This window comes from Plantibacter cousiniae (nom. nud.), assembly GCF_977070315.1.
In genome coordinates this window covers 57,672-283,845 of sequence record NZ_CDRVEU010000004.1, presented here as the reverse complement: position 1 = coordinate 283,845, position 226,174 = coordinate 57,672, and the positions used below count along the sequence as shown (strand labels likewise).

Annotated in this window: 211 protein-coding genes and 1 pseudogene (2 of these 212 only partly in view); 113 read left to right on the top strand and 99 right to left on the bottom strand. The window is 59.7% G+C overall.

From position 1 onward, the window contains the following. From ACW55A_RS11275 to ACW55A_RS11080, 40 genes are all read left to right on the top strand, one after another. On the top strand, positions 1-231 hold the end of the coding sequence (locus ACW55A_RS11275; RefSeq protein ID WP_044309033.1) for a flagellin domain-containing protein. Its footprint begins 618 nt before the window's first position; 231 of the gene's 849 nt are visible here — the last part of the coding sequence; the start codon falls outside the window, past its left edge; the stop codon is at positions 229-231. A 72-nt stretch (positions 232-303) separates the two neighbouring features. Then, positions 304-696, top strand: coding sequence for a flagellar protein FlaG (locus ACW55A_RS11270; protein ID WP_003370107.1), 393 nt, complete (start codon positions 304-306; stop codon positions 694-696). Positions 697-779: 83 nt separating this feature from the next. Next, the gene (gene fliD, locus ACW55A_RS11265; protein ID WP_100073003.1) at positions 780-2,231 is read left to right on the top strand and encodes a flagellar filament capping protein FliD; all 1,452 of its coding nucleotides are present in this window, start codon (positions 780-782) and stop codon (positions 2,229-2,231) included. Between the two features lie 124 nt (positions 2,232-2,355). Further along, the gene (gene fliS, locus ACW55A_RS11260) at positions 2,356-2,745 is read left to right on the top strand and encodes a flagellar export chaperone FliS (RefSeq protein WP_003370112.1); all 390 of its coding nucleotides are present in this window, start codon (positions 2,356-2,358) and stop codon (positions 2,743-2,745) included. A 24-nt stretch (positions 2,746-2,769) separates the two neighbouring features. Beyond that, the gene (gene fliT, locus ACW55A_RS11255) at positions 2,770-3,066 is read left to right on the top strand and encodes a flagellar protein FliT (protein WP_003370114.1); all 297 of its coding nucleotides are present in this window, start codon (positions 2,770-2,772) and stop codon (positions 3,064-3,066) included. A gap of 177 nt (positions 3,067-3,243) precedes the next feature. After that, positions 3,244-4,719, top strand: a complete 1,476-nt coding sequence (fleQ, locus tag ACW55A_RS11250) for a transcriptional regulator FleQ (RefSeq protein ID WP_003316803.1) — start codon at positions 3,244-3,246, stop codon at positions 4,717-4,719. A gap of 122 nt (positions 4,720-4,841) precedes the next feature. Next, the gene (locus tag ACW55A_RS11245; protein ID WP_003370117.1) at positions 4,842-6,056 is read left to right on the top strand and encodes a sensor histidine kinase; all 1,215 of its coding nucleotides are present in this window, start codon (positions 4,842-4,844) and stop codon (positions 6,054-6,056) included. Continuing rightward, on the top strand, positions 6,056-7,471 hold the full coding sequence (locus ACW55A_RS11240; protein WP_498811273.1) for a sigma-54-dependent transcriptional regulator: 1,416 nt from the start codon (positions 6,056-6,058) through the stop codon (positions 7,469-7,471). Before ACW55A_RS11245 ends, ACW55A_RS11240 begins: the two co-directional genes overlap by 1 nt. A 243-nt stretch (positions 7,472-7,714) precedes the next feature. Next, positions 7,715-8,044 carry a flagellar hook-basal body complex protein FliE gene (fliE, locus tag ACW55A_RS11235; protein WP_002554293.1) on the top strand — a complete coding sequence of 110 codons (330 nt, stop codon included), beginning with the start codon at positions 7,715-7,717 and terminating at the stop codon, positions 8,042-8,044. Positions 8,045-8,059: 15 nt separating this feature from the next. Then, positions 8,060-9,844: a flagellar basal-body MS-ring/collar protein FliF gene (gene fliF, locus ACW55A_RS11230; protein WP_003436100.1), complete on the top strand. Its 1,785-nt coding sequence runs from the start codon at positions 8,060-8,062 to the stop codon at positions 9,842-9,844. After that, a complete protein-coding gene (fliG, locus tag ACW55A_RS11225) occupies positions 9,837-10,853 on the top strand; it encodes a flagellar motor switch protein FliG (protein ID WP_003316807.1) in 1,017 nt (338 codons plus the stop codon). Before fliF ends, fliG begins: the two co-directional genes overlap by 8 nt. Positions 10,854-10,868: 15 nt before the next feature. Next, positions 10,869-11,687, top strand: a complete 819-nt coding sequence (gene fliH, locus ACW55A_RS11220) for a flagellar assembly protein FliH (RefSeq protein ID WP_044309029.1) — start codon at positions 10,869-10,871, stop codon at positions 11,685-11,687. After that, positions 11,677-13,035 (top strand): flagellar protein export ATPase FliI, encoded by a 1,359-nt coding sequence (gene fliI / locus ACW55A_RS11215; protein ID WP_003370128.1) that lies wholly within the window; start codon positions 11,677-11,679, stop codon positions 13,033-13,035. The genes fliH and fliI overlap by 11 nt, the downstream gene beginning before the upstream one ends. 6 nt (positions 13,036-13,041) lie before the next feature. Next, positions 13,042-13,491 carry a flagellar export protein FliJ gene (fliJ, locus tag ACW55A_RS11210; RefSeq protein WP_498811274.1) on the top strand — a complete coding sequence of 150 codons (450 nt, stop codon included), beginning with the start codon at positions 13,042-13,044 and terminating at the stop codon, positions 13,489-13,491. An 83-nt stretch (positions 13,492-13,574) separates the two neighbouring features. After that, complete coding sequence (locus ACW55A_RS11205) at positions 13,575-13,922, top strand: STAS domain-containing protein (RefSeq protein ID WP_003370131.1); 348 nt, start codon at positions 13,575-13,577, stop codon at positions 13,920-13,922. Continuing rightward, positions 13,882-15,588 (top strand): fused response regulator/phosphatase, encoded by a 1,707-nt coding sequence (locus ACW55A_RS11200; RefSeq protein ID WP_003370133.1) that lies wholly within the window; start codon positions 13,882-13,884, stop codon positions 15,586-15,588. The genes ACW55A_RS11205 and ACW55A_RS11200 overlap by 41 nt, the downstream gene beginning before the upstream one ends. Positions 15,589-15,622: 34 nt before the next feature. Next, positions 15,623-15,979, top strand: coding sequence for an Hpt domain-containing protein (locus ACW55A_RS11195; RefSeq protein ID WP_003370135.1), 357 nt, complete (start codon positions 15,623-15,625; stop codon positions 15,977-15,979). Between the two features lie 108 nt (positions 15,980-16,087). After that, positions 16,088-17,491, top strand: coding sequence for a flagellar hook-length control protein FliK (locus tag ACW55A_RS11190; RefSeq protein WP_498811275.1), 1,404 nt, complete (start codon positions 16,088-16,090; stop codon positions 17,489-17,491). 608 nt (positions 17,492-18,099) lie between these two features. Then, positions 18,100-18,612: a flagellar basal body-associated protein FliL gene (gene fliL / locus ACW55A_RS11185; protein ID WP_003370139.1), complete on the top strand. Its 513-nt coding sequence runs from the start codon at positions 18,100-18,102 to the stop codon at positions 18,610-18,612. 9 nt (positions 18,613-18,621) lie between these two features. Next, positions 18,622-19,590 carry a flagellar motor switch protein FliM gene (fliM, locus tag ACW55A_RS11180; RefSeq protein WP_003412410.1) on the top strand — a complete coding sequence of 323 codons (969 nt, stop codon included), beginning with the start codon at positions 18,622-18,624 and terminating at the stop codon, positions 19,588-19,590. Between the two features lie 61 nt (positions 19,591-19,651). Further along, positions 19,652-20,110, top strand: a complete 459-nt coding sequence (fliN, locus tag ACW55A_RS11175) for a flagellar motor switch protein FliN (RefSeq protein ID WP_003370145.1) — start codon at positions 19,652-19,654, stop codon at positions 20,108-20,110. Then, complete coding sequence (gene fliO, locus ACW55A_RS11170; protein ID WP_003436111.1) at positions 20,111-20,551, top strand: flagellar biosynthetic protein FliO; 441 nt, start codon at positions 20,111-20,113, stop codon at positions 20,549-20,551. Further along, complete coding sequence (gene fliP / locus ACW55A_RS11165; RefSeq protein WP_003370151.1) at positions 20,551-21,303, top strand: flagellar type III secretion system pore protein FliP; 753 nt, start codon at positions 20,551-20,553, stop codon at positions 21,301-21,303. The genes fliO and fliP overlap by 1 nt, the downstream gene beginning before the upstream one ends. Before the next feature lie 25 nt (positions 21,304-21,328). Beyond that, the gene (locus ACW55A_RS11160; RefSeq protein ID WP_002554277.1) at positions 21,329-21,598 is read left to right on the top strand and encodes a flagellar biosynthetic protein FliQ; all 270 of its coding nucleotides are present in this window, start codon (positions 21,329-21,331) and stop codon (positions 21,596-21,598) included. A gap of 6 nt (positions 21,599-21,604) precedes the next feature. Further along, positions 21,605-22,390, top strand: coding sequence for a flagellar biosynthetic protein FliR (gene fliR / locus ACW55A_RS11155; protein ID WP_032609911.1), 786 nt, complete (start codon positions 21,605-21,607; stop codon positions 22,388-22,390). Continuing rightward, positions 22,391-23,527: a flagellar biosynthesis protein FlhB gene (gene flhB / locus ACW55A_RS11150; RefSeq protein WP_003370155.1), complete on the top strand. Its 1,137-nt coding sequence runs from the start codon at positions 22,391-22,393 to the stop codon at positions 23,525-23,527. 249 nt (positions 23,528-23,776) lie between these two features. Continuing rightward, positions 23,777-25,906, top strand: coding sequence for a flagellar biosynthesis protein FlhA (gene flhA, locus ACW55A_RS11145; RefSeq protein ID WP_003436113.1), 2,130 nt, complete (start codon positions 23,777-23,779; stop codon positions 25,904-25,906). Positions 25,907-25,917: 11 nt separating this feature from the next. After that, complete coding sequence (flhF, locus tag ACW55A_RS11140) at positions 25,918-27,246, top strand: flagellar biosynthesis GTPase FlhF (protein ID WP_498811276.1); 1,329 nt, start codon at positions 25,918-25,920, stop codon at positions 27,244-27,246. Positions 27,247-27,361: 115 nt separating this feature from the next. Beyond that, the gene (gene fleN / locus ACW55A_RS11135; RefSeq protein ID WP_003412391.1) at positions 27,362-28,195 is read left to right on the top strand and encodes a flagellar synthesis regulator FleN; all 834 of its coding nucleotides are present in this window, start codon (positions 27,362-27,364) and stop codon (positions 28,193-28,195) included. Continuing rightward, positions 28,192-28,932 (top strand): RNA polymerase sigma factor FliA, encoded by a 741-nt coding sequence (gene fliA, locus ACW55A_RS11130; protein ID WP_002554271.1) that lies wholly within the window; start codon positions 28,192-28,194, stop codon positions 28,930-28,932. Before fleN ends, fliA begins: the two co-directional genes overlap by 4 nt. A gap of 256 nt (positions 28,933-29,188) precedes the next feature. Then, entirely contained in the window at positions 29,189-29,563 is a 375-nt protein-coding gene (locus tag ACW55A_RS11125; protein WP_161420660.1) for a chemotaxis response regulator CheY, read from the top strand. Positions 29,564-29,582: 19 nt separating this feature from the next. After that, on the top strand, positions 29,583-30,368 hold the full coding sequence (locus ACW55A_RS11120; RefSeq protein ID WP_003370183.1) for a protein phosphatase CheZ: 786 nt from the start codon (positions 29,583-29,585) through the stop codon (positions 30,366-30,368). Between the two features lie 33 nt (positions 30,369-30,401). Beyond that, entirely contained in the window at positions 30,402-32,684 is a 2,283-nt protein-coding gene (locus ACW55A_RS11115; RefSeq protein WP_498811277.1) for a chemotaxis protein CheA, read from the top strand. Between the two features lie 50 nt (positions 32,685-32,734). Continuing rightward, positions 32,735-33,895 carry a protein-glutamate methylesterase/protein-glutamine glutaminase gene (locus ACW55A_RS11110; RefSeq protein WP_003436116.1) on the top strand — a complete coding sequence of 387 codons (1,161 nt, stop codon included), beginning with the start codon at positions 32,735-32,737 and terminating at the stop codon, positions 33,893-33,895. Beyond that, on the top strand, positions 33,895-34,635 hold the full coding sequence (locus ACW55A_RS11105) for a flagellar motor protein (RefSeq protein WP_003436124.1): 741 nt from the start codon (positions 33,895-33,897) through the stop codon (positions 34,633-34,635). Before ACW55A_RS11110 ends, ACW55A_RS11105 begins: the two co-directional genes overlap by 1 nt. Positions 34,636-34,641: 6 nt before the next feature. After that, entirely contained in the window at positions 34,642-35,529 is an 888-nt protein-coding gene (gene motD, locus ACW55A_RS11100) for a flagellar motor protein MotD (RefSeq protein WP_003370193.1), read from the top strand. Positions 35,530-35,574: 45 nt separating this feature from the next. Continuing rightward, positions 35,575-36,363 carry a ParA family protein gene (locus tag ACW55A_RS11095; RefSeq protein WP_003370196.1) on the top strand — a complete coding sequence of 263 codons (789 nt, stop codon included), beginning with the start codon at positions 35,575-35,577 and terminating at the stop codon, positions 36,361-36,363. Positions 36,364-36,465: 102 nt separating this feature from the next. Further along, positions 36,466-37,341: a CheW domain-containing protein gene (locus tag ACW55A_RS11090; RefSeq protein ID WP_498811278.1), complete on the top strand. Its 876-nt coding sequence runs from the start codon at positions 36,466-36,468 to the stop codon at positions 37,339-37,341. A 57-nt stretch (positions 37,342-37,398) separates the two neighbouring features. Further along, positions 37,399-37,878 (top strand): chemotaxis protein CheW, encoded by a 480-nt coding sequence (locus ACW55A_RS11085; RefSeq protein WP_003370201.1) that lies wholly within the window; start codon positions 37,399-37,401, stop codon positions 37,876-37,878. Then, positions 37,879-38,280, top strand: a complete 402-nt coding sequence (locus ACW55A_RS11080) for a DUF2802 domain-containing protein (RefSeq protein ID WP_003370204.1) — start codon at positions 37,879-37,881, stop codon at positions 38,278-38,280. It begins immediately after the preceding gene. A gap of 318 nt (positions 38,281-38,598) precedes the next feature. Here the strand turns inward: ACW55A_RS11080 and ACW55A_RS11075 are convergent, their stop codons facing one another. Together ACW55A_RS11075 and fnr are read right to left on the bottom strand one after the other, a co-directional pair. Further along, positions 38,599-39,147, bottom strand: coding sequence for an adenine phosphoribosyltransferase (locus ACW55A_RS11075; protein WP_003370206.1), 549 nt, complete (start codon positions 39,145-39,147; stop codon positions 38,599-38,601). A 61-nt stretch (positions 39,148-39,208) separates the two neighbouring features. After that, entirely contained in the window at positions 39,209-39,943 is a 735-nt protein-coding gene (fnr, locus tag ACW55A_RS11070) for a fumarate/nitrate reduction transcriptional regulator Fnr (RefSeq protein WP_003370208.1), read from the bottom strand. A 152-nt stretch (positions 39,944-40,095) separates the two neighbouring features. Between fnr and ACW55A_RS11065 the strand changes: the two genes are divergently transcribed. After that, positions 40,096-40,563 (top strand): chemotaxis protein, encoded by a 468-nt coding sequence (locus ACW55A_RS11065; RefSeq protein WP_096137227.1) that lies wholly within the window; start codon positions 40,096-40,098, stop codon positions 40,561-40,563. A 14-nt stretch (positions 40,564-40,577) separates the two neighbouring features. Here ACW55A_RS11065 and hemN read toward each other — a convergent pair whose 3' ends face one another. The 12 genes from hemN to ccoN form a co-directional block, all read right to left on the bottom strand. Continuing rightward, positions 40,578-41,960: an oxygen-independent coproporphyrinogen III oxidase gene (gene hemN, locus ACW55A_RS11060; RefSeq protein ID WP_455808186.1), complete on the bottom strand. Its 1,383-nt coding sequence runs from the start codon at positions 41,958-41,960 to the stop codon at positions 40,578-40,580. A 95-nt stretch (positions 41,961-42,055) separates the two neighbouring features. After that, positions 42,056-42,739 carry a sulfite exporter TauE/SafE family protein gene (locus ACW55A_RS11055; RefSeq protein WP_003436137.1) on the bottom strand — a complete coding sequence of 228 codons (684 nt, stop codon included), beginning with the start codon at positions 42,737-42,739 and terminating at the stop codon, positions 42,056-42,058. Beyond that, complete coding sequence (gene ccoS / locus ACW55A_RS11050; protein ID WP_003370219.1) at positions 42,732-42,935, bottom strand: cbb3-type cytochrome oxidase assembly protein CcoS; 204 nt, start codon at positions 42,933-42,935, stop codon at positions 42,732-42,734. The genes ACW55A_RS11055 and ccoS overlap by 8 nt, the downstream gene beginning before the upstream one ends. After that, the gene (locus tag ACW55A_RS11045; RefSeq protein WP_455808185.1) at positions 42,914-45,388 is read right to left on the bottom strand and encodes a heavy metal translocating P-type ATPase; all 2,475 of its coding nucleotides are present in this window, start codon (positions 45,386-45,388) and stop codon (positions 42,914-42,916) included. Before ACW55A_RS11045 ends, ccoS begins: the two co-directional genes overlap by 22 nt. Before the next feature lie 2 nt (positions 45,389-45,390). Continuing rightward, positions 45,391-45,927, bottom strand: a complete 537-nt coding sequence (locus ACW55A_RS11040; protein WP_455808184.1) for a FixH family protein — start codon at positions 45,925-45,927, stop codon at positions 45,391-45,393. A gap of 10 nt (positions 45,928-45,937) precedes the next feature. After that, on the bottom strand, positions 45,938-47,350 hold the full coding sequence (gene ccoG / locus ACW55A_RS11035; RefSeq protein WP_065349462.1) for a cytochrome c oxidase accessory protein CcoG: 1,413 nt from the start codon (positions 47,348-47,350) through the stop codon (positions 45,938-45,940). A gap of 64 nt (positions 47,351-47,414) precedes the next feature. Next, positions 47,415-47,867: a type II toxin-antitoxin system VapC family toxin gene (locus tag ACW55A_RS11030; RefSeq protein WP_498811279.1), complete on the bottom strand. Its 453-nt coding sequence runs from the start codon at positions 47,865-47,867 to the stop codon at positions 47,415-47,417. Then, on the bottom strand, positions 47,867-48,118 hold the full coding sequence (locus ACW55A_RS11025) for a type II toxin-antitoxin system prevent-host-death family antitoxin (RefSeq protein ID WP_003370228.1): 252 nt from the start codon (positions 48,116-48,118) through the stop codon (positions 47,867-47,869). Before ACW55A_RS11025 ends, ACW55A_RS11030 begins: the two co-directional genes overlap by 1 nt. A gap of 125 nt (positions 48,119-48,243) precedes the next feature. Continuing rightward, positions 48,244-49,221 carry a cytochrome-c oxidase, cbb3-type subunit III gene (gene ccoP, locus ACW55A_RS11020; RefSeq protein WP_455808183.1) on the bottom strand — a complete coding sequence of 326 codons (978 nt, stop codon included), beginning with the start codon at positions 49,219-49,221 and terminating at the stop codon, positions 48,244-48,246. Further along, a complete protein-coding gene (locus ACW55A_RS11015) occupies positions 49,218-49,418 on the bottom strand; it encodes a cbb3-type cytochrome oxidase subunit 3 (RefSeq protein WP_499140272.1) in 201 nt (66 codons plus the stop codon). The genes ccoP and ACW55A_RS11015 overlap by 4 nt, the downstream gene beginning before the upstream one ends. Further along, a complete protein-coding gene (gene ccoO / locus ACW55A_RS11010; RefSeq protein ID WP_003370233.1) occupies positions 49,415-50,023 on the bottom strand; it encodes a cytochrome-c oxidase, cbb3-type subunit II in 609 nt (202 codons plus the stop codon). Before ccoO ends, ACW55A_RS11015 begins: the two co-directional genes overlap by 4 nt. Next, positions 50,023-51,465 (bottom strand): cytochrome-c oxidase, cbb3-type subunit I, encoded by a 1,443-nt coding sequence (ccoN, locus tag ACW55A_RS11005; protein WP_003370235.1) that lies wholly within the window; start codon positions 51,463-51,465, stop codon positions 50,023-50,025. The genes ccoO and ccoN overlap by 1 nt, the downstream gene beginning before the upstream one ends. 674 nt (positions 51,466-52,139) lie before the next feature. Between ccoN and ACW55A_RS11000 the strand changes: the two genes are divergently transcribed. Beyond that, on the top strand, positions 52,140-52,829 hold the full coding sequence (locus ACW55A_RS11000; protein ID WP_003436159.1) for an alpha/beta family hydrolase: 690 nt from the start codon (positions 52,140-52,142) through the stop codon (positions 52,827-52,829). Between the two features lie 318 nt (positions 52,830-53,147). On the opposite strand, the gene ACW55A_RS10995 is transcribed toward ACW55A_RS11000, so the two are convergent. Genes ACW55A_RS10995 through ACW55A_RS10985 form a run of 3 tightly spaced genes read right to left on the bottom strand, consistent with a single transcriptional unit; the run spans position 53,148 to position 56,606 of the window. Further along, a complete protein-coding gene (locus tag ACW55A_RS10995) occupies positions 53,148-54,740 on the bottom strand; it encodes an immunoglobulin-like domain-containing protein (protein WP_060708025.1) in 1,593 nt (530 codons plus the stop codon). A 51-nt stretch (positions 54,741-54,791) separates the two neighbouring features. Next, positions 54,792-55,145 carry a hypothetical protein gene (locus tag ACW55A_RS10990; protein WP_498811281.1) on the bottom strand — a complete coding sequence of 118 codons (354 nt, stop codon included), beginning with the start codon at positions 55,143-55,145 and terminating at the stop codon, positions 54,792-54,794. A 60-nt stretch (positions 55,146-55,205) separates the two neighbouring features. Beyond that, positions 55,206-56,606 (bottom strand): hypothetical protein, encoded by a 1,401-nt coding sequence (locus tag ACW55A_RS10985; protein ID WP_498811282.1) that lies wholly within the window; start codon positions 56,604-56,606, stop codon positions 55,206-55,208. 701 nt (positions 56,607-57,307) lie between these two features. Between ACW55A_RS10985 and ACW55A_RS10980 the strand changes: the two genes are divergently transcribed. Continuing rightward, the gene (locus tag ACW55A_RS10980; RefSeq protein ID WP_498811283.1) at positions 57,308-59,305 is read left to right on the top strand and encodes an autotransporter outer membrane beta-barrel domain-containing protein; all 1,998 of its coding nucleotides are present in this window, start codon (positions 57,308-57,310) and stop codon (positions 59,303-59,305) included. Positions 59,306-59,369: 64 nt separating this feature from the next. Here the strand turns inward: ACW55A_RS10980 and ACW55A_RS10975 are convergent, their stop codons facing one another. From ACW55A_RS10975 to acnA, 4 genes are all read right to left on the bottom strand, one after another. Beyond that, positions 59,370-59,894, bottom strand: coding sequence for a hypothetical protein (locus tag ACW55A_RS10975; RefSeq protein ID WP_498811284.1), 525 nt, complete (start codon positions 59,892-59,894; stop codon positions 59,370-59,372). 748 nt (positions 59,895-60,642) lie between these two features. Beyond that, positions 60,643-62,208, bottom strand: a complete 1,566-nt coding sequence (locus ACW55A_RS10970; protein WP_455808179.1) for a methyl-accepting chemotaxis protein — start codon at positions 62,206-62,208, stop codon at positions 60,643-60,645. Between the two features lie 91 nt (positions 62,209-62,299). Further along, positions 62,300-63,097 (bottom strand): CPBP family glutamic-type intramembrane protease, encoded by a 798-nt coding sequence (locus tag ACW55A_RS10965; RefSeq protein WP_455808178.1) that lies wholly within the window; start codon positions 63,095-63,097, stop codon positions 62,300-62,302. Between the two features lie 124 nt (positions 63,098-63,221). After that, positions 63,222-65,966 (bottom strand): aconitate hydratase AcnA, encoded by a 2,745-nt coding sequence (gene acnA, locus ACW55A_RS10960; protein WP_455808177.1) that lies wholly within the window; start codon positions 65,964-65,966, stop codon positions 63,222-63,224. A gap of 192 nt (positions 65,967-66,158) precedes the next feature. Here acnA and rlmM point away from each other — a divergent pair, with 192 nt between their 5' ends. Then, positions 66,159-67,232 carry a 23S rRNA (cytidine(2498)-2'-O)-methyltransferase RlmM gene (rlmM, locus tag ACW55A_RS10955; protein WP_003436186.1) on the top strand — a complete coding sequence of 358 codons (1,074 nt, stop codon included), beginning with the start codon at positions 66,159-66,161 and terminating at the stop codon, positions 67,230-67,232. A gap of 740 nt (positions 67,233-67,972) precedes the next feature. Here the strand turns inward: rlmM and ACW55A_RS10950 are convergent. The 5 genes from ACW55A_RS10950 to ACW55A_RS10930 all read right to left on the bottom strand — a co-directional run bounded on the left by ACW55A_RS10950 (position 67,973) and on the right by ACW55A_RS10930 (position 73,239). Then, on the bottom strand, positions 67,973-69,433 hold the full coding sequence (locus ACW55A_RS10950) for an aldehyde dehydrogenase family protein (protein ID WP_455808176.1): 1,461 nt from the start codon (positions 69,431-69,433) through the stop codon (positions 67,973-67,975). A 184-nt stretch (positions 69,434-69,617) separates the two neighbouring features. Then, on the bottom strand, positions 69,618-70,478 hold the full coding sequence (locus ACW55A_RS10945) for a GNAT family N-acetyltransferase (protein WP_455808175.1): 861 nt from the start codon (positions 70,476-70,478) through the stop codon (positions 69,618-69,620). A 38-nt stretch (positions 70,479-70,516) separates the two neighbouring features. Beyond that, positions 70,517-71,701: an NAD(P)/FAD-dependent oxidoreductase gene (locus ACW55A_RS10940; protein ID WP_455808174.1), complete on the bottom strand. Its 1,185-nt coding sequence runs from the start codon at positions 71,699-71,701 to the stop codon at positions 70,517-70,519. Between the two features lie 19 nt (positions 71,702-71,720). Continuing rightward, complete coding sequence (locus ACW55A_RS10935) at positions 71,721-72,113, bottom strand: RidA family protein (RefSeq protein ID WP_003370265.1); 393 nt, start codon at positions 72,111-72,113, stop codon at positions 71,721-71,723. Then, a complete protein-coding gene (locus tag ACW55A_RS10930) occupies positions 72,103-73,239 on the bottom strand; it encodes a DSD1 family PLP-dependent enzyme (protein ID WP_498811285.1) in 1,137 nt (378 codons plus the stop codon). Before ACW55A_RS10930 ends, ACW55A_RS10935 begins: the two co-directional genes overlap by 11 nt. Before the next feature lie 96 nt (positions 73,240-73,335). On the opposite strand from ACW55A_RS10930, the gene ACW55A_RS10925 reads away from it, so the two are divergent. After that, on the top strand, positions 73,336-74,220 hold the full coding sequence (locus ACW55A_RS10925) for a LysR family transcriptional regulator (RefSeq protein ID WP_003370269.1): 885 nt from the start codon (positions 73,336-73,338) through the stop codon (positions 74,218-74,220). Between the two features lie 110 nt (positions 74,221-74,330). Continuing rightward, positions 74,331-74,933, top strand: coding sequence for a recombination mediator RecR (recR, locus tag ACW55A_RS10920; protein ID WP_003370271.1), 603 nt, complete (start codon positions 74,331-74,333; stop codon positions 74,931-74,933). Positions 74,934-74,954: 21 nt separating this feature from the next. On the opposite strand, the gene ACW55A_RS10915 is transcribed toward recR, so the two are convergent. Together ACW55A_RS10915 and fliK are read right to left on the bottom strand one after the other, a co-directional pair. Continuing rightward, a complete protein-coding gene (locus tag ACW55A_RS10915) occupies positions 74,955-75,278 on the bottom strand; it encodes an EscU/YscU/HrcU family type III secretion system export apparatus switch protein (RefSeq protein ID WP_003370273.1) in 324 nt (107 codons plus the stop codon). Further along, on the bottom strand, positions 75,278-76,903 hold the full coding sequence (gene fliK, locus ACW55A_RS10910; protein WP_455808172.1) for a flagellar hook-length control protein FliK: 1,626 nt from the start codon (positions 76,901-76,903) through the stop codon (positions 75,278-75,280). Before fliK ends, ACW55A_RS10915 begins: the two co-directional genes overlap by 1 nt. A 189-nt stretch (positions 76,904-77,092) precedes the next feature. Here fliK and ccmA point away from each other — a divergent pair, with 189 nt between their 5' ends. From ccmA to ACW55A_RS10860, 10 genes are read left to right on the top strand one after another with little or no spacing between them, the layout of a single operon-like run. Beyond that, on the top strand, positions 77,093-77,734 hold the full coding sequence (gene ccmA / locus ACW55A_RS10905; RefSeq protein WP_032609920.1) for a cytochrome c biogenesis heme-transporting ATPase CcmA: 642 nt from the start codon (positions 77,093-77,095) through the stop codon (positions 77,732-77,734). Continuing rightward, a complete protein-coding gene (ccmB, locus tag ACW55A_RS10900; protein WP_065349480.1) occupies positions 77,731-78,402 on the top strand; it encodes a heme exporter protein CcmB in 672 nt (223 codons plus the stop codon). Before ccmA ends, ccmB begins: the two co-directional genes overlap by 4 nt. A gap of 54 nt (positions 78,403-78,456) precedes the next feature. Then, a complete protein-coding gene (locus tag ACW55A_RS10895) occupies positions 78,457-79,260 on the top strand; it encodes a heme ABC transporter permease (protein WP_122241020.1) in 804 nt (267 codons plus the stop codon). After that, positions 79,257-79,433 (top strand): heme exporter protein CcmD, encoded by a 177-nt coding sequence (gene ccmD, locus ACW55A_RS10890; protein WP_003370283.1) that lies wholly within the window; start codon positions 79,257-79,259, stop codon positions 79,431-79,433. The genes ACW55A_RS10895 and ccmD overlap by 4 nt, the downstream gene beginning before the upstream one ends. Then, positions 79,430-79,897: a cytochrome c maturation protein CcmE gene (gene ccmE, locus ACW55A_RS10885; protein WP_455808171.1), complete on the top strand. Its 468-nt coding sequence runs from the start codon at positions 79,430-79,432 to the stop codon at positions 79,895-79,897. Before ccmD ends, ccmE begins: the two co-directional genes overlap by 4 nt. A gap of 3 nt (positions 79,898-79,900) precedes the next feature. Next, the gene (locus ACW55A_RS10880; RefSeq protein WP_455808170.1) at positions 79,901-81,874 is read left to right on the top strand and encodes a heme lyase CcmF/NrfE family subunit; all 1,974 of its coding nucleotides are present in this window, start codon (positions 79,901-79,903) and stop codon (positions 81,872-81,874) included. Next, positions 81,871-82,407 carry a DsbE family thiol:disulfide interchange protein gene (locus ACW55A_RS10875; protein ID WP_187810170.1) on the top strand — a complete coding sequence of 179 codons (537 nt, stop codon included), beginning with the start codon at positions 81,871-81,873 and terminating at the stop codon, positions 82,405-82,407. The genes ACW55A_RS10880 and ACW55A_RS10875 overlap by 4 nt, the downstream gene beginning before the upstream one ends. Beyond that, on the top strand, positions 82,404-82,874 hold the full coding sequence (locus tag ACW55A_RS10870; RefSeq protein WP_074808734.1) for a cytochrome c-type biogenesis protein: 471 nt from the start codon (positions 82,404-82,406) through the stop codon (positions 82,872-82,874). Before ACW55A_RS10875 ends, ACW55A_RS10870 begins: the two co-directional genes overlap by 4 nt. After that, a complete protein-coding gene (ccmI, locus tag ACW55A_RS10865; RefSeq protein WP_455808169.1) occupies positions 82,871-84,064 on the top strand; it encodes a c-type cytochrome biogenesis protein CcmI in 1,194 nt (397 codons plus the stop codon). Before ACW55A_RS10870 ends, ccmI begins: the two co-directional genes overlap by 4 nt. A gap of 11 nt (positions 84,065-84,075) precedes the next feature. Further along, a complete protein-coding gene (locus tag ACW55A_RS10860; protein WP_003370296.1) occupies positions 84,076-84,483 on the top strand; it encodes a hypothetical protein in 408 nt (135 codons plus the stop codon). 59 nt (positions 84,484-84,542) lie between these two features. On the opposite strand, the gene ACW55A_RS10855 is transcribed toward ACW55A_RS10860, so the two are convergent. After that, positions 84,543-85,541, bottom strand: a complete 999-nt coding sequence (locus ACW55A_RS10855; RefSeq protein ID WP_455808168.1) for a sulfate ABC transporter substrate-binding protein — start codon at positions 85,539-85,541, stop codon at positions 84,543-84,545. A gap of 103 nt (positions 85,542-85,644) precedes the next feature. Continuing rightward, positions 85,645-86,478, bottom strand: coding sequence for an ion transporter (locus ACW55A_RS10850; RefSeq protein WP_003370300.1), 834 nt, complete (start codon positions 86,476-86,478; stop codon positions 85,645-85,647). A gap of 234 nt (positions 86,479-86,712) precedes the next feature. Here ACW55A_RS10850 and ACW55A_RS10845 point away from each other — a divergent pair, with 234 nt between their 5' ends. Next, on the top strand, positions 86,713-87,255 hold the full coding sequence (locus ACW55A_RS10845; RefSeq protein WP_455808167.1) for a GNAT family N-acetyltransferase: 543 nt from the start codon (positions 86,713-86,715) through the stop codon (positions 87,253-87,255). 20 nt (positions 87,256-87,275) lie between these two features. Here the strand turns inward: ACW55A_RS10845 and ACW55A_RS10840 are convergent, their stop codons facing one another. Genes ACW55A_RS10840 through ACW55A_RS10820 form a run of 5 tightly spaced genes read right to left on the bottom strand, consistent with a single transcriptional unit; the run spans position 87,276 to position 92,329 of the window. Beyond that, entirely contained in the window at positions 87,276-88,709 is a 1,434-nt protein-coding gene (locus ACW55A_RS10840; RefSeq protein WP_455808166.1) for an efflux transporter outer membrane subunit, read from the bottom strand. Then, the gene (locus ACW55A_RS10835; RefSeq protein ID WP_003344172.1) at positions 88,706-89,590 is read right to left on the bottom strand and encodes an efflux RND transporter periplasmic adaptor subunit; all 885 of its coding nucleotides are present in this window, start codon (positions 89,588-89,590) and stop codon (positions 88,706-88,708) included. Before ACW55A_RS10835 ends, ACW55A_RS10840 begins: the two co-directional genes overlap by 4 nt. Beyond that, a complete protein-coding gene (locus ACW55A_RS10830; protein WP_003315925.1) occupies positions 89,587-89,796 on the bottom strand; it encodes a DUF1656 domain-containing protein in 210 nt (69 codons plus the stop codon). Before ACW55A_RS10830 ends, ACW55A_RS10835 begins: the two co-directional genes overlap by 4 nt. Continuing rightward, positions 89,793-91,880 (bottom strand): FUSC family protein, encoded by a 2,088-nt coding sequence (locus tag ACW55A_RS10825; RefSeq protein ID WP_044308509.1) that lies wholly within the window; start codon positions 91,878-91,880, stop codon positions 89,793-89,795. Before ACW55A_RS10825 ends, ACW55A_RS10830 begins: the two co-directional genes overlap by 4 nt. Then, the gene (locus tag ACW55A_RS10820; protein ID WP_003305524.1) at positions 91,877-92,329 is read right to left on the bottom strand and encodes a MarR family winged helix-turn-helix transcriptional regulator; all 453 of its coding nucleotides are present in this window, start codon (positions 92,327-92,329) and stop codon (positions 91,877-91,879) included. Before ACW55A_RS10820 ends, ACW55A_RS10825 begins: the two co-directional genes overlap by 4 nt. Before the next feature lie 535 nt (positions 92,330-92,864). On the opposite strand from ACW55A_RS10820, the gene ACW55A_RS10815 reads away from it, so the two are divergent. Next, complete coding sequence (locus tag ACW55A_RS10815) at positions 92,865-93,533, top strand: polysaccharide lyase family 7 protein (RefSeq protein WP_011268396.1); 669 nt, start codon at positions 92,865-92,867, stop codon at positions 93,531-93,533. A gap of 19 nt (positions 93,534-93,552) precedes the next feature. On the opposite strand, the gene ACW55A_RS10810 is transcribed toward ACW55A_RS10815, so the two are convergent. Beyond that, positions 93,553-94,941 carry a heavy metal sensor histidine kinase gene (locus tag ACW55A_RS10810; RefSeq protein WP_003370316.1) on the bottom strand — a complete coding sequence of 463 codons (1,389 nt, stop codon included), beginning with the start codon at positions 94,939-94,941 and terminating at the stop codon, positions 93,553-93,555. Beyond that, the gene (locus ACW55A_RS10805) at positions 94,920-95,609 is read right to left on the bottom strand and encodes a heavy metal response regulator transcription factor (RefSeq protein WP_002554192.1); all 690 of its coding nucleotides are present in this window, start codon (positions 95,607-95,609) and stop codon (positions 94,920-94,922) included. The genes ACW55A_RS10810 and ACW55A_RS10805 overlap by 22 nt, the downstream gene beginning before the upstream one ends. Before the next feature lie 170 nt (positions 95,610-95,779). On the opposite strand from ACW55A_RS10805, the gene ACW55A_RS10800 reads away from it, so the two are divergent. The 3 genes from ACW55A_RS10800 (at position 95,780) to ACW55A_RS10790 (ending at position 97,856) form a co-directional block, all read left to right on the top strand. Continuing rightward, positions 95,780-96,385, top strand: a complete 606-nt coding sequence (locus tag ACW55A_RS10800; RefSeq protein WP_002554191.1) for a hypothetical protein — start codon at positions 95,780-95,782, stop codon at positions 96,383-96,385. Between the two features lie 83 nt (positions 96,386-96,468). Beyond that, positions 96,469-97,089 (top strand): cytochrome b/b6 domain-containing protein, encoded by a 621-nt coding sequence (locus tag ACW55A_RS10795; protein WP_003370324.1) that lies wholly within the window; start codon positions 96,469-96,471, stop codon positions 97,087-97,089. Next, a complete protein-coding gene (locus ACW55A_RS10790) occupies positions 97,086-97,856 on the top strand; it encodes a molybdopterin-dependent oxidoreductase (RefSeq protein ID WP_003370326.1) in 771 nt (256 codons plus the stop codon). The genes ACW55A_RS10795 and ACW55A_RS10790 overlap by 4 nt, the downstream gene beginning before the upstream one ends. Positions 97,857-98,182: 326 nt before the next feature. Here the strand turns inward: ACW55A_RS10790 and efeO (ACW55A_RS10785) are convergent, their stop codons facing one another. From efeO (ACW55A_RS10785) to efeU, 4 genes are read right to left on the bottom strand one after another with little or no spacing between them, the layout of a single operon-like run. Next, positions 98,183-99,007 (bottom strand): iron uptake system protein EfeO, encoded by an 825-nt coding sequence (efeO, locus tag ACW55A_RS10785; RefSeq protein ID WP_003403826.1) that lies wholly within the window; start codon positions 99,005-99,007, stop codon positions 98,183-98,185. 29 nt (positions 99,008-99,036) lie between these two features. Continuing rightward, positions 99,037-100,359: an iron uptake transporter deferrochelatase/peroxidase subunit gene (gene efeB / locus ACW55A_RS10780; RefSeq protein ID WP_455808165.1), complete on the bottom strand. Its 1,323-nt coding sequence runs from the start codon at positions 100,357-100,359 to the stop codon at positions 99,037-99,039. Between the two features lie 24 nt (positions 100,360-100,383). Further along, the gene (gene efeO / locus ACW55A_RS10775) at positions 100,384-101,595 is read right to left on the bottom strand and encodes an iron uptake system protein EfeO (RefSeq protein WP_226439235.1); all 1,212 of its coding nucleotides are present in this window, start codon (positions 101,593-101,595) and stop codon (positions 100,384-100,386) included. An 8-nt stretch (positions 101,596-101,603) separates the two neighbouring features. Further along, positions 101,604-102,458: an iron uptake transporter permease EfeU gene (gene efeU, locus ACW55A_RS10770; RefSeq protein ID WP_003370335.1), complete on the bottom strand. Its 855-nt coding sequence runs from the start codon at positions 102,456-102,458 to the stop codon at positions 101,604-101,606. A 261-nt stretch (positions 102,459-102,719) separates the two neighbouring features. On the opposite strand from efeU, the gene ACW55A_RS10765 reads away from it, so the two are divergent. Both ACW55A_RS10765 and ada read left to right on the top strand, forming a co-directional pair. Continuing rightward, a complete protein-coding gene (locus ACW55A_RS10765) occupies positions 102,720-103,385 on the top strand; it encodes a DNA-3-methyladenine glycosylase family protein (RefSeq protein ID WP_003436229.1) in 666 nt (221 codons plus the stop codon). 21 nt (positions 103,386-103,406) lie between these two features. Continuing rightward, positions 103,407-104,561 carry a bifunctional DNA-binding transcriptional regulator/O6-methylguanine-DNA methyltransferase Ada gene (gene ada / locus ACW55A_RS10760; RefSeq protein WP_499140271.1) on the top strand — a complete coding sequence of 385 codons (1,155 nt, stop codon included), beginning with the start codon at positions 103,407-103,409 and terminating at the stop codon, positions 104,559-104,561. On the opposite strand, the gene ampC is transcribed toward ada, so the two are convergent. Further along, positions 104,550-105,707, bottom strand: a complete 1,158-nt coding sequence (gene ampC / locus ACW55A_RS10755) for a class C beta-lactamase (RefSeq protein ID WP_003370341.1) — start codon at positions 105,705-105,707, stop codon at positions 104,550-104,552. The genes ada and ampC overlap by 12 nt on opposite strands. A 144-nt stretch (positions 105,708-105,851) precedes the next feature. On the opposite strand from ampC, the gene ACW55A_RS10750 reads away from it, so the two are divergent. Beyond that, positions 105,852-107,297 (top strand): SulP family inorganic anion transporter, encoded by a 1,446-nt coding sequence (locus tag ACW55A_RS10750; protein WP_003370343.1) that lies wholly within the window; start codon positions 105,852-105,854, stop codon positions 107,295-107,297. A gap of 87 nt (positions 107,298-107,384) precedes the next feature. Further along, positions 107,385-108,500: a cell division protein ZapE gene (gene zapE / locus ACW55A_RS10745; protein ID WP_498811286.1), complete on the top strand. Its 1,116-nt coding sequence runs from the start codon at positions 107,385-107,387 to the stop codon at positions 108,498-108,500. A 3-nt stretch (positions 108,501-108,503) separates the two neighbouring features. Here the strand turns inward: zapE and rarD are convergent, their stop codons facing one another. From rarD to ACW55A_RS10680, 13 genes are all read right to left on the bottom strand, one after another. Then, on the bottom strand, positions 108,504-109,388 hold the full coding sequence (rarD, locus tag ACW55A_RS10740; RefSeq protein WP_498811287.1) for an EamA family transporter RarD: 885 nt from the start codon (positions 109,386-109,388) through the stop codon (positions 108,504-108,506). A 163-nt stretch (positions 109,389-109,551) separates the two neighbouring features. After that, positions 109,552-110,208: an HAD family hydrolase gene (locus ACW55A_RS10735; RefSeq protein ID WP_498811288.1), complete on the bottom strand. Its 657-nt coding sequence runs from the start codon at positions 110,206-110,208 to the stop codon at positions 109,552-109,554. 6 nt (positions 110,209-110,214) lie between these two features. Next, the gene (locus ACW55A_RS10730) at positions 110,215-111,435 is read right to left on the bottom strand and encodes an MFS transporter (protein ID WP_455808161.1); all 1,221 of its coding nucleotides are present in this window, start codon (positions 111,433-111,435) and stop codon (positions 110,215-110,217) included. Further along, entirely contained in the window at positions 111,432-112,346 is a 915-nt protein-coding gene (locus ACW55A_RS10725) for an ABC transporter substrate-binding protein (RefSeq protein ID WP_455808160.1), read from the bottom strand. The genes ACW55A_RS10730 and ACW55A_RS10725 overlap by 4 nt, the downstream gene beginning before the upstream one ends. An 8-nt stretch (positions 112,347-112,354) precedes the next feature. After that, entirely contained in the window at positions 112,355-112,951 is a 597-nt protein-coding gene (nudK, locus tag ACW55A_RS10720) for a GDP-mannose pyrophosphatase NudK (RefSeq protein ID WP_004410962.1), read from the bottom strand. Beyond that, the gene (gene mtnP, locus ACW55A_RS10715) at positions 112,948-113,853 is read right to left on the bottom strand and encodes an S-methyl-5'-thioadenosine phosphorylase (protein ID WP_455808159.1); all 906 of its coding nucleotides are present in this window, start codon (positions 113,851-113,853) and stop codon (positions 112,948-112,950) included. The genes nudK and mtnP overlap by 4 nt, the downstream gene beginning before the upstream one ends. After that, the gene (locus ACW55A_RS10710) at positions 113,850-114,962 is read right to left on the bottom strand and encodes a fatty acid desaturase family protein (protein WP_455808158.1); all 1,113 of its coding nucleotides are present in this window, start codon (positions 114,960-114,962) and stop codon (positions 113,850-113,852) included. The genes mtnP and ACW55A_RS10710 overlap by 4 nt, the downstream gene beginning before the upstream one ends. Positions 114,963-114,964: 2 nt before the next feature. Further along, on the bottom strand, positions 114,965-115,663 hold the full coding sequence (locus ACW55A_RS10705; protein WP_455808157.1) for an HAD family hydrolase: 699 nt from the start codon (positions 115,661-115,663) through the stop codon (positions 114,965-114,967). Next, on the bottom strand, positions 115,660-117,030 hold the full coding sequence (locus tag ACW55A_RS10700; RefSeq protein WP_455808156.1) for an FAD-dependent oxidoreductase: 1,371 nt from the start codon (positions 117,028-117,030) through the stop codon (positions 115,660-115,662). Before ACW55A_RS10700 ends, ACW55A_RS10705 begins: the two co-directional genes overlap by 4 nt. Then, positions 117,011-118,117: a DegT/DnrJ/EryC1/StrS family aminotransferase gene (locus ACW55A_RS10695; protein WP_455808155.1), complete on the bottom strand. Its 1,107-nt coding sequence runs from the start codon at positions 118,115-118,117 to the stop codon at positions 117,011-117,013. The genes ACW55A_RS10700 and ACW55A_RS10695 overlap by 20 nt, the downstream gene beginning before the upstream one ends. Beyond that, on the bottom strand, positions 118,114-118,626 hold the full coding sequence (locus ACW55A_RS10690; protein WP_455808154.1) for an NUDIX hydrolase: 513 nt from the start codon (positions 118,624-118,626) through the stop codon (positions 118,114-118,116). Before ACW55A_RS10690 ends, ACW55A_RS10695 begins: the two co-directional genes overlap by 4 nt. After that, on the bottom strand, positions 118,627-119,739 hold the full coding sequence (locus ACW55A_RS10685) for a DegT/DnrJ/EryC1/StrS family aminotransferase (RefSeq protein ID WP_498811289.1): 1,113 nt from the start codon (positions 119,737-119,739) through the stop codon (positions 118,627-118,629). A gap of 40 nt (positions 119,740-119,779) precedes the next feature. After that, a complete protein-coding gene (locus ACW55A_RS10680; RefSeq protein WP_004410946.1) occupies positions 119,780-120,799 on the bottom strand; it encodes a Gfo/Idh/MocA family protein in 1,020 nt (339 codons plus the stop codon). A gap of 835 nt (positions 120,800-121,634) precedes the next feature. Here ACW55A_RS10680 and ACW55A_RS10675 point away from each other — a divergent pair. Next, positions 121,635-122,786 (top strand): MFS transporter, encoded by a 1,152-nt coding sequence (locus tag ACW55A_RS10675; RefSeq protein ID WP_003370349.1) that lies wholly within the window; start codon positions 121,635-121,637, stop codon positions 122,784-122,786. 6 nt (positions 122,787-122,792) lie between these two features. On the opposite strand, the gene ACW55A_RS10670 is transcribed toward ACW55A_RS10675, so the two are convergent. Together ACW55A_RS10670 and ACW55A_RS10665 are read right to left on the bottom strand one after the other, a co-directional pair. Next, complete coding sequence (locus ACW55A_RS10670) at positions 122,793-123,626, bottom strand: PhzF family phenazine biosynthesis protein (protein ID WP_455808151.1); 834 nt, start codon at positions 123,624-123,626, stop codon at positions 122,793-122,795. Between the two features lie 103 nt (positions 123,627-123,729). Beyond that, positions 123,730-124,209 (bottom strand): multidrug/biocide efflux PACE transporter, encoded by a 480-nt coding sequence (locus ACW55A_RS10665; RefSeq protein WP_455808150.1) that lies wholly within the window; start codon positions 124,207-124,209, stop codon positions 123,730-123,732. A gap of 99 nt (positions 124,210-124,308) precedes the next feature. Between ACW55A_RS10665 and ACW55A_RS10660 the strand changes: the two genes are divergently transcribed. The 3 genes from ACW55A_RS10660 to ACW55A_RS10650 all read left to right on the top strand — a co-directional run bounded on the left by ACW55A_RS10660 (position 124,309) and on the right by ACW55A_RS10650 (position 127,833). Further along, positions 124,309-125,193 (top strand): LysR family transcriptional regulator, encoded by an 885-nt coding sequence (locus ACW55A_RS10660; RefSeq protein ID WP_003436246.1) that lies wholly within the window; start codon positions 124,309-124,311, stop codon positions 125,191-125,193. A gap of 108 nt (positions 125,194-125,301) precedes the next feature. Continuing rightward, complete coding sequence (locus ACW55A_RS10655; protein ID WP_003370358.1) at positions 125,302-125,526, top strand: DUF6434 domain-containing protein; 225 nt, start codon at positions 125,302-125,304, stop codon at positions 125,524-125,526. Between the two features lie 213 nt (positions 125,527-125,739). Beyond that, positions 125,740-127,833 carry a hybrid sensor histidine kinase/response regulator gene (locus ACW55A_RS10650; protein ID WP_455808149.1) on the top strand — a complete coding sequence of 698 codons (2,094 nt, stop codon included), beginning with the start codon at positions 125,740-125,742 and terminating at the stop codon, positions 127,831-127,833. Positions 127,834-127,845: 12 nt separating this feature from the next. On the opposite strand, the gene ACW55A_RS10645 is transcribed toward ACW55A_RS10650, so the two are convergent. Then, entirely contained in the window at positions 127,846-128,421 is a 576-nt protein-coding gene (locus ACW55A_RS10645; RefSeq protein WP_455808148.1) for an ankyrin repeat domain-containing protein, read from the bottom strand. Between the two features lie 60 nt (positions 128,422-128,481). After that, positions 128,482-129,987, bottom strand: a complete 1,506-nt coding sequence (gene katB / locus ACW55A_RS10640) for a catalase KatB (RefSeq protein WP_498811319.1) — start codon at positions 129,985-129,987, stop codon at positions 128,482-128,484. Between the two features lie 573 nt (positions 129,988-130,560). Between katB and ACW55A_RS10635 the strand changes: the two genes are divergently transcribed. The 3 genes from ACW55A_RS10635 (at position 130,561) to ACW55A_RS10625 (ending at position 134,145) form a co-directional block, all read left to right on the top strand. After that, the gene (locus tag ACW55A_RS10635) at positions 130,561-131,286 is read left to right on the top strand and encodes a GNAT family N-acetyltransferase (RefSeq protein ID WP_455808147.1); all 726 of its coding nucleotides are present in this window, start codon (positions 130,561-130,563) and stop codon (positions 131,284-131,286) included. Between the two features lie 198 nt (positions 131,287-131,484). Beyond that, complete coding sequence (locus tag ACW55A_RS10630; RefSeq protein WP_065351040.1) at positions 131,485-133,125, top strand: methyl-accepting chemotaxis protein; 1,641 nt, start codon at positions 131,485-131,487, stop codon at positions 133,123-133,125. A gap of 138 nt (positions 133,126-133,263) precedes the next feature. Next, positions 133,264-134,145, top strand: coding sequence for a CAP domain-containing protein (locus tag ACW55A_RS10625; protein ID WP_003370372.1), 882 nt, complete (start codon positions 133,264-133,266; stop codon positions 134,143-134,145). A gap of 3 nt (positions 134,146-134,148) precedes the next feature. On the opposite strand, the gene ACW55A_RS10620 is transcribed toward ACW55A_RS10625, so the two are convergent. Both ACW55A_RS10620 and ACW55A_RS10615 read right to left on the bottom strand, forming a co-directional pair. Further along, on the bottom strand, positions 134,149-135,861 hold the full coding sequence (locus ACW55A_RS10620; protein ID WP_498811290.1) for a methyl-accepting chemotaxis protein: 1,713 nt from the start codon (positions 135,859-135,861) through the stop codon (positions 134,149-134,151). A gap of 132 nt (positions 135,862-135,993) precedes the next feature. Further along, on the bottom strand, positions 135,994-136,611 hold the full coding sequence (locus ACW55A_RS10615; RefSeq protein ID WP_003370390.1) for a TetR/AcrR family transcriptional regulator: 618 nt from the start codon (positions 136,609-136,611) through the stop codon (positions 135,994-135,996). A 28-nt stretch (positions 136,612-136,639) separates the two neighbouring features. On the opposite strand from ACW55A_RS10615, the gene ACW55A_RS10610 reads away from it, so the two are divergent. Next, positions 136,640-137,317, top strand: coding sequence for a DUF3237 domain-containing protein (locus tag ACW55A_RS10610; RefSeq protein WP_498811291.1), 678 nt, complete (start codon positions 136,640-136,642; stop codon positions 137,315-137,317). 58 nt (positions 137,318-137,375) lie between these two features. Here the strand turns inward: ACW55A_RS10610 and ACW55A_RS10605 are convergent, their stop codons facing one another. The 3 genes from ACW55A_RS10605 to ACW55A_RS10595 all read right to left on the bottom strand — a co-directional run bounded on the left by ACW55A_RS10605 (position 137,376) and on the right by ACW55A_RS10595 (position 141,001). Beyond that, on the bottom strand, positions 137,376-139,496 hold the full coding sequence (locus ACW55A_RS10605) for a TonB-dependent siderophore receptor (protein ID WP_080336513.1): 2,121 nt from the start codon (positions 139,494-139,496) through the stop codon (positions 137,376-137,378). Positions 139,497-139,615: 119 nt separating this feature from the next. Next, positions 139,616-140,056, bottom strand: coding sequence for a GNAT family acetyltransferase (locus tag ACW55A_RS10600; RefSeq protein WP_122266302.1), 441 nt, complete (start codon positions 140,054-140,056; stop codon positions 139,616-139,618). A gap of 54 nt (positions 140,057-140,110) precedes the next feature. Then, positions 140,111-141,001, bottom strand: coding sequence for an alpha/beta hydrolase (locus tag ACW55A_RS10595; protein ID WP_498811292.1), 891 nt, complete (start codon positions 140,999-141,001; stop codon positions 140,111-140,113). A 405-nt stretch (positions 141,002-141,406) separates the two neighbouring features. Here ACW55A_RS10595 and ACW55A_RS10590 point away from each other — a divergent pair, with 405 nt between their 5' ends. The 3 genes from ACW55A_RS10590 (at position 141,407) to ACW55A_RS10580 (ending at position 144,701) form a co-directional block, all read left to right on the top strand. After that, on the top strand, positions 141,407-141,916 hold the full coding sequence (locus ACW55A_RS10590) for a GNAT family N-acetyltransferase (protein ID WP_003370401.1): 510 nt from the start codon (positions 141,407-141,409) through the stop codon (positions 141,914-141,916). Between the two features lie 404 nt (positions 141,917-142,320). Beyond that, on the top strand, positions 142,321-142,581 hold the full coding sequence (locus tag ACW55A_RS10585) for a DUF1652 domain-containing protein (RefSeq protein WP_003370403.1): 261 nt from the start codon (positions 142,321-142,323) through the stop codon (positions 142,579-142,581). Positions 142,582-143,300: 719 nt separating this feature from the next. Next, positions 143,301-144,701, top strand: a complete 1,401-nt coding sequence (locus ACW55A_RS10580) for a pyridine nucleotide-disulfide oxidoreductase (RefSeq protein WP_455808144.1) — start codon at positions 143,301-143,303, stop codon at positions 144,699-144,701. A gap of 118 nt (positions 144,702-144,819) precedes the next feature. Here ACW55A_RS10580 and csrA read toward each other — a convergent pair whose 3' ends face one another. The 3 genes from csrA to ACW55A_RS10565 form a co-directional block, all read right to left on the bottom strand. Continuing rightward, the gene (csrA, locus tag ACW55A_RS10575) at positions 144,820-145,008 is read right to left on the bottom strand and encodes a carbon storage regulator CsrA (protein WP_002554157.1); all 189 of its coding nucleotides are present in this window, start codon (positions 145,006-145,008) and stop codon (positions 144,820-144,822) included. A gap of 524 nt (positions 145,009-145,532) precedes the next feature. Beyond that, a complete protein-coding gene (locus ACW55A_RS10570) occupies positions 145,533-146,885 on the bottom strand; it encodes a GntP family permease (RefSeq protein WP_003436276.1) in 1,353 nt (450 codons plus the stop codon). A gap of 98 nt (positions 146,886-146,983) precedes the next feature. Further along, positions 146,984-147,511, bottom strand: coding sequence for a gluconokinase (locus ACW55A_RS10565; protein ID WP_498811293.1), 528 nt, complete (start codon positions 147,509-147,511; stop codon positions 146,984-146,986). A gap of 244 nt (positions 147,512-147,755) precedes the next feature. Between ACW55A_RS10565 and gntR the strand changes: the two genes are divergently transcribed. After that, entirely contained in the window at positions 147,756-148,772 is a 1,017-nt protein-coding gene (gene gntR, locus ACW55A_RS10560; protein ID WP_054081606.1) for an HTH-type transcriptional regulator GntR, read from the top strand. Positions 148,773-149,101: 329 nt separating this feature from the next. Beyond that, entirely contained in the window at positions 149,102-150,073 is a 972-nt protein-coding gene (locus ACW55A_RS10555; RefSeq protein WP_498811294.1) for a YncE family protein, read from the top strand. Between the two features lie 47 nt (positions 150,074-150,120). On the opposite strand, the gene ACW55A_RS10550 is transcribed toward ACW55A_RS10555, so the two are convergent. Genes ACW55A_RS10550 through glcD form a run of 4 tightly spaced genes read right to left on the bottom strand, consistent with a single transcriptional unit; the run spans position 150,121 to position 154,356 of the window. Then, positions 150,121-150,528, bottom strand: coding sequence for a heme-binding protein (locus tag ACW55A_RS10550; RefSeq protein WP_003436282.1), 408 nt, complete (start codon positions 150,526-150,528; stop codon positions 150,121-150,123). A gap of 34 nt (positions 150,529-150,562) precedes the next feature. Further along, entirely contained in the window at positions 150,563-151,795 is a 1,233-nt protein-coding gene (gene glcF, locus ACW55A_RS10545) for a glycolate oxidase subunit GlcF (RefSeq protein WP_455808143.1), read from the bottom strand. Between the two features lie 3 nt (positions 151,796-151,798). Then, on the bottom strand, positions 151,799-152,857 hold the full coding sequence (gene glcE, locus ACW55A_RS10540) for a glycolate oxidase subunit GlcE (protein WP_455808142.1): 1,059 nt from the start codon (positions 152,855-152,857) through the stop codon (positions 151,799-151,801). Next, positions 152,857-154,356 carry a glycolate oxidase subunit GlcD gene (gene glcD / locus ACW55A_RS10535; RefSeq protein ID WP_058416935.1) on the bottom strand — a complete coding sequence of 500 codons (1,500 nt, stop codon included), beginning with the start codon at positions 154,354-154,356 and terminating at the stop codon, positions 152,857-152,859. The genes glcE and glcD overlap by 1 nt, the downstream gene beginning before the upstream one ends. A gap of 157 nt (positions 154,357-154,513) precedes the next feature. Here glcD and maiA point away from each other — a divergent pair, with 157 nt between their 5' ends. Together maiA and hppD are read left to right on the top strand one after the other, a co-directional pair. Continuing rightward, complete coding sequence (gene maiA, locus ACW55A_RS10530; protein WP_003436293.1) at positions 154,514-155,149, top strand: maleylacetoacetate isomerase; 636 nt, start codon at positions 154,514-154,516, stop codon at positions 155,147-155,149. A gap of 142 nt (positions 155,150-155,291) precedes the next feature. Beyond that, positions 155,292-156,368 (top strand): 4-hydroxyphenylpyruvate dioxygenase, encoded by a 1,077-nt coding sequence (hppD, locus tag ACW55A_RS10525; protein WP_003370421.1) that lies wholly within the window; start codon positions 155,292-155,294, stop codon positions 156,366-156,368. Positions 156,369-156,428: 60 nt separating this feature from the next. Here hppD and ACW55A_RS10520 read toward each other — a convergent pair whose 3' ends face one another. Continuing rightward, entirely contained in the window at positions 156,429-158,627 is a 2,199-nt protein-coding gene (locus ACW55A_RS10520; RefSeq protein ID WP_498811295.1) for a putative bifunctional diguanylate cyclase/phosphodiesterase, read from the bottom strand. 356 nt (positions 158,628-158,983) lie between these two features. On the opposite strand from ACW55A_RS10520, the pseudogene ACW55A_RS10515 reads away from it, so the two are divergent. After that, a pseudogene (locus ACW55A_RS10515) lies at positions 158,984-160,554 on the top strand (sensor domain-containing diguanylate cyclase). A gap of 1 nt (position 160,555) precedes the next feature. Here the strand turns inward: ACW55A_RS10515 and ACW55A_RS10510 are convergent. Beyond that, positions 160,556-161,347 carry an IclR family transcriptional regulator gene (locus tag ACW55A_RS10510; RefSeq protein ID WP_455808141.1) on the bottom strand — a complete coding sequence of 264 codons (792 nt, stop codon included), beginning with the start codon at positions 161,345-161,347 and terminating at the stop codon, positions 160,556-160,558. Between the two features lie 140 nt (positions 161,348-161,487). On the opposite strand from ACW55A_RS10510, the gene hmgA reads away from it, so the two are divergent. After that, on the top strand, positions 161,488-162,792 hold the full coding sequence (hmgA, locus tag ACW55A_RS10505) for a homogentisate 1,2-dioxygenase (protein WP_058416937.1): 1,305 nt from the start codon (positions 161,488-161,490) through the stop codon (positions 162,790-162,792). Continuing rightward, the gene (gene fahA / locus ACW55A_RS10500) at positions 162,792-164,087 is read left to right on the top strand and encodes a fumarylacetoacetase (RefSeq protein WP_065349509.1); all 1,296 of its coding nucleotides are present in this window, start codon (positions 162,792-162,794) and stop codon (positions 164,085-164,087) included. The genes hmgA and fahA overlap by 1 nt, the downstream gene beginning before the upstream one ends. A gap of 26 nt (positions 164,088-164,113) precedes the next feature. On the opposite strand, the gene ACW55A_RS10495 is transcribed toward fahA, so the two are convergent. Then, entirely contained in the window at positions 164,114-164,728 is a 615-nt protein-coding gene (locus tag ACW55A_RS10495; RefSeq protein WP_065349510.1) for a TetR/AcrR family transcriptional regulator, read from the bottom strand. Between the two features lie 194 nt (positions 164,729-164,922). Here ACW55A_RS10495 and ACW55A_RS10490 point away from each other — a divergent pair, with 194 nt between their 5' ends. The 3 genes from ACW55A_RS10490 (at position 164,923) to ACW55A_RS10480 (ending at position 168,358) form a co-directional block, all read left to right on the top strand. Continuing rightward, positions 164,923-166,014, top strand: coding sequence for an MBL fold metallo-hydrolase (locus ACW55A_RS10490; RefSeq protein WP_498811296.1), 1,092 nt, complete (start codon positions 164,923-164,925; stop codon positions 166,012-166,014). 113 nt (positions 166,015-166,127) lie between these two features. After that, positions 166,128-167,294, top strand: coding sequence for a cyanate transporter (locus ACW55A_RS10485; RefSeq protein ID WP_498811297.1), 1,167 nt, complete (start codon positions 166,128-166,130; stop codon positions 167,292-167,294). A 128-nt stretch (positions 167,295-167,422) separates the two neighbouring features. Then, complete coding sequence (locus ACW55A_RS10480; RefSeq protein ID WP_054081646.1) at positions 167,423-168,358, top strand: LysR family transcriptional regulator; 936 nt, start codon at positions 167,423-167,425, stop codon at positions 168,356-168,358. A 7-nt stretch (positions 168,359-168,365) separates the two neighbouring features. Here ACW55A_RS10480 and ACW55A_RS10475 read toward each other — a convergent pair whose 3' ends face one another. The 6 genes from ACW55A_RS10475 to ACW55A_RS10450 all read right to left on the bottom strand — a co-directional run bounded on the left by ACW55A_RS10475 (position 168,366) and on the right by ACW55A_RS10450 (position 173,788). Continuing rightward, on the bottom strand, positions 168,366-168,515 hold the full coding sequence (locus ACW55A_RS10475; RefSeq protein WP_002554136.1) for a hypothetical protein: 150 nt from the start codon (positions 168,513-168,515) through the stop codon (positions 168,366-168,368). Between the two features lie 126 nt (positions 168,516-168,641). After that, positions 168,642-169,307: a type 1 glutamine amidotransferase domain-containing protein gene (locus ACW55A_RS10470; RefSeq protein ID WP_499140270.1), complete on the bottom strand. Its 666-nt coding sequence runs from the start codon at positions 169,305-169,307 to the stop codon at positions 168,642-168,644. A 177-nt stretch (positions 169,308-169,484) separates the two neighbouring features. Next, positions 169,485-170,648, bottom strand: coding sequence for an aldose 1-epimerase family protein (locus ACW55A_RS10465; RefSeq protein ID WP_498811298.1), 1,164 nt, complete (start codon positions 170,646-170,648; stop codon positions 169,485-169,487). A 568-nt stretch (positions 170,649-171,216) separates the two neighbouring features. Further along, a complete protein-coding gene (locus tag ACW55A_RS10460) occupies positions 171,217-171,561 on the bottom strand; it encodes a DUF7693 family protein (RefSeq protein ID WP_455808139.1) in 345 nt (114 codons plus the stop codon). A gap of 68 nt (positions 171,562-171,629) precedes the next feature. Continuing rightward, the gene (locus tag ACW55A_RS10455; RefSeq protein WP_044308543.1) at positions 171,630-172,562 is read right to left on the bottom strand and encodes a hypothetical protein; all 933 of its coding nucleotides are present in this window, start codon (positions 172,560-172,562) and stop codon (positions 171,630-171,632) included. A gap of 65 nt (positions 172,563-172,627) precedes the next feature. Next, positions 172,628-173,788 carry a TDT family transporter gene (locus ACW55A_RS10450; protein ID WP_368957258.1) on the bottom strand — a complete coding sequence of 387 codons (1,161 nt, stop codon included), beginning with the start codon at positions 173,786-173,788 and terminating at the stop codon, positions 172,628-172,630. 128 nt (positions 173,789-173,916) lie between these two features. Here ACW55A_RS10450 and ACW55A_RS10445 point away from each other — a divergent pair, with 128 nt between their 5' ends. After that, a complete protein-coding gene (locus tag ACW55A_RS10445) occupies positions 173,917-174,870 on the top strand; it encodes a LysR family transcriptional regulator (RefSeq protein WP_498811299.1) in 954 nt (317 codons plus the stop codon). On the opposite strand, the gene ACW55A_RS10440 is transcribed toward ACW55A_RS10445, so the two are convergent. The 11 genes from ACW55A_RS10440 to ACW55A_RS10390 form a co-directional block, all read right to left on the bottom strand. After that, a complete protein-coding gene (locus ACW55A_RS10440; protein ID WP_455808137.1) occupies positions 174,804-176,219 on the bottom strand; it encodes a lipid II flippase MurJ in 1,416 nt (471 codons plus the stop codon). The two genes, ACW55A_RS10445 and ACW55A_RS10440, sit on opposite strands and share 67 nt — an antisense overlap. A gap of 15 nt (positions 176,220-176,234) precedes the next feature. After that, positions 176,235-177,044, bottom strand: coding sequence for an acyltransferase (locus tag ACW55A_RS10435; RefSeq protein WP_498811300.1), 810 nt, complete (start codon positions 177,042-177,044; stop codon positions 176,235-176,237). An 8-nt stretch (positions 177,045-177,052) separates the two neighbouring features. Then, the gene (locus ACW55A_RS10430) at positions 177,053-178,468 is read right to left on the bottom strand and encodes an O-antigen ligase family protein (RefSeq protein ID WP_455808136.1); all 1,416 of its coding nucleotides are present in this window, start codon (positions 178,466-178,468) and stop codon (positions 177,053-177,055) included. Next, a complete protein-coding gene (locus ACW55A_RS10425; protein ID WP_003436327.1) occupies positions 178,468-179,568 on the bottom strand; it encodes a glycosyltransferase family 4 protein in 1,101 nt (366 codons plus the stop codon). Before ACW55A_RS10425 ends, ACW55A_RS10430 begins: the two co-directional genes overlap by 1 nt. Continuing rightward, positions 179,559-180,776, bottom strand: coding sequence for a glycosyltransferase family 4 protein (locus tag ACW55A_RS10420; protein WP_003436329.1), 1,218 nt, complete (start codon positions 180,774-180,776; stop codon positions 179,559-179,561). The genes ACW55A_RS10425 and ACW55A_RS10420 overlap by 10 nt, the downstream gene beginning before the upstream one ends. Before the next feature lie 3 nt (positions 180,777-180,779). Beyond that, positions 180,780-182,093, bottom strand: a complete 1,314-nt coding sequence (locus ACW55A_RS10415) for a cellulase family glycosylhydrolase (RefSeq protein WP_003370465.1) — start codon at positions 182,091-182,093, stop codon at positions 180,780-180,782. A gap of 1 nt (position 182,094) precedes the next feature. After that, positions 182,095-183,273 (bottom strand): glycosyltransferase, encoded by a 1,179-nt coding sequence (locus ACW55A_RS10410; protein WP_455808135.1) that lies wholly within the window; start codon positions 183,271-183,273, stop codon positions 182,095-182,097. Then, positions 183,273-185,264 (bottom strand): GumC family protein, encoded by a 1,992-nt coding sequence (locus ACW55A_RS10405; RefSeq protein ID WP_003436332.1) that lies wholly within the window; start codon positions 185,262-185,264, stop codon positions 183,273-183,275. Before ACW55A_RS10405 ends, ACW55A_RS10410 begins: the two co-directional genes overlap by 1 nt. Before the next feature lie 17 nt (positions 185,265-185,281). Continuing rightward, positions 185,282-186,061, bottom strand: coding sequence for a polysaccharide biosynthesis/export family protein (locus ACW55A_RS10400; protein ID WP_003370469.1), 780 nt, complete (start codon positions 186,059-186,061; stop codon positions 185,282-185,284). 132 nt (positions 186,062-186,193) lie between these two features. After that, the gene (locus tag ACW55A_RS10395) at positions 186,194-187,651 is read right to left on the bottom strand and encodes a mannose-1-phosphate guanylyltransferase/mannose-6-phosphate isomerase (protein WP_187599564.1); all 1,458 of its coding nucleotides are present in this window, start codon (positions 187,649-187,651) and stop codon (positions 186,194-186,196) included. After that, on the bottom strand, positions 187,651-189,087 hold the full coding sequence (locus tag ACW55A_RS10390) for an undecaprenyl-phosphate glucose phosphotransferase (RefSeq protein WP_003370475.1): 1,437 nt from the start codon (positions 189,085-189,087) through the stop codon (positions 187,651-187,653). Before ACW55A_RS10390 ends, ACW55A_RS10395 begins: the two co-directional genes overlap by 1 nt. A gap of 518 nt (positions 189,088-189,605) precedes the next feature. Between ACW55A_RS10390 and yegS the strand changes: the two genes are divergently transcribed. Next, a complete protein-coding gene (gene yegS, locus ACW55A_RS10385) occupies positions 189,606-190,523 on the top strand; it encodes a lipid kinase YegS (RefSeq protein WP_003436337.1) in 918 nt (305 codons plus the stop codon). Here yegS and ACW55A_RS10380 read toward each other — a convergent pair. Both ACW55A_RS10380 and ACW55A_RS10375 read right to left on the bottom strand, forming a co-directional pair. After that, entirely contained in the window at positions 190,507-191,169 is a 663-nt protein-coding gene (locus ACW55A_RS10380) for a response regulator (RefSeq protein WP_003370478.1), read from the bottom strand. The genes yegS and ACW55A_RS10380 overlap by 17 nt on opposite strands. A gap of 165 nt (positions 191,170-191,334) precedes the next feature. Then, positions 191,335-191,766: a hypothetical protein gene (locus tag ACW55A_RS10375; protein WP_003370480.1), complete on the bottom strand. Its 432-nt coding sequence runs from the start codon at positions 191,764-191,766 to the stop codon at positions 191,335-191,337. A 450-nt stretch (positions 191,767-192,216) separates the two neighbouring features. Between ACW55A_RS10375 and ACW55A_RS10370 the strand changes: the two genes are divergently transcribed. Beyond that, positions 192,217-193,143, top strand: a complete 927-nt coding sequence (locus ACW55A_RS10370; RefSeq protein ID WP_003315817.1) for a chemotaxis protein CheV — start codon at positions 192,217-192,219, stop codon at positions 193,141-193,143. 102 nt (positions 193,144-193,245) lie between these two features. After that, on the top strand, positions 193,246-194,055 hold the full coding sequence (locus ACW55A_RS10365) for an MOSC domain-containing protein (protein ID WP_003370484.1): 810 nt from the start codon (positions 193,246-193,248) through the stop codon (positions 194,053-194,055). A 59-nt stretch (positions 194,056-194,114) separates the two neighbouring features. On the opposite strand, the gene ACW55A_RS10360 is transcribed toward ACW55A_RS10365, so the two are convergent. Further along, on the bottom strand, positions 194,115-196,043 hold the full coding sequence (locus tag ACW55A_RS10360) for a transglycosylase SLT domain-containing protein (protein WP_003370486.1): 1,929 nt from the start codon (positions 196,041-196,043) through the stop codon (positions 194,115-194,117). A 204-nt stretch (positions 196,044-196,247) separates the two neighbouring features. Between ACW55A_RS10360 and ACW55A_RS10355 the strand changes: the two genes are divergently transcribed. Continuing rightward, positions 196,248-198,158: an ATP-binding cassette domain-containing protein gene (locus tag ACW55A_RS10355; protein ID WP_003436344.1), complete on the top strand. Its 1,911-nt coding sequence runs from the start codon at positions 196,248-196,250 to the stop codon at positions 198,156-198,158. 69 nt (positions 198,159-198,227) lie between these two features. Here the strand turns inward: ACW55A_RS10355 and ACW55A_RS10350 are convergent, their stop codons facing one another. Continuing rightward, the gene (locus ACW55A_RS10350) at positions 198,228-198,695 is read right to left on the bottom strand and encodes a universal stress protein (protein WP_003370492.1); all 468 of its coding nucleotides are present in this window, start codon (positions 198,693-198,695) and stop codon (positions 198,228-198,230) included. Between the two features lie 129 nt (positions 198,696-198,824). Here ACW55A_RS10350 and ACW55A_RS10345 point away from each other — a divergent pair, with 129 nt between their 5' ends. The 7 genes from ACW55A_RS10345 to ACW55A_RS10315 all read left to right on the top strand — a co-directional run bounded on the left by ACW55A_RS10345 (position 198,825) and on the right by ACW55A_RS10315 (position 207,308). Beyond that, entirely contained in the window at positions 198,825-199,262 is a 438-nt protein-coding gene (locus ACW55A_RS10345) for a hypothetical protein (protein WP_042930839.1), read from the top strand. Positions 199,263-199,954: 692 nt separating this feature from the next. Beyond that, on the top strand, positions 199,955-202,120 hold the full coding sequence (fadB, locus tag ACW55A_RS10340; RefSeq protein ID WP_455808133.1) for a fatty acid oxidation complex subunit alpha FadB: 2,166 nt from the start codon (positions 199,955-199,957) through the stop codon (positions 202,118-202,120). A 4-nt stretch (positions 202,121-202,124) separates the two neighbouring features. Next, positions 202,125-203,300: an acetyl-CoA C-acyltransferase FadA gene (gene fadA / locus ACW55A_RS10335; protein WP_003370497.1), complete on the top strand. Its 1,176-nt coding sequence runs from the start codon at positions 202,125-202,127 to the stop codon at positions 203,298-203,300. A gap of 102 nt (positions 203,301-203,402) precedes the next feature. Then, the gene (locus tag ACW55A_RS10330) at positions 203,403-203,639 is read left to right on the top strand and encodes a DUF1653 domain-containing protein (protein ID WP_003370499.1); all 237 of its coding nucleotides are present in this window, start codon (positions 203,403-203,405) and stop codon (positions 203,637-203,639) included. A gap of 113 nt (positions 203,640-203,752) precedes the next feature. Further along, complete coding sequence (topA, locus tag ACW55A_RS10325) at positions 203,753-206,365, top strand: type I DNA topoisomerase (RefSeq protein WP_498811301.1); 2,613 nt, start codon at positions 203,753-203,755, stop codon at positions 206,363-206,365. 123 nt (positions 206,366-206,488) lie between these two features. Continuing rightward, positions 206,489-207,010: a DUF6586 family protein gene (locus ACW55A_RS10320; protein ID WP_065349525.1), complete on the top strand. Its 522-nt coding sequence runs from the start codon at positions 206,489-206,491 to the stop codon at positions 207,008-207,010. A gap of 64 nt (positions 207,011-207,074) precedes the next feature. After that, positions 207,075-207,308 (top strand): hypothetical protein, encoded by a 234-nt coding sequence (locus ACW55A_RS10315; RefSeq protein WP_003315798.1) that lies wholly within the window; start codon positions 207,075-207,077, stop codon positions 207,306-207,308. 14 nt (positions 207,309-207,322) lie between these two features. Here the strand turns inward: ACW55A_RS10315 and sulA are convergent, their stop codons facing one another. Both sulA and lexA read right to left on the bottom strand, forming a co-directional pair. Further along, positions 207,323-207,793: an SOS-induced cell division inhibitor SulA gene (sulA, locus tag ACW55A_RS10310; RefSeq protein ID WP_003436357.1), complete on the bottom strand. Its 471-nt coding sequence runs from the start codon at positions 207,791-207,793 to the stop codon at positions 207,323-207,325. Between the two features lie 9 nt (positions 207,794-207,802). Continuing rightward, positions 207,803-208,411 (bottom strand): transcriptional repressor LexA, encoded by a 609-nt coding sequence (lexA, locus tag ACW55A_RS10305; RefSeq protein WP_003315796.1) that lies wholly within the window; start codon positions 208,409-208,411, stop codon positions 207,803-207,805. A gap of 256 nt (positions 208,412-208,667) precedes the next feature. Between lexA and psrA the strand changes: the two genes are divergently transcribed. The 3 genes from psrA (at position 208,668) to ACW55A_RS10290 (ending at position 211,253) form a co-directional block, all read left to right on the top strand. Beyond that, positions 208,668-209,384, top strand: a complete 717-nt coding sequence (gene psrA / locus ACW55A_RS10300; protein ID WP_003370508.1) for a transcriptional regulator PsrA — start codon at positions 208,668-208,670, stop codon at positions 209,382-209,384. A 108-nt stretch (positions 209,385-209,492) separates the two neighbouring features. After that, positions 209,493-210,503, top strand: a complete 1,011-nt coding sequence (nagZ, locus tag ACW55A_RS10295; protein WP_455808132.1) for a beta-N-acetylhexosaminidase — start codon at positions 209,493-209,495, stop codon at positions 210,501-210,503. Between the two features lie 9 nt (positions 210,504-210,512). Then, the gene (locus ACW55A_RS10290) at positions 210,513-211,253 is read left to right on the top strand and encodes an S-methyl-5'-thioinosine phosphorylase (protein ID WP_498811302.1); all 741 of its coding nucleotides are present in this window, start codon (positions 210,513-210,515) and stop codon (positions 211,251-211,253) included. A 1-nt stretch (position 211,254) separates the two neighbouring features. On the opposite strand, the gene ACW55A_RS10285 is transcribed toward ACW55A_RS10290, so the two are convergent. Further along, complete coding sequence (locus tag ACW55A_RS10285) at positions 211,255-211,794, bottom strand: cytochrome b (protein ID WP_455808130.1); 540 nt, start codon at positions 211,792-211,794, stop codon at positions 211,255-211,257. Positions 211,795-211,999: 205 nt separating this feature from the next. Between ACW55A_RS10285 and ACW55A_RS10280 the strand changes: the two genes are divergently transcribed. Genes ACW55A_RS10280 through ACW55A_RS10270 form a run of 3 tightly spaced genes read left to right on the top strand, consistent with a single transcriptional unit; the run spans position 212,000 to position 215,027 of the window. After that, a complete protein-coding gene (locus ACW55A_RS10280; protein ID WP_003370515.1) occupies positions 212,000-212,785 on the top strand; it encodes an endonuclease/exonuclease/phosphatase family protein in 786 nt (261 codons plus the stop codon). After that, positions 212,782-214,032 (top strand): cardiolipin synthase ClsB, encoded by a 1,251-nt coding sequence (gene clsB, locus ACW55A_RS10275; RefSeq protein WP_455808129.1) that lies wholly within the window; start codon positions 212,782-212,784, stop codon positions 214,030-214,032. Before ACW55A_RS10280 ends, clsB begins: the two co-directional genes overlap by 4 nt. After that, complete coding sequence (locus ACW55A_RS10270) at positions 214,029-215,027, top strand: lysylphosphatidylglycerol synthase domain-containing protein (RefSeq protein WP_054081622.1); 999 nt, start codon at positions 214,029-214,031, stop codon at positions 215,025-215,027. Before clsB ends, ACW55A_RS10270 begins: the two co-directional genes overlap by 4 nt. An 11-nt stretch (positions 215,028-215,038) precedes the next feature. Here the strand turns inward: ACW55A_RS10270 and ACW55A_RS10265 are convergent, their stop codons facing one another. Next, entirely contained in the window at positions 215,039-215,947 is a 909-nt protein-coding gene (locus ACW55A_RS10265; protein ID WP_455808128.1) for a MurR/RpiR family transcriptional regulator, read from the bottom strand. A 283-nt stretch (positions 215,948-216,230) separates the two neighbouring features. On the opposite strand from ACW55A_RS10265, the gene ACW55A_RS10260 reads away from it, so the two are divergent. The 9 genes from ACW55A_RS10260 to ACW55A_RS10220 all read left to right on the top strand — a co-directional run. Next, positions 216,231-218,168 carry a bifunctional 5-dehydro-2-deoxygluconokinase/5-dehydro-2-deoxyphosphogluconate aldolase gene (locus ACW55A_RS10260; protein WP_455808127.1) on the top strand — a complete coding sequence of 646 codons (1,938 nt, stop codon included), beginning with the start codon at positions 216,231-216,233 and terminating at the stop codon, positions 218,166-218,168. 58 nt (positions 218,169-218,226) lie between these two features. Continuing rightward, positions 218,227-219,132, top strand: coding sequence for a myo-inosose-2 dehydratase (gene iolE / locus ACW55A_RS10255; RefSeq protein WP_498811303.1), 906 nt, complete (start codon positions 218,227-218,229; stop codon positions 219,130-219,132). 13 nt (positions 219,133-219,145) lie between these two features. Continuing rightward, positions 219,146-219,955, top strand: coding sequence for a 5-deoxy-glucuronate isomerase (gene iolB, locus ACW55A_RS10250; RefSeq protein WP_455808125.1), 810 nt, complete (start codon positions 219,146-219,148; stop codon positions 219,953-219,955). A 28-nt stretch (positions 219,956-219,983) separates the two neighbouring features. Further along, complete coding sequence (locus ACW55A_RS10245; RefSeq protein WP_455808124.1) at positions 219,984-221,486, top strand: CoA-acylating methylmalonate-semialdehyde dehydrogenase; 1,503 nt, start codon at positions 219,984-219,986, stop codon at positions 221,484-221,486. Positions 221,487-221,540: 54 nt separating this feature from the next. Then, entirely contained in the window at positions 221,541-223,478 is a 1,938-nt protein-coding gene (gene iolD / locus ACW55A_RS10240; protein ID WP_455808123.1) for a 3D-(3,5/4)-trihydroxycyclohexane-1,2-dione acylhydrolase (decyclizing), read from the top strand. A gap of 66 nt (positions 223,479-223,544) precedes the next feature. After that, a complete protein-coding gene (iolG, locus tag ACW55A_RS10235) occupies positions 223,545-224,555 on the top strand; it encodes a bifunctional inositol 2-dehydrogenase/D-chiro-inositol 1-dehydrogenase (RefSeq protein WP_003370531.1) in 1,011 nt (336 codons plus the stop codon). Between the two features lie 25 nt (positions 224,556-224,580). Beyond that, positions 224,581-225,600: a Gfo/Idh/MocA family protein gene (locus ACW55A_RS10230; RefSeq protein ID WP_003370532.1), complete on the top strand. Its 1,020-nt coding sequence runs from the start codon at positions 224,581-224,583 to the stop codon at positions 225,598-225,600. Between the two features lie 252 nt (positions 225,601-225,852). Continuing rightward, positions 225,853-226,023, top strand: a complete 171-nt coding sequence (locus ACW55A_RS10225; RefSeq protein WP_003370533.1) for a hypothetical protein — start codon at positions 225,853-225,855, stop codon at positions 226,021-226,023. 44 nt (positions 226,024-226,067) lie between these two features. After that, positions 226,068-226,174, top strand: the beginning of a protein-coding gene (locus ACW55A_RS10220) for a sugar ABC transporter substrate-binding protein (protein ID WP_003370534.1). The gene runs 829 nt beyond the window's last position; 107 of the gene's 936 nt are visible here — the first part of the coding sequence; its start codon is at positions 226,068-226,070; the stop codon falls past the right edge of the window.

The window sequence follows — 226,174 nt, the reverse complement described above, 5'->3', positions numbered from 1 at the left end:
AACAACACGCGTTCTGATCTCGGTGCTGCACAAAACCGTCTGACCAGCACCATCTCCAACCTGCAGAACATCAACGAAAACGCCAGTGCTGCACTGGGTCGTATCCAGGATACCGACTTCGCTGCTGAAACTGCACAGCTGACCAAGCAACAGACTCTGCAACAGGCTTCCACCTCTGTTCTGGCTCAGGCTAACCAGCTGCCATCCGCTGTACTGAAACTGCTTCAGTAATATCAGCGTGAGTTTTAGCGGGGGAGTACTTAACGGTGCTCTCTCGCTTTTTTACTTTCTGAGGTGATGGTCATGGATATGAGTGTGAAGTTGAACGTGACTTATCCGGCCGTTCAACCGACGAGTCAGGCCCCTGTGCCAGACGCGTCCGTTGACAAGCCTGCCGATAAGGCACCCGTCGAGCGTGTTGCCGCCACGGCTGAAAGTAAAGGCTCCGGTCTGCACAAGGATGATTCCAAGGACGATGCCAAAGTCAAGGCAGCCGCCGAGGACATCCAGAAGTTCTTTCACGAGGTCAAGCGCAATCTCGAGTTTTCGATCGACGAAGATTCTGGCAAAGTCATTGTCAAAGTGATTGCAAGCGATTCCGGTGAAGTAGTACGACAGATTCCCAATGCAGAAATCCTGAAGCTGGCCGATAGCCTGAGTGATGCGAACAGTTTGTTGTTCCGCGCCAAGGCCTGATCGCCGGTACGGTATGTGTTGCCGGGTCATTCGCCTTTTGAAAGGGCGGCGAGCCCCGCGGCATTCTTGAAGGGAGAAGCACCATGGCAAGTCCGATTACCTCTACAACAGGCCTGGGTTCGGGGCTGGCAATTTCCAGCATCGTCGAAGGTCTTGTCGGTGCTGAAAAAGCGCCCAAGCAAAACCAGATCGACAAGCAGAGCGCCTCCACGACTGCATCCCTGTCGGGTGTCAGTCAGTTGACGTCTGCACTGGCTGCGTTCCAGAAAACACTGGATACCCTGGCCAGCTCCACCACGCCTGCCTTCCAGGGCTTTGCTGCCACGTCTGCCAATGAGTCGGTGGTCAAGGCCACAGCGGGCAACACGGCAGTCAACGGCTCCTACGCGATTAACATAAGCCAGCTGGCAACACCTTCGAAGGTGGCTACCGCCGCGCTGGACTCGACGCAGTCGAGTGCTATTCCGAGTGGTACGCTGAAAATCACTCAAAATGGCACTGATTACAACGTGGCGATCGACAAGACCTCGACGCTGCAGGAAGTGCGCGACAAGATCAACTCGACTCTGCAGGGTAAAGGCATCACCGCCAACATCATCAACGACAGCAACGGTTCCAGGCTGGTGTTCAGTTCGACGACCACCGGCAAGGGCAGTGACATTTCGGTGACGGGTGCTTCCGGCCAGGAAGCACTTAACATCGATGGCACCAAGTTGATGAGTGAATCCAGTACCGGCGCTGGTGCGATTACCGCTGTCGCCAAGGACGCCGCATTCACGGTCGATGGCCTGAGTCTGACCAGCAAGACCAATACCGTGAGCACGGCGATTTCCGGTCTGACATTCGAATTGGTCGCGCCCAGCGCGTCTTCTGATCCTTCGGCATCGACCACAGTCACGGTCGCCACCAACACCGATGGTCTGAAAACCTCATTGCAGTCGTTTGTCGACTCTTACAACACGCTGGTTTCACTGGTGTCCTCGTTGACCAAGGGCACTGTCGACAGTGATGGTAAATACACTGCCGCTGCATTGACTGGCGACTCCACCCCGCGTGCGCTGTTGGCAACGATACGCGACCAGATTTCCACTGCCACGTCGAATGCCGGTTTGAGTTCCCTGGCGCAATTGGGGATCAAGACTCAGCAGGCTGACGGCAAGTTGTCGTTGAACACCACCGAATTGACTACAGCGTTGAGCGACAAGAAGCTGGGCAGCCAGATTCAGGCGATGTTCACCGGTGTGACCAGCGCTGACGGCACGACTTCGGGTGGCTTGATCGCACGCCTGAACACTGCGCTTGAACCTTACACGAAAGCCGACGGCGTTCTGGCTGGCAAGACCTCCAGCCTCAATAAAGTGCAGACGCGACTGGCCAGTGATCAAGAGGCGCTCAACCGTCGTATTACCACGTTGACGGAAACCCTCACCAAGAAATACAACGCGATGGACCTGGTCGTCGGGCAGTTAAAGGCGACAGCTTCAAGCATTACTTCGATTTTTGAAGCGATGAACGCCCAGAAAAACGCCTCGTAAAAAAACGAGTGTGGAAGTATCAGCAACCCGACTCTGTGTCGGGTTTCTGCTTTTGGGCTAAAGTTTCTGCGCACTGCGTCGATAGCTTGAGTATCAGTATTCTGGATTTGTTACGAGGCCCCTTATGAATCCGATGTTAGCGTTGCGGCAGTATCAGAAGATCGGCTCCCAGGCCCAGACCTCAGAGGCCAGCCCTCATCGTCTGGTGCAAATGTTGATGGAAGGTGGCCTCGACCGCATCGCTCAGGCCAAGGGCGCCATGGCGCGCAGGGACGTCGCCAACAAGGGCGTACTCATCAGCAAGGCCATCGACATTGTGGGCGGTCTGCGTGAGGGGCTGGATCTGGAAAATTCACCCAGTGACACGCTGCTCAGGCAGGACAGCCTGTATCACTACATGATGACGCGCCTGGCGGAAGCCAACGCTCGCAATGATCAGAAGATACTCGATGAAGTCGCTGGCCTGTTGATCACCGTCAAGGAAGGCTGGGATGCAATCGGTACCATGCAATAACCCGCTGTTCCGAGGAGAATAAAAATGAGTGCTGCGCTCAAGCGTATCGAAGAAACCCGGGAAGCCTTGGTAGGGGCACTGGCCGAGCGTGACTGGGAGGCTATCGTCAAGCTTGATCTGGCGTGTCGCGAGTGTGTCGACGCGGTGGTGAGCGAAGCGCCCGATGACGAACCTGCTCTGCGCAGCAACCTTGAGGAGTTATTGGGGGTCTATCGGCAATTGATTGATGTTGCCACTGGCGAGCGTCAAGCGGTTGTCGAAGAAATGACTCAAATCCAGAATGCGAAGAGTGCTACGAAGGTATACCATCTGTTCGGTTAATGTTTAATTGTCATTTTTATTGTTCGACAAGAATTTCGCCATAAATTTGACTGTGTTCGTTTTTTTGACTTAACTAGTGATGTTTACTATTTTCTGGCGTCTCAAGGTTTATACATCTGAGAAGCCAAGCTGCCCCCCAATCATGGGCATTGAGTTGACTAGGGAAGTTGCTATTGCATGTGGCGTGAAATCAAGATTCTGCTAATCGATGACGATAGCCAGCGCCGCCGGGATCTGGCGGTGATCCTGAATTTTCTTGGCGAAGAAAATCTCTCCTGTTCCAGTCAGGACTGGCAGCAGGTGGTCGGCTCTCTGGCGTCTCCACGAGAAGTACTGTGCGTACTGGTCGGCAGCGTAAACGCGCCGGGCAGCCTGCAAGGGCTCCTTAAGACCATCGCGGCATGGGATGAGTTCCTTCCTGTGCTGCTGATGAGTGAAAATTCCTCTGTCGAATTGCCCGAGGATTTGCGCAGGCGAGTGCTCTCCGCACTCGAAATGCCACCCAGCTACAGCAAACTGCTCGATTCGCTGCACCGTGCCCAGGTCTACCGCGAGATGTACGACCAGGCTCGCGAGCGCGGCCGTCATCGTGAACCGAACCTGTTCCGCAGTCTGGTAGGTACCAGTCGCGCGATTCAGCACGTGCGGCAGATGATGCAGCAGGTCGCTGACACCGACGCCAGCGTACTGATCCTTGGTGAGTCGGGGACGGGCAAGGAAGTGGTTGCGCGTAACCTGCACTACCACTCCAAGCGCCGAGATGCGCCGTTCGTGCCGGTCAACTGCGGTGCCATTCCGGCCGAACTGCTCGAAAGCGAGCTGTTCGGACACGAGAAGGGCGCGTTTACCGGCGCGATCACCAGCCGTGCCGGCCGCTTCGAGCTGGCCAACGGCGGCACCTTGTTCCTTGACGAAATCGGCGACATGCCGCTGCCGATGCAGGTCAAGCTGCTGCGCGTCTTGCAGGAGCGCACGTTCGAGCGTGTGGGCAGCAACAAGACGCAGAGCATCGATGTGCGCATCATCGCCGCAACGCACAAGAATCTCGAGACCATGATCGAGCTGGGCAGCTTCCGCGAAGATCTTTACTACCGTCTCAACGTGTTCCCGATCGAGATGGCGCCGTTGCGTGAGCGTGTCGAAGACATCCCGCTGCTTATGAACGAATTGATTTCGCGTATGGAGCACGAGAAGCGCGGTTCGATTCGCTTCAACTCCGCAGCCATCATGTCGCTGTGTCGCCATGCCTGGCCGGGCAACGTCCGTGAGCTGGCCAACCTGGTCGAGCGCATGGCGATCATGCATCCGTATGGTGTGATTGGTGTAGCCGAGCTGCCAAAGAAGTTTCGCTACGTCGACGACGAAGACGAGCAGATGGTCGACAGCATGCGCAGCGAGATCGAAGAGCGTGTGGCGATCAACAGCAATACGCCGAACTTCGCTTCCGGCGCGATGCTGCCGCCTGAAGGGCTCGATCTGAAAGACTACCTCGGTGGTCTGGAGCAGGGCCTTATTCAGCAGGCGCTGGACGATGCCAACGGTATCGTTGCTCGCGCTGCTGAGCGCCTGCGCATTCGTCGGACCACGCTGGTCGAGAAGATGCGCAAGTACGGTATGAGTCGTCGTGAGGGCGATGAACAGGCAGATGATTGACGCCGGTTTTTTGTGCCAAAAACCAAGCCCCTGATTTTTCAGGGGTTTTTTTTAGGCACGGGGATTGCTAAGTCTCTCTTAACACACCGTTTACTGACGGTTCGCCACGAGAGAGATGAATCATGTCCCAGGCCGCCCAACTGACTTCCGCCCTATCTGTTCAGGCTCAGTACTCCCCGGAACTGGAAAGTCGTCAGGGGCTTGAGCAGGCATTCTCGCTGTTCAATCAAATGTCGGCGCAACTGACCGACTCCTACGGCTTGCTTGAAGCGCGCGTCACCGAGCTCAAGGGCGAACTGGCTCATGCCGGTGCCCAGCGCCTTCAGGAACTGGCGGAAAAAGAACGCCTGGCCAACCGACTGCAGAATCTGCTCGATCTGCTGCCCGGTGGGGTGATCGTCATTGATGGCATGGGCGTCGTGCGCGAAGCCAATCCGGCGGCCATCGATCTGCTTGGGCAGCCGCTGTTGGGCATGCTCTGGCGTCATGTGATCAGCCGCTGTTTTGCACCCCGTGAAGATGATGGCCACGAAGTCTCGCTCAAGGATGGCCGCAGGCTTTCCATTGCCACGCGTTCGCTGGATGCCGAGCCAGGGCAGCTGGTGCTGCTCAATGACCTGACCGAAACCCGTCATCTTCAGGAACAGCTGGCTCGTCACGAGCGCCTGTCGTCACTGGGCCGTATGGTCGCTTCTCTGGCGCATCAGATTCGTACACCGTTATCCGCTGCCATGATCTACGCCAGCCATTTGACCGAGCAGGAACTTCCGGTGGAAACCCAGCAGCGTTTCGCCGCGCGGCTCAAGGATCGTTTGCATGAGCTGGAGCATCAGGTTCGCGACATGCTGGTGTTCGCCCGGGGCGAGCTGCCGTTGACGGATCGTCTGGCGCCTGGTGCTCTGTTTCAGGCGCTGCAAAATGCTGCTGCGACGCATGTTCAGGGCGTTTCGGTACGCTGGCAGTGCGACAGCATCGATGGCGAGCTGCTGTGCAATCGCGACACATTGGTCGGCGCACTGCTCAATCTGATTGAAAACGCTGTCCAGGCCAGCGCTGGCCGGACACTGCTGAAGATTCACGCCTACAGTCGCGGCAATGTGCTGCGGATCTGCTTCAGCGATAACGGCAGCGGCATTGACAAGGCCGGTCTGGCTCGCATCGGTGAGCCGTTCTTTACCACCAAGACCACCGGCACAGGGCTTGGTCTGGCCGTGGTAACTGCGGTGTCGCGTGCGCATCAGGGGCGCGTGCATTATTTGTCGCGGGTTGGCCGTGGTACCTGCGCCATTATCAGTCTGCCATTGATCCCGGCTTCCAGTTCGACAGGTAATAACTGATGCCGATCAATGTGCTGCTGGTCGAGGATGACCGTTCGCTCCGCGAAGCGCTTGGGGAAACCCTCGAGCTGGCCGGTTATGGCTATCAGGCCGTCGGTTCCGCCGAAGAGGCGCTGGTGGCCGCCGAGGCGCGGCCCTTCAGTCTGGTGATCAGTGACGTCAACATGCCGGGCATGGACGGTCACCAGTTGCTGAGTCTGTTGCGCAGCCGGCATCCGCAATTGCCGGTGCTGCTGATGACTGCGCATGGCGCAGTCGAGCGCGCGGTCGAGGCCATGCGCCAGGGGGCTGCGGATTACCTGGTCAAGCCCTTCGAGCCCAAGGCGCTGATCGCGCTGGTTGGGCGGCACGCACTGGGTCGTCTGGAGCCTGCCGAGCGCGATGGGCCGATTGCTGTCGAGCCCGCCAGTATCCAGTTGCTGAACCTGGCCAGCCGCGTGGCGAAAAGCGATTCCACCGTGCTGATCTCCGGCGAGTCCGGGACCGGTAAAGAGGTTTTGGCGCGTTTCATTCATCAAAACTCGCCCCGTGCCGATAAACCTTTTATTGCGATCAACTGTGCAGCGATTCCGGACAATATGCTGGAAGCCACGTTATTCGGCCATGAAAAGGGTTCGTTTACCGGCGCCATTGCGGCGCAGGCTGGCAAGTTCGAGCAGGCGGACGGCGGGACAATCCTGCTGGACGAGATTTCCGAAATGCCTCTGGGGCTGCAAGCCAAATTGCTGCGTGTGTTGCAGGAACGCGAAGTCGAGCGCGTCGGTGCGCGCAAACCGATCCTTCTGGACATTCGCGTCGTGGCGACCACCAACCGCGATCTGGCGGGTGAGGTGGCGGCGGGGCGTTTTCGTGAAGATCTGTTTTATCGCCTGTCGGTATTTCCACTGGCATGGCAGGCGTTGCGTCAAAGGACTGCCGATATTCTGCCATTGGCCGATCGGCTTCTGGCCAAGCACGTCAATAAAATGAAGCATGCGCCGGTGCGTCTTTCCGCCGAAGCGCAACAGTGTCTGGTGAGCTATCCATGGCCCGGAAATGTCCGGGAGCTGGATAACGCCGTGCAGCGGGCCTTGATTCTGCAGCAGGGCGGGGTGATTCAGGCGCAGGATTTCTGTCTGTCCGGGCCGGTCACCAGCCTGCCTGTTGCTGCGCCTGTCGAGGCGGCAGCGGCTGTGACTGGCACTGTCGTGGCGGATAATGTAGGTGCCGGCGTCAGTCCGGAATCGGTCGGCGCGCTGGGCGATGACCTCAGGCGTCACGAGTTTCAAATGATCATCGACACCCTGCGTTCTGAGCGGGGACGTCGCAAGGAGGCTGCGGAACGCCTGGGTATCAGCCCGCGTACATTGCGTTACAAGCTGGCGCAGATGCGTGACGCCGGAATGGATGTGGAGGCCTATCTGTTTGCCACATGAGCAACGCACAGTGATTGCCGTTCCCGATCGGCGGTCCCTGAATATTTTTGCTGTGATGCAAGCCTGAAATTAAACCCGGCGCCCCGTGAATACGGGCGGTCCGGCGCGACCTCGTGTCAAGCGACATGATGCACTCATCTGGTGTGGCAAATAGCCGCCATCTAGCTGGCATCGTTGTTGCTATACCTTCTGTACCCGCTGAATCAGTGTCAAAAATTTGCGGGCCTTACGAGAGATATGTCCATGAGCCAAGGTGTTGAATTTAATCGCTTGATGTTGGATATGCGGGCCATGCAGATGGACGCGATGTCTGCGCCCAAGCCCGTGTCCGGTGCGCAGGAAGCCGGTGCCAGCAGCTTCGCTGACATGCTTGGTCAGGCCGTCAACAAGGTCGCGCAGACCCAGCAGGCTTCCAGCCAGTTGGCCAATGCATTCGAAATCGGCAAGAGCGGCGTGGATCTGACCGACGTCATGATTTCGTCGCAGAAAGCCAGCGTGTCTTTTCAGGCGTTGACCCAGGTACGTAACAAGCTGGTTCAAGCTTACCAAGACATCATGCAGATGCCGGTTTAAGGGACGTACTGAGTCATGGCTGAAGCAGCTGCCGATACCGTTCCTGCAAGAGCGGGCGCTTCCGAAAGAAAACCGTTGTTCGGTATGTCTTTTCTGGAAAATCTTTCCGAAATGACCATGCTGCGTCAGATCGGCCTCATGGTCGGTCTTGCCGCGAGCGTGGCCATCGGCTTCGCCGTGGTGCTCTGGTCCCAGCAGCCTGACTATCGTCCGCTTTATGGCAGTCTGGCGGGCATGGACAGCAAGCAGATCATGGACACCCTGACTGCAGCGAACATCAACTACACCGTCGAGCCGAACTCCGGTGCGCTGTTGGTGAAGTCCGATGATGTGCAGCGTGCGCGCATTCAACTGGCTCAGGCGGGTGTGGTACAGAACGACGCCAACATCGGTTTCGAAATCCTCGACAAGGATCAGGGGCTGGGCACCAGTCAGTTCATGGAAGCCACGCGTTATCGTCGTGGCCTGGAAGGCGAGCTGGCGCGTACCATTTCTGCGTTGAACAACGTCAAGGGTGCCCGCGTGCACCTGGCGATTCCGAAAAGCTCGGTATTCGTCCGTGATGACCGCAAGCCAAGCGCTTCGGTACTGGTCGAGCTGTACGCCGGTCGTTCGCTGGAGCCGAGTCAGGTCATGGCCATCATCAATCTGGTGGCCACCAGTGTTCCCGAGCTGAGCAAGTCGCAGATTACCGTCGTTGACCAGAAGGGGGCTCTGCTTTCCGATCAGGCGGAAAACTCCGAGCTGACCATGGCCGGCAAGCAATTCGACTACAGCCGTCGCATGGAAAGCATGCTCACCCAGCGCGTGCAGAACATTCTGCAGCCGATTCTGGGCAATGACCGCTATAAGGCCGAGGTCTCGGCAGTGGTTGATTTCAGCGCTGTCGAATCGACCGCCGAAAGCTTCAACCCTGATCAACCTGCCTTGCGCAGCGAGCAGTCGGTCAATGAACAACGTTCCAGCAGCTCAAGCTCGGGCGGCGTTCCGGGGGCGCTGAGCAATCAGCCGCCCGGCCCGGCGACGGCTCCGCAGACTGCAGGCGGTGGCGCAGCCGGTGCAGCCGGCCCTATCGCTCCAGGCCAACCCCTGCTGGATGCCAATGGTCAGCAGATCATGGACCCGGCAACCGGTCAGCCCGCGTTGGCACCATACCCGGCCGACAAGCGCGTGCAGTCGACCAAGAACTTCGAGCTTGACCGTTCCATCAGTCACACCAAGCAGCAGCAGGGCCGTCTGACCCGCCTTTCGGTTGCGGTAGTGGTCGATGACATGGTCAAGACCAACGCGGCCAATGGCGAAGTCACCCGTGCTCCATGGAGCGCGGCGGATCTCGCTCGCTTCACACGGCTGGTACAGGATGCCGTCGGTTTCGACGCCAGCCGCGGCGACAGCGTCAGCGTGATCAACGTGCCGTTCTCCAGCGAACGCGCTGAAGTGCTGCCTGAAGCGTCGTTCTATTCGCAACCCTGGTTCTGGGACATCGTCAAGCAGGCTGTTGGCGTGATCTTCATCCTGATCCTGGTGTTCGGTGTACTGCGCCCGGTGTTGAACAACATCACCAATGGCAAGCGCAAGGAACTGGCAGGTTTCGGCGGCGACGCCGAACTGGGTGGCATGGGCGGTCTGGACGGCGAATTGTCCAACGATCGCGTAAGTCTGGGTGGCCCGCAGAGCATTCTGCTGCCAAGCCCGACCGAAGGCTATGACGCACAGCTGAATGCAATCAAGAGTTTGGTGGCTGAGGATCCTGGCCGTGTGGCTCAGGTTGTGAAAGAGTGGATCAACACTGATGAATGAACGAGCCATGGTAGCCAAACTCTCCAAAGTTGAAAAAGCGGCTGTACTGTTGCTCTCGCTGGGCGAAACCGATGCGGCTCAGGTGCTCCGGCACATGGGCCCCAAGGAAGTCCAGAAAGTGGGTGTGGCGATGGCGCAGATGCGCAACGTGCATCGCGAGCAGGTCGAAGAGGTCATGAGCGAATTCGTCGACATCGTCGGCGATCAGACCAGCCTTGGCGTCGGTTCCGACGGCTATATCCGCAAGATGCTGACCCAGGCACTGGGCGAGGACAAGGCCAACGGCCTGATCGACCGGATTCTGCTGGGTGGCAATACCAGCGGCCTGGACAGCCTCAAGTGGATGGAGCCGCGTGCGGTCGCCGACGTGATCCGTTTCGAGCACCCGCAGATTCAGGCCATCGTGGTCGCCTATCTTGATGCCGACCAGGCGGGCGAGGTGCTTGGGCATTTCGATCACAAGGTGCGCCTCGATATCATCCTGCGCGTGTCTTCGCTCAACACCGTACAGCCAGCGGCTCTCAAGGAATTGAACCAGATTCTCGAGAAGCAGTTCTCCGGTAACGCCAACACGTCGCGTACCACACTGGGCGGTATCAAGCGTGCGGCCGATATCATGAACTTTCTCGACAGCTCGATCGAAGGTTCGCTCATGGACTCGATCCGCGAGGTCGACGAAGACCTGTCGGTGCAGATCGAAGACCTCATGTTCGTCTTCAACAATCTTTCCGACGTGGACGATCGCGGTATCCAGGCGCTGCTGCGCGAAGTATCCTCGGACGTGCTGGTACTGGCGCTCAAGGGCTCCGACGAAGCAATCAAGGAAAAAATCTTCAAGAACATGTCCAAGCGTGCCTCCGAGCTGCTCCGCGACGACCTGGAAGCAAAAGGTCCGGTGCGTGTCAGCGATGTGGAAACCGCCCAGAAAGAAATCCTCACCATTGCGCGTCGTATGGCCGAGGCCGGCGAGATCGTACTCGGTGGCAAGGGTGGCGAGGAAATGATCTAAGGATTCAGCCGACTCATGTCCAGTTCCAATAAAGAATCGGCCAGCGACCTCATTCGCGCCAAGGACGCCGGGTTACTCGACATCTGGGCGCTGCCCAGCTTCGATCCGCACGTGGAGCCAGAACCAGAACCGGAGCCCGAGCTGGTTGACGAACCGGCCGAGATGGAAGAAGTACCGCTGGAGGAAGTCCAGCCACTGACCCTGGAAGAGCTGGAAAGTATTCGCCAGGAGGCCTGGAACGAAGGCTTCGCCACCGGTGAAAAGGAAGGTTTTCACAGTACTCAGCTAAAAGTGCGTCAGGAAGCGGAGGTCGTTCTTGCGGCAAAAGTCGCCAGCCTGGAACAGCTGATGGGTAACCTGCTGACACCCATCGCCGAGCAGGACACTCAGATCGAAAAGGCCGTCATTCTCCTGGTCGAGCACATCGCGCGTCAGGTTATCCAGCGTGAACTGGTCACAGATTCTGCGCAGATTGCCAGCGTCCTGCGCGATGCCCTCAAGCTATTACCGATGGGCGCGCAGAATGTGCGAATTTTCATAAACCCTCAGGACTTTCTGCTGGTCAAGGCCATGCGCGAACGTCATGAGGAGTCGTGGAAGATCGTCGAAGACGAAGACTTGCTGCCGGGCGGTTGCCGTATCGAAACCGAGCATAGCCGCATCGATGCCAGCGTCGAAACACGCATCGCCCTGGCAATTTCCAAGATGCACGACCAGTTGCATGAACAGGTAACCCATCCTGCGGCAGCCGATCTGAGCGTCGATCTGGATGCCTCGCCAGGCAATGCAGCCAATGTTGACGAATCCGACGCGGATACCCTCGATGCGCCTTGAACGCACCAGTTTCGCCAAGCGCCTCGGTTCCTATGCCGAGTCGATCAGTTTGCCTGCCCAACCCGTAGTGGAAGGCCGCCTGCTGCGCATGGTAGGCCTGACGCTTGAGGCTGAGGGGCTGCGTGCGGCAATGGGTAGCCGCTGTGTGGTCATCAATGACGACAGCCATCATCCGGTTGAAGTCGAAGCCGAAGTGATGGGTTTTTCCGGTAGCAAGGTGTTTCTGATGCCGGTCGGCAGCGTGGCGGGCATCGCGCCTGGCGCGCGGGTCGTGCCGCTGGCCGACACCGGTCGCCTGCCGATGGGCATGAGCATGCTGGGCCGGGTGCTTGATGGTGCCGGTCGCCCGCTGGATGGTCGCTCGCCGATCAAGGCCGAAGACTGGGTGCCGATGGATGGCCCGACCATCAACCCGCTCAAGCGCGACCCCATCAGCCAGCCACTGGATGTCGGCATTCGCTGCATCAACGGTTTATTGACGGTTGGCCGCGGTCAGCGTCTCGGGCTGTTTGCCGGTACGGGCGTGGGCAAGAGTGTGCTGCTCGGCATGATGACGCGCTTCACCGAGGCGGACATCATCGTCGTCGGCCTGATCGGTGAGCGGGGCCGTGAGGTCAAGGAGTTCATCGAGCACATTCTCGGCGAAGAGGGCCTGAAACGTTCGGTGGTGGTCGCCTCGCCAGCCGATGACGCGCCTCTGATGCGCTTGCGGGCAGCGATGTATTGCACGCGAATCGCCGAATACTTTCGTGACAAGGGCAAGAATGTCCTGTTGCTGATGGACTCCCTGACCCGTTTTGCTCAGGCTCAGCGGGAAATCGCACTGGCCATTGGCGAGCCGCCGGCCACCAAGGGCTATCCGCCTTCGGTGTTCGCCCGCTTGCCCAAACTGGTAGAACGCGCCGGCAATGCCGAGGCGGGTGGTGGTTCGATCACCGCGTTTTACACGGTGCTGTCGGAGGGTGATGACCAGCAGGACCCGATTGCCGACTCGGCGCGTGGCGTACTCGACGGTCACATCGTGTTGTCCCGGCGCCTGGCCGAAGAGGGGCATTACCCGGCCATCGACATCGAAGCGTCCATCAGCCGGGTCATGCCCGCCGTGGTCAGCCCCGAGCACATGGCGCGTGCGCAGCATTTCAAACAGTTGTGGTCACGCTATCAGCAGACTCGCGACCTCATCAGCGTGGGGGCCTATGTAGCAGGCGGCGATCGCGAAACGGACATGGCCATTGCGCTGCATCCGGTACTGGTGCGCTACCAGCGTCAGGGTCTGCGTGACAACGAAAGCATACAAGGCAGCAGCGAGGCGCTGGCGTCGATCTTCGCACCAGCGCCTGGCGGCTGATAATCCATGGCCCAGTGTCGAGCGGCGCGTCTGGCGCCAGTGGTCGAGATGGCAGAAGCTGCCGAGCGAACCGCCGCCCAGCGCCTTGGGCACTTCCAGGGGCAGGTCAACCTTGCCAACAACAAGCTGCAGGAGCTTGACCAGTTTCGCCAGGATTATCAGCAGCAATGGTTGCAGCGCGGCAGTGCCGGGGTTTCCGGGCAATGGCTGCTGGGTTATCAGCGCTTTCTCAGTCAGCTCGATGTCGCCGTTGCCCAGCAATACAAAAGTCTCGAATGGCACAAAGCCAATCTGGATCGGGCGCGCAGCGCCTGGCAGGATTGCTACGCGCGGGTAGAGGGCTTGCGCAAGCTGGTGCAGCGCTACATGGACGAGGCGCGCAGGCTGGAGGACAAGCGCGAGCAGAAACTGCTCGACGAGTTATCGCAGCGCCTGCCGCGCCATGAACAATTCTGACGTTTGACTCAATCAGACCGCAGTGATCTCTCTGGCTGGTCTACGCTATCAATGTCTCGGTGATGAAACACCTCGAGGTTCCCATGACTGTCACTTCCGAACGTTCTGCCGATGGCCAGACGCTGACCCTTTTTATCGAAGGACGCTTCGATTTCAATTCCCATCAGGCGTTTCGCGCTGCCTATGAGGACTATCCGCAGTCGCTGAATTACGTGGTCGACCTGCGCGGTACTCATTACCTGGACAGCTCTGCGCTGGGGATGCTGTTACTGCTGCGCGATCACGCCGGGGGTGACAAGGCATTGGTGCGCCTGGTCAACTGCACGCCCGATGTGCTGAAGATTCTGGCCATTTCCAATTTCTCGAAGCTGTTCGAATTGAGCATACCCAGTGCAACCAGCCCTGAAAAAACTGTGCATTCTGATCGCTGACGACAGCGCCAGTGACCGGCTTCTGCTTTCAACTATCGTAGCGCGGCAGGGGCACCGGGTTCTTAGCGCTGCCAACGGTGTCGAAGCGGTCGCCATCTTCAAGGCTGAAAGCCCGCAGTTGATTCTGATGGACGCCATGATGCCGGTCATGGATGGCTTCGAAGCGGCGCGAAGGATCAAGGCATTGACCGGCGAATCGCTGGTGCCGATCATCTTCCTGACCTCGCTCACCGAAGGCGAAGCGCTTGCACGTTGCCTGGACGCCGGTGGCGACGATTTCATGTCCAAGCCTTACAACCCGCTGGTACTGGCCGCCAAGCTCAACGCCATGAACCGTCTGCGGGTATTGCACGAAACTGTCCGCCAGCAACGTGACCAGATCGCCAGGCACCATGAGTATCTGCTCAATGAGCAGCGTGTCGCCAAGGCGGTGTTCGATCAGATCGCCCACGCCGGTTGCCTGGGGGCGAGCAATATCCGCTACCTGCAGTCCCCCTACGCACTGTTCAACGGCGACCTGATGCTGGCCGCCTACACACCTGCCGGGCACATGCAGGTGCTGCTCGGGGATTTCACCGGACATGGCTTGCCGGCTGCGGTGGGTGCGATGCCACTTGCAGAAGTGTTCTACGGCATGACGGCCAAGGGCTATGGCCTGGTTGAAATCCTCCGTGAAATGAACGCCAAGCTCAAACGCATCCTCCCGGTCGATATGTTTTGTTGTGCGACGCTGCTGTGTATCAATCTGCCGCAGCGGCAGGTCGAGGTCTGGAGCGGTGGCCTGCCCGACGGCTACCTGTTGCGCGGCGCGCAGGGCGAGCATGTGCCGCTGGCCTCGAATCATCTGCCATTGGGCGTATTGAGCGTCGATGCCTTCGACGCGCGCACCGATGTGTATCCGTTGGCGCCGGGTGACCGCATATTTCTGCTGTCCGACGGCGTGCTTGATACCAGTAACAGTCAGGAAGAGCTGTTCGGCGCGCAACGTCTGCGACAGGTTCTGTCTGCCAATCGCGAGCCGCACTTGCTGATCGAGGAGATCCTCGTGGCGCTCAACGAGTTTGGCGGCAAGGCGCGTGACGATGTCAGCCTGCTGGAGGTCAGCGCTGTCGAGGCGCCGCTGGAAAATTTGCCTGTCATGATGTATTCGGACAGCGGCGCCTCCAGCCCGCTGGACTGGTCGGCCAGTTTCGAGTTTCGTGCCTCGACGCTCAAGCGTTTCAACCCTCTGCCTTATGTCCTGCAATTGCTGCTGGAGGTACATGGCCTGCGTGATCAGGGTGCCGCACTGCACATGGTGCTCGGCGAGCTGTACAGCAATGCGCTGGAGCACGGTGTGCTAGGGTTGGATTCGGCGCTCAAGCACGATGCAACGGGGTTCGCGCTCTATTATCAGCAGCGGGCAGAGCGTCTCGACAGGCTGCAGTCAGGCTTCATCCGGGTGAGCCTGCAGGTCGAAGCGGTCGAGCAGGGCGGTCGGCTGACCCTCAGTGTCGAGGATAGCGGCCAGGGTTTCGATGTGGAAAAGACCCGGACGCTGACGCCTGCCAGCAATGAACTATATGGTCGCGGGCTGCATCTGGTCTGTGAATTGAGTCGCGAGGCCAGGTGGTCCAGGGATGGCAGGACCGCCTGCGTGGAATTTTGCTGGGAGGGAGTGGCATAATCCCCGCCTGGAGTCTTGATCAAGGAGTGAACAAGTGTCGATTCATCTGGATTACAGCGTTTTGACTGCCTTGCAGGAGGTCATGGAGGACGAATATCCAACCTTGCTGGATGTTTTTCTCAAGGATTCCGAGCAGCGTATCGCGCAGTTGCGTCTGGCTGTCGGGTCGCGCAATCCTGATTTCCAGGAACTGAGCCTTAACGCTCACAGTTTCAAGGGCAGCAGCAGCAACATGGGCGCCTTGCAGCTTTCCGAGCTATGTCGCCAGCTCGAGGAGCAAGCCCGCCAGCAGCAGTTCGCAGGTCTGGCAGAATTGATTGGCACGATCGACAGTGAATACATGACGATTCGCGGGTTGTTCAATTCCGAGCGGCAGCTGTTCGTCAGCTGAGCCCTGAAGTCTCCCTCGATTCCCGTTATGGAGATCATTTAAAAATTGGCCCGCATATTGCTAGCTACTCTGGTAAGGCGATAACCAGCAGCTGATGCGGAGACCGAAATGCCCCTTGCTACCAATGCGCTTCTTCAGGCCACAACCTCTGTGACCGCCAGGTCCGGTGTGGCCAACAATGCGGTCAAGTCTGCTGACAGCAGCAAGGACGGGGCCTCCAGCTTTTCCAATGTCTATGCAAAGCAGGCGAAAGACACCGTCCCTGCGCGTGACGATGCGCCCGTAAAACCAGCTCGCGACAAGACCGCGCCTGACAAGGACAAGGTTGCCGCTGGCAAGGACAAGCCTGCAAGCGATCAGACGAATGCCGCCGACAAGTCGAGCGTTGCCGATAGCGGCAATGATTTGCCAGCCAAGTCGGCAAGTGCGGATGATGACGCGGCGCATTCCGACTCGAAGCAGGACGATGTGCAGGCCTCTGCCGATCCGGCGCTGACTGAGGGCCAGGCGGTCGTCGATCCGGCCCTTGACCCGGCATTGCAGGCAATGGCCGCACAGGCTCCCGCGGCGCCTGTAGGCAAGGCACCACCAAGTGTGGAAGTTGTCACCGCACCAGTGGTCTCGGCGCTCACCACCACTCAGGCGGCACCGCCAGTCGTAGCCGAAGACGCCTTCAATCCCGACGCCGATCCGCTGGACGGTCTGGATGCCGTGCAGTTGGCGCTGGAAAACGCCACTGCCAAGACTCAACTGGCTGCGCAGAACGCCCAGGCTGCCAACAAGGCGACGCCGAGCAACGCTGAAGCTGACCCCAATCAGAATATCGTCAATAACCTGTCGGTCCTGAGCGAGCAACTTCCCTCCGAAGGCAGCAGCACTGAAAGCAGTGACAAGTCGTTCAGCGGTTTGATCGGTGAGGGTCTGAAGGATGTCAAAGGCGCCGTCGGCGACACGCGCGTCGACAACTTTGCCGATCGCCTCGCTGCGCTCAGTCAGGCCGCGCAACCCGCACGCGCGGCGGCAGCACCTGCCGCGCCCTTGATGAACCAGCCATTGGCTATGCATCAAAGCGGCTGGACCGAAGGCATCGTCGACCGCGTCATGTACCTGTCGAGCCAGAATCTCAAGACCGCCGATATCAAGCTGGAACCTGCTGAACTCGGTCGTCTCGATATTCGTATCAACATGGCGCCTGAGCAGCAGACCCAGGTGACCTTCATGAGCGCCCATATGGGTGTACGTGATGCACTGGAAAGCCAGATGTCGAAGTTGCGTGAGTCGTTCGTGCAGCAGGGGCTTGGCAACGTCGACGTCAATGTTTCCGACCAGTCGCAACAGCAGGCCCAGCAACAGGCTCAGGAGCAGGCCAGCCGTGCCCAGCGCAGCGGTCGTGGCGGTGGCATGAGTTCCAGCGATACCTCCGATGAAATCGCAGGCATCGATGCAGCCATACCGGTCAGCCAGCCAGCGGCACGTGTGATCGGCACCAGCGAGATCGATTATTACGCGTGAGGCTCTTGAGTTGCATGGCAGCCGCGACGCGATGTCATGCATTGCATGAACTTGATGGCGCAGAAATGCTTTTTAACGCGATGGCACAGACGACCCAAATTGCGACGTAAGTGACAGGGCGAAGTCGGGCCGGAAACGGAGTTGCGGGTTTTGCCTACTTTGGCCCCATCAAAGCAGGTCGCCGAGGGGCGAAAAGGTGATTTGAGTCGAACCTCAATCCACCTGAGAACGAAAAACCATTGTGTGACGCGGAGCGTCACGAACTGCATTCCCACGCGGAGCGTGGGGACGATAGTCGTGGCAGCCGCGATACGACGTCATGAACTGCATTCCCACGCGGAGCGTGGGGACGATAGTCGTGGCAGTCGCGACACGACGTCATGAACTGCATTTCCACGCGGAGCGTGGGGAACGATAGTCATTAGCTCCCGAACTGTGCCTTTAGCCAAACTGCCCTGAAGTGCTTTCACAAGAATCACGATCCCTCCGCGCCCAGGCGCGTAACCGTTTGTGTCCAATACATCTCCGCCTCGTACAACTCTGGCATAACACTTGCTCTGCCTCTGTCACGTATTGAAGAACCTCTTGAATAGTGACGGATTATTGGCATGGCGCAGAGCGAAGAAGTTAAAGACCCCGCGACCACAGGCAAAGGTAAAGGCAAACTCAAGCTCATTATCATCGCCGTCGTGGCGCTGCTGCTGGCCGTAGGCTTGTCGGTGGGCGCGACCTGGTTCCTCATGCACAAGAGCGAAAGCAAGGAAGATCCAGCGGCGGCCGCAGCGGCAGCCAACGTCAAGCCAGTGGCGGTGTTCGAACCGATGACCCCGGCCTTTGTGGTCAACTTCAACGCCAATGGCCGCCAACGCTACATGCAGGTGAGCATCACCATGCTGGGCCGTAACGCAGCCGACATGGAAGCGCTGAAGGTCCACATGCCATTGATCCGCAACAATCTGGTCATGCTGTTTGCAGCCATCCCCTTCGAATCGCTGGCTTCGCCGATCGGCCAGGAAATGCTGCGTCAGAAAGCGACCGCCAGCATTCAGGAAGTCGCGCAGAAAGAACTCGGCAAGACTGTGATCGAACAGCTGCTCTTCACTAACTTCGTATTGCAGTAGGACTCTCACATGGCCGTGCAAGACCTGCTCTCCCAGGACGAGATCGATGCGCTGCTGCATGGCGTCGACGATGGGATGGTCCAGACTGACAACAACAGCGAACCTGGCAGTGTCAAAAGTTACGACCTGACCAGCCAGGACCGGATCGTCCGCGGACGCATGCCGACGCTGGAAATGATCAACGAGCGCTTCGCCCGCTACACACGTATCAGCATGTTCAACCTGCTGCGCCGCTCGGCGGACGTGGCGGTGGGCGGTGTTCAGGTCATGAAGTTCGGTGAGTACGTGCATTCCCTGTACGTGCCGACCAGCCTCAATCTGGCCAAGATCAAGCCGCTGCGTGGCACCGCGCTGTTCATTCTCGACGCCAAGCTGGTGTTCAAGTTGGTGGATAACTTTTTCGGCGGTGACGGTCGTCACGCCAAGATCGAAGGCCGAGAGTTCACGCCAACAGAACTGCGTGTCGTGCGCATGGTGCTGGATCAGGCGTTTGTCGACCTCAAGGAGGCCTGGCAGGCGATCATGGAAGTCAATTTCGAGTACATCAACTCGGAAGTGAACCCGGCCATGGCCAACATCGTCGGGCCGAGCGAGGCTGTAGTGATCTCCACCTTCCACATCGAACTCGATGGTGGCGGCGGCGATCTGCACGTGACCATGCCGTACTCGATGATCGAGCCGATCCGCGAAATGCTCGATGCCGGTTTCCAGTCCGATCTGGACGACCAGGACGAGCGCTGGGTCAACGCGCTCAAGGAAGACGTGCTGGACGTCAACGTTCCGCTCACCACGACCATCGCCCAGCGCCAGTTGCCATTGCGGGACATCCTGCACATGCGCCCTGGTGATGTGATCCCTGTGGAACTGGGCGATTCGCTGGTCTTGCGTGCCAATGGCGTACCTTCGTTCAAGGTCAAGCTTGGCTCGCACAAGGGCAAGATGGCCCTGCAAGTAATCGAACCCATAGCGCGACGCTGACCAGTCTGGTCAACGTCGGAAATTGTTGCGTAACTGAAATACTGCGTGCAGAGGACAACCGATGGCTGATGAAAACGATACGATGTCTGCTGAAGATCAGGCATTGGCGGATGAGTGGGCTGCTGCATTGGGCGAAGCTGGCGACAGCCAGGCTGATATCGATGCGCTGCTGGCTGCGGATGCCGGAAATTCGGGTAGCCGTATGGCGATGGAAGAGTTTGGCAGCGTGCCGAAAAGCACCGGTCCGGTTTCTCTGGATGGTCCCAACCTGGATGTGATTCTCGACATTCCGGTGTCGATCTCCATGGAAGTGGGCAGTACCGACATCAACATCCGCAACCTGCTGCAGCTCAACCAGGGCTCGGTGATCGAACTGGATCGTCTGGCAGGCGAACCCCTTGATGTGCTGGTCAACGGCACACTGATCGCGCATGGCGAGGTGGTGGTGGTCAATGAAAAGTTCGGCATCCGTCTGACCGACGTGATCAGCCCGAGCGAACGCATCAAGAAGCTGCGCTAAGTGAGGCGCTGGCTGAGTGTTCTGCTGACCCTGCCATCGCTGGCCTGGGCCGCCGAACCCGCCGTTCAGGCGGCGCCTGCACAAGTGGCCAATACGGTCTCCGGCGGCATGGGCGGGCAGGTGGTGCAACTGCTGTTCGGTCTGATCCTGGTGATTGGCCTGATTTTCGTACTCGCGTGGCTGATGCGCCGGGTGCAGCGCGTCGGGCCGAACAGCAATCAGGTGATCGAGCTGGTGAGCTCGCGCGCGCTGGGGCCGCGTGATCGGCTGGTGCTGGTGCAGATCGGCAATGAACAAGTGCTGCTGGGCATTACGCCCGGGCGAATCACGCCTTTGCATGTGCTCAAGGAGCCCGTGCAGGTGCCGGTGCGCGAGCAGGCTACCCCTGAATTCGCTCAGCGCCTGATGGAGCTGATGGGCAAGGATAAGGACAAGAAGTAATGGGCGCCTTGCGTTTCCTGATACTGCTGTTGCTGGTAATGGTGACGCCCGCTGCGCTGGCGGCCGATCCGCTGTCGATCCAGGCGATCACGCTGTCCAATGGTGCCGATGGTCAGCAGGAGTATTCGGTCAGTCTGCAGATTCTGCTGATCATGACCGCGCTGAGCTTCATTCCGGCGTTCGTCATGTTGATGACCAGCTTCACGCGGATCATCATCGTCTTCTCGATTCTGCGTCAGGCCCTCGGCTTGCAGCAGACGCCGTCGAACCAGATCCTCACAGGCATGGCGTTGTTTCTGACCATGTTCATCATGGCGCCGGTATTCGACCGGGTGAATCAGGATGCCTTGCAGCCTTATCTGGCCGAGAAGCTTTCGGCGCAGGATGCGGTGGCCAAGGCGCAAGTGCCGATCAAGGACTTCATGCTGGCCCAGACGCGCACCAGCGACCTCGAGCTGTTCATGCGCCTGTCCAAGCGCACCGACATCCCGACCCCGGATGCCGCGCCGTTGACCATTCTGGTTCCGGCGTTCGTGATTTCGGAGCTCAAGACCGCGTTTCAGATCGGCTTCATGATCTTCATTCCGTTTCTGATCATCGATCTGGTGGTGGCCAGTGTGCTGATGGCGATGGGTATGATGATGCTGTCGCCGCTGATCATTTCTCTGCCGTTCAAGATCATGCTGTTTGTGCTGGTGGACGGCTGGGCGCTGATTGTCGGCACCCTGGCCGGCAGTTTTGGTGGCGTATGAGCCGTTTCACTGAGGAGTCTGCCCGATGACGCCGGAAGTAGCCGTCGATCTGTTCCGCGAGGCCCTGTGGCTGACCACTGTGCTGGTTGCGATTCTTGTTGTGCCAAGCCTGTTGTGCGGTCTGCTGGTGGCAATGTTTCAGGCGGCCACGCAGATCAACGAACAGACCCTGAGCTTCCTGCCGCGCCTGCTGGTGATGCTCGTCACCCTCATCGTCATCGGCCCGTGGCTGTTGAAAATATTCATGGAATATATGCTGTCGTTGTACACCAGTATTCCGACCCTGATCGGCTAGCATCGCATGCAGCCGATGCTCGCGCTGACCGATACCCAGATCAGTACCTGGGTAGCCAGCTTCATGTTGCCGCTGTTTCGCATCATCGCGTTGCTGATGACCATGCCGATCATCGGCACCACGCTGGTCCCGCGTCGGGTGCGCATGTACCTCGCCGTGGCGATCACCGTGGTGGTCGCGCCTGCGCTGCCAGCCATGCCGCCCGTGCAGGCGCTCGACCTGAGCGCGCTATTGCTGATCGGCGAACAGATCATCATCGGCGCCGGGATGGGACTGTCGCTGCAGTTGTTCTTCCATATCTTTGTGGTCGCCGGGCAGATCATCTCGACGCAGATGGGGATGGGCTTTGCCTCGATGGTCGACCCTACCAACGGTGTCTCCTCCGCCACCATTGGCCAGTTCTTCACGATGCTGGTCACCCTGTTGTTCCTGGCCATGAACGGTCATCTGGTGGTGCTGGAAATCCTCGTCGAGAGCTTTACCACGATGCCGGTCGGCAGTGGTTTGCTGGTCAATAACTTTTGGGAACTGGCCAACGGGTTGGGCTGGGTACTGGCTTCGGGTCTGCGGCTGGTGTTGCCTGCGATTACCGCGCTGCTGATCATCAACATCGCTTTTGGCGTCATGACCCGTGCCGCGCCGCAACTCAACATCTTTTCTATCGGTTTCCCGCTCACGCTGGTGTTGGGCATGGTCATTCTGTGGATGACCATGGGCGACATTCTCAATCAGTATCAACCGATCGCTACGCAGGCCTTGCAGGCGTTGCGCGACATGGTGAGGGCTCGTTGAATGGCAGAAAACGAGAATGGCCAGGACAAGACAGAAGACCCCACGGAAAAAAAGGTCAAGGACTCACGGGCTGACGGCCAGATCGCTCGCTCCAAGGAGCTGACCACGCTGGTGGTGATGCTGATGGGGGCGGGCGGGCTGTTGATGTTCGGCTCCGATATCGCCCTGATGATGTCCGAGCTGATGCGTGACAACTTCACGATATCCCGCGAAACCCTGATGGATCAGTCCTACATGGGCAAGGCGCTGCTCAGTTCCGGGATGCACGCGCTGATCGTGGTCCTGCCGTTTCTGATCGCCATGCTGGTTGCCGCACTGGTGGGGCCGATCATGCTCGGCGGCTGGCTGTTCGCCACCAAATCATTGATGCCCAAGTTCAGCCGCATGAATCCGGCAGCAGGGCTCAAACGCATGTTTTCGCCGCATGCGCTGGTCGAATTGCTCAAGTCTTTCGGCAAATTCCTGATCACTCTGGCGGTTGCGCTGGTGGTCCTGAACAATGAGCGCAAGGACCTGGTCGCGATTGCCCACGAGCCGCTTGAGCAGGCCATGATTCACAGCCTGATGGTGGTGGGCTGGAGCAGTTTCTGGATGGCGTGTGGCCTGATATTCATCGCGGCGGCGGACGTGCCGTTCGTGTTGTATGAGGCGCACAAGAAGCTGCTGATGACCAAGCAGGAGGTGCGCGACGAGCACAAGAACAGCGAGGGCAGCCCAGAGGTCAAGCAACGTATTCGCCAGTTGCAGCGTGAAATGTCCCAGCGACGCATGATGGCCTCCGTCCCTGAGGCTGACGTGATCATTACCAACCCGACACACTTCGCCGTCGCCCTCAAATACGATCCCGAGCAGGGCGGGGCACCGATGTTGCTGGCCAAGGGTACTGATCTGGTGGCGCTGAAAATTCGCGAAATCGGCGCGCATAACGAGATCCTGATTCTGGAATCTGCGGCACTGGCGCGTTCCATTTACTACAGCACCGAGCTCGATCAGGAAATTCCCGCCGGCCTGTATCTGGCCGTCGCCCAGGTGCTGGCCTACGTCTATCAGATCCGCCAGTTCCGCGCCGGCCAGGGCAAGCGCCCCGACCCTCTGGGCGACATCAAAATCCCTCCCGACCTGCAGCGCGACGCGTAGTCCGGTCCCCTCTCGCGACGTTCGGGCATCAATCTGAAAGGCCCTGGTTTCAGACGCTCCGCGTCCGCTCTTGCACAGGCAAGCGAGAAGATTTTTCTGACTGCGCTCAGCGCACTGGATTTACGTGATTTCTGTGTCTAAAGCCTTACCGCCACTGGCTTTGTAAAAGTTGGACAGCTTTTTGCAACAGGGTCGATACAGGGCGCCATCGGCGTCAATGTTTTGATCTAGTGCGCAGGTAACGAATCAGTGGATCGCTCTCAATTACTCAGTAGCGCACGCAGCAATATCACAGGCCTGGGCCGTGGTCAGTTGGGCGTTCCGTTGTTGTTGCTGGTCATGATGGCAATGATGATGTTGCCTATGCCGCCATTCCTGCTGGACGTGTTCTTCACGTTCAACATCGCACTGTCCATCGTCGTGCTGCTGGTGTGTGTGTACGCCCTGCGGCCGCTGGACTTCTCGGTATTTCCGACCATTCTGCTTGTCGCCACGTTGCTGCGTCTGGCGCTGAACGTCGCTTCCACTCGGGTGGTCATGCTTCACGGGCAGGACGGCCACGCCGCTGCGGGCAAGGTGATTCAGGCCTTCGGTGAAGTGGTGATCGGTGGTAACTATGTCGTTGGTATCGTGGTGTTCGCGATTCTGATGATCATTAACTTCGTGGTAATCACCAAGGGTGCCGGCCGTATTTCCGAGGTGAGCGCGCGCTTCACCCTCGACGCGATGCCCGGCAAACAGATGGCGATCGACGCCGACCTCAACGCCGGCCTCATCGATCAGCCGGAAGCCAAGCGCCGCCGTGCCGAAGTCGCCCAGGAAGCCGAGTTCTACGGTTCCATGGACGGTGCCAGTAAATTCGTGCGCGGCGATGCGATCGCCGGTCTGCTGATTCTGTTCATCAACCTGATTGGCGGCATGCTGGTCGGTATCCTGCAACACAACATGACCTTCGCCGACGCAGGCCGCGTTTACACCCTGCTGACCATCGGTGACGGTTTGGTGGCGCAATTGCCATCACTGCTGCTGTCCACCGCCGCCGCGATCATGGTGACCCGTGCTTCCGGTTCGGAAGAGATGGGCAAGCTCATCAATCGTCAGATGTTCGCTTCGCCCAAGGCGCTGGCGGTTTCCGCTGCGGTCATGATCGTGATGGGGCTGGTGCCGGGCATGCCGCACTTCTCCTTCATCAGCCTCGGCCTGGTGGCTGCAGGCGGCGCGTATCTGCTCTGGAAGAAAGAAAATCAGGTGAAAGTCGAGGCGCTGGCCGAAGTGCAGCGTCAACAGGACCTGCTGCCTTCGCCGACCCGCGTTCAGGACGCCAAGGAACTGGGTTGGGATGACGTGACGCCCATCGATATCATCGGCCTGGAAGTGGGCTACCGCCTGATTCCGCTGGTGGATCGCAACCAGGGCGGTCAGCTGCTGGCGCGTATCAAGGGCGTGCGCAAGAAGCTCTCGCAAGAGCTCGGCTTCCTGATGCCCACCGTGCACATTCGCGACAACCTCGATCTGGCGCCCAGTGCCTATCGTCTGACGCTGATGGGCGTGATTCTGGCCGAGGCCGAGATCTACCCGGATCGCGAACTGGCGATCAACCCCGGTCAAGTGTTCGGCACCCTGAACGGCATTACCGCCAGAGACCCGGCGTTTGGTCTGGAAGCCGTGTGGATCGAAATCAGCCAGCGCAGTCAGGCGCAGTCGCTGGGGTACACCGTCGTCGATGCCAGTACTGTAGTGGCAACCCACTTGAACCAGATTCTCTACAAGCATTCGCATGAGCTGATCGGCCACGAGGAAGTCCAGCAATTGATGCAGTTGCTGGCCAAAAGCTCGCCCAAGCTGGCTGAAGAGCTGGTGCCTGGCGTGCTGTCGCTGTCTTCGCTGCTCAATGTGCTGCAGGCGCTGCTGGCTGAACACGTACCTGTGCGGGACATTCGCAGCATTGCAGAGGCTATCGCCAACAACGCCGGGAAGAGTCAAGATACCGCCGCTTTGGTGGCCGCAGTGCGAGTGGGTCTGAGCCGCGCAATCGTCCAAAGCATTGTAGGCGTTGAGCCGGAGCTGCCTGTTATCACTCTGGAACCAAGGTTGGAACAGATATTGCTCAATAGTTTGCAGAAGGCTGGTCAGGGTCAGGAAGAAGGCGTTCTTCTTGAGCCAAGCATGGCTGAGAAGCTCCAGCGTTCGTTGATTGAGGCCGCCCAGCGTCAGGAGATGCAAGGGTTGCCGGTAATTCTTCTGGTAGCAGGGCCTGTCCGGGCGATGCTGTCACGATTTGGACGATTGGCTGTACCGAACATGCATGTTCTGGCGTATCAGGAAATTCCGGACAACAAGCAAGTAACCATCGTAGCGACTGTCGGGCCAAACGGCTGAGGTAGTGAGTCATGCAAGTTAAGCGATTTTTCGCCGCCGATATGCGTCAAGCCATGAAGCTGGTTCGCGATGAGCTGGGCGTTGAAGCGGCCATCATCGGTAACCGGCGCATTGCTGGTGGCGTAGAGCTGACTGCTGCTCTGGATTACAAGCTGTCCGCCCTGGCACCGCGTGTGCCGAACATGGAGCTGGAAGACGAGCTGCGCAAGACTCAGTCGCGCATCGTCTCCGCCCAGGCCGAATTGAACAACCGCAGCGACAGCGACGCATCGGTCAACCTGCAGCTGTTTTCCGGCAAGCCGGTCAACCCTGCCGATACGCACATCGAACCGACGCTCGAAGAGCCGCCGCGCCCATTCGCGTACGCACCGCCACAGGCCGCCGAGCCTGCCGTTGGCCAGCGCGCCTATGACTCGATGCGCTCCGAATTGAACGGCCTGCGCGAGCTGCTGGAAGTCCAGCTCGGCTCGCTGGCCTGGAACCAGTTGCAGGGCAGTCGTCCGCAGCAGGCCAATCTGTGGCGTCGCCTGCAACGTGTCGGCTTGTCCGGCCCGCTATCACGCGATCTGCTGTCGATGATCCCGGAGATCGACGAGCCTCGTCAGGCCTGGCGCATGCTGCTGGCTCATCTGGCACGCATGATCGCCGTGCCGGAAGTCGAGCCGCTCGAAGAGGGCGGCGTGATTGCAATGGTCGGTCCTGCCGGCATGGGCAAGACCACCACCCTGGCCAAACTGGCAGCACGTTATGTGTTGAAGTACGGCCCGCAGAATATCGCACTGGTCAGCATGGACAGTTTCCGTATCGGCGCGCAGGAGCAGCTCAAGACCCTTGGGCGCATCCTCAACGTGCCGGTCACCCATGTCGATCCTGGCCAGTCTCTGGTTCAGGCGCTGGAACCGCTGCTGCGCAAGCGCGTGGTGCTGATTGACACCGCCGGGCTGCAGGCCAGTGATCCTGCGCTGCGCATGCAGCTGGAAAGCCTCGCGGGTCGCGGCATCAAGTCGCGCAACTATCTGGTGCTGGCAACCACCAGCCAGAAGCAGGTGCTGACAGCCGCGTATCACAGTTACAAGCGTTGTGGCCTGGCCGGATGCATTCTGACCAAGCTTGATGAAACAGCCAGCCTCGGTGAAGTCCTGAGCCTGGCGATCAGTCACGAATTACCTGTGGCCTATCTCACGGACGGACCACGCATTCCTGATGACCTGCATATTCCGCGTCGTCATCAGCTGGTAAGCCGCGCGGTGAGTGTGCAGATGCAGGATGAGCCTAGCGAGGAAGCAATGGCTGATATGTTTGCTGACCTCTATCACACCCCTGGCAAGAGAGTGGGTTAAGTGATGGATATTATTGGAATGTCCCTGCGTCAACGGTCTGCCATGCAGTGTTCATACGCGAACGTGCAGCCCTCGATGTGGTTTCGGTCTACGCAAGACAAGGTAAAGAAATAACATGGGCAGCATGCATCCCGTACAGGTTATCGCGGTGACCGGTGGCAAAGGTGGCGTCGGTAAGACTAACGTGTCAGTGAACCTTTCACTGGCCCTTGCCGAGCTTGGCCGTCGCGTCATGCTGCTGGACGCCGATCTGGGTCTGGCCAATGTCGACGTGCTGCTCGGATTGACGCCCAAGCGCACGCTTGCCGATGTCATCGAGGGGCGTTGTGAGTTACGCGACGTGCTGTTGCAGGGGCCGGGCGGGGTTCGAATCGTACCCGCTGCTTCCGGCACCCAGAGCATGGTGCATCTGTCGCCCGCCCAGCATGCCGGCCTGATTCAGGCGTTCAGCGAGATTGGTGACAACCTCGATGTGCTGGTGATCGACACGGCTGCCGGTATCGGCGAGTCGGTGGTCAGCTTCGTGCGCGCCGCTCAGGAAGTGCTGCTGGTGGTGTGCGACGAGCCCACGTCGATCACCGATGCCTACGCCCTGATCAAACTGCTTAACCGCGATTACGGCATGAACCGCTTCCGGGTGCTGGCCAACATGGCACAGAGCCCGCAGGAAGGGCGCAACCTGTTCGCCAAGCTGACCAAAGTGACGGATCGTTTTCTCGATGTTGCGCTGCAGTATGTAGGTGCCGTGCCGTACGACGAGTGCGTACGCAAGGCGGTACAGAAACAGCGCGCCGTCTACGAAGCATTCCCGCGTTCCAAATGTGCACTGGCCTTCAAGGCCATTGCCCAGAAGGTTGATACCTGGCCGTTGCCAGCCAACCCGCGGGGTCATCTCGAGTTCTTCGTTGAGCGACTCGTTCACCAGACCAGTGCAGGGCCTGTGCAATGACTGCGAGCGGCTACCAGATGTACAGCAAGGCTTCCCGTAATTCACAATACGAGTTGATCGAGCGCTATGCGCCACTGGTCAAGCGTATCGCTTATCATCTGCTGGCGCGCTTGCCGGCCAGTGTGCAGGTCGAGGATCTGATCCAGGCCGGCATGATCGGCCTGCTTGAAGTCTCCACCAAGTATGATTCCACCAAGGGTGCGAGTTTCGAGACCTATGCCGGCATTCGCATCCGGGGTGCGATGCTCGATGAGGTGCGCAAGGGGGACTGGGCGCCACGCTCGGTACACCGTAATACGCGTATGGTCAGTGACGCAATTCGGGCAATTGAAGCTAAAACCGGCCGTGACGCTAAAGATCACGAGGTTGCGGCCGAACTCCAGTTGAGTCTCGATGATTACTACGGGATTTTGAATGACACCTTGGGCAGCCGCCTCTTCAGTTTCGACGACCTGCTGCAGGACGGCGATCATGAAGGGCTGCACGAGGATGGCGCAAGCGGATCGCTTGAGCCGTCGCGCGACCTGGAAGACGAGCGCTTCCAGGCTGCGTTGGCCGATGCAATTGCCAATCTGCCAGAGCGCGAGCGTCTGGTGTTGGCGCTGTACTACGACGAAGAGCTGAACCTCAAGGAAATCGGAGAGGTTCTCGGGGTCAGCGAATCGCGGGTCAGTCAGTTACACAGCCAGTGCGCAGCTCGTTTGCGAGGGCGTTTGGGGGAGTGGCGAGCGCGTTGACAGGCAATGTGCGGTCTATGGCCGCGCGTTGACTGCAAGCCGGCTGTGCAGAGCGTTACGTGGTAACGGGGTGGACCCGTCAGAAGCCTGTCAGGTATTGCCTCGATGGGCTTGTTTCTCAGGTCCTTGCCTGTTGTTTTGCCAAGCCCGTCGTCGTTTCGTACAGCCGGGGGTGTGCTGTGCCAGTATTGAGTGAACAGCGTGTTCAGGTGCTGAACGCGTTAAAGACTGCTTGGAGGTCGAATTGGACAAGAACATGAAAATCCTCATCGTTGATGACTTCTCAACGATGCGGCGGATCATCAAGAACCTTTTGCGTGATCTGGGGTTTACCAACACATCGGAAGCGGATGATGGTCTGACCGCATTGCCGATGCTGCAGAGCGGTGCCTTTGACTTTCTGGTGACGGACTGGAACATGCCTGGCATGTCCGGTATCGATCTGCTGCGCGAAGTCCGCAAGGACGAACGCCTCAAGAGCCTTCCCGTGCTGATGGTCACTGCCGAAGCCAAGCGTGAGCAGATCATTGAAGCTGCCCAGGCTGGGGTGAACGGTTATGTAGTCAAGCCATTCACTGCCCAAGCCCTGAAAGACAAGATCGACAAGATCTTTGAACGCGTCAATAGCTGATGCAAGCCGCGAGGGCGCTATGGATAACAATGATTCGATGGCCGACTTTGAGTCGACCTTAAAAAGACACGCGCAGGAACTTGTCACCAGCCTTGAAAAGGGTCGTTTCGGTGACGCTGTGCAACTGATCCACGAACTCAACCAGACACGCGACCGCGGCCTTTATCAGGAAGTGGGTAAGCTGACTCGTGAGCTGCACAGTGCAATCGTAAACTTTCACATCGATCCGCACATGCCTCAAGCCGAGGAAGTGTCGCAGATCACGGATGCTACCGAACGCCTGTCGTATGTGGTGAGGCTGACCGAGAATGCGGCCAACCGCACCATGGACCTGGTGGAAGAGAGTACGCCGGTCATGAACGGCCTGAGTTCCGACGCCAAGGCGTTGAGCGATGACTGGGGACGTTTCATGCGCCGCGAAATCGGTGCCGAAGAGTTCCGCGAGCTGGCCAAGCGGGTCGATGGTTTTCTGACGCGTACCGAGAAGGAAACCCATCAGGTTTCCGCGCATCTCAACGACATTCTGCTCGCCCAGGATTACCAGGACCTTACCGGTCAGGTCATCAAGCGTGTGACGCAACTGGTGACCGAAGTCGAGAGCAATCTGCTCAAACTGGTGCTCATGGCCAGTCATGTCGATCGCTTCGCAGGCATCGAACATGACGAACAATCCATCCTCGATGAAAAAGATCCTAAAAAACATCTCACTCAGGGTGAAGGTCCGCAGATTCATGCCGATAAACGTGAAGACGTCGTATCCGGACAGGATGATGTAGACGATCTGCTATCGAGCCTCGGCTTCTAAGATCTGTAGACGGTTAATTTTAGGGAGCACCCCATGAGCCTCGGCGCCGATGAAGAAATCCTTCAGGATTTTCTGGTAGAGGCCGGCGAAATTCTGGAGCAGTTGTCAGAGCAATTGGTCGAGCTGGAAAGCCGACCGGATGATGCTGATCTGCTCAATGCAATTTTTCGCGGTTTTCACACTGTAAAAGGGGGCGCCGGCTTCCTCCAGCTCCATGAGCTGGTGGAGTGCTGCCACATCGCCGAAAACGTGTTCGACATCCTGCGCAAGGGTGAGCGTCGCGTTGATTCCGAACTGATGGACGTGGTCCTGGAAGCACTGGACACCGTCAACAGCATGTTCGGTCAGGTACGTGAACGGACTGACGTAACTCCGGCGACGCCAGAACTGCTGGCCGCGCTGTCGCGTCTGGCCGAGCCACAATCCGCCGACGAGGCCGCGGCTCCCGAGCCAGAGCCGGAGCCCGAGCCGGTGGTTGAAGTCCAGGCTGCTGCGGTTGCAGAGCCAGCGGCTGGCGACGAGATTACCGATGATGAATTCGAGCAACTGCTCGATTCGCTGCACGGCTCCAGCCCGGTGTCTGCAGCGCCTGCACAGGCGCCAGCAGCAGCGGCTGCGCCGGCGGGTGACGAAATCACCGATCAGGAATTTGAATCCCTGCTTGATCAGTTGCATGGCAAGGGCAAGTTTGCGGCCGATGCTGCAACCGCTCCGGCCCCTGCACCTGTGGCGCAGGGCAGTGCAGCGCCTGCCGGTGACGAAATCACCGACGACGAATTTGAAGCGTTGCTCGATCAGTTGCACGGCAAAGGTTCGTTTGACGCCGCGGTAGCGACGCCAGCAGCTGCTGCACCCGTAGCCGCTGCTGACAAGGCGCCCGCTGCTGCGGCCGCGTCGGACGAAATCACCGATCACGAATTTGAAAACCTGCTCGACGAATTGCACGGTAAGGGCAAGTTCGAGCCTGAGGCGATTGTTGCCAAGGCATCTGCTCCGGCAGCCGCAGCGGCTGCTCCGCCACCGCCGCCACCTGCTGCCAAGCCTGCTCCGGCGCCTGCTGCGAAAGCAGAGCCGGCCAAACCTGCTTCGGCGCCAGCCCCTGCGCGCGCTCCTGCACCCAGCGGCGAAAAGCCGGTGGCGACAGAAGCCGAAACTACGGTTCGTGTCGATACCGCCCGACTGGACGAGATCATGAACATGGTCGGCGAGCTGGTGCTGGTGCGTAACCGCTTGGTACGCCTGGGTCTCAACAGCGGCGATGAAGCCATGTCCAAGGCGGTTTCCAACCTGGATGTGGTCACCGCCGATCTGCAGACTGCGGTGATGAAAACCCGCATGCAGCCGATCAAGAAAGTCTTCGGTCGCTTCCCGCGTCTGGTTCGCGACCTGGCTCGCCAGCTCAAGAAAGAGATCAACCTGGAGCTGGTCGGTGAAGAGACCGACCTCGACAAGAACCTCGTAGAGGCGCTCGCCGATCCGCTGGTCCACTTGGTGCGCAACGCTGTCGACCACGGTATCGAAACGCCGGAAGAGCGCGAAGCCACGGGCAAGTCCCGCGGCGGTCGTGTGATCCTTTCGGCGGAGCAGGAAGGCGACCATATCCTGCTGTCGATCTCCGATGACGGCAAGGGCATGGACCCTAACGTCCTGCGCTCCATTGCTGTGAAACGCGGCGTCATGGACAAGGATGCAGCTGATCGGTTGAGTGACACCGATTGCTACAACCTGATCTTCGCGCCGGGCTTCTCGACCAAGACCGAGATTTCCGATGTGTCGGGTCGCGGTGTGGGCATGGACGTGGTCAAGACCAAGATCTCCCAGCTCAATGGCTCGATTAATATCTATTCGACCAAGGGCCAGGGTTCGAAGATCGTCATCAAGGTGCCGTTGACCCTGGCGATCATGCCGACCCTGATGGTGATGCTGGGCAACCAGGCCTTCGCTTTCCCGCTGGTCAACGTCAACGAAATCTTCCACCTGAACCTGTCGACTACCAACGTGGTTGATGGCCAGGAAGTGGTGATCGTACGTGACAAGGCCTTGCCGCTGTTCTACCTCAAGCGCTGGCTGGTCAGTTCTGCGGCTCATGAGGAGCAGCACGAAGGGCACGTGGTGATCCTGACGGTCGGCACTCAGCGCATCGGTTTTGTCGTCGATCAGCTGGTCGGTCAGGAAGAAGTGGTCATCAAACCGCTGGGCAAGATGCTGCAAGGTACGCCGGGCATGTCGGGCGCCACCATCACCGGTGACGGTCGCATTGCCTTGATTCTCGATGTACCGAGCATGCTCAAGCGTTACGCCGCACGGCGTATCTGAACCCGGGGTTGCGGGCAGCCTGGCTGCCTGCGACACCTATTGGAGTGTTTATGGCAGTCAAGGTCCTGGTGGTGGATGATTCCGGTTTTTTCCGCCGCCGCGTTACGGAAATTCTTTCTTCGGACCCCAACATTGTAGTTGTCGGCACCGCCACCAACGGCAAGGAAGCGATTGAGCAGGCGCTGGCACTCAAGCCGGATGTCATCACCATGGACTACGAAATGCCGATGATGGATGGCATTACGGCAGTTCGCCACATCATGCAGCGTATCCCCACCCCGGTATTGATGTTCTCGTCGCTGACGCACGAAGGTGCGCGCGTGACGCTGGATGCTCTTGACGCCGGTGCGGTGGATTTCCTGCCCAAGAATTTCGAAGATATCTCGCGCAATCCGCAGAAGGTAAAGCAACTGCTGTGCGAGAAAATCAACAGCATTTCACGCAGCAACCGCCGTTCCAGCGGCTTCGGTTCAGCCAGTGCAGCTCCGGCCGCACCGGCTCCTTCGACGTTGTCCAGCCGCGCGTCTGCGCCAGCCCCTGCACCTGCCAGGACGGTGCCGTCACGCACGGCGACACCTGCTGCGGCTCCGGCTGCCCCGGCCACTCATGCGCCGGCGCACCCGACTACTTCAGGCACAGCCAAGCGTAAGGCCTACAAACTGGTGGCCATCGGCACCTCAACCGGCGGTCCGGTCGCGCTGCAACGGGTGCTGACTCAATTGCCAGCCAATTTTCCGGCACCACTGGTGCTGATTCAGCATATGCCTGCGGCGTTTACCAAGGCATTTGCCGAACGTCTCGACAAGCTCTGCAAGATCAGCGTCAAGGAAGCGGAAGACGGCGACGTGCTGCGTCCTGGCCTGGCGCTGCTGGCGCCGGGTGGCAAGCAGATGATGGTTGACGGGCGCGGTACGGTGAAGATTCTGCCGGGCGACGAACGCCTCAATTACAAGCCGTGCGTCGACATCACCTTTGGCTCGGCTGCCAAGTCCTACGGCGACAAGGTGCTCTCGGTGGTCCTGACTGGTATGGGTGCCGACGGCCGCGAGGGCGCGCGACTGCTCAAGCAGGCCGGCAGTACCGTGTGGGCGCAGGATGAAGCGAGCTGCGTGATTTATGGCATGCCGATGGCCATCGTCAAGGCCGAACTCGCGGATGCGATCTACAGCCTCGACGACATCGGTCGGCACCTGGTAGAGGCCTGTCTCTGATGGATGTACTGAGCCTTATCGGTCTGATTCTGGCGTTTGTCGCAATCATTGGTGGTAATTTTCTCGAAGGCGGGCACCTCGGTGCCTTGCTCAATGGCCCGGCAGCTCTGATCGTGCTGGGCGGTACGCTCGGTGCTTCGCTGTTGCAGTCGCCGATGAGTGCGTTCATGCGTGCCATGAAAATCATCCACTGGATCATTTTCCCGCCACGTATCGATCTGCCCGGTGGGGTTGACCGGGTCATCGGCTGGAGCATGACCGCCCGCAAAGAGGGCTTGCTGGGTCTTGAAACCGTAGCCGATTCCGAGCCCGACGGTTATGCCCGCAAAGGGTTGCAACTGTTGGTCGACGGTGCCGAGCCTGCAGCGATTCGCAGCATTCTTGAAGTGGATTTCATCACCCAGGAAACCCGCGATATCCAGGCTGCGAAAGTATTCGAAAGCATGGGCGGCTACGCGCCGACCGTAGGTATCATCGGCGCGGTCATGGGCCTGATTCATGTCATGGGCAACCTGGCTGACCCCAGTCAACTGGGCAGCGGTATCGCCGTCGCCTTCGTTGCCACGATCTATGGCGTGGCCATGGCCAACCTGATCCTCCTGCCAGTGGCGAACAAGCTCAAGGCCATCGCCCACCGTCAGGCGCGCTATCGCGAAATGTTGCTTGAAGGTCTGTTGTCCATCGCCGAGGGTGAGAACCCGCGCTCCATCGAACTCAAGCTGCAAGGCTTCATGGAGTAACAGCGCATGGCTCGCCGTCGTCAGGTCGAAGAACATGAAAATCACGAACGCTGGCTGGTGTCGTATGCCGACTTCATTACCTTGCTGTTCGCGTTTTTCGTGGTGATGTACTCGATTTCCTCGGTCAACGAAGGCAAGTACAAGATTCTGTCCCAGGCATTGGTCGGTGTGTTCAATGACACCGAACGCACCATGAAGCCGATCCCCATCGGTGAGCAGCGCCCGGTTTCAGTCAAGCCCGCCGAGCCGCTGGTCAAGGACAGCGAGCAGACTGACGCAGGCATAGGTCAGGCGTCCGATGACCCGTTGCAGACCATTGCCCAGGACGTGCGCGATGCGTTCGGTGACCTGATCAAGTCCGACCAGATGACTGTGCGCGGCAACGAACTGTGGATCGAGATCGAACTCAACTCCAGCATGCTTTTCGGCAGTGGCGATGCGATGCCCAGCGACAAGGCCTTCACCATCATCGAAAAGGTCGCCGGGATCGTCAAACGCTTCGACAACCCGATCCATGTCGAGGGCTTTACCGACGACCAGCCGATCAGCACTGCACAATTTCCGACCAACTGGGAGCTGTCTTCAGCACGTTCTGCCAGCATTGTGCGCATGCTCGCCATGGACGGTGTCAATCCGGCGCGTCTCGCTTCGGTGGGCTATGGTGAGTTTCAGCCGATCGCCCCCAACACCAGCACCGTCGGACGCGCCAAGAACCGCCGTGTAGTGCTGGTTATCTCGCGCAATCTGGATGTTCGCCGCAGCCTGACCAGCGCTGGATCGGCCAATGTGCAACCGGATGCCGCATTGAGGCGTGCTGGCACACAAACTGCACCGGTGCCAGCAAAGCCGCCGGTACGCGCGAACGCCGTCAATTCTCCGTCACCCGCCCCCTAAACATCGTATCGGTATGGTCGTCGCTGTACGGAAGGAAAAACATTAATGAGAGTCTGGGCAGTAGCCAACCAGAAAGGTGGAGTCGGAAAGACCACCACGACCATTGCCCTGGCCGGTTTGCTGGCCGATTCAGGCAAGCGCGTGGTCGTGGTCGATCTGGACCCTCACGGCTCCATGACCAGTTATTTCGGGCATAATCCGGACGAACTGGAACACAGTGCTTTCGATCTGTTTCTGCATAAAGGCGCGGTGCCGGAGGGTCTCCCCGGCCAGTTGCTGCTGCCTACCAGCGATAAACGTATCTCGCTGATACCCTCCAGCACCGCGCTCGCCACACTGGAGCGTCAATCACCGGGCCAGAGCGGCCTGGGCCTGGTTGTCGCAAAAAGCCTGGCTCAGTTGTGGCAGGATTTTGACTATGCGTTGATCGACAGTCCGCCGCTGCTGGGCGTTCTCATGGTCAATGCCCTGGCGGCCAGCCAGCAGTTGGCGATTCCGGTGCAGACCGAGTTTCTGGCCGTGAAAGGTCTGGAGCGCATGGTCAATACGCTGACCATGATCAACCGTTCGCGCAAGGTGCCGCTGCCTTATACCATCGTGCCGACATTGTTCGACCGTCGTACCCAGGCATCGCTGGGCACCTTGAAATTGCTGCGCGACAGCTTCCCCGAGCATGTCTGGCAAGCCTATGTGCCGGTCGATACACGATTGCGCGATGCCAGCCGACTGGGGCTTACGCCGTCGCAGAACGACAGCAAGAGTCGTGGTGTGATCGCTTACCGGGCATTGCTCAAGCATATGCTCGCCGAGCAGCTCAATGCGCAGGTGGCCTGACGTGAACGTCTACTCTTTCTACATTGTTTGCTCAAGTGATGCCTCAATGCGGCCGATAACTGTATCAGGCTGCACATGCTCCATTTTTTGTTGGGCCCCGGTATGAACCGCCCTGTAGAAGTTGCAACACGACCCAAACTGGCTTTGCAGTCCTACTTGGACGCATTGTTGTACGACGCGACTGAAGTGCTCGAAGAGCCCGTCAGCAGCATCGATGAATTTCAGGCGGCTGTGCTCGAAGAGCAGGCCTTTGATGCGCGGATGCAAGCGCAGGTCAAGCCGCTGGCCGTCGCGGTTGCCGCACCGGCTCCGGTGGCGGTAGCGGTCAAGGTTGAGGCGCCTGCGCCAGTGGTTGAAGTCGCTCCGGTGATCGTTGCCGAAGCGGTGCAGGTTGAAGTGGCTCAGGTTGAGGAGGCAGTGCCAACCGTTGCGCTGGTAGAACCGGTCGCCGAGTTGAGCACGCTGGCAGCCCAGCGTACGCCGACACCACCGCCGACCAGTGATGGTCGTCCGGCATGGGCTGCCGAGCCGTTCGAATGCCTGTTGTTCGATGTGGCCGGTCTGACACTGGCGGTGCCGTTGGTGTGCCTGGGGTCGATTTATCCGCTGGCGGGGCAGGAGCTGACGCCGCTGTTCGGTCAGCCGGACTGGTTTCTCGGGATCCTGCCTTGCCAGGCAGGCAACCTGAAAGTGTTGGATACGGCGCGCTGGATCATGCCTGATCGCTACCGCGACGATTTTCGCCAGGGATTGCAGTACGTGATTTCGGTGCAGGGATACGAGTGGGGGCTGGCGGTGCATCAGGTCAGTCGTTCGTTGCGTCTTGATCCGAACGAGATCAAATGGCGCGCGCAGCGAGGTCATCGTCCATGGCTGGCGGGCACGGTCATCGAGCACATGTGCGCGTTGCTGGATGTTGCAGAGTTGGCCGAGCTGATAGCCAGTGGCGCGGTCAAGCAGTTGAACAAGTCGAAATAATCATGGGTCGGTGCCAGTGGCGTCACCTGCAAAGAACACACGTGAGGGGTTGGGGTTATGAATAAGTCGTCTGCACAAGGTTCCGAAGATCCTATTCTGCAATGGGTTACGTTCCGCCTGGACAACGAGTCCTATGGCATCAACGTAATGCAGGTGCAGGAAGTGCTGCGCTACACTGAAATCGCCCCGGTGCCGGGTGCGCCAAGCTACGTACTGGGCATTATCAACCTGCGCGGTAACGTCGTGACCGTGATCGATACCCGTCAGCGTTTTGGTCTGGCCCCGGTTGAAGTCAGCGACAATACGCGTATCGTGATCATCGAAGCCGACAAGCAAGTGGTCGGTATCCTGGTCGACAGCGTGGCGGAAGTGGTTTACTTGCGTCAGTCAGAAGTTGAAACTGCGCCTAACGTCGGTAACGACGAATCGGCCAAGTTCATTCAGGGCGTTTGCAACAAGAACGGCGAACTGTTGATTCTGGTTGAACTGGACAAAATGATGTCCGAAGAAGAGTGGTCCGAGCTGGAGAACATCTGATTGATCTTTGAGGTAGCTGTCGTCTTCCTGGGCATTCTCTGGGTTGTCACCCTGTTTATGTTCCTGGCCCATACCAGGCGTCAGCGCAAGCTCGACGCCGGGCGTGACGAGGCGGCTGCCTTGCGGGATCAGCGGATCAAGGAGTTGGCCAGGCGTCTGGACAACTACCAGAACGGCACGGTGCGCATGGGCGAAGCGTTGCATGAGCTGCGTGCCGTCGTTGCGCCGTTGCCCGACAAGCTCACCGCCCTGGAGCAGCGCGATCCCTCCACGCTGTCCTTCGCCCAGGCCGCCCGTCTGGTCGGCATGGGTGCCAGCATCGACGAGCTGACCCAGTCCTGCGGCCTGACCCAGGCCGAAGCGCAATTGATGACCAAACTGCACGGTAATACAGCGAGCTAGTTTCTCGTTCGTATGGCTATCGCTCCCACGCTCCGCGTGGTAATGCAGTTCGTGACGCTCTGCGTCACACAGCGGTTCTGCGACTTCAGATGCATTGAGGTTCGACTCAGGTCACCTTTTCGCCCCTTGGCGAGTTACTTTGACGGGCCAAAGTAACCAAACCCCCTCGCTCCTGTTTCCGGCCCGACTTCGTCGGGTTCCTTCGTCCTGTCACTAACGTCGCACTCTGCGTCGTCAGTGCCATGGCGATAAAAAAGCGCATTTACGATAGCCGTGAGCGCTGGAGAGTTTGGAACCTGTAACTCAGTCCATGCGCCCTTACTGCTCGTCCAGCGCAAACTCGGTCAGACAGAACGTCGGGATCTTCAGGTCGTTAAGACGCTTGGAACCGCCCAGTTCCGGCAGGTCGATAATCGCAGCGGCCTCGTACACTTCGGCACCCATGCGGCGGATCAGGTTGGCGGCGGCGATCAGCGTGCCTCCGGTCGCGATCAGGTCATCGAACATGATGACCGAGTCACCTTCGCACAGGCTGTCGGCATGCACTTCCAGATACGCTTCGCCGTATTCGGTCTGATACGCCTCTGACAGTACATCGGCAGGCAGTTTGCCTTGTTTGCGGAACAGCACCAGTGGCTTGTTCAGCTGATAGGCGACCACCGAACCAATCAGAAAACCCCGCGCGTCCATGACGCCGATATGGCTGAACTCGGCATCGATGTAGCGCTGCACGAAGCTGTCAATCACCTGACGGGTGGCCTTGGGCGATTGGAACAGGGGCGTGATATCGCGGAAGACCACGCCCGGCTTTGGGAAGTCCACGACCGGGCGGATGAGGGATTTGAAGTTCGATTGATCGAAAGTCATCAGGGGGTTCCATGGCAGTTTTGGCCGACAGTTTAAGCCGACCCGCCAAAGATCGCACGTTTCAGCTTTGCATCGACCCGCCAGCCAGCGCACACAGCTCGATGGGGGCGAGGATGTGAATCTCTTTGCCCTCGGCAGAAATCAGCTGATTTTGCTGGAACCGGGTAAATACACGGGACACCGTCTCGACTGCCAGACCCAGGTGATTACCGATTTCATTGCGCGACATGCTCAGTCGGAACTGATTGGCCGAAAAGCCTCTGGCGCGGAAGCGTGCAGACAGATTGATCAGAAAGGTGGCGATACGCTCATCGGCGGTCTTTTTCGAGAGCAGCAGCATCATTTGCTGATCGTCGCGGATCTCACGGCTCATGACGCGCATCAACTGCCGACGCAGCTGCGGCAGTTTCACGGACAGTTCGTCCAGACGCTCGAAAGGGATCTCGCAGACCGATGTGGTTTCCAGTGCCTGCGCCGAGACCGGGTAAGCCTCGGCGTCCATGCCTGACATGCCCACCAGTTCGCTGGGCAGGTGAAAGCCGGTGAGCTGTTCTTCACCGCTGTCACTGATATTGAAGGTTTTCAGTGCCCCGGAACGCACCGCGTAGACCGACTCGAAGGTGTCCCCCTGACGAAACAGAAACTCGCCTTTTTTCAGGGGGCGGCCGCGTTTGACGATCTGGTCAAGGCAGTCCATGTCTTCGGTATTCAACGAAAGGGGCAGGCACAACGGCGCGAGACTGCAATCCTTGCAATGAGCCTGGGTTTGAGCGCGCGACTTGACTGGCTCGGACATCACTTAATTCCTTGTGGGAAATCACATATAAGCTGTAAGGGTAACTCACCCGTGCTTGTCGGGGCCAGCCTGCAAATCTTTCGCAGTCATCAAGGTCGCAGACTGTCTGCCGATAACCCTGTATTCCTTCAGCCACATCAGGATGCCTTGGCATGTCAACGACACTCCCGTTGATCAACAGCATTACGATACGGACTGCGACCTCGCAGACCACCTACAGTTATGCCGAGCAAAGCACTGCCGAGACATCTGCAAGCGAGACAAAGGGCGTACAGGTCAATTTGTCCGCAGAAGGCAAGGCGGCTGCTTCATCGTCCTCCAAAAACGCCGATATCGAGCAGAGCGGCCTGCCTGCTTCCGTGCAGAAGATCCTCAAGGCGATTCGCGAGCTTCAGCGCAGGATCGAGGAAACCATGGAGCAGATCCAGAAGGCCCTGAATGACCCCAGCCTGAGCCCCGAGGAGCGACGGACCAAGGCCGCGGCACTGCAGACCGTGCTCAGCACGTTGCAGGCGCAGGTGAGCAATTCCACGGCCGATATGTCGTCGCTCATGAACGGCCTGGGCTCCAGTGACGCCGACAAGACCAAGGCGGGGATGCTGGTTCTGACCAAAATGTAGAGCCTGGACGCGGGTCATATCACTCGGGAGAACTGCTGTCTGTTGTGCCGGGTCAGGTAAGCATCGAAGACCATGCACACTGCGCGTACCAGCAGTCGGCCTGCCGGTCTGACTTCAATGCCCGTCTCATTCAGCGTAATCAGCCCGTCGCTGGCCATGCCGAGCAGTTGCGGCCACGCTTCGCTGAAATAGTCCCTGAAATCGATGCAAAAGGTCTTCTCGATACTGCCGAAATCCAGGGTGAAGCCGCAGATCAATTGCTGAATGATGGCGCGCCTGATGCGGTCGTCATCCTGGCAGATCAGTCCACGTCGAGTTGCGGGCTGGTCGCTGTCCAGCAGCCTCAGATACTCGCTCAGGTCGCTGCTGTTCTGGCTGTACAGCTCACCGACCTGACTGATGGCCGAGACACCCAGGCCGATCAGGTCGCAGTGACCGTGCGTGGTATAGCCCTGAAAGTTGCGTTGCAGGGTCAGGTCTTCCTGAGCGATGGCCAGGTCGTCGTCGGGCAGGGCGAAATGGTCCATGCCGATGTAGCGATAACCGGCGTTGCCCAATTGCTCGACGGTGCGCTCCAGCATCAGCAGTTTGCTCGCTGCATCCGGCAGATCCGCAGCGTCGATGCGCCGCTGCGGCATGAAGCGCTCGGGCAGATGCGCATAGTTGAACACCGACAACCGATCGGGCTGCAGATCGATGACCTTGTCCACGGTGTGGCTGAAAGTCTGCGGGTTCTGTGCGGGCAGGCCGTAGATCAGATCAATATTCACCGAACGAAATTGCAGCGTGCGCGCCGCTTCGACTATCGCGCGGGTCTCTTCCAGGCTTTGCATGCGGTTGATCGCCCGCTGCACCGTCGGGTCAAGGTCCTGCACGCCCAGGCTGACCCGGTTGAAACCCAGCTCGCGCAGCATTCCCATCGTCGACCAGTCCGCTTCGCGAGGATCAATCTCGATGCCATAGTCGCCGGAATCGTCGTCCAGCAGGTTGAAGTGTGAGCGCAGTTGCGCCATCAAGCGGCGCAGTTCGTCGTGACTGAGAAAGGTCGGCGTACCACCGCCCAGGTGCAGTTGCTCTACCACCTGATCGTGCGCCAGGTGACAGGCGAGCATTCGCATCTCGTGTTCGAGCCGTTTCAGGTAGGCCTGAGCCCGTCCGCGGTCCTTGGTGATGACTTTGTTGCAGGCGCAGTAGTAGCAAATGTTCGCGCAGAAGGGCAGATGCACGTAAAGCGACAACGGACGTGATGCCTTGCGGCTTTCGCGCAGCGCATGCAGCAGGTCGAAGGCGCCCACTTGGGTATCGAACTGCGCTGCAGTCGGATAGGACGTATAGCGCGGCCCCGCCACATCGTAACGATGGATCAGGTCTGAATCCCAACGAATGGCGTCAAACATGCGCGCGTTTCCCGGTCTGGCTGGCGATGTCGCGAGCATACGCAGGAGGCCGGGGGGCGGCGTTGATGTGGATCAAGTGGCAAGAGTTGCCGGCGTCAGTGCCCCATCAGCCAGTGCTGGTGGGGGCCTGGCAAGGTCCAGATACCGAAGACCATCACCAGCAAACCTCCCGCCATGCGCACACCACGCTTGCGCAACAAGACCGTGGTGCGCTCGGCTGCCAGACCGGTGGCCAGCAGAACCGGCCAGGTGCCCAGCCCGAAGGCCAGCATCAGCAGCGCGCTGTCGAGAGGGTTGCCCTGACTGGCGGCCCACAGCAGGGCGCTGTAGACCAGCCCGCAAGGCAGCCAGCCCCACAGCGCACCGAGCACCACGGCGCGCGGCACACTGGACACCGGCAACAGGCGACTGGCCAAGGGTTGCAAATAGCGCCACAGGCCTCGGCCGAGACGCTCTATATAAGTGAGCCCGCTCCACCAGCCGGCCAGGTACAGCCCCATCATGATCAGCAATACGGCAGCGACGATGCGCAAGCCCGTCGCCAGCGGACTTTGTGCCACCGCCCAGCCGACCAGTCCGGAACACAGGCCAGCTGCGGCGTAACTGAGAATGCGCCCCAGGTTGTAGGCCAGCAGCAAACGAAACCGGCGACTGCGCTGTTCCTTGGGGATGGCCAGCGTCAGGGCGCCCATCAGGCCACCGCACATGCCCAGGCAGTGACCACCGCCCAGCAGCCCGAGAATGAACGCCGAGAACAGCATCGAGGCGAGTTCAAACATCGCGTTTCTCGTCCGGGCCCGACTGCGGAGACTCAGGCGGGACATGCTCCACAGGCGGCGTGTCATCGAACAAGATGCTGTGTGCCGGACCTTCCATGTCGTCGTACTGACCGCTGTCCACTGCCCAGAAGAACACGTAGATCGCCACGCCCACCAGCAGCAGAGCGGCAGGGATCATGATGTAAAGCGCGGGCATGAAACCTCCGGTGCAGATTGGGGGGCAGGGGCACGACGCGGCAGGCGGGTCAGGCGCAAGGCGTTGAGCACTACCGTCAGTGAACTGATCGACATGCCGATCGCCGCCCACACCGGAGTGATCCAGCCCAGGGCCGCGAAGGGCAGCATGAGGCCATTGTACAGACCGGCCCAGAGCAGGTTTTCGATAATGACGCTACGCGTGCGTCGGGCCAGATTCAGCGCGTCGATCAGCACCGGGAGGCGGTTGCACAGCAGCACCGCGTCAGCGCTGGTTTTGGCGAGGTCGGTGGCCGAGCCCATCGCCACACTGATGTCGGCTGCTGCCATGACCGGTACGTCGTTCACCCCGTCACCGATCATCAGCACCTTGCGCCCCTGAGCCTGAAGCCGGCGCAGCACCTCCAGCTTATCGTCCGGGCGCATACCGCCACGCGCCTCGTCGATGCCCAGCGCTTGCGCGACGCTGTCAACCATCGGTGAGCTGTCGCCTGACAACAGCAGCGTTTTCCAGCCTCGCGACCGGCATGCCTGTAACAGAATGTCGGCATCCTCGCGCAGTCGGTCGTCCAGCACCAGCCATGCGAGCGGGCCCTGCGCATCGCCCAGCAACAGCCATTGGCCGCAACGCCCGGTTGGCAAGGGTGTTTCAGCACCGCTCAGCGCGCAGACGAATGCCGCCTCGCCGATGCGCAGCAGATGCCCGTCAACACGACCTTCCAGCCCCAATCCCGGTGTGATGAGCACCTCTTCGGCAGCCTTTGGTGCTCGACCGAACGCGCGGGCGATGGGGTGCTCGGAGCGGTTTTCCAGGGCCGCCGCCAGTTCCAGGCAGCGATTGGCGTCCAGCTCGCGCAATGGGTGAATGCTGCGCAACGTCAGGCGTCCTTCGGTCAGAGTGCCGGTCTTGTCGAAGATGACCGTGTCGATCTGCTTGAGGCCTTCGAGCACATGACCCCGGGTCAGCAGCAGGCCGAGTGTGTGCAGCGTGCCGGTCGCCGCAGTCAAGGCGGTCGGTGTCGCCAACGAGAGTGCGCAGGGGCAGGTGGCGACGAGCATGGCCAGGACGATCCAGAATGCGCGCGATGCGTCCAGCTGCCACCAGATCACCCCGATCAGTGCGGCCGCGATCAGCGAAAACAGCAGAAAGGTCTGTGCCGCCCGGTCGGCAATCTGCGCGAGTCGGGGCTTTTCTGCCTGCGCGCGTTCGAGCAGCCGGACAATAGCCGAAAGACGGGTTTCGTGGCCCAGCGCCGTCACGGCAACGGTCAGCGGACTTTCGACATTCAGCGTTCCTGCGGTGACCGCATCGCCCACTCTGCGCATCTGTGGCAAGTATTCGCCGGTCAACAGCGATTCATCGATACTGGAGCGACCCTCGAGGATTTTGCCATCGGCCGGTATCACTGCACCGGGCTGTACCAGCACCCGATCGGCCAAGTGCAGTTCGCTGAGCATGATGCGCTGGCTCTGGCCCTCGTCGCTGAGGCGCAGGCATGAGGCGGGCAGCACGTTGACCAGTTGGGCCGTGGCCGCTGCCGTGCGCTCGCGGGCGCGGCGTTCCAGGTAACGTCCTGCCAGCAGGAACAGTGCAAACATGCCGACTGCATCGAAATACAGCTCGCCAGCGCCGGTGACGGCGGTCCAGATCCCCGCGGCGTAGGCCGCGCCTATTGCCAGCGACACCGAGACATCCATTGTCAGGTGGCGGCTGCGCAGGTCGCGCAAGGCACCGCGAAAGAATGGCGCGCAACTGTAGAAGACGATCGGCGTGGTCAGAAACAGCGCCACCCAGCGCAGAATGGTGTGCATCTGCGGGCTGAGGTCGATATTGAATTCCGGCCAGGTGGCCATGGTGGCCATCATGGCCTGAAACCACAGCAGGCCTGCTACGCCCAGTTGTCGCAACGCCAGACGATTGTCACGCGCCAGGCGTTCGGCTGCACGGTCGGCCTGCCATGGATGGGCGACATAGCCAATCGCGTGCAGCTCGCTCAGCAATTGGCTGAGCGCAAGCTGGTCGGGGTGCCAGCGCACCAGCAGGCGATGAGTGGACAGATTCAGGCGCGCTTCGGCCACTGCTGGCAGCCGCCCCAAGCGTTGCTCGATCAGCCAGCCGCAGGCCGCGCAACTGATGCCTTCGACAAGCAGGGTGGCTTCTGAAAGGTCGCCGTCGTGGCGCACGAAGGGCGCCTGTACGTCGGGGCGGTCGTAGAGCACCAGTTCCTCGAACAATTGGCTGGGCAGGCTTTCCGGGTTGGCCGAGGTTTCACTGCGGTGGCGGTAATAGTCGTCCAGACCGCTGGCGACGATGGCCTCGGTCACTGCCTGACAACCGGGGCAGCACAGTTGTCGGGTGGCACCGAGCACTACCGCGTTGAAATGGCTGCCCGCTGGAACCGGTAAGCCGCAGTGGTAGCAGTGCAGCGGAGCAGGAGAGGAGGGCTTGGCCACGCTCAGTCTTTCCGGCGTTGCGCGGCTTGCAGGGGCTCGTCACCCAGGGTCACGTCGTCAGTGCCGATCTGTTCCTCCTCGAAGAGGCGCCAGGTCTGCTCGCCTTCGACACCCAGCAGTTCCACAAAACGCCGACCATCGACCTTGTCCTGCAACTGACCGATGTAACGGCCCGGTTCCGACGGGCTGCGGGTCAGGAACACCCGGCGATCACTGGCAGGGCGCGTGGGCGAAATGAGGTTGAGTTCCAGACGCTCCGGGTTGCTGTTGCCGCTCAGGTGCAGCCCGACTTCTCCGGTCAGCTCATCCAGGTGCAGGCGCGCGTGCAGTTTGAGGGTCTGGGCGAGCACTTCGCGATTCAACGAGCGATTGATGCCTTTGCCGGCCTCGTAATAGTTATCGGTGACCAGCGGATCCAGGTGGGTCACGGCGATGAACACCATCGACAGGCTCAAGGTCACCGAACCGGTGAGGATGGCGATGATGATCCATGGCCAGAGGTGCCGGTACCAGGGGCTTGCAGCAGTCGCAGCGGGCATGACGGTGCTCTTAACGAATGGGTGGGCCGAGGAAGCGGCTTTGGGTCTCGACCTGAGTATCGCTGTCGATGTCCTTGAGGGTAAAGGTTACCTCGTTGCTGTGCGACGGCAGTTTTTCCGGCGCACTGGACAGCTCCACCGGCAGGCTGACGATTTCGCCTGCCGGGACACTGATTTCCCGACGGCCCTGCAGTCTCAGGTCGGGCAGGCCGCTGGCCTGCAGCACATAGGTGTGGTCCACCTGATCCTTGTTCATCACTTTCAGGCTGTAGACGTTTTCGATCCGGCCTTCGGCGTTTTCCCGGAACAGCATGCGGTCCTTGCTGACCTCCAGACCCACCAGCGTGCGCATGCAGAAAGCAGCCGTCAGCAGCGCAATCATCAGCAGCAGGACCAGCGCATAACCGACCAGACGTGGGCGCAGAGTGCGGGTGCGTTGCCCGGACAGATTGTGTTCGGTGGTGTAGCGAATCAGGCCGCGAGGGTAGTCCATCTTGTCCATGACCGTATCGCAGGCATCGACGCACGCCGCACAGCTGATGCACTCCACCTGCAGGCCGTCACGAATGTCGATGCCGGTCGGGCAGACCTGCACGCACATCGTGCAGTCGATGCAGTCACCCAGCCCCAGTGCCTGAGGATCAGCCTCCTTCTTGCGCGGGCCTCGGGCTTCGCCACGATTCTGGTCGTAGGAGATAATCAGCGTGTCCTTGTCGAACATCACGCTCTGGAATCGCGCATAGGGGCACATGTAAATGCATACCTGTTCGCGCAACCAGCCGGCATTCAGGTAAGTGGCCAGGGTAAAGAAACCGACCCAGAAATAGGCCCAGCCATCCGCCTGGCCCGTGAACAGATCCACGCACAGCGCGCGGATGGGTGAGAAATACCCGACGAAGGTCATGCCGGTGGCAAGCCCGATCAGCAGCCACAGGCTGTGCTTGGCGAACTTGCGCAGCAGTTTGCCGGCACTCACCGGGGCATGGTCGAGCCTGATGCGCTGGTTGCGGTCGCCTTCAGTGACTTTCTCGCACCACATGAAGATCCAGGTCCAGACACTCTGCGGGCAGGTATAGCCACACCAGACCCGGCCGGCATAAACGGTGATGAAGAACAGCCCGAACGCTGCAACGATCAGAATGCCGGACAAGAGGATGAAATCCTGTGGCCAGAACGTCGCGCCGAAGATGTAGAACTTGCGTTCCGGCAGGTTCCACCAGACCGCCTGATGCCCGCTTCGATTCAGCCAGACCGTGCCGAAGAAGATAAGCAGCAACAGGGCGCCGCCGAGCATCCGCACATTTCGAAACAGACCCTTGAACGCGCGGGTCTGGATTTTCTCGCGCGAAGCGTAGAGGTCGGTGAATTCGCCGTTTATTTCGGATGCCGGGGTGATGTCGTGTACTGGAATCTGCTTGGTCATCGATGAGTCCAGCGGCGGTGGCCTGGCCCCGGCCTATAAAGGTCTGGCAGGTTCACACCCGCGTTCAACGTGATGCACGTGAATAAACGGCCGCTTCTTCATTCAACTGGCTGACCCAGGGATTGAGCAGCGCGACCCCGCACGACTGAAAGTCCATTGTGTTGCGTGTGACCACGGTCATGCCATGCACCAGCGCAGTGGCGGCGATCAGCGCATCGCTTTCGCTGCGCGGGTCGGGAACGTGCAATTGCGCGCAGCGCCTTGCGACCTGAGTGTCGACTGTCAGGATACGTCCGGCGAACGCCTCCATTACATGCTGCTCAAGCCACATTCGCAATGCTGCGCCCTGTGCCGGGTCGCGGCGTTCGATACGCAGGATACCTGTTTCGAGCTCAAGAATCGTGATGGACGAGATGAACAGGCTGGAGGCCATCTGCGTTCGCGACCAGCGCAGCACATTAGCGTCTGCAGTACGCTTTCTGAGCTCTGAAACCACGTTGGTGTCGAGCAGGAACATCAGGACAGATCAACCTGTCGGGGCGTGATCACGGCGCGCTGAGGCTCGAACTCGATATCGATGTCAGTGGGCATTATCAGCATGTCGGCGATGCTTGCCGCACTGCCGGTCAGCTTCAGGTAATCCTCGATGCAAAGCAACACATGGGCCGGGCGGCCGCGGTCGGTAATGAACACCGGACCTTCGTTAGCCGCTTTCTTGGCCCCGCTGGTGTCCTGATTGAATTCACGGCTGGAGAGGGTAGTGGGCATGTGCGCGACTTCCAGAATGAGTAGACAGAGTGTCGTGGTCGTGAACGAGTCTAGTCATGTAGAGATGTAACTACAAAGAATTTGTTCTTTCGGAATGCTACGTTCACAGGCTGACCGGAGCTCTGTCATCTGGATTCAGGTGGCTGCTCCTGGCGGGACAGGCTGTAAACATAGGCAGCCAGAATGTGAACGCGGTCATTGCCTTGCAGTGCTTGCTGAGCAGGCATCTGGCCCTGGCGGCCATCACGAATGGTCTGCTGCAACTGAGCGAAGCTGGAACCGTAGATAAACGCACTGGGGTGGGTCAGGTCCGGCGCGCCGAGAATCGGCATTCCCTTGCCCTCTGACCCATGACAGGCAACGCACAGGCTGGCGAAGGTCTTTTGTCCGGCCACCGGGTCAGCTTTCGCATCCTCCGGTAGCGGGCGGGCGTCCAGCTGCGTCAGCACGTAGGCCGCCACATCGCGAACACCCTGTTCGCCGAGCGCGCTGCCCAGAGCCGGCATCACGCCCATACGCCCGGCGAGGATGGAGGTCTTGATCGCCTGGGCATCGCCGCCCCAACGCCAGTCGGCATCGGTCAGGTTGGGGAAGCCGTAGGCACCTTTCGCGTCGGAGCCGTGGCAGACCGAGCAGTTGGAGGCAAACAGGCGTGCACCGATTTTCAACGCCTGCGGATCTTTGGCCACTTTCTCGACGGGCATGGCGGCGTACTTGGCAAACAGCGGCCCGTAACGGGCTTCGGCGTTTGCCACTTCCCGCTCCCATTCGTGGACACTGGTCCAGCCTTGCTGGCCGTCGGCGAATTGCGTCTTGCTGTCTTGGTCCCGGTATTCATAACCCGGCAGCAAACCCTGCCAGTTGCCCAGTCCCGGGTACAGGAGCAGATAGCCCAGCGCAAAGACGATGGTCGCCAGAAACAGGTAGAACCACCATCTGGGCAATGGGTTGTCGTATTCCTCGATACCGTCGAACGTATGGCCGACGGTTTCATCTGTCGGTTCGTCGGGCTGACCTTTGCGCGTGGACAGCAGCAGCCAGAGCATGGCGATGATGGTGCCCAGGGTCAGGACCGCGACGTACAGGCTCCAGAACGTACTCATGGTTGGTCTTCCCGTTCAGCTCTGGCGCGCTCGACCTTGCCGATGGCCTCGGGATCATCCGCAAAAGGCAGCAGTGTCGCGTCGTCGAAGTCTGCCTTGCGGGCAGGGCTGAACACCCACAGCATCAGGCCGATGAACGCCACCATCACGACCAGTGTGCCAAGGCCTCGAATCATTCCGATGTCCATCATGTTCACCGTTTGCTCTTGATGAGCGTGCCGAGGCCTTGCAGATAGGCCACCAGCGCGTCCATTTCGGTCTTGCCCTGTACCGCAGCCGCCGCACCGGCGATATCCGTGTCGGTGTAAGGGGTGCCGAGGGTACGCAGCACCTGCAGCTTTTTCGCAGTCTGCGTGCTGTCGATGGTCTTCTCGGCCAGAAACGGATAAGCCGGCATGATCGAGGTCGGGACCAGGTCGCGCGGGTTGTTCAGGTGTACACGGTGCCACTCGTCCGAGTAACGACCGCCGATCCGTGCCAGGTCCGGCCCGGTGCGTTTGGAGCCCCACAGGAAAGGATGATCCCAGACGCTTTCGCCTGCCACCGAGTAATGCCCGTAGCGCTCGGTTTCGGCGCGCAGCGGTCGGATCATCTGCGAGTGGCAACCGACGCAGCCGTTGGCGATGAATACATCACGGCCTTCCACCTCAAGCGCGCTGCGTGGCTTCATGCCCTCGATAGGCTGGTTGGTCACGTCCTGAAAAAACAGCGGGACGATCTGCGTCAGTCCGCCGATGCTCACAGCAATCACCATGAAGAAGGCCAGCAGGCCGATGTTTTTTTCCAGCGCATCATGCTTCATCAATGCGCCCCCGCGACTGCGATGCGGGTGGCCGCTTCGGCCGCCTGCGGGTCCGAGGCACGTATCGTACGCACGACGTTGTAGGCCATCAGCAACATACCGCTGGTGAAAATCGCGCCGCCGATGGCCCGCACGATATAGCCCAGGTGGCTGGCCTGCATGGTTTCGATGAAGGAATAGGTCAACGTGCCATCGTCGTTCACCGCGCGCCACATCAGGCCCTGGGTGATGCCATTGACCCACATCGAGGTGATGTAAAGCACGGTGCCGACGGTCGCGAGCCAGAAGTGCGTGTTGATCAGGCTGACGCTGTACATATGCGGTCGGGCATAGAGTTTCGGAATCATGTGGTAGATCGACCCGATGGTAATCATCGCGACCCAGCCCAGCGCCCCGGCGTGGACATGGCCGATGGTCCAGTCCGTGTAGTGTGAAAGCGAGTTGACGGTCTTGATTGCCATCATCGGGCCTTCGAAGGTCGACATGCCATAGAACGCCAGCGAGACCACCAGAAAGCGCAGTATCGAATCGGTCCGCAACTTATGCCACGCGCCCGACAGCGTCATCATGCCGTTGATCATCCCGCCCCAGCTGGGCACCAGCAGAATGATCGACATGACCATGCCCAGCGACTGCGCCCAGTCCGGCAGCGCGGTGTAGTGCAGATGGTGCGGACCGGCCCAGATATACAGGGTGATCAATGCCCAGAAATGCACGATGGATAAACGATAGGAGTAGACCGGGCGCTCGGCCTGCTTGGGCACGAAGTAATACATCATGCCGAGAAAACCGGTGGTCAGGAAAAAACCGACGGCATTGTGTCCGTACCACCACTGGATCATGGCGTCGGTCGCGCCAGCGTAGGCCGAATAGGATTTGAACAGGCTGACCGGCAACGAGATATGGTTGACGATGTGCAGCATGCCGGTCACCACGATGAACGCGCCGTAGAACCAGTTGGCGACGTAGATATGCCGGGTGCGGCGTTTGACGATGGTGCCGAAAAACACTGCAGCGTAGGCGGCCCAGACGATGGCCAGCAGAATCGCCACCGGCCATTCGAGCTCGGCATATTCCTTGGTGGTGGTGTAGCCCATCGGCAGGGTCACGATGGCGCCGACGATCACGGCCTGCCAGCCCCAGAAGGTGAAGGCCGCCAGACCATCGGAAATCAGCCGCGTCTGGCAAGTGCGTTGCACCACGTAATAAGAGGTGGCGAACAGCGCGCAGCCGCCGAAGGCAAAGATCACCAGATTGGTGTGCAGCGGGCGCAGGCGTCCGAAGGTGGTCCATTCAAGTTCCAGGTTCAGCCCTGGCCAGACCAGTTGCGAAGCAATGAACACGCCCAGGCTCATGCCGACCACACCCCAGACCACAGCCATGATGGCAAACTGGCGCACCACGGTGTAGTTGTAGGTTGTAGGACTGATTGTTGTGCTCATTGCAGACTTCCACGATTCAGAGGGTTACCGCAGACGTAATCGGGCCAGGGCGATGCAGCGCTGGCAATCGCATCGAAGCACACCGAAGAGGCAGGGGCAGGAACAGACAGGCACATCAATGAGCGTCAAAGGGCTGCGGCAGACGCGTGTCACGAGTTTAGCGTTGAAACAGGGGGTGTGGGAAGTCGCAGGTTCTGTACGAAAAGATGCTGCGCAATGCGTCAGCGAGTATTCCGCACCCCGTTGCAGGGTGCGGAGTTCACGCATCGCCGCTGGACTGGAACACAGCGGTGGCGACCTTCGCGTACAGACGAGTTGATCAGGACCCGCGCAAAGACTGTCACGTATGTTCAGTCGGCAGTAACACCTGTCATTGCCCAGCAAATCGGCCTGAGCAGGCATATGACTCTGGTGACCGACTCAGCGGTGTTGTTGCAATGTGCGAGGCCAGTGCCGTCAATGAAACCGCCCGGCGGTGTCAGGTTTGGGGCGCTCATCGCCTGGGTACTTTACCTAGTGCACTTTGACAGAGTACCCGGGCAGACCTGAATGGCGGCTGTCCGACGGGGCGGGGCGTCTCGATGCGCCGTGCGCTCGCGATTCGTACGGTATTCGCGACCCGGTTCGCCGCTATAGTGATGGGCTACTTTGCGACCCACCTGAATGAGGCAAACATGAGCAACGGCTTTAAGCCCGGTATCGGTCAGGATCAATGGCTGCAGCTGGTCAGTGAAAGAGGCTGGCTGTGGACGCCCGCGCAACTTGCGGGTGCGCTGGACGCGCCGACCCTGTTGCTGGCGCATGGTGCAGGTGCACCGATGGACAGCGACTTCATGAACCGCATGGCGGCTGATCTGGCGGCGCAAGGTATCAGCGTCCTGCGCTTCGAGTTTCCTTATATGGCGCAGCGGCGTCGGGGCGGCAGCAAGCGTCCACCCAATCCACAGGCACAATTGCTGGAGTGCTGGAGAGAGGTGTTCGCCTGTGTGCGTGCTCACATCCGCGGGCGTCTGGCGGTCGGCGGCAAATCAATGGGCGGGCGGATGGCCAGCCTGATCGCCGATGAGCTTGAGGTCGATGCGCTGGTGTGTCTAGGGTATCCGTTCTACGCCGTGGGCAAGCCTGAAAAACCACGCGTGGCGCATCTGGCCGACCTTAAGACACCCACGCTGATCGTGCAGGGCGAACGCGACGCGCTAGGCAATCGCGAAGCCGTAGAAGGCTATGCATTGTCGAGTGCCATTCGGCTGCACTGGTTGCCGACTGCCAATCACGACCTCAAACCCCTGAAGGTCGCGGGTATCAGCCATGAGCACTGCCTGGCTGAGTCCGCGAGAGAGATTGCCGGGTTCCTGCGCGCCTGAGTCACCGGCAAGGCAGGCCGATGGCGGTTCGCATTTTACCCACCTTGCCGTCGGCGATGACCTGCCATATCCACTGAGCGGGGGCCTGTTCCAGCTCCGATCTCAGCGTCAGCCGACCTGTCAGTGAGGACGTCCTGAAAGGCTGTGAGTTGATGCTCGCGGCAAAGCGGCCTTCATGGGTTGCAGGTTAAACGCAGCGTTGGCGTGAGGGAGTCGGACGGTGCATGGGCTGGCCCTGGGAAACTCCTGAAAACGGTGACAGGGCGTTACGCCTTTAGCGCAACGCCCTGCCGGATGAACAATGGGTTCAGCAATCGGTCATCTGATGCCTACGCCGAGACTGGAATTGTGACTCTTCAGTTTGAAGTTGCCGCCAGTGACCATGTTTTTCACGTAATACCAGTTCCATCCGCCGATGCCGGCGCTTGAAACAGTCGACGACCAATAGTTGCCGTTGCCCATCGGCCAGCGATTGCCGTACAGGTTATAGATCTCCACCAGTTCGTGAATGGTCGGAATCCTCGCGCTGTTGTTGCCCGCGTTTTTGCTGATCTGAGAAAAGCTGCCGCTGCCCAGACCGATGCAATGGATGACGCCGGTGACGGTGATCAGGTAGCTTTTACTCGCGCCCGAAGCATCGGTCGCCGTAATGGTGGCTGTGCCGTTGCCTCGAACCGAGGTCAGGCCATTGCTGTCCACTTTCGCGACCAGCGGGTCGCTCGAAGCGTACTGATAGGGTGCCTGTCCGCCACTGGCCTGACGCAGAAGGGTGGTATCGGACGGGAAGTTCGGCAACAGGTCCGGCGAGCCCGGAAGCAGATACACCTTGCCGGCCAGCGTGACCGGCGAGGTGTCCAGCAGCAACTCGGGCTGCGCCGCCAGAATCTGCAAGGCCAGCGTGCCGGATACCTGCACCAGACCGTTGACGCGATTGACCACATAAGAAATCGCCACCGTCTGCCCGGCGTTTGCCGTTACCAGAGCAAACGCAAACAGCATCTCCAGCGTCTTGCCGGCTTCTGCGCTCGACAGGGTCTTTTCTTGGGTGTCACTGCCGTTTGGCCCTTGCCATTGCACGATCACCTGATCGCCGGCTTTCAGGTTGGCGGTGGCGTCGATCACCACGGTTGCACCGGATGAAGCGTTGGCCGGGTCGAGTATGGTGCCGATGGCTTCTTTTATGGTTGGGGTGGGCAGGGGCGTTGCTTGCGCGAGTTGCAGCTTCACGTCCACCGACTCCGAGGCCATGGACAGATTCCCTGCCAGATCTGTAATCGTGTAGTAGACCGGCGCCTCAATGTCACCGATCAACTCCAGAAATGGCCTGGCGAAGTCGACCATTGTTCGTTTAAGACCCACGTCATCACTGCTCACCACCGCCATCGGACCGGGCAGATCATTCCAGTAGGTGCGGACAACATCGCCCTCCTGCATGCCGTTGTAGCTGGCAATCGTCCCTGAAAGCACGTTACCGATGGTTTGCAGTTCTTCTGAGGTCAGACCGTTCTGTACCTGCGTGGGAAAAATGATGGGGGCCAGCAGCGGATCGCCAGGCGGGGTAAGGTCTACGATTACAACTGTCTCGGCAGAAAACTCGACGACCATATTGATCGGGTTTTCGACCGCGTAAGCCACCGAGTGACGACCTTCCGTCAACAGCTCGGATGGAATGTGCAGCATGAGGTCGTCACCTGGCATCTGCGAAAGCAGTATCTCTTTCTTGAGACCAATAAGCACTCCATCGAAGTACAGCTGATAGGTATAGCCGGGGCGCGCGCCTTGCCAGACGTTCAACAGCACTTCGAGGGGCATGTTCAAACTGTCGACGGGTAATAGTCCACCGTTCAAGGCGGCTGCGATGACTGGCGAAGTCAGCACGTTTTCTTTTTTTTCAGTCGCAAGGTTATACATGGGCGTTCCTTCTACGTGTAAAAGTTGCGGGCCTGGTGAGCCCGCAACGGTTTAGCGACTCAGACAGGTAAAGTCGGTAGGTTTAAGCATATGCACGATGACGCGAGTGACCGTGGAGTTTGCCGGACTTTGATTGCTGCCTTCGACAGGGTCGACGGTATAACTCGCCTCCGCAAACCCGGTGCAAATAAGCAGTGTGTTGATCTGAGGGACCTTGAATACATGCCCTTGCACAACATCCACTTCATCGAGCTTACGAGTCGTCACATAAGTAGCGGCTTCGATGGGATTATTGAAGTCGTCAAAACCCTTGAACGTGAAGGTGATCTTCTGGCCCTCGGCAATATTTACATAAGGTGAGACTTTTACATCGGCACCGTCTGGATTTTCATTGGGCCCCAGCACTCCATTGGACGTGAGATTGAACGTGGGCCCGGTCAATCCGTTTTCGCCACCGGGTTGCTCTTATCGAGACCGTACTGTTACAGGCTGAGTCGGACTCGTCATACTGTTTGGGTTTCCTGTACGCGTGACTGTGAAGTACACCGGAATGCCCTCGCCGGTGCCTTGCAACTTCATCAGCTCGTTATCAATCGGAATAATCAAGTCTCTTGCCGCTGCAACGTCGCTAGACCGTATTTGATACCACTGCGTTTTTACCTGATTGCCCCAGTACAGGTTCAGATCATCATTGATTTCGAACCCTGTATTCCACGCCACCACCCCTCTGCCGTTCAACTCGTAATCGTCTTCGTCGATGAAGTTGTCCTGGGTGTTCGGGTTTTGTACGCTCGTCCCTTGTATCGTCAAATTGTTCAAGGGGGTGGGGAAGGGAAGTGTTGTAAAAACGTCTATGTGGGTGTCCAGCGATGTGCCGGTCAGTTCGCCGTCGCGAAACACTTCATAATGAACCGCGGTGTCGCCTTGCGGACCTTGGGCAATGGCCTCGAATGGCAGTTTCAACGTGAGTATGACGGCTTCGTTTTCGTCGCCAGGTGCAACGAAGACAGGGGGCAAGGGATTATTGGTGCCCCAGAATAGCTGGATGCTATCAAGCGCCGCTGCGCCCGGATAATGGGGGATGTCGACCAATACTCCGGCCTGAGCTTCCAGATAATCAATCAGATCGCCTACCGCTTGATCAATGACAGGTGCCGGATAATCAGAAGGCAAATCTTTCAGCCTTAATTTCACCGCTACAGTGTTCGAGAGGATTGAAGGGTTGCCTGCACGGTCGATGACCTGGTAACACACCTGCTTTTCTTCCTCCCCCAACGTTTGCAGAAACGCTCGTGTAAAAGTGACCGAGACCTTGTCCAGACCCATGTCGGTTTCGTTGACGACGGCAGTGGGGCCTACGATATCTCCCCACCTGGTCAGAATGCGGTCATGCTTGGCCATACCGGTGTAGCCGGGAATCTGCACATCAAGTTGGCCACCCAGTTGATCGAGCTCGGCGGCAGTCAGACCGTTCTGGATCTCGGCTGGAAACTGTATGGCAGCAAGCTCCGGAGCGCCTGGCGCTGTCCGGTCGATCTGAATCCGGAAAATTTCCGATCTCTGTTCTACCTGATTGATCGGATTGACAACGACGTACGCGACATCGTGGAAACCTTCCAGCAACAGCTCGGCCGGGATCTCCAAGTGCAGGGGGTCTCCTGGTGCATGTGAGGGCAGAATCAGTTTTTGGGGGCCAGTCGCGATACTGTTGAACAGCAGTTGATATGTGTAACCAGGAAGTGCCGCTGGCCATACAACGAGATCGACCGTCAACGGTTGTGATGCCTCAGCGACCGGTATGAGCCCTGGCGTATCCTGATCATGAAATGCGACTGCAATATCGGGTGCAGCCAATACAAGATTCAAGTTTCTATGCCTGTTTCCGGAAATTGAAACAGGTGTTGGGAGATAGTTGTTTGAGCAATTTTTCATGTGTAGAGGCCTTATCATTAAAATTTTGTAGGGGATTTCCTACTTTTTTCGAACGTGTTTCTGAATGAGATTTTTTTGGTTGGTACTTGGCGAAAGAGTCAATGATGTTCTCAGTCAAAATTGGACGTAATAGGGTTTTGGTGGGCTGGTCAAGTGGTTGTGTGGAGATTATTTAATTAGTTTGAGAGTTTTTTGCTTGGCGCCCATTTGGATGCTCGCTGTAAGAAACTTCTTATATTATTTTGGGAAGGCTCCTACGTTTTGGGTATTGAGCAGGGCCAGGGTTTATGAATTAAGTAAGCTATCTTTCCACTCTCAAAAAAACGAGGAGATGGACGGTGTCTAGTAGAAAAAGTAACGTCGTTAAGTCGCGGGGTGGCGCGTTTCAACTTGCCGTGATTGCCTTTGGCGCTCTCGCTAATGTACAGGCGTCGGCAGCAGCATCGGGCGATAATAATGGTCTGCCTTTAGACACTGCAGCAGTCACCGGATTGTGGCCGGATGAAGAGTTGCCAGATGAAACCGTTAGACGGGCTGAAATCATTACCGTAGGTCCTGATACTCCTTTCGATTCTTATCACATTAGTTATCAAAGTGTTCTTAATATTGTCGGTGGGCGAGCAGACCAGGTGGTCGTGAGAGACGCTACGGTCAATATTCAGTCCGGCGTGGTTGAGAGCGGTATCAGCCTTTCCGATGCGCTGGGTAATCTCTCCAACGCTACCGTGAAAAACGCGACAGGTAGCGGCATCGTTCTTCATGGAGTGCTCGGCTCTATCAACCCTGGCTCCACGGTATCGGCTCATTCAAGCGATGTATCGGGATCGGGCGACGGTATTTCAGTCGGGTTGTGGGGGGCACTGAGTATTTTCAATACCGATGTGCGCGGGTTTGCGTCGCAAAGCAAAAGTGGCCAGGGAATTTCTGTTTCTGGCGCCAATGTGCTGATCGCCGATAACAGTCATGTGACAGGCGACATGAATGGAATCCATCTGGTAGATGGATCCCAAGCCGGAATACTGGTCGGAAACAAGTCCGTTGCTGTGATTGACCGATCGATAGTCCAGGGTTTGGCCGGCGCCGCCATCAAAGTAAACCAGCGCGTTGCGCTCGACATCGAGGCCGACATTGCTGTGCAAAACCATTCCGAGCTATGGGCCGGAAATGGCAACCTGCTGGAGGTGGAAGATCACAGCACTGTCAACTTCAACGTCGATAACAGCACCCTAAACGGCGACCTTGTCGCCGATGACACCAGCACCCTGAACATCACGCTGCAAAACGACGCACAATTGAACGGCAACATCGTCAATGGCAACCGTCTGGCGATTACCTCGGGCAGTCACTGGCAGATGCAGGGCGACAATGCCGTCAGGTCGCTTTCCCTGCATGGCGGCAGCGTGGCGTTTGCTGGCGAAGGCTTTCATACACTTTCGCTGAATGAGTTGTCAGGGGGCGGCACGTTTGGCTTGCGCGTGGATCTGGACAACGGTGTCGGAGATCTCATCGACGTCAACGGCCAGGCCAGTGGACAGTTCGGCTTGCAGGTGCGCAACACGGGGGTGGAGGTTGTGTCTGCTGACATGGCACCGCTCAAGGTGGTGCATACCGAAGGTGGCGACGCGCAATTCAGCCTGCTGGGCGGGCGTGTCGACCTCGGCGCCTATTCGTATCTGCTGGAGCAACAGGGCAATGACTGGTTCATCGTCGGTAAAGACAAGGTCATAAGCCCATCGACCCAGAGCGCGCTTGCCCTTTACAGCGCGGCACCTGCCATCTGGATGAGTGAGCTCTCTACCCTGCGTTCGCGCATGGGTGAGGTTCGTGCTAGCGGCAGGGCGGGCGGCTGGATGCGCGCCTATGGCAACAGGCTGAATGCCACGACCAGTGACGGTGTCGACTATCGGCAGAAGCAAAGTGGCCTGTCGCTGGGGGCCGATGCGCCCGTCGAGGTCAGCAACGGCCAACTGGTGGTCGGTGTGCTGGGAGGGTACAGCACGTCCGGTATCGATTTGAGCCGTGGTACTACGGGTAAAGTCGACAGCTACTATGCAGGCGCCTATGCCACCTGGCTGTCGGACGATGGCTACTACGTTGACGGCGTGCTCAAACTCAACCGCTTTCGCAACAAGGCAGATGTTGCCATGAGCGATGCAAGCAAGGCCAAGGGTGACTATACCAACAACGGGGTAGGGGGCTGGGTAGAGTTCGGCCGCCACATCAAACTGGCGGACGATTACTTTCTCGAACCGTTCGCTCAGTTGTCCAGTGTCGTCGTTCAGGGACAGGAACTGCGCCTGGACAACGGCATGAAAGCGAAGAACGATCAGACCCAATCGGTATTGGGCAAGGTGGGCACCTCGCTGGGCCGCAGTGTCGCGCTCAAGGATGGCGGGGTATTGCAGCCTTATGTGCGCGTCGCCGTTGCACAGGAGTTTTCGCGCCGCAACGAGGTGAAAGCCAACGATGTGAAATTCGATAACAGCCTGTTCGGTTCGCGCGGCGAACTGGGCGCCGGGGTATCGGTGTCGCTGTCCGAGCGTCTGAAACTGCACGCAGACTTCGATTACATGAAAGGTCGGCATATCGAGCAACCCTGGGGAGCGAATGTGGGGTTACGCCTGGCATTCTGATCCTTAAGGCCAGTGCCTGAGTAACACCAGAGCCCCCGGTGAATGATCACCGGGGGCTCTTCGGTTAATGATCGGTAAACCTGCGTTTGCGTTGTTTCTGTCGGGAGGTGACAGGCACCGCGTAGTTGACGTTCACCCGTAACACTGGCGATGTGCCGATCAGGCGATGATCACGATAAAGCTCGTAATACAGGTCAACCAGGCCGTACTGAACATAGGGCGTGAAGTTGTAGGAAATACACAGCACACGTACCACGCTGTTTTCGCCTACCCGATGGAAAAGCGTTGTCGATGACAGGTTTTTTCCCCAATAGAAATGGATTTCGTCACCCCAGCACATTTTGACTGACCCGGGGATATGAATGGTAATGCCCGCATGTGCCTGCTCGTGACTGATGGAATCAGGATCGATGTTAGGCAACACAGGTGCTTTCAGCGTACTGGAAATATCGGATGGAAGGTGGAGTGGGGTCGCCTGTCGGTAGAGACTCTCGTGAGGTTGGGCTTCTTGAACAGCACTCGCGCTTTTGGGGTTGTTTTTTTCTTTTTGGGTGCGCGCCGCTACATCCGTGGATTGTTCTTTATCCATCGTAAACTCTTTTATTGACATTGAGTTGAGTTGTTATGTGCGTGCCGGCAGTTGTCGGCAACAGAATTATTACAAGGCACATAAGTGTGCAGGTCAAGTGTCTGCCGATATCAAAGACACGCCAAGCTTGTGTGAGGTTATGCAGTTACATTTGGTATCATGTGCACAGTGAGTTATCGCTCGTTAGTGTTGGAGATGCTGTAAATAAAGGGTGTGGCTTGGTGTGGGTGTTCTTTCAGGGCTTTTTGTGTGTGAAATACCTGTAGGACATTAACTACAGATAAGTCTTACAGAAGGTAAAAAAGTAGGTTTTGGCTGAATTCCCACTCCTGCGTAGGAATATTCACTCAACTTTATCATTAGGGTCTCGCACGCGTTAGCGTGCGAGACCGTCAAGGTTGTGGGCGGAAATGTAGGCTGCTGTGTTTAAACTTGTATTGACGGTGCCGGGGTGTCCAGACCGAACAGCAATGCTTTGCTGAAAACGATCTGCATGTTGGCGTAAGGGGTAATAAATAACTACCGCATCAACTGAATTTCAATTAATCGGAGTATGCGTCCACTGTCAATAGGCAAAAGTACTGCATTGCTGTCATTGAAGATGTTAAAAAATATCCTGCACGTTCTTCAGATGGCTTCTCAAGCTCTGTCAGATTTGAAGAGAGGGCTAACAGTGCACACTATTGACGCTCATAAAAAAGCCCCGACCAACCGAAGTTTGTCGAGGCTTGGCATACAGTCTCAGGCCTTAGCGATTAAACCGCTCTACCAGTGAATACTGTGAGTTGGCCGTGTCGGTCAGTTCACCACTTAATACGGCAGAGCGACGCGCTTCGTCAGAGGTCTGGTCTGCCAGGCTGGCGATGGTGGCGATGTTGCGATTGATTTCCTCGGCCACGGCGCTTTGCTCTTCCGTGGCGGTGGCGATTTGCGTGGTCATGTCGGTGATATTGGCGACGGCCTCGCTGATGCCCACCAGCGCCTGATCTGCCTCCAGTACCCGGGCTACGCCTTCTTCGGCCTGACGGCGACCGGTGTCCATGGTGTGAACCGCGTCGGTTGCGGTCTGCTGCAGTTTGGCGATCAGGCCATGAATCTGTCCGGTGGACTCGGCGGTGCGTTGCGCGAGCTGACGCACTTCATCTGCCACAACCGCAAAGCCGCGACCCATCTCACCGGCGCGCGCCGCTTCGATCGCGGCGTTGAGCGCCAGCAGGTTGGTCTGGTCGGCAATGCCTTTGATCACATCGACCACGCCGCCGATTTCATCGCTGTCCTTGGCCAGGCGGGTCACGGTCAGGCCGGTTTCGCCCACCGAGGTGGACAGGCGCTGAATGGCTTCGCGGGTTTCACCGGCGATATCGCGACCGCGACGCGTCAGTTCGTTGGCCTGCTGGGTTGCATCAGCGGCACGGTTTACGTGATTGGCGACTTCCTGAGTGGTGGCGGCCATCTGGTTGATGGCGGCGGCAACCTGCTCGGTTTCCACACGCTGACGTTCCAGCCCGATCGAACTGGCATTGGCCAGCGAGTTGGACTGGCGGGCCTGACTGTTCAGGTGTTCGGCGGTGTCCTGCAAACGCGTCAGGCAGGTTTTCATGCGCGCTTCCTGGCTGAGGATCGACATTTCCAGACGCGCTTGCGGGCCACGGCTGTCAGTGTACATCTGCGCGATCAACGGGTCGGAAGTGGTCTGTTCGGCCAGGCGTAACAAGCGTTTGGTGCCACGCTGCTGCCAGGAAAGCCCCAGCAGGCCGAGCGGTACCGACAACGCCGCAGCCAATGCAAAACCCCAGTGTGAATTGAGCCACACGCCGATCAGGAAGCTCAGTTGGCTGACCAGAATGAACGGCAGCCAGTCCTGAAGTACCGGCAGCCACTTGTCGCGGTTTGGTACGGCGCTCTTGCCCTTGTTAAGGCGGGTGTAAAGCGCCTCGGCACGGCGGATCTGTTCGGCGGTCGGCTTGATACGTACCGACTCGAAACCCACCACCTGGCGGTTTTCCAGTACCGGCGTCACGTAGGCATTGACCCAATAATGATCGCCGTTCTTGCAGCGGTTCTTGACGATGCCCATCCACGGCTGCCCGGACTTGAGCGTGGTCCACATGTGCTCGAAGACTGCAGGCGGTACGTCCGGATGACGTACGGTGTTATGCGCAGCACCCAGCAATTCAGCCTCGCTGTAACCACTGATGTCGACAAAGGCATCGTTGCAGTAGGTGATGGTGCCTCGGGTGTCGGTGGTGGAAATCAGTCGTTGTTCGGCAGGGAATGTCCGCTCATGTTGAGTGATGGGCTGGTTGTTGCGCATGGGATTTCGATCCTTCGATCCGGAAGACTATGGCGTGGTTATCGGCGGGCACGTCGATAAATTGAGCGGCGTGCGACAAGTGACCGTAGAGTCAGCCCTGGCGGGCCAGCATGGGGTAGGTGAACAGCCCGAAATGCACGAGGTTCAGGCCCAGATGGCTGATGACGGCGGCCTGCAGCCCGCCGAAACGAAATGCGATGCCGTACCCCACTCCAGCCATGCCTGCCAATGCCACCCACTGCGGGCCGGCACCAGCGTGCGCAAGCCCGAACAGGCCGGCAGCGAGGGTGATCGATAATGCCGTCGCATACCTTGAGCTCTTGAACAGGCGCATCAGGCTGCCCTGCAGATAAGCGCGGAAAAACAGCTCTTCGGTCAGGGTCACCAGCAACAGGTTGTTGAGCAGCCATATCAGGCCCTGGGCAGGCCATTTCGGTGTCCAGCCGACGACGTTCAACATGACCGCAGCGGTCATGCAGAACGCCGACGTCACAATCAGCGCCAGAAGCCCGGTTTGCAGTGAATGGGCGACGTCAACCTTGGGCAGAATCCAGGGGCAGGCCAGTATCAGCCAGAAGCCGATCAGTGGCTTGTCCAGATTCAGGTCCATGGAGAACAGCGCGGCATCGGCACTGAATCGCGTTGCTTCGATGACGTTGGCGTTATTGAAGCCGGGCGCCAGGTGAAAGGCCAGCGCCAGACCGGTCACGATGAACAATCCGTGGCCACACAGGCGAATGGAGGAGTAAGAGGATCGCGCCACGCAGAACCAGGCAATGAACAATGCGCCAAAGCTCAGCGCTGCCGAAGGGTCAAGGTTGCCGTGGAACAACGCCAGCGCGTAGCCGCTGCTCAGGAGGCAGAAAGTCAGCCAGTGCCTTGTTTTCATGAGTAGGTCCTGCCTTGAGAGCGGGGAATTCTATCCGGCGTTCAGCAGGGCAGGAGCGAGTTTATAAAAATTTTCATGCTGGGGCCTGACCCTTAAGCAGGATGCAGGCCCCATTTATGAGATATCAGGAGGCGATCAGCTGGCGCAGCACGTAATGCAGAATGCCACCCGACTTGAAGTATTCCACTTCGTTAAGCGTATCGATGCGGCACAGCACGTCGACGGTTTCCTTGCTGCCGTCTTCGCGGTCGATATGCAGGGTCAGGCTCATGCCCGGCTGCACGTCTGCGTTGGTCAGTCCGGTGATCTTCAGCGTCTCCTTGCCGGTCAGGCCGAGGGTCTTGCGCGTCTGGCCGTTCTTGAACTGCAAAGGCAGCACGCCCATGCCCACCAGGTTCGAGCGGTGAATCCGTTCGAAGCTTTCGGCGATGACCGCCTTGACGCCCAGCAGGTTGGTACCTTTGGCTGCCCAGTCGCGGCTTGAGCCCGTGCCGTATTCCAGACCGGCAATGATTACCAGCGGCGTCCCTTCTTCTTGATAACGCATGGCCGCGTCGTAGATCGCCAGCTTCTCGCCGGAGGGCACATGCACCGTGTTGCCACCTTCCTCGCCGCCGAGCATTTCGTTGCGGATACGGATATTGGCAAAGGTCCCGCGCATCATCACTTCATGGTTTCCACGACGCGAGCCGTAAGAGTTGAAGTCCTGATACGTGACGCCTTTCTCCTGCAGGTAGCGCCCGGCAGGGCTGTCGGCCTTGATATTACCGGCAGGGGAGATATGGTCGGTGGTCACCGAGTCGCCCAGCAGGGCCAGGATGCGTGCGTTTTCCACGTCTTCGATAGCCGGCAGCGGACCGTCGATGCCGTCGAAGAACGGCGGGTGCTGAATATAGGTGGAATCGTCCTGCCAGACGTAGGTGGCAGCCTGCGGCACTTCGATGGCTTGCCATTGTTCGTCGCCGGCAAAGACTTCGGCGTATTCCTTATGGAACATGCCGGTGTTGACGCTGGCCACGGCGTCGGCGATTTCCTGCTGACTCGGCCAGATATCGCGCAGATAGACCGGTTTGCCGTCTGCGCCTTCGCCCAGGGGTTCGCTGCTGATATCGATGCGCACCGAGCCTGCCAGTGCATAGGCGACTACCAGGGGTGGCGATGCCAGCCAGTTGGTCTTGACCAGCGGATGGACGCGGCCCTCGAAGTTGCGGTTGCCCGAAAGCACCGACGCGACTGTCAGGTCGGACTGTTGAATGGCTTTCTCGATAGGCTCCAGCAGCGGTCCGGAGTTGCCGATGCAGGTGGTGCAGCCGTAACCGACCAGATCGAAGCCCAGGGCATCGAGGTATTGGGTCAGACCTGCTGCGTTGTAATAATCGGTCACCACTTTGGAGCCGGGTGCCAATGAGCTTTTCACCCACGGCTTGCGCTTCAGGCCTTTCTCGACGGCTTTCTTCGCGACCAGCCCGGCTGCCATCATGACGCTGGGGTTGGAGGTGTTGGTGCAGGACGTGATCGCCGCGATCACCACAGCGCCGTCTTTCAGATGATAGGTCTGGCCGTTGTATTCATATTGGGTTTCGCCGCTGACCTGGGCCTCGTTGCCAACCGCGACACCGCCACCGCCTTCGCTCTCCAGGCGACCTTCATCGACCTTGGCAGGCTTGACCTGCAGACCGAGGAAATCGCTGAAGGCCTTGGACACATTCGGCAGCGCTACACGATCCTGAGGGCGCTTGGGGCCAGCAAGGCTGGCTTCGACCGTGCTCATGTCCAGTTCCAGGCTGTCGGTGAACACCGGTTCCTGGCCTGCCAGACGCCATAGACCCTGAGCCTTGCAATACGCTTCGACCAGCTTGACGGTTTCGTCGGGACGACCCGACAGACGCAGGTAATCCAGCGTGACGTCATCGACCGGGAAGAAACCACAGGTTGCGCCGTACTCGGGCGCCATGTTGGCAATGGTCGCGCGGTCGGCCAGTGGCAGATCGGCCAGGCCGTCGCCGTAGAACTCGACAAACTTGCCGACCACACCTTTCTTGCGCAGCATCTGGGTGACGGTGAGCACCAGGTCGGTAGCGGTGATGCCTTCCTTCAGTTTGCCGGTCAGCCGGAAACCGATGACTTCCGGGATCAGCATCGACACCGGTTGGCCAAGCATCGCCGCTTCGGCTTCGATACCGCCCACGCCCCAGCCCAGTACGCCCAGGCCATTGATCATCGTGGTGTGCGAGTCGGTACCGACCAGCGTGTCGGGGAATGCGTAAATGCGGCCGTCCTCTTCCTTGGTCCATACCGTGCGGCCCAGGTATTCGAGGTTCACCTGATGGCAAATGCCGGTGCCGGGCGGCACCACGCTGAAATTATCGAAAGCGCTCTGGCCCCAGCGCAGGAACGCGTAGCGCTCACCGTTGCGCTGCATCTCGATGTCGACGTTCTCGCCGAACGCCTCGGCGTTGCCAAACTTGTCGACCATCACCGAGTGGTCGATCACCAGGTCCACCGGGGACAGCGGGTTGATGCGTTGCGGGTCACCACCAGCCTTGGCCACGGCAGCACGCATGGCGGCCAGATCGACCACTGCCGGCACACCGGTAAAGTCCTGCATCAGCACGCGGGCAGGGCGGTATTGAATTTCCCGGTCCGAACGGCGCTCGGTCAACCAGTCGGCAAGCGCCTTGAGGTCGTTGCCGGTTACTGTCTTGTTGTCTTCCCAGCGCAGCAGGTTTTCCAGCAGCACCTTGAGTGACATGGGCAGCTTGTCCAGATCGCCCAGTGAGCGGGCGGCTTCCGGCAGGCTGAAGTAGTGGTAGGTCTTGTTATCGATTTCGAGGGTTTTAAGGCTCTTCAGGCTATCGAGGGAGGGCATGAATGTCTCCTTTGAGGAATGTTCTCCGAACATCGGTTCACGGGCTCCATGTGCATCAGGTCGGGAGCGCCGCATCAGGCTTCAAGTTCTGTGGACTGTTCGGCCGCACCAGTGGTTCCTGGATTGGGCTATCATGCGCGGCTTTCAAGTCTGCGGGGTTACGCCCGAGTGCCCACTGCCCAGGAGTAACCCATGAATACACTGTTTATGCACTGCCGACCCGGTTTTGAGGGCGAAGTCTGCTCGGAAATAGCCGATCACGCCGCGCGCCTGGACGTGGCCGGGTATGCCAAGGCCCGTCCCGACACCGCCTGCGCCGAATTCATCTGCACCGAGGCGGATGGTGCCGAGCGGTTGATGAACGGTCAGCGCTTCGACAAGCTGATCTTTCCCCGGCAGTGGGCGCGGGGGCTGTTTCTCGAGTTGCCGGAAACCGATCGCATCAGCGTGATTCTGGCGCAGCTGGCGGCGTTCCCGATCTGCGGCAGTCTGTGGCTTGAGGTGGTGGATACCAACGACGGCAAGGAGCTGTCGAATTTCTGCAAGAAATTCGAAGCGCCGCTGCGCAAGGCCCTGACTCAGGCAGGCAAACTGGTGGATGACCCGCGCAAGCCGCGTCTGCTGCTGACCTTCAAGAGTGGTCGCGAGGTGTTTCTCGGTCTGGCCGATGCGGACAACTCCGCCATGTGGCCTATGGGCATCCCGCGCCTCAAGTTTCCCCGCGAGGCGCCAAGCCGTTCGACCTTGAAGCTAGAAGAGGCGTGGCACCACTTCATTCCCAGAGATCAGTGGGACGAGCGCCTTTCCGGCGACATGACCGGTGTGGACCTGGGTGCCGCGCCGGGCGGCTGGACGTATCAACTGGTGCGCCGCGGCATGCTGGTGACCGCCATCGATAACGGACCGATGGCGGAAAGCCTGATGGACACCGGGCTGGTTCAGCACTTGATGGCCGACGGCTTTACCTACAAGCCTCGACAGCCAGTCGACTGGATGGTCTGCGACATCGTCGAAAAGCCTGCGCGCAATGCGGCGCTGCTGGAGACCTGGCTGGGTGAAGGCCTGTGCCGCGAAGCGGTGGTCAACCTCAAGTTGCCGATGAAACAGCGCTACGCTGAAGTACGCCGACTGCTCGACCGCATCGAAGAGGGCTTTCAGGCGCGAGGGGTACGGGTGTCCATCGGCTGCAAACAGCTCTACCACGACCGCGAAGAAGTCACCTGCCACCTGCGCAGGCTGGACGTGGCCAAAGCGGCGAGAAAGTGATTTCTCACACTCGCGCCGCATGCTTCAGTGACTATAGGATTTCAGTGACTATCGGATTATCGTGCCAATGCTCCGCGTTGGTACGCAGTTCGTGACGCTCTGCGTCACAAATCATCGATACGAAACAATGTCATGCCTTACACGCAGTCGCTGCCAACTCAGTGCTTTTCAACCGCGATGGCACTGACGACGCAGAGTGCGACGTTAGTGACGGCTGAGTCCTGGCGCTGATCCGGGGGTAGCCTGGCAGGACGCCAGGCTAGCCGCACCGGGCCATGGATGGCCCGTTGCGGCGACCCCCGGATCAGTGTCAGGGCGAAGGAACCCGACGCAGTCGGGCCGGAAACAGGAGCGAGGGGGTTTGCCTACTTTGGCCCCATCAAAGTAGGTCGCCGAGGGGCGAAAAGGTGACTCAAGTCGAGCCTGAATCTCACTGAATCGCAGAACTGTGTGACGCAGAGCGTCACGAAAGGCATTACCACGCGGAGCGTGGGAACGAGAATCTGGGCAGAACGCCAATCCACCTGACGCCACAGAACCGCTGTGTGACGCAGAGCGTCACGAAAGGCATTACCACGCGGAGCGTGGGAACGAGAATCTGGGCCGAACGCCAATCCAGCTGACGCCACAGAATCGCTGTGTGACGCAGAGCGTCACGAACTGCATTCCCACGCGTAGCGTTGGAACGATCCTCATCGTAGTCTGAGCCCCATTTTCCGGACTTTCAGCACCAGCGCCACTCAACCAAACCCCACAATAGCCTTGGTCTCCAGATACTCTTCAAAGCCATGCACGCCATACTCGCGACCGTTGCCAGAGCGCTTGTAGCCGCCGAACGGGGCCATCGGGTTCCAGGCGGGGTAGTTCAGGTGCACTTGCCCGGCACGAATGCGCGAAGCGACCGAGCGCGCCAGGTCAAGGTCCTGCCCCTGTACATGCGCACCCAGGCCATAGACCGTATCGTTGGCAATTGCGATAGCCTCCTCAATCGTGTCGTAGGCCATCAGGCACAGCACCGGGCCGAAAATCTCTTCCCGGGCGATACGCATCGACGAATCCACCTCGGAAAACACCGTTGGCCGGGTATAGAAGCCTCGCTCATGGCCCAGCAACCGTCCCGGCCCGCCGCACACCAGCTTCGCGCCTTCGCTCAGCCCTGCATCGATCATCGCCTGGACACGGTGAAACTGCGCCTCGTTGGCGATAGGGCCCAATACCGTGTGCTCCGACTGCGGATCACCCACAACGATTGCCGCGGCCGTTTCGGCAGCCAGCGCTTCGACTTCCGCCAGTCGGTTCCTGGGCACGATCATTCGCGTTGGTGCGCTGCACGACTGACCCACATTGCGGAATGCGGCCATCACGCCGGGCGGCACCGCGTTGGCGAAGTCGGCGTCGGGCAGCAGGATATTCGGTGATTTGCCGCCCAGTTCCTGAGTCACTCGTTTAACCGTCGGTGCGGCGGCCTGCGCCACCAATGCGCCTGCCCGATTGGAACCAGTGATCGAGATCATGTCGATATCAGGGTGAGCCGCCATAGCGCCGCCGACTTCGGGGCCGCTCCCATTGACCAGATTGAACACCCCGGGCGGCAGACCGGCGTCATGCACCAGTTGCGCGAACAGCAGGGCGCTCAAAGGCGACAATTCGCTGGGCTTGAGCACCACCGTACAACCCGCCGCGATGGCCGGGGCGACTTTGGCGGTGATTTGATACAACGGCCAGTTCCACGGCGTGATCAGGCCACACACCCCGATGGGCTCGCGTTCGATTGCCGTGCCGCCTTCAACGGTCTGGAAGCGATAGGTCGCCAGCAGGTCACGTGCGACACGCACATGCTCGGCGGCCAGCGGCACCTGCATGGCCCGCGCCGAACTGATGGCTGCGCCCATCTCCAGCGAGATCGCCTGCGCCAGTTGTTCCTTGCGCTCTAGAATAAGCTCGTGGATCCGACCGATTATCTGTGCCCGGGCGTGTGGCGAGGTGCCGGACCAGCCGGTAAAGGCTGCCCGCGCTGCTGCAACCGCACGGTCGACATCGGCGGCCGAGCCACTGGCGACATGCGCCACCACCTCTTCGGTCGCAGGGTTGATCACCGCAATACTGACCGGGTCGAGCGGTGCGGACCACCCCCCATCGATATACAGTTTCAGCGCGGTGTCCGGATCAACGTGATGGCTGTTCAAGGACTGTGAGGTCATCCAGCGGGCTCCCTGGAGCAATAATGGTCAAGGCCAGGCACTTTGCTGTCAGGCCGTTCGATACCCATAAGCTAACAAAGCAGTCTGGATAAAAAGCGCCGATCTGCCGGGTTGCAAAGAATAATCTGCTGTATGCAACCCGCTAACATGGCGGACCTGTTTCGGCCGTTTATCCGCGCTGTTTTCAGCCGATCGCCTGAGTCACCAGCGCGAATTGCTGCACATCCGGGGCGGAGGCGGGCGGCGTCCCGAGCACCATGCGCGGTGCCCTGTCGACACAGGGCAGCCCCAGCCCTTCGAGCCACGCTGCCAGTCCGCAGTCAGCCAGAATGTCGAAGCGCACGAACATGTCGGGTATCTGTTGCAACAGGTGTTCAATCAATCGTTGTGCCTGATCGACATCACGGGCGACCACCGGACCGATGATATGACCGCGCCCGAAGCGGCGCAGCAGGGCGATGCCTTGCAACTGACCTGCGTATTCAATCCCGACCGCGCGTTCTGCATCGCGCGACAACAGGTCAGTCAACACGGCATTGCGATCCAGGCCGCTGCCCGCGTTGGCCAGTCGGATCAGTTCTGCGTGGTCGGTCGGACCCAGCGTACGAATCGGCAGGTCGTCTTTCGGTGCCAACAGACCTGACAGGTCAGCAATGCCCTGATGCTGCTGGATGCGGGCAAAATCCACGAAACCCAGACTCTGGTAAAGCGGCGCGCCCAGTTCCGTAGCGTTGAGGACTGGCGTGCGCGGTGCCGTCGCGTCGAGACACAGCTTCATCAAGCGGCGACCGATGCCTTTGCCCTGATGATCATCGCGGACGATCACCAGCCCGATCGAGGACCAGTCGCCCTGATGGCAGGTAAACGCTACGCCAACCAGCTGGCCATCATGCTCGGCGACAAAGCCCTCGGAAGTACGTTGCACCATTGCCCAGTCCTGTTCGCGATGTGGCCATTTGAGGCTCACTGAAAGGGCATGTGCTGCCGGGATATCCTCCGCAGTCACCGGGCGATACTGGTAGTGAGCGTCTGTGGTTGCAGGCATGGCGCCTCCGTTGCGATGGGGTGGGTGAGTGGTTGGGCTCATACCAGCTTTCCAGTGCTCATCAGGCTGGACATGAGCGGCATCTCGATGGCGGTCGGATCGGTGAAGCGGCGAATATCGAACGGGCTGATCAATGTGCGCGTGCTGCCGGTGCTGATCAGCTCGGCCATGACGTCACCGACGCCGGGGCCAAGCTGAAAACCATGGCCGCAGAAGCCAAACGCGTAGAACAGGCCGTCGACCTTGCCGCTGCGGCCCATGATCGGCAGCGAGTCCGGCGTGTAACTCTCGATGCCGCTCCAGACACGGATGATGTTCAGCTTCTCTGCACCCGGTAGCAGGCGTTTCATCTGTTTCATCTGGTTGATCAGGCTCTCCGGCTTGAAGTAGGCGCGGCGGTTGAGCATGTCCGGTTTATTGCGATTGCCGCCTCCGATGATGATGTTGCCGCGCGGGATCTGCCGGAAATAGATCACTTCTTCCTTGATCCTGGTGAACACCCCGATCACCGTCGGCAGCGCGTAAGGTATCGGTTCTGTCACCGACATCTGCGGTCCGTTCGGCTCAAGAGGCACTGACTCGCCGAATTGCTCGGCGAGCCTGGCGCCCCAGGCACCCGCAGTGATGAGCAACTGTTCGGCGACGAATAGCTGTCCATCGGCGGTGGTGACCTGAAACTCGCCGCCGACCTTCTGCACCTCGATCACTTCAGTGCGTTCTTCAATTCTTGCACCTGCGCGACTCGCCGCACGGGCGAATGCGGGTGCAGCCAACCGTGGGTTGGCGTGCCCGTCATGGGGCGCATAGGAACCGCCTTTGACTTGTGCACCAAGAAACGGAAAACGGTCATGCAGAGCCTTGCCGGAAAGGATCTGCAAATCCAGCTCGCGGGCTTCCGGGGCGGCGGCATAGGCTTCCAGTTCGGCAATTTCGTCTTCGCGATAGCAAACGCGCATATGCCCGCTGGGAATGAATTCCAGGTCTTCACCGATCAGCTCAGGCAGGCGCTTCCACAGTGCCCAAGAGCGATTGGACAGTTCCAGTTGGCCAAGAAATCGTCCCTGACGGCGCACGTTGCCGAAATTCACGCCGCTGGCATATTGGCCGATCTGGTCACGCTCCAGCAGGGTGACCGAACGGCCGTGCTGGCGCAGAAAAAACGCGGAGGAAGCGCCCATGAAGCCGCCGCCGATAATCAGGACATCGCTTTTTTGTGGGGTCATGAGGGGCTCCCGGTCATGTTCATTGATCACAGCGCGCCAGGGCTTCGATCTCGATCAGGTAGCCGTGGTGCAATTCCGGGACCGGCACTACGGCACGCGCAGGGCGATGCTCGCCCAGATAGCCCGCGTAGAGACGGTCGAAGGCAGGCCAGTGTTGGACGCCGGCAATATAAATGGTCACTTTCAGCAGGTCATTCGTGCTGCATCCCGCCGCGCCGAGGATGGCCAGCAGATTGTCCAGCGCGACCGCAGCCTGGACCTCGAACGGCTCCCCGACGCTGTGACTGCCATCGGCGCGCACCGGCAATTGTCCGGAAACATGCAGCGTGCCCTGATGCAGCATCGCCTGCGAATAATGCCCACCGGGTGCTGCGGCCAGGGACGTACTGATCGGTTTCATCTCACCAGCCATGCAGGCGACTCCAGGTATGGATTGCGCCTTCGCTGTCGCAGGCGTGGTAGTCCGGGAATTGCGCGCCGGGGGCACAGGCGTGATTGGGCAGAATGCGCAGTCGGCTGCCGATGGGAAAACGCTTGCTGATGTCGGTCTCGCTGCCCGTAGCAAGCGTGATGATGCCGTGCTCCTGATTGGCACCGGTGACCCGTGCACCGTCGATCCACTCGCCGCTTTCGCTGCACACCTGGCCGTAGCCGAAATCCTCGCGCTGGCGCTGAGTGCCACGGTCGCGGCTCATGGCCATCCAGCCCGCGTCAACGATGATCCAGCCCTTGTCGTGCTGGTGGCCGATGACCGTGGTCAACACGCTCAGGGCCAGCTCATCTGCCTGGCATACGCCAATGTTGTGCATCACCAGGTCGAAGAACACATACACGCCGGCGCGAACTTCGGTCACGCCGTGCAGGCTCTGCGCCGACAGGGCCGTCGGTGTCGAACCAATGCTGACGTCCGCACAGGGCAGTCCTGCCTGACGAATCCGCTCGGCGGCGCTGACGCAGAGCCTGCGCTCCTGTTCGGCGAGGGCTTGCAGGGCTGCGGGGGTGTCGAGGTCATAACTGGACCCGGCATGGGTCATTACCCCACGCAGTTGCATGCCACCGTCGACCAGCGTGCGCGCGACCTCGACGAGCGATGCATCGTCGACGGTCAGGCCGGAACGATGACCGTCGCAATCGATTTCAATCCAGACGTCGAAACGTTCGTCATGCGCCTGGCCGAAGACCACAATCGCCCGGGCAGCCGCCACGCTGTCGGTCAGGAGGCTCAGGCGGCAGCCCTTGCGCCGCAGTCTGAGTGCCTGCTCCAGCTTGCCGGGCGCAATGGCCACGGCATAGAACACATCGTCGATGCCCTCGGCAAAGCAGTGTTCGGCCTCCTTTAATGTCGATACCGTGACGCCGCTGGCGCCCGCTGCAATCTGCGCCTGAATGACCGGCAGGCATTTGCTGGTCTTGACGTGTGGGCGCAAGCGCACGCCCAGTTCATTCATGCGTTGTTGCATGCGCTGGATGTTGTGCTGCATGCGCGACACATCGAGCAGCGCGACAGGCGTATCGAGAGAGGACAGGGAGGCTGACATGGAAAGCGCTCATGTGGCTGGGTACGGCAGCCACTCTACGCAGCGATGATGAAGCTGTGGTTCAATGCGTGATCATCAATCATTAAGCTGAAGTGAATGATAGCCATCGAAGACCTGCGTTTGGCCGTGACCCTGTCGCGCTGCGAATCGCTCAGTGCTGCCGCCAGAATCCTCAACGTCTCGCCGCCGGCGTTGTCGATGCGCTTGCGCAAACTGGAGGCGCAACTGGGCATCACCCTGGCCAATCGCGACGCCAGACGCCTGAGTCTGACCGCTGATGGCGAGCGTTTCGCACGCGAAAGCGCACAGTTGCTGGAGCAATTGGAGGCGCTCCCGGAGTCCTTTAAGCAGCGTGACGAACGGCTGGTGGGTACGCTGCGCCTGGCAGCGCCATTCGGTTATGGGCGCCAGCGCATTGCGCCGCTGCTGGCGCGCTTCGCCAGGCTGCACCCGCAGTTGTGTCTGCAGTTGGACCTGCGCGAAACACCTTGGCCGGACCGTCATGACAGCGATGCGGTGATACACATCGGTAGCCTCAATGACAGCCAGTGGATCGCCAGGCCGCTGGCGCAGAACCATCGCTGGCTATGCGCCAGCCCGGCATATATCGAGCAACATGGTGTGCCCTCGACGCCCGAACAGCTGGCTGCCCATCGCTGCATCTGTATTCGCGAAAACGATGAAGACGTCACCCTCTGGCACCTGAGCAAGGGCCAGACCAAAAAGACCCTGCGCATCGAGCCCGCGCTGCTCAGCAACGACGGTTCGGTCGCCCGGCGCTGGGCCGAGCAGGGGCTGGGCATCGTGTTGCGCTCGCAGTGGGACGTCAGCGACGCCATTGCCAGCGGCAGGCTGGTAAGGGTGCTCGCCGATTGGCAACTGGCCAGTGCGCCGATCAACCTGCTGGTGCCTGTACGCAAGCATCGCAGCGCACGGGTGCAGGCGCTGACCGAGTTTCTCGAGACAGCTCTGAAAGCCTGATTCGGCAAAGCAACGGCACGCTGTTGGTCGCAGGGTTGAATACCTTAATTGACGCTCACGGCAACGCGCGGGTATAAACCGCGTCTTGTGTTTTTGTCGGATTTTTCTCCATGAGCTTCAGCCCCCTGATTCGCCAGTTGATCGATGCCTTCCGCGTGCTGCCGGGCGTCGGTCAGAAAACCGCTCAGCGCATGGCGTTGCAGTTGCTGGAGCGTGACCGCAGCGGCGGTTCGCGGCTGGCGCAGGCACTGGGGCAGGCGATGGACGGCGTGGGTCACTGCCGCTCGTGCCGCACGCTGACCGAAGAGGAACTCTGCCCGCAATGTGCAGATACGCGTCGTGATGACACGTTGTTGTGCGTGGTTGAAGGCCCGACGGATGTCTATGCGGTGGAGCAGACCGGCTACCGCGGTCGTTACTTCGTGCTCAAGGGCCATCTGTCGCCACTCGACGGCCTGGGGCCGGAGGCCATCGGCATTCCGCAGTTGATGGAACGCATCAGTCAGCAGGGCACCTTCACCGAAGTGATTCTCGCGACCAATCCGACCGTGGAAGGCGAAGCGACGGCGCATTACATCGCCCAGTTGCTCCATGACAAGGGCCTGGTGGCGTCGCGCATCGCCCACGGCGTTCCGCTGGGTGGCGAGCTGGACCTGGTCGACGGCGGTACCCTGGCGCACTCGTTTGCAGGGCGCAAGCCGATTTCGATGTGATACCGGCCAGCGCTTCTGCTGTCAGTAGCGCGGTGTAATATCGCGCTCGACAGGTGGCGCGTCCGGGTCCTGACCTGCCGGAAACTTGCCTTTCAGGTGCCAGGCGAACGCGATGATTTCGGCAATCGTGCGGTACAGCGGCTCGGGAATGCTGTCGCCCAGCTCCATGCGTGCCAGCAGCTTGACCAGTTCGGCATTCTCGTAGATGGGCACTTCGTATTCGCGAGCAATGGCCAGAATCGCCTCGGCCAACTGGTCGTCGCCCTTGGCGCTGAGCGTCGGAGCATGCTGGCCGTCATAGCTGAGGGCGATAGCCTGGCGCGGAGTGTGGTCGGGTAGGCTCATCAGGCGTTCTCGTCGATCCAGCGTTGTTCGAGCGCGGTACGCGGACCGCTTGGCGGTGTGCCGTGACTGCAGGCCAGTTCGCCTACTGCCAGGCCGCAGGCTATCAGCCGTTCGCGCAGATACCCCAGCTCATGTTCGATCAATGCCGCGCTGTCGGGGCGCTCGGCCCACAGCTGGCTGGACAGCGTGCCGCGCAGTAACTGTGCATGCACCTGCAAGGGGCCCAACGGCTCGAGGTTGAACGCCAGATCGACTTTCCAGAGCTTTTCCCGGGTGTCCTTGATCTCGCCATCATCACGGTCTTCGGCGGCCTCCTGATCCGGCGTGTCTTCGCGCTGCACCTTGACCTGCAAGGGCACGATGTCGTGGGCGTTGCGCATTGGCACTTCCAGTTGCCAGGTGGTCACCTGGGTGCCGTCGGCGTTGGTACGTGTCTGCTCCAGACCGCCCAGTTGATGGCTTTGCAGGCGTGATACGGCAGCCGCAGCGAGCTTGAGGAGGATTTCCAGATCGTCCTCCTTCTCGCCTCCGCTGACCGTGCGCGATGGCAGCGGAAAAATGCTTGGCTGTGTGCGTGCCGCGACCAGGCCCAGGGTGCCCAGCGCATTGCGGATTGCATTGGGCATTGTGCGCGCCAGGGTATTGGACGCCGCAGCTGCGCCATAGGACGTGTTATCCGGCAGGCCGGGAAGGATCTGGGCGATCAGGCGCATCAGATTGGCTTTCATGTCCGGCATGTGCGCCGGGTTCAATCCGGCCAGCAGCTTGGCTTCCAGAAATACACCGCTGGCGTTGAGCGCCTGTGCGACGCCTTTGGGCGTGGTCATCTGCTCAACGTCGGGCAGGTCGGCAAGTAACTGGTTGATACTGGCCTGCAGCGGCGCGCTGATGGCCGGGCTGGTACTGGTCGGGCTGCCGGACTGCAGGTTTTGCAGGGCGTTGATCAGAGTGTCCAGCGAGCCTTGGCGATTTTGCTGTGCGGACAGTTGCTGCGCCACGGCCAGTTGGTCGAAACGACCGGGCAGGGCAACGAAGTTGAGTGCCTGATTGCCTTGCACCTGAGCGCTCAAGAGGCTGCCCACCGTCAGCGGCTGCGGGCTCTCGATGGTCAGGCTGGAACCCGCCAGCGCTGTGTTGAGCAGCATCACGATGGACCGGTAGGTGGGCGTCGCAGCGGCCGGGTTCTGGCCGGCCAGTTGATTGACTCCCTGAGCGATCACCTGGCTGGTCATGACTTTGCCCTGCAGCAGCGTGCCGACCGGTAATTGTCGGGTATCGATGCTGGTCATCGAGTTTTTCAGCGCGCCGTTGAGCTGCTGCAGCGTCAAGGTCAGCTCGTTGGCCGACGCCTGCGCCACTTGCAGCAGGCTGCCGGGCGTGAACGGGACGCTGCTGGTGACCGGTAAATTGGTCAGGCTGCCGTTGGCGAGCACCAGTCGCAACAACAGCTGGAAGTTCTGGTTGACCTGCTTGAGGGTCAGCACTTCGGCGTTGACGGTCTCGCCTTCGGGGATCAGATTTTCCGCCGATTGCAGCATGGTCAGCACTTGCGCCGGGGAGATGCCGTTGCGCAGCAGTGTCATGGTGGCGTTTGTTGCCGGAACGCTGGTGATGTCGCCTGTCATTGAACTATCGACCCGAGGAAATTGCCCCTTTGATAACAGGACTCGCATGTATAATACCGGCCAAAACCGGACCAGCCGCCATTAACTTCTCTTCATGTAACGGCCGTATCAACCCCGACTTGAACCGCGTTTTACTCCGTATGTGTCTGTTCTGGCACATTTCGCGACGCAAAGCACTGGAAACGCTCGATGATCCCAGCCACCCCATTTTTGCAAGCGACGGCTCTGGCGTGTGAGCGGGACGGGCGGATGCTGTTCGAAAACCTCGATCTTCAGTTGCACACAGGCGACATGCTGCAGATCAGCGGTCCCAACGGCTGCGGCAAGACCAGCCTGCTGCGCCTGCTGTGCGGGTTGATGCAGCCAACGGTCGGGCAGGTAGTGCTCGACGCGCAGCCAGTGGGTCGTGAGCCCGCGGCACCGGGCAGCAAGCTGTTGTGGATCGGTCATGCGCCAGCGCTCAAGGATGTGCTGACGCCGCTGGAAAACCTGTCCTGGCTCAGTGCACTGCACCAGCCAGCCGATGCCGACGCCATAGCCACCGCCCTCGATGCGGTCGGTCTGGCAGGTTTCGAGGACGTGCCCTGCCACACCTTGTCGGCCGGGCAGCAGCGTCGCGTCGCGCTGGCACGTCTGTATCTGCCGGGTCCGCCACTCTGGCTGCTCGACGAGCCGTTTACCGCGCTCGACCGCCAAGGCATCGAGCAACTGGAAAACCACCTTGCCGGGCACTGTGAACAGGGCGGCATGATTGTCATGACCACCCACCACAGCCTGAGCCGGGTGCCTGCGGGCTATCGGGATCTCGACCTGGGGCAGTGGTCAGCATGAGCAATGTGTTTGTCCTGCTGATGCTCCGTGAGGTGCGGCTGCTGGCGAGGCGTCCCGCAGAGCTGGCTAACCCACTGGTGTTCTTCGCGATCGTGGTCGCCCTGTTTCCGCTGGCGCTGGGACCGCAGACGCAATTGTTGCAAACCTTGTCGCCGGGGCTGGTCTGGGTGGCGGCGCTGCTGGCCGTGCTGCTGTCGCTGGACGGGCTGTTGCGCAGTGATTTCGAGGACGGCTCGCTGGAGCAGTGGGTCCTTTCGCCGCACCCGCTGGCCCTTCTGGTGCTGATCAAAGTGCTGGCACACTGGGTTTTTTCCGGGCTGGCACTGGTACTGTTGTCACCCTTGCTGGCCTTGATGCTCGGCCTGCCGGTGCAGTGCCTGCCGGTGTTGATGGTTTCGCTGCTGCTGGGCACACCGGTGCTCAGCCTGCTGGGGGCATTGGGGACGGCATTGACCGTGGGGTTGAAGCGTGGCGGCCTGCTGCTGGCATTGTTGATACTGCCGCTGTATATCCCGGTGCTGATTCTGGGCAGCGGTGCGTTGCAGGCCGCGTTGCAGGGCATGCCGACGACCGGCTATCTGTTGTGGCTGGGCAGCCTGGCGGCGCTGGCGATCACCCTGACACCCTTTGCGATAGCCGCTGGCCTGAAGATCAGCATCGGCGAATAATTGTGGTTCCGGGATCGAGACTTCGATGCCGTTCAATACCCTGGATGTACCCTGATGAAAAGCAACGCCATGAAAAGCAGCATCGGTTGGGCCTGGCTGCACACGCTCGGCTCACCGAAAGGGTTTTATCGCGTCAGCGCACGCCTGCTGCCCTGGTTGAGTGTTGCCGCCGTGCTGTTGCTGGTCATCGGCATGGTCTGGGGCCTGGCGTTCGCGCCGCCGGATTACCAGCAGGGCAACAGCTTCCGGATCATTTATATCCACGTACCTGCCGCGATGCTCGCCCAGTCCTGTTACGTCATGCTGGCCGTGTGCGGGCTGGTCGGGCTGGTCTGGAGAATCAAGCTGGCCGATGTCGCACTGCACTGCGCTGCACCTGTTGGCGCGTGGATGACCGCGCTGGCGCTGGCGACCGGCGCGATCTGGGGCAAGCCCACCTGGGGAGCATGGTGGGTCTGGGACGCGCGACTGACCTCGATGCTGATTCTGCTGTTCCTGTATTTCGGCCTGATCGCGCTGGGCAATGCCATCAGTAACCGCGACAGCGCCGCCAAGGCCTGCGCGGTGCTGGCCATCGTCGGTGTGGTGAACATTCCGATCATCAAGTATTCGGTCGAGTGGTGGAACACCCTGCACCAGGGTTCGACGTTCAGCCTCACCGAGAAGCCCGCCATGCCGGCTGAAATGTGGCTACCGCTGCTGTTCACCACGCTGGGTTTCTACTGCTTGTTCGGCGTGCTGTTGATGATGCGCATGCGTCTTGAAGTATTGCGTCGCGAAGCGCGCACGCAATGGGTCAAGGCCGAGATACTGCGCAGCCTGGGTCACACAACCGCGCAGTCGGAGAACACGCTTTGAGTTTTGCATCGTTCAGCGACTTTCTTGCCATGGGCCGCCACGGCGTGTTTGTCTGGTCGGCCTATGGTCTGTGCCTTGTGGTACTGCTGGTCAACGTGGCGCTGCCGCTATGGGCACGGCAGCGGTTTATGAAACAGCAGGCGCGTCGCCTGAAGCGGGAGAATCGCCCGTGAACCCGTTGCGCAAAAAACGCTTGTTGATCATTGTCGCGCTGCTGGCCGGTGTCGGTCTGGCCGTGACCCTGGCCCTCAGCGCCTTGCAGGAAAACATCAACCTGTTCTACACCCCCAGCCAGATCGCCAATGGCGAGGCACCGCTGGATACGCGCATTAGGGCTGGCGGCATGGTCGAAAAGGGCTCATTGCAGCGCTCGGCCGATTCGCTGGACGTGCGTTTTGTGGTCACCGATTTCAACAAGTCGGTGACCATCACCTACCGAGGCATTCTTCCTGATCTGTTTCGTGAAGGGCAGGGCATCGTGGCGCTGGGCAAACTCAATGCACAGGGCGTAGTGCTGGCCGACGAAGTACTGGCCAAGCATGACGAGAAATACATGCCCCCCGAGGTCACCAAGGCGCTGCGTGACAGCGGTCAGGCGGCACCGGCTGCGTCTTCCACACCCGTCAAACAGGGTTGACCGATGATTCCCGAACTCGGCCAGCTGGCCATGATTCTGGCATTCTGCTTTGCGCTGGTGCAGGCCATCATTCCGCTGATCGGCGCATGGCGCGGTGATCGCTTGTGGATGAGCCTTGCCCGTCCGGCAGCCTGGGGCCAGTTCAGCTTTCTGATCTTCGCCTTCGGTTGTCTGACCTACGCGTTCATGGTCGACGACTTCTCAGTCGCCTACGTTGCACAGAACTCCAACACCGCGCTGCCCTGGTACTACAAATTCAGCGCCGTGTGGGGTGCGCATGAAGGTTCGCTGCTGCTCTGGGCGTTGATTCTTGGTGGCTGGACCTTCGCCGTGTCGGTGTTTTCCCGGCAACTGCCGCAGGTGATGCTGGCGCGGGTCCTCGCCGTGATGGGCATGATCAGCCTGGGTTTTCTGTCGTTTCTGATCCTCACCTCCAACCCGTTCGCGCGTCTGTTGCCGCAGATGCCTGCCAACGGACGTGATCTGAACCCGCTGTTGCAGGACATTGGCCTTATCGTGCATCCGCCGATGCTGTACATGGGCTATGTCGGCTTCTCCGTGGCCTTTGCATTCGCCATCGCTGCCTTGCTCGGCGGCCGACTCGACGCCGCCTGGGCGCGTTGGTCCAGGCCGTGGACGCTGGTGGCCTGGGCCTTTCTCGGCATCGGCATCAGCCTTGGCTCGTGGTGGGCGTATTACGAACTGGGCTGGGGCGGCTGGTGGTTCTGGGACCCTGTGGAAAACGCCTCGTTCATGCCCTGGCTGGTGGGCACTGCGCTGATTCACTCGCTGGCGGTCACGGAAAAACGTGGCGTGTTCAAGAGCTGGACGGTATTGCTGGCCATTGCTGCGTTTTCTCTGAGCCTGCTGGGCACTTTCCTGGTCCGTTCCGGAGTGCTGACCTCCGTTCACGCCTTTGCCTCGGACCCGGCGCGCGGCGTGTTCATCCTGATGTTTTTGCTGTTCGTGGTCGGCGGTTCGCTGACCCTGTTTGCGATTCGCGCACCGGTGGTCAAAAGCCACGTCGGGTTCGGTCTGTGGTCGCGGGAAACCCTGCTGCTGGGCAATAACCTGTTGCTGGTGGTTGCCGCGTCCATGATTCTGCTGGGCACCCTTTATCCGCTGGTGATCGATGCCATGAGCGGCGCCAAGATGTCGGTCGGCCCGCCTTACTTCAACACGCTGTTCGTGCCGTTGATGGGCCTGTTGCTGGCGGTCATGGCGGTCGGTGTACTGGTGCGATGGAAGGACACACCACTGAAATGGCTGCTCGGCATGCTGGCCCCGGTACTGCTCGGCAGCGTCGTTCTGGCAGTGCTGGCCGGTCTGCTGCTGGACGATTTCCAGTGGGCGGTGCTGGCCGCTCTGATGCTTGCCGCCTGGGTGCTGCTGGCCGGGGTTCGCGACCTGTTCGACAAGACCCGCTACAAGGGGCTGCTCAGTGGCGCACGCAGTCTGACCCGCAGCTACTGGGGCATGCAGCTGGCGCACCTTGGCATTGTCGTGTGCGCGCTGGGCGTGGTGCTGTCGAGCCAGAACAGCGCCGAGCGCGATTTGCGCATGGCCCCCGGCGAATCCACCGAACTGGGTGGGTATACCTTTGTCTTCGAGGGCGCCCGGCATTATGAAGGGCCGAACTTCACCTCGGATCGGGGCACCGTTCGCGTGTTACGCAACGGCGTTCAACTGACCGAACTGCACCCGGAGAAACGCCTCTACACCGTGCAGCAATCGATGATGACCGAGGCGGGCATTGATGCCGGTTTCAGTCGCGACCTGTATGTCGCCCTGGGTGAACCGCTGGGCGATGGTGCGTGGGCTGTTCGGGTTCATGTCAAACCGTTTGTGCGCTGGATCTGGCTTGGCGGCCTGCTGACCGGTCTGGGTGGGGTGCTGGCGGCGCTCGATCGGCGTTATCGCATCCGGGTCAAGAACAAGGTGCGCGAGGCGTTGGGTCTGTCGGGAGCTGCACAATGAAACGCTGGTTCATGGTACTGCCACTGGTGCTGTTTCTGGGCGTGGCGGCGTTGTTGTATCGCGGTTTGTATCTGGACCCCGCCGAGCTGCCCTCGGCACTGATCGGCAAGCCTTTTCCGGCATTCTCGCTGCCGGCGGTGCAGGGCGAGCGGATGTTGAGCCGTGCCGATCTGCTCGGCAAACCTGCGCTGGTCAACGTCTGGGGCACCTGGTGCGTGGCCTGCCGGGTGGAGCATCCTGTACTGACCCGGCTGGCGCAGCAGGGCGTGCTGATCTACGGCGTGAATTACAAGGACGTCAACGCGGACGCGCTGAAATGGCTCAAGGAATTCCATGATCCGTATCGGTTGAATATTCGTGACCAGGAGGGCTCTCTGGGGCTCGACCTGGGGGTGTACGGCGCGCCGGAAACCTTCCTGATCGATGCTCAAGGCGTCATCCGTTACAAACACGTCGGGGTCATCGACGATGCGGTGTGGCGCGAAAAGCTTGCCGCGCGTTATCAGCAACTGGTCGATGAGGCGCGGCCATGAAGCGCTGTCTGTTGATCGTCCTGCTCGGCATGCTGTGTTCCGGTATTGCTCACGCGGCCATCGACGCTTATGCCTTTCGCGACGACGCCGAGCGCGCGCGCTACAGCGAACTGACCAGAGAACTGCGCTGCCCGAAATGCCAGAACCAGGACATCGCCGACTCCAATGCGCCGATTGCCGCCGATTTGCGCAAGGAAATCTACCGCATGCTGGGCGAAGGGCAGAGCAATCAGCAGATCATCGATTTCATGGTCGATCGCTATGGCGATTTCGTTCGCTACAAACCGAGCCTGACTGCGCGTACCTGGCTGCTGTGGTTCGGGCCGGCCTGCCTGCTGGTCGGCGGGCTTGTGGTGATCGGGCTTATCGTTGGCCGCCGCCGCAAGGCACAATCCGCACAGGCCGACGGACTCTCCGAAGATGAGCGGCAGCGTCTTGCCACCTTGCTGGATGAGCACCGCCCATGATCGATTTCTGGATGGCAACCGGGCTGTTGCTGCTGGTCGCGCTGAGCTTTTTGCTGATTCCGCTGCTGCGCGGCCATCGCGCGCAACGGGAAGAAGACCGCACGGCTCTGAACGTGGCGTTGTATCAGGAGCGACTGAGCGAGTTACAGGTTCAGCACGAGCAGGGCGTGTTGTCGGCGACGCAATTGCAGGCTGCACGTGCCGAAGCAGCGCGCGAGCTGCTCGCCGACACCGAAGGCGCAGAGCCTGCCCGGACATCGCGTCTGGGCAAACCCTTGCTGGTGCTGGCTGCGGTGCTGGTCCCGGTGTTGGGACTGGCGGGCTATCTTCAACTGGGTGCCAGTGACCGGGTTGAATTGAGTCGCGAATTCGCTCGACCACCGACCTCGCTGGCAGACATGACCCAGCGCCTTGAGCGCAGCGTGCAGGCTCAGCCGGATTCCGCCGAAAACCTCTATTTTCTGGCGCGCAGCTATATGGCGCAGAACCGCCCCGGTGATGCCGCGCAGATGTTCGAGCGTTCGGTGGCGCTGGCCGGAAGGCAGCCCGAGTTGCTCGGGCAATGGGCTCAGGCGCTGTATTTCGACCGCGACAAGCACTTCACGCCACAGGTGCAGGCGCTGACCGACGAAGCGCTGCAGGCTGACCCCAGGGAAGTCACCAGCCTTGGCCTGCTCGGGATTGCCGCGTTCGAAACACAGCGCTATCAGGCGGCCGTGGATTATTGGACCCGGTTACTTGCCGCACTGCCCGCAGATGACGCATCGCGTTCGGCACTGGAAGGCGGCATTGCCCGCGCCAGAGATAACCTTGCCAAACGCGCTGCAGACGCGGCGCCGGCAGTGAAGGCGAAGTCGATAAAAATTCATGTCGAGCTGGCTCCCGGGCTTCAAGGCAAAGTAAGGCCGAGCGACAGCGTGTTTATCTTCGCCCGCGCCATCAATGGCCCGGCGGCACCTCTGGCGGTCAAACGCATTACCGTGGCGGACTTGCCTGCCGACGTGGAACTGAGCGATGCCGATGCGATGATGCCGCAACTGAACCTGTCGAACTTCGCGCAAGTCCAACTGGTTGCGCGAGTGTCTCGCGCGGGGCAGCCAACCACCGGTGAGTGGGTCGGCCGCAGTCAGCCTCTGGCCAGTGATACTGCGGCGCAGCAGGCATTGACCATCGACAGTCCGGATAACTAGAGAAATCGCTTATGTACCGTACCGCACGCATCACCTTGTTGGGTCTGGTCGTTGGCCTGAGTGCCTGTGCTGTCCAGCATCCGGCACCGCCTCACAGTCAGGATCCGATTCTTAACCTGCCGGGTGGCCAACAGCCCGGCGCGCCGCGTCCGAGTACCGCACCTTCGGAGCCTGCCAAGGCACCTGCCGCAGCGCCGAAGACCTCGGCCAGCTTCGCGCCGCCACCGGGTGGCGGCAGCCATTGGGACCCGCGCCTGGGCGTGTACGTGATGGACGATCAGCCCAACACTTTCTATCGCCAGCGCACCTATTACCAGTGGAATGACGGCTGGAGCTGGGCAACCAGCCCCAACGGTCCGTGGCAGGCGACCGATGTCAGTGGTGTACCGGCAGGGCTGGGCAAACAGTTCAGTAAATGATTCAGGCTTCAACAAAAACGGCGACCTCGAAGGTCGCCGTTTTGCATTGCCTGAGCGGCTTATTTACCCGGATAGATCTGGTCGAACACCCCACCATCGATGAAATGGGTCTTCTGCACCGTGCGCCAGTCACCGAAGGTTTTCTCCACCGAGAGGAAGTCCACTTTCGGGAAGCGATCGGTGTACTTGGCCAGCACCGCCGGATCACGTGGGCGCAGGTAGTTTTTGGCAGCGATTTCCTGGCCTTCCGGGGACCACAGGTAATTGAGGTATTCCTCAGCCAGGAGGCGGGAGCCTTTCTTGTCCACGACCTTGTCGACCACACTCACCGGTGGCTCGGCTTCTGCCGACACGGAGGGATAAACCACTTCGAACTGATCGCGACCGAATTCGCGGGCGATCATTTCTGCTTCATTCTCGAAGGTGACCAGCACGTCGCCGATCTGGTTGGTCATGAACGTCGTGGTCGCGCCACGGCCGCCTGTATCAAGCACCGGCACATGGCTGAACAGATCACCGACGAATTTCTTCGCCGCCGCTTCATCGCCACCTTTTTTCAGGGTGTAACCCCATGCCGAGAGGTAGGTGTAGCGGCCGTTGCCCGAGGTTTTCGGGTTGGGCACGATGACTTCCACGCCATCCTTGATCAGGTCCGGCCAGTCTTTGAGGGCCTTCGGATTGCCCTTGCGCACAATGAACACCGTGGCCGACGTGAAGGGCGCGCTGTGGTTCGGCAGGCGGCTGACCCAGTCTTTCGGCACCAGCTCGCCGTTGTCGGCCAAGGCGTTGATGTCGGTGGCCATGTTCATGGTGATCACGTCAGCCGGCAGCCCGTCGATGACCGAACGCGCCTGCTTGCTCGACCCGCCGAAGGACATCTGCACGGTCACATCTTCATTCTTCTCGGCTTTCCAGTGTTTCTGGAAGGCGCTGTTGTAGTCCTTGTAGAAATCACGCATCACGTCATAAGAGACGTTGAGCAGCGTTGGAGCTGCATGGGCAGCGCTGGCAAAAGCCAGGCTGGCGGCCAGTAGCGAGGCGGCGAAGAGTTTATTCACTGCAGGGTCCTTGAGATGAAGAGTGGTGTGACAAGCCTGATGGCGTAATGCCGCGACACTATCAGCATCGCGCCTGCGGTTTAAAGACCGAAAAGATCTTTGCTTATGCCTTGTGCTCGGTTTTTTTGAACAATTGATTGCCACATCTTGAGCAGAACGCCGCGCCATGCTCGTGAAGGTTTTTCGAGCACACCGGGCAGTCGTGTTTCAGTTGCTCGCCGCGCATGGCATTGGCCAGCTCGGCGGTGAATATCCCGGTAGGCACGGCGATGATTGAGTAGCCGGTAATCATCACCAGCGAAGAGAGCATCTGGCCGAGCGGGGTCTTGGGCACGATATCGCCAAAGCCCACCGTCGTCAGGGTCACGATAGCCCAGTAAATGCCCTTGGGAATACTGGTGAAGCCATGCTCTGGGCCTTCGATCACGTACATCAGCGTGCCGAACACCGTGACCAGTGTAGACACGGTGACCAGAAACACGATGATCTTCTGCTTGCTGCCACGCAGCGCCGCCAGCAAATAGTTGGCCTGGCGCAGGTAGGTGCCGAGCTTGAGCACCCTGAAGATCCGCAGCATACGGATGATCCGCACGATCAGCAGGTATTGCGCATCGCTGTAATAGATCGACAGCACGCCGGGCACGATGGCCAGCAGGTCCACCAGCCCGTAGAAACTGAATGCGTACTTCAGCGGCCGTGGCGAGCAATAGAGGCGCAGGATGTATTCGATGGCGAACATCAGCGTAAAGCCCCATTCGATCCATGCGAAAAGCATCGCGTAATCACGATGAATACTCTCGATGCTGTCGATGATAGTGACCAGCAGACTGAGCAGAATCGCGACCAGCACCGCCTTGTCAAACATCCGCCCGGCAGGCGTATTGGCCTCGAAAATAACAATATGCAACCGCTCGCGGCGGCTGAGAGAGCTGTCCATGGTGCTTCCCGAATCAAAGATCGGGTGAGCCTAGGAGCATGGATCGGCAAGTGCAAGCACACAAGCGAGCTTGCTCGCGAAGAGGTCGTTACAGCCGCGTAAAGGTGACCTGAGCCGACCCCCAATCCACCTGATATCGCAGAACCGCCGTGTGACGCAGTGCATCACGAACTACATTCCCACGCTGGAGCGTGTGAACGATAATCCGGGTAGTGACTGACACGGGGAGTAAATATGCAGTATGCAGGCGAAGGCTTTTCTCTCAGGATATTGGCATTTGATGATGCCGAGCTGATCAGCCGTTATGAAAACACCCATCGCCAGCATCTGCAGCCCTGGGAGCCGCTAAGGGACGATGACTATTTCATCCTCGAAAACACCCGATCAAGGGTCCAGCAGCAATGGGAAAGCATGCAGACCGGCAGCGCGGTCTTTTTCCTCATAACAGCTCCGGGCGGCGAATTGCTGGGACGCTGCAGCTACACCAACATCGTGAGAGGCGCTTTCCAGGCCTGCAACCTCGGCTTCTCACTGGCAGAAACCGCTCAGGGGCAGGGCTTGATGAAAAGATCGCTGGAAGTCACCAATCGCTACTGTTTCGAACAGATGGGGCTGCATCGAATTATGGCCAGCCACATGCCAGCCAATGTACGCAGCGAGCGACTTCTGCAATCACTCGGCTTCGAAAAGGAAGGGCGCGCGCGCGCCTACCTGAAAATTGCCGGTGTCTGGGAAGATCATGTCCTCAGAGCACTGATCAATCCGAACCACGCCTGATGGCGTGGCGAACGCGCATCCTACTGCTGCGCCACGTCATCCTTCTCCCAGCCGCCGCCGAGAGCCAGAAACAGATTGATCTGCCCCATCGCCACCTGCGTGTTGGCCTCTGCCATCTGCGCGCGTACGTCGGTGTAAGTGCGCGTGGCTTGCAGGTCAGCGAGGAACGAGGCGCGTCCGGCCTGATAGAAGCGGTGCGTCTGGTCAGCCGCTTCTTTGGCAGATTGCTCGGCTTCTCTGAGGGCGTCGCGGCGGTCGAGCAGGGCGGTGTATTGCGCCAGGCCGGTCTGGGTTTCACGGATGGCGTTGAGCACCACACCATCAAAGCGCGCGAGGGCCGCCTGCGCCGAGGCTTCGGCTTGATGGATGCGGGCGCGCGAGCCATTTGAAGGGATGGTCCAGTTCAGCAGCGGGCCGAAGCCCCAGCGATTGGCCGCCGGTTTGCCGAGGTTCTCGATCAGGCCGGTGGTGCCAATGCTCGCGCCGATGCTGATGTCCGGATACAACTCGCCGGTGGCAACGCCGATCTCGGCAGTCGACATCGCCAGATGGCGTTCAGCCTGACGCACATCCGGGCGGCGTTTGAGCAGTGCTGCGCCGTCGCCCACAGGAATGACCTGCGCAATCTGCGGCAACTGGTTGCAGGCACTTACCCCGGCGGGCAGTTGCTCGACAGGTTTGGCCAGCAACATCGACAGGCGAAACATCGCGGCCTGACGGCGCGCTTCGTAACGGGGCATTTCGGCGCGCAATGACTTGAACTGCGTCTGCGAACGAGTGACCTGGGTTTCATCGCCACGCCCGGCATCGCGCAGGCGCTGGTTGAGGGTCACGCTCTGTTGTTGCAGGTCCAGCGATTCGCGGGCGATATCGAGCTCTTCGTTGGCGGCACAAATCTGCGTGTAGGCGCGCACCACATCGGCGACCACTGTGATACGTGCCGTATCCACCGCCGCCTGATTGGCATCGACATTGGCCTGCGCCGCCTCGATGCCACGCTGCAAGGTGCCGAACAGATCGAACTGGTACGAAGTGGTCAGACCCACGTCGCCGACATTGGCCACCGGCACCTTGTCGGTCAGCAGAAACGCCTCGCCGGACTCCTGCACGCGCTGAGCGCCGATCTTCGCGCCGTTGGTAAAGCCGCCAGCCGCCTCGGCTTCCGAGGTCTGATAGCGAGCACGCTGCAGGTTGGCGGCGGCGATGCGCAGGTCGGTATTGGAAGCGATGGCCTGGCGCACCAGCTCATCCAGCCGCGCATCCTGATACAGACGCCACCAGTGCGCCGGCACCGGGGCGGAAACCGTGTTGACCGAGCGGCCCGCCAGTTCACCCTGCAGGTCCGGACGGCTGATCGCGCCCTCCTTGGGCAACCGGTAATCCGGGCCGACCATCTGGCAGGCCGACAGCACGGCGGTAAAGCCGAGCGCGGCCACGCGTAAAGCACGTTTCATCGGCTGCGCTCCTGCGTGTCGTCGATGATCGACACCGTCGCGGTACGTCCGGCAATCATGCGGAAGTCGGCGGGCACGTCATCGAAGGCGATCCGCACTGGAATCCGCTGCGCCAGACGCACCCAGCTGAAAGCCGGGTTGACGTTGGGCAGCAGGTTCGAGCCACTGCTGCGGTCGCGGTCTTCGATACCGGCAACGATGCTCACCACATGGCCGGTCAGCCGCGCGTTGTCGCCGATGACGCGGATGTCGACGCCCTGGCCGACATGGATGCCATCGAGCTTGGTTTCCTCGAAATAGCCGTCGATGTGGAACGACGTCGAATCAACCACCGAAAGCACTGGACGCCCGGCAGTGACGAACTCATGTTCGCGGGGCGCGCGGTCGTTGAGGTAGCCGTCCACCGGGCTGCGTATCACCGAGCGATCCAGGTTCAACTGCGCGGCGTCCACTGCAACCTTTGATTCGCCCAGTGCGGAAAGGGCTCGGGCTTCGCGTGACTGGCTTTCTTCCAATTGTTCGCGGGCGACCAGATTGCCCAGGCCACGGTTACGTTTGTTCTCACGGCGTGCCTGCTCCCAGGTTTCCTGACGTTCGGCGACCGTCGCCTGCGCCTGGCGCAGTGCCAGACGGAAGCGGTCCTGATCGATGGTGAACAGGACCTGGCCCTTGTGCACGGGCTGGTTGTCAGTGACTTCGACTTTCTGGATCAGCCCGGAGACGTCCGGTGCGATTTGCACGATGTCGGCGCGGATATGCCCGTCGCGCGTCCACGGTGCATACATGTAATACATCACCATGCGCCATACGACCACGGCGGCCAGGGTGACAACCAGCAGGGTCAGGACCACGCGGCCCAGTGTCAGTATCGGTTTTTTCATGTCATCAGGTATCGACTTAGAGTATCCACGGCGCCGAGCAACAAAGCGTATAGACCTACGTTGAACAAAGCCCGGTGCCAGACCAGACGGTAGAAGTGGGCACGCGACAGCACCGCATGCACGACAAGAAACAGCAGATAGGCGATGCCCATCATCGCCAGAAACGTGGGGATGAAGATCCCGCTGATATCCAGATCACCGATCACAGGGGCGCTCCATCGATGTTATGCGGCAGTTGCTCGGTCAGTTCCCCGCCCACGGTGACGATTTCGACCCCCGGCAGCAGCGCCAGGCGCAGGCCGCTGAGAGCATGCAGCAGGTGCAGTCGGGCCGGGTTGTCGCCCATCTCCTGATCGGTCAGTGAACGGCGTGCGCGGTCCATGGCCATCAGCAGGCCTCTGGGCGCGGGCAGTCGTTCACCGGCCTTGCGGCACTGTTTGAAATAGCCGCTGACTTCGTCGATCACCTGACGCAGCAATACCTGAGCCGCAGGCGTGGCGCGGCGGGTGTAGGCCAGCAGGTCGAGCATGTTCAGCGCGACGCGCAGCTCACGCAGGGCAATCCCGGTGTCCTGAGCGGTGAGCGTCAGGCGCGGCAATTGCTGCATCAGGCGGTCGAGCATTTGCACGCCCATGCGCCGGTGTTCGGCCAGAGAAGCGTTTTCACTGAGGCTGGCGATGTCACGCCAGCTGAAACGGGTCAGACGCTTGACGGCCAGTTCGACGCCGAACGGGCGGAACACCAGGGTCCAGATGAAGGCGAACAACAGCCCGGCAGGACCCGCCAAGTTGGAGTTGAGGAAGTTCATGAAGTCCGCGTCATAAGCGCTCTGGATGCTGATGAACGACGAGGTGTTGACGATGGTCAGCAGCGTGCCGAGAAAGAAGCGCGGTTGCACGGTCAGGGTACCGACGCAAATGAACGGCACGGAAAAGGCCAGCACCAGCATCGGGAAGTCATGCAGGTTGGGCAGCACCACGAACAGGTACAGGCTGGCGAACACTACCGAGAGCAGGGTCCAGAAGAAGAACCGGTAGATTTGCGGAGCAGGGTCGTCCATGGCAGCGAAGAAGCTGCACGACACCGCTGCCAGTGCCACGGCACTTGCGCCGTCTTTCCAGCCGAGCAGAATCCATAACACCGACGCGGCAATGATCGCCAGCACTGTCGAAGTCACCGAATAGAGCATCAGGCCGCGGTCGAGAAACGGGGTCAACCGACCCAGGCGCCAGTGGCGATAGACCGCGCGCCACTGTGACTGATCGTCGGTCTTGATCGCGTATTGCAGGGTTCGGCAATCCAGCCACAGGTCGATCCACTCACCCAGCCTGAACAGCGTATTGGATAGCAGCAGTTGATCGCGATCGTCCAGTTGCGCGGAATCCGGTTGCAGGCTCTGCAAGTCGCGGTGCAACTGTTGCCATCCTTCCAACTGCGGCGCGTCGGCAGTGCTTTCGAGCCAGTCACAAGCCTTTTGCAACAAGGGCTTGATGCTGGCCAGCAGCTCGGGCGTGCGCCGCTCCAGCGCCCACAGCGCGTCATCCAGCGCATCGATGACCGGCAAGAGGTGGATCATCCGGCCGCGCAGTTCATTGGCGTTGCGCACGGTTTGCTTACGGGCGCCTTCGTGGCTCAACTGGCCGATCATCATTTCCAGCGAGTTGAAGCTGCCGACCATCGAATTGCGCAGCGTGCCGATTTCTTCGGGCTGACAGGTACGGCTGATAAAGCGCTGACTGTAGGTCGCGGCATCACTGAACCATTTCTCCGTGGTGGCCTGAAACACAGGTGCCAGGCGCCTGGGCCAGAACATCGCACCTACGACGGCGGCGCAGATGATGCCGAGAAAAATCTCTTCGGTACGCGACACCGCGATGTCGAACACAGCCTGCGGGTTGTCGACCACCGGCAGCGAAATCAGCGGCATGGTGTAGCCGGCCAACATCAGGGCGTAGCTGTTGGCGGTGCGCAAGTGCAGGGACAGAAACAACAGGGTCCCGGTCCACAGCCCGACCACGATAGCCAGCAACAAGGGCGTTTGTACGAACATCGGCACCAGCAGCACCGACGCCGCTGCACCGGCCAACGTCCCGGCCGCTCTGTACAGCGCCTTGGAGCTGGTCGGGCCGACGAAGGGGCTGGAGACGATGTACACCGTGGCCATCGCCCAGTAGGGGCGGGGCATTTCCATCAACAATGCGATGTACAGCGCCAGCATCGACGCGCCGAAGGTGCGGACACCGTAGAACCAGTCACGTGCCGGCGGAACGCTGGAGAAAAATCCGTTCAAGCCTGGCCCCCGTGTTCGCGCTGCGCCGCATCAGCAAAGGCCTGTAACACACGCAAGGTGGCCTCCAGATCGGCAGGCTGCAGACCTTGCAGCACTTCGGCGCGCAAGCGGGTCAGCTCGGCTTCGATGGAGCAGGCCAGTGCGCGACCTTTGCGAGTCAGGCTCAAGGCCTTGGCGCGGCGGTCATTCGGATCTTCAGTGCGGCAAACGATATCGGCCTTGCACAACTGGTCGAGCAGACGCACCAGCGTCGGGCTCTCCATGCCAGCCGCCTGGGCGACTTTCACCTGATGTGCGCCATCGCCCAGACGCGCAATGGCCAGCAACGGACCTGCGCAGGCTTCGGAAATGCCATAGGTCACCAGCGTGTTCTGGCAGATGCGTCGCCATTGGCGAGACGCTGCCACCAGGCCACTGCTGATTGTCCGATGCAGGGATTCGACAGACATGGAAACACCAGGAATTTAGTTAGGAGAGATATTGTTAGCAGGGAGATAAATAGCTTGCTAACTAATATCCCGTAACAACTGCTTACAGTCAACCCGAAGCCGCCCGGCGGAGGCGCTTTTTTAACCCGGCGAAAGCGTATTTCGAGGCGGCGTAGCGTTGATGAAGGGGCGCCTTTGTCAGTTTCAAGTGCCATAAGTTCATTTTTCATGAATATAATTGCTACCGTCTGTCGGTAATTTGCGGCTTTTTGCGCTGTATCGGCCTCGATACATTCAAAAAAATGACGCGCTTCGCAAAACACTTCTTCACGTTAATCAACGCTCACAGCTTGGTGGTAGCACATAGCCTCATCGCAACAATTGATATCACAATGATGGCATCGGCTATATTTAGACGTTTTGTTGACGCCAAAGCATTGTCGATGCTGTTTAAAAAATAAACGATTCAGCCGATAGTCTGGATGACCAAACGGGCCAGCACACCCGTTCCAGAGCCATTCAGTTGGTGCGCGATGCGCACCTTGCGAGCTACGCCATGATCGACCTTGCTACCTGGAATCTCTCCGTCCCCGTCGGAAGCCCTGCGACCATCATCGAAACCCCCAAATTGGTAAAGGGCTATCGGGATGGCTATTTCCAGTCCGGGGATACGCTGTTCTTCTGGGCACCGGTGACGGGTTCAACCACCGAAAACGCCAAGTACCCGCGTTCCGAATTGCGCGAGACGACGTCGGACGGAAGAGTCTTCAACTGGGCCTACTCCAGTGCCGACAACTTTCTGCGCGCGACCCTGGAAGTCGATCAGGTGCCTTCCAGCGGCAAGATCGTGATCGGTCAGATTCACTGCTACCAGAGCACCGAACCGCTGCTGAAGGTGGAGTATCAGTACAAGGAGAAGCTGCAGACCGGCAATATCGTCGCCAAGTTTCGTCGTACGCCGGACTCGGAAATCGAGGTCATCAACATCGCCCAGGGTGTGCCGCTCAATAAGCAGTTCAACTACACCATCAACCTATCGCCGTCTGGCGATCTGACGGTGAATGCCTTCGATGCAGTCTGGTACGCCAAGCTGGATTCAGCCTGGGCCAGCAAACTGTTCTATTTCAAGGCAGGGGTCTACACCCAGGACAACACCGGCTACACCACGGAAGGCGGCTCGGCCACGTTCTACAAGCTGGCCATTGCCCACGAGAAAAAGAATTGATCCTTTCGCGCCGCAGGCTTCAGGCCGCCGGGAATATCAGACTGAAGCAGATTCTGCCGACGGCGGGTTGAGCGACTTCGACCCGACCGCCGTGCAGTTGCATGATTGCCGTGACGATCGCCAGCCCCAGGCCGTTGGAATCCGAACGCTCATGGCGTGAGGCATCACCGCGATAGAAACGATCGAACAAGCGTGCGAGGGTGGCTTCCGGCAGCACCGGTCCACGGTTCTCCACATCGATCTTCCAGTGCCCGTCCACAGCCGTCACCTGCATCAGAATCTCGCTGTCTTCATCGGCGTAGCGGATCGCATTGGCGACCAGATTGCTCAATGCACGCCGTAGCAAAATCGGATCGGCCTGCAACGTACCTTGTCCGTGGGGGCTCAGGGTCAGGTTGCGTTCTTCGGCCAGCCCTTCGAAATAGCCGGCAACCCGTTGCAGTTCATCATGCAGATCCAGCGACTGACGCTCCAGAGCGGCCTGGGCTTCGTCCGCCCGTGCCAGAAACAGGATGCTTTCCACCAGCCGCGAGATGCGCTCCAGCTCTTCCAGATTGGAGGCCAGCAGCGCCTGATATTCATCGGCGCTGCGGTTCTGGCGCAAGGCAACCTGACAATGGCCCATCAGCGAACCGACCGGTGTGCGGATTTCGTGGGCCAGATCGGCAGAGAACTGCATCAGGCGTCGGTAGCCATCGTCCAGACGGTCAAGCATGGCGTTGAAGGCGTCGCTCAATTGTTGCAGCTCGACGGGCGTATCACGGCTGTCGAGGCGTTTGTGCAGGCTGGCCGGGGTGATTGCGGCGGCATGGGCAGCCATTCTTCGCAGTGGACGCAAGCCGCGACGCAGCAGTACATAACCCAGGGCTGCGGTGATCAGAAACGCCAGGGCCACGGCTATATAGATGCGCTGACGGAAGCTGGCGAGCATGGCCATTTCCTTGACCATCAGGTGCGCTGCCTGCAAACGTACTTCGACACCGTTGGACATCACCTGTACGGCAGCAGCGCGCAACGGCACGCCTTGCAGGCTCATGCCGCTGCGCAGGTCATCGACACGCAGCGGTTGGTCCTGCGCCACGGTCGGCAGTTCCGGCAAGGGCGCGTGCTGCGGGTTGACGGAGATAACCGGTGACTTGCCCGGCTCGCCGATGATGAAGATGTCTTCTTCGCTGTCGAGCATGTTCTCGAACAGCTGCGGGCTGCCCTTGAGGTTGTCCATGGTCAGGTCATAGCGCAGCAGCTTGCGAAAGTGGTCCAGTCGCGCAAGCACGGCATGGTCACTGCGTTGCATCACTGTTGCTTCGATTGACTGATACAGATACAGGCCGGCACCGCTGACGGTGAGCATCGCCACCAAGGCAAATGCCAGGGTCGAGCGCAGGGTCAGGGAAGGCTGGCGTCGCATGGCCGTACCTCGCACACATAACCAATGCCGCGCACGGTGTGGATGAGCTTGACCGGGTAGGGCAGGTCGACCTTGCTGCGCAGACGCTTGATGGCGACGTCGACGACATTGGTGTCGCTGTCGAAATTCATGTCCCAGACTTCCGAGGCAATCTGTGCCCTGGACAGTACGTCGCCTTCGCGGCGCAATAACAGGTGCAGCAGGGCGAACTCCTTGTTGGTCAGCACGATAACCTGTTGCTGACGCGTCACCCGGCGGCGCAACAGGTCTAGTTCCAGATCGGCCAGATGAAAATGGTCCGCCTCGCGCACCACGCCCCGGCGCAGGATGGTGCGGATGCGCAGCAGCAGTTCAGTGAAGGAAAATGGCTTGACCAGATAATCGTCGGCGCCCAGTTCCAGGCCGCGAATCCGGTCCTGCAACTGGTCGCGCGCGGTGAGAAACAGCACCGGCACGTCCTGCCGGGCGCGCAGTACTTCGATGATTTGCCAGCCGTCGATGCCTGGCAGCATCACGTCCAGCACGATCAGGTCGTAGCGGTTTTCCAGCGCCAGGTGAAGGCCGTCGGCCCCGTGCTGGGTCCAGTCCACCTTGTAGCCGGACTCACCCAGACCCTTCTTCAGGTACTCGCCGGTTTTGGTGTCGTCTTCAATCAGCAGGATATGCATCGTTTTGTCCGCTACGCTTTTGCCTGCACCCATGGTGCGCCGATGCCGGAGTCTAACCAGTTGCCGACGAGGTGTCCGGCGAATGACAAAAATGTCATTGCCCGGTCATTCTGCGGTGCCGGTAACGGTGCAAGGATGGGTTTCAGATATCAACTGCCAAGGAAGTACCGATGAAGACTGCACTCTCTACTACGTTCGGCCTGCTGTTGCTCAGCGCTGCTGTCATGACTCAGGCTGCTGACATGAAGGTGGTTAAACCGATGCGCGGGACCGTCGACAGCGTCAGCGCCGACACCCTCGATTTCACCACCCGCTCGGGTCAGCACGAAAGTATCAAGCTGACTGACAAGACCGGTATTCGTCTTGTGTCCGAAGCTGACTTCAAGCAAATCAAAGGCGACAGTTTTGTCGGTTCGGCTGCCATCCCGCAGGCGGACGGCACACTGAAAGCGCTGGAGGTGACTGTTTTTGAAGCCAGCCTCAAAGGCAGCGGCGAAGGTCACTATGGCTGGGAAAACGCTGATGGCAGCACCGGCACCATGACCAATGGCACCGTTGGCACGTTGGCTGGCACCGATGGCCGCACGCTGACCGTCAAATACGAGGGTGGCGAGAAGAAGCTGGTGGTGCCGCAGGATGTGCCTATCGCCTACGTCGAGCCAGGCAAGGTTGATCAGTTGACCAAGGGCGCCAAGGTCGTGGTGTTCCCGGCTGACGACGGCAAGTCTGCTCGTGGTGTGGCAGTCGGCAAGGACGGGTTTACCCCGCCGATGTAATCACCGCCAGGGCTGTCAGGGCTGTCAGGGGCGCAAGGCTGCCCCTGACAGCCTTTTCCATGCCTGATCAGAGGGATCTCGACATGAAAACCCGCCCCATTCATCCGTGGCCGGTGCGCCTGACGCACTGGGTCAATGCCGTGGGCATGGTCTGTATGTTCATGAGCGGTTGGGCGATCTACAACGCATCGCCACTGATGCCGTTCACCTTTCCCAAATTCCTGACACTCGGCGGCTGGCTGGGCGGTTCCATTGCCTGGCACTTCGCGGTGATGTGGCTGTTGGTCATCAACGGTCTGATTTATGTGCTGTATGGCGTGTTCAGCCGCCATTTCAAACGCGACCTGCTGCCGGTTCGGCCGTCCGAAGTGACGCGTGACATGAGTGACGCGTTGCGTTTTCGACTGGTCCACGTCAAAGGCCGTTACAACGCGGTGCAACGGCTGATGTACTGGCTGGTGCTGGCCATGGGTGTGTTGGTGGTGCTGTCCGGCCTGGCCATCTGGAAACCGGTGCAGTTTCAGGGGCTGGTCAGTCTGCTGGGCGGATTCGATTTCGCCCGTTGGGTACATTTCGGGGCGATGACCGCCATCGGCGCATTTGTCATCGTCCATCTGCTGCTGGTCGTGCTGGTGCCCAGTACTTTGCTGCCGATGATTACCGGCGGCCGCCAGCCGAACGAAGACGGAACTGCGCAATCATGAACGAACCACGTAAACGCATCACTCAGCGTATCCGCCTGGAGCCCGCGCAGGAGCGTCAACTGATCGATATTCAGCGCCGCTCGTTCCTGCGCGCGGGGCTGACCGTGGGCGCGATGTCGATGCTCACGGGCTGCAACCTGCAGGATGGCGATCAGGTCGACAAGGTGCTGTGGGCCATGTCGCGCTGGAATGACCGGGTTCAGGCCTGGCTGTTCAATGGCCAGAAGCTGGCGCCGACCTACAGCAAGGCGCAGTTGACCAACCCGTTCCCGTTCAATGCCTTCTACCCTGAGTACAACGTGCCGGAGCTGGATCTTTCCGATTACCAGCTGGCGGTGTCGGGGCTGGTGCGGGACAAGCAGCCGTGGACGCTGGGGGCGCTGCGCAAACTGCCGCAACGCACGGACATCACGCGGTTGATCTGTATCGAGGGCTGGAGCGCGATAGGGCAGTGGGGCGGTGTGCCGTTGAAGACCTTCCTGGAGTACATCGGCGCTGATACGACGGCGCGCTTTGTCGGTTTCAAGTGCGCTGACCGCTATTACTCGAGCCTGGATATGCCCACTGCGCTGCATCCGCAGACGTTGCTGGCGCTGGACTTCGGTGAAGTGGCGCTGCCACCTGATTACGGTTACCCGTTGCGGGTGCGGGTGCCGACCAAGCTGGGTTTCAAGAATCCCAAGCACATCGTCGAGATTTTCGTCAGCAACGAGAATCCTGGGGGGTATTGGGAGGATCAGGGGTACAACTGGTTCAGCGGGATCTAGGAGCGGACGCAGAGCGTCCAGAAATGTGGAGCAGGGGCACGATAGGTGTTCTCACGAGCGCCTCTCGTTCCTCACGCTCCGCGTGGGAATGCCGTTCGTGACGCTCTGCGTCACATGGCGGTTTTTTCTTTGTCAGGTGGATTGAGGTTCGGCTCAGGTCACCTTTGCGCCCTTACGGCGCCTTACTTTGAGGGACCAAAGTAAGCAAAGTCCCAGCTCCGGTTTCCGGCCCGACTTCGTCGGTTCCTTCGCCCTGGCACTGACGTCGCACTCTGCGTCGTCAGTGCCATCGCGTTAAAAAGCACTTTCAGGCGCGGCGTTTCAGGTCAGTTCAGGCCAAGTTTGCCGCGCAGGGTCGAGAGGTCTTCTGCCAGGGTGTTGACCGGGCCGACCAGGGCTTTGCGGTCGTTCTCTTTGACTTTGTCGTAGGTTTCAAAGCCACCGTCCTTGGTCTTGTACTTGGCGAGGATTTTGTCCACGGTGGCGAAGTTCTTGTCGACTTTGCTGGAGAAGGCCTTGTCCTGTTGTTCGATCTGCGGGCGGAACAGGTCGACGATTTTTTTCGCGCCGTCGATGTTGCCCTGGAAGTCATACAGGTCGGTGTGGCTGTAACGGTCTTCTTCGCCGGAAATCTTGGTCGCTGCCACTTCTTCCAGCAGGGCTGCGGCGCCGCCGACGACTTTTTCCGGCGGGAAGGTCAGGTCGGCCACGCGCTTTTCCAGGTCCTTGACGTCGCTCAACAGCTTGTCGGCGATAGGGCCCTGATCTTTTGTGGTGTTCTGCGAGAACAGCGCATATTCCAGACGATGGAAGCCGGTGAAGTCTTCCGCCGCCACGCCTTGTTCATGGTCGTCGACGCGTGAGTCGATGGATGCGTCCAGGTCACTGAACAGTTCGGCAATCGGTTCTACCGACTCGTAGTACACGCGGGTCGGAGCGTAGAGCTTCTTGGCCGTTGCGATGTCGCCTTTCTTCACGGCATCGGTGAATTTCTGGGTGTGGCTGACCAGCTCTTCAATGTTCTCGGTCACGTAGATCTTGTAGTCCGACACCGGGCCTACCAGATCCAGCGGCGCGGTGGCGGCAAAGGCCGCCAGCGGGGTCTGGAGCAGGCCAAGGGTCAGGAGCAAAGCCAGGGGCGTCTTTTTCATGAGTGTCTTCCGGGTCGGGAGTGGATAGGTCATGCGTTTTTAGTGGGCGCTACGGCCGCCAGCAGCGAGCGACCGATGAAATCCTGGTCGCCGGTTACCCCCGGCAGGGTGAAGAAATAGCCGCCTCCGATTGGTTTGAGGTATTCCTCCAGCGGCTCGCCGTTAAGCCGGCTCTGTACCGTAATGAAGCCTTTTTCCAGATCGGCCTGGTAGCAGATGAACAGCAGGCCCATGTCCAACTGACCGTTCTTGTTCACCCCATTGGAGTAATTGAACGGGCGGCGCAGGATCAGGTTGCGCTGGCTTTCGGCAGTACGCGGGTTGGCCAGGCGGATGTGCGAATCCAGCCGGGTTTTCTTGCCTTCCGGGTCGGCCGCATAGTTGGGCACATCGCTCTCGACCTTGCCGTCCATGGGCGCGCCGGTGCTTTTGCTGCGGCCGAAAATCGATTCCTGCTCCTGCAGCGGCGTGCGGTCCCAGCGCTCGACGAAGTTGCGGATGATGCGCACCGCCTGATAGCTGCCATTGGCGGCCCAGGCCGGTTCATCGCTGCCCGGCTGCACCCAGACCAGCTCGTTCATGGTCTTCTGGTTGTTGGAATCCGGGTTCGCCGAACCGTCCCGGAAACCCAGGAAGTTGCGCGCGCTTTCCGGCGGCTGACCGGGTTTCTTCGGTGCCTGGGGCGGCACGGTGCCTTCCTGTTTCCAGCGCACCAGCAGCAGGTCGGGCAGGTTCTTGACGATGTCGCGCAGCGCATGGATGTTGCTGTCGGCAGTGTTGGCGCAGAACTGGATGCTCAGGTCGCCGTGGCAACTGGCCGGATCCAGCGCATCGTTGGGGAAACCGGTCATGCGGCTCAAGCGTTTCGGCTTGACCGGGGCCAGACCAAAACGCTCATCGAACAGCGATTCGCCCACCGACACGGTGATGGTCAGGTTGTCCGGGGTCACCACCGGACCGAGAATGCCCGAGTCCAGCGGTGGCAGTTTCGGATCGATCTCCGGCACCGGGCCACCGGTCATCAGGAACGCGATGCGCTCGTTCAGCGTGCGAAACAGGCGTTCCAGGTCCTCACGGTCGGCGGCCAGAACATCGAATGCCACAAGCATGCCCGCGGCCGGGCGCGGGTTGACGATGCCGCTCTGATGCTGGCCGTGAAACTCGTTGTGATCCTGCGTTTTTTCACTGTTCGGCGCTTCGGCGACTTGTGCAGGTGCTGCGGCAAGTACATTGCCACTCAGGCTGCTGCCAGCCAGCGCAGCCCCTGCAGCGCTGAGCCCCATCAGCACGCGGCGGCGTTGCAGGGAGGCCGGAGCGTTGGTTGTTTCTGGATTGCTGTCCGGATTTTTCATCGTGATGTGCTGTGCTCCAGTAAATCAGAGGCCAGAGAGGCCGAGTGCCGGGTCGATGCCATTGAGTGCGTCAGCCAGAGCGCCAGCCTTGGCGGCGATCTGCTTGCGCTGCGCCTCATCCACCTGGTCGTAGGGGCGCACACCACCATCAGCGCTGCTCAATGCATCGAGCGTGGTGTCCAGATCCGCCATGGCGGCGTCGATCTTCTGCAACAGATCGCCTGCACTGCGGCTCAGCAACGGACGCAGCAGGTCGACAATCTTGCGGGTGCCGTCCAGGTTGGCGGCAAAACCGTTCAGGTCGCTGTGGCTGTAACGTTCCTCTTCGCCGTTGCTGCGTACCTCAGCCAGGCTACGCAGTGTGCGAGTGGCAATGGCCGCCAGCTGTTCGGGCGCCAGCGATTGCGCCATCAACTGTTGCTTGAGCTGGGTGACATCGGTTTGCAGACGCTGCGCGATCGGCGCCAGGCCCTCGACGCTGTGTTGCTCGTACAGGCCGTATTCGATGCGGTGAAAACCGCCGAAGCCGGGGTCCTGTTCACGTTTCTCGTAATAGTCGGCGCGGGCGTTGATTGCGTTGTCCAGCTCGGCCAGGCGCTGCGCAGCCGGTGCAATGCGCTGGTAGGCGGCGCGGGCGGGCAGGTAGGCCGCCTGGGCAGCGCTCAGGTCGCCGGCATCGATGGCCTGTTGCAGGGCGTTGACTGCCTTGATCAGCGCCGAACTCTGCAGGCTCAGGTACACGCGGTATTCGGAGAGCGGCCCGATGAAGGCGGTCATGGACGGACGCGCCTTGGCCTTGGCGTCGGACTCTGCGGTCGGCGTGACATGCAAGGTGCCGCGCGGATTGCTCAGCAGACCGCAGGTAATCGCGTAATCGCCGGGTGCCAGGTTGGCATTGATCACCTGGCTTAGCCCAGGTGCGATGTTTTCCCGTTCTTCAATCACCAGCACGCCATCGAGGATTTCCCATTCGACGGCGCGCTCCGAGCGGTTGACGATGCGGAAGGCGTTCTTGCCCGCCGCGACCGTCAAGGCGTTCGGTTCGCAGTTGTGGGCGTGGATATTGACCACGGTTTCAGTACCGGCATTGGCCGCGCGCTTTTTGGCCGCGACCTGCGAGGCGTAGTAGAACAGCCCGCCAGCGGCGATCATCAGGATCACTGAGCCGGCGACTGCCAATCGCAGGACACGGGGCGACCGGGCTTTCCCGGAAGGCCCTGAGGGACGGTTAGACATGGAGGCCCTTATTCGTTCGTAACAGAAGATGTGTTTGGCTGCATGACCTTGCCAGTCGTCGGGGTGTGCGGCTTGAAGAACAGCAGCAGTGCCCCGATCAGGTAAATCAGGTAGGCACTCAGGGTGCTGACCGTCGGCGCGTCCTGATAACCGAACATGCCCGCCAGTACCGAACCGGCAGGGCCGTCCATCGGCAGCAGCGCACTGATGTCGAAGACCACCTCCTGCAGGTGATTCCAGACCCCGGCTTCATGCAGTGCCTGAACGGAGTTGGCGAGAATGCCCGCCGCTACCACCAGAATGAACAAACCGGTCCAGCGGAAAAACAGGCTCAGGTTCAGACGCATACTGCCGCTGTAGATGGCTACGCCGAAACCGACCGCCAGCAACAGGCCGAGCAGCGCACCCAATGGCGCGCCGGAGCCTTCGCTCTGCTGGAACACGGCGAGCAGAAAGAATACGGTTTCCAGCCCTTCGCGGGCCACGGCAAAAAACACCATGGCGATCAGCGCGTAGGTCTGGTTTTTCGAGCCGGTGAGGGCCGCGTCGAGTGATTCGTGCAGCGCATGCTTGATCGACCGCGCGACCTTGCGCATCCAGAACACCATGGAGCTGAGAATGCCGACCGCGATCAGGCCGACGATCCCTTCGAACAGCTCCTGCTGCTTTTGTGGGAACTCGGCGCTCATCAACTCAAGCCCGCCACCGACGAACAGCGAGAGCGCGGCGGCCAGAAATACGCCGATCCACACCGCAGGCATCCACTCGCCGCGGCCGGTCTGCTTCAGGTAACTGGCGATAATGCCAACGATAAGCGCGGCTTCGATGCCTTCGCGCAGCATGATCAAAAAGGGAACGAGCATATCTCACCGAGTCAAAGCTGTAGGGTGAAGGTGTTTCGGCATGTCGTAGGCCGGAAACACTGCGTAACATAATGATACTCATTCTTGAATGCGTGTAGTTGTTTTTTATCGGGATTGCGTTTTTGAAAAGTCGTTCAGGTCAGGTTCAGCTAATCGATCACGGTTTTCTGAACGTTCCGCGGTCTTCGGAAATCAGCGATCATTTTCAACACCCCTGTAAACCGTGGTTGCCCCTCTGACCGCTTTATTCCGGAAATCATCATGTCATCAGAATCAGACAGCGCTGACCGCAGGCATGCCGAGGCGGTCGCTGCGCTCAGGTCCATAGATCCGCAATGGCAGTCGCTGATTGACCAGGTCGGCCCCTGTCTGCACCCGGTCAGTGCGGCGCAGGACCCGTTTCAGGCGCTGGTCAAGGCCGTCGCCTACCAGCAATTGCATGCCAGGGCAGGCGATGCGATGGTCATGAGGTTGCGTGCGCTTTTTGTGGATGACAGCTTCCCGGGGGCGCAGGCACTGGTCGAGCTGGATGATCAGGCACTGCGCTCCTGTGGGTTCTCGGCGTCCAAATGCCGGGCGATCAAGGCGATTGCCGCTGCGCGAGTGGACGGTCTGGTGCCTGAGGTCAGTGCGGCGCTGGCCATGGGCAACGAAGCGCTGGTCGAACGCCTGATCCAACTGCCGGGCGTGGGGCGCTGGACCGTGGAGATGATGCTCATTTACGGGCTCGGTCAGCTGGATGTGATGCCCGCCAGCGACTTCGGCGTGTGCGAAGGCTACCGTCGACTGTATGCTCTGGAACTCAAACCGTCGCACCGGCAAATGGCCCGGCTTGCCGAGCGCTTCGCGCCTTACCGAACCATTGCTGCCTGGTATCTGTGGCGAGTGCCGGCCGATTTCAGCGAAAACGGCTCATCTCGAATTTAAAAGCAAGAGTCGGAGTGCCCGGTGGCCCTGACAGGTGCAGGCTTATCGAAACTCAAGGCAGGCTCGACCATGGACAGCACTGAACGCACCCAACCGGCACGCGCCCCGCGCACTGAAGACGACCCGCGCTGGGACATTCTGGTCAATCGGCGTTCACACGCTGGCGCTGACTTCGTTTATGGCGTGCTGACCACCGGCATCTATTGCAACCCTTGCAGCCCGACACGCCTTCCGCGTCCGGAGAACGTGGTGTTTTTTGACAGTGCGCGCGACGCCGAGGCTGCCGGGTTTCGCCCGTCCCTGCGCAATGCCGGCGACCCGAATGCGCTGCAACTCAGGCACGCAGAAGTCGTTGCCCAAGCCTGCAGACTGATCGATGCCGCCGAATCGATGCCCAATCTGACCGAGCTCGCCGAGCAGGTCGGGATGAGCGGTTTTCATTTCCACCGTATTTTCAAAAGGCTGACCGGGCTGACGCCCAGGGCCTACAGCGTCGCCTCGTTACGCTCGCGGGTGAAAACTCAGCTCTCAGAGGCGGTAAGCATTACCCGTGCGTTGTACGAGGCGGGCTACAACTCCAACAGTCGTTTCTATGAGGCTTCGCAGAACATGCTCGGCATGAAACCTTCTGAATACCGCGCGGGCGGCGCCAATGTCGATATCAGGTTCGCCCTGGGTGAAAGTTCGCTGGGTTCGATTCTGGTGGCCACCAGCAGCAAGGGCATCTGTGCGATTTCGCTCGGTGATGACCCGCATGCGCTGATCGAAGCTTTCCAGGACCAGTTTCCCAACGCCAACCTGATCGGTGCAGACGCAGCGTTCGAACAACTGGTTGCCGAGGTCGTGGGTTTTGTCGAATCACCCGCGACCGGCCTGGCGCTGCCACTGGATATCCGCGGCACGGTGTTTCAGGAGCGGGTCTGGCAGGCGCTCAGGGACATTCCCGCTGGATCGACGGCCACCTACACGCAGATCGCGGCGCAGATAGGACTGCCCAGTGCAGTCCGTGCGGTTGCCAACGCCTGCGGTGCGAACAAGCTTGCGGTGGCCATTCCCTGTCACCGGGTGGTGCGCAGCGATGGATCGTTGTCGGGCTATCGCTGGGGCGTCGAGCGCAAGCGCAAGCTGCTTGAACTCGAAGCGGCCGAGCAGGCAGGGCTGTTTTCAGGGAGTTGAGCAGCAGCCCATTTTCTGCAGAATCCGATAGGCCAGTTTCACCCGCTCCTCGTTCGGGTAGTTTTTGTTGGCGAGGATGGCAATCCCCAGCTGCTGCTCCGGAATGAACGCCACATAGCCACCGAAACCGTTGGTTGATCCGGTTTTGTTGACCCAGACCGAAGATTGCGCTGCCTGCGGCGGCTCGATCATTTCGGCTTTGACCGTGTTCAGCATGGCGCTGGCATTGCCCTCAAGCAGCGTCTCCAGACGCACCGGCAGCGGATACTGTTCCCAGATCAGGTCCTGAGTCATGCCGCCGACCTTGAAATAGCCGGTCCTTGTATCGCGCAGGGCTTTTTGCAGTGCGGCGTCGTTTTGACCGAGGCTGATGTTCGCTTCGATAAAACGGAGTACGTCCCGGGCACTCGATTTCACGCCATAGGCTTGCGCCGCCAGCGGACCTGGATTGACCCTGACCGGCTCGTCGAGCTTGTTGTAGCCCTGCGCATACAGCGCCTGTTTTTCATCGGGCACGTTGATATAGGTATTACTCAGACCCAGCGCCGGAAACAGCCGCTGCTGCAGGGCTGTTTCATACGGCAGCTTCATGCTGCGCGCCGCAACCATGCCGAGCAGGCCCACACTGGGGTTGGCGTAGGTGCGATGGGTGCCGGATAGATATTCGGGCTGCCACGCCTTGAAATATTCCATTAACTGACGGGTGTTGTGCACTTTATCCGGCACCTGAAGCGGGAAGCCGCCAGCCGTGTGAGTGCCCAGATGGAAAACCGGCACCTTGCCCAGTCGCGTAGCCTGCAACTGCGGAATATAGCTGTCGATGCTTTGCGTCAGCGACAGCTGCCCATTGGCCTGTGCCCAGGTAGCGAGGGTGGCGGTGAAGGTCTTGCTGATCGAGCCAAGTTCAAACAGCGTATCGCGGGTGACTGGCTGGCCAGTGGCTTTTGACGCGACGCCGTAGGCGTAGAACTGCTGTTTGCCCTGGTGAGTGACGGCGATCGACAGGCCCGCGATATGATTTTCCTGCATCACTTTGCTGGCTTCTGCCTGCACGAATGCGTCGACAGCCACGGTGTCGTCGTCTGCAACAGCCACCGCACTGGCCAGCAGAAGTCCTGTGCAGAGCAGCGTTCCATTCCATTGCATTGGGTTATTCCTTGTTGTTTTGGGGCATGGGCCGATCATCAGAGAGCCTTCCTGGGAGCCCCTCCGTGGTGGTCGGTCGTCAAAGGTTTGCGTAATATGCCCACTTTTTTGCGCTTCTTCCACGGAGCGCCGCTCAGGTAACCCATGAAAACGATCCGTATACGTGCCGAAGTCCTGGCAGGCCTCACCACATCTTTTGCATTGGTGCCCGAGTGCATCGCCTTTGCGCTGGTGGCTCATCTCAATCCGCTGATGGGGCTCTACGGTGCGTTCATCATCTGTACCCTGACTGCGCTGTTCGGCGGGCGTCCGGGCATGGTGTCCGGCGCGGCCGGTTCCATGGCGGTGGTGATCGTCGCGCTGGTGGTGCAGCAGGGTGTGCAGTATTTACTGGCGACCGTATTGCTGGGTGGCCTGATCATGATCCTGTTCGGCTTGCTGCGGCTCGGCAAACTGGTGCGACTGGTGCCGTATCCGGTGATGCTGGGCTTCGTCAACGGCCTGGCAATCGTCATCGCGATGGCGCAACTGGAGCACTTCAAGGTGGGTGAGTCATGGCTCAGCGGTACGCCGCTGTACGTGATGCTCGGGCTGGTGGCGCTGACCATGGCGATTGTCTATCTGTTGCCACGCCTGACCCGCATTGCGCCGCCAGCGCTGGTGGCGATCCTCAGCGTCGGGCTGGCGGTCTACCTGCTCGGCCTGCCGACCCGCACCCTGGGCGACATGGCGCACATTGCCGGTGGCTTGCCGGTATTCGCCATGCCGGACATCCCGTGGAATCTGGAGACGCTGCGCATCATTGCGCCTTACGCCATTCTGATGGCGCTGGTCGGTCTGCTGGAAACCCTGCTGACCCTGAACCTGACCGACGAGATCACCGAAACCCGTGGCTATCCGGATCGTGAGTGCGTAGCGCTGGGCGCTGCCAACGTGGTCTCCGGTGCCTTCGGCGGCATGGGCGGCTGCGCGATGATCGGCCAGACCGTCATCAACCTGAGTTCTGGCGGCCGTGGTCGTCTGTCGGGCGTGGTTGCAGGTTTGATGATCCTGATGTTCGTGCTGTTCCTCTCACCGTTGATCGAGCGCATTCCATTGGCGGCGTTGGTCGGGGTGATGTTCGTGGTCGCTCAACAGACTTTCGCCTGGGCCTCGCTGCGTGTGCTGCGCAAGGTGCCGGTCAACGATGTGCTGGCGATCATTGCCGTGACGGTGGTCACGGTGCTGACTGATCTGGCCACTGCAGTGCTGTTCGGGATCATTATCGCGGCGATCAACTTCGCCTGGCAGCAGGCTCGTGAGCTGTACGCCGACAGCCATGTCGAAGCCGACGGCAGCAAGGTCTACCACCTGCATGGCACGCTGTTCTTCGCCTCGACCACACCGTTTCTCGACCAGTTCAACCCGGCCGAAGACCCGGCGCAGGTGACACTGGATTGCCGCCACCTGAGCTTTGTCGATTACTCGGCCATCGCTGCGCTCAAAACCCTGCGCGAACGCTACGCCAAGGCGGGCAAGCATCTGCGTGTGGTCCACCTGTCCGAGCGCTGCAAGCGACTGCTCAAGCGTGCCGGCGTGCAGCATGCCTGAGTTGAGTTGAGCTGATGAGTTGCGTTGCGCGGCGCAGCCTCGTATAGGCTGGATGTCTTTTCTCCGATAGCGAAGGGTGTGTGCCTGATGGATGCTGTCTCTCCTCTGCAAGCCTACGAACGTGCCGTCCAGCGTGGTTTTCAACCCGATCAGGCGCAGTTGCAGGCCGCCCGGCAATTGCAGGTGTGTTACGAGGGGCTGGCCGACGCTCGAGGTCGGGCCCGGGGCGTTTATCTGTGGGGGCCGGTCGGGCGTGGCAAAACCTGGCTGATGGACCGCTTTTTCGAAAGCCTGAGCGTACCGGCCCGGCGTCAGCATTTTCATCACTTCATGCGTTGGGTGCATAAACGCATGTTCGAGTTGATGGGCACCTCCCAGCCGCTGACCGTGGTTGCCAGGGAGCTGGCGCGTGACGTGCGGGTGATGTGTTTCGATGAGCTGTTCGTCACCGATATTGGCGACGCAGTGATCCTGGGCGGGCTGCTGCAGGTCATGTTCGAGGAGGGCGTGGTGCTGGTCTGCACGTCCAACCAGCCACCGGAGCAGTTATACAGTCACGGCCATAATCGCGAGCGCTTCCTGCCAGCGGTTGCGGCCATTCTCAAGTACATGGATGTCGTGGCGGTCGACGGCGGCGAGGATCACCGACTGCACCCCGGGCAACTGCATCAGCGCTACTGGATTGCCGAAGCCGGTCGACCCAGCGCCCTGCAGGGCATCTTCGAAGCGTTGAGCGCGGATCAGCCGGTTCACGACTCGCAGGTCATGCTCGGTTATCGCAGCATCAACGTGGTTCAGCATTCCGACACCGCCGTGTGGTGCCGTTACCGCGACCTTTGCGAACAGCCGCTGGCGGCCATGGATTTCATCGCCCTGTGCGATCGCTTTTCGGTGATTCTGCTCAGCGAGGTGCCGCTGCTGGGGGCAGCACAGCGCGAAGCGAAAATCGCCCGCGGCACCGAGGATGGCGTCGAGCAGGTGAGCGCAGGCGATCGCGAGCTGCCGCAGTTGTCGCCCAACGATGATGGCGTGCGACGCTTCATCGCGCTGGTCGATGAGTGCTATGACCGGCGCATTTCGCTGTATGTCGAAGCGCCGGTGCCGATGGACGAGCTGTACACCGAGGGCTATCTGTCGTTTGCCTTCCGGCGCACCCTCAGTCGACTTCAGGAAATGCAGTTGGAGCGTTTCACCGAGTCTTGACGCTCAGCTCGCATCCCGGCGTCGCTGGGCCAGCATATGCTTGGCGCCTTCGATCATCAGTACCACGACGGCCATCCAGATCGGCAGGTAGGTCAGCCATTCCTCGCGACCGATGCTCTCGCCGAGCAGCAGGGCGACGCCGACCAGCAGCACCGGCTCGACATAACTGAGCAGCCCGAACAGGCTGAACGGCAGCAGGCGGCTGGAAAGGATGTAGCTGACCAGCGCCGAGGCACTGATCACCCCGAGCAGCGGAATCAGCAGGTACAACAGCGGTGCCTGTTGAATGGCCTGAGGATGGCCGTTGGCGATGAACCACAGTCCGATGGGCAGCATCAGCAGCATGTCGAACCAGAGCCCGCCGAGGTGATCGGTCCTGAGCTTGCGACGCAGCACGAAGTAAAGGGGATAGCCGCCCGCGACCAGCAGGGTTTCCCAAGAGAAACTGCCCAGCCTCCACAGCTCATGCGCCACGCCGATCATGGCAAACACCGCAGCGACTTTCTGCAGGTAGGAGAGGTGCTCGCCGTATACCACGCGGCCAGTGAGAATCATGCTCAGCGGCAGCAGAAAATAGCCCAGCGATACCTCCAGACTGCGCCCGTGCAACGGTGCCCACATGAAGATCAGCAACTGCGCACCGAGCAGCACCGAAGACAGCAGCAGCGCGAAGATCAGCAGCGGTTGCTGCCTGAGCCGGACAGCCACTTCGCGGACTCGCCGCCAGTCACCGCTGACCAGCATGAACAGCGTTGCGCATGGCACGGTGAGCAGCATGCGCCAGCCGAAGATCTCTTCACCGTCGAGCGGGGTCATCAGTGACGTATAAAAATACATAACCCCAAACAGCGTTGACGCCAGGACCGACAGCACCACACCTTTGTACACAACGGCCTCCGCGACAGCTGATTCGACAGATTGCGCACCTGTCTGGTGCGCGCGGAGGCTAGTTTAGTGTGCAAGGTCGCAAAAAGCTCGGATTTGCAGGCGCAACGTTCGTCAGGCGCAGGGCGCACGAATGGCACCCTGTACCTGACCGATAACGGGCGCGTCAGGAGGGCGATTCAAGGTGTCGCCAGAGCGCATCACCGTTGAAGTCGCGAATGATGTCCCGGGCGCCGGCCGCCCGAAGCTGAGCTTCATCCAGCCCCGACAGCATGCCGAAGGTATGGATCCCGGCGGCGCTCGCCGACTGTACGCCCGCCAGCGAGTCCTCGAAGGCAAGCGCCTGATCGGCCGTCACACCGAGCAGTTCCAGGGCCGTGAGATAAGGCATCGGATGCGGTTTGCCACGCGCCAGCTCACCGCCGATCACAATGGTTTCGAACCGGTCGACAATGCCCAGGCCGGTCAGCATGGCCATGGCGTTTTCGCGGGGCGCATTGGTCACCACGGCGGTGCGCAGGCCGGTTTCCCGTGCGTGATCCAGGATACGCAACACGCCCGCCACCGGGATCGTCTCACCCAGTTGAGCGCGAAACATGGCCTCTTTCTCCGCCGCCAGACTGGCGTATTGCACCGCCGGAATGTCGGGAAACAGGCCGCCAAAAATCATGTCATCCGGGAAGCCCATGACATGGGCCTTGTAATAACCGATGTCCATCGAACGGTCCCAGCGTGCGAGCAGCTGGTTATAGGCGTTCAAATGCAGTTCATCGGTGTCGATAAGCGTTCCGTCCAGATCGAACAACAGCGCGCGAAGGGCCATCGATTCCTACTCCTTTGAGGGGGCGGTAGCGTTGCCGGCAGACCAGGCACCACGCAGGGCGGGGACCAGCGGCAACATGAGAAGGGGATAGACGATCAGCAGGCTGAAGGCGGCCTCGACCCCGATTCGTTCGGACAGCAGCCCGAGCAGAAACGGCGCCAGCAGCAGCGCCACACCGACCGCCTGTGATGCCTGGGTACTGAGCGTCGAGCTGGCCTGTGGCGCAATACGCATGGCCGAGCCAAGAATCAGCGGAAAGAAATTGCCCAGGCATGCTCCGAGCACGAACGTAAGGATCGCTGTGCCGATGACGCCTTGTACGAACGACAGCACCAGCAGCGTGGCAATGGCGCTGAATATCACCAGGGTCAGCAATGTAAACGGTGAGACCCGGCGCAGCGCATAGCTGCTGACCAGTCGCCCGCAGACGGTGCCGGCAAAGTACAGGCTCATCAGCGTCGCTGCGACCGACGCGCTGGTCTGTACATGGGTCTTGATGTACTCCGCGCCCCAGAACCCCACGCCCCATTCCGCCGAGATCCCGAGTATCACCAGAGCCCACAGACTGAGCCGGGTCAGGCACTGCAAGCGCGGGGTATCGAGCCTTTGCGATGAGGCGTTGTGGCCGGCCCCGGACTTATGGATGGTCAGCGGCAGGCAGAACATGATCAGCGCCCAGCTACTGACCATCAGCGGAGCCATGCGCCACGACAGCCCGATGGCTGTCGCTGCGCCCACCAGCAGCGCGCCGCCCAGTACACAGAGGCCCGCTACGATGTGAGCTTCCACCAGTTTGGCGGCAGCCTGCCGACCATACAGTCTGCCGAGCATGGCCTGTCCGACAGCCATGACCAGACCTCCCGAGAAGCCCATCAGTACGCTGCCCGGCAGTGTCATGGTCAAACCTCCGGCGATCGAAAACAGTCCGCTGGCCAGCACGATAGAACCTATGGCGATACGACCGATGCCGATTGCCAGTGCCCGGCCCTCCAGCCAGCGATAGGGCACTCCGATCAGTACCAGCCCCGAAGCGTATGCGGCGAAGTGCAGGCCAGTCCAGCGCAGATCAAGATTGAACTCGGCACGCAGAAACGGCATCAGCGGTCCGAGCATGCCTTGCTGGGCCCCGAACAGGCCGAACATCAGGTAAATCCCCCACGGCCGTCGCTCCGTTCTTGCCGGGGCAGAGGGCGACTGCATCGATTGGTTGTGGGCCATTTCGGTCATAGGCCAGCCTTTGTGTCGAACAGTGAATGCCAGCGTGCGCAACGGGCGGCCTTGGTGTGGCTGGCCTTGATGGCATCCAGCGTCTTGAGGTCGGCCGCTGCCAATGTATCGCTCGACACGCCACCGATCACGACCTTGCCATAGCGTCGGCTGATGGCAGCAGCGCCCGGCGAAAGCATCCAGCCAAGTGCCTGCAGCGCCTGTGTCGCACGCGGCGAACCGGCGCGACAGCCGAACACTTCGAGCTCGTAGCGACGTGCATCATCGGGCACGCACCAGTGCAGGGAACCGCGCTGCGCCGCTGCGCGAGTGGCAGCAGTGGACACCGTCACGCCGACCAGCGCATTTCCCTCGATCACCGCCTCTATCGGGGCTGTGGACGACCCGCTGATCGATGGCCGCAGTTGTGCAATGTGAGCGAGCCTGTCCCAGGCCTGCTCGCCGTACTCTTCGAGCAGCGCGCTCAGGTGCAGATAGCCTGCGCCCGAGCGTCCCGGATCCGGCAAGGCGATGCGATGGACCCACGCAGGTGCGCACAGTGCGTCCCAGGACAGAGGGGGCGTGAGGCCGTGGGCAGCGAGCACGTGCGGGTCATAACAAAAGGCCGGGACAAAGCCTGACGGGCTGAACCAGCGTCGGTCGACGGCAATCGCCTGCGCGGGCAGGGTCGAGCAATCAAGCGCGTCCAGCGTCAGCAACTGTGAGTTCAGTGCGGGATCGAGCAGGGCGGTGGCCGCCGTTCCCAACAGCAGATCCCAGTCGCCTGCCTTGCCGTCGATCACGCGCTCGATCAATTCTGATGTGGACCAGCGCGAGAGGCGCACCGGTACACCAATATGCTCGCTGATGCCTGCCACGAACTCGGCCAGTTCGGCATTTTCCATCGAGCTGATAGCGATAAGTTCATCCATGCCCGGCCTCAATCCAGCAATCCATGCAGCTTGGCGTACTGTAGCAGCATGATGGTCTTGCCGTCGCAGATTGCCCCGGTGTCTATCATGGCCAGCGCTTCGTCCAGCGGCAGCTCGAGAACCTCGATTTCTTCGCCTTCCGCTTCCAGACCACCGCCGTCGCTCAGCTTGTTTTCATCAAAATATTCGCCGACGAAAAAGTACAGCCGCTCGGTCACCGACCCAGGACTCATGAACGCTTCGAAGACCTTGCGCACCTCCTGGATGCGATAACCGGTTTCTTCCTCGGTCTCCTTGCGGATACAGGTTTGCGGATCGTCGCGATCCAGCAACCCGGCGCAGGTTTCGACCAGCATGCCGTCGTGCTCGTTGACGAAGGCCGGAAAGCGGAATTGCCGGGTCAGGACCACCGTCTGCTTCAGCTTGCTGTAGAGCAGGATGGTTGCACCGTTGCCGCGGTCGTAGGTTTCCCGGGTCAGGGTGCGCCAGGCGCCGTTGCGCCCCTGAAAGTCATAGGTGGTCTTGCGCAGTACGTACCAGTTGTCCGAGAGCACTTCGACTTTCTTGATACGCACTCGGTCCTGAGTGGTGCCCGGATTGTTCATGCTTTCGCTCCCAGGTGAGTGGCGTTGGGGGCAACCGTCAGCAGGCGCGCGATCATTTCCGGGTCGCGATGCTCGGGGGCGGTCATGACGGCGGTGTCCAGCGCGTGATCACATCCGGATGAGCAGGTACCCTGATGTTCACCCAGTCGCGTCACGGCTTCGGTGACCAGACGGCGGGTCAGTGCGACCGTATCAGCCATTCGCTGGGCGACCAGCGTCGCGTTGACCTGTTCATGGGACTCGTGCCAGCAGTCGAAGTCAGTGGGGATGGCAATCATCGCGTAGCAAAGCTCCGCTTCGCGTGCCAGCTTGGCTTCCGGCATGGCGGTCATGCCGATCACGGTGCCACCCCATTGGCGATAGAGGCTGGACTCGGCGCGTGTCGAAAACTGCGGCCCTTCCATGACCACGTAGGTGCCGCCGTTGCGGGCCTGCACGTCGGCGGCTTCTGCCGCGCCGGCCAACACCGAACGCATGCGCCCGCACACCGGGTCGCCAAACGGCACGTGACCGACCAGCCCCGGCCCGAAGAACGTCTTGTCACGCTTGATCGTGCGATCGATGAACTGGTCGATCAGCACGAAGCTGCCCGGCGGTGCATCGTGGCTCAGGCTGCCCACGGCACTCACCGACAACAGTTGAGTGCAGCCGACACTGCGCAGCGCGGCAATATTGGCGCGCACATTGATGAACGCGGGCGGGATGGTATGGCCCACACCGTGGCGCTGCACGAACGCCACCGGCACGTCGTTGAGGGTACCCAGCGTGACCGGAGAAGAGGGTTTGCCGAACGCCGTTTCGCACTCGACAAGCTGTATGTCTTTCAAACCGGGCAACTGTTGAAGGCCACTGCCGCCGATGATGCCGATACGTTGAATGTGCTGATGTGCCGGGGTATTCATACGCTGCCTCTGGTTTTCAAGGTGGTTTCTGGATGTCCGGTGGTCACCAGACGCTCATACAGTTCGGATAGCGCAGTGGGTGCGCTGCCGCGTCGCAGCAGCAGGCCTTCACTGGCGTTGTTGCTGTAGCGTGGCTCATGGATTTTCAGGTGCCGGTCAATTGCTGGCAGGTAGTTCCAGCGCACGCCGGGGTACAGCGAGTGCGCCAGGTGGTAGGCGTCGGACGTCGGCGCGATGAACACGCGGATCAGCCACCCGGTGATGCCGAAATAATCGGTGGGTCGGCCTGCCAGGTATTCGAGATCGCGTCGGTCCCTGGACGTTCCTTCGACAAACCAGCGGTGCTCGGTGAGCAGTGACACCCAGGCAAACACCGGATACGACGTCAGCAACGGAACCAGCCAGCCAAACAGCACGCCTTTCCAGCCGCCTGCCCAGTAGAGCAGCGCGGTGACCGCCAGCAGACATACGACGCGAACCACCGTGGTCAGGCGCGAGTGATTCAGCAGACTGTTGCGCGCCATGGTGCTCAGATTGACCCGGGCCCCCTGGGGCGTCAGCGGATAGAGCAGCAGCCAGTAGAATTTGCCGGGGGAGATGCCGGCCACGTAGCCACCGGCATGCACCCGTGCGCGGTTGGGGTCGAGATCCGGATGATTGGGGTTGCGATGGTGTTCCAGCGTGTGGGTCTGGTGTCGGCTGCGCATGTCACGTTTGAACGCTGGAAACTGATAGAAGATATCGCTCAGCCACCACTGCCAATCGTGATGCGGGCACAACGCAAAATGCACGGCGTTATGGCCAAACTCCTGCAGCGCACGCAGCCGTCCACCGCTCCAGAGCACCACCATCAGCCACGCCAGCGGCGAGGAGTAGAGTGATGCGAGCAGCACGGCGGCGACGATATCCAGCCAGGTCCAGATGAACGGCAGCGGCGCGAGCCAGCCATCCAGCGGTCGATAGTAGTGCTCCTTGCGGTCCGGTAGCCGGGGTATCAGGCGCAGCAATCGCAATATGCGCTGCTTGTCGCGGTAGTAAAAGGCAACGATCGCACGCAAGGCCAATGCAGTGGCGATCAGGCCAGACAGAACAATGTGCGATGTGGCCATGCTCAGGCACCCCCGGTTTTGGCGTGCAGTATGGGGAAGGCCGTGAAGCGTTCGAGCAAATCGCCCAGGCCATCGAACAGTGGGGCACCACTGAGTCGCAGGCGTTCGATGTTCTGATGGCCTGTCGCAACCAGCACCGGCGACCAGCCCACGGCATTTGCGACGTCGAAGTCATGCAGCGTGTCGCCGACAAACAGGGTGCGTGAGGCCGGTGTGCCCAGGGTTTTCTGCAGCACTACGGCTTCGGCGGTCTTGCTGGTGGCCTGGTTATGGCTCAGCCCCACGACATGTTCGAAACACTCATACAGGCCCTTCGCGCGCAGGGTCTGAACCAGAACGTCACAGTGCGATGCCGACAGGATCGAGACGCCGATTCCGACCCTGCGCGCCGCGTCGAGAAACTCGATCACGCCCGGTTGCAGCGGGCAGTGGGCAACGTTTGCGTCGAAGTGCGCAAGGTAGTGCTGCACGATGGTAGAGAACGGCACACGCTCCAGGTCGAAGCCGAGTGATGCGTAGAACCCGGCAATCGGAAAGTCGAACCTTGCCCGGTATTGTTCGGCCGTAACAGACGCGACGCCGAACTGTTCGCCGCAGCGATTCACGGCGCAGACGGCAAGATCGAGGTCGTCGATCAAAGTACCGTTCCAGTCGAACACCACATGCTCGATGCCGGAAAAATGCAGGATGTCGTCGATCATTGTCGGGTATTCCGGGAAAGTAGGGCATTGAGAGCGATACGCGACACAAGCGCTGGCGAATACACCCGGGCGGGGTCCATCACCAGATTAGTCACACTGATCTGCGTTTCCAGCGCACGACGATTGCTGGCCGAGAGCGCACCCAGCCCGGCGCCATACCAATGGTCGAAACGTGTGCGCCAAGTGCGCTCCCCGGAGGTTTCCGGAAAACGAAAATCCTCGGTCGTGGCCATGTTCCAGGCACCGTCAACGACACTGCACAGCAGGCCCTGTAACTGATGGCAACCAAGTGATTTATCCAGCAGAGCGTCAAGGCGCTCATCGATGCAATCGGCTTCGAGTGCCGCGATGGTCATGCCCTGGCTGTACAGCGGATTCATACTGCTCAACGCATCGCCCACCACCAGCAGACCCTCTGGCCAGTGTTTGAGACGGTCGTAGTGAGTGCGGCGACTGCCAGGCATTCTGAAGGTAAAGATCTCCGAGAGTGGTTCGGCCTCGCGGATGACGTCGTGGATGTCCGGGACGGGCAGGCTGGCCAGTGCCTGAAGAAACTCGTCGGGATTCTTGCCGGGGAAGTGGCCGAACCAGCCCCCGGTGGTGACCATCCAGCGATCGCCCTCGATCGGGCTGATGACCCCCATCGAGCGCTGGGCCGGAGCGGTGGGCAGTACCAGCAATACCTGCCATTGTTCAGCGAAGGCAGGAAGCCGTTTGTAGATGCGCGATGCGTAGCCCAGTTCGGTCTTGACCACACTGTTCTGCACGCTGCCAAAGCCTGCGTCTTTCAGCCAGGAAGGCATGTGCGTACCGCGGCCGCTGGCATCCACCAGCAGGTCGCAGGACAGGTCGCGCTCGCCCGAGTCGTCATCGATCACCACGCCGCTCACCTGACGCAGGTTCTCGGCACCGGAAAACTCGATGCGCGTGACCCGTGTACCGGACAGAATGCTGACCTGCGGTACTGTCGTCAGGCTACGGCGCAACTGGTTGTCTATGAGCCGGCGGCTGCAGTAGTGAGCTTCGATGCCGCTGCGATAACGGTTTTTCCAGCGGCCGCGTTGATACCACTTCACATCATGTCCGAGGTCCGCCACCTGAGCGCCGCTTTGTTCGAGCGCACTCAGCAGACCCGGATAGATCCGCTCCATGATCTGCTTGCCGCGCAACAGCAGCAGGTGCACATGATGTTCTTGAGGCAGGCTCTGACGCGGGCCTGTCTCGTCGTAAAAGTCGCCTTTTTCGACGACAGTGACACGCTCGAAGCGGCGCGCCAGCACGGCAGCGGTAAGGCAGCCGGTGACACTGCCGCCAATTACTACCGCATGGCCCGAGCGCAGGGCCGGTTCAATCGGGAGAGTAGTCATTGAGCACCTTGGCGATGTAATGCAGATCGTCGTCCAGCAGATTCTGGTGCAGAGGCACCGTCGTCAGTGAACGCAGCAATCTGGCAGCGTTAGGGCAGTCGCGTTGATACCGGGTCAGCAGCGGCAACTGGTAAAGCGGCTGGTTATCGTACTTGCCGATGTCCGATTCGATACCGTGACGTTGTTGGTAGTGCACCAGTTGGCGACCGTCATGCCCCACTGATTGCAGGAGCAGCGAGTAGGCGTTGACTGCGCCGCCTTTGACGACAGGCAGCTCGCGAAACGCCGGGTTGTCGAGCATGGACAGAAGAAGATCGCGGTTTCTCATGCGGCGTTCGAGGTGCGAATAGAGCTGACGCGAACGGGCCAGCCCCAGCGCCGCCTGCAGCCCGCCCAGTTTCAGGTTGATGCCCAGCGATTCGCCTGTCAGATTGCCGAAACGGGTATAGGCGCGTATTCGTCTGGCCCGGTCGTCGTCATCGGTCATCACGAAGCCGCCTTCGCCGGTCGAGATGAATTTGCAGTCATGGGTACTGAAACAGCTGATATCTCCGTGCCGTGCGAGCCAGGTGCCGTCCAGCCGGGTCATGTGCGCGTGGGCCAGGTCCTGGATCAGAGGAATACCGGCTTGGCGCATGGTCGCCCAGGTTTCATTCGAGCGAATCGGATAGCCCCACATCGGTACTTCGATGACTGCGCAGGTACGAGGGCCTATGCAGCGCTGCAGGTCTTCCGGATCCAGGCCGAAACTGTCCGGCGCGACATCGCAGAACACCGGCACAAGCCCCAGCGAGAGGATTGGCAGGACAGTACAGATCGGCCCCGTCGGGGCGACGATGACTTCGTCGCCCGGCTTGAAGTCGACGCCGGCAAGCGCAGCGGTCACTGATGCTGCACCCGAAGACACAGCGATCACATGCTTGATGCCATACAGCCCTGAAAGCGCCGCTTCGTATTCATCGACCACCTGCGAAGTGCCTGTCAGGCCCGAATGCAGCGCCCGCTCCAGCTCGTGCAGGTCATCGATCGAATGCATCGGCCCTTTCTGGGTAATGGTGCGCGTCTGGGTAATGGTACGCAGGCTCATGGTGCCACCTTCATTCCCACCAGATCCCACAGCGCATCGTCTGCAAAAACCCGGTCTACCATTCGCCGGAAATTGGGAAACATCTTCAGGTCTGCGGTTTCCGCATGGCTGAAGAACCGCGCATGCTCGACTTCCCGGTTGTCCGGGCAGGCCTGCAGGCTGGTTGCTGTTACATAAATCAGGTCCAGGTGATAGTGCGGGCCGCGTTTGTCATTGATGTATTCGCACAGCACCCGGTAAGGCTGATGCAGGACGGTGACATCTGTTTCGACATCGGCGAGCTCTTCATCACGCTCGCCGAGCAGCTCGGCATGAATGCCTGTCTCTTCGAAAATCTCTCTGAGTACTGCAACGTCGGGGGTTTCGCCCTGTTCGATGTGGCCGCCCGGATAGAGCCAGACGCCCAGCTTGCGGTGATGCAACAGCAGCATCTTGCGCTCCGGGTTCAAGACGAACCCGGACGCGGTGAAATGCCGATCCAGTTGTGAGCGATCGAGTGCTTCAGTCATTTATGCGCCACCGTACTGGTTGATGCGATCAGCCATGTAGTCGAGCTCCGCCCGGGTAATGCCCGGATGAACCGGAATCGTCGTCATGCCTGCCAGCAGCGCTTCTGCGTTCGGGCATTCGTTGCGGTACTGTGCCAGTGCCGGGAACTCATAGAGTGCCTTGCAACCGTAGCGTTTGATGTCGGAAGGGATACCGGCTTCGTCGAGGTAATCGATGAATGCACGGTTGTCGGCGAAGTGCAGCTCAAGGTTCAGGAAGTAATAGTTAGGCAGGCCGCCGCCGATGATTTTCTTCTCCCGGACCTTGCTGTGGTCGAGCCGTGCAAGGAAGTAGGCCGCGTTCTCTCTGCGTTTCTGGATCTGCTCATTCAGTGACGCCAGACGGCTACCGCCCAGCGCCGCTGGCAGGGCAGCGAGTTTGTAGTTGAGGCCGAAATCCTTGCCGTTGAGGTTACCGAAGCGGCTGTAGTCGCGGCAGCGCTGCGCCAGTTCATCGTCGTCGGTGAGAATGAAGCCGCCTTCGCCGGTTGCCAGTGGTTTGCGCTCGTGGGTGCTGAAGCAGGACAGATCGCCGAATTGCGACATCGGGCGGCCTTCCAGGGTGGTGCCGTGCGAATGGGCCAGGTCGAGAATCAGCTTGATACCCAGCTCATGGGTAAGGGTGCGCAACTCGTCGACTTCCGTCGGATAGCCCCACATCGGAATATCGATGATAGCCTTGGTGCGTGAGGTCATGCGCGCCTTTATGGACGCCGGATCGGCACCGAAGCCGTGGGCTCGGGTGTCGACGAAGATAGGGTTGGCCCCGGCAGCGATGATCGGGTAGATCGTGCAGAGCGGGCAGCTGGGCGTGAGCAGAACGTCGTCGCCCGGACCGACACCGGAGGCGTAGATAGCGACACTTAACGCGGCACCACCTGACGATACGGCAATGGCGTGTTGCGCTTCGAACCAGGCGGCGAGTTTGCTTTCGTATTCGCCGACCACATCGCTGGTCCCCGACAGCGGACGCTCCAGCGTCAGTTGCATGGTCAGCAGATCGTCCGCATACACCGGGCGATATTTATCCGAAACGGCAGGTCGGGCAGTGGCGTTGCTGGAAAGACTGGACATGTGTGCAAGCTCCGAAAACAGGCATTGGGTTGGCGTAGGGTCAGGCGCTCAGGGCCAGGTCGGGTCGAGCGACGGCATCTGCCTTGCAAATGCTTTCGATGACCTCATAGGTCGGGCGCAGGCTTTCGAAGCTCGCCTCATAAGCGGTGTTGTGACGAACGGCATGGAAGAACTGCTCCAGTTCGCCGAAGTAGCCACTGCGCTCATACCCGGAATCCAGAGGCCCCGGCTGCCAGGCGCCTCTCCAGCGTTTACCCGGACCGGTAGCGCTGGTGCCGTGCTCCGGCTCGTGCATGGTGATGTTCCACAGGTTATTGAGCTCGACCATCATCGAGTTCGAACTGACGATTTTCATGTCGAATTCAAAGTAGGGGAACATTGTTCCGCTGAGCAGACTGACGCTGGCGCCGGTGGTGAATTGCAGCTCCAGACTGACCAGTAACGAATCGCCATGACGTTGCACTCGCGATTCGATATCGCGCAGCTCGCCGCCGCCGAACGTGACGCCCAGATCGATGGTATGGATGGCCTGTGCGAGCAGGAAAGACCTCAACGTTGAGTCGAGGCCCCAGAGTGGCGAGGTGGGTTTGCTGGCGTAGTGGTTGAGCTGGATATGCACGACCTGGCCGAATTGTTCGGCACTGGTCATCTGGCGCAACTGGCGCATGGGCTTGGCAAACTTGAAATTCATGCCGACGCCGGTGATCACGTTCGAGCGTCGACTTGCGTCGATCAACTGGTCCAGTTCGTCAAGGGTGAAGCAAGGCGGCTTCTCGACGAAAACATGGACACCTTTGGCCATTGCCTTGAACGCAAGATCGCGGTGAGCCTGGGGCGGGCAGGCCATGACGACCGCATCGAGCCCGGCGTTTGCGAGCATGTCGTCGAAATCGTCCGTGATCATCACATTCGATACGAAACGATTGATCTGCTCGGCTCGGCGGCGATCACTGTCGCAGACCGCCACAATACGAATGTCCGGCATTTGCAAAAGCGTGGGCAGCAGATTTTCCTGCATCTGTGCGCCGAGACCAACAATGCCAACTTTGAGTCCAGTCATAATCATCTCCGTCTTGAAAAGTCAGATGTAGTTCATGGGAAAACAAGAGCGAGCGCGTACACGAATTCCGTAACGGATTAGCCGAAGGGCAAACCGAATGAGTGCAGTGTTCGTTTTGAGTCGGTAGAGCAGGGCAGCAGTGCCCTAAGGTATGAGGCCCGTCAGGCAGGAGGGACTGCCATCATGTGCTGCAGACTGGCTTGTGACGGGGGGCATCAAGTCAGGGGCGTTCGATATCCGTGGCAACCGGTCAAGCACGTTGCACAGCAGTACAGAAGATTGACGATTGAGGGGGTTCGACACGCGGGGAGGTCCGGAGCCTTTATTGTTCTGACTGATTCCGGTGAGGAACAATACGCTGGCGAAAGACTCATGCGTTGCGTTACGCAGGGAGCGATGGTTTACGTTCGGGCAAGTATTCATATATCGAATCCTCCATGAACATCTGATTCTTCCGTGGCCGCTGACGATTCCCAAAGGGAACATCTCATCGGTTAGTTGCACTAACCCAGTGCGGAAATGAATCTAACCCAGCCTTTTACGCATGGCAATAAACAGGTCTAGACCAAAAAAACATAAAAGAAGGTTACTAAGATTATGCTTTCGTATTAAGTTCATTGAGACACTTTATAATGATTTTGATATTTAACGATTTTTTCATTTATCCTTGGCGTTTGCTGGCTTTTTGCCAATCATGGATACATAAATTATTCATGTTTAAGGTGATTTTGAGCAGGCTTGAATCGATTGCGTATCATAAGTTTGTCTGACGCTTTGGTTTCTGATGTGCCGAGTTTCGCGACTCGTGGCGACCCAACCCCAAAAAGGAGCATGCATGACCTCTTTCAGCACCGCAGCCCAGGATGCCAAGGCTCGGGCGGAGCAGTCTTCGACGCGTATCGCGTTTTTCATTGCCGGTTTCAGTGTCGCCTCGTGGGCGCCGCTGGTGCCTTACGTCAAACAGCGGATGGGCCTCGATGAGGGCACGCTCGGGCTCTTGTTGCTGTGTCTGGGGGTGGGCTCGATCATTTCGATGCCGTTGGCGGGAGCACTGGCGGCACGGTTAGGCTGTCGGCGCCTGCTGGTCTGTTCGACGCTGCTGATCTGCCTGTGTCTGCCGCTGCTGGCGACGATTTCCAGTCTGCCGCTATTGATCGCCACGCTGTTTCTGTTTGGCGCGAGCATGGGCGGGGTGGATTGCACGGCCAACGTGCAGGCGGTGATCGTCGAGCGCGCCAGCGGCAAGACCATGATGTCGGGTTTCCACGGCCTGTTCAGCCTCGGCGGGATTGTCGGTGCCGCGGGTGTCGCCGGCTTGCTCAGTCTGGGCATCTCGCCGTTCACGGCGATGCTGATAGTGGTATTTCTGACGTTGGTTGCGCTGGCCAAAGCGGCGCCGAATCTGTTGCCTTACGGCAGTCCGGCCGATGGGCCAGCCTTTGCCATCCCGCGTGGCGTGGTGCTGTTCATCGGCCTGCTGTGCTTCACCGTATTTCTGGCCGAAGGCGCGATGCTCGACTGGAGCGCGGTATTCCTGACCTCGTTGCGTGGTGTCGAAGCGGCGTATGCCGGGCTGGGCTATGCGGTATTCGCCGCGACCATGACCCTGGGGCGGTTGTTTGGCGATGCGGTGGTAAAACGGGTGGGCTCCAATCGAGTGATCATCCTTGGCGGACTGTGTGCCGCAGCGGGTCTGGCCGTCGCGACATTGATCCCGGTCTGGCAGGCGGCGCTGCTGGGGTATGCATTGGTAGGCGCGGGTTGCTCGAACATCGTGCCGGTGTGCTACAGCGCGGTCGGTCGGCAGAAGACCATGCCCGAAAGCGTGGCCATCCCGGCGATTACCACAGTCGGTTATGCCGGGATTCTGATCGGTCCTGCGGCAATCGGTTTCATCGCCCATGTCAGCAGCCTTGAACTGGCGTTCATGGTCGTTGCCGTGATGCTTCTGGGCGTGGCGATCGGCGGCAGCAAACTCAGGACCTGATCCCCGCTACAACCTGCGCGCCATCCCCGACACCCGGATCGAGCTTCCCCGTTGCTGCGGGATTTCGGCGCGCAGGCGCGACGGGCTGCCCATGTCCTCGCCCTGAATAATGTCTATCAAACCGCCATGCGGCCAGTCGATATCGCGCAGATAGCCGCCCAGTGCCGCCGTGGCCGCTCCGGTGGCCGGGTCCTCATAAACGCCACCGAACGCAAACGGGTTGCGGGTGTGGAACAACTGATCGGTCTCGGCCCACGCCAGCAAAATCGTCGCCCAGCCTTCACGGACCATCAGGTCGTGCCCCGCTTGTTGGTCATAGCGCATGGCCTTGAGCCTGGCCCGGCTGTTCAGCGCCAGCAGCAGGTGCCCGGCACCGCCATTGATATGCGCGGGGCTAATGCGCTCATCCAGATCGGCATGGTTATAGCCGAACAGCGCCAGGGCTTCTTCCAGCAACAGCGCGCTGATCGGCGTGCTGAACGTGGGCGGCGATTGCAGCGCCGCCGACGTCAGCGAGCCCTGCGCATGGCCTTCGACAGTAATCTGCGCCTGATTGAGTGTCAGCTGATACACGCCATCGCCTTGCTGCGCCGCCAGCGCTGCGCCCAGGGCGATGGTGGCGTGCCCGCAAAACGGTACTTCTGCCAGCGGCGAGAAATACCGCACCCGCCAGCCGGCTTCGACAGGCGCAGCGAACGCCGTTTCGGAAAAACCGATGTCGGCGGCAATCTGTTGCATGACGGTATCCTCGGGTAACGCATCGCCGATCCATACGCCTGCCGGGTTGCCACCGCGATCTCCATCGCTGAACGCCGCCAGTTTGAGTACTTCAGTTGTCATCGAAGGGTGTCCTTGCCTGGGTCAGTAGGGGACAGTGTGCAATGGCGAGGATTTGATTATCCAGTGAGAACATTTGATGCACGGCATCCATCTGCCTGATGCGTTACACCTCACACCTCGCCAGGCGTCGCTGCATCAGGCGTTCACGCAGTGTGTCGTAGGCCCAGTTGAACAGCAGGGTATAGGGCAGAAACATCAGCAGCAGACCGATGTCCAGCCAGAACGCTTCCATCAGGCTGATTGTCAGCCACCATGCGGCCAGCGGTACCACGGCCAGAATCAGTCCTGCTTCGAACAACGTTGCGTGCAGGATGCGGACCGTCAGGTTCATGGTAAATCCGCAGCGGTTGCGCAGACGGTCGAACAGCGCGTTGTAGGTCATGTTCCACAACATGGCGATGGTCGAGATCATCACCGTCATGGCCCCCATCATCGCCAGCGATTGGTCCATCAGCCAGGCCAGCAGTGGTGCGACCAGAATCACACCGCCGATCTCGAACAGCGCGGCATGCAACGCCCGCTCACGAAGGGTTTTGCTGGCGACGCCGGGTTGCCGGTCGGTGTGCGGTTGGTTGTTACTCATGACTACGCTGTCCTTGGTGCTGATGGATGGCAGTATTATCATCGGTGTTTGCGTTAAGCTGAAAATCAGTACCATCGGTTAAACCGATATGAGAGCGCCATGAGTTATTCACCAGAAGCCCTGGAAGCCTTCGCCCAGATTGCCGCGCTGGGTTCTTTCAGCGCCGCCGCCCGCCGTCTGGGCAAGAGTCAATCGACCATCAGTGAGGCGATCGCCCGTCTGGAAATCGACCTGGGGCTGGAGCTGTTCGACCGTTCTTCCAGGCAACCAGTCCTGACCGAAGCGGGTAGGGTGATGCTTGGCCGTGTCGATGATCTGCTGTGCGCCTCGGACCGGCTGCGTCGTGCTGCCGCGCGGCTTGCAGCAGGCGTCGAGCCGCGGCTCACGCTGGTGCTGTCGGATGCCAACCAGTTTGCTGATTTCGAGCGGCTGATGACCGAACTCGATCAACGCTTTCCAGAGCTGGAGATGGAATGCGTGTTCGCCGAGCATGGCGACGCCATCAGCCTGGTGCAGTCGGGGAGGGCGTCGCTGGGGCTGCTGTCGGCGCAAGCCAGCTACCCACCGGAAATCGGTCACGCGACCATCGATGAAAGTGCCGATTTCGGTCTGTTCGTGTCGCACAAACATCCGCTTGCCGCGCTGGAACGGGTCGATTACCAACAGTTGTCCCGCTATCGCGCCTTGCGCCTCAATACGCTGATCGAGCACAGCATCCCCACCGACGACTTGCCCACCAGCGGCCATCGGCACTGGTCGGCACCCAATTACCTGCTGTTGATGGACATGGCTGCGTTCGGCTTTGGCTGGTCGGCATTGCCGCGCTGGCTGGTGTCGCGTTATTCGGGCGGACTGCTCAAAGAACTGCACGTCTCCGGTTGGCCGCGGCGCTCGGCGGTGGACGTCATCTGGTCATTCCAGCGCAGCCTGGGGCCTGCGGGCGCGTGGCTGCTGGAGTCGCTGGTGCCGTTCGCGGGAGAGTGAGACGGGTTTAAGCGAATTCCTGTACGCCACAAGCCCTTCCAACCTCGCGACTGCAACAGAATCCCGCTATAAAGAGTGCCTGCAACCCGACGGCAGAAGGAATCAGGCATGGCTTTCGATTGGCACTCCGACCTCATCACGCGTGATACGCCAGTGGATGACACCTATCGGAACACGCAGAACGTGAGGCGTTTCATGACCGGGCAGTGCGGGGCGTCGTTCAGGTTCGATCGGCCATTCATGGCATGGATCAACAATGGCGAGCCCAAGAACATGGGGCAAGTCGCGGACCAATGGTTGCGCCTGCATGCCGCAGCTTCGGCGTCGAACTGATATCACGGGTCAATCGGGATCGGTACAGCGTGGCCCCTGTACTCGTGAATGTTGTTCACAAAAGTACCTATCGCGCTGACTGGGTCAAAAAAACCAGAATTTCTGAGCTCAAAACGCCATTATTTTTGCATGCGAGCGGTTTTTCTCGTAGCGTGCTCGTGCCGCCCCGCATGACGGGAAAGCGGCGCAACCAATACCTCAGGTGCCGCCGCTTTGACCCCGACAGATTTACAACATCTCCAGAGCCGATTGGCGGCTCTGGAGCAGGAAAATGCCTCGCTTAAAGAGAGCCTGAGCGTCACCGGTCGGGAGGCCGAATACGCCCTGGCCCAATCCCAGGAGCGCTATCGTTTTCTGTTCAACGCCATGGATGAAGGCTTTTGCATCATTGAGTTCTTTGACGGTCCACACGGTCCGCTGAGCGATTACATTCACGTCGAAGCCAACCCGGCCTACGAGTACCACGCCGGCATTTCCAACGTGGTGGGCAAGAAGCTGCGCGAGATGGTTCCCGAGGAGGCTGATGGCTGGCTGGAGTTTTACGGCGCCGTGTTACGGACCGGCAAGCCGATCCGTTTCGAGCGCGAACTGGTGGCCACAGGGCGCTATCTGGCCTTGACCGCGTTTCGCATCGAGCCGGCCAGCCGCAAGCAGGTCGCGGTGTTGTTTCAAGACATCACTGAACGCAAACGCGCTGAACTGGCGCTCAAGCAACTGAACGAAACTCTGGAAGCACGCATTATCGAAGCGGTGGCCGAGCGTAATGTGCTGGCCGACGTCGTCAACGGCACCAATGCGTTCATTCATGTCGTCGACTGCAATTTTCGCTGGATGGCCATCAATGGCGCTGCCCTGCGCGAATTCGAGCGTCTGTTCGGTGTTCGGCCGCAGGTGGGTGACAATATGCTCGACCTGCTCGACGACCGGCCGCAGAGCAAGGCTGATCTTGAACGGCGCTGGACGCGTGCGTTGGCGGGCGAAGAGTTCGCCGAAAGTGTCAGCTTCAGTGACTCGAACGATCCGGCCAGTCATTTTGAAATACGTTACAGCACGCTGCGCAATGCTCAGGGGCAGGCCATTGGGGCCTACCTGTTTGCCTACGATGTCAGCGAACGGCTTCGCGAGCAGGAACGCCTGAGCCAGGCTGAGGAAGCCTTGCGCCAGTCCCAGAAGATGGAAGCCGTAGGCCAGTTAACGGGCGGTATCGCCCATGACTTCAACAACCTGTTGACCGGCATCACGGGTTCGCTGGAACTGCTCAAGACACGGGTGAGCCAGGGCCGTTTCAATGAACTGGACCGCTACATAGGGGCTGCGCAGGATGCCTCCAAACGTGCGGCGTCACTGACTCATCGATTGCTGGCGTTTTCGCGCCGGCAGACCCTTGACCCCAAGCCGGTCGACGTCAACCGATTGGTCATCGGCATGGAAGAGCTGATTCGTCGTACGGTCGGACCGCATATCACTGTGGAGGTGGTGACCTCGGTCGGGTTGTGGTCAACATTCATCGATGCACCGCAGCTGGAAAATGCCTTGTTGAACCTGTGCATCAACGCCAGGGACGCCATGCCGCGCGGCGGGCGAATTACCATCGAGACAGCCAACCGCTGGATTGACGAGCGCGGCTCACAAAGCCGCGATCTGATCCCCGGGCAATATCTGTCGCTGTGTGTCAGCGACACCGGTACAGGCATGTCGCCCGAGGTCATCAATCGGGCCTTCGACCCTTTCTTTACCACCAAGCCACTGGGGCAGGGTACGGGGCTGGGCTTATCGATGGTGTACGGTTTCGTGCGCCAGTCCGGCGGGCAGGTGCGTATCTATTCCGAGCCTGATCAGGGCACGAACATGTGTCTCTACCTGCCGCGTCATTACGTTGGGGCACCGGAAGAGATCGAGGCTGCAGATGCTGCTGGATCGGCGCCTGTGCAGACCGAGCGCACCGTGATGATTGTCGACGATGAGCCGACCATCCGCATGCTGGTGGCCGAAGTGCTGGAGGATCAGGGCTACATTCCGATCGAGGCGGGCGAAGGCGCATCTGCGCTCAAGGTGCTGGAGTCCGATGCGCGTATCGACCTGCTGGTGACTGATGTCGGGTTGCCGGGGGGTATGAATGGCCGGCAATTGGCCGATGCCGCGCGCATCATTCGACCCGACCTCAAGGTGCTGTTCATCACCGGGTACGCTGAGAACGCCATCATTGGCAACGGCCATCTGGATCCGGGGATGTGGGTGCTCACCAAACCCTTCACCATGGAAGCGTTTGCCAGCCGCATCTACGAAATGATTGAGCGCGAAGACTGATTCCAGCAGCCGTCAGCGGGTGGGCGGCGCCCGGAATTCACCCTTGGACAAGCCTTCCACGTCATTGCCCATGCTGTCACGAATGCTCAGGTCTGCGCCCTTGTCGGTCAGCTCCTTGAGCACTTCGGTGCGTTTGAACAGGGCGGCGTACATGGCTGCGGTCTGCCCGGCATTGTTGGTAAGGTTCGCACCGCAATCTGCCTGAACCAGACGCTTGGCGATGCTCAGTTCACCTTTGAAAATCGCACCCATCAGCGCCGTATTGCCGCGATTGTCCTTGGCGCAAGGGTCTGCTCCGGCATCTATCAGGCGTATCACCGAGTCTTCATGGCCGTGATAGGCCGCGAGAATCAAACCGGTATAGCCTTGTTCATCGCGGATGTTAAGGTCGTAATGAGCCTCGATAAACGTGTCCAGCATCGGGTTGTTGCCTTCACGGGAGGCGTCGAAAAACAGCGTGCGCAGCTGGCTGGCCGTCTGTTCGGCAGTCAGCTCCGGGGGCGGTGGAGTGGGGGTCGTTGTTGATGTCGGTGGTGTGGCGTTCGCGGCTGCGGCGAACAGCAGCAAGCCATAGATCAGATGCTTCATGGGCGTTCTCCTGACGGGAACCGTCCCGGCGACTGAGCACCGGGACGGGGTATCAGATCATCAGTCCTTGAGGCTTGCAGCCAGGGACTTGACCTTGCTCAGATCGCCTTTGGCGACTTCGGCTACCCGAGTGCCGTAGTCCGGATCTGCCTTGTACAGGTACGACAGCATGATGTTCTTGCTTTCAGTATCGGTGTCGGCCAGCGACTCGCCGAAGCTCTGCACCAGGTCAGTCTTCTCTTTCGCGCTGTAGGAGCGATACAGATCACCCGCCTGCTTGAAGTTCTGCTCACGCGTGATCTTCGCCTGCTGGGTAGTGCCACTGAGCGGCAGTTCGCTGTAGCGCGCCTTGTCATCCGCTGGACGAGGTTCCAGACGGCTCGGCTCATAGTTGACGCCGCTGGTGGTGTGGCCAGTGTTCAGCGCACCGTCCTGATTACCGTTGTTGACCGCAACCTTGGGCTGGTTGACAGGCAGGCTCAGACCATTCGCGCCAAGGCGATACATCTGGGTGTCAGCGTAGGAGAACACACGGCCTTGCAACAGGCGGTCCTCGGAAGGTTCGATACCTGGAACCAGGTTGGCCGGGGCCATGGCGACCTGCTCGGTTTCCTGGAAGAAGTTATCGACGTTCTTGTTCAAGACCATCTGCCCGATCTTCTTCTCGGGAACGTCCGGCCAGATCTTGGTGGCGTCCAATGGATCGAAGTCGAATTTCGCCAGCTCTTCAGGCTTCAGGACCTGAACGTACAAATCCCATTTCGGGAAGTCACCCTTTTTGATCGCACCAACCAGGTCGTTGGTCAGGTGGCTATAGTCCTTGGACTGGACCTGAGCGACTTCCTTGGGATCAAGGTTCTTGATGCCCTGCAGGGATTTCCAGTGGAACTTGACGTAGTGCACTTCGCCCTTGGCATTGACCAGTTTGTAGGCGTGTACACCGTTGCCATCCATGAAGCGATAGCCTGCTGGGGTGCCCTCGTTCGAATACAACAGGGTCAGCGTACGGGTGGCTTCCGGTACGTGGGAGAAGAAGTCGAAGCGACGCGAGTCGTTGTCCAGGTTAGTACGCGGATCAGTTTTGAACGCGTGGACCATGTCCGGGAACTTGATGGCATCACGAATGAAGAACGTCGGGAAGTTGTTGCCAACCAGGTCCCAGTTACCGTCAGCCGTGTAGAACTTGGTGGCGAAGCCGTGCGGGTCCCGCAGGGTTTCAGGCGAGTGATTGCCGTGAACCACGGAGGAGAAGCGTACAAATACCGGCGTCTTCTCACCGGATTTGAAAACGGTCGCCTTGCTCAGATCACTGATGTCGACAGAAGCCGTAAACTCGCCTTTGACGCCGGTGCCGCGGGCATGCACGACGCGCTCGGGGATGCGTTCGCGATCAAAGCGCTGCAGCTTTTGCAGCAACTGAACGTCTTGCAGCAGGACAGGGCCCTGGGCGCCTGCGGTCTGAGAGTTCTGATTGTCGCCGACGACGGCGCCATTGTCGCGGGTCAGGGTGTCGGCTGCATAAACGGTCGGAACAGTAATCAGACCGGCTGCAGTCAGGCACACCATGTGTCTGGACCAGTTTAATAACGGCATTTTGAATCCCTCATATTTTTAGTAGGCCGGATAATCTTAGGCGCGTGAGGGAAATGCGGTGATTATAAAAATATATTGGGGTGATTGAGATAAATACTCGAACAAAAGGTGGACCCGGTAACGGATGTTTGTACCGAGTTGGCCTGATGCGTTGATTGCACGTTCGGTCGCTGTAAATCAAGTTATATTTCCATTTTTTGCTAGTTATGCATCCCTTTGAAAAAATTGGATTTTTATTGAATGTCAACAGTCATTAAACTTCCTTGTATCCCCTTACTCAGGTAGATGTGAATCATTATCAACTTTATTATTTGGTAACAGACTGGCGACTGTGGTGTGTGCTGGTACGATCGTACCGATACTTGCGGTGGTCTTTCGGGTGGATGGCTATTTGATATTCTTTTTTAAAATCATCGTATAAGTTGCAACTAAGTTGGCGCGCTGCAGCATGCTGGCAATATGACAATATCGGTCCTGAATGCCTCGACGCGCTATCATGTGGCCACATCCCGTACAAACACACCTATTAATGGAGCCCCTTGTCCCATGTCGACGATCATGCTGCTGAAAACCCCGCCGCCGGAATTCATCCGTAGCCAGATCCAGCAGATGGTCGTCGACTACGTGACGGACATCAGTCTGGTGGCGATCGCGCCGAGCAACCCGCTGTACAACCTTTACCAGTACGGCGTGGGGTATGAGGTGCATTTGTACCTGAATGCCATGGACGGTTCGCAGCAGCTGACCGTGGAGCTGATCGTCGCGCTGGACGATGAAGACCCCGAAACTGTATTGGGGTTTTTGCTCTATCTGCCTGTGCAGGATGATCCGCAGGCCTGCGCCGTAGCCTACATGGCGGTGCGCGACAGCCACCGCCGTCAGGGCATCGCACGCTCGATGCTGGAGAAAATGACGAGTCGCTATCCGCACGCAGAGCTGTATTGCGTGGTCGGCAAAGTCGCGTATTTCGAGGCAATGGGCTTTCAGGTGCTGGGCGCGCGTGGTCCGCAGGTCATCATGAACACGCGTGATCACGGTACTGACGGTCTGCTTGCGGTCATGGATATCGCGCCCATCTACAACTCGGTCGAAGTGCGGCAGATCCACGCTTACCTGCTCAGGCAGCACGGCAAAAGCGCGATGGTCGATGCGGAGAAGCAACGCGATCGCCATCTGGACCGCATGACTCTTGAAGCGAGAACGTTCGCCGAGCAACGTCTTGGCAATGATGGCCTGGCAGCCGGCGCATCAAACACCGTGCGGCTGCACTGATAACGAACAGGATTTGCGAACGGGGCGGTGCCGATAGAAGGCAGTAGTCGCAGATCTGCGACTTGTCAAAGTTTTTCTATCAAAAAGCGAGGAGGTCGGGAACGATCCAAATGAGGTGAAGTTATTATGACATCATCGCTGTTTGATCAACTCATTCCGGCACTGACATCACTCCTCATTCAGCAACAGGTAAGCCCCATGAACGTCCTGCGTCAGTCCAAGTTTTCCACCAAGCTGCTCTCCGCTTTCATCATCTGTGCATTGATTACGCTGGCCGTCGGCGCCTTGGGTATGGTGGGCGTGACACGCCTGGCCAATGCCCTTGAGCTGACCTTCTCCAACAACCTTGTCTCGGTCAGCAACACCAATGAAGCGCTGACCAGCTTCACCGCCCACAACCGCGGGCTTTACCGTTTGCTGGATGCGCAGGATGGCGGTGTCTCCGAAACGGACAAGGATCGAGTTCGTCAGGCGTTGAGTGATGACCTGGCCCGTGCGCAAAAAGTGTTTGCGATCTACCGCGCCACGCCTCTGGAAGATGACGAGCGCGCCGCCGGTGACCAGTTGGAACTGATGCTGCCCGCGTACGTTTCGGGCTCTCAACAGGTTGTCGACCTGATGAAGGCGGGTAATTACGAGGCTGCCCGGACCCAGTTGAACAGCCTTTCCTCGGAAAGCTTTACCAAGGTGCGCAGCTATCTGCGGATCATGATCGATTCCAACAATCGTCAGATCAAGGAAGGCGCAGCCGCTGCTGCCGACCTGAAGGCCAGTTCGGTATTAATGCTGGAGATTGGCGTGGTGATTGCTTTTCTGGTGGCCATCATGCTCGGCGTGCTGATTACCCGCATGATCACCCGTCCTTTGGCTGTCGCAGTCGCCAGTGCTCAGCGCATTGCGGGCGGTGACCTGACCCAGCCCATTGTTTCCAACAGTGGCGATGAGGCCGGACAACTGTTGAACGCGCTGTCCGACATGCAGGGCGGTCTGAAAAACACCATTCAACAGATTGCCAGTGCCTCGGACCAGCTGGCTTCCGCTGCCGAAGAACTGAGTGCCGTCACCGATGAAAGCACCCGCGGGCTGACTCGCCAGAACGACGAAATCCAGCAGGCGGCAACGGCCGTCAATCAGATGACTGCCGCAGTGGAAGAAGTGGCGCGTAACGCGGTATCCACGTCTGAGGCTTCGAAGTCTGCTACAGACGATGCCATCGATGGCCGTGGCCAGGTCGATCACACGGTCAAGGGCATCACCACCATGGTCCATGAGATCACCGCATCCACTGGCGCTGTGTCCGAGCTGGCCGGGCATGTCCGGGAAATCAGCAAGGTGCTTGACGTTATTCGCAGTATCGCCGAGCAGACCAACCTGCTGGCCTTGAACGCCGCCATTGAAGCTGCACGTGCTGGCGAACAGGGTCGTGGTTTTGCGGTGGTGGCTGACGAGGTTCGGGCTTTGGCGCACCGTACCCAGGCATCGACAGTGGAAATCGAAGGCATGATCAGCACCGTGCAATCGGGTGCTGACGGCGCGGTTGCGGCGATGGGCAAGAGCCTGTCGCTGGCCACCAACACGCAGGAACTGGCCCAGCGTGCGGGCGCGGCGCTGGAGAAAATCACCCAGGGTGTTGCAACCATCAACGAGCGCAATCTGGTCATTGCCTCTGCTTCGGAAGAGCAGGCCCAGGTGGCTCGCGAGGTGGACCGCAACCTGCTCAACATTCAGGACCTGTCGACCCAGAGCGCTGCGGGTGCCAACCAGACCAGCGCGTCCAGTCAGGAACTGTCGCGACTGGCCACCTCGTTCAATTCACTGGTGGCCAACTTCAAGCTATAAGTCGCTCCCAAGAGGCATTGTCTGGCGCACGTCCTGGCCCGATCGGTGGTGAAATTCCGGTCAGGCATAAAAAAGGCGTTGCGCCCGACCGGGTCATTTCGCGCATCATAGGCGGACTCAGCCCGAGAGAGACTTTTCATGCCTGTCATTCATTACTTTCTGCGCCTGTCGCTCCCGCGAGTGTCGTTAGCCTTTCTGGCCGTGTTGTGCTCTGGTGTGTTTGCCAGTGCTGCGCTGGCTGGCGACGAAACGCAACTGATCGAATCCCTCAATGCCTATCGCAGCCAGGCACAGCGCTGTGGCGAGCAGGTGTCCACGGAACTGCCGCCGCTGACCAGCGACGCGCGTCTGGTGCTGCCGGCCAGTGGCAATCTGGACCTGCAACAGGCGTTGACGCGCGCTTCCTACCCAATGGTCACTGTGCAGGCGATAAGCCTGTCCGGTCCGAACAATGCAGACGCTGCACTCAAGGCGGTTCTGGAGAGTTTCTGCCGCGTGGTGCTGGACCCGCAGTTCGTCGACATCGGTGTCAGCCGCGAAGGGCGAGACTGGCGTATCGTGCTGGCGCGCTCGCTGGTCGCGTCGCGTCTTGGCGACTGGCAGACAGAGGGGCAAAAGATTCTGGAAATGATCAACAATGCCCGCACTCAGGCACGTCAGTGCGGCCCACAATCCTTCGCCGCTACCACGCCGCTGGCCTGGAACCTGGTTCTGGGGACCGCTGCGCAACGTCATTCCCAGGCGATGGCCAATCAAAACTTTTTTGACCACAAGGATCGTGACGGCCGCACGCCTGGCGACCGCGCTGAACTGGCCGGGTATGTGGGGCAGCAGGTGGGCGAGAACATTGCTGCCGGTCAGGACAGTGCGCGCAAGGTGGTGGATGGCTGGCTGCTGAGCCCGGGCCACTGCGCCAATCTGATGAATCCGGATTTCCGCGAGCTGGGTGCAGCCTACGCGATGGACCCCAAAAGCGACGCAGGGATTTACTGGACGGCAATGTTCGGCACGCAGCAGTAGCGTCTAGCGCTGCGCCAGTGGCTGGCAAGCCTGGGCAGACCATTCGAAGGAGAGATGCCGGGAAGCGAGCTTCCCGGCAGAGGGGCTTAAACGCGGAATTGCCTGGTGAGACGGTTCAGGCTTGAAGCCAGGGTCGACAGTTCGGCAGTGGCGATGGCCGTCTGATTGGAACCCTCGGACGTCTGGCTGGACAGCATCACGAATGCTGACCAGGCTTCTGTCTACTTCTCGAGCGACCTGAGCCTGTTCTTCAGCTGCGGTGGCAATCATCAGGTTACGTTCATTGATCTGGCTGATGGATTCGGTGATTTCGAGCAGCGCCTTGCCGGCACCATTGGCCATCTCCAGTGTCTTGTGGGCCTGAACGCTGGTCTGCTCCATTGCGCTGACAGCATTGCCGGTGCCGGTCTGAATCGAGCCGACCATCTGTTCGATTTCACGGGTCGATTGCTGAGTACGATGCGCAAGTGCCCGGACTTCGTCCGCAACCACGGCAAAGCCCCGTCCGGCTTCACCTGCGCGGGCTGCTTCGATGGCCGCGTTGAGTGCCAGCAGGTTGGTCTGTTCGGCGATGGCCCGAATCACATCCAGCACCTTACTGATATCCGTCGCCATGACGGCCAGGCCCTGTACCTCGGTGGACGTAATCTGCACCTTGGAAACCATCAGGTTGATCGCCGTGACGGTCTCATCGACCTGAGCGCGTCCGGCCATGGCGGCAGTGCTGGATTGCGAGGTCACCTCAGATGCCGATGCGGCATTACTGGCCACTTCTTCCACCGCCGCGCTCATCTCGTTAACGGCCGTGGCTGCCATTTCGATCTCGTTGGTCTGGCGCTGAATGGTGCGCGATGCGTCCTCCGTGACGGCATGCATTTCCTCGGAAGTGGCAGCCAGCTGGGTGGAGGATTCGCCGATCAGGGTCAGGGCATTGCGCAGGTTGGCCTGCATGGTGGCAAGTGCGGCAATCAGTTTCGCCGCCTCATCAGTGCCATGCTGCGGAATATCCTTGCTCAGATCATTGGTGGCGATGCGTTGCGCGATACTCAACGAATCGCCAATCGGGCCAGTCAGGCTGCGGGTGTACATCCAGGCAAGGAGCAGCGTGGTAATGACGCCCACGGCGATGAAAATACCCACCATCCACAGCGTCTGCTGATAGGCAGTCTGAGCGGTATCACCGGCTTTCTCGGCTTTGGCGTCGTTGACGGTCCTGAGTTTCTTCAGTCCGGCTTCAACCTGATCGGCCGCGCTTTTCATTTCGCCATTGGAGGTTGCCACTGCAGCTTCCAGATTGCCGGCGGCCACCGAGGCCAGGTAGCGATCCTGTGCCACCTGATACCCGGCCTGTGCCTGGGACAATTCATCGAATGCCTGGCGTCCTTGCGGAGTCACGATCAATTTGCCGAGGGCGTCAAAATAGCCGGCGATCAGCGAGCGAGACTGCTGGATATCGCTGAGCGCCTTGGTCTTTCGATCCTGCGGTTCAATCGGATTGCGCACTCGGGCGTTGTTGCCCCGAATACTGACAAACTCCCGATCAATCGACGCGATCTGTTTCACGCTCGGAAGCACATTGGTCTCGATAAATTTTTCCGCAGTATTGAGCTCGGCGGCCTGACGCAGGGCGAGCAAGCCCAAGGCAATGATCATCAGGCAGAACACGCCGAAACAGAGCGTCGAACGAGCGGCCAGGTTAAGTTTTCGCAGGATCATAAGTGTTTCTCCGAAGGGGTAATCAGATATCGCCCTCATTCGGATTAACTTGGCCGTAAAAGAGTAACAAAGTGTTTCAGAAGGGTTGCAATATTGGCTTTTATCAAAACCGCTTGGTTCTGTTATGCGGACTCAACGTTTCTCCATACCCAACATGAAGGTATCCACCGCGCGTTCGACCATGGCGTGAATTTCTTCGATACTCAGCGGCATGGGCGCCTGCTGGTAAAGACGAATGTCGGTTTCGGCAGTCAATAGCGAGGTCAACTGCAATGCGGCGATGTGCGGATCGGTTTCACGCAACTGGCCTTTTCGCATCGCCAGAGCCATCAGTGAGCTGACTGTTTGCAAACACTGGCTGGGACCGGACTCGTAAAACATCATGCCGATGTCCGAGTGCCCTGACTGGGCCACTACCATGCGATAGACAGCCAGTGCCTTGTCGTCATTGATGAGCACCATGAGCATGCGTTCCCCGAAACGGGTAAACAGTGTTCTCAAATTGATCGGTTTGTCATCCTGGATCGCCAACTCTGAAACCGCGTCGGCCAGATGAGCGGTTGCGAGCCTGTTAACCACGGCGATGAACAGTTCTTCCTTGGAGGGGAAGTAACTGTAGATCGTCGCCTTGGAGCCACCCATTCGTTTGGTGACTTCATTCATCGAGGCACGCTCGTAGCCCATTTCGAGGAAGACACTTGCTGCGGCATCAATGATGGCTTCGCGGCGAGCTTCAGTACGGACCTTCATTCATATCCTCAATTCTCCAGTGGGCAGATTGTGTGCAAAATTCTCTAGACTGGAACTGAACCGTTCGGTACGATTTCAGCAGACTCCGTGGAGCTTACTGGAAAAGCAGGCGCAGATAAATGCCGATGGACTGCACCCGGCCATTCGTTGCCCGAATCCATTCAAAGATGGAGTGAACAGTTCTATGACCATTATCGACTTCAACAAATCCGTCAAACGTGCTTTTCGTAGTAATACGGCAGCCGCTCCTCAGCTGGAAAAAATGCTGACCGTGATTCTGAAGACCGACGCTCCCGTGCTCATGGGGATTTGCAGTGACGGGCTGCGTAGCAACAGCAATGTAGTGGGCGGGGAATTTTACGGCGAAAACTTCAGCGGCTCGGTACTCTCAGGCGGTAGCAATACGCTGGTTGAGTTGTCATCCGAGCTTGCCTTTCTGGAAACCCGTTTCACGCTGGTCACCCAGTTGGGTGAAATGATCAACGTTGAAAGCAGGGGCGCTCTACTCGTTGACGAAGCGGGCCAGCACGACCTGCAGAACGGAGTATGGCCAATCAGCGAAGGTCATTATCAGTGCACCTGTACACCGCGCTTTCAGGTCTCTCTGGGTCCTAACGAGTGGCTGGAGAAGAGCGCATTCATCGGCAGGTTCGAATACCTGTATGGCAATGAAGCGCTGATCAGCTTTTACCGAATGAAGTTCTGATCAGTCCCTGCGAATGTCCGCGTAGCACGCCTGGGCAGGCCTGCTACGCGACAGCCTTTTAAAACGTGACGCTGGCACTCAGGCGCGCGGTGCGCGGTTCACCCACGTTGACCTGCAACTGGCTGCCGGTGCTGGACGGGTAGTACTGCTTGTCGAACAGGTTATCCACATTCAACTGCAGGCGTGTTTTATAACCGGCCATGGGCACGTCCCAGCGCAGAAACGCATCCGCCACTGTGTAGCTGCTCATATAGAAGGTGTTGGCATCGTCGCCAGCACGTTCGCCCACATAGCGTGCGCCGCCACCTGCGTGCCAGTCGCCCAGACCTGACGGGACTTGCAGATGGTGGGTGAGGTACAGGCTGGCCGTATGCTTGGGGGCCTGGCTAAGACGATTGCCCTTGTTGCTTGGATCATCCAGCACTTCGGTGTGGGTGTAAGCGTAAGTGCCGATCATGTCCCAGCGCTCGGCAATTCGACCGGTCACGTCCAGCTCGATGCCTTGTGAACCTACCTTGCCAGCGGCTTCGCTGACACCCGTCACGCCAGTAGGGGTGACGACGTTTTTCTTCTCGATATCGAACACCGCAAGGTTGAAGTCGAGTTCCGGTGCCAGTGCATATTTGGCCCCGACTTCGTAACTGCGACCTTCTTCCGGGTCGAAGGTGGTGCCGTCATCGTTAACGTCATCATTGGGGACGAAGGAGCGGCTGTAGTTGCCGTACAGCGACAGGTCTTCATTGACCTTGAATACCAGGCCCGCCATCGGCAGGAATATATCGTCATTTTTGTCCAGGTTAGTGTTGCGGCTGGCGCCGAGGCCTTGGGCGATGTACTGGTCATAATGCTGATAGCGGCCGCCGAGGACCAGAATCCAGCGGTCATCGAGGTGCCAGTTATCCTTGAGGTAAATGGACGATGAAGTCAGTTGATTGCTCAGGTTGCTGTTCGCTGCGCTGATCACGCTGGGCTCTGCCAGGCTGCCATAGCTGGGCGAAAAGATGTTGAAGCCGTTCTGGGCGGTGTTGCGATAGGTCTTGCCGCGGTACTTGTCGGAGTCTTCCTGCTCGGCACCGATCAGCAGATCATGTTGCTGGCCAAACAGCTCCTGCTTGCCGATGAAGTCCCAGCTGGCATAACGCGTTTCATAATCGTAGTGGCCGCCATTGGCCTGACGCCGCAGCACGCCGCTGCTGGACAGCGTACTCGGCTGGGCAATCGAGAGGCTGTAGCGGTCGTTGTTCCAGCCGTAGGTCAGACGGGTTTTCCAGTCATCGCTGAGCTGGTACTCGAAGCGCGCGGTTGCGGTTTCGCTGATGCCGACTGTATTGGACCATTTTTCATCCAGGCGCTTGTCGTAGCTGATATTGGCAGGATGACCGCCCGTGAACACCGTGCCACGATCGAACGGGCTCACGTAATCGTTGTATTCGTAAGCCAGCGTCAGGCTGGCGCGCTCCCCGGTCCAGGACAGCGACGGCGCGACCAGCGTGTGCTGGTCAACGCCGTAGTTACGCCAGTAGTCCTCGCTCTGACGCTCGGCCACCAAGCGGTAGGCCAGCCCCGAGTCGCCCAGCGGGCCGGTGGTGTCGATGCCGAAGCTGCCGCCGCCTTCGCTGTACGCCGAGCCACTGAGCGTGGTGCTTTGCACGTATTGCGGCTGTTTGCTGATCACGTTGATCACGCCACCCGGCTCCATGGCTCCGTACAGCAGCGAGGCCGGGCCTTTGAGCACTTCAACGCGTTCGGTGGTAGCACCGAAATTTTTCGACACCACCGAGCGCACGCCGTCACGCAGCACCGAGCCATCATCGTTGGTGCCAAAGCCGCGCTTGACCAGCGAGTCCTTGGTGTTGCCAAGCGTGTTGCCTTGGCTCACGCCACTGACAAACTTCATGGCATCGTCCAGCGAGCGCACGTTGTAGTCGGCGATGGTCTGCGGTGTCACCACGTTGACCGACTGCGCTTCTTCCTTCAGCGGTACATCGCTCTTGCTCGCGGTGCTGGCGCTTTTGGCGCTGTAGCCTTCCTGTGTTTCGGTCGCGGTTGCCGACACCTGCGTGGCAGGCAGCGTTGCGGTTTCGGCTGCATGCACTGCGCCGCCGGAGAACATCGCCAGAGAAAGCGCGGACAGCAGAAAAGTGCCGGGACGGCGAGGGCATTGGAAGGAAGTGCTCAAGGGAGATGCTCTGCTAGGACGTTAATAGCAATAATTGTAATTTGATATTAATTCTCATGTAAATAAATGATTGAGGCGCCTGCCGGCTTCTTTCCCCCTGCAAACAGGGGGCGCACGGCTCAGGGCAGATTAGGTACATTGGCATCAATCCGCTTACCCATGCTGATAATGGGCTCAGGCGTATAGCCCAGGGCTTGATAGAAGGCCTGCACGCTTTCATTAAAGGTATGGATCTGCAGGTTGATCTTCACACAGCCAAGCTCCGCGAGCGCTTTTTCAGCGTGCCTGACCAGCCGGGTGCCCAGGCCTTTGCCACGCTGTTGGGGATCAACGGCAACCGAATACAGCCAGCCGCGATGACCGTCATAGCCGGCAAGGAGGGTCCCGACCACCTCGTCATCCGCTAGAGCGACGAAAAACAAATGGTCGTCGACAGCCCTTTTCTTGTCGATCGACAGGTCTGGGCGATTGTGTGGCTTTTCGTCATTGAAGACGGTCTTCCACAGTTGGATGACCGCGAGACGGTGATGCGGGTCTGAATACTCGACAATACAGTTCATTGCGGGGTCCTTTAGCCATGAATCCGAAGACTAAGGCCACGCGCCCTGCATTGTCTAACCGGCAGTCTTTGAGCCCTTGCCCTGTTTTGTCACCTGAGGCAGCGATGCGGGTGTATCGAGCAGGGCGCGAATGGCCCGGCTGTAAGCGGGCTGCCCGAGCTGCATGCTGTTGTTATGCGTACCGCCAGGCACCAATAGCAGTTTCTTCGGTTCCTGCGCGGCCTCAAACAACTGTTCGCTGAAGCGGGCCGGGACATAGCGATCCTCGGTGCCATGCACGATCAGCACCGGCATATGGATGTCTGCAATCTTGTCCAGCGAGTCGAACTTCTGCGACAGCAGCCAGCGCACCGGCAGCGAGGTATTGGCCAGCGCGGTAGCCACATCGGCCAGGCTGGTGAACGTGGATTCTATGATCAGCCCGCGGGCCTGAATCGGCACATTGTCCTTTTCAGCGTCTTCGCCCAGCTCGGCAGCCAGATCCACTGCCACCGCACCGCCCAGAGAATGTCCATAAATCAGCCTGCGCTGCGGATCGGGTTGCAATTGCTTCAGACGTTCCCAGGCGATGCGTGCGTCTTCATACACGGACTTCTCCGACGGCAGCTGGCCCATGCTTTGCCCGAAACCCCGGTAATCGATCGCCAGTATCGAGTAACCCTGCGCCTTGAGTTGCTGGATACGGAACAGCTGGCCGGTGAGGTTCCATCGTGATCCATGCAGGTACAGCACCGCCGGGGCGTTCTTGTCCGCAGCGGGCCACCACCATGCGTGGATATTCTGCGAGTTACCGAATGCCGGTGTACTGAGTTCGATTTCCTGTACATCTGCCGGCAGACCGCTGTACCAGCTGGCGGTACCGGGCTCGATGCGAAATACCAGTTCGCGCTCCTTGTGTTCAAGCACTGCGCAGCCGACGGGCAGGCCAAGGATGACGGCTATCATGCTAATCCATCTGAGCGGACGGGCTTTGAAGCGAGCCAGAGGCGAAATCGACATAAGAAGGAGAGTCCGGTCAACAAAGTGAAATAAATGCAGAATCTGCATCCGGGATGCAAGACCAGCCGACGAACGCCGGGTTACAGGATATTGCGTACCTGCGCCGGAAGGATTGATAGACCGAGGCGAGTAAAACCGGTGGCTTCAATACCTTGCGCGATGTGGCCCGAAGGCAGTCTGGACAACGACGCTCATTAGCACGTTTTGTTATTGAGGTAGCCCTTATCGATAGCTGCGGATTATGCTGTGTCGGCGAGGGCGCTGTGTTTTTGTCATCTACCGCCGCCGGATTCGCCGATCTGCTTGCTGTATTCCCGCGCTTTCTTCAATTTCTTCAAGAGGTTACCGCCTATGTTCACCTACCGTCCCCTGGAAGAAAAAGACGTCCCCCTCATCTGCGAGATGCCGCAGAATGCCGATGAGCTGTTCTATATGTTCCCCAGGGCCACGTACCCGTTGACCGCCTCGCAACTCATCGAAGCGCTTGAGACGCGTCATGATTCGACCGTCATCGAGATGGATGGCGAAGTAGTAGGGTTTGCCAACTTTTCTCTCTGCACGTTTCGCGGCCGCTGTTCGCTGGGCAACGTCATCATCGCACCGAAAGCCCGCTCCAGAGGAGTAGGGCGCTTCATGATCACCACCATGATGGGGATTGCGTTCGACAAGCACGAGGCGAGTGAAATGATCGCGTCCTGCTACAACCACAACGTCCCGGGCTTGCTGTTCTATCCGCGAATGGGGTTTCGTCCTTTCCACATCGAAGAAAAGCGCGACAAGCGTGGCGAGCGTGTTGCGCTGATTCACCTGCGGCTGTCCGGCACCGACGCAAAAGAGAACATGCAAGACACACAAGAGTAAGTTTTCGAGCGGGGCACGCACGAATCTTTTAAAGGAGCGGGCGTGCCTTGCGAGCGCGGTAACCATTTTATGTTCAACCGTTCGTCGGTCTTTATTCCTTCCTTTCACGTGCCTTTTATACGCTGCGGTTCACGCCGGGTCCCATTCTGTTGAAGAACATGAGGGTGAATCGTTTTTTCTGTGGGGGCACTCAATAAGAAACCGCGTTAAAAGGGTGGTCGATATTCAAGTATGGAAGTTGCCTGAAGTGCAGCGCGCAGTGTATAACGGGTTTAAGCATCAAGTGAGTGGCGACGGATAATTGGCGGGCTGGCGCGGGCCGTTTTTAAAAAGTCATCAACAATAAAAATTATCAAAAATTTGTCACTGTCGGGACATGCTTACACACATAAGGAGATAAAGAGATGATCGCGAGTGGACTGTCCGAGTTAGAACTCAGAAGCATCGTTGAACGTGCGTTCCTGCCGTTACGCTGCACCTGCACGATTGCCAATGATCAGATGAACGTGCAGATAAGCGACCCGGTATCGGGGCGTACCCAGCGCCAGATGAATCTGCCGCTCAGCCGTATCAATACGGTTCGGGACATCTCGGCACTGGTGGCCGAGTTACGCGAAGAACCGGTAATGCCCCGTGTGGCGAAAGCGTATTACAGCGCTGCCTGATACTGCTGCACCCCGCTGATGCCCTGGCATCACGTTACCTGGCCCTGATCATCGCTGATCGGGGCCTTGTCGTTTCTAAGGGCCGCTTTATCCACCGCATTCGGCGCAGGCAGAGAGGCTAGGCGGGTCTTCATGAATGCGAACCTCTGGTGGCGCAAAACCGCTTTGTGCTCGTCAAATTAACAGCGTCGAAAGAATGCTGTTTTTGGCGCAGACTATAAAAAATAAGTTGAACGCATTGAATGCGTTAATGTCAGCGAAAACTGCTCTTTTGAAGGGGCATTCAACAATTAAACGATACAAGGTCATTCAAATCATCAGGTTATAAAGCGTTCCAGGCCGTTGTGGCCGCTTGCAGCCCATTTGACACCCCCGATTTTCTTTGCAACTATTCAGTTGCCCGACTTATTTTGTAACGCATTGTCACTCTTTTCAGGCTGATAAAAGCGTTGTCTTAAAAAGGGCGGTAGCATGACGCCTTCTTCCTGTCAGGTCTGAACATTGGGCCTGTGTCTGTTGTACCTAGTGTAATTTTTTGTGAAGAACACCTTCTCTAACCACGTCGTCTCATGGGCGCCGTGAATGAGCGCGTGTGTAGTGTGCTGCATGTGTTTCGCCTCGAATCGTGCAGGGACGCTGGTTCGCCTTATCAATCAGGTATTCGACATCCAGAACATCTGGACTGCACCCACGTATGAAAATGACGATGGAGCATCATTATGTTTGATAACTGTATGGAAACAGCCTGCGGTTGCGTGGTGGGAGGTGCCGGGCTCGCGGGCATGGGCTTTTTGTTCTACGCCCTGAAGAGCGGCGCGATGCCCGGGCTCGCTGCCAAAGGACTGATTGTCATTGATGCAAGCGACCAGCCCGGGGCGGGTGCGCTGGGAGATTACCGGATTACTGCCAACTCGGTAGGCGATGTATTCATCGACTGCCTTCGTGATCCGGCATTGCGCGAGGTGTTCGAACCCCTCGAGTACTCGGCAGCCTATTGGCGCATCAAGGCGCAGGCACAGAGCGCGCCACAGCTGTCGGATGTGGGCCTGCTCATGGCCGAGGCAGCCAGGCTGGTGCTGGACCACATCGTGCAACGTTATGGCGTAGAAGTATGGTCCGGCACGCGCCTTGATGAGGTGATTTGCGAGGGCGACGAGTTCTGTCTGCACGTTGACAGCGTGTACGGCAAAAGAAGCGTGCGCTGCCAGACGCTGGTGCTCAACCTGGGCGGGCGCCAGGATCCACAACACCTGATCGATGATCTTGCCCGGCAAGGTCTGACGCTGCCGGACACCTGCACTATCCAGAGCGCTGACCGCTTGTTGCGCATGAACGCGGTGCAGTTACGCGAAGTATTTGCCCCGGCGCTGGCCGATAACGGGCGTATCACCATCGTCGGGGGATCTCACAGCGCTTTCTCGACGCTTGAGAATCTGGCGGATGCACTGGAGTTTGCTGGCTTGCAAGAACTGTCACTGGTTCACCGGAGCAGTATCAGGCTGTTTTACGAAAGTGCTGAACTGGCGCACGCAGCCGGCTACGCATTCGACGCGCAGCTTGACGTCTGTCCGGTTTCAGGTCGGATCAACCGTTCCGGAGGTTTGCGTTACCGTGCGCTGGAGATCGGGCGCGAAGCGCTGCAAAGCGGCCGCGTAGGCAAAACCGGCGTGCACGTGCAGATGGTGCAGACACTGGGCGGACGCTCCGATGAACACGAGCAGGCACGACGTGTCCTGGCTGACTCGACTGTGATCGTGCAGTGCTCTGGTTATCAGCCCGTGTTGCCCAGACTGAAGGATGCCGATGGCAACCTTGTCAGCTTGCGCGAGGCCAAGGGGGGACTCGACTCGGACGCTGGCGGCTGCCCGTTCGACCAGCACGGTCGTCGAATCAAGGGCCTGCATCTTTTCGGTCTGGGCGCCGGACTGGGCGTCGACCCGCAATTGGGCAGCGAACCCGCCTTCGACGGCCGGATATACGGCGTCTGGCAGTTTCATCATGATGCCAGCCGAGTGGTACTGGAGGCGGTCACGCGCAGACTCGCTCATCAACCTGTAGCTGCCGAGACGTTCATTTCGGAGGGGTTCATGCAGGCGGCTTTAGGCCTTCAGGCCGGTTAGGCCGGTGCAGCAGAGAAGCGCAGAATGGCGGCCATAAAAAACGGCGTCCCAGGGACGCCGTACGGCCGGTCTGCCAATAAACGGCAGATCAGCATTGAATAAGGGGGTGGTGCGGGAATTATTGTGGGTCCTGGTTGGGAGCCAGTTCTGCCTGGATACGTTTGTAGATTTCTTCACGATGCACTGAAACATTTTTAGGTGCATTGATGCCCAGGCGGACTTGAAGCCCTTGAACGCCAAGAATCGTGACGGTGATCTCGTCACCGATGTTTATGCTTTCGCCTACTTTGCGAGTGAGTATCAACATAATCTTTTCCTTGATGGCCTCTTGAAAACGCCTCTCTCAAGAGGCTGGCGTTTGCCTTTGCGTGGTGATTGTTGCCGAGTGCATCCAAATGCATCCGTCTTATGACGTCGCACAGGTGAATTAAATTCCCTCGGTTCATTTTCTTGTCATCGAGATTTGCATCCCGGATACGACGAGTGCGCCAATTCTGCCCGTTTCGACGTGAAAATGCCCGTATTTACTGGCGTCATATAAAAAGTAACGTCAGCCGCTGCACCGTTCAGGGTCGTCATCGTCTCGGTCGACGGTGCTGCTCAAGCCATTTCGATATGAGTACAAGCGTAGGCACGACTTCACCAGATTGCCCGGGCTTTCTGAAAATTCAAATGAAAGTGGCGAACGAGTGTGTAGGAAGGGGCTGCAGATCGCCGTAGTGTCCACGCTGATGTGGTGTATTGCGGGGGGGCTGGGAAGGGTGATGCACAGGTGTGAGGCGGAGCCAGGCGTTCGCGGGCTGCAGCTCCCGCGAAGGCCTGGTCCGGGGTTTACACCGCCATCGACAACAGCATGATGAAAATCAGGCCGACGACCGAGAGGATGGTTTCCATCACTGTCCAGGTCTTGAAGGTCTCGGCAACGGTCATGTTGAAGTACTGCTTCACCAGCCAGAACCCGGCGTCGTTGACGTGCGACAGGATCAACGAACCGGCACCGGTTGCCAGCACCAGCAGTTCGCGATTGACGCCTGGAATCAGGCCGACCACCGGCGCTACGATGCCGGCACCGGTAATGGTTGCCACCGTCGCCGAACCGGTTGCGATGCGGATGACCGCCGCTACCAGCCAGGCCAGCATGATCGGGTTGATCTGCGCCTGCACAGCCATGTGCCCGATCACGTCACCGACGCCACTGGCCACCAGCATCTGCTTGAAGCCACCGCCTGCGCCCACGATCAGCACGATTGCCGCCACCGGAGCGAGACTCTGGTCCAGCAGCTTCATGATCTTGCTGCGGTCAAACCCGCGCGCGGCACCAAAGGTGTAGAACGCCAGCAACAGCGCGGCAAGCAGGGCGGTGATCGGGTGACCGATCAGATCCATCCAGATGCGGAACATGTTGTTTTCCGGCAATACCACGTCGGCCAAAGTCTTGAGCAGCATCAGGAAGACTGGCAGCAGGATGGTCACCAGCGTGATGCCGAAGCCTGGCAGGTTGTCAGTGCTCGACTCCTTGGCAATCTGGTCCATCAGTTCCTTGGACGGCGTACCGGGGATACTTTTGGAAATCCAGTTACCGAAGATCGGGCCAGCGATGATGGCGGTTGGCAGAGCAACGATCAGTCCGTAGAAAATGGTCTTGCCGATGTCTGCACCGAAGATGCCGATGGCCAGCAACGGACCCGGATGCGGTGGAACCAGACCGTGCACGGCTGACAGGCCTGCCAGCAGCGGAATGCCGATCTTCACGATGGGCACGCCGGTGCGTCGCGCGACAATGAACACCAGCGGTATCAGCAGGACAAAACCGATCTCGAAGAACAACGGGATGCCCACCAGGAAGGCAGAGAACATCATTGCCCAGTGCACTTTCTGCTTGCCGAAGGTGCGTATCAGCGTTTGCGCAATCTGGTCTGCGCCGCCCGAGTCGGCCATCAGCTTGCCGAGCATCGTGCCCAGGCCAAGGATGATACCGACGAAGCCCAGTACGCCACCGAAGCCGTCCTGGAAGGATTTCATGACTTTTTCGACCGGCATTCCCGAGGTCAGGCCAAGAAAGCCTGCCGCCAGGGTCAGCGCGACGAAAGGGTGCACCTTGAAAGTGGTGATCAGCAGCACCAGGCCGACGATGGTCACCAAGGCATCGACGAGCAGGAACGTCTCATGGGTCATACCGAACATGGGTGTCTCTCCGGTTTATTGTTTTAAGGAACTGTTAACAGCGCCGACTTCAATCGTGTGTGCGCAAGACAGCGCTGTCTTTTGCACTCACACCTTTATCAGGCGTGAGAGCCTTTCCACCATGCTGCGGCTTGTTTGCCGATGACATCGATAGGCTGGGACGCGTCCACGATCAATGTCAGCGGTTCGCCATAGGGCGGTTCGAGGGTCGCGAACTGGCTGTCCACCAGGCTGGCGGGCATGAAGTGCCCAGGCCGGTGCGAGCAGCGTTCGCTGGCGAGTTCCTTGCTGAGCTCCAGAAAAACGAAACCCAGGCCAGGCACCGCATCACGCAGGCGCTGGCGATAAATGAGCTTGAGCGAGGAGCAGGTCAGCACCGGGTGTTCACCGTTGGCGAGGGCGGCAGCCATCTCTTCGCCCAAGCGGGTCAGCCAGCCGGCACGGTCTTCGTCGTTGAGGGGGATTCCGGCGCTCATCTTTTCGATGTTGGCCGGTGGATGGAACGCGTCGCCTTCGATCAGACGGCCGCCGCTGTTCAGGGCAATCTCGGCACCCACGGCGCTTTTGCCGCAGCCAGACACACCCATCACCACAAGGGCGGAAATAGCAGTATTCGCAGTTGTCACAGTAGGCACCTCATCTGGAGACAGCGCTGTCTTCTTTCGGGTGGACATGAGTCCCAGCCCGGGCTGTTCCAGTTATTTGTCGTTGTTTTGGGCTCATCAATAAGCATGGGAGGCTGTTCTCCGCGGGACCCGAACCGGGCAACCCCTGTGAAACCAGCGATAAAGCATTGTCACGTTCCATGAGACAGCGCTACCTTATGGGGCATTCGACACATTTGGCAACCCTTATGTTAGTTGGCAACGCATGATACGCATTGGTTCCCGCTCTACCGGTCGCCCCACGCTCAATGAAGTGGCGAAGCTGGCTGGTGTCTCTCCGATCACTGCCTCGCGTGCGTTACGCGGTATCAGCACCGTGGCGCCTGAACTTGTGGAAAAGGTCCGTGCTGCGGCGCAGGGCCTGGGTTATGTAGCCAACCCAGCCGCCAGGGCACTGGCTTCTTCCTGCAGTCAGACCGTCGTGGTGCTGGTGCCGTCACTGTCCAACCAGTTGTTCATCGAGACGCTGGAAGCCATTCAGGACGTGTTGCGCGTGCGGGGCCTGGACGTGGTCATCGGCAACTACCATTACTCACCTGACGAGGAAGAGAAGCTGCTGCGCAACCATCTGGTCAATCGCCCGCGCGGTATTCTGCTGACCGGTTTCGACCACACGGCAGCGTCTCGCCAGATGCTTGAAACCAGTGGCATACCCTGCGTGCACATGATGGAACTCGACACCCGCCTGGGCGCCTATTGCGTCGGGTTCTCGCAACAACAGGCCGGTGCTGAAGCCGCGCGCCATCTGCTCGGGCGTGGCCGCCGTCGGCTGGCGTACATGGCCGCCCAACTCGACCCTCGTGTACTGCAACGTGGCGCCGGGTTCCGTCGGGTGCTGGAAGACGCCGGGCTGTTCGACCCAGCATTGCAGGTCTCGACACGCCAGGCCTCGTCGATCGGTCTGGGCGGGGAGTTGTTTGCGCGCCTGCTTGACCAGCATCCGGATGTCGACGGGGTATTTTTCTGTAACGACGACCTGGCACAAGGCGCTGCGCTGGAGGCCTTGCGCCTGGGCGTCACGATTCCCGAACGAGTCTCTCTGGTGGGCTTCAACGACCTGCCGGGGTCCGCGCACATGGTGCCGCGCCTGACCTCGATACGCACGCCCAGAGAAGAAGTCGGGCAGCGCGCTGCTCAGGTATTGCTGGGCCTGCTTGACGGGGTCACCCAGCAGCCTCTGGTGGATCTCGGCTTTGAGCTGGTGGTGCGGGAAAGCTCTTGAGGATTTTCCCCGGCCAATTCTCGCGAGCCTCCTCCGGGTCATTGCGCTGACCAATGGTAATGGCGCTCTGCGGGCTCGATGCCTTCGGGCTGGAGTGCCCGACCGCGCTGTCCTGCACTGCCAGCGATACCCTCATTCGAACGGTTCCGGCACATTTTGACTGTCATTTCTGACAGTACCCATCCCCCCGTGTTGAGTATTCAATGACCCTATGTTTTTGGCTCGGAGCGGCATAAGTGTCTTGGCCGCATCGTTGGATGACGGGGATATATCTTCTTATCTATTCCCCGTTCTGGCGGTCTTACAAGACCTATTGAAGGATCAGAGAAATGCAAAAAAAAGCATCTCAGAACGTTAGAGCCTTGACGCATATCGCTGACCCCGTCGGTTCGGGTGTGCCCTTGGACATCGCGTGGCTGACCGGCATTATCCCCCTGGGCTTTGTACCCGCACAGATCGCTATCAGCCCTGATGAAACCACGTTGTATGTCGCCCATGAAAGTGGCCGGGAAGTCAGTGTGGTCGACATCGCCAGTGCCAGCGTAACGGGCGCCATCAAGCGGGCAGGGGCCGGCGCGATTACCTTGAGCCCCGATGGTAAAAGGCTTTACACCATTGGCCAGAAAAGGTGCTACGTGGTCGATACGCGCCTGCGCGAAGTGATCAGGATACTCCCGGCAGCCAACGTCAACAGGATCCTGTGCAGTGCCGATGGCCGTTTTATCTGCCTGTCCTTTCAGAATGCGTTCGGCGGTTTGATTCGTCTGATCGAGACCGAGAATTACACGGTCGAAAACGAGTTCGATCTGGGCGCCCTGACCAACGCATCGCTGGCCCTCGGGATCAGTCCGTTGAACGACAGGTTTTACGCGACCATGCTGGTTGATCGCACCGCGCCTACCGATGTTCTTGCGATCAGCAAGGTCGATTACCTGCAGCATGACATTACCGGGTTTTCCGACCCACGTTCGATGGCCTTCAGTTCCGATGGCGCCTGGCTGTATGTCGGCGGCATCGACGAGGTCTACATCGTCGATGCCGCGACCAATAAAACCTTCTATCGGGAAAAAATCGGCACGCAGGGTTACCCGGTGAAAGTCATCGGCGTGACACCGGATGACCGCTATGTCTACGCAATCTACACCTGTAATTACGACGTTTACCGGATCGATACGGTGAAGGGCATCGCCACCTGCATTGCCTACTTTCCGTCGGTAGGCGGCGCTGTACTCAACAAGACCGGCACGTATATCTATTCCAGCCATCCGGACATGAGCTGGATTTCGATCTACCGGCTATGAAGACTCCTGCAGTGGCCTGGCTTGCGTGTGACCAGCCGGGCCGCCCGTCAGTCGGCGTCAAGTGCTGCGACACCGGCCTTGGCGACCTGAGCATCCTGTTCGGCTTTCACGCCTGAAACTCCCAGTGCACCGATTACCTGGCCGTCGACGATGACCGGCACACCGCCTTCCAGGGAAGTCAGCAGCGGAGCACTCAGGAATGCAGTGCGCCCGCCATTGACCATCTCTTCGTAACCCTTGGACTCACGTTTGCCGAGTGCCGAGGTGCGGGCTTTTTCGATCGCGATGTAGCTGCTGATCGGTGCGGCGTCGTCCAGTCTCTCGAATGCCAGCAGATGGCCGCCGTCATCAACGACGGCGATGGACACGGCCCAGGCATTGGCCCGTGCTTCATCGCGTGCGGCACCGAGCATCAGGCTGATTTCGGTCTGGGTCAGGACGGCTTTGATCTTCATGGGGTTCTCCGGAGCAGTGATTATTGAATAGGGTTCAGTGTGATTCAGGCGTGCCAAGCGCTGCGTCGATCAGTTCGATCCAGTGCCGCACTGGCGTTCGGCCGGCGCTGGCCAGATGGGTCTGACAGCCGATATTGGCGGTGGCAATCACCTGCGGTTTGCCGCTCTCCAGTGCGTTCATGCGGTTGTCGCGCAGTTGACGGGCGATGGCAGGCTGGGTGATGGAGTAGGTGCCTGCAGAGCCGCAGCATAAATGACCGTCCGGCACTGTGGTCAGATTGAAGCCTAAACGAGTCAGGACACGCTCGACTTCGCCGCCGAGTTTTTGCGCGTGTTGCAGCGTACACGGGCAGTGAAACGCCAGGCGCTGATCGGTCTTGATGCCGAGGGTTTCCAGCGGTTCGTCGCGCAGCAGTTCGACCAGATCCTTGGTTCGCGCGCTGATCTGCCTGGCCTTGTCGGCATAGGCTGGATCATGGCGCAGCAGGTGGCCGTAATCCTTGACGAAGGCCCCGCAGCCGCTGGCCGTCTGGATCAGACTTTCAACACTGCCCTGCAACGCGGGCCACCACGCGTCGATGTTGCGCCGTGCCCGGTTCAGCCCTGTCTCCTGTGCATTGAGGTGATAATCCACGGCGCCGCAGCAACCCGCCTGTCCGACCGCCGTAACGCCGATGCCCAGACGATCCAGCACCCGCGCCGTAGCGCTATTGGTGTTGGGCGACAGACCCGGCTGAACGCAACCTTCCAGGAGCAGCACTTGGCGCGCATGACCGGTGTGCGGGCGAAGTCCGGCAGGATGGACCGTCTCCGGCAGCTTGGTGGCCAGGGTTTGTGGCAGCAACGGCCTGAACTTCAGGCCCATGCCGGTCAGGGATTTGAACAGCCCAGGGTGGGGGATGACGCGACGCAAGCCTTCACGCAGCATGCGTTCTGCGAGTGGCCGCGGCACCAGGGCCTCAACCGCCGCGCGGCCGATGTCCAGCAGGTTGTGGTAATCCACCCCGGACGGGCAGGTGGTCTCGCAGTTGCGACAGCTCAGGCAGCGGTCCAGATGCAGACGGGTTTTCTCGGTGACCGGCTGACCTTCGAGCACCTGCTTGATCAGGTAGATCCTGCCGCGTGGACCGTCCAGCTCATCACCCAGCAATTGATAGGTCGGGCACGTGGCGTTACAGAAACCGCAATGCACACAACTGCGCAGGATACGTTCGGCTTCTTCGGCGCGCGGCAGGGTTCTGGCGTGTTCACTCAATGTGGTCTGCATGTTTCAAAGCTCCGCGTACAGTCGACCGGGGTTGAAAATCCCCTGCGGGTCGAGTCGGGTCTTGAGTGTCTGATGGTAGCGCAGCACAGGTGCGGCCAACGGCTCGAAGGGGCTGTCGACGACGCCCTGGCTGTAGCAGGTCGCATGGCCGCCAACCGCCATAGTAATGGCTCGAATGGTTTGTCTGTCAGCGTCCGACTTGAGCCAGCGTTGCGCGCCACCCCAGTCGATCAACTGCTCGCCCGGCAGATCCGGCAGGCGGCTGTCAGCAGGTACACAGAGCCGCCACAGCGGCCGAGGGTCATCGAAGAAGGGCAGGCGGTGCGCATTCAACTGTTGCCAGTACGCGGCATCGAGCAGCTCGCCGCCGAGCCGGTCCCGGGCTGCGGCCACTGAACCTTCACCGCCTTCCAGGCGCAGACGCAGTACGTGGCCATCATGGCTGGCCGCGCTGATCGGTATCGGTTGCTGACCCCACTCGGCAAGGCGCGCCAAGGCCAGCGCGCTGTCCATTTCCAGTGCGATGCTGCTGCACAGACGTGGTTTGGGCAGCACCTTGAGCGACACCTCGGTCAGCAGCCCCAGGCAGCCGAAACTGCCTGCCATCAGGCGTGAAACGTCATAACCTGCAACGTTCTTCATGACTTCTCCGCCGAAACGCAGGTGTTTGCCAAGACCGGTGATGACCCGTGTGCCCAGCACGAAATCACGCACCGACCCACTCCACGGACGGCGCGGTCCCGAGAGCCCCGCAGCGACCATGCCGCCGAGCGTTGCCGCGCCGAAGTCGGGCGGTTCGCAAGGCAGCATCTGACCTGCGGCATCCAGCGTCTGTATCAGCTCGTTCAATGGCGTACCGGCGCGCGCCGTGATCACCAGTTCTGTCGGGTCATAACTGACGATGCCTCGGTGCTCGCGGGTATCGAGTATTTCGCCAGCCGTTTCACGACCGAGAGAAGCCTTGCTGTTGCCGCCCTGAATACGTAACGGCCGGTTATCGCGGAGCGCCTGATCGACCCGCTGGAGCAGTGCCTGGCTGACGTCGTTGTCCATCGTGCTCATCAGAAGCGCTCCAGGTCGGGGAACGGCAATTGCCCGGCATGTATGTGCATGGCGCCAAATTCCGCGCAGCGATGCAGCGTCGGGATGTTCTTGCCAGGGTTGAGCAAACCGCTGGCGTCGAATGCCGCCTTGATGGCATGGAAGAAGGTCAGCTCGTCGCTATTGAACTGGGCACACATCTGATTGATCTTCTCGCGACCGACACCGTGCTCGCCAGTAATGCTGCCGCCGACCTTGACGCACAGCTCGAGGATTTTGCCGCCCAGTGCCTCGGCGCGCTCCAGCTCACCCGGTTGATTGGCATCGAACAGGATCAGCGGATGCATGTTGCCGTCACCCGCATGAAAAACGTTGGCGACGCGCAAGCCGTATTGCTCGGATAGCTCCCTGATGCTGCGCAACACTCCCGGCAACTCACGGCGCGGGATGGTCCCGTCCATGCAGTAGTAATCCGGCGACAGGCGACCCACGGCCGGGAAAGCGTTCTTGCGCCCGGCCCAGAAGCGGACACGCTCGGCTTCATCCTTCGCCTGGCGCACTTCGGTAGCGCCCGCCAGTGTCAATACCTCGCTGACCCGTTCGCAATCGGCGTGCACGTCGGCTTCGACGCCGTCCAGTTCACAGAGCAGAATGGCTTCGGCATCGACCGGGTAACCTGCGTGAATGAAATCCTCGGCGGCACGAATCGCCAGATTGTCCATCATCTCAAGTCCGCCGGGGATAATGCCCGCGGCGATGATATCGGCCACCGCGCGTCCGGCCTTTTCCACTGAATCGAACGCCGCCAGCAGCACCTTGGCCACTTGCGGTCTGGGTAGCAGCTTGACCGTGACTTCGGTAATGACGCCGAGCATGCCTTCGGAGCCGGTGAACAGTGCCAGCAGGTCGAAGCCCGGCGAGTCCAGCGTGTCGCTGCCCAGTGTCATCGGCTCGCCTTCCACGGTCAGGATCTCGACCTTGAGCAGGTTATGCACGGTCAGCCCGTACTTGAGGCAATGCACGCCGCCGGCATTTTCCGCCACATTGCCGCCGATGGAGCATGCAATTTGCGAGGACGGGTCCGGCGCGTAATACAGGCCGTGGGGCGCTGCCGCCTGAGAAATGGCCAGATTGCGCACGCCGGGCTGAACCCGCGCCAGGCGCGCCGAAGGGTCGATATCGAGGATCTGATTGAAGCGTGCCATGACCAGCAGCACGCCTTTTTCCAGCGGCAGCGCGCCACCCGACAGCCCGGTGCCCGCCCCACGAGCGACCACCGGTACGCGACGTGCGTGGCACAGCCTGAGCAGCGTCTGTACTTCTTCCACATGCCGCGGCAATGCCACCAGCATCGGTGTGCTGCGATAGGCCGACAATCCGTCGCACTCGTAAGGCCGCAGTTCTTCGGGCCGATGCAGGATGTCCAGGTCGGGCAACTGCTGTTGCAGCGCCTGCAACAGTTGTTGCTTGTCGACGGCGGGCAGCACGCCATCGATGCGTTCGTCGTAAAGGATATTCATCAAGCCACCCTGGGTTGTTTTTATCGGGTTAATGCATCCTAGCTCATTCGCTACGAAGCTTGAGTTGACAGCGAAGGTCTGATCACGCAATTTACGCATTACGTAATGCGGTTACGAAAATAAAAACACGCACCCATGCGTCAGGCAGGCGACTCTCGTGGACCTATTCACTTATTACCGCTCGACCTCCAGTTACCGTGTGCGTATTGCGCTGGCCCTCAAGGGGCTGGATTACACGGCGGTTCCGGTCAACCTGGCGCTTGAGGGCGGCGAGCAAAACAAACCTGATTACACGGACTTGAACCCGCAGGGCAGGGTGCCTGCGCTGCGGCTGGACGATGGAGTGGTCATCACTCAGTCACTGGCGATCATCGAATACCTGGAGGAGCGTTATCCGCAACCTGCGTTACTGGCGCAGGAGGCCGTGATGCGGGCTCGACAGCGTGCCGTGGCGGCGCTTATCGGCTGTGACATCCAGCCCTTGCACAACGTTTCGGCGCTTGACCGGTTGCGCACGCTTGGTCACGACGAGGCCGCTGTCGTGGCCTGGACCAGGCATTGGATCGGCCAAGGCTTGCAGGCCGTCGAGCAGTTGATCGGGGAGCAGGGTTTCTGTTTTGGCTCGAGCCCCGGCCTCGCGGATATTTACCTGTTACCGCAGCTGTACGCAGCCCATCGTTACCACGTTGACCTGACTGCATTTGCGCGTATTCAGCGGGTCGAGCATCTGGCCATGCAGCACCCGGCCTTTCAGCAGGCACATCCTGATGCACAATCGGACAAGCCGGAGTAGGCTGCCTTCATGAAGATTCTTGGTCTGCAACTGATATTCGGTGATTTTCTCGCACGCAGCGTGCGAGGGATTCCGTGTGCGCCGCCCGCAGGACAGTGATTGCCAGGGTTACCCACTCTTACTTTCCTGCAAGGAGCCAGTCATGGCTGATCTTTACGAAAATCCAATGGGCCTGATGGGCTTTGAATTCATCGAGTTCGCGTCACCGACGCCCAACAGCCTTGAGCCCGTGTTTCAGATGATGGGCTTCACCAAAGTCGCAACGCACCGATCTAAGGATGTGTCCCTGTTTCGTCAGGGCGCGATCAACCTGATCCTCAACAACGAGCCGCACAGCCTGGCATCGTACTTTGCCGCCGAGCATGGTCCTTCGGTATGCGGCATGGCGTTCCGCGTGAAAGATGCGCAGAAGGCTTATAACCGGGCACTCGAACTGGGTGCACAACCGCTGGAAATCGCTACCGGGCCCATGGAGTTGCGCCTGCCCGCGATCAAGGGCATCGGTGGCGCGCCGTTGTACCTGATTGATCGCTTCGGCGAGGGCACGTCGATTTACGATATTGATTTCAATTTTATCGAAGGCGTCGATCGCCACCCGGTCGGTGCCGGTCTGAAATTCATCGATCACCTGACCCACAACGTGTACCGCGGGCGCATGGCGTATTGGGCCGGTTTCTATGAAAAGCTGTTCAATTTTCGCGAGCTGCGTTACTTCGACATCAAGGGCGAATATACCGGCCTGACCTCCAAAGCCATGACCGCCCCGGACGGCATGATCCGCATTCCGCTCAACGAAGAGTCGTCCAAGGGGGCGGGGCAGATTGAAGAGTTCCTGATGCAGTTCAATGGCGAAGGCATCCAGCATGTAGCGTTCTTTACCGATGACCTGATCAAGACCTGGGACGCGCTGAAAGCAACCGGCATGCGCTTCATGACTGCGCCACCGGACACCTACTACGAGATGCTGCAAGGACGCCTGCCCGATCACGGTGAGCCGGAGGCCGAGCTCAAGTCACGCGGCATTCTGCTCGATGGCTCTTCCGAAGGGGGCGAGCGTCGCTTGCTGTTGCAGATATTCTCCGCCACGCTGATGGGCCCGGTGTTTTTCGAATTCATTCAGCGCAAGGGCGACGACGGGTTTGGCGAAGGCAACTTCAAGGCGCTGTTCGAATCCATCGAACGCGACCAGATCCAGCGTGGTGTACTGACGCCGGATTGAGCGATAACCGGAAGTGCCCGCCTTGCGCGATCAGACGAGCCTGCTCAGGCTCGTTCTGAGTCATTTGTGCTTGAGCACGTCAGCCTGCCGATTGTGAGACGAGATATAACGCTCGGTAAATTCATGCGCCGGCATGGGACGACCATACAGATAGCCCTGACCCTCGTCGCACACATAATGACGCATCAGACTTTCCTGCTCGCGGGTCTCTATGCCTTCTGCCGTGACCTGGAGATTGAAGCCGTTCGCCAGCCTGATAACGGCCTCGATGATAACTTCGTCTTTTTTGCTGCGCTCAACGCCACTTACGAATGAGCGGTCGATTTTCAGCCGTGTCACCGGATAGTCTTTCAGCAGGCTCAGGGACGCATAGCCGGTACCGAAATCGTCGAATGCAATGCCCACTCCCAATGAGCGAAGGTGGCGCAGCGGTTCCATGATGCGCTGTTCGTTTCGCAGGATGATGTTTTCCGTGATCTCCAGCTCGAGAGCGTGTGCTGGCAAGGAAAAGTCTTCAAGCGCACTTTCAACCATTTCCGCAAAGTCACGCATGCGAAACTGCGCGGCGAACAGGTTGACGCCGATGCGGAATTCGTCACAGCCGGTATTTCTCCATTGCGCTGCCTGCTCACAGGCTGAACGCAGGATCCATTCGCCCACCGGCACCGCAAGAAGACCTGCTTCCAGTGCAGGTAGAAAAACCGCCGGGGACACCACGCCCAGTGTCGGATGGTTCCAGCGAATAAGGGCTTCGGCTCCGGTAATACGACCGTCCGCAAGGCGTACCTGAGGCTGATAGTACAGCTCGAACTCTTTGTTGGCCCACGCCTGACGCATCGATGAGCTGAGCGCGCCTCTTCTTGACGCGGTCTGTCGATGCTCGGAGGTGAAGGTGCGAACAAGGGAACGTCCGTCAGACTTGGCCTGGTAGAGCGCCAGATCCGCATTGCCGAGCATTTGCTCCTCGTCGTAGTCGCAGCCGGACCTTACGGAGACGCCGATGCTGGCGCCGATGTAGATTGAATTGTCTTCAAACTCAATCGGTTCCTCGATGACCGCGATGAGCTCCAGGCCCAGCCTGGTCGCGTTGTCAGGGTCTGCCGTGTCTGACAGGAACACGACAAACTCATCGCCGCCCAGACGCGCGACCATATGGCTGGCCGGGACGTTTTCGCGAAGACGAAGAGAGGTCACCTGGAGCACAAAATCCCCCGCAGCGTGGCCCAGCGTGTCGTTGACGTCCTTGAAGCCGTCCAGGTCGATCAGCAGGATGGCCGCCGAAAGCTGTGCGCCGCACGCTTCCTTGATCCGCCTTTTGAGCGTCGATCGATTGGCAAGTCCGGTCAGATGATCGTATTCAGCCGCATGCTTGAGTAATTTGTCCGCCTCGACACGCTGGGTGATGTCACGAATGATTGCTCCGAATTGTGGCTCGCCGGCATACGTCCATTGTGAGAGCGAGAGCTCGATGGGGATTGTATGACCGTCGCGATGGATGGCCGTCAGGTTGATGGATTTTCCGATAATGGAGGCCGGGCCGCCTGCAGACACCCTCGACAGACCTGCATGATGCCTGGAGCGCATTTCGGGCGGAATAATGATATCGAGAGGCTTTCCTATGGCGTCCTCGGATCGATGCCCGAAAATGAGCTCGGCCGAATTGTTCCATGAGATGATCCGGTTTTTGCTGTCCGAGCAGATGATCGCGTCGGGTGAGGTCGAGGTGATATTCATGAAGCGGGCGTGGCTGTCTTCATTCTCGAGCTCGAGCCGACGCAATTCCATTCTTTCGATGACCATGACCGCCAGGTCCTGAAGAATCAGTTGGTCTCGCTCCGAGAAGGTCTCCCGAGGTTTATTGTCGATCAGGCACAGGCTGCCCAACACATGACCGCTGGGGGTTATCAGTGGAGCCCCGGCATAAAAGCGAATATAGGGAGCGCCTACCACCAGAGCGTTTGAGCGGAACCTCTCATCCTGCAATGCATCAGGCACCAGAAAAACGTTACGGCCCATCAGCGCAAAATTACAGAATGAGACGTCGCGGCCCGTTTCGCAGACATCGAGGCCAACGCGCGCCTTGAAGAATTGCCGGTCGCGATGAACCAGAGAAATCAGAACAATGGGCGCGTCGAAAATCCGCGATGCCATTTGCACGATCTGATCGTATTCATGCTCAGGTGGGGTATCCATCAACGAAAAAGCATTCAAAATCCGAATACGCTCTTCGTCGTCATCGCCGACTGGGTAAGTACTCATTTGAGGTCATCGCTATAAGCTGATCGCGCCTGAAACGCGAAGCGATCGATGTACAATGCCGCTGTGCCGGCATCGGTGAAAACACCCTGCCAACACGCGCTTGCGCCATGCCGGAAAAGCAAAGTTCGATACATTGCAGCACCTCTCACAGTAGTGTATCGGTAGCTGTCTCTAGCAGCTTAGAAGCTGTATCGTCAAAAAACCGAATACCTGTAATGACTTCTTGAGCAACTAGCCTGCGGGGCATTCATTCAACTAAGCCCCGCGTGACCTCGGTGTAACAAGGTGTTCGGGTGAGTGGCGCTAAGGTATGGAAACTGCATGGCGGGGTTCACTGCCAATTTGATGACAACCCTATGAAACGGCTTTCCTTTATTTCGACGAGGCTTACACCTTCGGCGCTCAGCAAAGCGTTGATAGGCTTCATTGCCCTGGTCTGTCTATCGCTGACCCTGGCTACCGTCTGGCAGATGAACCAGTCGAAGCTCGAGCGCGCGGCCACCGCCAGGATTGCGGTGTCCAATATCGTGCTTGCCGCTGAGCAGCAGGCTCAGGACACCCTGCAACAGGCTGACAATACGCTGCGTGACCTTGTCGAGCGTGTGGAACAGGACGGGGTCGCAGGCCAGCAGCAAAGCCGCTTGACCAGGCTGATGGCTCAAGACCTGATAAACGTCAAAGGGCTTCAGGGGCTGTTCATCTACGATGCTCAGGGCAACTGGGTCGCCAATTCCTTTGCCAATGGCGTGCACACCAGAAACAACGAAGACCGCGATTACTTCATTTACCATCGCGATAACCCTGACCCGTCCATTCATGTAGGGTCTATCGTAGAAAGCCGTAATACCGGGGATATGGTCATCCCGGTCAGTCGGCGTATCAATGCTGCGGATGGCAGTTTTGCTGGCGTTGCACTGGCCACCGTACCGGTGGCTTATTTCCAGGCGTTTTTCCAGCGCATGGATGTAGACGACAAGGGGGTAATCTTTCTCGCTCTGAGCAATGGCGACCTGCTGGCGCGACGCCCCACATTAACCGCACTGATGACCACCAATGTCGCCAAGGGCGATATCTTCACTCGCTATCTGCCCTACAGCGATAGCGGCACCGCGGTGATCAACTCCGTGGTGGACGGGGTGGAAAGGATCTACGCCTATCGGCGGGTGTCCGGATTGCCGATCGTCGCCGCTGCAGGCGTCTCCTGTCAGCATGTGTTCGCGCCCTGGTGGGCCTATGCACACCGGTCCATGACCATCACCGGCATCATTATCCTTGCGCTGGTTATGCTTGGCGTCCTGCTGTACCGGCAAATCCAGCAGTTGATCAATGCGGAAGGTGAACTGAACATCGCCAGGAACGAACTGGAGATCATCGCTCACACGGACAGCCTCACGCACCTGGCCAATCGACGCTGCTTCGATGCGGCCTTGCAGCAGGAGTGGGGGCGGGCGAGCCGGAATACTGCAACTATCGCGATCATTCTGCTGGATATTGACTGGTTCAAACAATACAACGACACCTACGGTCATCTGCAGGGAGACGACTGCCTGAAACAAGTGGCTGGGCTCATAGGCAACAGTCTTGACCGGGCTGGGGATATCGCGGCACGTTACGGCGGCGAGGAGTTTGTCATTCTGCTGCCTGAAACCGACCTGGCAGGGCGCTGAAGATCGCGGAAAAAATCAGATCATCCGTTGAAACCACTCGTATAGAGCACTCGGCCAGCCCGCTGGGCAAACTGACCATCAGTTCGGGCGTGGTGTCGATCAACGCAGCAGAGAAGGATGGACATACCGCCGCGTTGGCGGAAGCGGATCGGCTGCTTTACCTGGCCAAAACCAAAGGGCGTAACCGCGTCGAAGGTCGGCTGATTCACGGCTGGCATGGAGCGAGCCATTTCGCCAGGGTATCAACCGCCTCTTCCTGAGTCAGTCTGACGGACGGCTACCGCCCATACGCTCGCTGATGGCCTGCGCCGTTTGCAAAAGCCGCCTGGCCGCCAGATTCTGCGTCTCGTCGTTCAACACCGATCCCGGCCCGACCACGGTGATCACCCCCACCAGCTTGTCACCCATGGCGAACAGCGGTGACGAGGCTGCATTGATACCCGGCATCAGCAGGCCCTGAATCTGGTGCACGCCGGTGGTACGAATCTGCTCGACATGCTGCTCGACCTCACGCAGCTGGCCGGTGCTCAGCAACGGCACTTCCTGCTCGCGAAGCGCGGCGGTTTCGCGCCCGTTCAGAAAACTGTCGAACACCAGGCCGGTGGACGAGCCAAGCAGCGGCAGCACCGAGCCGATCTGCGTGACCAGCGTCACCGCACCCATCGAGGGCTCGACATACACCACGGTCGGCCCCTTGTTGCCCCATACCGCCAGAAAGCAGGTCTGATTCAACTCGTCGCGCAGGCTGGCCAGCCAGGGGGCCGATACCTTCAGGACATCCAGCTTGCCGAGCGAGGCCAGCCCGACCTGCAACGCCTCGCGTCCCAGCCCATAGTGATTGTTGACGGCATCCTGTTCGGCAAAGCCACTGGCAATCAGCGCCTGCAGATAACGATGGACCTTGCTGGCGGGCATGCCCAGGTGTTCGGCCAGTCTCGACAGGGACGTGGCAGGGGAGAGTTCGGCGAGCGCCTTGAGCACGCCCAGCCCGACTTCGGCGGCCTGGACCTTCTGCTGGCGTCCGCCTGCGGGGCTTTCGGTTTGCTGGGGCATGGGATGTTGTGCGCCGATCGGGAAAGGCAGCTTTATAGCTTGACCGGCTGGCAAACTCAAATTACGTTATGCGTAATCTGTTTACGTTAAATGATGTTTCCTCGTGTCTGTGTCCGACCCCACAACAACAAGAGGTCCAGATGGCTATCCACTCCAGTTCCGACGCACTGCTTTATCAGTCGGGCTTTGGCAACCAGTTCAGCAGCGAGGCGCTGCCTGGTGCCTTGCCGATTGGTCAGAACTCGCCGCAGAAGCATCCGCTGGGCCTGTATGCCGAGCAGTTCTCGGGCACCGCATTTACGGTTGCGCGCAGCGAAGCCCGACGTACCTGGCTGTATCGGATCAGCCCATCGGCAGCCCATCCGCGTTACCAGCGCATGGATCTGCAGATCGCCGGTCGGGAGCAGGGGCCGATCAACCCCAACCGGTTGCGCTGGAATGCCTTCGATATCCCGACAGAGCCGACCGATTTCATCGACGGCCTCATCCCTCTCGCCAGCACCTCGGCGGCGGAGCAGGCCGAGGGCGTCAGCGTTTACCTGTACACCGCCAACATCTCCATGCAGCGAGCTTTCTTTAGCGCGGATGGCGAATGGCTGGTGGTGCCCCAGCAGGGCCGGCTCAGAGTCGTCACCGAATTGGGCCTGCTGGACATCGAACCCCTGGAAATCGCCGTCCTGCCGCGAGGTTTGAAGTTCAGCGTGCACCTGCTCGATAGCAGCGCCCGCGGATACCTCTGCGAGAATCACGGCTGCGCCCTGCGCCTCCCGGAACTGGGCCCGATCGGCAGCAACGGGCTGGCCAACGCACGTGATTTTCTGACCCCGGTCGCCTGGTTCGAAGACAGTCGCCAGCCAATGCAACTGGTGCAGAAGTTCCTCGGTGAGCTGTGGTCGACGCAACTGGAGCACTCACCGTTTGACGTGGTGGGCTGGCACGGCAACAACGTTCCCTACAAGTACGATCTGCGGCGTTTCAACACCCTCGGTACCGTCAGCTACGATCATCCGGACCCGTCGATTTTCACCGTGCTGACCTCACCGGGGGCTATTCACGGCCAGGCCAATATCGATTTCGTGATCTTTCCGCCGCGCTGGATGGTGGCGGAAAACACCTTCCGCCCGCCGTGGTTCCACCGAAACCTGATGAACGAGTTCATGGGCCTGATCGACGGCGCGTACGATGCCAAGGCCGAAGGCTTCATGCCCGGTGGCGCTTCGCTGCACAACTGCATGAGCGCGCACGGCCCCGATAATGTCACCGCCGAAAAGGCTATTGCCGCCGAGCTGAAACCGCACAGGATCGACAACACCATGGCCTTCATGTTCGAGACCGGCAAGGTCTTGCGCCCCAGTCGTCACGCGCTCGACTGCCCGCAACTGCAAACCGATTACGATGCCTGCTGGAAGGACATGGCCAGAACGTTTACCAGGGAGCCACGCTGATGAATACCGCGTTCAAGCGTCGTAGCTGGGTCGAATCTGCCAACGGGCATGCCGATTTCCCTTTGCAGAACCTGCCATTGGGCGTGTTCAGTCACGGCCAGACCGGCCCGCGTGGCGGAGTGGCGATAGGCAACAGGATTTTCGATCTGCACGCGGCAACAGAATCCGGGGTGTTTCAGGGACAGGCCGCCGACGTTGCCGACGTTGCCAGCCGCGACCAGCTCAATGATTTTCTTGCGCTGGGTGCCGCAGCGCGTCAGGCATTGCGCACCGCCTTGTTGCAGTTGCTCGATGAAGACAGCCCGCAGCGCGACAGGCTGCAGGGTATGGCCGGTTTGTTGCTGCCGATGAGCGAGTGCACGTTGCACATGCCCGCTCGGGTAGGTGATTACTCGGACTTCTACGTCGGTATTCATCATGCGCTGAATGTCGGCAAGCTGTTCCGCCCGGACAACCCGCTGCTGCCTAACTACAAATACGTGCCGATCGGCTATCACGGCAGAGCGTCGACCTTGTGTCCCTCGGGTACGGCTGTGCGGCGCCCCAGCGGACAAACCCTGGCGGCAGGTCAGGAGTCGCCCGTTTTCGGTCCCTGCCAACGCCTCGATTACGAACTGGAACTAGGGGTCTGGATCGGGCCGGGAAATGTCCAGGGCGAGGCCATCGGGATCGATCGGGCCGCCGAGCACATTGCCGGGTTCTGCCTGCTCAACGACTGGTCGGCGCGTGACATACAGGCATGGGAGTACCAGCCACTGGGGCCATTTCTGTCGAAGAGCTTCGCCACCACGATTTCGCCCTGGGTGGTGACTGCCGAAGCCCTTGAACCGTTTCGTCGCGCCCAACCGCCGCGTCCGGACGGCGATCCGCAACCGTTGGCCTATCTGCTGGATGACCACGATCAGCAGGGTGGGGCGCTGGATATCGAGCTGGAAGTGCTGCTGCTGACTGCACGGATGAAAGCCGACGGGCTGGCGCCTCACCGGCTGGGTCTGAGCAACTCGCTGAACATGTACTGGACAGTGGCGCAGATGGTCGCGCATCACAGCGTCAACGGCTGCAGGTTGCAGCCGGGTGACCTGCTCGGCACCGGTACGTTGTCCGGTCCCGGAGAAGGTCAGTACGGCAGCCTGCTGGAGATGACCGCCGGCGGCAAACAACCGGTGACCCTACCCAACGGCGAAGTACGGATGTTCCTGCAAAGTGGCGACGAGGTGATTCTGCGTGCCCGTTGTCATCGCGACGGGTATGCCTCGATTGGCTTTGGTGAGTGTCGGGGCGTTGTGCTCGACTGAGAATACCGTGCTCGGCTCCTGCAACGTCAGCGGGTTATTTCGTACCAGCCAAGAAACATGTTCAGCGTCGATTCGACCACCGTGTGCTGCTCCTCGGGGGTAAGCAAGGCCGCACTGAACGTTACCTGCGGCCAGAACGCGAATGACTTGAGCAATGCATGCATCTGCGTCGCGGCAAAGGCCGGGTCGACCGGTTTCAGACGGCCATCCTTCTGCGCGGCGCGAATCCAGGCACTGAAGGTTTCTTCTCGTTCATTGATACGCGCCATCCACACCTGAGCCCGCTCGGGGGAGTGAATGGTCGCGCCGACCACCACGCGGGCCAGGTCGAGAAAATGGCTGTTGGTCAGGTTGCGCATCTTGCCCCAGAGCAATTCCCGTAACTGCTCGCGCAAGCCGATCTGTGGATGAAAAACCACTTCGGCCTGCGGTGGGGCGCAGCTCCAGAGGCGCTGCAGCATCTCGGCGAACAGTTCTTCCTTGCTGGGGAAGTGGTTATACACCGTACGTTTGGAAACCTCGGCCCGCGCGGCGATCCGGTCCATGCTGGTGATCTCGAAGCCACGATCGCCGAATTCGGCGATAGCCGCCTGGACGATGGATTCGCGTTTCTGATCGGTGAGGCGCATGGGTTCGGTCATAGGTTCGCTTCAAACGTGCGTTTAGAGAAAATTACACTCAGCAGTTTACTTGTCGCCGAGGATCATGCAAGCTTAAAACTACACCGTGTAGTGTAAAACACTGTTACATATTTTCCCTCGGACATCCTGCAACAGGATCACGTACGAAGTATGCACGGCTGGAGCCTCAACCTGCCCCCAGGAGTCAGCGAACCATGGCCTCGACACATCAGAAAAAGGACTCTTCTACACTGCCTGTCTTGTCCCGTCACGAAGGGCAATACCGCAATCACGCCACCATGAAGCCGTCGAGTCTGCTTCGCACGCTCGGTATTTTCTGGGATCAGGCGTTCAACAAACCCAAGGACACACGCCCGGCAGGCGAAATTCCGGTACAGCCGCTGTCGCGTCAGCAATTGCTGGCGGCACCGAACAACACGGTGTATCGCCTGGGGCATTCGACCGTTCTGCTCAAACTGCGCGATCAGTTCTGGCTTACCGACCCCGTGTTTGCCGAACGTGCCTCGCCCGTGCAGTGGGCGGGCCCGCAGCGCTTTCATCAGCCGCCGATCAACCTCGAAGAGTTGCCGCCGATCAAGGCGGTGATTCTTTCGCACAACCATTACGACCACCTGGATCGTATGGCTATCAAGGCGCTGACCGACAAGACCGAGCACTTTCTGGCACCGCTTGGCGTGGGTGATACGTTGATCGAATGGGGCGTGCCTGCGCACAAGGTGCGTCAGCTGGACTGGTGGCAGTCCACCGAAGTGGCGGGCATCGAGTTCGTCGCCACGCCTTCGCAGCATTTCTCGGGGCGTACGCTGCTCGACAGCAACCGCACGCTGTGGGCGTCGTGGGTGATGATCGATGGCGATCAGCGGATTTTCTTCAGTGGCGACAGCGGTTACTTCGATGGCTTCAAGACCATCGGCGAGCAATATGGGCCGTTTGACCTGACCCTGATGGAAACCGGCGCCTACAACGTCGAGTGGCCTGATGTGCACATGCAGCCCGAGCAGACGCTGCAGGCGCATCTGGACCTGCGCGGTCGCTGGTTGTTGCCGATCCACAACGGCACCTTCGACCTGTCGATGCATGCCTGGCACGAGCCGTTCGATCGCATTCTGGCCCTGGCCTGGGAGCAGAATGTCTTGATCACCACGCCGATGATGGGCCAGCCGTTTTATGTGCAGTACCCGTGTCGGGGTCTGACCTGGTGGTTGGGCGTGGATGAGGTGGTTGAGTCTGAAACCGCACAGACGGAGGGCGCAGAACCCTGCAACTGCCGTCGTCAGAACGCCTGAAAACCAACTCTGGTAACGATGAACTGATTTTTAAATAGCAGGGCCCAGATTTTGATTTGTCACCTGAGCACACGCCCGGCCTAATCGTGACCCTCGACAGGGAGGGTGAAGGTATGCAGATGCGTGGCTCGGTGGTTCAGAATATGGGGTTAATGATCAGTGTCATACTGGTGGCGCTCAACTTGCGTCCGTCGATGGCCGCTGTCGGTCCATTGTTGGTGGCGATTCGGCTGGACGTCCCGCTGGGTTTCGGGACGGCGTCGTTGCTGACCATGCTGCCGGTCATGGCCATGGGACTGGCAATGTTTTTCGGCATGGGCATCGCTCGCTACCTGGGGTCGTATCGCAGCATCATGCTTTCACTGGCGCTTATCGGTCTGGCAACCCTGACGCGTCTGTTTCTGGATTCTGCTGCCGAACTGATTTTCAGCGCTGTGTTGGCGGGGCTGGGTATTGCCTTGATTCAGGCGCTGATGCCCGCGTTGATCAAATCGCGCTTCAAAGCCAACGTCTCCTTGTGCATGGGCTTGTATGTGACTGCGATCATGGGCGGGGCCGCGCTGGCCGCTTCATTCAGCCCCGTGGTGATGGGTAGCAGTGGCAGTTGGCGCTTCGGCCTGGCGGTCTGGTCACTACTGGCTCTTCTGGCAATGTGCTTCTGGTTTGCCCAGCGGCGCGTATTGCGCTCCGATGCGTCAACCACTGCAGGGCTCCGGCAGACTTTCTTCCACACGCCTCGGGCCTGGATGCTGGGGGTTTTCTTCGGCCTCGGCACTGCGTCCTATACCTGCGTGTTGGCCTGGCTGGCCCCGTATTATTTGGAGAACGGCTGGAGTGAGCAGAGTGCAGGGCTGCTGCTGGGTTTTCTGACCCTGATGGAGGTCGTATCGGGTCTGCTGGTGCCGGTGCTGGCCAACCGCAGTCGCGATAAGCGCGTGGCGCTGGTTGTGCTGCTGCTGTTGATGATGACCGGCTTTGCCGGGCTGATTCTGATGCCGCAGCAGTTGGGACTGCTGTGGGCATGCCTGCTGGGGTTGGGGATTGGCGGTCTTTTTCCGATGAGCCTGATCGTGTCCATGGATCATTTCGATGACCCACAGCAGGCGGGCAGCCTGACGGCATTCGTGCAAGGCGTGGGTTATCTGATCGCCAGCCTGTCGCCGCTGCTTGCCGGAGTGATTCGTGACCTGACGGGCAGCTTTGCGGGTGCATGGTGTTCACTGATGGCGTTGGTCGCGGTCATGCTGTTGATGGTGGTGCGACTCGACCCCCGGCGTTAGGCTGATCATCTGCGCGACGCACTCGACGAACCTGTCATCACTGGCAGATAGGCGGCATGATCGCATTTTGATGCTATCTTGTGCGCGTTGACCTGACCGCCTGGTCACAGCGCCAGCGAGATACCTTGATGCTTAACAGTAATGCTCTGAGAAAGCTGGACATGCAGGACCTGATGGTCTTTGTCTCGGTGTATGAGCAGCGCAACCTGACCCTGGTCGCGGAAGCGTTGCATGTCAGCCAGTCGACGGTCAGTTACTGCCTGAAAAAGCTGCGGGCGAACTTCGAGGACGACCTTTTCATCTGCACCCGCAACGGCATGCGCCCGACCCGCAAGGCATTGGCCATGCACGACCATGTGCAGCAGATTCTCCGCTCGGTCAATCTGTGCCATGACGGCCTGGATCTGTTCGACCCGACTCGCACACAAACGACCTTCACGGTCTGTGCGCCGGAGTATTTCGAGCTGCTGGTATTGCCGCATTTGATGCGTGACTTCGCTGCCGCTGGTTTCTCGGTGACGGTCAATGTGCAAAAACTTGAGAAGCAGTTGCCTGCCGAGCAGTTGAACGACGGTCGTTTTGACCTCGCCCTGTGCTTCGGGCCTGGCTTTCACCGAGTCCCGGACAGTCTGATTTCGCAGGTGTTGATGGAGGATGATCTGGTTTGCGTCATGGACTCCAGGTTCGCGCCGCTCAGCGCCCTGATCGACATTCAAACCTTCGTCCAGCATCGTCATGTCTACCCGACGCCGTGGACGTCCGACACCAACATGGTGGATGGCTGGCTGCAGCGACAGGGTCTGGAGCGCAACATTGTCGCGCGGGCCAACAGCTATCGGGCGGCCTTGCAATTGCTGGAAGGCACTGATTTCATGCTGGTTCTGCCACGGCGTATTCAGACGCTGCTGGGTAATGAACCGTGGATTTCCGTATTCGAACTGCCACCTGACCTGCCTGGCTTCAGCCTGGACATGCTGTGGAGCGCCCAGGGGGATCGAGACGAAGCCAGCGGCTGGCTGCGTGAACAAGTCGTGAAGGTGTGTGCCGAACGCGGCTTGCTCTGACGGGTTGTCAGTTGCCTGACTTGTCTTTCTGCGGGTCGGGTGAGGTGGCAGGTCGGGCCTGTTCGCCCTGCTGATTGAGCTGTTTGTTCTTCTCGCCCACCTTGCCGGCGTTTTCCGGTTTGTGATCGAGGTCTTCGCGTTTGGATTCATCTGCCATGACCGTATTCCTTTTTGTAGGGGGGTGTGGTTATTGGTCAGTGTGGCGGGTGCAAGATTCGATTTAAATGACGCGCGGTTCATTGCCCGGTGCTGTTAGCGTCGGACGCTGAACCGCGTACATCAATCAGCTCAACAGAGTGATCAAGTCTTTGGCCGCCTGCGCAGAGCTGGCCGGGTTCTGGCCAGTTACCAGCTTGCCATCGGTCAGCACGTAGACGCCCCAGTCGTCGCCCTTGGAATAGTCACCGCCCAGTTGCTTGAGCGTGTCTTCGACCAGAAAAGGCACGACATTGGTCAGGCCGACCGCTTCTTCTTCACTGTTGGTGAAGCCTGTGACACGGCGGTCCTTGACCAGCGGCTGGCCGTCCGGCGACTTTACGTGACGCAATACGCCAGGTGCGTGGCAGACCATCCCGTGTGGCTTGTCTGCCTTGGCAAAGGCCTCGATCAGCGCGATGGAGTCCTTGTCTTCAGCCAGGTCCCACAGCGGGCCGTGACCGCCCGGGTAGAACACGGCATCGAAATCGGCCGCATTGACGCCAGACAGAAGGCCCGTATTGGCGAGCGCTTTTTGCGCATCGGCATCTTTGGAGAAGCGCTTGGTGTCGTCGGTCTGAGCGTCAGGCTCATCGCTTTTCGGGTCCAGCGGTGGTTGACCGCCTTTCGGAGAGACCAGCGTAACGTCGGCACCGGCCTCTTTGAACGCGTAATACGGCGCGACGAACTCTTCGAGCCAGAAACCGGTTTTCTTGCCGGTGTCGCCCAGTTGGTCATGGGATGTCAAAACCATCAGGATTTTCATGTGCATGCTCGTCTTCGAAGGGGTGAGAGGGTGTAGACAGGCAAAAACCTCAAGTGTTGTGAGAATTTTTTACCACCGGAACGAGCAGGGCCGGATGTCGACACAATGACGTGCGTCGACATCCGGCCCTGTTTCACCGCTGCGTTTAAAAACGTCGGATGAGGATCATTGCTCCTTGGTCAGATCCACCAGCGGTTCTTTGCGCACTTCGGTCTCGCGACCGTCCTGAATGTGCTTGACCTGCCCAAGGGCTTTGTCGACAGCACCTTTGTCAGCCAGCAGACTGTAGCTGATCTGGAACTGGCGTTGCTCTTTCGGCGCAATGGTTGGCACCAGATTCAGCGGGCGCTGGAAGCGGCGGTTGTAGGAGAAGCTGGTCCCCGGTTCCAGTCCGGTGACGTAGCCCTGGCCTTTGGTGTCGGTGTTTTTCCACAGCGAGAACACCGGCAACTGCTTGGTATTGAAACCGACCGACACGCCCAGGCTGCCAGCCTTGTTGTGCAGCACGGTCAGCGTGTCACCCTTGGCATCGCCGTAGGGCACGATGTTGTAGACCGTCTCGTCGTAATCCGGCGTCGGTGCGCGGTAGGTCTGCCAGTCGCCCAGGTCACCCTTGGCTTTTTCATTGAACGGCGAGACCTGCTTGACCGGCGCTTCGAAACGCGCACCCTGTTCGAGGAACGGCGTGCTGAAGTTGCTGTGGTACAGCGCCTGGTATTCTTTCGGATAGTCGCCATTGTTGGTCAGCGTATCGTTGAGCGAAAAGCTCGTGCTGCCTGGCTCGGTGACCAGTTCGGTCTGCACCGAGAAGTCGACCTTCTTGAACGCCTGCTCCTTCAATTCACCCTTGAGGCGGATCGCGTAGGGCGGTTTTTCGTCGATCTGCAGTGTCACCTTGCTCGCCGGAATGTTGGCCGCACGGCCGTGCAGGGTCAGCAGCTCGCCGTTGTCCATGCCCGGGTGGCCCACCCACTCATAGCCGCAGCGGGTCACTAACTCGTTGAAACCTTCCAGCCAGCCCAGGCCGCCGCGGCCATTGAGCTCGATGAAGGCCGGATTGACCACGTCCTTGACCGGAGAATCCCAGCCCATGCGCACATCGCCGACTGATGCCTGCAGCACGTTCATGCCACGGGTCGGGACGACTGACAGCTTCATCGTGCCATTATCGATATCGATAATGCTCACGCCTTCCTGACGACCGCCATGCAGCGTACGCATCGTGACAGTGAACGGCTTGTCGGTCTTCACGCCCAGCTGCTGACTGGTGATCTGCTGATTCTGCGCAGCCTTGTCGGTGTCGAGCAGCACATAATCCCAGGCAAACACACTGGAAGCGGCTGTAAGAGCGCCGAGGCCTACGAGCAGAGGAAGGGATTTTATGGTGATGGTCCTTCTGTAATTATTGGAATTATGGTGTTGCATACCGTCTGAACAGCTATTTAACGCCGAGTTAAACGATTCAGCAATGGGCAGAGTCCAGGCACAGCGCTTTTAACCACGATGGCACTGACGACGCAGAGTGCGACGTCAGTGACAGGGCGAAGGAACCCAACGAAGTCGGGCCGCAAGCAGGAGCGGGGACGTTGCTCACGTTGGTCCCTCAAAGTGAGTCGCCGAGGGGCGAAAAGGTGACCTGAGTCAAACCTCAATCCACCTGACGAAGAAAAACTGCTGTGTGACGCAGAGCGTCACGAACTGCATTCCCACGCGAAGCGTGAGTAACGAGAATCCGAGTCGAACCTGAATCCACCTGATACCACAGCCCCCTTCGTGAACAAGTTTGCTCCCACGGCCTCCGGCCAGCATCAAAAGCAGATTTGTGTATAACGATGAGCGCGGACGATGAGGTACGAGAGGTGCCTCGCCGAGTATAGCCAGGCACGTTAATCACCGGTCATTGAGATTCAGGTGACTGCCCCCGAACCTGATCGAGCCCAAGCCGCTCGGCTGCCGCCTCACCCAGCAACCGCTCGATCTGCGCATGCTCCCAGCCGCTGAGCAAACTCACCGGATCAGTGCGCAGCCAGCTTTCGAACGAGCCTTCCCGACCCAGCGGACAGCGACATGCCCGACAGCGGGTCGGGCTGCCCTCGGTGACTTCCAGCGTCAGCAACCAGCCGTCAATCTCGACCTGTTGCAGCCCGAAGCTGGAGGATGTGCCGATAAGCTTCAGCGACCGAGTACCCATCGCAGCATCCCGCAGTTGCTGATACACCTCACGAGTCGTCAGAGCTTTCACAGGCGTCACTCAAATCCATTTTGCTGAGTAAAGCACGATTCCGAATCGTGCCGGTTAAAGCAGACGCTTCAAAACGTCGATGGCGCACCAAACAGGCTTTCGATCTCGGGCCGGGTCTGGTTGATCGCACCCAACTGACGGATCAGTTCGGCCTGTCTGCTGCCGCGCACACCTGCAGTGGTCATCAGCGCATCGCGCACGTAGGTGTAGACGCCGCTGACACCGAACGGCGTGATGTAGCGAACATGCTGGCTGATGCCTTGGGTGATCGTCTTGAAATGCTCGCTGGCGTAATAGGTTCTGCGCGTCCAGGCCGATTCGAACACCAACTCCATCATGACGATATTCAGGCGCGACTCTTCGACCTCATGATTAACGTCCGGCGCAGGCGGCGCAGGCTTGGCGTTATCGTAGGGTTGCGCAAGGTGCAGGCGCAGTTTCAGCACAGCCTCGGAACCGGCCATGTCACGGGCGAGCTGCTCAATGGCTTTGCGGGCTGCGGGCAGATCATCGCTGGCGAGATGAAAGTGCAGATGCATCTTGTCCAGTGTGGCGGTTTCGTTGGGGATCGGGTCAGGCAGGCGATCCACCAAGGTGCTGGAGCCGTCCGGTACGTCGTAGGCGATGGTTTCTTCGAACATATTCTGCTCGTCGGAGAACAGCAGGGCGCTGGCATCCTTGAATTGTTTCTGCGCTTCGGCGGACAGAAAGCCGATCTCCACACCACCATCCAGCACGTAGCCTGGCAAGGCCGTGACGCCCTCGATGACCGGCCACAGGTGGCCGTCCTTTTCGCGCGTCAAGTGATGCTGAACGTACCAGCCCAGGCCCTCAAGCCTGGCGCACAGCGGGCCATGAACGTCGCGCCAGTAGGTCGCGAACAGTTCATGGGGAACACCCGTCTTGCGCAGCACGGTGGTGTAGGAGTTGATGACGATGTTTTCATCGCGAGCGGCGTGGTTGCCGGAAAAGTGGCTGGCGGAAAAGGCTGAGTTGGGCATGGAGGCTCTCTGTCATGAAGATATTCCTCTCAGGCGCCTCGCCGCCGAGGTAAGTTCAAGGAAAGTTACCGGCGGACACCTTCTTGTGCCGCAATGCACGGCGAGACGAACAGGTAACCCCGGTAGGCGCCGGCCAGAGTACGTACCGACACGACCGACCACATCAGCGCCAGCAGCGCAACGAGCCACGTGCCAAACACATCGAAAAAGCCCAGATGCAGGGTAGCGCCGAGTTTGAGCGTCGCCACTGCATACACGCCGAGCGGGAAGGTGAACGCCCACCAGCCCAGGTTGAAGCCGATGCCCTGTTTCACGTAGCGCGCCGTAATCAGCACGGCCAGCGCCATCCACCACAGACCCAGCCCCCAGAACAGCATACCGACCACCACACCGATGCCTGCTGCTACCGTGCCGATGGATGCGAGGCCGTGGGCGGCGAAGATCGCCGGGGCGTCGCTGCCCATCACCAGCATGCCCAGTGCGCCTGTACCGATGGGCCCGAGTGCCAGCCAGCTGGAGGCGGCCATGCTTTCGTGGGGCAGTTTGTGCAATGCCAGGCGCAACAGCAGAATCACCAGAATGCTCAACGCCACGGGCACCGAGTAGGCCCACAGTACGTAGCTGGTGATCAGCACGGTGAACTGCGAGTCAGCGGTCGCAAGATGCGTTGTCAGCGATCCCCCGCAGGCCGCTGCAACTTCGGCCGCCACCACCGGTAACAGCCAGACAGCAGTCATCTTCTCGATGCTGTGCTCCTGACGGGTGAACATCATGAAAGGGATCAGCACCCCACACGCCAAGGCCATCGCCACGTCCAGCCACCACAAGGCTTCGGCAACCGGAACAATGGCACTGCCCCAGCGCGCCGGGCCGAACACCAGCAGGCCATTGATGAGGGTGGCCAGGCCCATGGGAATGGTGCCGAAGAACATCGACACGGTGGAGTGCCCGAAGACCTGACGCGCCTCATCGAAAAACAGCAACCAGCGGCTGGCGTACATCACGCTGAACAGCGTGAACAGGGCGATGTTCAGGAACCACAGCGCTTCGCCCAGCGCACGCAGCGGGGCAGGGCTACCCGGCAGTTGCGCCAGCGCCAGCGACAGAATGCCGGTGCCCATGGTCACGGCGAACCAGTTGGGGGTGAATTGCCGAATCGCCTCCAGCGGGCTGTTCAGCGCTGTGAAGGGGGCGTTGCCCTTGATGAGGATTGCGAGTCTGCTCATGGCAGTCTCCTGCAGGTGATTTCGGGATGTGCCATCAGTCTACGGATCGACAGTCAATCTTCTAAATGGGTAATCTCTCTCATTGTTACCTGTTTTTCAGGTAGATCTACCCGGCGAGAGAGACGGTCTTGAGAATCAACCTGCGGCAATTACAGATTTTTTGCGCGATCACCCGCTGTGGCAGCACCACCAGCGCAGGCAGCGCTCTAGCACTGTCCCAATCAGCCACCAGCGCGGCATTGAACGAGCTTGAAAGCGCGCTGGGTATGCGTTTGTTCGACCGGGTTGGCAAACGCCTGGTTCTGAATGACAGCGGCCAGACGTTGCTGCCGCGTGCCATGAAAATGCTGGAAAACGCCCAGCAGATCGAGGACAGCTTTCTATTGCCCGACGCGGCGTTGAAGGCTCGGCTGCGCATCGGCAGTAGCAGCACCATCGGCAATTACGTCGTGCCACAGATCGTCGGAGCATTGCGCAGCTCGACGCCTCAACTGCGAATCGATGTGGACATCGGCAACAGCGCGCTGATCGCGCGCAAGGTTGCGCAATTTGAAATAGACATGGGGCTCATCGAGGCACCCTGTCATCTGCCGGAGTTGATCGCCGAGCCGTGGCTGGTCGATGAAATGGTCATCGTCGCCGGCTGCGCCCATCCGCTGGCCGGGCAAGAATACGTGTCACTGGGCGAACTGCAGGGCGCGGAGTGGCTGCTGCGTGAGCAGGGTTCGGGGACGCGCGAAGAGGTCGAACACTTGCTGCTCAGGCATTTGCATGACCTGCAGGACATGCGTCAGGTAGGCAGTTCGGAAGCGATCATGCGCACCCTCGCGCAAGGCATTGGCATCAGTTGCCTGTCCCGTCGTGTGGTCGCCGACCTGCTGGCGAGCGGGCAGTTGCGCACGCTCGCCAGCCCGTTGCCGCCGCTCAATCGCCGGTTCTTCATGATCAGGCATCGCGACAAGTTCATCTCGCCGAGCCTGGAGCGCTTCAGGGAGGCCTGCCGCCAGGCTGCCGATCAGGCTGACACGTTGCGCCATGGCTTGAGCCACAACGCCAGCCCGACCAGCAGCAGCGCGCCGTAAACACAGCTCAGGCCCAGTTGCAGCCAGGTGTCGTGCAATGGATGCAGCAACAGGGCGGCGATAGTCATCAGCAGGCTGGCCAGTAACCAGTGGCTACGCCACGGCAACACATGCAGCAACGACTGGCGACGCATCAGCAGCACGCCGGTGACCAGCGCGCCGCCCAGCGCGGCGAGGGCAATGCCGGTCAGGCCGAAGGCAAAGGGCAGTGCGCCGAGCAGCAGTGCATTGCACAGGCTGCCCACTAGCTCGCAGTTGAGCGGCAGGCGCGTGTCGCCAGCGGCGTAGGCATAGCGCGCCAGCAAGGCATTCCAGGCACCGAACATCAGCGGCACGGCAAACCAGGCGAGCAGTTCCGGCAGCGGCCCGCCCTGGGTCTGGTTGGGCAGCAGCAGGGCCACCAGCGCCCCGGCTGCACCGATCAGGCCGGCCACTGCCGGCAAGGTCAGCAAGGTCGCGCTGCCCAGCCCGCGCTTGAGCAACGATAGGCGCTGATCGCCGGCACTGCCGCTCATCAGGCCGAGCAGCACCTGATTCAGGCTCATCAAGGCAATCAACGGCAGGTTGATCAGTTTGCGCGCCAGGTTGACCCAGGTCACCGCGCCTTCGCCGAGCAGCGAAGCCACCATGCGCTCCAGCAGGGCAAGTCCCTGGCTGGCCAGGTTGCTGCTCAGCAGCGGGCCGATGCGCTGCAACAGCTCACGCATTGCGCCCGCTTCCGATTGCCACTGCCAGGGCCGCCAGCCCGAACGATACAAGGCGGGCAACAGCACACCCGGCATCAGCACGCTACCCAGTACGCACGCGCTGGCCAGCCCGCTCGATGTCGAGGCATGGCTGAACGTGGCGAGGTAGATGACCGGCGGCAGGTTGAACAGCAGCGAGCCGAGCCCGGCCAGCACGAAGCGCGAGCGAGCCTGTAGCGGTACGCAAAACAGCGCATGCAGCATGAAGCCCGGAGCGCACCATGCCAGCCAGCGCAAGCCACTGGCAGCCTGCGCGTAGCCATCGGCGTCCAGCCCCGGACCGATCAGCCGCACCAGTCCCTCTGCGCTCAACAGCAGAACGACGCTCACTGCCAGCCCGGTCAGTAACAGACGCGGTACCATGCCTCCCAGCCAGCGCTGTTGCCGTTCAACGCTGCGCTGCTGATAAAGGGGCAGGGCAGCGGCGCTGAGCAAGCCCGCGGCCAGTGACATGCGCAGCGCCTCGGGGAGGAACATCGAAACCAGAAACGCGTCGCTCTGACCTCCGGCACCCCAGGCCGCCACCAGCAGCCATTCGCGGGCAAATCCGGCAGCCAGACCAGTAAGGGTGGCCAGTGTCAGCCACAGTGTCGAACCCAGCATCGTCTGTGCTTCTGATCAGTGAAACAAGGTGAACAGGCCTTTGCCGCCCACCTTGTACTTGAGGCCGCGAGCGCGCTCGCCCTTGATCTCTGCGTTCGGGCCACTGACGATGGCGTAGGGCGAAACCGGTTTGGAGACCACGCTGTTACCGCCCACCACGGCACCTTCGCCGATGTCGGCGCCGAACGAGAGCAGCGCGCGGCTGCAGATCCACGCGTAGTCGCCGATGAACACCGGTCCGCCTACCGCCCAGAATTCAGGTTCGTTGAGATCGTGTCCACCGGCGATGATCAGCACATGTGAAGCGATGGTGACGTGATCGCCGATCACCAGCCCACCGCGTGCGTCGAGTTGGCAGTGCCAGCCCACCGTGCTGTCATTGCCGATGCGCAGGCTGTCGACGCCGAGCACCTCGGTATTGCGCCAGACGGTCGAGCCCTTGCCGATCTTCGCGCCGCCGATGCGCAACCACAGCAGGCGCAGGGTGTGGCTGGGGATCTTGCAGATGAGGATGTTGTAAGCCTGCTCCCAGGTCCGCAACATGCGGTCGCGCAGGGTCGGCCAGTTGATCCCGTACAGCGGAATAAGCGCGCCTTTGGTTTCGCTGGCCAGCAGCTTGTAGAAGCGTCGCGCCAGCGGGTGTTCGATTCTCGGCTCGATATTCAGGTAGCAGATGAACGACAGGGTGCGTTCCTTGATCCGCGTTTCAAAGCACACTTCGTTGTCCAGCATCCACTGATAGGCGGCTTCCAGCTCTTCGAGCGGCACCGCCATCTTGCGCGCGTAATCGGGCAGTGCCTCTCTGAGATTATGAGAATGCAGCATGCGGTGTTTCATGAGGAGGCTCCCGGCTCGGGTGAGGCGTCAAGGTGTCTGGATGTCATGTCGGGCCTGGCGCGCAGGCGTCTGGTTTCGTGCAGGCTGATGCCGAGCAAGAGCCAGAACAACGCAACCAGCACACTGGTGAAGCTGAAGTAATGGTCGAACAGACCGCTGAACAACGCAGCCAGTACACCGGTGGTGCAGCCCAGCGCAATGGCGTTTTCGCGAGTCAGCACGACCCGGCCGCTTCCGGGACGCACTTCCTTCCACCAACTGAGGGTGATAGCGATGAACAGCAGCATGCCGGGTATGCCGATCTTGTAGATGAAGTTCAGCCACAGGTTGGAAATGCCGAATTCTGTGTAGCCCAGCACCGGTGGGTCGGTCTTGAAACCGATGCCGAACGGGAAGGTGGCCACTGCGTCGGGGAAATGGCTGTATTCCAGGAAGCGAATCGCGGTACTGGCATCGTCATTGCTGAACAGCCCCATCAGCCGGTCTTGCAGAGGCGGGTAGAACATCAGCAGAAGAATGCCGGCCACCATGCCACCCATCAACAGCCGTCCCAGATGCGGAATGCGTCGCCGGGCCATCAGCAGCATCACTGCGATCAGGCTCAACAGCGCGCCGCGTGAGCCGGTCAGCAACAGGCCGACCACGCCAAGGGCCGCCACCGCAAGGCCCAGCCTGCGGGCCGTGCCGCTGCGCGTCATGCCGAAGCAGAAGGCGAGTGGCAGTAGCATCGCCAGCGCACCCCCCGCCACGTTGGGGTGCATCCACGGCGAACCCATGCGGCTGGCGAACGAAAGCAGGCTCTCGCTCAACACGTCGGCACCGCTGTAGCCCAGGCTGCCGAGGATCGGAATGATTGCAGTGGCCGAGCCTTTGGTGACGTAGACACCGATCGACAGCACCAGCAACAACAGCGTCCCGCCGAGCAGCGCGATGACTGCGTTTTCCAGCGTTTTGAGGTCGGTCAGCAGACGGGGCACCAGAAACAGGATCGACAGGTTGAACAGCCAGCGGACCCAGTTGATCGGGCCGTTGCCCTCGGCGATGACGGTCAACTGGCCGACCAGAAACGGAAACGCACTGAACAGCATCAATGCCACCAGCAGCCGTTCGGGGCGCAGCATATGGGGCACACGGTGGCGTTCCTGAAAGACTGCATGCAGCAGATAGCTGGCCCAGGTCAGCATGATCAGCGCTTCGGAGACCGTGGTGCGAATGCCGATCTGAATCGTCGAGTAGGGCAGGAAGTTTCCGATCAGGCAGAACAGCAGCAGCCCGCGTACCGGCCGACGGATGATCGTGGCAACCGCCACGATACCGATTGCCGCCGCCACCACGAAGGGCGCCGGCAGCATCCAGATCATTACGCCGAACAGCAGGCTGAACAGCAGCCCCAAGGGCAAGGCCAGTGGCATCAGCGCAATTCCTCCAGCGCCACGTGCACGCGTTCGCAAAAGGCTTTCAACTGGTAGCGCTGCGTCCAGTCTGTGGCAATCGCCGGATCCTCTTCAGGCGCCTGCGACAGGGTCCCCATCAACCTGATCAGGTTACCGCTGTCGACCGGCGAAAAGCGTGGACTGTCGGGCGGTGCGACTTCGTCCAGCGAGGAGCCCGAGGCCACTGCAACCGGTGTGCCGCTGTTCAGTGCTTCAATCACCGGCAGCCCGAAACCTTCACTTTTGGAGGGTTGCCAGAGCCGTTCGGCATTTTTGTAGACGGCGTGCAGTTCGGCGTCGCTCAGGCCGCTGAGCACATGCAGACCCGGTAACTGGCGCTGCGCTTCGGTCAGCGGATCATCGCCACCGACCAGCACCAGTTCCGGGGTATCGACGAATTGCATGCGCGCGGTCTGCCAGGCATCCACGAACCATTTGATGTTCTTGCGCGGTTCGCGCGTGCCCACGCACAGCCAGTAACGCAGCGGCAGGCGCAGTTGCGCGATGTCGGCCGGCTCACCCTTGAAGGCTTCCACCAACAGCGGTATGACGCGCAGCTTGGCTTTGATCCTGGGGAACATCCGTGCAGCCTCGTTTGCAGTGAATTGCGAAGGCACCCAGATCTGGTCGGCAACCTTCAGCGACCAGGCAATCGACAGGTAGTCGGTCATCCGGTAGATCCTGGCTTTCAGTCGCGAACCGTGACTGTTGTGCTGCGTGAGCTGAAACAGATCGTGCAGTTGCAGTACGTAACGCATATCGGCCGGCTTGCGCCCCAGCGGCAGGCCCATGTTGATATTGGCCATGTAGATCTGAATGCCGGCATCGCGCAGGGCTGCAGGCAGGAACTGGCCTTCGAAGCGCAGGCGATCCGGCAGCCGATGAACTGAATTCAATGGGGCAGCCCAGCGCGGGGCATGCATCAGGCGGCGTACCGGATGATCGTAGGGGGCCACGCCGAACAGTTGCAATTGCACGTCCGGGTGTTCACGGAATGCCCGTTCCAGTGCCAGGTTCTGGCGTCCGATGCCGCTGGTGGGGTAACCGGCTGCGGCGCGGTAGTCGAGTCCTATACGCATGAGCGCAATCCTTGCTTGGAGAACGAAAAGCGGGTGTAAATCACTTCCAGCTGAGCGGCGGAAACGGACCAGTCATGCCGGGCGCGAACATAAATGCGGCCGGCTTCGCCAATCTGCTCAAGCTGCAGTGGTTTGTCGGTGTATTCGGCGATCAGGGTCGCCAGCCCTGAGGCATCCTCGCTGCCCAGGTAATGTTCGCCATGCCGCACCGCCAGTCCGGAAACACCCTGTGCGGTGGTCACCACTGGCAGGCCGGCGGCCATGGCTTCCAGGGTCTTGAGCTTGGAGCCGCCGCCCTGGCGCAGGGGTGCGAAGAACATCGAGGCAGTGGCCTGCAAGGCACGCAGGTCAGCTACATAACCCAGCCATTCAATGCGCGGGTCAGACCAGCGCTCGCGCCAGGCGGGCGGCATGCCGAAGCCGCCGATGGCAAAACGCACATGGGGTGCCAGGGCCCAGACCTTTGGCATGATCTCGTCCAGCGCCCATTCGATGGCGTCGACATTGGGGCCGTATTCATAGTTGCCGATGAACAGCAGTCGATGGCTGTGACGGTCCGCGTGGACGCTGGCGTAGTAATCGCAGTCGACACTGTTGACCACATAGGACGTCGCCCTGCCGCTGAGACGCGAAAGCGCCTTGGCATCGTCCTCGGTGACCGCGATCAGCTCACCGGTCTGGCGAAACACGCGGGTTTCCCAGCGCCGGTAGCGCCAGCGGTCATAGACCGCGAAGGCATTGGCCCAGCGTGGCAGACGGTCATAGCTGGCGGCACCCAGGTCCGATTCGACATTGTGCTCGGTCAGCACGAAGGGTTTGCCGGAGCGCTTGAGCGCATGCTCGAAGGGCTGAAAGGCATAAGTGTGCTGCAACTGAATAATGTCCCAGTCTTCCTCCAGCAACTGTTCGAAGGCCTTTTCCAGTTGCGGTGCGTAGCCGTTCACGCTGGCCAGCATCGGTGGCGGGGCAAACGCCACGGCCAGCAGGGTACGCAAGCTGAGCAACGGGCGGCGATCGATCACGATCAGGCGTTCCAGCCAAGGCTCCAGTGCCGCGCGGGCATCGTCGTCCAACGGGTTCTTGGACTGCACCAGCAGCGTGATGCGATGACCACGTGCTGCCAGGTTGCGCAGCAAATGGTATTCCCGGGTTTTGCCGCCACTGGTGGTGGGCCAGGGCAGATAGGGGAGCGTCCACAGGATTCGCATGGCTCAGGGCTTCCATTCCAGAATTTGCAGAGTCGGCTTCAGCAGCAGGGTGATCCCCTGGCTGCCGGACAACGGGGTGCGGCTACCGGTCAATGGGTCGTGGACCACCGCATCGGTGATAGCCGGGAAAGTCAGCGATGTGCCCGCCGCACTCCAGAACATCAGCAAGTGCGAGCCATCCGCGCGCGTCCATGGAATGGCATACAGGTCGTCCGGTACGCTGCTTACGGCGGGTGGTTCGGCGGGTAGCAGACGTGGGCCGGTGATTTTCAGAAAGTTCTGCAGCGCAGTGTAGGCCGGTTTGGGACTGGCTTGCAGGTCAAGCAGCCCGTAGCCCTGATCGCGGGCCGAGGCGCGCTCGTCCAGATCGCTGAGGTTGAACAGGAAGATGCGCTGGAAATCCATGGCGCTCATCAGCGCCAGACGCCGCAGGGTGTAGTCAGCCTGGCCGGAGGTGCCAATCAGGTGCTGCATCTCCACCGGGCCTGCATAGCTCGACCAGCCCCATTCAGTGGCCCACACCTGCTTGACGCCATTGCTGTGCAACAACTGGTTCATGGCATTGGCACGCACCAGAAAATCGCGATCCGGTATGGAATCGCCTTCCGGGTACTCGGAGTAGGGGTGATAGGCCGCGACGATATTCTGCTGGCCCAGGCCATTATCGAGCAGCGTCTGCAGCATGTAGCCAGAGGTGCTATGCATCTGACTGTAGTAAGCCATGCCTGACGTGACAATCGTCTTGTTCGGCAGGACGGCGCGGATCGCATTGGCAGTGGTGGTCAGCAAGCGGCCATAGGCAGCCGGATCCTCTTTGGGCAGCCAGACGATGTTCGGCTCGTTCCAGACCTGCCAGTTGTTGACCTGCGGATAGCGCTGGGCCAGGGCGGTCATGCGTGCGGCGAACACGTTGAAATCCGTCGGGGGGTATTGATCGCGGCTCTTTGCATCGGCCGGCGCGCTGCTGGCGAAAGGCGCTGACCCGACCAGGTACGCCAGGGTGTTGTAATTGTGCGCCTTGATCGCGGTCATGGCGGCGTCCAGCTCGGTCAGGGCGTAGCGGTCCTTTTGCGGCTCGATCACCGGCCAGTGAATGGTCAGCCTTACCCAGTTCAGGCCCAGTTCGTCCAGACGGCTCATCTGCTGTTGGTAGATGTCCGGGGCGAAGTACTGAAACTGTACGTTGACGCCCAGAAAGTCCGCCCAGACCACCTCGCGGGGCGCCTTGAGGACTGTTGCCGCCTGGGCGGCGCAGCTCATTGCTGCGCCGAGCAGTATGCTGGTGACGAGTTGCCCGAATCTGGATGGACGCTGCATGTCACTTCTCCTGGCAAGCCTGGCGAAATACATCCTGAAAATGTTCTGCGGTATGGCTCCAGACCCGGGCCTTGCCCATCTGCGCGGCGTTGTCGGCCCACTGCCTGACCAGCTCCGGTGTTGCGCAGGCGCGGGCGAGGGCTTGCGCCAGCCCGTCGACATCGCCTTGCGGGTAGATCATGCCGTTGCCATGCGAGACTTCTTCGGCAAACGAGCGCGCGTCCGAAGTGATCACGCCACGTCCGCAGGCTACCGCCCAGGACAGCGCGCCGCTGGTGCCGCGCAGTTTGCCGAGAATCTTCAGTTTGCTCGACTCGCGATAGGGCAGAACCATCACGTGGTGGGCCTGGATTACCTGCGCAATCTGTTCGGCAGGCAGGTCCAGTTGCCAGTCGATCAGATCGACAAGGCCCAGTTGGCGGATGCGCAGTCGTAGTTGTTCCAGATAACTGCCGGACGGGCCAAAGGCCATTTCCGGCTCGCTGCCGCCGGCCAGGGTCAGGCGCACGGTCGAGCGCAGCGCAGGCTGGGCGGTGAATACGCTGGACAGCGCATCGAGCAGGTCCTCGATACCCTTGCCGCGATAAATGAAACCGAAATACAACAGACGCAAGGGATTCAACGGCGGTAACGGCATGGGGGCGATGTCGAGGTTGCCGTGATTGATGACGGCCATCTGCGCTGCCGTCAGCCCCATGCGCTGGCGCAGGCTCTGACTGCCCGCCTGGGTCAGGGTCACCAGCCGGGTCATGTGCCGCGCCAGCTGCCGTTCTTCATGCAGGCACAGCGGATCGGCCAGTACTGTGGCGATTTCCGGCAGCGGCGAGCGCATGCCGCTGACCATCGATAATGGCCACGGCAGTTTCTCGCGTCGCCAGACCAGGCGCTCGGGATCGTGCACGGTCGCGGTCAACGGCAGCCTCGGGAAACGCCGACGCAATGCGCGCAGGACTTGAAACTCCGCCAGTCGACCGCCGCCCAGTTCAGCGTGGACCAGATCGATGCCGCTCCAGTCGGTTTCGGCCACCCGCTGTTGTGCAGCGCGGGGATCGTTGCCAACACCCTGCAGCGGTGTACTGACCTGCAGACCCAGGCCTTCAAGCGCATGCCGCAGATGTCCGGCGTAATCGGCGATGCCGTTCTGTTCGGGCGGCAGCGGCGCAAGCAACGCTATTCGCATCAGCCTCGGCTCCCGATCCGCTTGAGGAAATTCAGAACCTTTTCAGGCACTTCGAAGCGCCGACGGTTGATGATGATGCCGTCGACTTTCTTGAACGCGGTGTTGAGGTTGTTGAGCGTGTCTTCCAGCATCGGCACGGTGGTGTCCTGGGCGCGAACCACCAGCACGATCAGGTCAGCCTTGCGCAAGAGCACGAAGGCGTCCTGATTCGCCGAAAGCGCCGACGCATTGATCAGCACGATTTCGCCAGGACTGGCCGGGCCGCGGCCCTCGGTACGCACCCGATGGCCCTGTTCGATCAGCAGCGCGCTTAACCGCGCGATCACGAACGATACGCCAGCTCCGTACTTGACCGAGGTAAAACCGATGGTCAATCCGCGCTCTTCTACCTGATCAAGCGGCAGAATGCCGTACACCCGATGCAGATTCGAGGTGAACGCTGCACTGCGTTCCTGAGCACGTTCCAGGTCGGGGAGGCTGGTCCAGACCGGAACACCGAAGCTGCTCTCGATCTTGTCGCCGTCGTGAATGCGCTGGTCCAGCAGGTAGAAGAAGTACAGCGCCACGGCACCGACCACAATACTCAGCGGGAATGCCAGAAACAGCATCAGCAGGCTTTTCGGGAATACCCGGCTGGGGTTGAAAGTCGCGTCCTCGACGGTCGCGATATTGCTGATCTGGCTGTTGTCGAGCTCACGGTCGATACGCGATTTTTCCAGGCTGTCCTTGTACAGCGCATAGCTTTTCTCTGCTGCATCGAGTTCGTTCTGCAGGCGCGACAGTTCCGGTTCCAGATTCAGCGCCTGCTGGCGGTCGCTTTCCAGCTGGGCAATCTGCGCATTCTGTTGGGCAAGCTGGGTTTGCAAGCGCGCGTAGCTGGTCTGCTGGTCGGCATACACATTCTGCATGCGGTTGTAGATGGGGTTGGGCGTGATGCTTTCGGAACGCTGCACGGTGGCGTCCTGTTCCTTGAGCAGTTTTTTGAGGTTATTGATTTCCTCGTTGATGGCCCGAATCGGTGGCGCCTCTTCCTTGAACGAGCGAAGCATTTCCTGGCGCTCGACTTCCTTGCCGTTGATGCGGTTCTGAAGGTCCTGACGATTGGGGTTGAGGGCCAGTTCACGGCCTGCAGAGACGGTCTTGGGTTGTTCTGCCAGTTGTTTTTTCAGCAGGTCCAGACCTGCCTTGGTCGAGGCAATCGAGCGGGTGGTGTTGTTGCGCTCGGTGCGCAGATCGTTGAGCCCCTGCGAAGTGTCGGCCAGACGCTGGGAAATACTGACCGCGCTCAACTGGTTCAGGTAGTTCTGAATTTGCTTCTTGTACTCGATGATGTTCGCACCGGTCGTCTTCACTTCCCCTTCGTAAAACGCGTACAGGCTGACACGGCCCAGCGTTTTGGTGCGCTGCGTCTGGTACTCGGTGATCCAGGTCTTGAGTACGGTCTGCGCGATTTCCGGGTCGTTCCAGGTAAATCTCAGCTCCATCACCGACGAGCCCGGTTCATGGCTGACCTTGAAGTTTTTCTCCAGATCCTCGGCCAGACGTTCGACCTGAGAGCGGTTTTCCACCAGCCCGATGAACTGCAGAACGTTGCGCACGCCGTTGACGAGCGCTCCGACTACGGTCTTGATGCCGTTCTTCACCGAGGCCAGAACGCCGGTTTCAGGTGGCACCATGGACAGTTCGGCGAGGTATTTTTCGGACACTGCACGCATGATCGGCCGACCGCTGAGCATGCGCTCCTCGTCGAGCAGCGGATCGCGCAGGCCGCTCGGAATCACAATGGCCTGACGATCAGACAACTCGATCGGCACAGTGCTGCTGTCGCGGCCCGGCTTGACCAGCAGCAGGGCGGTGGACTCATAGCGGTTGGGGAGCAGAAATGCGCCCAGAAGAATGATGACGAAGGTCGCCAGCACGGTAATCCTGACTTCGCGCTGGAAGATGAAGAGCAGGCGCAGCAGGTCGCGGAATGAGCGGATGTTGATCATGTCTGTTTCCCTGACAATTAATTGTTGTTGCGCAGCTCGTAATTCATGCCCAGGCCGATCGACTTCGCGAAGGGGATCAACTGGTTGAAATACAGGGACACGCCGTCAACCTTGTTGCCGACCGACGATTTGGGAACGAACACGATATCGCCGCGTTTCAACAGGACCGGTGCGCTGGGGCCACCGGCGCCGCCGGCCCAGAGAAACTTGCTGTAATCGAAGAAGTAAGTCTTGTAGAGGCCGTTTTCTTCCTGACGCAGCAGGGCGACCTGACCGGCATCGGCGTCAAGCGCCACGCCGCCAGCGCCGACAATCGCCTGGTCAAGGTTGGTCGCGACGTTGACCGGCAAAGTGACCGAGTTGCGCACCGCGCCGCCGACAAACACGGTATTGCCCGGTGACTGGGAAATGTTGATGGTCAGCGCGGTCTCGCGGTAGACGTTCTGCAGCTTGCTTTCCAGCAGGTCGTTGAGTTGCTGGAGGGTCAGGCCTGCGGCCTTGACGGTGCCGATGTAAGGGTAGGAAAAGGTGCCGTCGTTGAGCACCTGAAACAGGGTCAGTTCATAGATGGAGTTGGCGGTGAACGCCGAAATCGACGGCGCCTCGCCACTGTTGCGCACGATGCGCAGCGTGTCGCCGGGGCGGATCCGCTCCGGTGGCAGCGGCTTGCCTGCCAGCGCGCGCCCCGCCGCCTGACCGGCCTCGATTTGCGCACGGTCATCGGGCAGGCCCACCCTGGAAGGGGTATTGCACGCACTTAACAGCAATAAGCTGGCGATCAGCATCATGCTTTTCATTGGTCCTGAGCTCCTGTCATGCACAAATACGGCTCCCTTGCGGGTAATAAATTCATGTTGGCGGGTCATGCGTGTTCCGGGTGCTGTCAATTGCGTGCCGCGTGAATCAAGCGGCGCTTGCTGCTGCGCCGATCAGCTCTTCACGGCCTTGTCGGGTACACGTCCATAAATGTCGGTAAAACGTACGATGTCGTCCTCGCCCAGGTACTCGCCGCTCTGCACCTCGATCATCACCAGATCGATGACGCCAGGGTTGACCAGACGATGCGTGTGGCCCGGCTTGATGAAGGTCGATTCGTTGGTATCCAGCATGAACTCGCGCTCACCGTTGGTGACGCGGGCCATGCCGCTGACCACGATCCAGTGTTCGCTGCGGTGATGGTGCATCTGCAACGACAGTGACGCCTGCGGGCGAACCACGATGCGCTTGATCTTGAAGCGCTTGCCCTCTTCGAGGACGGTGTAAGTGCCCCAGGGGCGTGTGACTGTGCGATGCAGGCGGTAGGCATCATGGCCCTGACGTTTGAGCTCCTGAGCGATGATCTTGACGTCCTGACTGCGGCGACCGTCGGCGATCAGCAAGGCGTCGGGGGTGTCGATGATGATCAGATTGTCGAGGCCGATAGCGCCTACCAGACGTTTGGGAGAGTCGATGTAGCAGTTGCTGACGTCGTGCAGCACGGTTTCGCCATTGCAGTAGTTGCCTTGAGCATCGCCAGGAGACAGTTCACGCACCGCCTGCCACGAGCCGATATCACTCCAGCCAAGCTGGCAGGGCACCACGGCGACTTTGTCGGAGCGTTCCATCAGCGCGTAATCGATGGAAATGTCCGGTGTCAGGGCAAACGACTCACTGTCCAGCTCGACTTGCAGCTCACGGTTGCCTTCCTTGCGTGGGCTGGATTCCAGGCACGCGCTGACGGCGCTCAGGACGTCCGGCGCATGTGTGCGCAGCTCGCGCAGCACGGCGTCGGCGCGCATGCAGAACATGCCGGCATTCCAGAAATGCTGACCACTGTCCAGATAGCCTTGGGCGGTGATCGCGTCGGGTTTTTCGACAAAACGGGCGACCTGACAGGCATCAGTATTGAGTGCCGGGCCTTTCTCGATGTAGCCGAAACCGGTTTCCGGCGCGGTCGGCAGGATGCCGAACGTCACCAGCCAGCCCTCTGCGGCCAGCTTCTGTGCAGCGCTCACTGCTCTGGAGAATTCCGCCACGTCGGTGATCAGGTGATCGGCAGGCAACACCAGCAGTTGCGCTTCGTCGCCATACAGTTGGCTGACGTGCAATGCCGCGGCGGCAACGGCAGCTGCTGTATTACGACCGAAGGGTTCGAGGATGAAATCCAGACGTGCATTGCCTTTGTTCAACTGGCGGTAGTCGTCCACCGTGCGGAAATACACTTCCCGGTTGGTGACGGTCAGCAGGCGCTCGACGCCGGGCAGACCGACCGCACGCAGAAAGGTCTTCTGCAGCAGGCTTTGGCCGTCTGGCAGGCGCATGAACGGCTTGGGCATCGCTTCACGGGAAACCGGCCAAAGACGGGTGCCGGAGCCGCCGGCAATGATGCAGGGAATGAGCGTGCTCATCAGTAAGCCTCACGGGTGAATAGCACTGCAGGCACAGTGCGCATAAGGATGTAGAGGTCGAACCAGACGGACCAGTTTTCTATGTACTCAAGGTCGAACTCGACGCGTTTTTCGATTTTTTCAACGGTGTCGGTTTCGCCCCGATAGCCGTTGATCTGCGCCAGTCCGGTAATGCCTGGTTTGACGCGGTGCCGCGAGGTGTATTCCTTCACCGCCTGCTCGAACAGAATCCCGGCTGCCTTGGTCGCCGTGGCGTGCGGACGCGGTCCGACCATCGACATGCTGCCCGCCACCACGTTGAACAGCTGTGGCAGTTCATCCAGGCTGGTTTTGCGAATGAAGCGACCGACCCGCGTTATTCTGGCGTCACCGCGGGTGGTTTGCCGTTCGGCCGTTGCATCGGCCTGGTGCTGATGCATGGAGCGGAACTTGAACACTTCGATCAGGCGATTGTTGTACCCGTAGCGCTTCTGACGGAAAAACACCGGTCCTGGCGAATCGAGCTTGATCGCCAGCGCGACCAGCAGCATCAAAGGTGATAGCGCCAGAAGCGCCAGCGATGACAGCACGATGTCTTCAGCGCGTTTGATGAACGGCGACCAGCCACTGAGCGGCAGATCCGAGGCATTGAACATCGGCAGCCGGGCGACTTCGGTGATGCGGTTGTGGGTGTGCCGAAAGGCGATCATGTCCGGCACCAGCAATACGTTGACCGGTAGCCTGCGCAGTTCGCGGATGATGTAGTCCATGCGGTTTTCCGCTGTCCAGGGCAGGGCGACCAGCACTTGGGTCACTTTCTCTTCGCGGATCAGCCGCTCCAGATCGCTGGTATTGCCCAGCAGTGGCAGGTTGGCTACGGTCTTGGGCATGCGCCCGATACGGTCGTCGATAAAGCCGGTCACCCCCGAACGAATGTCCTGATGTTCAAGCAGGTATTCGGCGAGGCGCTGGCCATTCTCCGTCGCGCCAAGAATCACGGCGTGCTGCAGGAACACGCCCTTGCGCATCTGACGTTTGAACAGCATCAGCAGCAGCAGGCGAATGATGCCGAACAGCGCAAGGCTGGTCAGGTACCAGATCAGCAGTTCTTCCGGCGGGAGGTAGCCGAACAAGCCCATTGCCTGCTGCATGAACAGCAACAGTCCGAAGGCGGCCGTCCAGGCCAGCGCCATCGCGCCCATGCGCAGATCGTTGCTGAACAGTGCTTCGGAATAGACGCCCATGGCCTGGAACACCAGCACCCCGACAAAGCCGAAAAACAGCAGCATGGTCAGGTAACCCTGCTGTGTTTCCGCTCCGCCATCCTTGATCAGCAGAATGATCACAAGGCCCGGCAGTATGCAGGCGATGCCGTGAGCCAGGCGAATGCCGAAAAGAAAGTATTCGACCAGGCTGGTGCGGGTCAGCGAAAGGCTGTCGACGGGCTGCAACCTCATGGAAATCCCTTACTCCCTGTGTGCGCCTGAATTCTGCTGACCCAGGACGTATTTCTATTTTTTGTAAGACCCGAGAGGTGTTTCTACGGGGACTGTGTCCAAGCGTAGCCAGTTACAGGTCGTGCTGATGAGGAATCCGGACCGTCTTTTGTGAATATCACTTTATATATGTCGTCCCTTACCGGATTTTATTTAAGCCTTTTCAATCATTTGTGAAGGAAATTTCCCTCAAGTGAGGGTACTGCTGTCAGTAAAGCTCATGAAACGAATAGTGACAGGACAAAAGTGCTTCAGCCCTGACGCAGGCGTTGATCCGGACAGCCCGTTGCGAGGTTCTCCCCAGTACCTGCGGGGGCAAGCGAGCTGTTGCAGAGGTGAAAAAAATTTCCGCAACGGATGGGCTTTTTCCGGCTGCCCGGGGTCAGAGTCATGCGTCGTGCGAAATGTATGCGGGCGCCGATTACACCAAGAGCGTCGCTCGCAGGTTTCAATTCGTAGGGTTCGGCAGAGGAGGTGTCATGACACAACGCAGGGCAATGCTCATTCTTCACGGTAAACAGGCACTCAACGAAGACGTGCGTGACGCGGTGGCAGACAAGCGCAAGCAGGGTTGGGAACTGGACGTGCGACTGACCTGGGAAGCCGGCGATGCCCAGCGCCTGGTCGGCGAGGCCCTGGCCGCCGGTCATCGGCATATCGTCGCAGGTGGTGGCGACGGCACCTTGCGCGATATCGCCGAAGCCTTGGCAATGGCCGAAACCAAGGCCAGCCTGACTATTCTGCCGCTGGGGACTGCCAACGATTTTGCCCGTGCGGCTGGCGTGCCTCTGGAAGTCTCAAGGGCCCTGCAACTGATGGACGTGGCTCCGCGTGCCGTCGATCTGGGTGAGGTCGGCGGCAAGCTGTTCCTCAATATGGCGACCGGTGGGTTTGGCAGCCAGGTCACGGCCAGCACGTCCGAAGACCTGAAGAAGGTGCTGGGTGGCGCTGCCTACCTGTTTACCGGCCTGACCCGATTCAGCGAACTGCATGCGGCCCACGGCGAGCTCACCGGGCCGGATTTTCACTGGCGCGGCGACCTGCTTGCACTGGGTATCGGCAATGGTCGGCAGGCGGGCGGTGGACACGAGCTGTGCCCGACCGCGCTGGCCGATGACGGTCTGCTCGACATCAGTATCCTGCCGGCGCCTCAGGAAGTGGTCGGCACACTGAGGAGTCTTCTGGAAGGCGGGCTGGGCATCGACAATATGTTCGTTCGAGCGCGTTTGCCGTGGGTAGAACTCAAGTCCGCCCAGGGCCTGGATATCAATCTGGACGGTGAGCCGCTGTCGGGCGAGTACCTGCGTTTCGAGGCCCGGCCGGGGGCACTTCAGGTGCACCTGCCAACCGATTCGCCGGTACTGAGCGGCGCACCTGAGCTCAATCGTCCAGACTGATAATCCGTTCGCGAACGCAGAACAGCACCAACCCGGCCACGTCGAATATCTGCAGGCGCTTCATGACCTGGGCACGGTGAGTCTCGATGGTCTTGACGCTGAGTCCCAGGCCATCGGCAATCTCGCGTGTGGACTTGCCGCGCACGATCAGGCGCAGGATTTCAAGTTGGCGAGCGGTCAGGCGATAACGCTCCTTCGCCGCCTGAGCCCGGTCCGAGGGTGTACCGCGCAATGCGCACTCGATGACCATCTGAGCAATGGCCGGGCTCAGGTAGCGCTCGTTGCTGCGCAGCGCCCCGAGTGCCTGTTCGAGTTCCGCAGCCGTAGTGTCCTTGAGCAGATAACCATGCGCGCCGATGTCGAGCGCACGCATGATCATGTCCGGATCATTCTGCATCGACAGGATCAATACCTTGCAGTGCGGTAGCACCTGCAGCAGGTGCTCGAGTGCATCCAGGCCGTCGACACTTTTCATGCAGATGTCGAGCAGGATGATGTCGGGCCTGAGCTGCTGCGCAAGGCTTGCCAATTGCGCGCCGTCAGCCGTTTCACCCACGATGGTGTATCCGGGCATGTCTGCAACCAGCGCTCGCACGCCGGCTCTGATAAGGGAGTGGTCGTCGACCAATAACAGATTGCAGGTCATTGTGATTTCTTGTGCAAATGGGACCGCTCAAGCGCGTGTGCAGTCTCTGGTCATACGTGAAGACGATGTCAACAGCAGTAAAGACAATGAACGGAAAATGCTGGCGTGACAACGCTGCCTCAATGACATCGCGATACGATTCTCAACGGCGGGCGTGATCGAGCGTTATTGGCGGGTTGCATCTTTCGGCAAGGCCGATTGCGCGGAGGCGCTGGCCAGTTTTTCCAGCAGTTCGAGCTGTTCGTGGTCGTCCATCGTCAATTCGCCGGTCAGCGGATCGAGAAGCTCGACTTGCCAATACATCAGTGTCAGGCAGTTCTTGACGGCCAGCAGGGCTTCCTGGGAAAGCTCGTTGGTCTGACTGCCGGTTTTCAACAACTGGCACAGCTGGCGGGAAAAATCGGCAATGCACGGCACAGGAACGGCCTCTGCCTCCTGCGCGAGCTTGCGCAGGGTTGTCAGCAGGCAGCCGGTAGCGTCCTCGTCGTTGGGGATCAGCTCCAGATGCGAAAGACATTCTTCCGACTTGTGCAAAAGTGCCTGAGACAGGCTCAGGAACTGGTCGTGCTTGTGCTGCCAATCGTTGTGGCTCAGCATCCTTTGTCTCCACTGATCATGGATAGCGAACTTCCGCCCGCGGCGAATGGCTGACAGTTAATGTCGATTTCAAACAAAAGTATGTAGGACGTTTCTGAATGTCGCCAGCGCCACTCGATTGCAGGGATTGGGACGCGGACACAAATCGAACGCCATTCATGTAGTGAGAATGCCGTCACAATAGTGGCAATTAGATGTCGATCATATCAGGTTATCCCTGATTGACTTTTTGCGGATATATGATTTTGCTCCGGGCGCAAGGAGGCGCCGAGGTATTTTCGGCGCGGGTTTGAAGCTGTATTTGTGTGTGTTGAAAGCGACATCAGTAAAGCATGATGGTAAAATGACATCAATGCTTGAGAGTGGCCGTTCATCGCCATTAAGGTCCGGCTGATTTCAGCCGATACAGGCTCAACAGAATCAACGCGACCATCGCTTCAGGAGCTAATAATGGCAGGCATTCTCGACACAGTAGATCAGCGCACACAACTGGTGGGCGAGAATCGCCTGGAAATCCTCATGTTTCGCCTTGCCGGTCGGCAGCTGTTTGCGATCAACGTGTTCAAGGTCCAGGAAGTATTGCAGCTACCCAAGCTGACCCTCATGCCGCAACGCCATTCGTTCGTGTGTGGTGTGGTCAACCTGCGCGGCCAGACCCTTCCGGTGATCGACCTCTCCCAGGCCATCGGCATGCGCCCACTGGTACCGGGTCCGGGCAGCACAATCATCGTCACCGAATACAACCGGTCGGTTCAGGCCTTTCTTGTTGGCGGTGTCGACCGTATCGTCAACATGAACTGGGATGCAATCATGCCACCGCCGGTCAGCGCAGGTCGTCAGCATTACCTGACCGCCATCAGCAAGGTCGATGATCAACTCGTAGAGATCATCGACGTTGAAAAAGTGCTCGCCGAGATCGTGCCTTACAACGCCAAGGTATCCCGCGAGAAGCTCGAAGATCCGGTGCTGGAAAATGCCCGTGGTCGGGAAGTGTTGCTGGTCGACGATTCCAAGGTCGCGCTGGCGCAGTTGCGCGATACGCTGTCTCAGTTGGGCCTCAAGCTGCACGTAGCCAGCGACGGCCTCAAGGCGCTGAACATGCTCAAGGCCTGGGCGGACGCAGGCGAGAACGTGCACGAGAAGCTGCTGATGGTGTTCACCGATGCGGAAATGCCGGAAATGGACGGCTACCGTCTGACCACTGAGATTCGCAACGATGCACGCCTGCGCGGTCTGTACATCGTCCTGCATACTTCGTTGTCCGGCAGCTTCAACGAATCGATGGTCAAGAAGGTCGGCTGTGACAACTTCCTCTCCAAGTTCCAGCCCGACAAGCTGGTCGAGGTCGTGCGCGAACGTCTTTTGATGATTGTCTGACACCGCGCTCGATTTCTCATCGCGAGTGCTGCCGGCTCCGGCTTCGGATAAGCTTTGCTGTCTGCATCAAAGCTTATCCAGCCCCCAAAGGAATCGGCGCACATGTTACGTCTCAGCTCGCTCTATCGTTTCCCCCTCAAATCCTGCAAGGCCGAGCCGATGCAGCGCGCCTCGTTCGATGCGTTGGGGTTGGCGGGCGATCGACGCTGGATGCTGGTCGACGCCAGTAATGGCCGATTCTTCACTCAGCGCGCACTGCCGCACATGTCCCGACTGTCGGTATTGTGGAACACCAGCGGTGGTGTAACCCTTTCGGCACCTGGCTTCGAGCCTCTGGACGTCGCGATTCCGCTGGATATCGACTCTAATTTGCGTGGCGTGACCGTCTGGCGTGACTCGCTGCAGGTTCCGGATGCGGGTGATGAGGCCGGCGAATGGGTCAGCCGGTTTATCGGCAAGCCCACGCGCATGGTCTACCTGCCAGCGGAGCGTGCGCGCTGGATCCCTGGCGGCTACCAGACGGTCAACGACCGGGTGAGCTTTGCCGATGGTTTTCCATTGCTGCTGATCGGCCAGGGATCGCTCGATGATCTGTCAGCGCGCATGGGCAGGCCGATGGAAATGCTGCGTTTCAGACCCAATCTGGTGATCGAAGGGGCCGAGGCCTTTGCCGAGGATGGCTGGAAACGCATCCGCATCGGAGACATCGAGTTCCAGTTGCTCACGCCTTGCGCACGCTGCATCCTGACCACTGTCGACCCGGCAACCGGCGAGCGCAGTGCAGATCGCGAACCGTTTGCCACGCTCAAGACTTATCGGGAAGTGGAAGGCAACGTGCTGTTCGGTCAGAACGTGGTCAACGAGGGGTTGGGCGAGCTTGAAGTGGGCATGTCCGTCGAAGTGCTGGAGTAGGGGCGGGCAGCGCTATTGTCCGGCAGGAGTGCTGTGCGCAGCACTCCTGCCGACACCGGTCACTGGTCGTCGAAAAACCGTTCGTGCCAGTCCACCAGAGGCTGCGGCGAGTTGAGCTTCTGGCCGTAGATCACCGAGTACGACAATACGTTTTGCACGTACTGACGGGTTTCATCGAACGGAATGCTCTCTACCCAGACATCGAAGGCCAGATGATTGGCACCTTTAAGCCATTGGCGCACGCGCCCCGGGCCAGCGTTGTAGGCCGCTGAGGCGAGCACCCGGTTGCCGTTGAACTGCGCATGCACCGAGCTCAGGTAGGCGGCGCCCAACTGGATGTTGGTGTCCGGGTCGAGCACCTGCTGAGGCGAGGCCAGTGGGATGCTGTACTTGCGCGCGGTCTCCTTGGCGGTGGCAGGCATCAATTGCATCAGCCCGCTGGCACCGACGCCCGAACGGGCATCATCCATGAACGCACTTTCCTGACGCGTGATGGCGAACACCCAGCTCGAATGCAGGCCGCGCACCTTGGCTTCGCGTACCAGCGTGTCGCGGTGCGCCATCGGGAAGCGAATATCCAGATCGTCCCAGTATTGCGCCTGGCTGATGGTGCGGATTGCCGGGAAATACCACTGCATGTCGTAGGCCAGCTTGGCCTGGGCAACCATCTCGTCACGATTGAACAGGCGGCTCACGTGATACCACTCACGCCGACCGTTGACGATCTCGCCGCGATCATGAAACTCCAGTGCGCGACGCACGCCCGGCGTGTTGCGTACCTTGTTGATCAGCGCCTGGCTCAGCACCAGCGGCTTATTGTTGAGCTGGTACGGGCTCTGGGTGCGATCGGCAGCCAGAAAGCCGTAGAAGTCACGCTCCTTGGCGACATCCTTGTACAGCGCAGCAATCAGCGGGCTGTTGGGTTGCGCCAGTTCCAGAGAGCGGGCTTCCCAGTAACGCCAGCGATTGGTCGCCGCCAGATCCTTGGGCAGCCGGCGCGCGAGCTCATAGGCGTCTTCCCAGCGACCCAGGCGCAGCAACAGGCGCAGGCGCCATTCGGTCACGGTGTCGTCACGCAATTCGGGGTCATATTTGGTCATGACCTCCAGTGCGCGGTCGTCATAACGACGCGCCAGGGTCAGGCCGATTTCCTTGGCAATCTCGACCTGCTCTTCGCGGGAGAAATGCATGGTCACGGCGTAGCCATCGAGCATCGACAGGGCTTTCTGCGGGTCCTGCTTGGCGAGCCGACGCAGGCCGAGACCGACCACGTCGGACATCGCTTCGTCTACCGGGGCAAATTGCGACGGGTTGTTGACCATCTCCGGTTTCTGCGCGACAGCCAGTAGCAGGCGTCCTTGCGGTGCCAGCGAGTTGAGGCTGTCCACCAGCGTGCTGGCCAGACTGTAATTACGCGTCTGCGCCGCCAGCTTGGCGCGCTGCCAGCGCTTCTGTTCGGTCAGCTGGCCGGCGGCCGCCCACTGGGCAAAGAAACCGTCACAGGCGGCGGGTAATGTCTTGCCGGTCATCCAGAGCTTTTCAGCACTGGCGAAGCCTTCGGCGCGTTTGTTGTTGTTCAATTGGTACTGCCCGTACAGGCAGTCCAGCTCGACGAACTTCATCTTCGGGTCGTAATACTTGACGAAGGTTTGCCAGTCGCCACGCTCGGCCAGCCAGCGCAACCAGCGCAGCTTCATCCAGTTGGCTTGCGGCAGGTCGCCGTGCTCGGCAAGGAACTTCTCGATTTCGGGATTGCTTGCCGTTTTCAGGCGCGCCGTCAGTTCGTCGTATTCGAGGTAAGGCTCCAGCGGATAGTCGGCCAGGGCTGTGGCGTACATCTGGTAGGGGCCTGAATCGCCCTTGGCCAGTGCGCGCTTTGCTTCGTCGTAATACTTGCGTTGTTGGTTGAGGTCTACCGCATGAGCAGTCTGGACGGCGGTGGCGGAGAGGAGCAGGCACGATAAAAAGCTGAACAAACGACTGCGCATGAGACTTCCGAGCAGATGAGTCGGTGAAAAGTATTGCTAGCTTAGCCTTTTGCCAGCTCTTGGTGAAAGCATTGCCGACGAGCTTGTCTCATATGGAAATAATTGGCGGTCATAAAGTCTTGTCGAGGCGCGCAGCGGTGCCATGAATGCCGACATCTGCCTGCTATCTCAGGTAGAATGCGCGCCCGGTTTTTGGAGAAGCTCATGACCCTGCTCAAATTCAGCGATGTGTCCCTTGCTTTCGGCGCCATGCCGTTATTGGACAAGGTGTCCTGGCAGATCGCCCGTGGCGAGCGGGTGTGCATCATCGGCCGTAACGGCACAGGCAAATCCAGCATGTTGAAGCTGGTAAAAGGCGTTCAGAAGCCTGATGACGGGGCTGTCTGGCGCGCGCCCGGCCTCAAGATCGGCGAATTGCCCCAGGAATTGCCGGTAGCCGACGGACGGACTGTGTTCGATGTGGTGGCCGAAGGTCTGGATGGCGTCGGTGCCTTGCTGGCCGAGTACCACCACCTGGCGCAGAACTGCGTCACCGAGGAAGACCTGAACAAGCTGATGCATGTTCAGCAGGACCTCGAAGCCCGTGATGGCTGGCGCCTGCAGCAGTTGGTCGAGAGCACTCTCAGCCGCTTGCAGTTGCCTGCCGACAAGACCCTGGCCGAACTGTCCGGTGGCTGGCGTCGCCGTGTTCTGCTGGCCCAGGCGTTGGTGTCCGAGCCGGACCTGCTGTTGCTCGACGAGCCGACCAACCACCTGGATATCGGCGCCATCGCCTGGCTTGAAGAAGCCCTCAAGGATTTCCAGGGTGCAGTGCTGTTCATCACGCACGACCGGGCATTCCTGCAAAACCTTGCGACCCGCATCCTTGAACTGGACCGCGGCGGCCTGATCGACTGGGATGGCGACTACGCCAGTTTTCTGGTCCACAAGGAAGCTGCGCTGGCTGCCGAAGAAACCGCCAACGCGCTGTTCGACAAGCGTCTGGCCCAGGAAGAAGTCTGGATCCGCCAGGGCATCAAGGCTCGTCGCACCCGTAACGAAGGTCGCGTGCGTGCGCTCAAGGAGCTGCGCGTAGAGCGCAGCGAGCGTCGTGAGCGTACCGGCAAGGCCAACATTCAGCTCGACACTGCCGAGAAGTCCGGCAAGCAGGTCATGGTGCTCGATAACGTCAGCTTCGCCCATCCGGGCGGGCCGACCCTGATCAAGGATTTCTCCATGGTCCTGCAGCGCGAGGACCGTATCGGTCTGCTCGGCGCCAACGGTACCGGCAAGACCACGCTGCTCAAGCTGATGCTCGACAACCTGCAGCCAACCGCAGGTAAGGTTGAAGTCGGTACGCGTCTGGATGTGGCCTATTTCGACCAGTTGCGTCACCAGCTCGATCTGGAAAAGACCGTAATCGACAACGTTGCCGAGGGACGTGATTTCATCGATATCGATGGCCAGAGCCGTCATGTGCTGAGCTACCTCGGCGACTTCCTGTTCAGCCCGCAGCGTGCCCGCACGCCGGTCAAGGCGCTTTCCGGTGGCGAGCGTGCCCGTCTGTTGCTGGCCAAGCTGTTCAGCAAGCCAGCCAACCTGCTGGTGCTCGACGAACCCACCAACGACCTGGACGTCGAAACCCTGGAGCTGCTCGAAGAGGTTCTGCTGACCTTCAAAGGCACTGTGCTGATGGTCAGTCACGACCGGGCATTCCTCGACAACGTCGTCACCAGTACGCTGGTGTTCGAAGGCGAAGGCAAGGTTCGCGAGTACGTGGGTGGTTATCAGGACTGGCTGCGTCAGGGCGGGTCACCGCGTCTTCTGGGCGTCGCCGACACCAAGTCGGGCAAGGCCGAGCTGGCCAGCGCTGTGGTGCAGGCTGCACCGGTTGCCGCTCAGGACATGCCGGTGGCGAAGAAGAAGCTCAGCTACAAGCTTCAGCGTGAGCTGGAGGCGTTGCCTGCGCAGATCGATGAAGTCGAAGGCAAGATGGCGGCGCTGAACGCGGAAATGGCCGAGCCGGGCTTCTACCAGCGCTCGTCCGAGCAGACTGCAGCCGTGCTGGCGCAGCTGGAAAACCTGCAGGCCGAACTTGACAAGCTGCTGGAGCGTTGGGCCGAACTGGACGAGTGATCGTCCGGCGCGTCTCAGGTTGCAGGAAAAGCCCGGGTCACCGGGCTTTTTGCTATAGCGGGCCCGGGATTATTCAGGCTTCTTGTCTTCCTGTTTGTTGAGGCGTACGGCCAGTACGTCACAGGGCGCGCCATGCACGACGTCGTTGGTGGTCGAGCCTAGCAGCAGGGCGAGGCCGTGGCGGCCGTGGCTGCCGACAACGATTACGTCGCAACCCTTGTTCTTGGCCAGTTGATGGATTTCCTGACGCGGCTGGCCATACACAAGATGGCTTTCGCCTTCGTTGAGCAGCGGGAATCTTAGCTTGAGCGAGTCCTGTACTTTCTTGAGTTTTTCCTTGGCCTGGTCGAATTGCTGCTGCTGCAACTGCGACAGGTCCATGGGTACATCACCGCCAAAGGCCATTGCCATGGGTTCGACGATGTGCACGATCGACAGCTTCGCGCCGCTGTCTTTTGCCAGCATGCTGGCGCGGTGGATGACCGATTCACACTCATCGGTGAGGTCGATGGCAACCAGAACGTGTTTGTATGGCATGAGGGTTCCTCCGGGAGAATTGCAATGATGGGAGTATGGCTCTTTCGTTCGCATCTGGGCAGGCCCCCGTGCAAGTCATTGTTTTCAAGAATGTTGTAAAGAGCCTGAAATCGGCTGGGGGCAAGAAATATGACGGTCTGGATAGTCCTGTCAATCATTGGTGTAATGCTGAGTCCGCTGGTGTGGTTACGTCCCTCGCGCCAGCAAAGCGGCAGGATGGCGTTGCGCATGCAGGCGCGGCGGCTGGGCATGGGCATGCAACTGACCCCGCAGGAGTGGCCGCACTGGCTGAGCAAAGAGCCGCCCAGCCCTTGCGCGCAGTACCATCGTCCGCGTCTGGGCTCGCATGCAGATACCTGGGTGTACTGGCAAAGCGGACCGGGCGTATGGCTTAACCGCTGGCGCGAGCCTTGCGAGGACGCGAGGCTGCTGCCCCACCTGCAAACGTTGCCCGTGGATGCCTACAAAGTCGAGGCTGACGGGCAACTGATTGCGGTGTACTGGGCCGAGCGGGGCGAGGCAGAAGTGTTACAGCGTATTGATGCGGTGCTCAGGGCGCTTGCCTGACCCTGAATCGCAGGCATTAAAAAGCCCGATAACAACATCGGGCCGGGGTTGGCCAGGCAGGCCGATAATTCGTCGCGTGCCGACAGGCTTTCGCTGCCATGTCGGCTTTCGCTGTTGCGCACCCGCAAATCAGCTGCATTGCGAGCCTCTTGTGGCGCAGTGCTGCGACTCTAGACCTTTTGCTCCTTTTTGTCGCGATTCCTGCAAATATTTTTTGCATGTGCCCTCGTGCGGTGCGTTTCTGGCTGATTTTCCCCGCGCTTATCGATTGTCACGCATCGCGATTATTGTCATGCAGAGGCCCGTCGTCCCTGGCGTGGCGGCGTATTACCGCGCTCCGCGTCCAGCAACTGCAGGGCATTCAAGTGAGCACTATCATTACCGCGAATGATGGAAGATCTTAGGTTGCAGCGGGCATTATGGGGCCTCGGCATGTTCCTGTTAAAACGCGAATTTTCAGGCGTTTTGTCGAATTGACAATCTTGTGGTTATGCCTGATGGTGTGCGTACCCAAATCAAACGGGCGTATGAAATGAGCGTTTGGTCGTCAGAGGGCTCTCACAGAATCCCGACTACCACGTCGCGGCGGTAAGCGTGTGATTTGGCGTGTTCATCGACGGCGACGTCGTAGCCCCGTCGGACATTGAGGTCCGGCGGGTATTGTTCAGCTTCCATATTGTGGAGATCAGTTGATGATTTACGAAGGTAAAGCCATCACGGTTAAGGCTCTTGAAAGTGGCATCGTCGAATTGAATTTCGACCTCAAGGGTGAGTCCGTCAACAAGTTCAACCGTCTCACCCTCAATGAGTTCCGCCAGGCAGTCGACGCGCTCAAGGCCGACGCATCGGTCAAGGGCGTGATCGTCACCAGTGGCAAAGATTCATTCATTGTCGGCGCCGATATCACCGAATTCGTCGACAACTTCAAGTTGCCGGAAGCTGAACTGGTCGCTGGCAATCTGGAAGCGAACAGGATTTTCAGTGATTTCGAAGACCTGAACGTGCCGACTGTCGTCGCAATCAACGGTATTGCGCTGGGCGGCGGTCTGGAAATGTGCCTGGCCGCAGATTATCGAGTCATCGCCAGCAGCGCTCGCGTCGGTCTGCCCGAGGTCAAGCTCGGCCTGTACCCGGGTTTTGGCGGCACCGTGCGTCTGCCACGCATTATCGGCGCTGACAACGCGATCGAGTGGATCGCCTCGGGCAAGGAAAATGCCGCAGAAGATGCGCTCAAGGTTGGTGCCGTGGACGCGGTGGTTGCGCCCGACAAGCTGCAGGCTGCCGCCCTTGATTTGATCCAGCGCGCCATTTCCGGCGAGTTCGATTACAAGGCCAAGCGTCAGCCGAAGCTGGACAAACTCAAGCTCAATGCCATCGAGCAGATGATGGCATTCGAAACCGCAAAAGGCTTTGTCGCAGGTCAGGCCGGCCCGAACTATCCGGCCCCGGTAGAAGCCATCAAGACCATCCAGAAAGCCGCCAACTTCGGTCGTGACAAGGCGCTGGAGATCGAAGCTGCCGGTTTCGTGAAAATGGCCAAGACTGCTGCTGCGCAGAGCCTGATCGGCCTGTTCCTGAACGATCAGGAGCTGAAAAAGAAAGCCAAGGGTTACGACAAAATCGCCAAGGACGTGAAACAGGCTGCCGTACTGGGCGCCGGGATCATGGGCGGCGGTATTGCCTATCAGTCGGCAGTCAAAGGCACGCCGATCCTGATGAAGGATATTCGCGAAGAAGCCATTCAACTGGGTCTGAACGAAGCGTCCAAACTGCTTGGCGGTCGTCTGGAGAAAGGTCGTCTGACCGCTGCGAAGATGGCCGAAGCGCTTAACGCCATTCGTCCTACGCTGTCCTACGGCGATTTCGGTAACGTCGATCTGGTCGTCGAAGCAGTCGTCGAGAATCCCAAGGTCAAGCAGGCGGTACTGGCCGAAGTCGAAGCCAATGTGGGTGAAAACACCATTCTGGCGTCCAACACCTCGACCATCTCGATCAGCCTGCTGGCCCAGGCCCTCAAGCGCCCGGAAAACTTCGTCGGCATGCACTTCTTCAACCCTGTGCACATGATGCCGCTGGTGGAAGTGATCCGTGGCGAGAAATCCAGTGAAGAAGCGGTCGCCACGACCGTTGCCTACGCCAAGAAAATGGGCAAGAACCCGATCGTGGTCAACGACTGCCCGGGCTTCCTGGTGAACCGCGTGCTGTTCCCGTATTTCGGTGGTTTCGCCAGACTGATCAGTGCAGGCGTGGATTTTGTGCGCATCGACAAGGTCATGGAGAAATTCGGCTGGCCGATGGGGCCTGCCTATCTGATGGACGTGGTCGGTATCGACACCGGACACCACGGGCGTGATGTCATGGCCGAAGGCTTCCCTGATCGCATGAAGGACGATCGCCGCTCTGCGATCGACGCTCTGTACGATGCCAAGCGCCTCGGGCAGAAGAATGGCAAGGGTTTCTACGCGTACGAGACCGACAAGAAGGGCAAGCCCAAGAAGGTCAATGACCCGGCGGTGCTGGACGTGCTCAAGCCGATTGTCTACGAACAACGCGAGGTCAGCGATGAAGACATCGTCAACTGGATGATGATCCCGCTGTGCCTGGAAACGGTCCGCTGCCTGGAAGACGGCATTGTCGAAACCGCTGCCGAGGCTGACATGGGCCTGATCTACGGTATCGGTTTCCCTCCGTTCCGAGGCGGCGCGCTGCGCTACATCGATTCCATCGGTGTTGCCGAATTCGTTGCCCTGGCTGACCAATACGCCGAACTGGGTGCCCTGTATCAACCGACCGCGAAGCTGCGTGAGATGGCCGCTAATGGCCAGAGCTTCTTCGGTCAAGCGTCTTCCGAGGAATGAACCAATGAGCCTTAATCCAAGAGACGTCGTGATTGTCGACTTCGGTCGCACCCCGATGGGCCGCTCCAAGGGCGGCATGCACCGCAACACCCGCGCTGAAGATATGTCCGCGCACCTGATCAGCAAGTTGCTCGAGCGCAACAACAAGGTCGATCCGGCCGAAGTCGAGGATGTGATCTGGGGCTGCGTCAACCAGACCCTGGAGCAGGGCTGGAACATTGCGCGCATGGCGTCATTGCTGACCCAGATCCCGCACACCTCGGCCGCCCAGACGGTCAGCCGTCTTTGTGGTTCGTCCATGAGCGCGCTGCACACGGCTGCTCAGGCAATCATGACCAACAACGGTGACGTGTTCGTCATCGGCGGTGTCGAGCACATGGGGCATGTCAGCATGATGCATGGCGTCGACCCAAACCCGCACATGTCCCTGCACGCCGCCAAGGCCTCCGGCATGATGGGCCTGACCGCTGAAATGCTCGGGAAAATGCACGGCATCACCCGCGAGCAGCAGGACGCTTTCGGCCTGCGTTCCCACCAGTTGGCGCACAAGGCAACGCTGGAAGGCAAGTTCAAGGACGAGATCATCCCGATGCAGGGCTATGACGAGAACGGTTTCCTCAAGGTCTTCGACTACGATGAGACTATTCGTCCGGACACCACTCTGGAAAGTCTGGCGGCACTCAAGCCTGCCTTCAATCCAAAAGGTGGCACCGTGACTGCCGGTACGTCTTCGCAGATCACCGACGGTGCGTCGTGCATGATTGTCATGTCGGCCCAGCGTGCCCAGGACCTCGGCATCCAGCCGATGGCGGTGATTCGTTCGATGGCGGTGGCCGGTGTCGACCCCGCAATCATGGGTTATGGTCCGGTTCCGGCCACTCAGAAAGCGCTCAAGCGCGCTGGTCTGAGTATTGCCGATATCGACTTCTTCGAGCTCAACGAAGCCTTCGCTGCACAGGCCTTGCCGGTGTTGAAAGATTTGAAAGTGCTCGACAAGATGAACGAGAAGGTTAACCTGCACGGCGGCGCCATCGCTCTGGGGCATCCTTTCGGGTGTTCCGGTGCACGCATCTCCGGCACTTTGCTCAATGTCATGAAGCAAAATGGCGGCACCTTCGGTGTGTCGACCATGTGTATTGGTCTGGGTCAGGGCATCGCGACCGTTTTCGAACGCGTCTGATTCCTGAGTGTGATGCGAGCCGGGGCTTGGTGCCCCGGCTTTTGTTTTTTGGAAAAATGGTTTCAGGCAAATTTTCTGGACGTGTTACAAGAGGACCGCGACATGCAATTGCAGCCAGGGCTCTATCGCCATTACAAGGGCCCGCACTACCGGGTTTTCAGCGTTGCAAAACATTCCGAAACCGAAGAGGAAGTCGTGTTCTATCAGGCTTTGTACGGCGATTTCGGCATGTGGGTACGTCCCTTGAGCATGTTTCTGGAGTCGGTCGAGGTTGACGGCGAGCACGTCCCGCGCTTTGCTCTGATTGAGGCTGAACCCAGCCTGTTTTCCCGAACGTGAGAGGCGATTGCACAACAGGCTGTGCTTGACCTCACCTTGTAGCCACTATATATAGCGTGGCCTTTACAAGCTCCTCACTGTCTTTCATCTAGTATTCAGGAATTTTCTGATCCATGGGCAAATCGCTGGTCATCGTGGAATCCCCGGCTAAGGCCAAGACCATCAACAAGTATTTGGGCAACCAGTACGTGGTGAAGTCGAGTATCGGCCATATCCGAGACCTGCCCACCAGCGGTTCGGCGAGTGCCGCCAAAGATCCTGCCGCCAAGCGTGGCAAGGCCGCTGCGGGCGAAGGCCCGGTACTGACGCCGAAAGAAAAGGCGCAACGCCAGCTGGTCTCGCGCATGGGAGTCGATCCGGAACACGGCTGGAAAGCCAAGTACGAGATCCTCCCCGGCAAGGAAAAGGTCATCGAAGAGCTGCGCAAGCTCGCCAAGGATGCCGACACCATCTATCTCGCGACGGACTTGGACCGCGAAGGGGAGGCCATTGCCTGGCACCTGCGCGAAGCCATCGGTGGTGATGACAGCCGCTACAAGCGCGTGGTGTTCAACGAGATCACCAAGAAAGCCATCCAGGAGGCGTTTTCCAAGCCAGGCGAACTGGACATCGCCCGGGTCAATGCCCAGCAGGCGCGTCGCTTCCTCGACCGCGTCGTCGGCTACATGGTTTCCCCACTGCTCTGGCAGAAAGTTGCCCGTGGCTTGTCCGCCGGGCGTGTGCAGTCGGTTGCGGTGAAGCTGGTGGTCGAGCGCGAGCGTGAAATCCGCGCGTTCAACCCTGAAGAATACTGGGAGATCCACGCCGATCTGGGCACCACCAAGGGCGCCAACGTGCGTTTCGAAGTAGCGCGTGAAAACGGCGAAGCGTTCAAACCGCTCAATGAAACCCAGGCCATGGCCGCTCTTGAAAAGCTCAAGGCGTCCAGCTACAGCATCGTCAAGCGTGAAGACAAGCCGACCAGCAGCAAGCCATCGGCGCCGTTCATCACCTCGACCCTGCAGCAGGCGGCGAGCAACCGTCTGGGTTTCGGCGTAAAGAAGACCATGATGATGGCCCAGCGCTTGTACGAAGCTGGCTACATCACTTACATGCGTACCGACTCGACCAACCTGTCGGCTGACGCAGTCAGCATGGCGCGTGACTACATCCAGACCGAATTCGGCAAGAAGTACCTGCCGGAGTCGCCCAACGTCTACAGCAGCAAGGAAGGCGCGCAAGAGGCTCACGAAGCGATTCGACCTTCCGACGTCAACACTCACCCGAGCAAACTGACCGGGATGGAGCGTGACGCCGAGCGTCTTTACGAGTTGATCTGGCGCCAGTTCGTGGCCTGCCAGATGCTGCCTGCGCAATACCTGTCGACCACCGTCACGGTCGCCGCCAGCGATTTCGAGCTGCGCGCCAAGGGCCGCATCCTGAAATTCGATGGTTATACCCGTGCGCTGCCGCAGATGGCCAAGCCGGGCGATGACGATGTTTTGCCGGACATGGCACAGGGCGAAACCCTGAAACTGAACAAGCTCGATCCAAGCCAGCACTTTACCAAGCCGCCTGCGCGTTACTCGGAAGCGAGTCTGGTCAAGGAGATGGAAAAGCGGGGCATTGGTCGCCCGTCGACCTACGCAGCGATCATCTCGACCATCCAGGACCGTGGCTACGTGGCGTTGCATAACCGCCGCTTCTACTCGGAAAAGATGGGCGACATCGTCACCGGACGTCTGTCCGAAAGCTTTTCCAACCTGATGGACTATGGCTTTACCGCCGGGATGGAAGAAAACCTCGATGACGTGGCTCAGGGGGAGCGCGACTGGAAAAACGTGCTGGACGAGTTCTACGGTGATTTTCGTAAAAAGCTCGACGTGGCCGAGGCCGCTGATGGCGGCATGCGCGCCAACCAGCCGGTGATGACCGACATCCCGTGCAAAGTGTGCGGCCGTCCGATGCAGATCCGTACAGCCTCGACGGGCGTTTTCCTGGGTTGCTCCGGCTACAGCCTGCCACCCAAGGAACGCTGCAAGGCGACCGTCAATCTGACTCCCGGCGACGAAATTGCCGACGATGACGAGGGTGAGTCCGAATCGCGGGTTCTGCGAGGCAAGCATCGCTGCCCGATCTGCAGCACGGCGATGGACGCCTACCTGCTGGACGAGAAGCACAAGCTGCATATTTGCGGCAACAACCCTGATTGCACTGGTTACGAGATTGAGGAAGGCACTTACCGTATCAAAGGCTATGAAGGTCCTAGCCTGGAATGTGACAAGTGTGGCAGCGAGATGCAGCTCAAGACCGGCCGTTTCGGCAAGTTCTTCGGCTGCACCAACCCGGACTGCAAGAACACCCGCAAACTGCTGAAAAGCGGTGACGCAGCGCCGCCGAAGATGGACCCGGTGAAGATGCCGGAGCTCAAGTGCGACAAGGTTGACGATACCTACATACTGCGTGATGGCGCTTCGGGCCTGTTCCTGGCCGCCAGCCAGTTCCCGAAGAATCGCGAAACCCGCGCACCGCTGGTCATCGAAATCGCCCCGCACAAGGACGAAATCGATCCCAAGTATCACTTCCTTTGCGAAGCGCCGAAGAAGGATCCGGACGGTCGTCCAGCAGTGATCCGCTACAGTCGCAAGACCAAAGAGCAATACGTCCAGACCGAAGTAGAGGGCAAGCCTACCGGCTGGCGTGCGTTCTACGACGGCAGCGCCTGGAAGGTTGAAGACAAGCGTTGATCGCAAGCGCCCGGCTCAAGGGAGCCGGGCGCTGTTTTCGATAGGCATCAGCCTGTTTCGCCGGCCTGTCCAGGCGCCGCAGGCTATGCTGTTCTCTATCCCATCGTTGTGGAGAGTGTCGCCATGGCCCATGAGCTCTATACCCGTACCAACCAGAAAATCTATTTCGCAGGGCTCTCGCTCGAGGCGTTGGGCAGGGCGGAGAAGGGGCAGGCGGTGAACTCTCCTGCGTTGTTGCAGGCAGAGCGCGAGTCCGCGCTGTTTCATCTGTACGGTGCGCTGCTGGGCCTGTGTCACGAGATCGCAGGCTACTACCGTCTGCCACAAGCCGGCACGCGTCGTGCGGAAGAATTGTTGACGCAGGAAGTGTTGGACGCCATCGCCATCCCCGAAATGGCCGAGCTGGTAGAGCTTGCCCAGAATCGCCAGACATGGCTTGCGCAACTGCTGTCGGCCTATAACGCGTTATATGAGCCGCCTCGTGCGCCGAAAAAGCTCAAGGGTGATGTCACGCAGCCGATGATACAGGCAGTGAACCTGGACGCCGAGCCGGAGTCTGAACTCTCACGTGAAGAGCTTGAAAATTGGCGTCAACAACTCAAAGGGTTGGCCATCCGTTTTCGTGAAGGCCTGAGCGAATGCTGAAAACCAATGAAGTAAGGGCTGGCAGGCTGTTACAATGCCGGCTTATCGCGGAGTAACTGTACCAATGCCTACCTCTTTCCTGGAAATTGTCGAACTACCTGACGGACGTATAGAGCTGCGTCGTGCCGATGACGAGGGTTCCCTGGTAACGCTTGATTTCTCTGCGGATGCCAAAGCGTTCATGCAAGGTCAGCATGTCGAAGTCGCCAAAGCCATGTTGAGTGTGGGTGTGCAGATGGCTGGCCGCCTGGCTGAAGGCGAAATCGAAAAGGATGATGTGCCTCACGTTCTGCACTGATCGACGACTGGGCCTCAGCCCAGCCGAATGTTCAGGCTCTGTGCTTCCCCGATTTTTGCTGCACTGATCAATTGCTGACGCGCTATGGCGCCCAGCGGGTTGATCCAGCTCACCACCGTATGACTACGGCCCAGTCGAAGTGCTTCGCGCGTCAGCTCCAGTACGCTTTGCGTGCCGCGTGGCTGCAGCAGAAGAATTCGCTCCCTGTTGAGCCCCGCATCGCGCAGCCATGTCTGGGTCAGGCTGGATGGCGGTGCGATCAGCGTCAGCCAGCGCGCATCCAGTTCCTCGCTCAATTCCCGAAGGATGGGTGCAAGAAGGTTGAGGCAGTTCCCGGCAGCGCCACGCAATGACAGTTCACTGAAGGGCTCTGGGTCGTTGCCCCACGGCGTTTCGACTGCATCTGTGAGCAGAGGGGCGATGGGCTGGGCCAGAAACGCCTCGAACAGCGGCAATTGCGAATGCGGTGCTTGATGGAACTGCATAACGTCTCCTTAGCGGCGAATGACGCCGACGCTTAAACCTTCGATCACCAGTTCCTGATCCTTGAGATCGACCTCGATGGGTGCGAAATCAGGGTTTTCCGCCAGCAGCCAGACCTTGCTGCCTTCGCGCTTGAAGCGCTTGACGGTCACTTCATCGCCGATCCGGGCAACCACGATCTGGCCGTTGCGGGCCTCGCGCGTGGTGTGCACGGCGAGCAGATCGCCATCCAGAATGCCGACGTCCTTCATGCTCATGCCGTGAACGCGCAACAGGTAGTTGGCGCTCGGGTGGAAGAAGGACGGGTTGATGTTGCAGGACTCTTCGATGTGTTGCTGAGCCAGGATCGGTGCACCTGCTGCGACGCGGCCGATGACCGGCAGGCTGCTGTCATCGGGCCGCGCTTCGAAGCCGGGAATTCGAATGCCGCGTGAAGCACCCGGAGTCATTTCGATGGCGCCCTTACGGGCCAGGGCCTTGAGGTGCTCTTCCGCCGCGTTGGGCGATTTGAAGCCCAGCTCCTGAGCGATTTCCGCACGTGTCGGCGGGAACCCGTTGTCTTCCAGGCAGCGTTTGATGAAACCCAGGATTTCAGCCTGGCGTGGCGTCAGTTTGATCATGAGGGGCGCTCTGGCTTTTTATACAGTGACTGGGATTATATACAGTGAAGGCGCGTTGGCAATCATCCATTTCATTTTCGCCGCCAGGCGGTGGTCAACCCGCGTAGCGCTTCTCGTCCAAAACCTCGGCAACACCTGCGTTTTGTCATTTAACATCCATTACCGTGACTGTTCGGCCACAAAATGAACGGCCCGGCTTGACAACCGAGGCGTTTGATACGTATGTTTCAAACGTTCGTTTGTTAGGCAGAGAGCCATGGCCCAGTCGGAAACCGTTGAACGCATTCTTGATGCTGCCGAGCAGCTGTTTGCAGAGAAAGGATTTGCCGAAACGTCCTTGCGCCTTATCACCAGCAAGGCGTCGGTCAATCTGGCAGCAGTGAACTATCACTTCGGCTCGAAGAAGGCGTTGATCCAGGCCGTGTTCTCGCGTTTTCTGGGACCCTTCTGCATCAGTCTTGATCGCGAACTGGAACGTCGCCAGGCAAAGCCCGAGCACAAGCCAAGCCTTGAGGAACTGCTGGAGATTCTCGTCGAGCAGGCGCTTGTGGTGCAGCCACGCAGCGGTAACGACCTGTCGATCTTCATGCGCCTGCTGGGGCTTGCCTTCAGTCAGAGCCAGGGCCACCTGCGCCGCTACCTCGAAGACATGTATGGCAAGGTGTTCCGTCGCTACATGACGCTGGTCAACGAAGCCGCACCGCGCATTCCACCCATCGAGCTGTTCTGGCGCGTGCACTTCATGCTCGGTGCTGCCGCGTTCAGCATGTCCGGCATCAAGGCCCTGCGCGCCATTGCCGAGACCGATTTCGGCGTCAATACCTCCATCGAGCAGGTCATGCGCCTGATGGTGCCGTTTCTGGCCGCCGGCATGCGCGCCGACACCGGCGTCAGCGACCCGGCAATGATCGCCGCGCAGCTCAGGCCGCGTACCAAGAGCAGCACCGGCACACCAGCGGTCGCCAAGGCCTGAAGCCTTTGCCCTGAATCAAGCGGCACCGGCGTGTCGGATTGCGTCGGGCTTCAGGATCAAGCACCATGCCCGGATTGTGAACGAGCACTGGTGTGTAAGGGTTTTTCTATGAGTTCTGGCCTGCAAGGCTCCCTGATGGTCGATGTCGCCGGCACCTGGCTGACCAGCGAAGACCGTCAGTTTTTGCGTCAGCCCGAAGTGGGCGGTTTGATCATCTTTGCCCGAAACATCGAGCATCCCCGTCAGGTTCGTGAGTTGAGCGCCGCAATTCGGGCCGTGCGCCCGGACCTGCTGCTGGCCGTCGACCAGGAGGGCGGCAGGGTGCAGCGCCTGCGTGAGGGGTTCGTACGCTTGCCGCCAATGCGTGCCATTGCCGACAAGCCTGATGCCGAGCTTCTGGCTGAACACTGCGGCTGGCTGATGGCGACCGAAGTGCTGGCGGTCGGACTGGACTTGAGCTTCGCCCCGGTGCTGGACCTCGACTACCAGCGCAGCGCCGTGGTCGGCACGCGTTCGTTCGAAGGCGATCCGCAGCGCGCGGCGTTGCTGGCAGGGGCGTTCATTCGTGGGATGAACGCTGCAGGCATGGCTGCCACCGGCAAGCATTTTCCCGGCCACGGCTGGGCTGAAGCCGATTCTCATGTGGCTATTCCGAATGACGAGCGCAGCCTCGAAGAGATCCGCGCCAGTGATCTGGTACCGTTTGCACGTCTGAGTCAGCAACTGGCTGCAGTGATGCCGGCGCATGTCATCTACCCGAAAGTCGATTCGCAGCCCGCAGGCTTTTCAAGGCGCTGGTTGCAGGACATTTTGCGCGACGAACTGCAATTTGACGGTGTTATTTTCAGTGACGACCTGTCGATGGCCGGCGCTCATGTGGTCGGGGATGCGGGGAGCCGTATCGAGGCGGCGCTGACAGCTGGATGCGACATGGGCCTGGTGTGCAACGACCGGGCGGCCGCCGAGCTTGCGCTGGGCGCTGCGCAGCGCCTGAAGGTCAAGCCTTCGCCACGTATCGCGCGCATGCGCGGTCAGGCATCGGCCAGTACCGACTATCGGCAACACCCGCGCTGGCAGACCGCGCTCCAGGCTCTGCGCGCTGCTCAACTGATCGATTAAGGATTTGCGATGACTGTTTACGCGATTATTGGCGGCACCGGCCTGACCCAGCTCGAGGGCCTGAACATTCGGCAATTCCTGCCGATGAACACCCCTTATGGCGCACCTTCCGGCGAAATCCAGATCGGCGACTATGCCGGTCGCGAGGTGATGTTTCTGGCGCGCCACGGCCACCCGCACCGCTTGCCGCCGCATCAGGTCAACTACCGGGCCAATATCTGGGCACTGAAGCAGGCGGGTGCCGAAGCGATTCTTGCGGTCAACGCAGTCGGTGGCATTCATCCGGCCATGGGCACCGGGCATTTCTGTGTGCCGCATGATCTGGTCGACTACACCAGCGGTCGCCAGCACACGTTCTTTGCCGATGATCTGGAAGAGGTCACGCACATCGACTTCAGCTATCCATACAGCGAGCCCCTGCGCGCCCGGCTGATTGCAGCATTGACTGCCAAGGGATGCGCGTTCTCCGACCGGGGCGTCTATGCCTGCACCCAGGGACCGCGTCTGGAGACCGTTGCCGAAATCATCCGCCTGGAGCGCGATGGCTGCGACATCGTTGGCATGACTGGCATGCCCGAGGCCGCGCTGGCTCGTGAGCTGGAGCTTGAATACGCCTGCCTGGCGCTGGTGGTCAATCCGGCAGCGGGCAAGTCGACGACCGTCATTACCATGGCGGAAATCGAACAGGCTCTGCGTGAGGGGATGGGCAAGGTGAAGGCCACGCTTGCCCGGGTCCTGTCGGCGTCCTGAGTTACAGCATGCGCTTGAGGGTATTGTCCTTGCGCACCAGGTGGTGCCAGAGCGCAGCAATCACATGCAGACCGATGACATAGTAGAAGATCGAGCCCAGCAGTTTGTGCACGTCTTCGAACGTCTCGGCCAGGTGGTCCGAGGTGGCCAGCGGCCAGGGAATCTGCAGATCGGTGAGGGGAATGGGCAGTGCGCCTTTTTCCACCATCACTGTCAGCAGGCCCATTAACGGCTGGGCAAACAGGAACGCATACAGCGCGTAATGGGTCAGTGTTGCGACGATGCGCAACGCCCCTTCAAGCGGCGGTGTGATCCCGGGCGGACGATGACGTCGACGCTCGGCGACACGGAAAAACGCCATGATCAGAATCAGAATGCCGACCCAGTAGTGGCTCTGCACGACCAGCAAGCGATATTCCGAGCCCTTGCTGAACTGGGTGCGGCTCAGAATCAGGGTGTACGCCAGCACGATCAGAATGGCCATGGCCCAGTGCAGCCATCTGGCTCGGGCGGTGTAGCGTTGAGAAGTCGATGCATCCACGGTTTGATTCCTTGTCTCTTTTTTTGCAGGACTGATAGACAGCTTAGGCTGTCTATCAGGCGCCTGCGTTTCATGTTGGCCTGATTTTTTTCACGTGTATCTCTGCGCCACTGCATATGGCAAATACACAGCACGTGAGATACGCGACGGAACCTGTGCTCACGGGTGGCTTCATATGCCGTGAATATTCACCCGGGAGCAAGTCTTGACCAGTGCCAATCCGCCTGTCGGCCCAGCGACACCTGTGTCCGCCAGTGTTTCATTGAATGTACTGACCATGAACATGCACATGGGCTTTGGCATTTTCAATCGCCGCTTCATTCTGCCCGAGCTGCGTGAAGCTGTGCGCACTGTATCGGCCGATATCGTGTTTCTTCAGGAAGTGCACGGCGAACACCAGAGCCACGCACGCAGGGTCAAGGACTGGCCGACGATTTCGCAGTACGAGTTTCTGGCCGACAGCATGTGGAGTGATTTTGCCTACGGCCGCAACGCGGTGTATCCGGATGGCGATCATGGCAACGCGTTGCTGTCCAAATACCCGATCATCCAGCATGAAAACCTCGACATTTCCATTCATGGCACCGAGCAGCGCGGCTTGTTGCACTGCATTCTCGAGGTGCCACACGCGGGCCGGGTGCATGCGGTCTGTGTGCACCTGGGACTGCGTGAAAGCCATCGACGTCAGCAGCTCAAACTGCTTAACGAGCTGATGGCGCGTATTCCCGAAGGCGAGCCGGTGATCGTTGCCGGTGACTTCAATGACTGGCGCCAACGCGCCGATGCGTCGCTGCAGGGCAGCGGGCTGCACGAGGTTTTTGTAGAGCGCTTCGGGGCGCCGGCGAAAAGCTTTCCGGCCCGTTGGCCATTACTCCGGCTGGACCGGATCTATGTGCGCAATGCAACGTCCCACCGGCCGAAAGTGTTGTCCAGCCGACCGTGGTCCCACCTTTCCGATCATGCACCGCTGGCGGTGGAGTTGACCTTATGAGCAATACGACAGGGCAGTGGCGCGACGGCAACTCGGTAGAGTTGCTGATCAATGGCGAGGATTTTTACGCCCGGGTATTCGAGTGCATACGTGCCGCGCGCAAAGAGGTGCTGATCGAGACCTTCATCATTTTTGAAGACCGAATCGGCGAGGGCCTGCAACAGGCGCTGCTCGAAGCCGCTGCGAATGGCGCGAAGGTGGTCGTCACGATGGATGACTATGGCACCTCGGACCTGAGTTCGACGTTTGTCAAAACCATGATCGACGCCGGTATCCAGATTCAGCTGTTCGATCCGCGCCCAAGGTTCATGGGCATGCGCACCAACCTGTTTCGCCGGCTGCACCGCAAGGTGGTGGTGATCGACGGCGAATTGGGCTTTATCGGCGGCATCAATTACAGCGTCGATCACATGACTGACACGGGGGTGACGGCCAAACAGGACTATGCCGTTCTGGTCCGTGGCCCGATTGTTGGCGATATTCACCACAGCGCGTTGAATATGCTCAGCAAGGTCGTTCGTGACAAATTGCCGCCCGTTGCACTGAAGCTGGACCGCGCCGGTGACGCCAGCATGCTGCTCGCCGAGCGTGACAATGACGAGCACAGTACCGATATCGAAGAGCAGTACCTGAAGGCGATTCGCGCTGCGAAGCAACGGATCACCTTGGCCAATGCGTATTTTTACCCCAGCTACCGCTTTCTGCGTGAGCTGCGCAATGCATCACGGCGGGGCGTCAAGGTCACCCTCATTTTGCAAGGTCAGCCCGACATGCCGTTCGTACGGGTTTGCTCGCGGTTGACGTATACCTACCTGCTGCGCGACGGCGTGGTCATTCATGAGTACAAGCAACGTGCACTGCACGGCAAGGTCGCGCTGATCGATCAGGACTGGTCCACCGTGGGCTCCAGCAATCTTGACCCGCTGAGCCTCGCGCTGAACCTGGAAGCCAATCTGTTCATACGTGATCGCGGGCTCAATGAGCATCTGCAAAACCACCTGATGGAGCTTGCCGCTGCGCACAGCAAGCAGATGAGCCTCAAGGGCGCGGCGCGTGGCCAGTGGTGGCGTGCTCCGATGATCGTCTTGAGTTTCTTTTTCCTGCGCCGTTTTCCGGCCATTGCCGGTTTGTTCCCGGTTCACGGTGTGCGCCTCAAGCCCCTGCGTGCCGGTGATGTAGTGCCCGAAGCGAAAGTGATCGAACAGCAGCAGAACAACCATCCGATGGACCAGGAGAAAACCCTATGACCCAAGCCACGCAGGCAGCGCCGCAAAGCGCGCAGGGAACCAAGTGGAAATGGGCAAAGCGGGCGTTCAATCTGTTTTTCTTTATCGCCGTCCCGGTTCTGCTGTTTATGCTGGTCAAGAAGCTTGACTGGCAAGAGGTGAAACAGGCGTTGGCGTCCTACAAGGCCAGCACCCTGGCTATCGCGGCTGTTGTGGCCTTTGCCAGCTACGCGACCTACTGCGGCTTTGACGTGTTGGCGCGTTATTACACCCGGCACACATTGTCGATCAAGCAGATCGTGCCGGTGACGTTTGTCTGCTACGCGTTCAACCTCAACCTCAGTTCCTGGGTGGGCGGCATTGCCTTGCGTTACCGCTTGTATTCGCGACTGGGGCTGGATGTTTCGACCATCACGCGGATTCTCAGCCTGAGCCTGATTACCAACTGGCTGGGCTACATGCTGCTGGCCGGTTTTGTGTTTTCGATGCGCTTTCTGGAGTTGCCCAAGGAGTGGTCGATCGGCACCACAACCCTGCAATTGATCGGCTTCGGACTGTTGGCCGTGTGTTTTGCGTACCTGCTGGCCTGCCGGTTTTCGAAGAAACGCTCATGGACCATCCGTGATCAGGAGTTCAATCTGCCGTCGATGAAGCAGGCGCTGATGCAGGCCAGTCTGGGCGCTCTGAACTGGTCGTTGATGGCCGCGGTGATTTACACCCTGCTGCCGGACAAGGCGTTTTATCCGGCGATTCTCGGTGTGTTGCTGATCAGCAGCATCGCCGGTGTGATCACTCACATTCCAGCGGGCCTCGGTGTGCTTGAGACCGTGTTCATCACCTTACTGGCGCACCAGTTCTCCAAGGGCAGCCTGCTCGCAGCGCTGATCGGCTACCGCGCGATCTACTTCCTGCTGCCGCTGCTGCTGGCACTGGTGGTGTATCTGGTGCTGGAAAAACGCGCGAAGAAAATGGGCGAGAAGAACCAGCAACGCATGGGCGAGGAAGCCAAATCCTGAGGGCTCAGCCCTCAGTCATCAAACCCGACCTGCTCGTGTATTTCATCGACCTTGAGTTCCAGGCGATAGGCCACGGCAATGAACAGCGCCTGGCACAGGCATAGCGTGGCGCTCAGCGAGCGGAAGGCGAACGAGCTGCCTTCGTTGACCAGTAGCACCGAGTTGGCGCGCTTGGCCAGCGGCGACAGGTTGCTGTCGGTGATGATCAGCGTCTTGGCCTGGTGGTGCTGGGCGATGCGCAGGCAGTGCTGGGTCTCCTTGCCATAGGGCGTGAAGCTGATGGCAATCACCAGGTCATTGGCGCGCACACTGCGCATTTGCTCGCGATAGCTGCCCCCCAGGCCGGAGATGAGATGAATGCGCTTGTTGGTGTGTTGCAGGTTGTAGACCAGATAATCAGCCACCGCGAATGAGCGGCGCACGCCCACCACATAGATGTTGTCGGCGTTGACCACCAGGTCCGCGGCTTTCTCGAATTCATCGTCATCCAGCTCGACACTCAGGCGTTCCAGGCCGGAGAGGGTGGCGCTGACGCATTCGCGTGCCAGATCGCCTGCATTGGCCTTCTGTGACTTGTTGGCGATCAGGCTGCGGATACGCTGCTGGTAATTCTGCACCGGCGTGGTCTTGTGCGTATAAGCCTCGCGAAACAACGCCTGCATCTCGCTGAAACCGCTGAACCCGAAACGCTGGGAAAATCGCACGATGGCCGAAGGGTGGACTTCGCACTCGCGGGCGATGTCACTGATCCGGTCAACCATGATCCGGTCGCTCTGCTGGCTCATATAGCTGGCAATCCGCTTGAGCTGACGCGGCAGGCCCTCGTATTCATCAGTGATCAGCCGCAACAAGCCTTCGGCACTGTTCGGCGGCATGTCGACGCTCGTCCCGGGCAGAGTGGGCTGATCGGCGCTGGTCATATTCAAATCCTTTCTGCTTGTTCTTCTTCAGGGCAACGGCGCGCACAGCACGACCGTTGTGGGCCTGACGGTGGAGGCTGCCTTGGGGCAGGAACGACGACTATATCCTACCCGCCTGCGCAGTGTGCCAGCACTTGAGTGCTGGTATGGAAAAAATATTCCACTAAAAATAATTATAGAAAAAATATTGATTGATGTGTCTTGACGTTTTACGCTGCATTCACAAAGCAGCGTGTACACATGATGCAGGCGCTGCAGGCTGATAAAAATAACAGGAGCCACCATGGGCCAGACACGCTTTGCCACTGGGCGTCAGTTGGATCTGATTTGCCTCGGACGCCTGGGCGTCGACCTTTATGCGCAACAAGTGGGGGCGCGACTCGAAGACGTTTCCAGTTTCGCCAAGTACCTGGGCGGGTCATCGGCCAATATCGCCTTCGGCACGGCCAGGCTCGGTCTCAGGTCGGCCATGCTCAGCAGGGTCGGCGACGACCACATGGGCCGTTTTCTGGTCGAGTCCCTGGCCCGTGAAGGCTGTGATGTCAGCGCCATCAAGCGCGACCCCGAGCGTCTGACGGCGATGGTGCTGCTGGGGTTGAAGGATCGTGAAACCTTCCCCTTGGTGTTCTACCGTGAAAACTGCGCTGACATGGCCCTGCGCGCCGAGGACATCGACGAGCAGCAGATTGCCTCAAGCAAGGCGCTGCTGATCACCGGCACGCATTTCTCCACTGATCAGGTGTTCAGGGCCAGCAGTCAGGCGCTCGACTATGCCGAGAAGCACAACGTCAAGCGCGTGCTGGATATCGACTACCGCCCGGTGCTCTGGGGGCTGGCAGGCAAGGCCGATGGTGAGACTCGGTTCGTTGCCGATCAGAAGGTCAGCCAGCATGTGCAGCGCATCCTGCCGCGTTTCGACCTGATCGTCGGCACCGAAGAGGAATTCCAGATTGCCGGCGGTTCGACCGATTTGCTCGCGGCCCTGTGTAAGGTGCGTGAACTGACGGCCGCAACGCTGGTGGTCAAGCTCGGCCCGCAAGGCTGCACGGTGATTCACGGGGCCATTCCTGCGCGGCTGGAAGAGGGCGCCATCTACCCCGGCGTGCAGGTCGAAGTACTCAACGTGCTCGGTGCGGGCGACGCGTTCATGTCCGGTTTTCTCAGCGGCTGGCTCAAGGAGGCCAGTGACGAACGCTGCTGCCAGCTGGCCAATGCCTGTGGCGGGCTGGTGGTGTCGCGGCATGCCTGTGCGCCCGCGATGCCGACCCCGGCCGAACTCGATTACCTGTTCAACAGCCCTGAACCCATTACCCGTCCTGATCAGGATGTCGCCCTGCAACGGCTGCATCAGGTCAGCGTGCCGCGCAAGCAGTGGCGGCAGTTGTTCATCTTTGCCTTCGATCATCGCGGCCAGCTAGTCGAACTGGCGCAACAGGCCGGGCGTGATCTGGGCAGCATCAGCCAGCTCAAGCAGCTGTTCGTGCAGGCGGTCGAGCGGGTCGAAGCCGACCTGCGCAAGCGCGGCATCGAAGCCGATGTCGGTCTGCTTGCCGACCAGCGCTTCGGTCAGGATTCACTCAACGCCGCAACCGGTCGCGGCTGGTGGGTGGCGCGTCCGGTGGAAGTACAGGGCTCAAGGCCGCTGGCCTTCGAGCACGGTCGCTCCATCGGCAGCAATCTGCTCGCCTGGCCGCAAGAGCAGATCATCAAGTGCCTGGTGCAATATCACCCCGATGACGAGCCGATGTTGCGTCTGGAGCAGGAAGTGCAGATCAAGGCGCTCTACGACGCTTCGAAAGTCAGCGGCCATGAGTTGCTGCTGGAAATCATTCCGCCCAAGGATCACCCGTCGCCTCACCCGGACGTGATGCTTCGCTCGCTGAAGCGCTTGTACAACCTGGGCATCTACCCGGCGTGGTGGAAGATCGAGGCGCAGAGTGCGCAGGTCTGGCAGCAACTGGACGAACTGATCCAGCAACGCGATCCGTATTGCCGCGGCGTGGTACTGCTCGGGCTCAATGCGCCTGTCGAAGAGCTCGCTGCCGGCTTTGCCGAAGCTCGCCACAGCCGCGTCTGCCAGGGCTTTGCTGTCGGCCGGACAATATTCCGTGAGCCGAGCCGGGCCTGGATGGCCGGAGAAATAGACGATGCGACGCTGATCAGTCGGGTGCAGAGCACCTTCAACTGGTTGATCGAGTCCTGGCGCGAAAGCCGCGCCTGATTCGTTCCGGATTTCGACGCCACAACAACGTCGCGATAACAACAAAAAAGGTGCAGCCATGCCCATTTCGACTTCCACACCCAGAATCCGCATCGGCATCAATCCGATCTCCTGGAGCAACGATGATTTGCCGGCCCTCGGCGGAGAAACCCCGCTGAGCACGGCGCTGAGCGAAGGCAAAGCCACTGGCTACGAGGGCTTCGAGCTCAACGGCAAGTTTCCGAAAGATGCCAAGGGCGTCGGCGATGTGTTGCGGCCCCATGGCCTGGCGCTGGTGTCCGGCTGGTATTCCAGCCGCCTGGCGCGGCGTTCGGTGGCGGAGGAAATCGAAGCCATCGCTGCGCATGTGCACCTGCTCGCCGAAAATGGCGCTTCGGTGCTAGTGTACGGCGAGGTGGCCGACTCGATTCAGGGGCAACGTATCCCACTGGTCGAACGTCCACGTTTTCACACCGATGCCGCCTGGCATGAATACGCCGAAAAACTGACCGAGCTGGCACGTTTCACCCTGTCCCGAGGCGTGCGCCTGGCGTATCACCACCACATGGGCGCTTACGTCGAGTCGCCGCAGGATATCGACCGGCTGATGGCGCTGACCGGCGAGGAGGTCGGGCTGCTGTTCGATTCCGGGCATTGCTACATGGGCGGTGGCGAACCTCTTCAAGTGTTGAGCAAGCACATCCAGCGTATTTGCCATGTGCATTTCAAGGACGTGCGCAAGCCGGTGGTGCAACTGGCACGCAACAACCTGTGGAGCTTTCCGGACTGCATCATCAACGGCACTTTCACGGTGCCGGGGGACGGCGATATTGACTTCTCGGCGCTGCTCAAGGTCTTGCGGCAGGCCGGTTACAACGGCTGGCTGGTGGTCGAGGCCGAACAGGACCCCGCCGTAGCGCCCAGCTATGTGTACGCCAAAAAGGGCTATGACACGTTGCGCCAACTGCTGGCCGATGCACGATAAGGAGGACTGCAACATGAATCTGCTGACCAAGAGCAAACCCACTGGCCGCGACGTCGTAGCGCTGGCCCCCGGTTCGCTGGAATACGTGAACTTCGCCGCCTACCGCCTGGAGTCCGGAGAAAGCCTGCCGCTGAGCGCAGGAGAAAACGAGCTGTGCGTGGTCCTGCTGACCGGGCACGCCAGCGTCAGTGGCGAAGCGCCGGGGCAGGGCGCTTTCAGCTGGGAAAACATCGGCGACCGGCAATCGGTGTTCGAAGAAAAATCACCGTTCGCGGTCTACCTGCCGCCGCATAGCCAGGCGCAGTTTGTCGCACGCGGCGCGGTGCAGCTTGCCGTATGCACGGCGCCGGGCGATGCCGGCAAACATTTTCCGGCACGCTTGATCATGCCGGGCAGCATGACGCGCAGCGTACGCGGCAAGGGCGCCAATACCCGTTATGTGTGCGACATATTGCCGGACAGCGAAGCGGCGCATTCGCTGCTGGTGGTCGAGGTGCGTACACCTTCCGGGCATTCCTCCAGTTACCCGCCGCACAAGCACGACCGGGACAACCTGCCGCACGAGAGCTTTCTCGAAGAAACCTATTACCACCAGGTCAACCCGCCGCAGGGCTTCGTTTTTCAGCGGGTTTATACCGACGACCGCAGCATCGATCAGGCCATGGCCGTGGAAAACAATGACCTGGTGACCGTGCCCAAGGGCTACCACCCGGTCTCCGTCCCCTACGGCTACGAATCCTGGTACCTGAACGTAATGGCCGGCCCGACGCGCGCCTGGCAGTTCCACAACGATCCGCAGCACAGCTGGCTGCTGGATCTCTGATTTCCCATTTTTGTTCTGGAGGCATGAGATGAACGAGTCACCGGTGATCGGCCACTACATCAACGGACACCTGAACAATGGCGAGGGTGAGCGTTACACCGATGTCTTCAATCCGGCAATCGGTACGGTCCAGGCACGTGTTGCGCTGGCCAGCGTGAAGACTGTGGATGAAGCGGTTGCGGCGGCCAAGGCGGCGTTTCCGGCCTGGGCCGAGCAGTCCTCGCTGCGCCGGGCGCGGGTGATGTTCAAGTTCAAGGAACTGCTGGACCAGCACCATGACGAACTGGCGCAGATCATTTGCCGCGAGCACGGCAAAGTGTTGTCCGACGCGCGCGGAGAGGTGGTGCGCGGTATCGAGATCGTCGAATTTGCCTGCGGTGCCCCCAGTCTTCTGAAGAGCGATTTCAGCGACAACATCGGCGGTGGTATCGATAACTGGAACCTGCGTCAGCCACTGGGCGTCTGCGCCGGGGTTACGCCGTTCAACTTTCCGGTCATGGTGCCCTTGTGGATGATTCCCATGGCGCTGGTGACCGGTAACTGCTTCATCCTCAAACCTTCCGAGCGCGATCCATCGGCCAGCCTGCTGATGGCGCGCCTGCTCAAGGAAGCCGGTCTGCCCGATGGCGTCTTCAATGTGGTGCAGGGTGACAAGGTGGCGGTCGATGCGTTACTGCAACACCCTGACATCGAGGCCATTTCCTTCGTCGGCTCGACCCCGATCGCCGAGTACATCCATCAGCAAGGCACTGCCCACGGCAAGCGCGTGCAAGCACTGGGCGGGGCCAAGAACCATATGATCGTGATGCCCGATGCTGATCTGGACCAGGCCGCCGACGCCCTGATCGGGGCGGCTTATGGCTCGGCCGGAGAGCGCTGCATGGCGATCTCGATTGCCGTGGTGGTCGGCGATGTCGGCCAGCGCCTCATCGACAAGCTGCTGCCGCGCATCGACCAGCTCAAGGTCGGCAACGGCATGCAGGCCGATTCGGACATGGGGCCGCTGGTCACCGCTGTGCACAAGGCCAAGGTCGAGGGCTTCATCGATCAGGGCGTCAAAGAAGGCGCGAAGCTGATCGTCGATGGCCGCAACTTCAAGGTGCCGGGTGCCGAGCAGGGCTTTTTCGTCGGCGCGACGCTGTTCGATCACGTCACGCCGCAGATGCAGATCTACAAGGAAGAAATCTTCGGCCCGGTGCTGGGCATCGTCCACGTCGCGGATTTTGCCAGCGCCGTGGCGCTGATCAACGCCCACGAGTTCGGCAATGGTGTGTCGTGCTTCACCAGCGATGGCGGCGTGGCGCGCGCATTCGCTCGCAGCATCAAGGTCGGCATGGTCGGCATCAACGTGCCGATCCCGGTGCCCATGGCCTGGCATTCGTTTGGCGGCTGGAAGCGGTCGCTGTTTGGCGATCACCATGCCTATGGCGAAGAAGGCCTGCGTTTTTACAGCCGCTACAAAAGCGTCATGCAACGCTGGCCGGACAGCATCGCCAAAGGCCCCGAGTTCAGTATGCCGACTGCCAAATAATTCGCGGCAACGCATCGCAACACTTTCCACCTCAAACAACAATAAGGTGTGAGCATGAGTACAACCCGACTGACCATGGCCCAGGCCCTGGTGAAGTTTCTCGATAACCAGTACGTCGAAGTCGACGGCGTGCAAAGCAAATTCGTCGCGGGTGTCTTCACCATTTTCGGGCATGGCAACGTGTTGGGTCTCGGTCAGGCGCTGGAGCAGGACAGCGGCGAGCTGATGGTCCATCAGGGCCGTAACGAGCAGGGCATGTGCCACGCCGCCATCGGTTTTGCCAAGCAGCACCTGCGGCGCAAGATCTACGCGTGCAGCTCTTCGGTCGGGCCAGGCGCGGCGAACATGGTCACTGCTGCGGCAACGGCTTCGGCCAATCGCATCCCACTGCTGCTGTTGCCGGGTGATGTCTACGCCAGCCGCCAGCCCGATCCGGTGCTGCAGCAGATCGAGCAGTTTCACGACCTGAGCATCAGCACCAACGATGCGTTCAAGGCGGTGAGCAAATACTGGGATCGCATCAACCGTCCCGAGCAGTTGATGAGCGCTGCGCTCAATGCCATGCGCGTATTGACCGATCCGGCCGATACGGGCGCAGTCACGCTGGCGCTGCCTCAGGATGTGCAGGCCGAGGCCTACGATTATCCGGACAGTTTCCTGCAAAAACGTGTGCACCGTATCGACCGTCGCCCACCGAGCCAGGCCATGCTCAATGATGCGTTGCACCTGCTGGCAGGCAAGCGCAAGCCGTTGCTGATCTGCGGCGGCGGGGTGCGTTACTCCGGCGCGGCGGATGCCTTGCAAACCTTTGCCGAGCGCTTCGATATCCCGTTCGCCGAAACCCAGGCCGGCAAGAGTGCCATCGTTTCGGCACACCCGTTGAACATGGGTGGCATCGGCGAAACCGGTACGTTGGCGGCCAATCGGCTGGCAAAAGAGGCGGACCTGATTATTGGTGTCGGTACCCGCTATAGCGACTTCACCACTGCGTCGAAATGGCTGTTCCAGAACCCGGATGTGCAGTTTCTCAACCTCAATGTCGGTGCTTTCGATGTTCAGAAGCTGGACGGCGTGCAGTTGCTGGCCGATGCACAGGTGGCTTTGCAGGCGCTGACCGAAAGCCTTCAAGCCAGCGGCTATCGTGCGGCCTGGGGCGATGCGCCAAAGACCGCGCGTGCCGAGCTGGAGGCCGAGGTGGATCGCCTGTACGCGGTCGAGTACCAGAGCGAGGATTTTGTCCCGGAAATCAACGATCACCTGGACCCGGCCGTGTTGCGCGAATTCATCGAGCTGACCGGCTCGTGCCTGACCCAGAGCGGCGTGCTGGGCATCCTCAATCAGAACGTGCCTGACGACGCGGTGATCGTCGCGGCGGCAGGCAGCCTGCCGGGTGACCTGCAGCGCGCCTGGCGCAGCACCGGGGTCGACACCTATCACGTCGAATACGGCTATTCCTGCATGGGCTATGAGGTTAACGCCGCACTGGGCGTGAAACTCGCAGCGCCGCACCGCGAAGTCTTTGCACTGGTCGGCGACGGCTCTTACATGATGCTCCATTCGGAGCTGGCGACCTCTATCCAAGAGCGGCGCAAGATCAACGTGGTGTTGCTCGACAACATGACCTTCGGCTGCATCAACAACCTGCAAATGGGCAACGGCATGAACAGCTTCGGTACCGAGTTCCGTTTCCGTAACCCGCAAACCGGCAAGCTGGATGGCGACTTTGTGCCGGTGGATTTCGCCATGAGCGCTGCCGCGTACGGCTGCAAGACCTACAAGGTCAGCACCGCCGAACAGCTGCGCGATGCACTGGCCGATGCGCAACAGCAGACAGTCTCGACCCTGATCGACATCAAGGTCCTGCCCAAGACCATGATCCACAACTACCTGTCCTGGTGGCGTGTCGGGGTTGCCGAAGTGTCGACCACCGGCACCACAGCGCAGGTGTACGAAAAACTCAGTCGCGAGCTGGCCAAGGCGCGTCAGTACTGATCGATTTCTCGTTCGGACTCCATGACTCCCTTCCCGGGAATACCTAATAAAAAAAGGAACATGAACATGGCATTGAAACTCGGCGTGATCGGCACAGGCGCAATCGGTCAGGATCATATCCGGCGTTGCAGCAAGACGCTGGTCGGCAGTCAGGTGGTGGCCGTCACCGACATCAATCTCGAGCAGGCAGCGAAGGTCGTGCGCGAGCTGGACATCGGTGCCGAAGTGTATGCCGACGGGCACGCACTGATCGCCGCGGCGGACGTCGAGGCGGTTCTGGTCTGCTCCTGGGGGCCCAGTCACGAAGAGTTCGTGCTGGCTGCCATCGCTGCGGGCAAACCGGTGTTCTGCGAAAAGCCGCTGGCAGTCACTGCCGAGGGCTGCCGGCACATTGTCGAAGCCGAGATCGCCAGTGGCAGGCGTCTGGTGCAGGTGGGGTTCATGCGCCCTTATGATCAGGGCTATCGCGCCCTTAAATCGGTGATCGACAGCGGCCGGATAGGTGAGCCGCTGATGCTGCATTGTGCGCACCGCAACCCGCGTGTGGGCGAGAACTACAAGACCGACATGGCTATCACCGACACGCTGATTCACGAACTCAATGTACTGCGCTGGCTGCTCAACGATGACTACGTGTCGGTGCAGGTAGTCTTCCCGCGCAAGACCAGCAAGGCTCTGGCACACATGAAAGACCCGCAGATCGTGATGTTGGAAACGGCACGCGGTACACGCATCGACGTTGAGGTCTTCGTCAACTGTCAGTACGGTTACGACATCCAGTGTGAAGTGGTGGGCGAGAGCGGCATCGCCAGGTTGCCCGAGCCGTCACAGGTACAACTGCGCAGTGAAGCCAAGCTGTCGAACGAAATCCTTATGGACTGGAAGGACCGCTTCATCGCTGCCTATGACGTTGAACTGCAGGATTTCATCGACGGGGTGAAGGCGGGGACGATCTTCGGGCCTTCCGCCTGGGATGGTTATGCAGCCGCCGTGGCCGCCGATGCCTGTATTCTGGCGCAGAACAGCGGGGCGATCGTCCCTGTCACACTGGAAATGCGTCCGGCTTTCTACGGCTGACGCCCGACACATACAGGAGACATGCATGCGAGCAGGATTGGTAGGCTACGGAAAGGGAGGGCGTTACTTTCATGCGACGCTGATTTCAAGTTTGCCGGGTGCCACGTTTGTGGGCGTCGTCACACGCTCCGAAGAGCGCAAGCAGGAAGTGGCCAAAGACCTTCCCGGCGTGGCGACCTTCGATACGCTGGCCGATCTGGTCGCTGCCGGGGTTGATGTGGTGGTGATTTCCACACCGCTGGCCTCGCGACGAGCGTTGATCCTCGAAGCGATAGAGCTGGGTGTCGGGGTCGTCAGCGACAAACCCTTCGCCAGTGATGCAGCCCAGGCGCGCGAGCTGGTGGACGCGGCCGAGCGTCGTGGCGTGCTGCTCAGCGTTTATCAGAACCGCCGCTGGGATTCGGACTTCCTCACTGTGCGCAAGTTGCTCGACAGCGAGGCACTGGGCGCGGTCAGCCGGTTCGAGTCCAGCATCGAGCGTTATTCGCCACGGTCTGTCGGCAAGGCCAGCGGCGGTGGCGTGCTGCGTGACCTGGGCAGTCATCTGGTGGATCAGGCGCTGGTGTTGTTCGGCCCGGTCGAGCGGGTGTATGCGGAACTGCAATTCGCTGCGCCGCACGACGAACTGGATCACACGTTCTTCGTTTCCCTGCGCCATGCCGGCGGCGTGACCTCGCACCTGTCCGGCAGCTGCCTGCAAAACACTGCCAAGCCGCGTTTCAGGGTCAGTGGAGCGAAGGGTTGTTACAGCGTCGACGGGCTGGATGGCCAAGAAGAGGCCGCCTTTGCCGGGCTTACGCCAAGGTCCGAGGGCGAGCGCTGGGGTGTCGAGGAGCATCGGCGCTGGGGCTGGTTCGAGCAGGGCGAGCATCGCGAGCGTGTGCCGTCGGAGCGTGGTTGCTGGCTGGAGTTCTACCGCCAGTTGCAAAGCGCGGTTGACGAGCAGGGCAGTAATCCGGTCAATCCGCATGATGCGATAGCCTCGGCGCAAATCATGGATGCCGCGCGCCTGAGTGCCAGAGAAGGGCGCGTTGTGGTGCTGTAGCCATTGCGCGCTGCAGCGCATCCAGCGGCCCGTTATCGAAGAGAGCCTGACGCTTGCCATGCGTCGGGCTTTGTCGTCTCTGTAACCGAATAAAATGAAATGGAATAAAATTCTAAAATCAGTTGAATTGGAAAATATTTTCCAATAGAGTCGTTTTCAGGTTGCCGACTATCGAATCCCTCGCGTTTTGAAGGTTTTTCAAAGCACGAGAAGCAAGCCCGACAAAAACAAAACAAAAGATAGGTACTGTCGATGAAAACCCCTACCTCTGGCGTCACCGCCAAGCGTTCTGCCACCTCGTCATTCTGGATCCGGACCCTGGAGCGATTTCTCACCGTCGTCGCCCTGAGCCTGTGCGTGCGCCACAAGGACGCGCAACTGTTCTGCATTCCCGGTGCCACCGGGATCCGCCTGTCACGCTGATTCGCTGCATCCGAACAACAACAATAATTTGGAGACAGATCCTCATGAAGACCAAGATTGCTTTGACCTCATTGGCGATGGCGCTGATGGTGGGCAGCGGTGCAGCTTTGGCCGATATCAAGATTGGTGTGGCCATGTCGCAGTTCGATGA

What these genes read in the sequence shown, in the direction of transcription:
- ACW55A_RS11270 (WP_003370107.1), top strand. Translation starts at nt 304, where the DNA reads ATGGATATGAGTGTGAAGTTGAACGTGACTTATCCGGCCGTTCAACCG.
- fliD (WP_100073003.1), top strand. Translation starts at nt 780, where the DNA reads ATGGCAAGTCCGATTACCTCTACAACAGGCCTGGGTTCGGGGCTGGCA.
- fliS (WP_003370112.1), top strand. Translation starts at nt 2,356, where the DNA reads ATGAATCCGATGTTAGCGTTGCGGCAGTATCAGAAGATCGGCTCCCAG.
- fliT (WP_003370114.1), top strand. Translation starts at nt 2,770, where the DNA reads ATGAGTGCTGCGCTCAAGCGTATCGAAGAAACCCGGGAAGCCTTGGTA.
- fleQ (WP_003316803.1), top strand. Translation starts at nt 3,244, where the DNA reads ATGTGGCGTGAAATCAAGATTCTGCTAATCGATGACGATAGCCAGCGC.
- ACW55A_RS11245 (WP_003370117.1), top strand. Translation starts at nt 4,842, where the DNA reads ATGTCCCAGGCCGCCCAACTGACTTCCGCCCTATCTGTTCAGGCTCAG.
- ACW55A_RS11240 (WP_498811273.1), top strand. Translation starts at nt 6,056, where the DNA reads ATGCCGATCAATGTGCTGCTGGTCGAGGATGACCGTTCGCTCCGCGAA.
- fliE (WP_002554293.1), top strand. Translation starts at nt 7,715, where the DNA reads ATGAGCCAAGGTGTTGAATTTAATCGCTTGATGTTGGATATGCGGGCC.
- fliF (WP_003436100.1), top strand. Translation starts at nt 8,060, where the DNA reads ATGGCTGAAGCAGCTGCCGATACCGTTCCTGCAAGAGCGGGCGCTTCC.
- fliG (WP_003316807.1), top strand. Translation starts at nt 9,837, where the DNA reads ATGAATGAACGAGCCATGGTAGCCAAACTCTCCAAAGTTGAAAAAGCG.
- fliH (WP_044309029.1), top strand. Translation starts at nt 10,869, where the DNA reads ATGTCCAGTTCCAATAAAGAATCGGCCAGCGACCTCATTCGCGCCAAG.
- fliI (WP_003370128.1), top strand. Translation starts at nt 11,677, where the DNA reads ATGCGCCTTGAACGCACCAGTTTCGCCAAGCGCCTCGGTTCCTATGCC.
- fliJ (WP_498811274.1), top strand. Translation starts at nt 13,042, where the DNA reads ATGGCCCAGTGTCGAGCGGCGCGTCTGGCGCCAGTGGTCGAGATGGCA.
- ACW55A_RS11205 (WP_003370131.1), top strand. Translation starts at nt 13,575, where the DNA reads ATGACTGTCACTTCCGAACGTTCTGCCGATGGCCAGACGCTGACCCTT.
- ACW55A_RS11190 (WP_498811275.1), top strand. Translation starts at nt 16,088, where the DNA reads ATGCCCCTTGCTACCAATGCGCTTCTTCAGGCCACAACCTCTGTGACC.
- fliL (WP_003370139.1), top strand. Translation starts at nt 18,100, where the DNA reads ATGGCGCAGAGCGAAGAAGTTAAAGACCCCGCGACCACAGGCAAAGGT.
- fliM (WP_003412410.1), top strand. Translation starts at nt 18,622, where the DNA reads ATGGCCGTGCAAGACCTGCTCTCCCAGGACGAGATCGATGCGCTGCTG.
- fliN (WP_003370145.1), top strand. Translation starts at nt 19,652, where the DNA reads ATGGCTGATGAAAACGATACGATGTCTGCTGAAGATCAGGCATTGGCG.
- fliP (WP_003370151.1), top strand. Translation starts at nt 20,551, where the DNA reads ATGGGCGCCTTGCGTTTCCTGATACTGCTGTTGCTGGTAATGGTGACG.
- ACW55A_RS11160 (WP_002554277.1), top strand. Translation starts at nt 21,329, where the DNA reads ATGACGCCGGAAGTAGCCGTCGATCTGTTCCGCGAGGCCCTGTGGCTG.
- fliR (WP_032609911.1), top strand. Translation starts at nt 21,605, where the DNA reads ATGCAGCCGATGCTCGCGCTGACCGATACCCAGATCAGTACCTGGGTA.
- flhB (WP_003370155.1), top strand. Translation starts at nt 22,391, where the DNA reads ATGGCAGAAAACGAGAATGGCCAGGACAAGACAGAAGACCCCACGGAA.
- flhF (WP_498811276.1), top strand. Translation starts at nt 25,918, where the DNA reads ATGCAAGTTAAGCGATTTTTCGCCGCCGATATGCGTCAAGCCATGAAG.
- fleN (WP_003412391.1), top strand. Translation starts at nt 27,362, where the DNA reads ATGGGCAGCATGCATCCCGTACAGGTTATCGCGGTGACCGGTGGCAAA.
- fliA (WP_002554271.1), top strand. Translation starts at nt 28,192, where the DNA reads ATGACTGCGAGCGGCTACCAGATGTACAGCAAGGCTTCCCGTAATTCA.
- ACW55A_RS11125 (WP_161420660.1), top strand. Translation starts at nt 29,189, where the DNA reads ATGAAAATCCTCATCGTTGATGACTTCTCAACGATGCGGCGGATCATC.
- ACW55A_RS11120 (WP_003370183.1), top strand. Translation starts at nt 29,583, where the DNA reads ATGGATAACAATGATTCGATGGCCGACTTTGAGTCGACCTTAAAAAGA.
- ACW55A_RS11115 (WP_498811277.1), top strand. Translation starts at nt 30,402, where the DNA reads ATGAGCCTCGGCGCCGATGAAGAAATCCTTCAGGATTTTCTGGTAGAG.
- ACW55A_RS11110 (WP_003436116.1), top strand. Translation starts at nt 32,735, where the DNA reads ATGGCAGTCAAGGTCCTGGTGGTGGATGATTCCGGTTTTTTCCGCCGC.
- ACW55A_RS11105 (WP_003436124.1), top strand. Translation starts at nt 33,895, where the DNA reads ATGGATGTACTGAGCCTTATCGGTCTGATTCTGGCGTTTGTCGCAATC.
- motD (WP_003370193.1), top strand. Translation starts at nt 34,642, where the DNA reads ATGGCTCGCCGTCGTCAGGTCGAAGAACATGAAAATCACGAACGCTGG.
- ACW55A_RS11095 (WP_003370196.1), top strand. Translation starts at nt 35,575, where the DNA reads ATGAGAGTCTGGGCAGTAGCCAACCAGAAAGGTGGAGTCGGAAAGACC.
- ACW55A_RS11090 (WP_498811278.1), top strand. Translation starts at nt 36,466, where the DNA reads ATGAACCGCCCTGTAGAAGTTGCAACACGACCCAAACTGGCTTTGCAG.
- ACW55A_RS11085 (WP_003370201.1), top strand. Translation starts at nt 37,399, where the DNA reads ATGAATAAGTCGTCTGCACAAGGTTCCGAAGATCCTATTCTGCAATGG.
- ACW55A_RS11075 (WP_003370206.1), bottom strand. Translation starts at nt 39,147, where the DNA reads ATGACTTTCGATCAATCGAACTTCAAATCCCTCATCCGCCCGGTCGTG.
- fnr (WP_003370208.1), bottom strand. Translation starts at nt 39,943, where the DNA reads ATGTCCGAGCCAGTCAAGTCGCGCGCTCAAACCCAGGCTCATTGCAAG.
- ACW55A_RS11065 (WP_096137227.1), top strand. Translation starts at nt 40,096, where the DNA reads ATGTCAACGACACTCCCGTTGATCAACAGCATTACGATACGGACTGCG.
- hemN (WP_455808186.1), bottom strand. Translation starts at nt 41,960, where the DNA reads ATGTTTGACGCCATTCGTTGGGATTCAGACCTGATCCATCGTTACGAT.
- ACW55A_RS11055 (WP_003436137.1), bottom strand. Translation starts at nt 42,739, where the DNA reads ATGTTTGAACTCGCCTCGATGCTGTTCTCGGCGTTCATTCTCGGGCTG.
- ccoS (WP_003370219.1), bottom strand. Translation starts at nt 42,935, where the DNA reads ATGCCCGCGCTTTACATCATGATCCCTGCCGCTCTGCTGCTGGTGGGC.
- ACW55A_RS11040 (WP_455808184.1), bottom strand. Translation starts at nt 45,927, where the DNA reads ATGCCCGCTGCGACTGCTGCAAGCCCCTGGTACCGGCACCTCTGGCCA.
- ccoG (WP_065349462.1), bottom strand. Translation starts at nt 47,350, where the DNA reads ATGACCAAGCAGATTCCAGTACACGACATCACCCCGGCATCCGAAATA.
- ACW55A_RS11030 (WP_498811279.1), bottom strand. Translation starts at nt 47,867, where the DNA reads ATGTTCCTGCTCGACACCAACGTGGTTTCAGAGCTCAGAAAGCGTACT.
- ACW55A_RS11025 (WP_003370228.1), bottom strand. Translation starts at nt 48,118, where the DNA reads ATGCCCACTACCCTCTCCAGCCGTGAATTCAATCAGGACACCAGCGGG.
- ccoP (WP_455808183.1), bottom strand. Translation starts at nt 49,221, where the DNA reads ATGAGTACGTTCTGGAGCCTGTACGTCGCGGTCCTGACCCTGGGCACC.
- ccoO (WP_003370233.1), bottom strand. Translation starts at nt 50,023, where the DNA reads ATGAAGCATGATGCGCTGGAAAAAAACATCGGCCTGCTGGCCTTCTTC.
- ccoN (WP_003370235.1), bottom strand. Translation starts at nt 51,465, where the DNA reads ATGAGCACAACAATCAGTCCTACAACCTACAACTACACCGTGGTGCGC.
- ACW55A_RS11000 (WP_003436159.1), top strand. Translation starts at nt 52,140, where the DNA reads ATGAGCAACGGCTTTAAGCCCGGTATCGGTCAGGATCAATGGCTGCAG.
- ACW55A_RS10995 (WP_060708025.1), bottom strand. Translation starts at nt 54,740, where the DNA reads ATGTATAACCTTGCGACTGAAAAAAAAGAAAACGTGCTGACTTCGCCA.
- ACW55A_RS10975 (WP_498811284.1), bottom strand. Translation starts at nt 59,894, where the DNA reads ATGGATAAAGAACAATCCACGGATGTAGCGGCGCGCACCCAAAAAGAA.
- ACW55A_RS10970 (WP_455808179.1), bottom strand. Translation starts at nt 62,208, where the DNA reads ATGCGCAACAACCAGCCCATCACTCAACATGAGCGGACATTCCCTGCC.
- ACW55A_RS10965 (WP_455808178.1), bottom strand. Translation starts at nt 63,097, where the DNA reads ATGAAAACAAGGCACTGGCTGACTTTCTGCCTCCTGAGCAGCGGCTAC.
- acnA (WP_455808177.1), bottom strand. Translation starts at nt 65,966, where the DNA reads ATGCCCTCCCTCGATAGCCTGAAGAGCCTTAAAACCCTCGAAATCGAT.
- rlmM (WP_003436186.1), top strand. Translation starts at nt 66,159, where the DNA reads ATGAATACACTGTTTATGCACTGCCGACCCGGTTTTGAGGGCGAAGTC.
- ACW55A_RS10950 (WP_455808176.1), bottom strand. Translation starts at nt 69,433, where the DNA reads ATGACCTCACAGTCCTTGAACAGCCATCACGTTGATCCGGACACCGCG.
- ACW55A_RS10945 (WP_455808175.1), bottom strand. Translation starts at nt 70,478, where the DNA reads ATGCCTGCAACCACAGACGCTCACTACCAGTATCGCCCGGTGACTGCG.
- ACW55A_RS10940 (WP_455808174.1), bottom strand. Translation starts at nt 71,701, where the DNA reads ATGACCCCACAAAAAAGCGATGTCCTGATTATCGGCGGCGGCTTCATG.
- ACW55A_RS10935 (WP_003370265.1), bottom strand. Translation starts at nt 72,113, where the DNA reads ATGGCTGGTGAGATGAAACCGATCAGTACGTCCCTGGCCGCAGCACCC.
- ACW55A_RS10930 (WP_498811285.1), bottom strand. Translation starts at nt 73,239, where the DNA reads ATGTCAGCCTCCCTGTCCTCTCTCGATACGCCTGTCGCGCTGCTCGAT.
- ACW55A_RS10925 (WP_003370269.1), top strand. Translation starts at nt 73,336, where the DNA reads ATGATAGCCATCGAAGACCTGCGTTTGGCCGTGACCCTGTCGCGCTGC.
- recR (WP_003370271.1), top strand. Translation starts at nt 74,331, where the DNA reads ATGAGCTTCAGCCCCCTGATTCGCCAGTTGATCGATGCCTTCCGCGTG.
- ACW55A_RS10915 (WP_003370273.1), bottom strand. Translation starts at nt 75,278, where the DNA reads ATGAGCCTACCCGACCACACTCCGCGCCAGGCTATCGCCCTCAGCTAT.
- fliK (WP_455808172.1), bottom strand. Translation starts at nt 76,903, where the DNA reads ATGACAGGCGACATCACCAGCGTTCCGGCAACAAACGCCACCATGACA.
- ccmA (WP_032609920.1), top strand. Translation starts at nt 77,093, where the DNA reads ATGATCCCAGCCACCCCATTTTTGCAAGCGACGGCTCTGGCGTGTGAG.
- ccmB (WP_065349480.1), top strand. Translation starts at nt 77,731, where the DNA reads ATGAGCAATGTGTTTGTCCTGCTGATGCTCCGTGAGGTGCGGCTGCTG.
- ACW55A_RS10895 (WP_122241020.1), top strand. Translation starts at nt 78,457, where the DNA reads ATGAAAAGCAACGCCATGAAAAGCAGCATCGGTTGGGCCTGGCTGCAC.
- ACW55A_RS10880 (WP_455808170.1), top strand. Translation starts at nt 79,901, where the DNA reads ATGATTCCCGAACTCGGCCAGCTGGCCATGATTCTGGCATTCTGCTTT.
- ACW55A_RS10875 (WP_187810170.1), top strand. Translation starts at nt 81,871, where the DNA reads ATGAAACGCTGGTTCATGGTACTGCCACTGGTGCTGTTTCTGGGCGTG.
- ACW55A_RS10870 (WP_074808734.1), top strand. Translation starts at nt 82,404, where the DNA reads ATGAAGCGCTGTCTGTTGATCGTCCTGCTCGGCATGCTGTGTTCCGGT.
- ccmI (WP_455808169.1), top strand. Translation starts at nt 82,871, where the DNA reads ATGATCGATTTCTGGATGGCAACCGGGCTGTTGCTGCTGGTCGCGCTG.
- ACW55A_RS10860 (WP_003370296.1), top strand. Translation starts at nt 84,076, where the DNA reads ATGTACCGTACCGCACGCATCACCTTGTTGGGTCTGGTCGTTGGCCTG.
- ACW55A_RS10850 (WP_003370300.1), bottom strand. Translation starts at nt 86,478, where the DNA reads ATGGACAGCTCTCTCAGCCGCCGCGAGCGGTTGCATATTGTTATTTTC.
- ACW55A_RS10845 (WP_455808167.1), top strand. Translation starts at nt 86,713, where the DNA reads ATGCAGTATGCAGGCGAAGGCTTTTCTCTCAGGATATTGGCATTTGAT.
- ACW55A_RS10840 (WP_455808166.1), bottom strand. Translation starts at nt 88,709, where the DNA reads ATGAAACGTGCTTTACGCGTGGCCGCGCTCGGCTTTACCGCCGTGCTG.
- ACW55A_RS10835 (WP_003344172.1), bottom strand. Translation starts at nt 89,590, where the DNA reads ATGAAAAAACCGATACTGACACTGGGCCGCGTGGTCCTGACCCTGCTG.
- ACW55A_RS10820 (WP_003305524.1), bottom strand. Translation starts at nt 92,329, where the DNA reads ATGTCTGTCGAATCCCTGCATCGGACAATCAGCAGTGGCCTGGTGGCA.
- ACW55A_RS10815 (WP_011268396.1), top strand. Translation starts at nt 92,865, where the DNA reads ATGATCGACCTTGCTACCTGGAATCTCTCCGTCCCCGTCGGAAGCCCT.
- ACW55A_RS10810 (WP_003370316.1), bottom strand. Translation starts at nt 94,941, where the DNA reads ATGCGACGCCAGCCTTCCCTGACCCTGCGCTCGACCCTGGCATTTGCC.
- ACW55A_RS10805 (WP_002554192.1), bottom strand. Translation starts at nt 95,609, where the DNA reads ATGCATATCCTGCTGATTGAAGACGACACCAAAACCGGCGAGTACCTG.
- ACW55A_RS10800 (WP_002554191.1), top strand. Translation starts at nt 95,780, where the DNA reads ATGAAGACTGCACTCTCTACTACGTTCGGCCTGCTGTTGCTCAGCGCT.
- ACW55A_RS10795 (WP_003370324.1), top strand. Translation starts at nt 96,469, where the DNA reads ATGAAAACCCGCCCCATTCATCCGTGGCCGGTGCGCCTGACGCACTGG.
- ACW55A_RS10790 (WP_003370326.1), top strand. Translation starts at nt 97,086, where the DNA reads ATGAACGAACCACGTAAACGCATCACTCAGCGTATCCGCCTGGAGCCC.
- efeO (WP_003403826.1), bottom strand. Translation starts at nt 99,007, where the DNA reads ATGAAAAAGACGCCCCTGGCTTTGCTCCTGACCCTTGGCCTGCTCCAG.
- efeB (WP_455808165.1), bottom strand. Translation starts at nt 100,359, where the DNA reads ATGAAAAATCCGGACAGCAATCCAGAAACAACCAACGCTCCGGCCTCC.
- efeO (WP_226439235.1), bottom strand. Translation starts at nt 101,595, where the DNA reads ATGTCTAACCGTCCCTCAGGGCCTTCCGGGAAAGCCCGGTCGCCCCGT.
- efeU (WP_003370335.1), bottom strand. Translation starts at nt 102,458, where the DNA reads ATGCTCGTTCCCTTTTTGATCATGCTGCGCGAAGGCATCGAAGCCGCG.
- ACW55A_RS10765 (WP_003436229.1), top strand. Translation starts at nt 102,720, where the DNA reads ATGTCATCAGAATCAGACAGCGCTGACCGCAGGCATGCCGAGGCGGTC.
- ampC (WP_003370341.1), bottom strand. Translation starts at nt 105,707, where the DNA reads ATGCAATGGAATGGAACGCTGCTCTGCACAGGACTTCTGCTGGCCAGT.
- ACW55A_RS10750 (WP_003370343.1), top strand. Translation starts at nt 105,852, where the DNA reads ATGAAAACGATCCGTATACGTGCCGAAGTCCTGGCAGGCCTCACCACA.
- zapE (WP_498811286.1), top strand. Translation starts at nt 107,385, where the DNA reads ATGGATGCTGTCTCTCCTCTGCAAGCCTACGAACGTGCCGTCCAGCGT.
- ACW55A_RS10735 (WP_498811288.1), bottom strand. Translation starts at nt 110,208, where the DNA reads ATGGCCCTTCGCGCGCTGTTGTTCGATCTGGACGGAACGCTTATCGAC.
- ACW55A_RS10730 (WP_455808161.1), bottom strand. Translation starts at nt 111,435, where the DNA reads ATGACCGAAATGGCCCACAACCAATCGATGCAGTCGCCCTCTGCCCCG.
- ACW55A_RS10725 (WP_455808160.1), bottom strand. Translation starts at nt 112,346, where the DNA reads ATGGATGAACTTATCGCTATCAGCTCGATGGAAAATGCCGAACTGGCC.
- nudK (WP_004410962.1), bottom strand. Translation starts at nt 112,951, where the DNA reads ATGAACAATCCGGGCACCACTCAGGACCGAGTGCGTATCAAGAAAGTC.
- mtnP (WP_455808159.1), bottom strand. Translation starts at nt 113,853, where the DNA reads ATGAATACCCCGGCACATCAGCACATTCAACGTATCGGCATCATCGGC.
- ACW55A_RS10710 (WP_455808158.1), bottom strand. Translation starts at nt 114,962, where the DNA reads ATGGCCACATCGCACATTGTTCTGTCTGGCCTGATCGCCACTGCATTG.
- ACW55A_RS10705 (WP_455808157.1), bottom strand. Translation starts at nt 115,663, where the DNA reads ATGATCGACGACATCCTGCATTTTTCCGGCATCGAGCATGTGGTGTTC.
- ACW55A_RS10700 (WP_455808156.1), bottom strand. Translation starts at nt 117,030, where the DNA reads ATGACTACTCTCCCGATTGAACCGGCCCTGCGCTCGGGCCATGCGGTA.
- ACW55A_RS10695 (WP_455808155.1), bottom strand. Translation starts at nt 118,117, where the DNA reads ATGAGCCTGCGTACCATTACCCAGACGCGCACCATTACCCAGAAAGGG.
- ACW55A_RS10690 (WP_455808154.1), bottom strand. Translation starts at nt 118,626, where the DNA reads ATGACTGAAGCACTCGATCGCTCACAACTGGATCGGCATTTCACCGCG.
- ACW55A_RS10685 (WP_498811289.1), bottom strand. Translation starts at nt 119,739, where the DNA reads ATGTCCAGTCTTTCCAGCAACGCCACTGCCCGACCTGCCGTTTCGGAT.
- ACW55A_RS10680 (WP_004410946.1), bottom strand. Translation starts at nt 120,799, where the DNA reads ATGACTGGACTCAAAGTTGGCATTGTTGGTCTCGGCGCACAGATGCAG.
- ACW55A_RS10675 (WP_003370349.1), top strand. Translation starts at nt 121,635, where the DNA reads ATGACCTCTTTCAGCACCGCAGCCCAGGATGCCAAGGCTCGGGCGGAG.
- ACW55A_RS10670 (WP_455808151.1), bottom strand. Translation starts at nt 123,626, where the DNA reads ATGACAACTGAAGTACTCAAACTGGCGGCGTTCAGCGATGGAGATCGC.
- ACW55A_RS10665 (WP_455808150.1), bottom strand. Translation starts at nt 124,209, where the DNA reads ATGAGTAACAACCAACCGCACACCGACCGGCAACCCGGCGTCGCCAGC.
- ACW55A_RS10660 (WP_003436246.1), top strand. Translation starts at nt 124,309, where the DNA reads ATGAGTTATTCACCAGAAGCCCTGGAAGCCTTCGCCCAGATTGCCGCG.
- ACW55A_RS10655 (WP_003370358.1), top strand. Translation starts at nt 125,302, where the DNA reads ATGGCTTTCGATTGGCACTCCGACCTCATCACGCGTGATACGCCAGTG.
- ACW55A_RS10645 (WP_455808148.1), bottom strand. Translation starts at nt 128,421, where the DNA reads ATGAAGCATCTGATCTATGGCTTGCTGCTGTTCGCCGCAGCCGCGAAC.
- katB (WP_498811319.1), bottom strand. Translation starts at nt 129,987, where the DNA reads ATGGTGTGCCTGACTGCAGCCGGTCTGATTACTGTTCCGACCGTTTAT.
- ACW55A_RS10635 (WP_455808147.1), top strand. Translation starts at nt 130,561, where the DNA reads ATGTCGACGATCATGCTGCTGAAAACCCCGCCGCCGGAATTCATCCGT.
- ACW55A_RS10630 (WP_065351040.1), top strand. Translation starts at nt 131,485, where the DNA reads ATGAACGTCCTGCGTCAGTCCAAGTTTTCCACCAAGCTGCTCTCCGCT.
- ACW55A_RS10625 (WP_003370372.1), top strand. Translation starts at nt 133,264, where the DNA reads ATGCCTGTCATTCATTACTTTCTGCGCCTGTCGCTCCCGCGAGTGTCG.
- ACW55A_RS10620 (WP_498811290.1), bottom strand. Translation starts at nt 135,861, where the DNA reads ATGATCCTGCGAAAACTTAACCTGGCCGCTCGTTCGACGCTCTGTTTC.
- ACW55A_RS10615 (WP_003370390.1), bottom strand. Translation starts at nt 136,611, where the DNA reads ATGAAGGTCCGTACTGAAGCTCGCCGCGAAGCCATCATTGATGCCGCA.
- ACW55A_RS10600 (WP_122266302.1), bottom strand. Translation starts at nt 140,056, where the DNA reads ATGAACTGTATTGTCGAGTATTCAGACCCGCATCACCGTCTCGCGGTC.
- ACW55A_RS10595 (WP_498811292.1), bottom strand. Translation starts at nt 141,001, where the DNA reads ATGATAGCCGTCATCCTTGGCCTGCCCGTCGGCTGCGCAGTGCTTGAA.
- ACW55A_RS10590 (WP_003370401.1), top strand. Translation starts at nt 141,407, where the DNA reads ATGTTCACCTACCGTCCCCTGGAAGAAAAAGACGTCCCCCTCATCTGC.
- ACW55A_RS10585 (WP_003370403.1), top strand. Translation starts at nt 142,321, where the DNA reads ATGATCGCGAGTGGACTGTCCGAGTTAGAACTCAGAAGCATCGTTGAA.
- ACW55A_RS10580 (WP_455808144.1), top strand. Translation starts at nt 143,301, where the DNA reads ATGTTTGATAACTGTATGGAAACAGCCTGCGGTTGCGTGGTGGGAGGT.
- csrA (WP_002554157.1), bottom strand. Translation starts at nt 145,008, where the DNA reads ATGTTGATACTCACTCGCAAAGTAGGCGAAAGCATAAACATCGGTGAC.
- ACW55A_RS10570 (WP_003436276.1), bottom strand. Translation starts at nt 146,885, where the DNA reads ATGTTCGGTATGACCCATGAGACGTTCCTGCTCGTCGATGCCTTGGTG.
- gntR (WP_054081606.1), top strand. Translation starts at nt 147,756, where the DNA reads ATGATACGCATTGGTTCCCGCTCTACCGGTCGCCCCACGCTCAATGAA.
- ACW55A_RS10555 (WP_498811294.1), top strand. Translation starts at nt 149,102, where the DNA reads ATGCAAAAAAAAGCATCTCAGAACGTTAGAGCCTTGACGCATATCGCT.
- ACW55A_RS10550 (WP_003436282.1), bottom strand. Translation starts at nt 150,528, where the DNA reads ATGAAGATCAAAGCCGTCCTGACCCAGACCGAAATCAGCCTGATGCTC.
- glcF (WP_455808143.1), bottom strand. Translation starts at nt 151,795, where the DNA reads ATGCAGACCACATTGAGTGAACACGCCAGAACCCTGCCGCGCGCCGAA.
- glcE (WP_455808142.1), bottom strand. Translation starts at nt 152,857, where the DNA reads ATGAGCACGATGGACAACGACGTCAGCCAGGCACTGCTCCAGCGGGTC.
- glcD (WP_058416935.1), bottom strand. Translation starts at nt 154,356, where the DNA reads ATGAATATCCTTTACGACGAACGCATCGATGGCGTGCTGCCCGCCGTC.
- hppD (WP_003370421.1), top strand. Translation starts at nt 155,292, where the DNA reads ATGGCTGATCTTTACGAAAATCCAATGGGCCTGATGGGCTTTGAATTC.
- ACW55A_RS10520 (WP_498811295.1), bottom strand. Translation starts at nt 158,627, where the DNA reads ATGAGTACTTACCCAGTCGGCGATGACGACGAAGAGCGTATTCGGATT.
- ACW55A_RS10510 (WP_455808141.1), bottom strand. Translation starts at nt 161,347, where the DNA reads ATGCCCCAGCAAACCGAAAGCCCCGCAGGCGGACGCCAGCAGAAGGTC.
- hmgA (WP_058416937.1), top strand. Translation starts at nt 161,488, where the DNA reads ATGGCTATCCACTCCAGTTCCGACGCACTGCTTTATCAGTCGGGCTTT.
- fahA (WP_065349509.1), top strand. Translation starts at nt 162,792, where the DNA reads ATGAATACCGCGTTCAAGCGTCGTAGCTGGGTCGAATCTGCCAACGGG.
- ACW55A_RS10495 (WP_065349510.1), bottom strand. Translation starts at nt 164,728, where the DNA reads ATGACCGAACCCATGCGCCTCACCGATCAGAAACGCGAATCCATCGTC.
- ACW55A_RS10490 (WP_498811296.1), top strand. Translation starts at nt 164,923, where the DNA reads ATGGCCTCGACACATCAGAAAAAGGACTCTTCTACACTGCCTGTCTTG.
- ACW55A_RS10485 (WP_498811297.1), top strand. Translation starts at nt 166,128, where the DNA reads ATGCAGATGCGTGGCTCGGTGGTTCAGAATATGGGGTTAATGATCAGT.
- ACW55A_RS10480 (WP_054081646.1), top strand. Translation starts at nt 167,423, where the DNA reads ATGCTTAACAGTAATGCTCTGAGAAAGCTGGACATGCAGGACCTGATG.
- ACW55A_RS10475 (WP_002554136.1), bottom strand. Translation starts at nt 168,515, where the DNA reads ATGGCAGATGAATCCAAACGCGAAGACCTCGATCACAAACCGGAAAAC.
- ACW55A_RS10470 (WP_499140270.1), bottom strand. Translation starts at nt 169,307, where the DNA reads ATGGTTTTGACATCCCATGACCAACTGGGCGACACCGGCAAGAAAACC.
- ACW55A_RS10455 (WP_044308543.1), bottom strand. Translation starts at nt 172,562, where the DNA reads ATGCCCAACTCAGCCTTTTCCGCCAGCCACTTTTCCGGCAACCACGCC.
- ACW55A_RS10450 (WP_368957258.1), bottom strand. Translation starts at nt 173,788, where the DNA reads ATGAGCAGACTCGCAATCCTCATCAAGGGCAACGCCCCCTTCACAGCG.
- ACW55A_RS10440 (WP_455808137.1), bottom strand. Translation starts at nt 176,219, where the DNA reads ATGCTGGGTTCGACACTGTGGCTGACACTGGCCACCCTTACTGGTCTG.
- ACW55A_RS10435 (WP_498811300.1), bottom strand. Translation starts at nt 177,044, where the DNA reads ATGCTGCATTCTCATAATCTCAGAGAGGCACTGCCCGATTACGCGCGC.
- ACW55A_RS10430 (WP_455808136.1), bottom strand. Translation starts at nt 178,468, where the DNA reads ATGCCACTGGCCTTGCCCTTGGGGCTGCTGTTCAGCCTGCTGTTCGGC.
- ACW55A_RS10425 (WP_003436327.1), bottom strand. Translation starts at nt 179,568, where the DNA reads ATGCGTATAGGACTCGACTACCGCGCCGCAGCCGGTTACCCCACCAGC.
- ACW55A_RS10420 (WP_003436329.1), bottom strand. Translation starts at nt 180,776, where the DNA reads ATGCGAATCCTGTGGACGCTCCCCTATCTGCCCTGGCCCACCACCAGT.
- ACW55A_RS10415 (WP_003370465.1), bottom strand. Translation starts at nt 182,093, where the DNA reads ATGCAGCGTCCATCCAGATTCGGGCAACTCGTCACCAGCATACTGCTC.
- ACW55A_RS10410 (WP_455808135.1), bottom strand. Translation starts at nt 183,273, where the DNA reads ATGCGAATAGCGTTGCTTGCGCCGCTGCCGCCCGAACAGAACGGCATC.
- ACW55A_RS10405 (WP_003436332.1), bottom strand. Translation starts at nt 185,264, where the DNA reads ATGATCAACATCCGCTCATTCCGCGACCTGCTGCGCCTGCTCTTCATC.
- ACW55A_RS10400 (WP_003370469.1), bottom strand. Translation starts at nt 186,061, where the DNA reads ATGAAAAGCATGATGCTGATCGCCAGCTTATTGCTGTTAAGTGCGTGC.
- ACW55A_RS10395 (WP_187599564.1), bottom strand. Translation starts at nt 187,651, where the DNA reads ATGAGCACGCTCATTCCCTGCATCATTGCCGGCGGCTCCGGCACCCGT.
- ACW55A_RS10390 (WP_003370475.1), bottom strand. Translation starts at nt 189,087, where the DNA reads ATGAGGTTGCAGCCCGTCGACAGCCTTTCGCTGACCCGCACCAGCCTG.
- yegS (WP_003436337.1), top strand. Translation starts at nt 189,606, where the DNA reads ATGACACAACGCAGGGCAATGCTCATTCTTCACGGTAAACAGGCACTC.
- ACW55A_RS10380 (WP_003370478.1), bottom strand. Translation starts at nt 191,169, where the DNA reads ATGACCTGCAATCTGTTATTGGTCGACGACCACTCCCTTATCAGAGCC.
- ACW55A_RS10375 (WP_003370480.1), bottom strand. Translation starts at nt 191,766, where the DNA reads ATGCTGAGCCACAACGATTGGCAGCACAAGCACGACCAGTTCCTGAGC.
- ACW55A_RS10370 (WP_003315817.1), top strand. Translation starts at nt 192,217, where the DNA reads ATGGCAGGCATTCTCGACACAGTAGATCAGCGCACACAACTGGTGGGC.
- ACW55A_RS10365 (WP_003370484.1), top strand. Translation starts at nt 193,246, where the DNA reads ATGTTACGTCTCAGCTCGCTCTATCGTTTCCCCCTCAAATCCTGCAAG.
- ACW55A_RS10360 (WP_003370486.1), bottom strand. Translation starts at nt 196,043, where the DNA reads ATGCGCAGTCGTTTGTTCAGCTTTTTATCGTGCCTGCTCCTCTCCGCC.
- ACW55A_RS10355 (WP_003436344.1), top strand. Translation starts at nt 196,248, where the DNA reads ATGACCCTGCTCAAATTCAGCGATGTGTCCCTTGCTTTCGGCGCCATG.
- ACW55A_RS10350 (WP_003370492.1), bottom strand. Translation starts at nt 198,695, where the DNA reads ATGCCATACAAACACGTTCTGGTTGCCATCGACCTCACCGATGAGTGT.
- ACW55A_RS10345 (WP_042930839.1), top strand. Translation starts at nt 198,825, where the DNA reads ATGACGGTCTGGATAGTCCTGTCAATCATTGGTGTAATGCTGAGTCCG.
- fadB (WP_455808133.1), top strand. Translation starts at nt 199,955, where the DNA reads ATGATTTACGAAGGTAAAGCCATCACGGTTAAGGCTCTTGAAAGTGGC.
- fadA (WP_003370497.1), top strand. Translation starts at nt 202,125, where the DNA reads ATGAGCCTTAATCCAAGAGACGTCGTGATTGTCGACTTCGGTCGCACC.
- ACW55A_RS10330 (WP_003370499.1), top strand. Translation starts at nt 203,403, where the DNA reads ATGCAATTGCAGCCAGGGCTCTATCGCCATTACAAGGGCCCGCACTAC.
- topA (WP_498811301.1), top strand. Translation starts at nt 203,753, where the DNA reads ATGGGCAAATCGCTGGTCATCGTGGAATCCCCGGCTAAGGCCAAGACC.
- ACW55A_RS10320 (WP_065349525.1), top strand. Translation starts at nt 206,489, where the DNA reads ATGGCCCATGAGCTCTATACCCGTACCAACCAGAAAATCTATTTCGCA.
- ACW55A_RS10315 (WP_003315798.1), top strand. Translation starts at nt 207,075, where the DNA reads ATGCCTACCTCTTTCCTGGAAATTGTCGAACTACCTGACGGACGTATA.
- sulA (WP_003436357.1), bottom strand. Translation starts at nt 207,793, where the DNA reads ATGCAGTTCCATCAAGCACCGCATTCGCAATTGCCGCTGTTCGAGGCG.
- lexA (WP_003315796.1), bottom strand. Translation starts at nt 208,411, where the DNA reads ATGATCAAACTGACGCCACGCCAGGCTGAAATCCTGGGTTTCATCAAA.
- psrA (WP_003370508.1), top strand. Translation starts at nt 208,668, where the DNA reads ATGGCCCAGTCGGAAACCGTTGAACGCATTCTTGATGCTGCCGAGCAG.
- nagZ (WP_455808132.1), top strand. Translation starts at nt 209,493, where the DNA reads ATGAGTTCTGGCCTGCAAGGCTCCCTGATGGTCGATGTCGCCGGCACC.
- ACW55A_RS10290 (WP_498811302.1), top strand. Translation starts at nt 210,513, where the DNA reads ATGACTGTTTACGCGATTATTGGCGGCACCGGCCTGACCCAGCTCGAG.
- clsB (WP_455808129.1), top strand. Translation starts at nt 212,782, where the DNA reads ATGAGCAATACGACAGGGCAGTGGCGCGACGGCAACTCGGTAGAGTTG.
- ACW55A_RS10270 (WP_054081622.1), top strand. Translation starts at nt 214,029, where the DNA reads ATGACCCAAGCCACGCAGGCAGCGCCGCAAAGCGCGCAGGGAACCAAG.
- ACW55A_RS10265 (WP_455808128.1), bottom strand. Translation starts at nt 215,947, where the DNA reads ATGACCAGCGCCGATCAGCCCACTCTGCCCGGGACGAGCGTCGACATG.
- ACW55A_RS10260 (WP_455808127.1), top strand. Translation starts at nt 216,231, where the DNA reads ATGGGCCAGACACGCTTTGCCACTGGGCGTCAGTTGGATCTGATTTGC.
- iolE (WP_498811303.1), top strand. Translation starts at nt 218,227, where the DNA reads ATGCCCATTTCGACTTCCACACCCAGAATCCGCATCGGCATCAATCCG.
- iolB (WP_455808125.1), top strand. Translation starts at nt 219,146, where the DNA reads ATGAATCTGCTGACCAAGAGCAAACCCACTGGCCGCGACGTCGTAGCG.
- ACW55A_RS10245 (WP_455808124.1), top strand. Translation starts at nt 219,984, where the DNA reads ATGAACGAGTCACCGGTGATCGGCCACTACATCAACGGACACCTGAAC.
- iolD (WP_455808123.1), top strand. Translation starts at nt 221,541, where the DNA reads ATGAGTACAACCCGACTGACCATGGCCCAGGCCCTGGTGAAGTTTCTC.
- iolG (WP_003370531.1), top strand. Translation starts at nt 223,545, where the DNA reads ATGGCATTGAAACTCGGCGTGATCGGCACAGGCGCAATCGGTCAGGAT.
- ACW55A_RS10230 (WP_003370532.1), top strand. Translation starts at nt 224,581, where the DNA reads ATGCGAGCAGGATTGGTAGGCTACGGAAAGGGAGGGCGTTACTTTCAT.
- ACW55A_RS10225 (WP_003370533.1), top strand. Translation starts at nt 225,853, where the DNA reads ATGAAAACCCCTACCTCTGGCGTCACCGCCAAGCGTTCTGCCACCTCG.